The following is a 230,686-nucleotide window of genomic DNA, read 5'->3' on the forward strand; positions in this document are numbered from 1 at the left end:
ATGCGTCCTTTAATACTGATTGAAACTCTGATAAGCTATTTGCTGTTATAGCGACTCTACAAGAAAGATGTTCTCTTCCTGTCTGCATCGTATAAGCCATTGAGCTAAGATATAAACGCTCAGCATTTCCTTCGGCTATATATTTTTTATATTTTTTTGGTATTACAATATTTTTTAAATCAAAAACAGTTTTACACTGACTAATCTCTTGTTCAGTTATAAAAATATTACAATTTTTAGATAATGCGACAATTAAATCAGACGTGCTTTCCTCCATCGTTAATAAATCTGTTAATAAATCGTTATTGCTGAGTAAAGAAGTACTGATAGACGTTACCTCATTTAAAGAATTCATAATCGTCTCAACAATTGGAGTCTCTTCTATCTTTTCACGTATACGCAATAACTCATCAACAAAATTTGAATAACTATTTATTAAATTATTAAGAGAGGTATCATCACGAGCTGATATTGGAAATATATATTCGTCACTGATGTTAGTCTCAATAGTTGGTGAAATATATTCTTCAATAATCATATGTGCATTTGAGCCGCCTGCACCAAATGAATTTATTGCAGCTCTTCTTGGTAATGCTTTAAAATAACCATTATCATTTATTAATTGCTGTTTCCATGGACCTAGACTTTTTTGTAGAAAAAACGGGGTTTTATCAAACTGAATATTTTTGTTTTCATTTTCTAAATGTATTGATGGAACTAGAGTTTTTTCTTCTAGTTGCTTGATAACCTTAGCTATGCTAGCAAATGAAGCCGCAGATTCTAGATGTCCAATATTTGATTTAACTGAACCAATTGAACAAAACTGCTTGTCATTAGTATATTTATCAAAGACCATCATCATTCCCCTGATTTCAATAGGGTCACCAAGAGCCGTCCCTGGGGCGTGAGCTTCGACATATGAAATTGTCGAAGGATCAATGTTAAATCTTTCTAATGCTGAAGTCATTAATTCAGCTTGAGATTTAGCACTAGGTACGGTAAATCCATTAACCTTTCCGCCATGATTTATGCTTGTCGCTTTAATCACACCATATATGTGGTCGTTATCCTTTATAGCCTGACTCATGGATTTAAGCAGTATTGCTCCAACACCTTCTGAAGGTACATAACCATCTCCATCAGCACTAAAGCTTTTACAACGACCATGCGATGAAGCAAAACCCGTTTTAGATAAAACAAAATATTTATTTGGGTGAGTTGTTAAATTTACGCCACCAGCAATAGCCATATCTATTTCACCAGAACGAATGCTTTCACAAGCAAGATGAACTGTTGTCATTGATCCTGAGCACATAGTATCTAACGGTATACTTGGACCTTTTAGATTAAAAAAATAAGATGCTCTATTGGCAATCGAGGCATATGACGATCCGGTAGATGCATCCATTGCACCATAGAGATGATAAAGTCCCCACATAACACTCACATATAGTCCAACTTTATAGTTAGCTAGTTTTTTCTGATTATACCCAGCATCTTCAAATGTATGGTATACGGTTTCGAGAAAAAGTCTTTCTTGAGGATCTAATGATTCTGCCTCAAGTTTACTCATACCAAAGAACAAAGGATCAAAAGTACGATGATCACTTAAGAATCCGCCCCATTTAAGGTAGGACTTCCCTGCCATTCCTTTTTTTTCGTCCCAATAATCCTGCCATTTCCATAACCGTTCTGGAACAGTAGTAATACAGTCTTTGGCATTAACTAAGTTTTGCCAAAAAGTCTCTATATCATCTGCTTGAGGAAAACGACCTGCGATACCAATTATTGCCACATCGTTTTTAGAATAACTTGGGTCATCGTGTGCCACTGTTGTTTGGCTTTCAATTGGGGTTTCATCAATAGAGTTAATTTGCTCACTTCTTGATTTAGATACAATTGAAGGACTAGTATCAAAAACTGGAGGGATAATTTTGTTATCGGTATTTAAATGAGTGATAGTTGGCTCTTGTTTAGGTATAATATGAGAATTATGATTTATATCCTTAAGCTGCGACGTAGAGTCTTCTTTAGCTCTAAAATCACCCTGTAGCTCAGAATGAGGGACATGATGAAGAGACGTATTTTGCTTTTGCATTTTTTCGGTTAAAATATCTGCATATTCACCTAATATATATTCTACTAATTCTGCTATAGTTGGAAACTCAAATAATAACGATTTACTTAATTCCCCAAAAGTATTTTCTAATACTCTAATAATTGATACGCTCATAACCGAATCAATACCATATTCATCAAAAGCGACATTTTCTTTTAATAGCGATGGATCGATCATTGTTTCATTACTAATTACTTTTTTAATCAATTCAAATGTAAAGTTTTTAATATTCATTATAAAGTCACCATCATTTATTTAGGAAAAATTGTTTATATTCAGTTTACTATATTTAAAAAATATACAAGGAATTCAAAAATTTTTCATATACAAGCTTATTACCGCAAGCTAAGAAATCTATTTCTAGATTAGCGTTTTCTGTGACACTTTTTAGAATATTTAATGCAGTATCATCTTCTAATGGAATAAATCCTTTTGTCTCAATAAACGCTAACTCTTTTTGAGAAATGTTCATACCATCTTTCCAAGCTGGCCAAGCTATACATATATTCCTTCCAGATCGGAGCCCTTGTTCCACAAGTGATGATCGATACTCAGTAAAACGCTCCAATACTCGGTTAGCAAAGGCATAGTCAGTGCATCCTACATGGCCCGTAATAGAAACTAATGATGAAGAAACTAAAAAAAAGTCGAGGTTATCCAATTTCGTGGCTTCATCAAAGTAATAAGCACCCAGAATTTTGCCTCGAACAATACGCTCATAGTCTTCTTCTTTTTTATTAATCATAAGAGAGTTAGGTGGCATACCTGCGCAATGGATTACTCCTCCAATAGATCCATATTTGTTCCGGGCGTCGGAAACTATGTTAAAAACCGACTCCTTATTTGTCACATTTATCGGTTTATATTCCCAATTTTTTGATTTATCAGAAAGTAACTGCCTTTTTTCAAAAGATAATTCATCTAATGAAGAAGTACCCATTAATACTACTTTAGCACCTAAATTTGATATGTAAGTGGCAATAAATCTACCAACTCTTCCCATTCCTCCTGTAATTAAGTAGACTTTTGATGGATCGATCTTCCAGTCATTATTTTTACTTCCTATATCACCAGCATTTTTCAAGGTTAATGTATAAATTGCCTGACTATCTAGATGAATCTTGAAAGAAGTTGATACTGTTTGACAGGAGATTAACGCTATTTTTCTTTTTATATCTGAAGAAATCGTATCAAGATCAATGTTTTTATCAGAATGTATTATAATAGTTTTTACTGAAATCAGAGGGCACTCATGCGAAACTGCTCTCCCAAAAGCATCTATTGCTTTCAATAACGATGATGCTTCATTCTCTTTTTCATACATTATAATAATATTCAATGAAACCTTTTGTTTTACTTTAGACTTAATCCATTTTTGAGTCCAAAAATAAACTCGTTTTTGCCAATGAAGTGCTTGCTCTAATGTAAAGCGATTTGCATTCACAACAATATTTAATACATCAATTTTCTTAGCATCTTCATGTATATTTGTAATGCTTGAGGTATTTATTAAACTACCAGGATTATCATCATTTAAAATATTTATAAATGGAGCATCTAGCATTAAAGCAAACCTCTCTTCTTTATCGTCGGCTCCAAATCCAAGACACTGGTGATTCAAATAGATAGTATTATCTGTTTCTAATTCGACTTTTTTCCATGTTTCAACAAATTTTGTCGCTTGCTGTGGCTCTATATGGTGATCTTCTGCTTTCTCTGGTCGTATAGCAAGTCCTATACACCCATTTATTTCCATAAGTACAGTCCCTGACTTATTAAATGCTAAAATATGGTATTTTGCTAATTCATTAGCTTGGCTATTTATCCGAAATACCCGTGCATACATAGTTTTTTCGACGGGTCCATTTATAAGTATCTTGTCGATTGAAAAAGGAATACATAGCTGTTGCGGCAAAACATAGCACTGATGTAGAATCGACGTTTGGAGAACTGAATCAATAGCTGCAATTTTTAGATCAATACTTGACTCATCTATCGTTACCTCTTCTTTTCCTTTAATCTGGCTTAACGCTTCATTTTCAGAAAACCAGATTTGGTTAATGATTTTTAAACTTTCACCGAATCTAATACCCATCTCACTAAATTTAGTGTAAATATCAATATCAGACATAGAACTATCAAATTCTTTCGTTCCATCTGACAGTTTTTCCGATGATATAGTGTCCGGGCAACATTTAATGTCGGCGCTACAATTCTTGATTTTTATATCATCTTGAAAAGTATAAAAAAAGATACTTTTACTATCATTATTTGTTTTTTCAATTTCAATATTGATTTCAACAGGGAAATCAGAGAGAAACAAGATTGGTTTATACCACACAATATTACAAATGCTTATTATTCCACGGAGTCCTAAATGGTTATAAGCGATGTCTTCTATAAAAGAAATATAGGCTGCTGATGGTAAGACTTTTTGATTATTAATAACATGATCACGGACATACCTATGTTTAGAGGATATTATAAGTTGGAATTTATTCTGTTCTAACTGATATAAGCAGTAACGGATTTTATTATAATGAGACTCCAACAATACCTTAGGAAGAAAAGTATTTTTCGCGAATGGATACACTATAGCTGGAATTCTTTTAGGGCTACCCTCATATAGATCTGCTAATTCTATTGTTTCTATTTTGTCTAACCAGCCCTTTACAATATTGATTACTCCTTTTTGTTCGAAACACTGTTTCTCACCATATAAAGAATACTCACCATCACTTATTTTTTCATTTATTAAAAAGGATTTGTCTTTATTATAAAAACTATGTAGGGCTTGAATTAACTGTTGCTTTTTAGTCGCTAGAAAAACAACTTTTTTATTGAATTGTTCTCGACCTATTTGAAAAGTATAAAGTAAATTAGCAAGTTCATTTTCATCTATTTTTTCAACCGAGTCTTTAATTAATCTTACATATTCAAATAATTGTTCTTCGCTTTTAGCAGAAACAGGTAAAAATAGAGTCTTCGCTATAACTTTTGCGGGAAACTCTTTATATTCTTCAACTATTACATGTGCATTAACACCACCAAAGCCAAATGAGCTAATAGCTGCTTTTCTAGTAATATCTTTAAAAGATGAACTGCTCCATGATTGTAATTTTTTAGATAAATATAACGGACTATTTTCTAAATTAATTTTGCTATTTACAGTTTCTAAGTGAACTATAGGTGGAATTAATCGTTCTTTTAAACACATAGTAACTTTTAATATACCGGCAATACCTGCAGCAGCTTCACAGTGACCAATACTCGTTTTAACTGAACCAACAGAAATACTGTCAGGCATTAATTGTATACCCCCTTGCTCAATTGCTAATGATGATATCGCGCTTTTTAATCCTTCAATTTCAATGGGATCTCCTAGCTGGGTTCCTGTGCCATGAGCCTCACAGTAACCAAGACCATCAATATCAACTTTATAGTCTTTGTAGGCTTTTTGAATTAAATTTGATTGAGCTTTTGCATTGGGAGCAGTTAAAGACGACGAATGTCCGCCATGATTAACAGACGAACCGCGAATAATCGCATAAATATGATCATTATCCTCGACAGCTTTACTATATGGTTTAACTAATATAAGACCTAGTCCTTCACTTCTAACGTATCCATTTGCCCTTGAGTCAAATGTTTTACAACGACAATCGTTGGCTAACACATTTACTTTAGATAAACTTATCTGGGTATAAGGATCCATTAGTAAATTAATTCCACCAACAATAGCCATTGAGCAATCGCCATTACTAATTGCTCTTTGTGCATTATGAAGAGCAACTAAAGAACTTGAGCAAGTAGTATCTATAGTTTCACTAGGACCACTCCAGTCAAAAACATAATTAATCCTATTACTAATAAACGAACGTCCCGATCCTGTTAAGGTAAAGCCATCGACTATATGCTTCCCCTGAATTAATAGATTATTATATTCATCGCCAGTAGAACCAATAAATACCCCAATATTTTCCCCTTTAAGATCAGACGGTTTATAACCAGAGTCTTCTAATGTATGCCATACACCTTGTAGCAGTAGTCTCTGTTTCGGATCCATAAGTTCTGCTTCTCTAGGAGATAGCTTAAAAAAGGCTGCATCAAACTCATAAATATCATCGATAAACCCACCTTCGTTAGCTTTAGATGTGTTACCATTATGACCATATATTTGCTCCCAACTCCAACGAGACGTGGGTATTTTATCAATGCAGTCGCGACCATCTTTTATATTTTGCCAAAATAGATCTAAATTATTAGCTTTAGGCATACGACAGTGAGTTCCAATAATGGCTAAAGAGCCCTTATAGATGTCATCTTTTAACATCATTTTACCAGGACTAGATGTTTCATTAAGGGAACATGATTCAGACTCAGACTCAATTTTATCCAATGATATCGAATCAGATTTATCCAATTCCTTTATAGCAAAATCAACTAAATGGTTGAGCGTTGGCAACTCAAATAATAAAACGGGGCTAATTTCTCTATTAAACATATCACCTAATTGTGCGCTTAAAATAGTATAATGGAGAGAATTAAACCCTAATTGCCCTAAACCTATATCGTCGTCAATTGTATCTCGAGAAATATTGGCAATTTCTGATATAGCATTACGAATATTTAACTTTATTTCATTATACTGTTTTTTATTTACTGTTTTAATGTCACTCATGTATATTCCTTAAATGTTCTTTAAAGATAAGAGTAATTCTTTTCTATCTATTTTTCCGTTTTCGGTTATGGGATACTCTAAGACAGAAACAAACTGATCAGGAATCATGTAATTCGGAAGACTTTGCTTAAGAATATTTTTATACTTAGATAAAAGAAATGAATCCGTTTCAAGAGGCGCTAAGAAAAATCCAACTAATACTGGAGATGACAAATTTGATTTATCTATTAATACAATGGGGTCAATGAAACCAATAGAAGACATTACTGATTCAATTTCACTTAATTCGACTCGATAACCTCGAATTTTTACCTGATTATCTGATCTTCCCATAAATTCAATATTACCATCAGGTAAAAAACGAGCTTTATCTCCGGTATCATACATTCTTATATGACTATCATTTTGAAATGGATCTGATATAAATGATTTAGAAGTTAAATCTTCAGCATTAACATAGCCTTCACTAAGGCAGTCACCAGAAATAAAGAGTCCTCCAACCTCATTTATATTACATGGTTTTTTTTCATCATTGAGAATATAGTAACGTGCATTTTGAATTGGTTTTCCATAAGGAATACTATTCCAATTTGCATCTATATACGTCACATTAAAATAGTTTGACCATACTGTCGCTTCGGTAGCTCCACCTAAAGAAACTAATTGAGTATTGGGCAAATATTCTAAGATCTGACTTGAAAGGCTTATGGGTATCCAGTCGCCACTAAAAAATATTAACCTTAAACTTAATTTTTTAATTACGTCGGGTTTCATTAAAAATGGAGCTATCATTTGAAAATATGCTGGGGCCGAATTCCAAAAAGTAATAGGTTCATTGTATAAGATGTTTTTAATTGCTAAAGCATCCTTTTTATCCTGACTAGACAGTATGCGAACACTAGCACCATATGAAAAAAATCCAAATATATCAAATATTGATAAATCAAAAGCTATTGAATTTACCCATAAAACACGATCTGAATGGTTAAAATGGTATTGCTGTTTCATCCATTCAATTAAATTAATGACAGGACGATGTTTAACCATAACCCCTTTAGGTTCACCAGTGCTACCACTAGTAAAAATAATATAAGCTAAGGTATTTGATTTAGAATAGTCAATAATTTCAAAATCCGAATCAAGGTCATCCCATTTTAAAAATGATTCAGTATATAGTTTTGCAATATCTGAGGAATTAAATGAATCAATCAATTGGTGATCCCCTATCAATAAAATAGATTTTGAGCGTTTTAACATTTTTTCTTGTCTATCAACTGGATCATTTTCATTTAGCGGTACAAATATTGCACCAAGCCTTAAAATACCGTACAAAATAGCCAATAGCTGAGTATTTCTCTCCATTTTTACTGCAACCACATCACCATTTGATATATGGTATTTTTCATTTAAATATTTAGCATAATGACAGCTAAGAAACTGTAATTGACGATAAGTAAAAGCTAGACTTTCTTCTATTGTTGCAATATTTAGGCTATTATTTTGAACAGCTTTATCAAATAAGCTAACCATAGTATCTTCTTGATTAAAATCGACTTTAGTTTGATTTAATTTGATCTGTAGTTCGAAAGGATCTATAACATTATTATAGAGCCGTTTTTCAGAGCCTTTACTGATTTCATCCTCAAGCAGTTCTTTAAATTTTTCGAACATCACAGGTATAAGCGGTCCAAAAACTTCGTTTAGAGCATATGTCAATTCTATGCATAAGGTATTGTCTTGACGGTAAACGAAACAATCAATCATTACACCATGTGTATTTGAGTTACAATAAACACAGTTATTTGCTGTTGTTATTTGATTTGCATCTAAAGCATTTGTAAATACAAATGAAAATGCTAGATTATGTTTTTTTGACATAATAGAAAATAAATTAAAAAAACTATTTGCCCGATCATAATCCAGTGAGTTTTGTATTTGATTGAATGTACTTGAGTCACTAGATAAAACAGCAAATGAGCTAAAGTCACCTAAAGAATTAGCCCAACCAGGCTTTAGCCTGCGATGTATATATTCCACAATTAATATTGGCTGGTTCTGAATTTTTTGTGGCAGGGCTGCTCGAAAAAAGTGAATAATAATTGCATCTAGACCCACTTGCTGTTGATTAGAAAGGGTAATTAACTTATCTAGACCATCAATCTTATGTCTTAACGTATTTGTTGAGTTTATTTTACTTGGTGAATAAATAGGAATCTCTGAAAATATATTATCCAACTTATTGGACCAATATTTTTCTGCAACCTTACCAATACTATTTTTACTCATACTCTGTTGCAGAGTTGCATAGTCTAATGATGCTGTGAATGATAATTCGCTTTGTTGTTCGTCTATTGAAGACAAATTATATTTAGTAATAACTTCATCAGAAAACTTTATTATTGAAAAACCATCAAAATATAAACTCTTAAATAGAAATTGAAGAAAATAGCATCCATCATATTCCATTAATGCAATAAAATATCCAGGCCATTGATTTCGATTTTTTAGCATTTCAAATATCAGTCGGCGTTCAGACTCTTGAAATGCTGCGTCAATATTTTCTGGATAAACATTAGCCCAGTTAATATAGAGTAAAGGATAATCTACAGAAGACTGTTCAAAATATGACTGCCCCCTAAAGTTAATTACTGTTTTTAGGACACTATGTTTTGTTTCTAATTCATTTAAAATATTAATAAGCTTATTCTTATTTAATTCATTAACTTTATAACCCCGAACAACATATGAATCTATATTATTTGGGTTCATATGATTTTGAGTGAGATAGGACTGCATCAAAAAAGTTAACGGTGCAGTCTTGACCTGCTTATCTAAATTGCCGTCAAAGTTTAAATAATTTATCTGTTCGTTGTTTTTATCTATTTCATTTTTAATAATTAACTCAAAATGGTTAACAAATTCTTCCATTAGTTTACTTGCTTCATCTTTTGGGAGAAAACGTTGATCTATGTCCCAACATAGTGAAATTAGCTCCTGTTCTTCAATAATTTTACAGTGTAGATTTACTCCGCTAGCTATTCCTTGCTCTTCATTTATATAATTAGAGAAACTTGACTCATTATGAATATGTTGAAATCCAGAATAGACAATCGATATTTTCTTATTTATCGCATTTATACGCATAGCTTTAACGCTACTTACCTGGCTATGTTCAAGGTCATGATAGAAGTTTTTTTGAATATTCTGAGCAAAATTAGAAAAAGACTCGTTTTTTCTCACATCAGCAATATATATCATACTAGAGGAAAAAGGCCCCACAACAAGATCAATATCTGGATGAATCGGAGGGCGATTTTTTAATGTCATTACTAGAGCAAAAGAATTTTTCTTTTGATAAATAGAAAGCCAGTCAAGAAAAACTGCAAATAACCCACAGGAAGTAGTAATAGATAGACGTTTAAAAATAAGTTTCATCTTTTCAGATATTTTTACCGGTAAATGCATATGTAATCTGATAAATGGTACCGCTTCAGCCTCTGTTTTTGTATTCTCAGTAACGAGTTGCTGTTCTTCTTTTGTTATAAGATCTCTAGGCTGATTTATTCTAGGTAAATATGCAGGTTCCCAGTCGCCACTTAATTTAATAGCCCAATATGATAATGAGTCTTTATATTCTTTAGTTGTCTCAAGTTTAACCTGATAATCAAGAAATTCGGCAAAACTAAACTTAGGTACAACAGGGTTATAATGTTCCTCATGATAGAACATATATAATTGATGAAGTAAAATTTTAGCACTATGAGCATCAACTATTGAAGAATCTATACATAGATGTAGTATATAGTTATAAGCATCTATCTTTGATAAAAAGACTTCATAAAGAGGGTAACGTTCAGGTTTAGATATGTTGCTTAACATAGATTTGAATACTTTATCAATATGATGTTCAATATCTTCGCCTGTTAATAATAAATCCTCATATTTTATCTTTTCCTCTTCAATCTCATTTAATATTGTCTGTTTTCCGTCACTCTTTATCATGGCTCTGAGCATCGGATGAAACTTTGTCAGTTTATTCCAGGTATTTTGGAGTAATTCTATTGAAATATTTGGAAATAAAATTTCCGAGTATACACAACTACCTATCGCATCAATCCCTTTTCTTGATAATTTACAGACTATATTATTAGTTTGAAGGTCTGTAAGTGGTAAATCAATTCTATTTTTATTGAGTCCTTTATGAATTTGTGTATTCAAATTATCATTCGATGATATTTCAATACAATTACTCGCACTATTTAATATAAGATCTATTAATTTACCAAAACTAATATTATTCATAATGTCAAAAACATTAATTTTGATGGCAAACTCTTGATAAATAGTTTTCTGTAATGAAAGAGCTTTTAGCGAGTCAAGTCCAATATTTGAGAATGATTGCTCATACATAGAGTCATCATATTCAATGCCAATTACTTCTTTAAATATTTCTAATATCTTTTCCAAAATATTTGGAGTATTAATCTTTCCAACTTGCCTATATTGTTGGTCTAGATTTAAATCTATTTCCATTTTTTTTTCTGGAATAGAAAATTTATATTTTTTCCCAAAATCTCTACTTATTGGTAACGTAATCTTGCGATAATCTGTTCCCTTGAATTGCTCTTTCGCGATGGAATTACCATTATTTTCGACTTGCTTAGCAAAAAGTTTCAGTTGAGGTGAACTTTCTTCAAACAAGTTAATTCCTTTATTAATATTTGTAGATTTATCAATTGCTATTTTTAAACAGTTTTCGAAGTCTTCTACTGAATACACGGAAAAAGCCCAACCATAAGACTCTACTTCTCTATTTGCTAGAGTAAAGGCGATAGACGTAATAGATTCATCAGAATGCTTTAAAAAGTTTGCAATAGCTGTCAAATAATGTATTAAAGATTTAATACTACTTGCAGTGATTACTATTTGCCATTCATTTGCAGAAATAGCATCATTACTTTTAATTGGTAATGGATCCCATGATTCTACTAAACAAGCACTATTAGTCCCGCTCAAGCCAAAAGAACTAACACAGGCTCTGCGAATTGGATGATTCCATGTTTGAAGGCTAGTTGGTATATGAAAGGTATTAGAAAATTTTGGATTAATATAGCGGTTTAATTCAGTAAAGTTCCTTTGTGGAGGAATTAATCCATACTTAACAATATGTAAGACTTTTATAAGCGAAGCCACTCCAGAGGAAGCAGCTAAATGTCCAATATTTGATTTTAAAGAGCCGATGGCACAAAGTTGGTCTTTTCGTTCATTACCAAAAACTTGTAGTAATGCTTGAGCTTCGATGGGATCCCCTAGTTTGGTTCCTGTACCATGTGCTTCTACATAACCAATAGTATTTGGTTTAATATCAGCCTTTGCTAGTATATTTCTATACAAATTAGCTTGAGAGTCCCCATTAGGAGCCGTTATTGAGTTAGAGTATCCATCATGATTAACTGCACTTGCCTTTATAACTCCATATATTTGGTCTTTATCTACAATAGCTTGTGATAATTTTTTCAAAAGAATAAAAGCCACCCCTTCTCCATTTACAAAACCATCAGACTGATTATCAAAAGGCCGGCATTCTCCAGATCGAGACAATACTCCAAGATCAGATGATTTTACGAAAAAATCAGGATCAAGTGCTAGCGATACTCCCCCAGCAAAAGCCATGAGAGATTCTCCAGAACGAATACTTGAGCAAGCCATATGTATCGCAACCATCGATGATGAACATGCAGTATCTAATACAAAAGAAGGTCCATGAATACCTAGTAAATAGGAAATTCTACCAGCAAGAAAAGCATTATCATTACCAACAAATGCAGCTGCACCTTTATATTGTTCATTTGCTTTTAATACACTCTGGTACTCAGACTGGCGTGCACCAATAAACACACCTATAGATTTCTCTTTTAAATCATTACGACAATATCCTGCATCTTGGATAACTTGTCTTACAGTAGATAGACAAAGGCGCTGTTGAGGATCCATATAAAGCGCTTCATTTGGTGTTATACCATATAATTCAGCTTCAAAACTAAATGGATCGTCTAAAAAACCACCCCATTTACTTGACGAATAACCTAATTGTAAGTTGTCAGAATCATAAAACTGTTCTAGAGACCAACGTTCAGGAGGAATCTCTTTAATGGAAGTCTGATTGTTAATTATCAGTTGCCATAATTCTGGAATAGATTCAGCCCCTGGGAATTTGCCGGCCATTCCAATTACTGCGATATCATCTTCGATACTTAAATTTTTGTTTATTTCCGTGGTATGTTCAACAATATAATCCTTTTTACTTAACGATTCTGATAATGCATAAATATTAGGGTGATTATATAATTCTGAAATATCTAAGGGTTGTTTTTGACATATCGATAAAGCTTCTTTTAATTCGATAATTGTGATTGAGTCAAAACCTAAGTTAACCCAATTATTATTATACTCTTCAATTCCAACCTTACGTTGTAGTATAGACTGAACAGCATTTACAATTGTACGTCGTATTTGATCGATTGAGGACTCCATCGTCAGGCATGTATTTAAAGTTTCCAACGAACCATCATTAATCGGACGATTCATAAGGTCGACGCGGTCTATTTTTCCGTTAATTAACTTCGGTAAACTTTTTAAACAAATGAGTCTATGAGGAACCATACTAGCTGGTGCTTTAGAACTAATCTCTGATTTTAATATATGCTCAGGAACAGTTAGTCCATTATTTTCAGTATACCAAGCTATAATTTGTTTACTACCACGAGAAGTTTCTCTACATGTAACGCAAACTTCATTTACAGATTGATTTTCTAAGATGATTTCTTCTATTGCACTAAGTTCTACAGCTTGCCCATTAATCTTTACTTTATTGTCTCGCCTTCCATTTAAAATAAATCTATCATGTTGATCACGATAGCCATAATCTCCAGTAAGATAGATTCTGTGCCCATTAATGGTGTTATTTTTTAATTCGATAAAACGTTGAGCTGTAACACTTGGTAAATCATAATAATAAAGAGCTAGTGAGTGACCTGAAACACAAATTTCACCTTCAGAATTGTCTTCCACTAGATTCAAATTCTCATCTCGGATTTCAATATTTGAGTTGGGTATAGACAAAAATCCGGAAGGAGAATTTGAATCTAGTGTTCGTTCGGAAAAGCCGATAGTATAAGTTTCTGTTGAACCATAATCTTCTAAAAGAAGTGAATTTGGGAATACAGAGTAAAAATCAACAACATCAGCACGACGAAGAATTTCGCCACAAACAATCACTCTTTTTAAACAGAGATTATTAACTAGATGTTGAGTTTTTTGATAATTCATAAGAATTCGTAATATAGAAGGTACCGTTGTTATATGTGTAATTCTATTATCAGCTAAAAATTCAAGCATTTTTTGAGGGGACTGTATTAAAGAGGAGGGAATCATTACTGTAGTTATTCCAGTTAATAAGCCGCAAAGCAAATCACCCACTGAGGGAATGACATTTATTCTAGATACGACTGAAATAATATCATTTTGATTTAATGGATAGCTATTCAACATCCAGACGAGTCTATTCAAAACAGATCTCTGACTATGTACAACTCCTTTGGGCTTACTTGTTGAACCAGAAGTATATATCAAAAAGGCGGGGATATTTAATGAACAACCATCTAATATCAGATTGTCAGGTGCATTATATGAAATAACTTGTTCATAGGAAATTAATCTAGTATCTGTAAATATATTTGATACATCGCCATCACACATAATAGCACTAAGATTAGTCGATTTGACTAGTTGTTTTTTATATTCTATTGGCAGCTCTTTCTCTATTGGAACATATACTAATTCTAAATGCCATAATGCAATTATAACGGCAACTAAAAATGGTGTTTTGTCACAATGAACTCCAATAAAAGACCCTTTATTTTGAGAAAGATTCATTTCCTCAAGGGCGGCGACAGTTTGACCGACAAGCGAACGGAGATTGCTAAAAGTTATACTTTGCTTGCCGTTTTCCGACCATATAATGGCTAGACTTTCAGGATTTTGGGAACATATCTTATCAAATAACTTTGGAATAGAAGTTAAAAAATAGTCATTTGATTCGGTTCCTAGATCTATTTCTTTAATCATTTTATTCACTTTATATAATAAGGAATAGACAATGATAATGATACAAAAACATAATTATCGTAATTAAAGATTAACGTTATATTTTTGAATAACCATATCATTAACCCGTTTATATTTTTATTCTTTACTTCAGTATTTTTATATTCTTGTATATTTTTTCTTCTATAATTTCACACTCTATAACATAAATTTAATATTTACAAGAGGTTAATATGAGACTTTCTTCACAAAAAATAACATCCATATTGCTATCTCTCTTCTGAAAAAAATATTTAAGGCAGGGTCTTTTCTAATTAGTTTATATGATTGTAATAGTAAGGACTTTATCACGAATATAATAGAATTTGACATAAATAACTTTATGTCTTTGAAATTCACTTGAAAGATCTTTATCTAATTCAAATAATAAAACATTATCTTTTAGATTAACATGTTTCAATATTGCACAGTCAAAACCAAAATAGAAGCCAACTTTTGGGTATAAAGTTTTAAATATACTTTCTTTAGCAGAAAATATAGTAGTAAACAGGCAATTATATGAAATTGGTTTATTTAATAAAAATTGATTCTCATAATCAGAAATAATATATTTACTAATTTGATTACAAGTTTCATTATCAATAATATGTTCAATATCAACGCCTATACCGATAATATTTGAGCTCTTAGTAACAGCGCAGCATGCACTGCCTTGACTATGAGATATAGAGCCTTTAAGCGGAAAAGGGAATATTGGAACTCTATTTTCTCCAATTAATATTTGAAATTTCTTAATTAATATCTTTTGAATTGCGACACTAGCTGAGTATCTGCCAGCTAGATACTCCATTTTTCGCTTTATCACGGAAAGCATTATTTGTTTTGGAAAAAAAATATCATATTTTTCATATAAATTATCATCATAATATTCTGAAGTAAAAGTACAAACATGCACAATAACATCGTTAATCTTATGATCCCAAAAAAACATCTCTTCAGAGAAAAAATTTCCGATTGCCATTTAAACAGATCTCTGTTACTTATTTCTTCATTAAATAATTTTTATACTCTTGATAATTTTTAGGAATCGAAAGTTTTTTCAATTTTTCCCAATGAGCTATTACTTCTTGACGTGTTATATCTTTATAGTCACTATCGGCCAAAAAATCGGTAATAAAATTATTATAGCGAGTCGATGGAATCCTTGGCAATCTTCCTTCTGTAGTCATTAACTTATATAGTTGATTGATTAAATCTAAATAAGTCAATGTTTTATTATTTCTAATTTGTTCTTTTCTCCAGTCATTTAGCCAATACCACTGACCTGATTTGTCTTTTATATTTGGTGCAATTTTATGTATCTCTTCTTTTAGAAAAGACTTAGTAATTTTGTCACTAACATAATTAATGACTAATGAATCACAAGATAACCGATCTCTATTTCCGCTTGTTTTGCGATTTGAAACATTCTTAGGTAAAAGTAGATTTGTTTTTCCAGATAGATAGGCCTTAATATGTTCCTCAACTTCATTTTTCCTCAAGCAACCAACATTTATGCCTAAAGTTTTAGCGAATTCTTTAAGTTCAATCGCGTAAAAATAGTTATTATCAAATTCTTCAATTGACATATTTTTATTTAATTTACTCATATGTTTATTCCCCACTAAATTTGATTTCATCCACCGTATTAAACATGTTTAATTAAAAAATTTCCATTAAAATTAATACAAATTTTCTGAGAAAAGATAAAAATACTAATTGATCCATCTTTATTTTATGCTCTGAGAATAAGTAATGGGGCATTGCTTATGTTATTGATGACAGGAAGGATAGCTAGTCAATATTTAGACAAACTGTTCAAAAAAATATTAGTACGTTAACCTATTTTTGGGATTATTCAGTTCTATACTGGAAAGTAAAACCAGGTGATCCTGTATAAATTTTAGTTTTGCAGACCCTTATGGCTATCTAGGAAGTTATATTGGAGCGGGAAACGTAACTCAAATAAGCGAGCTAACCTATTGAAAACAAACAAATCTAATTAACAACTGATGTTTTCTGTCCTCAATTATGTCCTTATTTTTTGCGTAATGCAATGGATTTTGTTGGAGACTTTGGTGGAAATCATGTTTTTTTATTTTTTCGTTGTTGTTGATTCAGCAATAAGATGTGTTGACACACAAGTTCGCTTTTTTGTCACAGCAAATTTGTAATTCTGCATCAAATAAAAAATTGGTTTCAACTCTAATGAGCGATCAGCGGAAATCATAGGTGTTCTCAAAACTGATGGAGATATTACTCAAATCGTGGTGTATTAATCAATGGAAGAGCAGGTCAGGAAGAAATGGAAGGCTATGATTTTGGGGAGAGCATTACTGCCGGCCTCACTTGCCCAATCTACTTCGTATGTGTATGGGGCTTTTCAAGCAGGATACTAGCAGTACCCTGCCAAAGCTGGTATTGATATTTAAGTGGATGGCTTAGATAGCTCGCCAAGCACTTCTCGGAAGCTGTTTAATCCAGCTTCCAGATTTTCGATGATTTCCTCCGCAAGTTCATCTGGTTCTGGTAGGTTATCAAGATCGGTTAAACTTTTATCTTTTAACCAGAAAATATCCAGACTAGTTTTGTCCCGTGCAAGCAACTTCTCGACAGTGTATTTACGCCAGCGACCTTCTGGATTTTTCTCGGAATCCCAAGTCTCTTTACGCTCGGCTCGATTTTTCGGGTTGTAACATTCGATAAAGTCAGCCAAATCTTCAAAGCGCATTGGCTTTTTCTTCAAGGTGTGATGAATATTAGTACGGTAATCATAAAACCACACCTCTTTTGTCCACGCTTTTGGGCTAGCTGGCTGGTTATCAAAAAACAGCACGTTCGCCTTAACCCCTTGCGCATAAAATATGCCGGTGGGTAAACGCAAAATGGTATGCAGAGTTGTATTTTCTAGCAGCTTCTTGCGAACCGTTTCCCCTGCGCCACCTTCAAACAGCACGTTATCCGGTACAACTACTGCGGCCTTGCCAGTGGTTTTCAGCATGCTACGAATATGTTGAACGAAGTTGAGCTGTTTGTTGGAGGTAGTGGCCCAAAAGTCTTGTCGGTTATAGGTAAGCTCATCCGTTTCCTGCTCGCCTTCTTCGTTGGTAAAGCTCATTGAGCTTTTCTTACCAAAGGGTGGGTTGGCGAGTACATAGTCCACGCTAATAGGACTGGCCGCAATGAGCGCATCATTAGGGGAAACCAGACTATCGCCATCAATTTCACCGATATTGTGCAGAAACATATTCATTAGACACAAGCGACGAGTATTGGCGACGATTTCGTTACCATAGAAAGTGCGATGTTTCAAAAATTGCTTTTGCTCTTTGTCGAGTGAGGTGTTTTCTGGATTTGTTAGAAAGTCATAGGCCGCTAGGAAAAATCCACCGGTACCACATGCAGGGTCGGCGATGGTTTTTCCTGGTTCTGGCCGAATGCACTCTACCATAGCGCGGATTAATGGCCTCGGTGTGAAATATTGACCAGCCCCAGATTTGGTATCTTCGGCGTTCTTTTCCAACAACCCTTCATAGATGTCGCCCTTAACATCGGCTCCCATCATGATCCACTGGGTACTATCGATCATATCGATCAGGCGATACAGCTTAGCTGGGTCTTGGATCTTGTTTTGCGCTTTGGTGAAAATCTGGCCAAGCATACCTTTTTGCTTACCTAATTCTCGCAGTAATTCCACGTAAAGTACTTCAAGCTCTGCACCTTTCTTACTGGTGAGCGCCTGCCAATTATATTTTGCAGGAATCCCCACATCACGGGAGTAAGGTGGTTTGGAGTATTCATCGGCCATCTTTAGGAAGATCAGATAGGTTAACTGTTCAAGGTAGTCACCATAACCCACACCGTCGTCGCGTAAGGTGGTGCAAAAGTTCCAGACTCTGGAGATAATTGTTGATGTATTCATTGTTACATTGTCCTAACTTGATAAATGGGTAAAAAGCGCATCAATATGGCTCTCATATAAAATCGATTTGTCGTGTATCGTCTAATGCCCATTTGTTGAATGTGTCTTCTTTGTTTTTGTGGTTTTCTGAGTGTTGCGGGCCTCTTTTTCCGCCTGAATTCGAGCTAGCAGCTTACTAGCCGGTTCGTCATTAGGGTCTTGCGGCACCAACTGGCCAGAGAAGGCTTTTTTCAGGATGGATTGGCGTAGGGTTTCGGTGCGAAGCAATTCAGTATCAATCACAGCTTCGTTCTCTGAAATTCTATCAAAAATATTTTCTATTCTTTGAACAAATGTAGTTTGCTCGTTGTAACTAGGCAACGGAACAGGAAGACGTCTAATATCCTCAAGGTGGAGATGCCTAACAGCAACGCCCTTCTGATTTTTTGCACCAAAGTAGGTCGAAACTTGGAAATATACAGCCCACATTACAAATCGGCCTTGCAAATTTCCTAAGAGAGGAATATTCGAAACGCTTTCGAACAAAGAAAATTCGAGATCTATATCTACCAGTGCTACCCGCCCAATTGTTCCGCTTTTTGTTAAAAGCACCGAATTCTTTCTTGGTCGACACCGTTTAATTAATTCTTTATGCTGAAAATCGTCTATAAAGCGGGTGTCTTCAAAGTCTATTTTAAAATCTTTAATATCCTTGGCGGATATGAACGGAACACCAGAGTCAGTGTAATCAGGCGTATGGTGAGTACCATCAACAATATGCTCAGATAATTCGTTTAGAAAAACCCATTTCCATTGCTCAGGAATATCGAATAAATCATCCAAATCTGAACTTTCAATAGGCTCTATTTTTTGTTTTCTTGGCTTACCCGGTTTTTTCCCGTCTTTGCCATTAACTTCCCATGCTTTTATCGCTACTTTCCATTCTTCCAGTTGTTGTTGGTAACGGGCTTCGCGTTCCTGTTGGATACGGGCGAGAAGTTGTTCTGGGGATTCCAGCTTATCCGCATTCTTCTCTCGCCAATTCGCAGTGAGCTTGCCTTCAAAGGCGTGTTTAAGCACGGCTTGACGGTAGACTTTGAGTTGTTCGCGGGCAGTTTTCAGTGCGACAATGCCGTTATCCAATTCGGAAAATAGCTCTTCGATTTTAGCGACGATACGTTTTTGTTCATCGAAGGGAGGGAGCGGAAATGCCAGTGCTTCTATATCTTTGGCGCTGATATTTTGAACACCCATTCCCTTCGCTTTATTTACGAGCTCATTTTCTATATTTGATAGATAAAGACCTATATATTTTGAATGTAGATAATTTTCAGCGAATATCTCAATCTTACCTGTTCGCTGATTTTGTAATGACACAAAATTGTGTTCGTAATAACATAATTTTCCAATAGAACCCGACATGCCGATAAGAATGTCGCCTTTTTTTAGCAAATAGTTTGGATTTTCTTCTGCAAATTCCTTCGCTAGATATACCGCCTCACTGAGGTCAATTTTGCTTCCAATTAATTGAGATTGTTTTACCAAAGGGATATCCGTAGATAATTCTTTGCTATTTTTGAAATCTTTACTTTTAAATGCATACCCATTACGAATTTTAGCGATATCACCGAACACACAGTTTTCCCAGCCTCGAGGTACCTTATTTGCCATCACGCAACCAACTCCTGATTCATTTCCTCAATCACCCAGTCCATCTTGTCGCCAAATTGCTGGTACATGCCCATCAAACCACCTTTGGCATCAAAGGGGGTTATATCCAGATCATCCCGTTCAAAGTGAAACGAGCTGGCGATATGGTCGCGAATGGCTTGTAGCCATTGCATTTGCTGTTCATTAAATTTTTCTGAGTTACCTGAGTGGTATTTCATAATCCAATCCTGGAAATTCTTTCTTACGGTACTGCTAAAGGGTTTGATTTTACTATCGATTCCGCACACCCGGCGAACCAGTGCAACTAAGGCGGTGAGTTCGGTCAATGGGTTTTCTCCTTGGTAGTTATCCAAATGAGCGTAAGCCTGCCAGATACGCAGTGGTGCCAGCTTAGGGCGATCTTGCTTGAGCTTTTCCAACAGAGCCTTGATTTGTGGGTAGGTGACCTCTGACCGGCGCGCGGGAGTATGAAAGTAGATGGTAAGTGCATCAATCTCATCGACGCACTCTTGCAGATAGTCGGCAAATTCCTGTATCAGTACCTTGGCATTTTCGGTGGTTTCCCCATCCCATTCAGCTTTGAGTACTGTGTCCAGATCGTCATGAATGATAGTCTGTTCTTTGTCACGACGGATAGAATCAATCAGCTCAATCAATTCGCCGTTAAACACGTTTGCCACCTGGCTAACCAACTGTTGCTGAGCTTTGTTGCGGGCATCTTCACCGGGGTCGGTACCGAGCGGCTGGCCGACCATTTCCAATGCTTTTTGCTCGATGCGATCACCGTCAATGGCATTGAAAAGTTCACCCACAATCATCAGTAGTGGCGTACCGCCGGCCTTTTCAGCAATGCGAGCACGCTCTTTGTCATCAAGTTGTTTGTCCAATCGTGCTAAGCGTCCGGCTAGCGATGAGACAGTATCACTATCGCTTGCCCCCATCATGACGCCCATGGCTAAGTCTTTAAGCGATACACTAGGTTTGGTTATCAGCGGTTGGCTTGCGGTTTTAACCGACTTAGTGACACCAATCGCATCGACAATCACATAGTGTGTTTTAGCACTCTGAGCAGATGGCGTAACCTTTTGCAGACTGTCTTTATCCAGTGTACGGGTACCGCGCCCCTTCATTTGTTCAAAGTAGTTTTTGCTTTTCACATCACGCATAAACATCAGGCATTCCAGCGCTTTTACGTCAGTACCAGTGGCAATCATATCGACGGTGACCGCAATTCGAGGGTAATAGTCATTGCGAAACTGGGCGAGCACGGATTTTGGATCTTCACCTTTTTCAATCACGTTGCCTTTGGCATCGGTTTTATCATTGGCGACACGGTAGGTGACTTTTTTACAGAACTGATTACTTGCACTAAACTCTTCGCGCACAATTTGAATGATGTCATCGGCGTGGCTGTCGGTTTTGGCAAAGATAAGCGTTTTGGGTACTTCTTGACGACCGGGAAAGATGGTCGGCAGCGAATCTTGGAAAGTACGGATAACCGTGCGAATTTGATCTGGGTTAACGATGTCGCGGTCAAGCTGTTTGGCAGTGTAGGCTTCGTCCTGATCTTGTTGCTCCCAGCGCTTACGGCGGGTGGTACGTTCACGGCGCTCTACCTGCTGCTTCGCTTCGATCTTTCCGCCTTGCTTGGTCTTCTCGGTTTCGATAACAAAGATTTCGTTACCAACATTAACACCATCGGCCACAGCTTTTTCGTGGTTATATTCACTGACAACATTCTTACGGAAGAAACCGTAAGTGCGACTGTCCGGTGTGGCGGTGAGTCCGACCAGATAGGCATCAAAATACTCCAGTACCTGCCGCCACAGGTTGTAGATAGAGCGGTGGCACTCATCAATGATAATCACATCAAAAAATTCAGGCGGAATCTTTGCGTTGTAAACCACGGGCAACGCGCCTTTGGGCTTGGTGATTTGCTCCGCCGGATTTTGCTCCTCAAGAGATTCGTCCAATGGCTCATCTTTTAAAATAGAGTACATACGTTGGATGGTACTGATACAGACTTGAGCATCTTTGGCGATGTATTGATTTTTTAATCGCTGTACCGTGTAAAGCTCGGTAAATTTTCGGTTATCGTCGTTCGGCACAAAGCTCATAAACTCTTGTTCAGCTTGCTCCCCAAGGTTTTTAGTATCCACCAGAAATAGAATGCGGTTAGCGCTCACCGGTTCGCGTAACAGGCGGTAACTGGTGGTAATCGCAGTAAAGGTTTTTCCAGAGCCAGTAGCCATCTGTACCAACGCACGAGGCTTGTCTTGTTTGAAGGACTCCTCTAGATTGGTGATAGCCGTAATCTGACAATCACGCAGACCTTCTTCTATTAGTAGAGGGAAATCCTGCAAACGACCTCGCAGGCTTTTAGGCTCTTTAAGCCACTTGGCGAGAGTTTCCGGGCGGTGGAAATTAAACACTTCGCGAGAGCGTGGATGTGGATCTAGCCCGTCTGTAAAACGAGTGATGATGCTCGTGCTTTCATAGACAAAGCGCAAAGGTTGGCTATTGTTGACCCATTTTAAAGTAGCGAAAGCATATCCTTGTGATTGCTCTTCAACCGTGGTGATCTTCTCACCCCAAGCTTCAGGTTTAGCTTCAATCACACCTACGGCTTGCTTATCAACAAATAGCACATAATCGGCAGGTCCTACGTCGGTCTGATACTCACGAACGGCAATACCAGAAGAAGCGGAAAAATCGATCTTCTTCTTGTCTTGTACTACCCACCCCGCTTGCGCGAGCAATGCGTCTATTTGATCGCGGGCTTTTTGTTCTGGATTTTGATTGACCATGCTTCCACGTCCCTACCTATTGGTTGGCGTTATGCAGTTGATATTTATTGGCTGTCGGCATCGTACGCTCTAACAGTTCACCAATACCACAGTCGAATAGCACACACAATTTATCGAGCGTTTCGAGATCCACTTTCTGAGCGGTCTCTTTGTAGAGCAAGGTAACTGTAATGCGACTGAGCCCTGTTTCTCTGACAACGTCTGCAATACGCATCTTGCGTTCACCCATCATACGGGCGAGATGGCAGCGAACCATGGCGATACCTCTTGTGGTTTTCTTGTTGTAGTTTTCTTGATTATGAGAAAGAATACCACAAATTTTACACTGGCGTAACATTTTGCAATTTGAAGTTGAATTTTGTTGTCTAAACTATGCTTTTGGCGCCTAGTGTTTTGGCCTACTCACCATTGATAAATACACTTATATCTTAGCAATGTCTATTATTGGTACCAATCTACCCCTAAATTTAATTATATTTCAAGCACTCAAATTAGTAAGTCAAGTATTTAAGTTTTCCCATACACCTGCTTAATAAACCTTCCACGCCCATCCCCATGCCCCAAATCCATCGACACTTTAGCCAGTGCTTCTTGTTCGCTGTAGCCTTGCTTTAGATAGTAGTCTATTTGGTCTTGAGTGAAAGCATAACGTAGGCTATGAGGTGACATCTGCCTTGTTAAGCCTAAACGATAGGTGTGATTCTTCCAGTAGGTCATGGCTTGTTTTAGGTTGGGTTTGTCAATCAGTTTGCCGTTTTGTTGTGCCATGATAGTTAAGGCGTTATTAATCACTTGTAGCGTTTTTTGTGGGTTAATGATGTGGATATCCCTTGGCCGTCCTCCTTTGGTGCCAAATACAACGTGAAGGGTGGTTTTTCCTTGTTGTAAGGCTATTTGCCATGTTTTCATCGATTGGCAGCTTTGTACCGCTTCTTCACCGCGTAGTCCCAAGGTGGCGGCAATGTCTATGGTCGCAGCCAGTGCTGGGCTTTTTTGCAACGCTTTTTGATAGATATTCTTGTATTGCTGTTCGGTAATGGCAACTTTAGTGCCTTTTCGGCTAGCACCATTAATACCGAGTGCTTGATTGGTTAATCTGGGATGGTCAGCCAGTTTGTCTCTTGCTGCTGCTTTTAATGTTTGACGAATGGCTGACATCTCATTTTGTAGGGTGCGTTTCCCGATTCCTTGGTTTAGTCTGCTTTGAATATAGCCCTCAATATAAGTGACCTTAATTTGAGTAATCGCTTGAATTTGAATATTGTTGTCTTTTAGATACTGCCCGAAACGTTCAACAATAATGTGTCGATTATGTACGGTCTTATGGGCACCACCTGCTTGCCTAGCAGTATGTGTGAGTTGCTGTTTTAAAGACTTAGATTTTGCCTTAGTCTGACCATTGCGCTTCATTTTCGTTTTAGTTTGTGCTTTTGTTAATTTCATCCTATTTTCCCTTTTCCTAACTTGTTAGTTGCTACCGGTATTACTTACTACTCATAAAAATAAATTATTAAAAAAGATTACTACTACAATAAAGCCCTCTCTGGCGCGTGCTACAAATGACAAAGTCTTGCTTTGCCGTTGACGATACCTATGCACCAGAGCGAAACGGTGTTGAGGTATTGGGGTTCGGTGATGTACTCAGTACAGCCGCCTGTTATCAAAAACAGGAAATCCCACTGGCGGTGACCAGCCGTCGGTATCGGTCAACATACTCCTAAAATAATGGTTAACGATTTTCTATACGCGAATAGCGTAACGGGCGTTAACTTGGGTTAAAAATACAATTTGAGTGATTAATCTCTTGAGATAGTTTCAGTGATTAAACAGTTGTCGTGATGATGATTTTTTAGCGTTGAAAGCTTAAAAAATGGCATGTCATTTACTCATCAAGAGAGATATCCCTTGTTGGCTAAGACTTCGCTTGCGGTATTTACGTAGCGTCACTTTCTCATTATTCATGCGAAAGTGACGCTACGACGGTGCTTTGTTTGCAAAAAAGTTGCCGTTAATTAAACAGTAATTTTGTGTGGTAAAAAGATTGTCCAACGTGATGGATTAATAGGGATGCTTTATGCGTTAAAATCACTAGCGTGCTATTTAAACGTGTTAATTGAATCATGCGACTAATGCACTTTGTCTTACATTAAGTAACGCTAATGTTTAATCTTCCTGTAACCTTCACTGCAATATGGGTGATCACAGCAATCCCCCACCAGAGCGGAAACTAATGTGGGTGGCTTTTAACCAATAGGCTCAAAGACCTACCGCCGACTTAAAGGTTATGTCAGCCTGGGTATGTTGCTAACCACGTTAGCGAGACATACTTCAATTATGGCGCGCTATCCAATTGAAATCAAATGTTATTTTTGTTGTGCTTTACTATTTATAATGGGTTAGGATACCGCCTTGAACCTCAATAAATGACGTCAGACTTTAATGGAATGAGTAAAATTTTCCAAAAGTGGGGAAATTATTTTTACAACGCTGCAACAGATATTTATTAAAGTGAATCGCGCTTAGTGAGTATCTAATCTATCTATTACATCTTGACGATTCGAAATTTTACTTTATATTAATTCGACTACAGCAAAATCTGTAGTTGGAATTGACGTTCCAAATCTACCGCGATACTTAGAGATTTCTCTAAGTAGGCTTGTGTCTGCCTATTTTTTATGGTGGCTCAGGCGGTGCTCCTTTATAGGAGGCCAGTTCGTGGTAGCTGGTACGTCAACGCCGTTTGAGTCACCACCAGTTATTTGACGTTTTCTGGTGGGGTTATTATTCACTTTACCGCGGAAACTTATCTTATGAATACCTCTTTATTTAATCAAACCCCATTAACCGCAGAAGAGCTACTCGAACATTGTTGTGCTTTAATTTATTCCATGGTGCACACGGAACATTTAGGGGTTAGAGAATCTTTAATGTTTATGTTGTGGGATAAGTTAGCGCATTTACAGCGTGCTTTTTATGATGATGAGTGATTCCATTAACATGAATTTAGACGTGTGCAAAGGCTGAAAAACATCAGCCTTTTTATGACATTAATTAATAAGATCAACATTATCTACCAATGAGCTGTCTTTATGTTGATACAAACTAACTATCACAAATTTTTATGCTTTACCTTTAGCTTTTAATGACATTTAATATTAAAGCCTCCTGCGTCCATCCATCCAATTTATCTGCCCACGCCTGCATCATCTCCCGTCGCTGTTCGACATATAGCGCGTGATTATAAGTCGCACGGACTTGATCCTTATCTGAATGTGACAATTGTGCCTCAATCCACTCTTTTGGATAACCTAATTCATTCAATGCGGTGGATATTGTGGCTCTAATACCATGGGTGGTGAGTTTATCTTGATAGCCTAAACGTCGTAAACACTGGTTCAAGGTATTCTCACTGATACACAGTTGAGGTTCACTGCGATGGGGTAATAAATATTTTTGTCCAGCATAACGTAAATGTAATAATTCTTTGATAATAGTCACTGCCTGCTTAGGTAAGGGTACCACAAATGGCGGTACAGCACCTTTCGGTAATGATAAGGCTAGTCGTTGTAGCTGCTTGACCTGTTCTGGTGGAATATTCCAAAGACCTTTATCTAAGTCAAAATGACAAGGCTCTGCATAACGTAGCTCACCGGGACGAACCGCCGTTAACAATAATAGCTTAACGCCTAACATGATCCGCCGTTCCCCTTGATAACAATGTAATCGATTTAATAACTCAGGTAATGCCTCCATTCGCAAGAATGGATTGTGACGAGGGGGACGACAAGGTAACAATACCACATCCACGTCATTCACGGGATTAACTCGAATTAACCCCTCTGCAATGGCATGTCGAAACAACTCATTCAACCATCCACGACACTTTTCGGCAATCGATAAAGCTCCTCGTGCCTCAATTTGGCGTAATACTACCAATACCTCTCGTTGTGAAATCTTATCAAGTGGCAAATGTCCTAAACTTGGCAACATATCCTTACGCAAATACCGCTCAATCTGCACTCGTGTACTTTGCCGTTGCCTAAGCTCAGTCCCTAACTTTAACAACTTGAGTGCTTTCCACTGCTCAGCAAACTCACCAAATGTCACTACAGCCACCGCTGATTCATTAGAAGGACTTGCCGATTCAACTGAACGCGGATCAATATCACGCGCCAACAACTGACGAGCCTCCTCACGACGTTCGCGAGCTAAACACAAATCGACCTCAGGAAAACAACCAAACGAAATACGCTGCTGCTTACCTTGCCAATAAAACCGAAAATGCCACCGTTTAGCGCCATTGGGTTCAACTCTTAACCCCAAACCACGCCCATCAGATAGCGAATACACCGACGACTTCGCCTTAGCACGGCGAACACCTAAATCCGTTAAACGACTCATACCCATATCCTCTTGATAAAAGATAAAAAGAAAAAAGAAATTTGAAAAACAGAAAACATCAAGAGGTCGACCTACCTGCCGAACGAGGTAGCATCAGACTAAATTAGAAATGAGTACACAAGTACTTAACTTGAAAAACGATGTACTTAAAGGTGTACTTATGTGTCGTGTATTTTAGTACACTTCAACGGCTTTGCTTGGAAAGATGAGATACGTAATGCTTTGATTATCTTGAATTTTCAAACGTTATTGGACGTCTGTAGATTAATAATTGGAGCGGGAAACGAGGTTCGAACTCGCGACCTCAACCTTGGCAAGGTTGCGCTCTACCAACTGAGCTATTCCCGCAAAAGAATTAATAAAAGTGGTGCCCGGGGCGAGACTTGAACTCGCACGGACAAAAAGTCCGAGGGATTTTAAATCCCTTGTGTCTACCGATTTCACCACCCGGGCTCAAAGCGTAGTAATGGATGAGTTTGCTACGTTTTGAATGAGATGCATTTTACTTATCTTAAATACTTCGTCAATAGAAAAATAACAAAAATGAATTGATTGCTTAATCTTTATTATTTTTAGTGTGATTTTTTAAGCGCAATTTCATTATTTAAGCAAAAAATCAGCAATATAAAAAACATCAGTAATTAACAAACGATTTCATTTACACGCTAAATGAAGAACCACAGCCACAGGTTGTTGTTGCATTTGGATTATCAACGACAAAACGAGAGCCTTGTAATCCTTCGATATAATCGATTGTGCCACCGACTAAATATTGCAAACTCATGGGGTCTATCACCAGTGACACGCCATTTTTTTCGATTGACAAATCATCAGGATTGACTTTTTCGTCAAAGGTAAAGCCATATTGAAAACCGCTACAGCCACCACCGGTAATATAAACACGTAATTTTAAATTTGGATTATCTTCTTCAATAACTAGTGATTTTACTTTATTAGCTGCTGCATCTGTAAAATTTAAAGGTAAAGCATCGCTCATTTTGATCTCCTACTTCTTAATGGTATCCATTATATACTTGATAAGTTGCCTGATGCAATTAACGCATTTTTAAAATAAATTTAGCAATAAACAAGAAAATTAAAAAAATAAGGTTTGCTAAATTCCTTATTTAATAGAAAAAAATCACAATTAAATCAAATCAGTGATAAATCCTTTTGCAATAATTTTTTTAATCATGTTAAATATGCCCAGTTTAATCATTAATACCTTTCGTTTATTTAAAGAGAATTGAATATGCATGGCAATGAATTTAAATCTGCTCAGCTTTATAAAGATGCTTTAACCGTTATGCCAGGTGGAGTTAATTCTCCAGTTAGAGCATTTAATGGCGTTGGCGGCACACCTTTATTTTTTAAACGTGCTGATGGAGCCTATATTTATGATGTTGATGACAATGCCTATATTGATTACGTCGGTTCGTGGGGACCTATGATTTTAGGACACAATGATCCTGACGTCAGAGAAAGTGTTATTAATGCAGTAAAAAATGGTCTTAGTTATGGCGCTCCAACCGAAATTGAAAGCAAAGTTGCCCATTTAGTCACAAAATTAATGCCATCGATAGAAATGTTACGCATGGTCAACTCAGGTACTGAAGCAACAATGAGTGCTATTCGCGTTGCTCGAGGATTTACGGGGCGCGATAAGATTATCAAATTTGAAGGCTGTTATCATGGTCATGCCGATTATTTATTAGTCAAAGCCGGCTCTGGTGCATTGACTTTTGGTCACCCGACATCACCAGGAGTTCCTAATGATTTTGTCAAACATACATTAGTGTGTGATTATAACGACCTTTCTTCCGTTAAAAAACAATTTGAAACCTATCCAAATGATATTGCGGCTATTATTGTTGAGCCGGTTGCCGGCAATATGAATTGTATACCCGCTAAACCCGAATTTATGCAAGGGCTACGCCATTTATGCGATGAATATGGCGCATTATTGATAATTGACGAAGTGATGACGGGATTTCGCGTTGCATTAGGCGGAGCCCAAGATTTTTATAATGTTATTCCTGACTTAACCTGTTTAGGAAAAATTATTGGTGGCGGCATGCCAGTTGGCGCTTTTGGTGGGCGTGCAGAAATTATGGCTCAGTTAGCGCCGACAGGTCCGATTTATCAAGCAGGTACATTATCCGGCAATCCCGTTGCCATGGCGGCAGGTTTAACCACTTTAAACAAATTGAATAATGTGGGAATTTACGAGTTCTTAAGCGAACAAACGCAGAAATTAGCCGCCGGATTATTAGCATCGGCAAAAAAATATAATGTCCCATTAGTGGTAAATTCTGCCGGCGCTATGTTTGGCTTATTTTTTACAAACGATAAAGAAGTCACCAGCTATCAAGATGTAATGAAATCTGATGTTGAAATGTTTAAAAAATTCTATCATCACATGTTAAAAGAAGGTGTCTATTTTGCGCCATCGGCATTTGAAGCAGGATTTATGTCTTTACAGCATAAAGACAACGAAATTATCCATACCATTCAGGCAGCAGAACGTTTTTTTAGTCAGTTAACAAATTAATGATTCATAAATGGATCTCACTTAACTGTTAACTTAATTTGTTAGAAATAACACATAAAACAAGCAATAAAACTTATGCTTGTTTATAACCAGTAATTATTGCGATGCAATAAAAATTTCAAATTTATATTTAAAATTAATCACAGGTGTTTGTACGATGATAAGTCCACTAAAAGAAGGGGAAGTCGTTCCCGAATTTTCATTACCCGATCAAGACGGTGAATTGATAAGCTTTCAAGATTTTGATGGTAAACGAGTATTATTGTATTTTTATCCTAAAGCAATGACACCTGGCTGCACGGTTCAAGCATGTCAATTACGTGACAATATGGATAAATTTAACCAGTATGATGTTGCCGTTGTCGGTATTTCAACTGATAAGCCCGAAAAATTGTCAAAATTTATTGATAAAGAAATGCTTAATTTTACTTTACTATCCGACGAAAATCATACCTTAGCCGAAACTTTTGGGGTATGGGGCAGCAAAACCTTTATGGGTAAAAGCTATGAAGGTATTCATCGAATTAGTTTTTTAATTGGTAAAGATGGTAAGATTGAAAAAGTTTTCGATGATTTTAAAACAACTAATCATCATGACATTGTCTTAGATTATCTTAAAACTCATGCCTCTTAATTGATACCACGTAAATGGGTATCCTAAAAAGGAATTAGCGGCCATTGGCGCTAATTCCTTTTTATTATGTATTGGTTTCTTTTGACCATACATTAATAATAGTTTTTACTAACGTGGCTAAAGGAATCGCAAAAAATATCCCCCAAAATCCCCACAAACCACCAAAAACAATAACTGCAACAATAATGACTAAAGGATGTAAATTTAGTTTTTCAGAAAATAAATAAGGAACTAATAAATTCCCATCTAAAGTTTGGATTAAAACATAAAAAAACATCAAATAACCAAAATCACTCGTTAATCCCCATTGGAATAATCCAATAATAACGACTGGGATTGTTGAAATAATAATGCCTATATAAGGAATTAAAACCGATATACCAACAATTACTGCTAATAATAATCCATAATCTAAACCAAAATAATAAAATGGGATATAAACACAAATCGATAAAATCAGTATATGTAGGACATTGCCAACCATATAATTGGCAATTTGTTGATCCATTTCTTTGGCGACTTTATTTAATATACTGCGATTTTTAGGCAAAATAAGTGAACAATAACCCCATATAGATGCTTTATCTTTTAATAAGAAAAACATTATTATTGGAATTAATACCGAGTTTATAACAATCGAAATTAAGCTAAATAAGGATACAATCGAAAATTGTAATAATGAGTTTCCCGTTTCAATAACCTTTTCTTTTACGCTTTGAATGATTGAATCAAAAAAACCAACATCAATTAATTCGGGATATTTTTGCGGTAAAGACATAAATAATTGATTGGTAAAATTAAGCATATTGGGAATGTTTTTAAATAAGCTGACACTTTGTTGCCAAATCAGCGGTAATAAAATCATAATGCCGGCTAGCACAAACATAATAAATATTAATAATACCATGACCACGGCGAGCGTTCGAGGTAAGCCCCTCTTATGAAAAAAATTCACCGCGGGATCTAATAGATAAGATAAAACGATGGCAATCAGAATAGGAAATAATATTTTATTAAAAAAATAAATAATCAAAAAAACAGCAACAATAACGACTAATAAAGAAATAATATGAGGGTCGCTAAATCGTTTGTTATACCATGCAATAAACAGTTTGAACACAAAATACTCCTTGTTTATGTCATAAATAAAGGGTTCAAACACTCCTAATTATTGAGATCATTATGTGGTTATTTTTATATTAAAAAATACGATAATACATTTTATAATTTTAAATAACACCTCATTTTTAGAGATGAAAACCACATAACAGCACTATTGTAGAGCTAAAACTTTACTAAATCTATCAATTATTTTACAAATTCTTTAATTAAAAATATCTATTAATCTAAATCGATAAATGCTTAGAGATTTCATAGAGATCTGCTCTTTTCATTGCTATAATATTGCTCTTATTTGGTTTGAGGTAACATAAATGTATATTATTTATGGCATTAAAAATTGTGACACGATGAAAAAAGCATTTCAATGGCTTGATTCACATCATATTAATTATCAATTTCATAATTACAAAACAGAAGGTTTATCTGAACAATTGTTAAATAATTTTTTGCAAAAGATAAGTTATCAAGATCTTATTAATAAAAAAGGATTAACTTGGCGTAAATTAACAGATGAAGAGCGTGAATCGATAAGTACAAAAGCCGGTGCCAAAAAAATTATATTAGCTAATCCATCTATTGTTAAACGCCCTTTACTGATTAATGGAAATAATGCTTTATTAGGATTTTCGGACGAAAGTTACCAAAATTTTATTAATAAAAAAGATTAAGCTCATAGACTTTAAACATTCATTAAAGTTTATAGGCGCCACAATATTAAATTATGGTTTGATTTAAAATAATTCATCGAAAGGATAAATCAAAATGGATACGGTTATTAAATTAACGCAAGCATTAATGGCAGAAAAATCAATTAGTCCAGATGATAAAAATTGTCAACATATCTTAATTGATCGGTTACAAAAACATCATTTTATTATTGAAGAAATTAATATAAATCAAACTAAAAACTTATGGGCTTATCATGGTGATCCTTCACAAACTACGCTCTTGTTTGCAGGTCATACCGATGTTGTACCCGCTGGTGATGAAGGCCAATGGCTATCCCCTCCTTTTACACCGACAATCGATAAAGACGGTATACTTTATGGGCGCGGTGCATCCGATATGAAAAGTGGTGTAGCTGCAATGATTTGTGCGGCAGAAGAATTTGTTATTCAATACCCAAATCATCCTGGTCGAATCGCTTTTCTTATTACCTCTGACGAAGAAGCTTCAGCAACCGATGGGACAATAAAAGTCGTAGATAAATTAATGAATCAGCATGAAAGAGTAGATTATTGTATTGTCGGTGAACCTTCTAGCGATAATATACTTGGCGATCAAATTAAAAATGGACGTCGTGGATCTCTAACCGCGAATCTTGTCATTCATGGTATACAAGGTCATGTAGCTTATCCTCATTTAGCGGCTAATCCTGTGCATCTTTTTGCTCCCGCGTTAAACGAATTAGTCAATACTATTTGGGATAATGGTAATCAATATTTCCCACCAACTACCATGCAAGTTGCCAATATTAACGGGGGAACTGGCGCCGAAAATGTTATACCGGGTGATTTAACGGTACAATTTAATTTTCGTTATAGTAGTGAACTCAGTGATGAAATTATTAAAAAACGGGTTACCGATATATTAGATAAATATAAATTAAATTACACATTAAATTGGCGTTTATCAGGTCATCCATTTTTAACGGCAGATGGTAAACTCACTCAAGCAGCCGCATCGGCAATTAAAGAATTAACCGGCGTAAAAACAAAATTATCTACTTCGGGTGGCACCTCCGATGGGCGTTTTATTGCTAAAATGGGTTGTGAAGTTATTGAATTAGGTGTCCTTAATAAAACCATTCACAAAGTAAACGAGAATGTAAAATGCCAAGATATTATTACGTTAAAAAATATTTATAAACAAATTTTAGAAACATTATTATTGAATAAATAATAATTAAAAAATGGTTATTTAATAAATAACCATTCTTAATTAAAATGATTTATATCATTATGTTATAAAAAAATGCGATAAAATAGAGTTTTAATAGTTTAATTCTTTTATTACTGTAAGTTGAGGGGAGCAAATGGAGTGGTTAAGACAATTTTGGTGGCTAATTCTTATCGTTTTATTAGGAATATTTATTAATACCATTAAAGCTCTAAATAAAGTCAGCTTTAAATCTTACTTACAAAAAAAGAAGGGTATAAAACCCATTCCCTATACAGATGATGACGATGATTGGCCAAGTAGCAATTCAACATCAACCAACACCCCTAAAGCTAATGAAGAAAATAATCACCCATCTAAAAAATAGCTCATTAATGTTGAGAGGATTGATTTAACGCAGCATATAAGGCAGCTGTTCGATATTTATCAACCCAAATGGCTGAGGCACGACAAACAGCAATTGGCATAATAATTAAATAAATGAATGATATCAATGACCATCATGATGTATTACTTTCAGGCATACCCATCTATAAACTATGATAATAATATTGGCTAGAATCGGCATAAATAGATAGCGTTTAATGCCAGGGTTAAATGCTAACTTAAAGCCTATAATAAAATACGAAACACCAGTACGTGTTGATGAAGGAATGCGTTGATAATTAAGCACAGAAACCTTTTGATTAAATCGTGCGCAATATGTTATTTAGTTAAATTTCTCAAGCCAGTGTTTGACTTCAACTTTTAATTGTTGATTAAATTGTTTTTTGCTAAGCATAATTGATTTAGACGTTAATTGTTGATCTTGTTTTTTATGATAAATGATTGTCGCTAATAGCGGAAACTTTGCCATTATTTTTTGTTCAATAATCAAGCTATTTAAACGGCATAATGACCCATAACTGGCCTCAAAAGATCGAAAATAATAAGCAAATCCTTTTAAATCTTCAATATCTTGCTCATTCAATGATTGATCATCATCAATAGCAAAAGTGAAATCTAAATCAATCAAATTTGTTAGCCAATACCAATTACGCGCTAATCTCGCTTGTAATCTTAAAGCCAATTGTTGACCTTGACAAGAAATTGGTTTAATCGCCATTAACGAATATTGTCCGCTGGATGCTTCTTTATGGCTAGAAATATGAACAAGTTTAAAGCCAGCAGCTTGCCAAAAGTATAAGGTTTCGCGACTATAAGCAAAGCTAACCGACAAAAAATCTTTCTTATCTTGACAGGCTTGTCTTTCAATCAGTTCGATCAAATCCCGCGCAATATGCTTGCGTCGATATTTTGCTAATACTGCAATACGGTTGATACGGCAAGAATGTAATTTAGCAGCAAGCTTATCACCAGCATGAGCAACGAAAGATTGCGCAACTAAATTACCGCGTGGGCGCCGCTTACCTTGCCATACTAAGTTAATAAGTTCGTCGTTTAGCCCTCCTTCATTGATAGTTATTACTGCTGCAACCATTAAATCTTGTTTTTTTGCTTGCCAAATCGCAAGATTAGGTGCATCAAGAAGTCGCCTTAAATCAACGGGTGTTGTTCGATAATGAGCAGATTTTAACAAATAAAAAACCTGTTTTAAGCTATTTATATCACTTCTTTCTACCTGTGATTTTTTTATTAAATCTGGCTCTATTAAATTTTTATCGTTTCGATTTTGCTTTTCTATTTTTAAATTGTCTATACTCAGATTGGTTATATTGTGTTCTTTGGCGACTATAGGGTTGGAGCTTTGCTCTATTGGCAATTCATCATTAAGTAATAAACTCTCAGTAAACAATTCCAATACATCATCATGACACCATCGAATCGGCTTTTGTAATGAAAAAAAATCAACATTATCATGATAACGGTCAGTTGAAAATAACACTTCTTCATTGCATAATTTTAATAAAAAACCTTGCCCTGTTCCTTCATAACCATCAATAGTAGAAGTTAAAAGTACTCGGCATTGGTGCAATTTAGCTAACTGAATTAACTGAATTAAAATAGGAAGCGGCAACATCGCCCCTTCATCGATGATTAAAAATTGTTTTAATTTTATTTGCTCATTTAGCAGTAGATCATCAGGCGCATAAAAAGGCGTATTTATGTTGGCAAACTTATAAAAACTGGTTAATGCACTTTTATTAGCAGCTGTAACTATACAGTCATAATAATGACTAAAAAATCCCGCTAGTGCTGATTTCCCTCGCCCTCGTTTTGCCGTTAAAATTAAAATAAATTTTGTAGATTGTAATAATTTATGTAATGTTTGTTGCTGCTCATCACTCCATTGATTCAGATGTAATTGATTAGAATTTTCGTTATTGATTAAAGGTAGGCAAACTGAATTTATTAACGATGAGTTTAAAACATCATAACCTTGAGATTTATTATTAAAAAAGACAGGATTATTAATCACCGATAATAATTTTTTTATTCTAACAATAGCTTCATATTCATTATTAGCATTGATGTTATATTTTGCTAATGTGTTAACTAAATGCTGATTAAAATTTGTTGTAATAATAGGTTGCGATCCCTCATTCCAACGTAAGCTATCAAAATCATACCAAGTTTTTAGATCATCGGCTAATAGTAGAATCAATAAACTATTCACTTTTAATGTGCCTGATAATATGGCGAAAGCTTCTAAATTAAAGCTATCTGTTGCATCAAAAATTGCATGTTGGAATTCACTTCCTAATAAATTTTTGGCTTTAGCATGATGAATTGATTTAAGCATTAAATGCGTAAATGTCTGATTTGAAGCAATTATCCAATCGCCAGATGTTTGACGCTTTAAGTTTATGATTAATTTTTCTAATTGAGTTTTAAATTCAAGTTGATCAACTTGTAAGTTATTTTTAACAGATAAATCATCATAATTTTTATAATTTTGATTTTGCCAAGCTTTGGTTAAATCTAGCGATTCAGTGATCCCTTGGATCCAGCTTTTCTTTATCACAATTAATTGTCGCGATAAAGCAAAAATAGCTGGATTTATTGTTGAAGAGGAACTCAAGGGTAAAACTGTTTCAAACATGCATTAACTTTTGCCAATAATCAATGAAAGTATACCTGCTGCAATTAATGGACCGACCGGTATACCTTTAAAAAAGGCAACACCAATTAACGTGCCGATAATTAAACTATTAATAATCGTTGGTTCACCGTTCATTAATGAAACACCTCGAGTACCAAGCCATGAAACCAAAATACCAACAAAAATTGCAACAATAGATTGCCATGTCATAAAGGATTTCGCAATTTGTTTGATATTTAAAGATCCATCAGCCAGTGGTACCATCATAGCAGCTGTTAAAATTACAATACCAATTGTTAAGCCATGATGATGCAAAAATGGAAAATATTGATCAAGTGGGGTTAGCTTAAATAATAATAAGATCAAAATAGCAAAAGTCACCGTATTATTATGTGTAACATAACATAAGGCAGCTAAAGCCAGTAAAATAAAAAATGATATATCAAATTGAGCATACATTATAATGGCACACCTATTTTTTTCGCGACTTCTTCATAAGATTCAATAACATCACCGAGCTCTTGACGAAAACGATCCTTATCTAATTTTTTAAGGGTTATTGCATCCCAGATCCGGCATCCATCAGGAGAAAACTCATCACCTAGCACAAGGCTACCTTGGTAAAGGCCAAATTCTAATTTAAAATCAACTAAAATCAACCCTGATTGTTTAAACAATTGACTTAATATAGTATTGATTTTTAGGGTTAGTTGCCGCATTTTGTTTAATTGTTCTTTTGTTGCAAAGCCAAACGTTTCACAAAGTGAGCTATTTACCATTGGATCATGCAAACCGTCATCTTTTAAAAATAATTCAAAGGTTGGCGGATCAAGTATTTCACCTTCGGTAATACCTAATCGTTTAACGATTGAACCTGCTGCTCGATTACGTACAACACATTCGACGGGTATCATCTGTAATTTTTTAACAAGTACTTCATTGTCTGATAATAATTTTTCAATTTGCGTCGGTATTCCTGCTTCTTTCAGCTTGTTCATAATAAAATAATTAAATTTATTATTAATTTCACCTTTTCGATCTAATTTTTCTATGCGCAATCCATCAAACGCGGAGGTATCATTACGAAATTCTAAGATAAGGAAATTTGGATCGTCTGTATGATAAACCGTTTTAGCTTTACCACGATATAATTCTGATATTTTCTGCATTTTTATCCTCTAAACGTTAATTGATGAGTTTACCGGATCCTTTTAATTCGTATTTTTATTATCTCTTTTATCTCTATTTGTGTACGTGTTTATGGTTTATTGCATTAAAATGATTAAGGCGCCAATGCGCCTTAATAAAGATAATTCTTAATTATTTTTTTCTAATTGTGAAGTTTTATCAACTTTGCTATCGGAGGTTATGTTTTCATCCTCTTTCTTTTCGGCAGAATTTTTACTATCAGGGGTTCTTGGTGATAATTCTCGTGGCGCGACAGCATCCATCAAATAATTAAAAAAGCCGACAAGATAACGTTGCACAGTCATCGAATCATTCATAATATCAACTCCATTGCGTGTTAATGAGGTTAATCGCATAGTGATATATTCACGATCTCGAGTTTGATGTAAACGTATAATAAAAGAAGCCGATACAGGTTGATTTTCATCAGCACGGAAAATGAATGTTTTTGCCGTTTTAATTGCCGTTGAATTAATTGACTCAATACCAATATTTTGTATTGCTAAAGTTTGTGGAATACTTTGCCAAAAACCATTATTTAGCGGAGCATCTAAAATAATTTCACTCTTATCATAAGTGGCAATGGCATCACTAATAGAAGGTAACGGTAAGGCTGGTGGTCTAATATCAACATCTTTGCCTAATTCCCCCTTTGCATTCGTTGAATAAACAATATAATCACTTGAATAAGGTGGAATCGTTATTCCTTGTGGGACAACAAGTTTTGTTAAAGTTGGTGCATTTAAATAATCTAAACTACCATCGACTTCACGTTTATAATTTTGATCATTGCCACAACCAGTTAGAACAATGGTACAAAATACCGCTAAAAAGCCGGTCTTTTTTAGGAATTTTTGATTTAGTAAAAATGATTTTAACATAGCTATCTGCTTATAAATTAATGGTTATAAAAAGGATTTAAATAATACCAGCCTGTTTTAATGATTGCTCAACAATTGGCACTGAAGGCTGAGTTAGCGGCATTAACGGCAATCGGATGGCAGTATCTTTAATTAATCCTATTCGTGAACATGCCCATTTAACAGGAATAGGATTAGATTCAATAAATAAATTACGATGTAGCGATAATAGTTTTTCATTCATATCGCGAGCTTGCTCAATTTTATTGTCAGCACATAAAAGACAAATATCTGCCATCGCTTTAGCAGCAACATTAGCGGTGACCGAAATAACGCCATCACCACCTAAAATCATAAAATCTAAAAAGGTTAAATCATCACCACTCAATAACTTAAAGTCCTGCCCAACTAAACGCCTTGTTGTATAAACGCGCGATAAATCCCCTGTCGCATCTTTTAAAGCGACAATATTTTTTAATTTTGCTAAACGAGCAACTGTTTCGGGTTTAAGATCGCTACTTGTTCGACCAGGGACATTATAAAGGATTTGAGGAAGTGATGTATTTTCAGCAATCGCTTTAAAATGCTGATACATGCCTTCTTGAGTCGGTTTATTATAATAAGGAGTAACGGTTAAACAACCAACGACACCACTATTTTCAACTTGCTGAGTCAAAAATATCGCTTCTTTTGTCGCATTAGCGCCAGTACCTGCAATAACATCAATTTTACCGTCTGCAAAATCAATAGTTTGCTTGATGACATCGATATGTTCTTGATGATCAAGGGTCGCAGATTCGCCTGTAGTACCAACAGAAATAATGGCGGACGTACCATTATCAATATGATAATTAACTAAATTCTTCAAGCTTTTGCTGTCTACATTACCTTTCGGATCCATTGGCGTAATAAGTGCAACAAGACTTCCTGTGAACATAGAGCAACCTCGCATAAGTGATAAGTTAACAAAATAAAAATTTTGCGTTAAGTATGCGATATTTCATCGCTAAATTCAACTTTTGTTAAATAGGATTACCAATATATGTTAAACAGGATTATCAATATCAATAAAAATTGTTTCGATACCATATTCAGCCGTAATCCATTCGCCTAACTTTTGCACTCCATAGCGTTCAGTTGCATGATGTCCTGCAGCATAAAAATTAATACCATATTCTCGCGCTATGTGAATCGTTCTTTCAGATACTTCTCCCGTTAAAAATGCATCAACACCAAGCTGCACGGCATTTTCAATAAAATCTTGTCCGCCTCCACTACACCAAGCAATACGCTTAATAATAGGATTTGCATTATCAAAGCAAATTAATGGTTCACGTTGTAATTTTTGTTGGACCAATTCTTTAAAATCTAATGCTGTCATAGAGTTAGTTAACGTTCCCGTTGCAAGCAAATCAGTAATATCTTGTTTCTCATCAGCAATGATAGAAAATAATTGCGCTAATTGTGCGTTATTACCAACAATAGGATGCCCATCAAGAGGTAAATGATAAGCGAATAAATTTATTTGGTGATCCAGTAGTGTTTTAATACGTTTATATTTAATTCCCGTTAATGTTTGGGGTTCATTCTTCCAAAAATAACCATGGTGAACAAGCACCGCATCAGCCTGTAATTTTACTGCCTCATCTAATAATAACTGACAAGCTGTCACTCCAGTTACAATCCTTTTCAAGGTAGATTTTCCCTGCACCTGCAATCCATTTGGGGCATAATCTCGATATTTATTGACTTGCAGATATTGATTAAGAATTTTTTCTAATTCGAAATTTTGCATTTTTTCTTCTGATAATTTTTATAGTTAATAATTAAGGGTTAATAATCGGTAAATTTATTTTGGATAAGCAATTAAAATATTTTCTGTTATTCAAATAAAAGAGCGCCGTTAAATACGTGCGCTCCAATTAAAAACAAACAAATCTTATTGTTTAGCAATAATTTTATCGTGTTTTAGTTCAAGTTTAATTTCTTTGCCTGGTACTAAAATACCTTCAAGCATTTGTTGGGCAAGAGGATTTTCAATCTCTTGTTGAATAGCTCGTTTAAGAGGTCTTGCACCATAGATGGGATCAAAACCAACTTTCGCTAAATGTTCAAGAGCTCCATCGGTAATTGAAACTTGATAACCATGTTCATCAAGACGTTTTTCAACACGTTGTAATTGTATTTTAGCAATTGCTTTAATATTCTCTTCATTAAGAGGATGGAAGACAACAGTTTCATCAATACGATTAATAAATTCAGGTCTAAAATGTTTACTAACAACCGTCATTACTAATGTTTTCATTTCATCATAAGTAAGATTTGCTTGACCTTGAATTAGATCTGAACCTAAGTTTGAAGTCATAATAATCACGGTATTACGGAAATCAACAGTGCGTCCCTGACCGTCGGTTAATCGACCATCATCTAAAACTTGTAATAAGATATTAAACACATCAGGATGTGCTTTTTCGATTTCATCTAACAATATAACCGAATAAGGCCTACGGCGAACAGCTTCCGTTAAATAACCGCCTTCTTCATATCCCACATAGCCTGGAGGAGCACCAATCAAACGTGAAACTGAATGTTTTTCCATAAATTCAGACATATCGATTCGCACCATCGCATCAGGGCTATTAAACATAAAATTAGCTAAGGCCTTACATAATTCGGTTTTACCGACACCGGTTGGACCCAAAAATAAGAATGAGCCAATCGGTTTATTTGGATCGGATAATCCTGCACGACTACGACGAATAGCATTCGAAACAGCTGAAACCGCTTCATTTTGTCCAACAACACGTTTATGAAGGTAATCTTCCATATGTAATAATTTTTCTTTTTCACCTTCAAGCATCCTTGATACTGGAATACCGGTCGATTTTGATAATACTTCAGCGATTTCTTGATCAGTGACTTTATTAGGCAATAACTTCATCGTTTTACCTTCAAGCTTAGTCGCTTTTTCAAGTTTCTTTTCAAGCTCAGGAATACGCCCATATTGCAATTCAGACATTTTATTCAAATCACCAGCCCGCCTTGCTTGCTCCATTTCAGTACGCGCTTTATCTAAATCTGCTTTTATATTTTGTGTTCCCGATACAGCAGCCTTTTCTGCTTGCCATTCTTCATTAAGTGAGGCATATTCTTTTTCTTTTTCAATTAATTCCTCATTAAGCATCTCTAAGCGTTTTTTACTGGCTTCGTCAGATTCTTTTTTCAATGCTTGCTGTTCAAGTTTTAATTGGATGATGCGTCTATCTAAACGATCTAATGATTCTGGTTTAGAATCCATTTGCATACGTATGCTTGAAGCAGCCTCATCGATCAAATCAATTGCTTTATCCGGTAACATTCGATCTGAAATATAACGATTAGACAAGGTAGCTGCAGCAATGATGGCAGGATCCGTAATTTGCACATGGTGGTGGATTTCATAACGTTCTTTAAGTCCACGTAAAATAGCAATAGTATCTTCAACAGACGGTTCAGCAACATAGACCTTTTGGAAACGTCTTTCTAAAGCGGGATCTTTTTCGATATATTGGCGATATTCATCAAGCGTTGTTGCACCAACACAATGCAGTTCACCACGTGCTAAAGCAGGTTTTAGCATATTACCTGCATCCATAGCGCCGTCACCTTTACCGGCACCAACCATGGTATGGATTTCATCTATAAATAAAATAATGCGACCTTCTTCTTTTGCCACATCCTTTAGAACTGCTTTAAGTCTTTCTTCAAATTCACCGCGATATTTTGCACCAGCAATTAAAGCCCCCATATCAAGAGATAAAACTCGTTTATTACGTAATCCCTCTGGCACTTCACCATTAACGATACGCTGAGCAAGACCTTCAACTATTGCCGTTTTACCAACACCTGGCTCACCAATTAATACCGGATTGTTTTTTGTTCTTCTTTGTAAAACTTGTATAGTTCGACGTATTTCTTCATCCCGCCCAATAACAGGATCCAATTTTCCTTGTTCAGCACGCTCAGTCAAATCAATGGTATATTTCTTAAGCGCATCACGCTGATCTTCTGCATTTGCATCATTCACGTTTTCATTTCCTCTTACTTGATTGACAGCTTGTGTAAAGCTCTCTTTTGTTACACCTGATTTTTTTAATATATCCCCTAATTTACCCTTTTCTTCAAGCGCAGCTAAAACAAATATTTCCGATGAAATATAAGTATCATTATTTTTTTGTGCAATTTTATCGCACAAATTCATGATACGAACTAATTCTTGTGATGGAATAATATTGCCGCCAATTCCTTGTACTTGTGGGAATTTATCAATGACATTTGTTAATTCATGTTGTAAAGAAGAAAGATTGGCGCCAGCACTCGTTAATAATGGACGAATACTACTGCCATCTTGCGATAACATAGCAGCTAAAACGTGCTCTGGCTCAATATATTGATTATCTTTACCTAGCGCCATAGACTGAGCGTCGGATAGTGCCTGCTGAAATTTATTCGTTAAACGATCTAAGCGCATACTTATCTCCTTGAAATAATTTGATTTAATTTTTCAAACAGTTAATCCTTTTATACACCTACTAATTGATCATGGTCAAGCTAATTCAATAAAATAGCTTATCTAGTTTCCTTTACAGTATCAATTATTCTTATGAATAAAAGATTCTACTAACAGAAAAATATAATCTTAATTGATTAACTAAAAAAATATTAAATAATCATTTTATAAAATCAATCAAACCAAATCATTGAAGCCATTCTGCCTGTAACGGATGTGCGTCTGAAAGAATAAAAATTTAGCGGATCTTGGTACGTACAATAATCACCGCCATAAATTTCATACACACCAACTGCGTGTAATCTTTGTTTGGCGATAAGAATAAGATCGGCTAAATATTTATCTTCTTTAGCATTAATTAATTTAAAGGCGATTTTTGCATCAGGATCTTGTAATTCGAATTCTGTTTTAACATCAAGCCCGACTTCAAAAGCATCGGCGCAAATACAAGGTCCAATCCACGCAACAATGTCGGTACGATTACCGGAAAATTGTTTTACCGTTTCCTCTAAAATACCATCACATAAGCCACGCCAACCCGCATGAGCAGCGGCTACTTGTTGATCTGATTTAGAGTAAAACAATACCGGTAAACAATCCGCTGTCATAACAACACAAACTTGTTTAGATTGCTGTGTGTAGCTGGCATCGGCTTCAATAATGGGAAAGTGATTAAACTGTAATGGATTAGATGATAAATGCCCATTATCCATCTTATTATCAGTTGCAAAAGATACAGGTAGCTGACTAAGATCTTTGACAATCACGCTATGAGTTTGCGTTAACCAATAAGGCTCATTCGGTATTTTTTCATGCATTTTCACGCGATTTCGATTAATAATAACATCTGAAATCTCATCACCAACATGAGAAGCTAAATTAAGACTATCATAAGGCGTTTTACTTACGCCACCTAATCGAGTGGTTGTAAATGCATGAATATTACTTGGCGCATGCCAGTTAGGATAAATGGATTTAATCATAATTTCACCAATCAAGTTCGTCTTTATGTAATTGCGTATCTTGTTGTAATGCGGCGATTAATTGCTCCATATCATTAGGAATCGGCGCATGCCATTCCATTAATTCCCCTGTAATCGGATGATACAGGCGCAGCATTGTTGCATGTAATGCTTGCCTATCAAATTCGCGAAGAATTTGCATAAAATCATCGCTTGCCCCTTTTGGTGGTCTTGGTCTACCTCCATAAAGCGGATCACCGACTAATGGATGAGCAATATGCGCCATGTGAACCCGAATTTGATGGGTTCTACCGGTTTCTAATCGTAAACGCAAGCGTGTATGAGCTCGATATTTTTCCATAACACGGTAATGCGTCACAGCCGGTTTACCGGTTGGAAATACTGCCATATGAGTGCGCTTAGTTGGATGCCGTGTAATTGGCTCATCAATCGTCCCCCCGGCTGTGATAATCCCCATAGCAACCGCTTCATATTCACGGGTGATCTCACGTTTTTGTAAAGCATCAACTAAATGAGTTTGTGCCTCAATGGTTTTAGCAACCACCATTAAGCCAGTTGTATCTTTATCTAAACGATGAACAATGCCAGCCCTTGGAACATGAGCTAAATCAGGATAATGATAAAGTAGTGCATTCAATACCGTACCATTTGGGTTACCTGCACCTGGGTGAACAACTAAATCTCGAGGTTTATTAATCACTAAAATATCGTCATCTTCATAAACAATATTTAAGTTAATATCTTCGCCTTGATGGTAAGTTTCGGTCTCAATTTCAGCATTAATCTCAATTTGTTCACCACCTAAAACTTTTTCTTTAGGTTTATTGATAATAATCCCATTTACTTTTACTTGATTTTGTAAAATCCAGTCTTTGATTCGCGAACGAGAATAATCGGGTAAAAGTTCCGATAATGCTTGATCTAATCGCATTCCAAGCTGACTTATTTCAATTTCGGTTGTTAATTTTAGCGCATGCATTCTTAATTTATCTATTTTAAGCTGTTAGGTTTTAGAGTATTATATACCATTCATGGTGCTTAATGTTTAATTTATATTTGGATTGAAAACTGGATGAAACTGCGTTTACCCTCATTATTGATATTGCCTATTGTGCTAAGTAGCCTACTTATTGCCTGTACAACCTCTAAACCTAATTTAGACAATGTATCTGAATTTGACTTACACCTTAAAGCCCAACAAGAGCTCGAAAACGGCAATATTAAATCGAGTATTATCATTTTAGAATCGATGGATAAAAACTTTCCATTTGGACCTTATTCACAACAAGTACAACTTGATTTAATTTACGCTTATTATAAATCAGGTGATTTATCCTTAACGATTGCCTCCATTGATAGATTCTTAAAATTAAATCCGACACATCCTAATATTGACTGGGTAATTTATATTCGTGGTCTTGCCAATATGGCGCAAGATGAAAATACAATTCAAGGCTGGTTTAATGTTGATCGTTCTGATAGGGATCCGGATTTTGCTAACGCAGCCTTTAAAGACTTTACTTATCTTGTAACGAGTTACCCAAAAAGCCCATATGCAACTGATGCGCAAAAACGATTAGTCTATTTAAAAAATCGACTCGCACGTTATCAATTAAAAATTGCACAATATTATACTGATCGCGGTGCTTATGTAGCTGTTGTAAATCGTGTAACGGGAATGTTAAAAGATTTTTCTGATACTGAATCAACAAAACGCGGTTTATTTCTGATGCGCAATGCTTATAATCAATTAGGTTTAACTGTCGAAGCAAATAAAGTGGATAAACTGATTGAAGCAAATTTAGCAAATATGCCAAAAGATGAGCAAAAATCATTTTTGCGCTCTGTAACCAGTGTCTTTAATGGTGGTTAACGTCTCGATTAATCTTTGTTAATTTGCATCAATCATTTAAATGAATTTAAAAAACGCGCTTTAATAAATAGCGCGTTTTTTATTAAATTTATGTTTTATTTTTTTAAAGACATCTGTTTCGATTTGTTAATACTCGCGGCGACAGCATCCATTACTGCAGCCCTTAGTCCTTTTTCTTCCAAAACTTGTACCCCCTCAATAGTGGTACCTGCTGGTGAACACACCATATCTTTTAATTCTGCGGGATGTTTTCCTGTATCTAATACTAATTTAGCCGATCCAAGTACAGATTGCGCCGCAAATTGGTAAGCTTGTTTGCGAGATAATCCGCCTTTCACTGCCCCATCTGCTAATGCTTCAATAAACATAAATACAAAAGCAGGCGAGGATCCACTTGCTCCAACAACTGCATCAATTAAATATTCAGGCACAACTTCAGTTCGACCCACGCAATCTAATAAAGATTTTACTTCGATCAATTCATCATTTGTAACAATAGGATTTGCGGTAATTGAACTCATACCCGCATTAACAAGCGCAGGTGTATTTGGCATAACGCGGATAATTTTATGCTGATTGCCTATTATCTGAGTTATTGTCTCAATCGATATACCTGCAGCTATCGAAACTAAAATCGTTTCTTTGGAAAGATGATTTTTTATATCATTTAATAACGCTTCCATACCATTAGGCTTAACAGCTAAAAAAACAATTTCGGCATTCTCAACAACTTCTTGCGCCGACGTCATATTATTAACACCGTAATGGGTATGATAAGATTCACCTATTTCAGAGTGCCTACCATAAACATAAAATTGCGACCCCGCAATTTGATTACTGGCTAAAATCCCACGTAAAATAGCCCCCCCCATATTACCAAGCCCAATAAATCCAATACGTTTATTCATTGTTAAAACCTCATTTTTATTTAATTAAATTTTATAACAAAAAATGATATTAATCTGGGTATTTATTTTAATCAAGTGCCAAACTTTTTTTTCCACATTTGATGATAAAACTGCTTATAAAACCTTTACTATTTTTAAAATTTCGTCCTTAATTGTGTTAATTATTTCAAATCTTAACTTATACAAAAAATAAATTAATCAATTAAATAACATATTTTAAAGTTATTTTTAGTCGCAAAATTCCCTATTTCCAATATTTTGCTATCGACTTCATTTTTTGAAGTTGTTATAATTTTGCACTCAATATGATGAACTATTATTAGCGTGCGTCGCGCCAAAGTGCATCATATTCTCATTGTTTTTAATTGCATGATTTTATCAAAACTCTTCTTTGCAGTTCTTCTTAAAAACAATCTCTTAACAGGAGCTATCTTGTGTCATCTAAAAATCAATCGTTACCACAACGATCATTTGTCGATCGTTATTTTCAGTTTCAAGAGAATAAAACATCATTACGTACTGAGTTAATAGGAAGTTTTACCACCTTTATTACCATGGTTTATATCCTATTTGTTAACCCTAAAATTTTAGGCGATGCTCATATGGATTCTCAAGCCGTTTTTGTGACAACCGCCTTAATTACAGGCATTTCTTGTATTCTAATGGGGATTATTGCCAAGCTCCCTATTGCCCTCGCTCCGGGTATGGGAATAAATGCGTATTTTGCCTATGTTCTTGTTGGTTCGATGGGACTCAGCTGGCAACAAGGAATGACGTTAGTTTTTATGGGTGCGTCAGGTTTATTTTTACTTTCAGTATTTAAACTTCGTTATTGGATGATTGCCAATATTCCATTATCAATTCGTATTGGCGTCAGTAGTGGATGCGGCTTATTGATTACATTGATCGGGTTACATAATGCTCATATCATTGTTGCCGATGCCGATACGATGGTTAAACTCGGAAATCCAACATCAATTCCTTTTATCCTCGGTTGTCTTAGCTTTTTAATTGTTGTTGGACTTGCTCAACGTAAATGGAACTCTTCAATTTTATTATCTTTTATTATTGTTACCTTAATAGGCTGGGTAATAGATCCAAATGTCTCATATCATGGTTTAGTGAGTTTACCTCCTGATGTTTCAGGCATTGTCGGACAATTTGATTTCAATAAAATTATGGACGTTTCAATGCTAGGCATTGTTTTATCTGTCATGCTGATTAATTTATTTGAATCTTCTGGCACCTTCATTGCTGTGACGGATAAAGCCGGTCTTGCCGATAAAGACGGACACTACCCGAATCAACAAAAATCTCTTTATATTGATAGTTCGTGTTCAGCGCTTGGCTCTGCGATGGGCACGTCGGCTGTAACGGCTTATGTCGAAAGTGCAGCAGGTGTAGCGGTTGGCGCACGTACTGGAATGATGGCACTTGGTGTAGGTGTGCTATTTCTGTTTTCTTTGTTTTTATCACCACTCGAAAAAATGGTGCCGCTTTATGCAACAACGGGCGCATTAATTTATATAGGGGTATTAATGGCATCGGATCTCGCTCGCGTTAAATGGGAAGACTTAACTGAAGCTGTGCCCGCTTTTGTCGCCTGCATTATGATGCCCTTTACCTTTACAATTACAGAAGGTATTGCAACCGGATTTATCACTTATGTCTTTATGAAAATTGCCGCTGGTAAATATAAAGATTTAACACTCTGTTCAATCATTATGGCTATCTTATTTTTGGCACGGTATATATTTTTATAACTATTGAGATCATTCAATTTAAAAAGTGCTAAATAAAAATATTTAACCATAAATTTAATAAACAGATATGTTAAAGGACTTCATATAAGCAGAAAGCTTTAAACAAGAAGTAATTTAAAACTCATTAACGTTATATTGGTTTAAACATAACAATCCAACCAATATAAAAACAATTAACATAAAAACATTCTTATTAAAGAACATTTGTCTTTAATAATAAGAATGAATAAGGATTTTCATTTATGACAAGCATGTACAAAGAAGATATTTGTGAAATGATCGATGCGGGAGCTGCTAAAATTCCTGCAGATCTTATTATTAAAAATGGACAATTAGTCAATGTTACCTCATCCGAAATCTACCCAGCCGATGTCGCAATTTACAAATCTCGTATTGTAGCAACTGGCGATGTTAGTGGTTATCAAAGCGATAAAACTCAAATCATTGATGCAAAAGGAAAATATATTGTTCCCGGTCTTATTGATGGTCACTTACATATTGAATGCAGCAAATTATCAATGACCAGCTTCGCAAAAGCCGTTCTACCTCATGGCACAACAAGTGTTATCTCAGGATTAGATCAATATGTCGTTACAGCGGGATTAGAGGGTATTAAAGAAATCTTACAAGAAATTGATGCAACTCCCCTTAAAGTGTTTTGGGGACTGCCATTTTTAACACCTTATACTTTACCACAAAGCAATGTCGGTTTTAATGTCACAGCAAGCACTCATGAAGAAGTACAAAAATGGACAGAAGTGTTTGGCGTATGGGAAACCGTTAGTGAATTTATCGAAAACAAGCATAGCGATGTAATGAAAGCTATTGAATATGCTCGACTAAATCGCTTACCTATTTTCGGCTGTGCACCAATGACCCGCGGTCACAAATTAAATGCGATATTATGTGCAGGTGTTAGGCTTGACCATGAAAGTTATGATCATGAAGAAATGATGGAAAAAATCCGTAAAGGTATGAATGTCATTATTCGTGAATCTTCTATTTCGCATTTTCTAGCAGAAAACGTCAAAGTTATCACACATTTAAATCCTCGACTTTCTCGACGAGTCAGTTTTTGTACAGATGATGTGATTGCCTCTGACATAATCACTAATGGGCATATGGATAAATTAATCCGTATGGCAATTGCTAATGGGGTCGATCCTTTAACGGCTATTCAAATGGGATCGATTAATGCTGCCGAAGCTTACCGAATTGATCACCTTGTCGGATCGATTTCGCCAGGACGATTTGCTGATATATTACTGGTTGATGATCTCATTAAATTCAATATAACAACCGTCATTGCCAAAGGTGAAATTGTTGTCTTAGATGAGCAAACCGTATTTAAATTTACTCCACCTGAACGCAGTGATGTTTTACTGCAAAGCATGAAACTAAAACCCGTTTCAGCCAAAGATCTTAACGTTCGTACCGATTTAAAAGAAAATAAAGTACATGCTTTATCATTAGATGTTGATTTCGATATTCCATTTGTGCGTCGGGGACGACAAGTGGAATTAAATGTTAAAGACGGTATTGTTTTGCCCGATGTTAAAAATGATGTGCTTTATGCAACCGTTATCGAGCGCTTTGGTAAAACCGATGGCAAACCTAAAGTTGGATTCTGCTCAGGTTGGAAACTGAATGCGGGCGCAATGGCAAGTTCATGCGCGCCTGATGATAATAATGTTGTTTGTATCGGAACGAATTCAGAAGATATGGCAATCGCAATAAACTATTTAGCTGAGCATGGTGGTGGGCAAGTTATTGTTAAAGATGGACAGATTTTAGGATTTTTATCGCTTCCTATTTGCGGTATTGTATCCGATCTAGATCCACATTTAATGGCAGAAGAAGAAGAAAAACTTCTACAAATAGCCCGACGTTTAGGCTGCGACCTACCGGATCCTTTATTTTACATGTGCTGTTTACAAATCACGGCGATCCCAGATTATGCCATTACTGATCTTGGGGTAATTGATTTTCATGATCAAGCCGTGATGGATCCTGTATTTACCTGTGGATGTACGCATGGCAAATTACATCCTAAATGCCATCATTAATTATCCGTTTTTAACGATCATCATTGATACAGTTATGTCATTTTATATCTGTATTAATTAAGAAATAATTAGATAACTTCATATTTTATAATGAGAAATATCATGAATAAACGCGAACAACTTAATGATTTAATCGACATGGCAGCCGGTCGTAAAGAGGCTGATTTACTCATTACTAACTGTAAAGTGATTGATGTTTATAATCAACAAATTGCCGAAGGCCCTATCGCTATTGGACATGGCAAAATTATTGGTTTTGGTTTTGACTATAAAGCCAAAGAAGTTTTCGATGCTAAAGGCGGTTACGTGATGCCAGGGTTGATTGATGGTCATGTACATATTGAATCGTCATCGCTCACCCCAGCTGAATTTGCTCGCTGTATATTACCATTTGGAACCACAACTATTATTGCCGATCCCCACGAAATTGGTAATGTTTGTGGCTTAGATGGTATTCGATTTATGTTAGATTCGGCTCGTAAATCTAAGCTTAATGTACAAATTATGTTACCCTCTTGCGTTCCTGCAACGCCCTACGAAAAAACCGGATATGTTCTTGACGCTGATGAGCTTTTGAAATTAATTAATGATCCTAATGTGCTAGGATTAGGTGAAGTTATGGATTATCCAAGCGTCATTTTTCATCAAGATAATATGATGGATAAATTATGGATGGCAAAAGATCATGATAGAGTCATCGATGGCCATAGCCCAGGCGTATTAGGTAAAGATCTGGTTGCTTATGTCATGGCAGGTATTATGACAGATCACGAATGCAGCACACCTAAAGAAATGTTAGATCGGATCGCTTTAGGACAATATGTTTTACTGCGCGAAGGATCGACATGTAAAGATTTATTAAAACTTCTTCCGGCAATTACTCCTGCAAATTCTCGACGCTGCGTACTTTGTACTGATGATAGAGAGCCAGCCGATATTTTAACAACAGGACATATCAATAAAAGCTTGCGCCTTGCTGTCGAAAATGGATTAGATCCATTAATTGCCATTACACTCGGCACACTCAATGCGGCCGAATGTTTTAGATTAAAAGGTAAAGGTGCTATTGCACCTAATTTTGATGCAGATTTATTAATTGTCGACGATTTGACTTCTTTTAATGCAAAGCATGTTTTTGTTGCCGGTAAAGAAATTGCACGCGAGGGAAAATTACTTGTCGAATGGGAAAACCATCAAGACGAAAAAGTTTTACATTCAGTAAAATTACCTGAATTAACATCATCCAGTTTTGATCTTCCTCTAACAAGTACCAAAGCCAACGTCATTGGTGTAAAACCCAAAAGTGTCTTAACCAGCCATTTACAATTAGACGTCAAAGCTGATGATAAAGGTCATTTTGATGCCAAATTAAATCCTGGCTTAAATAAACTTGCCGTAATTGAGCGTCATCATGCAACCGGTCATATCGGGCTTGGTATCATTGCTAATTATGGAATACAAAATGGAGCCATTGCTGTAACCGTTGCTCATGATTCTCATAATTTAGTGGTTGTCGGTGATAATGATGCTGATATGCTTACTGCTGTAAAAGATGTTGAACAAATGGGGGGTGGATTTTCAATTTGCCAAAATGGTAAAATTATTGCTCATTTACCGCTACCCGTCGGCGGATTAATGTCTGATAAACCAGCGCAAGAAGTTGCAGATGAATTACATAGAATGATAGATGTTGCGTGGCGTTCACTCAATATTAATGCCGATGCTCATCCGCTAATGACATTGGTTTTTATGACTTTACCTGTAATTCCTGAATTAAAATTAACCTGCACAGGTTTATTTGATGTAAAAGCCTTTAAACCCATAGATTTATGTATTTAATAAGAATTGCTTTATTAACTATTTGACAATAAGCAAATCATTAATGATATAAAAAGCTAAAAAGGGCTAAATGCCCTTTTTGGTTTTCTAAACCTTCGATAATTCTTTCAGTGCATTTTCATATCATTTATAACCAAACTCAAATGCATTCATTACTTAATCATTATGGTTACAATCATGCCTTTTACCAATTTAACCTTTATTTTGTTATATTAATCTTCGCTATCTATTTGCCTTTTTGGATTATTCCTGTAATTGCATTCCAAATTGCTGACTTGTTTGCATAATCGAATGTATTTGCTTTATTTTGTTTTCTTTAATTAAATTACTTACAGCAGGTGTATTAATAAGAATTTCAAACACAGGTTTAAGTTTATTATCTTGTAAGATCAGTTGTTGACTAATAATAGCTTGCAAAGTCTCCGATAATTGAAATCTAATAAAATCGCGAAGATTACCTTCAAAAACATCAATTAAACGAGTAATAGTTTGCAGAGCTGAATTTGTATGTAACGTTGCAATGACTAGGTGACCAGTTTCCGCTGCAGTTAATGCGGTTTGAATGGTGCTTTTATTACGCAATTCTCCTATCACAATAATATCCGGATCTTGTCTTAAGGCAGAAATTAATGCCTCATCATAATGGTTAACTTCGCGCTGCTGTATCAGTGATTTTTGGTTTTGAAAAATGACTTCAATGGGATCTTCAAACATAATAATATGTTTTGTCATCGTAAGATTAATATGTTGAATCATACTTGCAAGCGTTGTTGATTTACCGCTACCAGTCGATCCAGTAACTAAAATTAAACCTTGTTTTTTAGCGATAAGCGTTTGAAAAACTCCAGGTGCACCTAATTCTTCTAACGAAAGAATTGTTGGCTTTATAATACGAAAAACTGCCGAAATACCATGGTATTGATAAAAAATATTAACACGAAAACGACTAACATCTGGCAAATAGTAGGCAAAATCAAGTTGCTTATCTGCTAGTAACCGATATTTTTGTGATTGTGTTAAAATGTTAAACAATTCGCTTTTTAAATTTAGTGGTTGCAAATTATCCCTATTTAAAAAATAGAGCTGCCCATTTTTACGAATACATGGCTTAGCATTACTCGATAAATGTAAATCCGACGCTTTTTGCGTTACACTAATTATTAATAACTGCGTTAAGAATGAATGAGTCATCATCACTTTTAGAGAATGAACATGAATAACATAGCCACTAATTTACAGAATATAAAAAATCAAATCCAAAGCATCGCACAAAATTGCGATAGAGATCCAAAAACTATTGAACTCATTGCAGTCAGTAAAACCAAACCTGTGAATCAAATTTTAGAGGCCATTAATGCAGGACAATATATTTTTGGTGAAAATTATGTACAAGAAGGGATCGAAAAGGTGCTCTATTTTAAAAAACATTACCCTGAGATCCCGTTACAATGGCATTTTATAGGTCCATTACAATCTAACAAAAGTAAACTTGTTGCAGAGCATTTTGATTGGTTACATACGTTAGATAGATTTAAAATTGCGAAACATTTAAGTGAAAAGCGCCCAACTCACCTTGACCCGCTTAATGTTTTAATTCAGGTCAACATTAGTTATGAAGAGAGTAAATCTGGCGTATTTCCTAATGAAATTGAACCCTTAATTGAGCAAGTTTTACATTTACCTAATTTAAAATTGCAAGGATTAATGGCAATACCTGAAATAGATAACGATTTTCAAACCCAATTAGCGACTTTTCAAAAAATGAAAGATTTATTGCAAAAATTGCAGGTTAGTTATCCTTTTATGAACACATTATCGATGGGCATGTCGGGCGATATGAAAGCGGCGATTGTAGCTGGTAGTACCATGGTAAGAATAGGCACTGCGATTTTTGGTTCAAGATAACTTTTGTGCTATCTTTTATGCTATATTGTTTTAATTTTATGAGGAGTATTTCATGACATCCATTATCTTTCTTGGCAAAACCATACTCACACTTTGCCTATTCGTGTTAATTCTACGGATATGGATGCAGCGAGTTAGAGTAAACTTTTATAATCCATTTACACAATTTATTATTAAGCTCACTCAACCTATTATTGGGCGTTTACGCCATATTATTCCATCTATCGGTAAATTTGATACCGCAACTTGGCTACTCTTATATGTCTTTGCATTATTAAAAGTTTTGTTTATCTTTTCGGCCGCTACTGGTTTTTCGACTCTTTTATGGAGTTTTGATTTCTTATGGTATGCCATTTTGGCCATTTTGCATGATTTTGGTAATTTATTATTCTGGTTATTATTTATTCGTGCAATTCTCAGCTGGTTTAATCGAGGACAAATGCAAGTTGACGAACTGCTTACTCAATTGACAGAGCCTTTTGTTGCACCAATTCGCCGTATTGTGCCACCTTTAGGGGTGATTGATATCTCATTTATGATTTTAGTTTTTGTTTTGATTTTCCTAAATATGTTCGCAACGGATATTTTTGGTTTAGTCTGGCAAATTTTATAAGCCTATCTTGTGAGTTTGACGGCAGTTATAAAAAAAGGGTTAACTTAGTTAGCCCTTTTTTTATAACAAACATTTTTGCAAATTAGAAATAATAAGGCATTAAAATATAAAATATCGCCATAATCCTTTATAAAATATGATCTTCCCAACAAATAACATCCTTTTCATACACAATTCGGCGTTTAACTGAAATCTTTAATTCATGCATTTTTTCTTTATTACCCGTGATTAAAGGATGCCATGTTGGCAATTTGCCATATTGATTAAAATAACGATAGGTACATGTTGTCGGCAGCCATTCAATCGTTTGTAAATTATCACGGGTTAATTTAATACAATCAGGCTCATAACTAAATCGATTAAAATAATGTTTACATTGACACGTATTGGCGTCTAATAAATTACAAGCAACATTCGTGTATAAGATTTCGTCTGTCTCTTCGTCCATTAATTTATTTAAACAGCATTGACCACATCCATCACACAGACTTTCCCACTCTTCATCATTCATCTGATCAAGCGTTTTTGTTTGCCAAAATGGTTTATTTATAGGTGTATTCATTTAAAACAGTGTTTAAGAAAAAGTAAAAAATTATTGTTTGAAATCATCATCTTTTAATAATTGCAGAAAAAAACCATCTTTTTCGATCTTTGCTTTAATTTCTTCACTTGTGCCAATATTAAATTGACGATGACCATCTAAAGATATTTGCATCACAAAAATGGGTTTTCCAAAAATACTCAAAACCTTTTCGGGAACTTTATTAAAATCATCTTTTTGCGCTATATATAAATAACAATTCTCTTTTTTGCTACTACGATAAATATAACACCACATCATGATTCTCCGTTGTAATACGCTATTAATTGTATCAATTTGATAATTTTAAACTATTTTGTAAATAAACGCCTGCCCCTAACAAACCGGGATCAGGATGAGTTATCACATAAACTGGAATTTTTTTAACTAAATACGACATGCGACCTTTATGTTCAAAGGCATCTCGAAAAGGAGATTGTTTAAAAAATTCAATAAAACGAGGGACAATACCACCCGCAATATAAACCCCACCTTGGGTATTCATCGTTAAAGCAAGATTACCGCCAAAACGTCCCATAAACGTACAAAAGAGTGTTAACGTTTCAACACAAATTGGGCATTGATTAGATAAAGCATTATCAACAATCATTTCTGGGGTGATGGTGTCAGAATTATTTAATATTGTCTTATGCGTTTTTGTATTATCTGTATTAGCATTAATTAAAATTAACGCTTGATAAATATTAACAATTCCTTGACCTGATAAAAAACGTTCTGCAGAAACACGTCCAAACTTTTTACGTAATTGTTCTAAAATTTGATCTTCTTTAGCATTTATCATCGGAAAATCGGTATGTCCACCTTCTCCCGAAAAAATAATATGACCTTGTGGCGTTTGAGCTAAAAAAGAAACCCCTAGCCCTGTGCCTGCACCATAAACCGCAATCGGATAATTTAAATCAGGCTCTTGCCCACCAATGCGAATAAGATCTTGCGCTGATAATTGTAAAATAGAGGATGAAACAGCGGTAAAATCATTTATAACCGCTAATTTTTTTAATTGTAATTCATTAATTAATTCTGCTTGTGAAAAAGTCAAATTATTATTCGTCATTGTGACCCTATCACCATCAATAGGACAGGCAATAGCAATACAAGCTATATCGATTTTAACAGCTTGCTCATCTAAATAATTTTTTATTAAATTTAATAAAATATCATCATGAGCAATGATAACTTTAGTTATCGCTGATAGTTCGTTAGTTTGTAAATTAAATAAAGCAAAACGAGCGTTTGTTCCACCAATATCAGTAACAAGTGCATATTGAGACATAATAATCCTTATTTAAGCCATAAATTTAATTCGTTCAAGCAATTATTGTGCTTTTGCTAATTTACCGATGCTTTCAAATTTTTAAGTACTTATATATTCTATCAGCTAATCATCATGAATATAATGGTCAGTTATATGAATATAAATACTTAAAAATTTTTAGATGCATTACAGTTATATAATCTAAATCTGATAAATATAGTTCAACTTTCGATATTTAATCTTTGTTGAATTAGGTATAAATTTAATTTATAACCATTTTTTAGCTTTAAAATAAATATAAGGCGCAAGACCTGCAACTAACATTAAAAACAATGCAAATGGATAACCAAATGTCCAATCTAATTCGGGCATGTGGGTAAAGTTCATACCATAAGACGATGCGACAACCGTTGGAGGTAAAAAGACAACCGATACAACCGAGAAGATTTTAATAATTCGACTTTGTTCTATATTGATAAAGCTTGTCGCCGCTTGCATCAAAAAGTTTACTTTTTGGAACAATGATTCATTATGTGGAACAAGTGATTCAATATCGCGAATAACTTCACGAGCTTGTTCTAATTGATCTGAAGGCATTTTGGCTCGGCGAATTAAATAGTTAACAGCGCGTTGGCTATCCATTAAACATAAACGGACTTTCCATGCGGTATCTTCTAATTCTAATAACTTGGTAATAGCTTCATCGTAATGTTCTTGCGCAGCTCTATCCATAATAATAAGACTTAACTCTTCAAGCTCACTATAAATATTTTCGATTTGATCCGCTAATTGCTCTACTTTTACTTCGAATAAATCAAGTAAAACTTCATAAGCATTACCATCACTCAATTTTTGATAACGTGAACGCATTCGATATAATCTAAACGCAGGTAAATCTCGTTCGCGTAGCGTAAATAAACGACCATTATGAATAGTAAAAGCGACCGTCGAGTTACCTGCTCTATCTTCAGCATCTTCATAAAAAAAGAAGGAGTGAACATGTAGACCTTCTTTGTCTTCAAAGAAACGAGCCGATGCTTCAATATCATCAAGTTCAATACTTGTCGCTAAGTTTTGTCCTAAATGAGATAAAACAAAATCACGATCTTTTTCATTGGGTTCAACAATATCCACCCAAATCGACTCGTTGATGTCGCGTTCTTCATTAATTTTGAAGAGTTGTTTATTTTTTAAACCATATGAATTAATCATAAGGACTCCTTTGGATAATTTTTAGTCACTAACTTAATAAAAATGGGCATTATACTCGCTTAATAAAAAAATTCCTATGCCTATGACAAATAGGATTTTATTAGTGTAAAGCGCTTTGCGATATAGCTCGCATTCCCGAATTAAATTCTATAATGTTCCTTATCTATCATGCTACAATGCCTATCTTAAATTTAACGTAAATGTTAGGAGCTTTTAATGGCAAGCCGAGGAATTAATAAAGTTATTTTAGTGGGATATATTGGACTCGATCCAGAAATCCGCTATATGCCAAATGGGGGTGCCGTTGCTAATCTGAGTTTAGCAACATCTGATACATGGAAAGATAAGCAAACCGGTGAAACACGCGAAAAGACCGAATGGCATCGTATTGTCGTATTTGGCAAATTAGCCGAAATCGTTGGAGAATATGTCAAAAAAGGCAGTCAACTTTACTTAGAAGGTCAATTACAAACACGTAAATGGCAAGATCAATCAGGTGTTGAACGTTATACGACCGAAGTTGTTATCAATCCTTTAGGCGGCGTATTACAAATTTTAGGTTCACGCAATGGTGGCGCTAATTTTGACGATACTAATCAACAATGGGGGCAAAGTAGTAATAATTCCTCTTCGGCTCCCTCTATTCCTAATCGACAATCTAGTACGCCTGCTCAATCTAAAACGCCCGAGCCACCAATGGATTTTGATGACGACATCCCCTTTTAATGAATAATTATTCCTTAAATTTTTGCTGGACGTCATAGACGTCCATTTTTTTATAAATTAACTTGTTAGATTTATGAAAATCTTTCTGTTTTTTATTAACAATTAATTTAATTAACTTTTACTTCATTAATAACAATAGCTTAAATTAAGATTGCGTTAATTTTTGTCTAAAAATCTCACGGACTTTATTTAAATCTTCTTGCGTATCTACACCAATTGCAGGAATTTTTAGCGCATCAGCCACATGTATTTTTTCGCCATACCAAAGAACACGTAATTGCTCTAACATTTCTATTTGTTCCAGTTGTGATGGTTGCCATTGAACATATTGACGAATAAATCCCGCTAAATAAGCATAAATACCAATATGACGCCTATAAAAATTACCTATATGTGAATGATTTTGAGCAAAACCATCGCGATCCCAAGGAATGGCTGCCCGTGAAAAATAGAGCGCATAACCATTATGATCGGTGACGACTTTAACAGCTCCTGGATTAAAGACTTCTTCACTCGATTCGATCGGTACAGCAAGCGTTGCCATTCCGGTTTGATATTGAATAAGATTTTTGGCTACCTGATCAATAATTTCAGGAGGTATTAATGGTTCATCACCTTGTACATTAACAATAACGTCATCATCCGCAAATTGATAACGATTAATTACTTCTGCTAATCGTTCCGTGCCTGAATTATGTCTATCACTGGTTAAAATAACCTCGCCACCATGAGCTTTGACCGTATTAAATACATCAAGATGATCCGTTGCAATAATCACTTTATTGGCAGACGACTTTTGCGCTTGCTCCATCACCCTAATTATCATGGGTTTGCCTTCTATATCAGCAAGCGGTTTACCGGGCAAACGACTTGAAGCAAATCTTGCCGGAATGATAACTGAAAATTTCATAATTAAAACCTTTAACTTATTGTTGTTATGGTTGTGATAGTAATTTGTTCTTGTAATTCATCATTTAATTTAGTGGCTTCTACCTCTAACAAAACAGGAATCCCGTCTTTAATTTGATAAACCAAATTATCTTGATGGCAAATAAGTTGTTCACTTTCAGAATGATAATCAAGTTGCCCATGGCATTTTGGGCAAGCTAATGTACTTAATAACTGTGATCTCATTTTAACTCTCTTTATTTTGTATTAATGAATTAAGTTGATGAATAAGTTTTTCAATAGCTTCGGGAGCTATGTCGGCATTTATCGGTAAATACCACCAATTTTCTCTTGCAAATGAACGACATTTTACCGCATCTTTTTCGGTCATTAATAGTGTTTGGTGTGGCTTTATCACCTCATCTAATAACGTTACAGTAAAAGATTTATGATCAGAAAAAGGCACCTTTTTTTGAATATCCGCGTTTAATGTTTTTAACATATCGAAAAATCGGTCAGGATCGCCTATTCCTGCAATCGCACAAATGTCCTTTAACTCAGTAAGGGATTTTCTTTCGCCTGTTTTTAGATTAACCACCAAATTAGATACAAGATGCATTGGGTACGTTTTTGTATTATGCATTTTTTTGATAGGATGATTATCGATATCTTTAGGTTGAATCCCATTAATAAAAATCATATCAACACTATTTAAACGCCTAGCTCTTTCACGCATTGGACCTGCAGGCAACCAAAAACCATTACCAAATAACCGTTTGCCATCAATAACCACGATTTCAATATCTCTATCTAACGCATAGTGTTGTAATCCATCATCCGTTAAAATGACATCTAATTTGGCTTGCTGTAATAAACATTTTACTGCTTGACTACGTTTTGGGCTAACTGCTATTGGGATCTTGGTGCGTTCGTAGATTAATAACGGCTCATCACCCGTTTGCAATACATTGCTCTGACTATTGACAACTAACGGATAATGATCGGCTTTGCCGCCATAACCACGCGAGACCAGACCAACTTTTAAACCGTGTTTCTGCAATGTTTCAATTAACGAAATCGCTAAGGGTGTTTTACCGTTGCCACCGACCGATAAATTACCAATTACGACAATAGGCACGGGGGAACGCCATGATTTAACTATGCCTAATTGATAGAATTTGCGTCGCAGTAATACAATTAATCCGTATAACAACGAAAAAGGCACAAGTAACCAATATAAACGGTTTTTGTTATACCATAGTTTTTGAATCATGTTTTACCCATTTATATTAGTCATGTTTAATCGGAGATTTGAACGAATTATGATACCACCTATGCTGTATATTTTCTCGCATTGTTTTTAGTGACCAGTTTTTCTTATTAATAAAAAGGCTGATTTGCCCAACTTCGGAAGTTAAATACGGATTTAATCGCAAATCATTATATCGATTTATGATCAACTGTGAAGGTAAATGCCATGGATTATAACGGGCGACCGAAATAAGCGATATTGCAGGATCCACATAATTTAAAAATGCAAAACTCGAAGATGTTCGACTACCATGATGAGGGACTTGAAGTAACGTCGCTTTTAATGCAGAGCCATAATCGGAAATTAATTGATATTCTTGTTTTTTTTCTAAATCACCGGTTAATAACAATGAAAAATGTTCAATATCAATTTTTATTACACAAGAATCCGCATTTTTAGCATAATCAACGCTTGTAGTTGGTGATAATACAGTCAATGTTAATCCCTTCCATTCTTTGACCATACCGCGCACACAATTTATTTCATTTTGTAATTGATGAGAGGAACTAATAAGCCAAGCGTGAGGAAAGTGAGTTTGTAAGAAAGCTAAGCCACCGATATGATCATTATCTTGATGACTAATAATAAATCCTTCAACCTGTAAATGATGATAATTTAAAAATGGCAAAATAATTTTTTCGGCAGCTGAACTGCTTTGCCACATTGCGCCAGTATCATAGAGGATTGCTGAATGGCCATCATGAATAACGATGGCTAAACCATGCCCCACATCTAGCATATCAATACGCCATAAATACTCTTTTTGTTTTATGATAAAAGCTAACATACAAACCAATATCAAACCGATTGTGATATAAAAGCGACGCCATAATTGAGCACGCAAAATAATAAACATTAACCAACCACTAAATCCCAAACAAAGGTATTTATTAGCTATAGGTAACCAACCTAAATTTAACATGTTTAAACCGCTAAATAAAATAGCTAAAGATTGCTGAGTAATAACCCAACATAGCAAGCTAATATATTGTAGATGGCATAAGGCAAATATTAACGCCATAATAATAGCCGGAAAAGTAATTAATGAAATAAGCGGAATTGCTAATAAATTAGTTATTAACGAACCTAAACTCAATCCTTGAAAAATAAAAATTTGTATTGGTAACAATAAAAATGTTAAGCCTATTTGTAAATGCAATAAACGTACAAAATACCACCTTTTTTTTATTTGCATATAATTTGGAAGTGGCAACCATTCATATAAAAAAATTAAACTCATAACAGCATAACAAGATAACCAAAAACTTTCCGACAAGATCATTAACGGATCATAAATGAGTAACAACACAACAATACGAATTAATTTTTGCCAAGCACTTAAATATTGATGACTCATTCGCAAATAGAGAAAAAAAGATAACGCTATAATGGCGCGCATGGCTGGCGGATTTAATCCCGTCAGCCATGCATAAAAAACAGCACAACATCCAGCAATTAACATGGGGATAAAATAATATTGCAAGCGATTAGGCAGTAACAATAACAATCCAAGTATCAAATAATAACTCATGAGATAAACTAAAATAATGTGCATACCCGAAATAGCCATTAAATGTGCAACGCCCGTTTCCATAAGAAGATTACGTTGCGAATGAGTTAACATTGAACGATCACCAAATGCTAAAGCAAATATTATTCCTTGATACGGAAATAATTTAATATAAGGCAAGGCTTGATTAACTAATCGTTGTTTAATATTAGGCGTATTTTCTATTAATGTTGCCTCAACTAATTTAGCCGACAATAATGTCCTATTGGCTATCGCAAATCGTTGGCTATCAAATGACCCCTCATTTAAATAACTATGCACCACTTTACTGTTTAATGTCATCTGCCAGATTTGCCCAGATAATGGATGTTCTGCTTTTGTCCAATATACATTGATGGGTAAGGATGAATTAAGCGACTCGTTATTTATTGTTTGTAGGTTAAATGCCACAAAATAATTTGATTCTTCCCCGATTTGATGATGATTAATCGAAACGACCTCGGCGGTCACAGTGATTAAAGTATCAATATAAGGTGAAAGATTATCTAAATATTGTTTTGCTATGGCAGTTGACCATAAAAAACCGAGTAATATGATCGCAATCAATTTTAATAAAAACGTTGATAAAACTATATTCAATAACGCAATCAATAAAGTAATTATTGCAATAAAATACCAAAGTGAAAGATCGGGTAAAACATGTAAATACAATAATAGCATTGAGCTAATTAAAAATATAAAGGCTTGGATATCCCAATAATATAAGCGGACCATAATCGATCGTCCGAGATGATAATTATCATCGACAATAACGTAATTGACAAAATTAAAGCGCAATAAATATCAATTATGAGAACTCAATTCCACTTTTTTTATAGATTTGCGAGCATAAAAAAACAGCGTATATAACGCTGTTCTATGAAATTCATCATCAAAATGAGGTAATTAATTTTTTATTTGCCTTTTTTAAAATGGCATTTTAAAACCTGGTGGCAATTGCATACCGCCTGTTACCGTTGACATTTTTTCTTTTTGCGCTTCATCTAAACGACGACTTGCATCATTAAATGCTGCTGCAATAAGATCTTCTAACATCTCGCGATCATCTTCAATCATAAGAGAAGTATCAATATCAACACGTTTACAATTATGAGCGCCATTAATGGTCACTTTAACAAGCCCTGCGCCAGATTCACCTGTTACTTCCATTTTGGCAATTTCTTCTTGAGCCTGCTGCATTTTTGCTTGCATTTGTTGGGCTTGTTTCATTAGATTGCCTAAGCCACCTTTTCCACCTGGAAACATAATTATTCCTCTTATATATGCTTAACAAATTAAGTGACGATTATACAGGACGAATACTCGCCTCATCAATATTTGCTTCGAAATATTGGCAAATCAACGAAACTTTTTCGTCATTATTGATGATTTTTTTTGCCTCTGATAATTTTTGTTGATAAAGATTTTCCCTAAGTATTATCGGCGTTTTTTCACTCATCGAGTCATCAATAATATATTCAACATCGACACTCGTTTGCCGTAATTTTGCTAAGGCATCCGTTAATTTTATTTGATTAGCCTTTGTATTAATTAAATGTTTAACGTTTGAACGCACATGTAAAATTAATTGTGTTGAACTAATTTCTTCAAGCGCCGCATTAATTGCAATTTGTTTAACTATTGGCGGCACATCCAAACGTTCAATTTCAGCACACCAATCATCTTTAATTGCCATTTCATCAATTAATTTTTGCATCATTTCAGGCGTTTTTTCACCTGCTAATGATTCTTTAAAAGCGCGCGTTTCATTCGTCAAATCATTTTTATTTTCAATGGGTTTTGTTGCTTGCCATTGATAATTTTCAGCCGTCACTTCAATCTCATCATCATTTGTGCTCGCAAGTTCACTATTTATTTCGGCAACAATGTTCTGTACGGTTTTATTAGCGGTTTCATCAGAAGCTTTGTTATCGTTAGCTGTTATTTTATTTGTTTGTAATGACGAGTTAAATAATTGCGCCGACATATCGCCATTTGGCATATCACGATTTACTTTATTAACAATTCGGGGTTGCGGAAATGTTAATTTTGGCGGTTTTTCAACCTTTTCAAACTTTTTTAGATTCTTTTCCTCTTCAATCAACTGTTCACGCATTGCCAAAATATTTTTAGTCATTTCATATGTCGCGTCCGACATGTCATCATCCTTTATTTGCGCAGCTTGCTGATAACTATCGTCTGATGGCTTGTCATCAGCATCGTTTATAAGTGATGAGTCAAAATTATCTAAACTTTCGTTTTTTATCTCGTTTTTAACATCGTTTTTAACACCGTTTTTAGTAGATTTTGTTACCAATGTTTTTGTTGATGATGGTTTTATCGATTGCGATAGACCCTTATCTATCGACGTAGATGGGGTATTCGCTATTTGAATTGTATTAGGTGATCTTACTTCTGGATTAAGTTTAATTGGCTCTTGTGGTTTTGGCATAAAAGCTAAAGCACGTAAAAAACACATTTCAATCGCCATTTTTTTATCAGGTGCATAAGCAATATCTTTTCGACCCATTAATAACACTTGATAAAATAACTGCACATCATTAGGTGCCATATTTTGGGCTAAAAAACGAATACGCTCTTCGTTATCGCTATACTCACCTATTGCTGTTGGCACAACTTGTAATAAAGCAATTTGATGCAACAATGTAATACATTCTGCCAGTAAATTATCCCAATTAACGCCTTGTTTTGCAGCTGACTCAATCTGCTCCATTAGATGATTACCATTAGAATGATGAAGTGATTCAATTAATGAAAATGGTAAATTTTTATCTAATGTGCCAAGCATAATTGCAACATATGCGACATCAACTTGTCCATTGCCAAGGGCGATAGCTTGATCGGTTAAACTTAAGGCATCACGCATACTTCCCTCAGCCGCTTTGGCTAATAATGCGATCGCTTTAGGATCGTTTTCGATATGTTCTAAGTGCAAAATTTTACTAATTTGCTGTTGGATTAAATCGTTATTCAGTACCGATAAATGCAGATGCAAACAGCGTGATAAGATTGTTACGGGTAATTTTTGTGGATCGGTTGTTGCTAATAAGAATTTAACGTGCTCAGGAGGCTCTTCCAATGTTTTAAGCAAGGCATTAAAGCTACTGCGTGATAACATATGGACTTCATCTATCAAATAAACCTTAAAGCGACCTTTCGTTGGTAGATATTGTATATTATCAAGAATTTCACGCGTATCTTCGACCTTTGTTCGAGAGGCGGCGTCAATTTCCAGTAAATCAACAAAGCGCCCCTGCTCAATATCACGGCAATTATCGCACACGCCACAAGGCGTTGCCGTAATACCTTGTTCACAATTAAGCCCTTTAGCAAGTAACCTTGCAATTGATGTCTTACCAACGCCCCGCGTACCTGAAAATAGATAAGCATGATGAACTCGTCCTAATGAAAGTCCATTAATCAAAATTTTCAAAACATGTTCTTGACCAACCACTTCGGCAAAAGATTTAGGGCGCCATTTACGTGCAAGGACTTGATAACTCATAATCACCATACTTACTTAAGCAAAAATAGGCTTTACATTTTACCATAGACTAAAAAAATAATCTTTACTTGCCCATTTAAGATAAGTTACTCGTTATTGCGGTGAATAATTTTCACCAAAATAGCGATAACTAATTTCTGCTAGCTTTCCATTATCGGTGATTTTCTTTAACGCTTGATTAATATCCTCTGTCAATTGTTGCCCTTTCTTGCCTTTACTAATTAAAAAATAACTGTAAGGTTTACCGATACGAGCTGTCTCTTGAGCGTTTAATTCAACAATTTTTAGATTTAAATGATGTTTATCAATAAATTGCATCAACATGGGCAAATCAATAAGTTGAAAATCGTTTTTTCCACTTTCAACATTACGCAAAGTCGTTAACAGATCGGTATCAGTATAATGAATGATAACCGGCTGCTTTGGATTTTCTTTATTATAATTTTCTAATGCTGTTGCATAATTAAGTCCAGGATTCACTTCGGTTGATTTTCCTTTTAAATCACTAAAATGATTAATATCAGTATTTGTTGGGGTAACGGCAATCACAAATTTATTTTTAAAAATAGGATCACTATAAAAATATTTTTCTTTGCGTTTTTCATTCATGGCAAAATTATTCGCACCGACTTGATAACGCTCTGAATCTAACCCAGCAAGAATGGATTCAAATTCTGTTTTTTCTAGTAGCATTTTATATTTAGGTAACTCAGCAAATACCGCTTTGATCACATCAATATCATAACCGGTTAACTGACCGTTACTATCAACCGTACTAAAAGGACTTGGTGAGCCCATCGTTGCAACGATAATGGTTTCAAGATGAGTTTGGGCTGCCGTTTGGTCTAAATTATCTTTTACTTTATCGTCACAAGCTGTTAATAGTGTTAAAACCAACGAGATAGAGCTAATGAGATACATAAATTGCCGTATTTTCATGATATCTTTCCTAATTCAATTGACGTTATTGATAAGTTAAATAAATCCCATTTCGAGCATTTCATTACGGTGATCTAAGGCATAGCGCGCCATACCTGTTTTCATTAAATCAAAGCCTAGATTTTTATAAAATTCAACCGTTTTAGGGTGCGTATAAAGAATAATATTACAGTGTTTAACACGTTCAACCAGTAAATCGACAATCAATCGCCCATACTGTTTACCCTGCAAATGTTTTGCGACGGCAATATTATAAATCGCTGCTTGGCAAATACCGTCTGATAAAGCTCGACCAACGCCAACAACCTGATCATCTTGTAGTAGAAAAACAACGGCATAACTACGTTCAAAAACCTCAGCTTGCGCCTTTGGTTCAAAATGACTTAAACCATAAAAAGCCAATAAATCACTGACTTCTTGCCAATTAATATCCTTGCAATGTTGTTGTACAATGATTTGCATATGTTTCCCTTTATGACATCTTGTTCGAATTAAACAATCTGATAATTAACTTAATCATTAAATTAAACAATTAAACTCAAACTATCATTTACAAACAATTTGAATCACTCTTTAAATTTCATAATTATTATGTAAGCTGGCATGATAACGTTTTAAAAAGGCTTTTGTTCTTTCGTGTTTCGGATTGCTAAAGACGTCTTGCGGCGTGCCATCTTCAATAATTTGCCCTTTATCTAAAAATAAAACACGCGTTGCAATTTCATACACAAAACGCATTTCATGTGAAACTAGCATCATCGTATGCCCATCACTTGCCGCTTGTTTTATTGTGGCTAAAACTTCATCAACCAGTTCAGGATCTAATGCTGATGTCGGTTCGTCGAGTAATAATACTTTTGGATCCATCGCTAAAGCGCGGGCAATCGCAACTCGCTGTTGTTGCCCACCCGATAAATGTTTAGGATAGTGAAAAAGGCGTTCTTTTAAGCCCACTTTAGTTAATTTTTCTATAGCGATTGACTCTGCAACCGATTTCGGTATTTTTTTAACGACAATTAATCCTTCCATAACATTTTGTAACACATTCTTTTGCTGGAATAGATTAAAATGCTGAAAAACCATGGCGGTTTTTTGCCGAAAAGGAATGATATTTTTCATTGAGGCTTTAGCTGCATTCAATTCAACATCGTCGATTTTAATGGTGCCTTGTGATGGTTTTTCTAGCAGATTCATGCATCTTAGCAAGGTTGATTTACCGGCACCTGATGCACCAATAATCGCCACAATTTGATGCTTTTTAATGGTAAAATTAAGATGATTTAAAATCGCAATATGATTAAACGATAAACATAAATTTTTAACTTCTATCATAAAAACTTACCTTGTCGATAACTGGGTATATTGTCATTATTGATATCTTTTGTATTAAGGGTTTGAAAAGCATCGGGGATTGTCACTTTACGCTCAATAAATCTAACCAGCATTTCAATTAAAATCGTTAATACCCAATAGATTAAAGCGAGGGATATATAAACCTCAAAATAACGATAATTCATACCTGCCAAAATTTTTGCTTCGGCTGTCATTTCAACAATTGAACAGACAAAAGCTAACGATGTCCCTTTTAATAAACCAATTAAAGTGTTACCGAAATTAGGTAATGCAATAATAAACCCTTCAGGAATAATGATACGGGTCAGCACCTGTCGATAAGACATACCCATTGAATAAGCGGCTTCAATTTGCCCTTTACTAACTGATTGAAGTGCGCCGCGTATTGTTTCAGAATTATAGGCGGCTTCATTTAATGAAAAGGCGACTAAAACAAATAATAACGATGGAATGGCATTAATATTAAAATCAGTGTTATAAAAATAATTAATATAACGTAACAAAACCGGAATGCCATAAAAACTTAAATAAAGTTGCACAAGTAAGGGCGTACCTCGCATAAAAGAGACAAAAATTTGCACAAGTTGCGTCAGTACGGGGATTTGTTTAATTTTAATAATTGCAATAATCAGACCTAAAAAAACGCCTAATACCATGGCAAAAAAGGTAATAAATAGTGTCATTGGCAAATATTTTAGTAGTATAGGTATTTGGGTAAAAATAAGTCCGAAATCAATAATATTTGGCATCGACTATCCCTTAATTTAGATCATTTATTATGTATTATCCTTTTTTATAATTGATTGTTTTTTTAACTTAACTATCATAATGACGGCAACGATTATGAGGACTATGCCAAATAGCGAGATCAGGTCCAATCGGCAAAATATTATAGGGATTAGCTGAATGACTCCCTAAATGATACCCTTTTTTGATAGCATCAAAATCCGTTGTTTCACCAAAGGCTGAGATTTGGTATAAATCACGTGCATATCCCCAAAGATTAGGGTAATCAATCAATCGATTGCGATTTGTTTTAAAGACCGAATAATAAGCAATATCAAAACGCGCTAAGGTAACATATAAACGAATATCGGAATCTGTGATCTTGTCACCAAATAAATAACGTGATTTTGCTAATCTTTGTTCAAGTGCATCCAATCGATTAAAAACTAAATGATAAGCTTGCTCATAAGCGGATTGAGATTGTGCAAATCCGGCTTTATAAACCCCATTATTGACTTCATCAAAAATGATTTGATTTAATTCATCAATATCTTTACGTAGTGGCTCTGGATAAAGATCCGGGGCATTTTCTTTATGAAAAGGTTTAAATGCGGTTTCCCAATAATAAGTCAGATTAAAATAATCATTATTCACAACCATACCTGTTTTTAAATCAACAACCGCTGGAACAGTTGCACGCCCTGTATAGGTTGGGTCTGTTTTAGCATAAATTTCAGGTAAATAACGAATGCCTAAGATAGGATCAACGCCATTTTTATCTAACGAAAATTCCCATCCATTATCGGTCCTAACAGGGTTTGCTTTGCCAAGGCTAATGACCTCATCTAAACCCAGTAATTTAATCGCAATTACTTGACGATGTGCCCATGGGCAAATGGCAGCCCACAATAATCGATAACGCCCAGCTTCAACCGGAAGATGACCATTGCCTGTACCAAAAGGCACGCTAAATCGATTTTGTTGACGGATAAATTTGCCTTCTTTATTTATTTCGTGGATATTTTCGGAAGTGGCAATCCGGTTTGTTGATAAATTATTAATTAATGCGTTTTTAAATGAGACTTGTTTAGATGAAATATTATTACTAGCAGCTTTTTCTAATGACATGATTTTACGTCCTATTAATAATAAATTGAATATTTATAAACGTTTGTTCATTTATATATCGTTTTCAATCTAGCATTAAATATTTGGAACATTAAATAATAATTAACTATATTAATATAATTAAAAATCATATCTTTTTTATCATCATTCTCCTTTATTTCATCTTAGTTTTTAATCTCATCAAACAACTAAGTAAAACGCCTAAGCATATAATATTAATGTTGATAGTCATGCTCAAAAAGCAAAATATAACGAAATAACACGTTAATTTAATTTCGTTATTTCTTGATAACTTTTAATAAGATTACGTTGATTGACTTTTCCATCAATAATTTGCGCAATTTTAGTACGGTAATGAATGATTTTTCGTTGCAACTGCAAATGGCTTAAATGGCATTCATTAATCTGCTTTTCTATTGCTTCAATCATGCCTTTATCTAATTTCGCATTCACTTCATTTAACGAATAAAATTGATTTTGTCGAATAAACGCTTCATATTTTTTCTGTAATTCGATGAGTTCATCCCATAAATTAGCATTTGCTTTTTCAAGCATTTTATTTGTTAACGTTGTTAATTCTTGATAAAACAAAATAAGATTGTTTGGCATGATAGTCCCTTATATTCATCCGATTTCTCGCCAAGCTTCAGCGACATTATTTAATAAATCAAAGCAAGTTTGTAATTTATCCTCATCATTGTGTAAATTTGCCAATATTAATTGACGACTAATATATTGATAAAGGTTTTCTAAATTGGCGGCAATATCGCCACCTTTTTCAAAATCTAAACTACTTTTTAATCCATTATCAATAATATTAATCGCTTTCGAAATTTGCGTACCTTTTTCAGCTATTTTGCCTTTTTGTAGATATAATTTTGCCAACTTGATCGCTGTTAAAGCCCCATCAAATAATAACGTAATTAATTCATGGGGTGACGCTTGGTTAACACTAGTTTCAAGGCTAATTTTTTTATATATAGAAAGATCCGCTTGATACATTGTCATCACCTATTTGTGCATGTTTTTCATCATATCAAATTGCGTTGTTAAATAAGCACTGGTGCTATTTAACTGATTGATAAGAATATCTAAACTTGTAAATTGTGTTCGATAACGTTCGATCGTTTGTTCAATTGATTTGTTAATCTGCTGCTCACTTTTTTCTAACGATTTTAAGTTATTATTTAATCCTTTAGTTGCAGTATCGAGCGCTCCATCATTACTTAAAAATTGGGTGATTTTATCGTTTAATTGCGTCGCAATACCGGTTGTCTTACCGTCACCTGCAAACAATTGTGCAACGGCAGAACTATTGTCATTTAGCATTTTAGATAATTTCTGTTCATCAATTTTTAATGCGCCAGTATTATCCATATTAATACCAATTTGCGCCAATACACTTAACTCGCCCTCTTGCCCCATTGAAAAAATCGATCGAATAGATTGATCGATATTACGTAGCGTCGAATCCCCGACTAGAGGACCATTAGTTTCATTTTGTGAACCCGAATTAGCTTCAGATGCAGTAAATTTAGTTAATGATGAGATGGTCGCATGTAATTGATTAAAGGCATCAACCCATTCTTTAATGGCTTCTTGTGAATCCTCATTATTGGCAGCAATCGACATTTTTTGATCGCCAGATGTTGTTGCTTTTAAAGTAATATCAACTCCCGTAATAACATCTTTAACGTTATTTGAACTACTAGTAATGGCAATACCATTTAAGGTAAATTTAGCATCTTTAGCTTGAGTAACAACGCTCATCGCGTTACCTTCATTAGCTTTGCTATCAAAACCTAATTTTTCATTTAACTTTTTATCGGATGAAGTAACCGATGTAATTGCTTTTTCTTCGCCTGTTTCTTTAGATGATAATACTAATTGATAACTATCAGCGCCTGATTTGACAACTGTTGCATTAATGCTAGATGGATTAGTCTTGCCATCGGCATTAACGATTTTGCCTTTATTAATCGCATCAGCAATCGCTTCCATTGATGTATCTTCACCTGATAATTCAACTTCTAACTTACTGCCATCGGCTTGTACAATGGTTATGGTACTCTCACCACTTCCTAACTGCTCTTTTTTATCGCTAATTACCCCTGTTGCAATAGAATGCGACGCAGCTAATTGTTCAATATTTAAAGTATAATCACCGGTTAAAGCGTTACTATTAGCGGTTGCAGTGAAATAATTATCATTTCCCGTTACAGTTCGAGAGTGATAAAGTTCGGGCTTTTGTAATTTTTGCGTTGCGGTTTGAAATGCCGTTAACGAACTTTTTAATTTACCAAATCCACTAATTTTGGCATTAATTGTTGTTTTTTGTGACGTAATAGGTACTAATCGTGATTTTTCTGCAGATTCTAGTTGTGTTAACACTTCCGTAAGATCAATACCCGATCCAATTCCTAATATACTTAAAGACATATCATTTCCTAATAAAAAAGATTTCCTGCTAAGTAATATCGGCAATAATCTAAAAAAGTTTAATAAAATTTTTAGTCACTTTTTTCTAATTATTTTTTCATAAATGTTTCGAAAATCCATTTTTTTAAAATTTTTTAATCAAAAATAATTTTTTGATTTATAAAGATTAAATCATATTATTTTTTTTAATTTACTTCATTTCACAAAAATTATAAAAAAAAATTAAAGATCCAAATGAAGCTTCCGATAATTTATTTATCAGCGAAACTAATCAGCTTAGAAAAATAAGCAGCTGATAACATTAACCATTTTATAAAGGATATCATTATGGCTCAGGTAATTAATACTAATACTATGTCGCTCGTTGCTCGTAACAACCTTAATACTTCACAAAGCGTATTAGGTACTGCGATTGAACGTTTATCTTCTGGTATGCGTATCAACAGTGCAAAAGATGATGCAGCAGGTCAAGCGATTGCTAACCGTTTCACATCTAACATCAGAGGTTTAACCCAAGCTGCACGTAATGCAAATGACGGTATTTCTCTTGCGCAAACAACTGAAGGCGCGCTAAACGAAATCAACAACAACGTACAACGTATCCGTGAATTAACTGTACAATCAGCTAACGGTACTAACTCTTCAAGCGACTTAGTTTCAATCCAAAACGAAATTACTCAACGTTTAGATGAAATTAACCGTGTTTCTGCGCAAACTGATTTTAATGGCTCTAAAGTATTATCTGAAGAAAAATCATTAACTATCCAAGTTGGTGCAAATGATGGCGAAACTATCACTATCAATTTAAAGAAAATTGATAGTAAAGAATTAGGCTTAGATGGCTTTAACATTTCAGGTGAAAGTGCAACCGCTGACCCATTAAAAACAATTGATGCGGCATTATCAAAAATTGATGAATTACGTGGTGAGCTAGGTGCTGTCCAAAACCGTTTTGAATCAACTGTTAACAATATCAATAATACTGTTAATAATCTAAGTTCTGCTCGTAGCCGTATCGAAGATGCAGATTATGCGGCAGAAGTTTCTGAAATGACGCGTGGTCAAATTCTACAACAAGCTGGTACTTCAGTTCTTTCTCAAGCTAACCAAGTACCACAATCAGTATTAAGCTTATTACAATAAGTTTTTAATAAAATGTTTTATTGCTTATTTAAAAAATGAGCAATAAAAATTTTTCAATCGATATAGAAATCATATCTATATCGATTATTCTTTTTTTAATCTTTTAGCTGCTTTATTTTTAATATTTGACTTTATTTAGAGTTAAATAATTTTTTTGCAATTAATGTTGTGTTTTTTCAAAAAATATCGCTTTTTTGCAGTTAAATAACTAATGAAGACGTGATTGATTAAGCGTTTTTAATTGTAAAGTAAAAACAAATGTAAAAAATAGCTTATATTTGTTAGTTTATTTCGCATATTAAATTTGGTTAATGACAGCATAATAAAGATCATTAATTTTATCATATGTTTAATCTGGATCTGGTTATGGATGAAGGTTTATATAATGCTCAAGGCGTGATAAACCGCATAGATTGGCAACGTTATATACCTTTAGTACGTCACGAGGCATTAAAATTAGTCGCCCGTTTACCCAGCAGTGTCGAGTTAGATGATTTATTGCAAGTTGGTTATATCGGTCTATTAAGTGCTGTCGAAAGATATGATAGCGGGCAAGGCACCGCTTTTTCGACGTATGCAACTCAACGCATTAAAGGCGCAATGCTTGATGAATTACGTTTGCGAGATTGGTTACCTCGAAATGTTCGGCAAGAAATTAAAAAATTATCGAAATCAATAGCAGAATTAGAAGCAAAATACGGTCGTAATCCAACTGAAGAAGAGATTATTCACGCTTTAAATATATCGTCAGAAGAATATCGCCAATTATTGCGCGATACAAATACCGCTGAAATGTATTCATACGAAGAACTACATGAAAAATTAGGCGATAGCATAGATGGTTTAATAGATGCAGAGCAAACCGCTGATCCGAAAAGGATGTTATTAAATGCTGAATTTAAACAAATCTTAGCGAGGCATATTGATTCTCTTCCAGAAAAAGAAAAGTTAATTTTGGCATTTTATTATCAAGAAGATCTAAATTTAAAAGAAATTGGAATTATACTTGAAATTAGTGAATCTCGAGTCAGTCAACTTCATAGTCAAGCAATAAAAAGAATAAAATCTAAATTATTGATTTAATGGCAAAAACACAAACAAATATTTATCGCAAAAAAAATGATAAGAATTTAAAAATGTTTTTTATTGATTTTAAAAACTTTAAAAAGTAATATCAAAACATTAAAACATTGATTTTTGGTGAAATAGTTTTTTTTACGCTCACCAAAGAAACAGAGGAAGACAAATTGGACAGTCAGATCGACAAAGAAACCTTAAAATCAATTCATGATTTAAATCTTTCAGCGTTATTATTAAGTCAGCGCATGCTCGAAAAAGACAAAACCGTTGCTATGTACCGTTTAGGAATTAATGAAGAAACTGCCGATATTATTACTTCGTTAAATGCTTCGCAGCTATTAACCCTTTCAGAAACTAATCATTTAGTTTTCCAATTACGTATCGTCGATCCGGATACCATAAAAAAATTAACCGAAGAATCTCGAGTTAGTGATATTAAACAAATGCATACAGGTATTTTATTATCAAGTTTATTATTAGAATCACTAAAGAATTAAGAGAGAAACAAATTGTCAAATAAAACGATCTTGCAAGAATATAAAGATATTGAGCTAGCGATTGAGTTAATTTCGTTAGGCGCTCGTATCCAAATGTTAGAAAGTGAAACTAGTTTAAGTCGTGGTAAATTAATCAAGTTATATAAAGAGCTCCAAGGTAATCCGCCACCAAAAGGACTTTTGCCTTTTTCAACAACGTGGTTTATGACGTGGGAAGCCAATATTCATTCCAGCATTTTTTATAATGCTTACCAATTTTTGGTGAATCACAATAATAAAAAAGGCGTTACTTCGATTATTAAAGCGTATCAACTCTATTTAGAACAATGTCCACCTGAACGTAATCAAGAGCCTATTTTAGGACTAACACGCGCCTGGATTTTAGTAAAATTTGTTGAAACAAAAGTCATGCAACAGTCTTGCTGTAAAGAATGCCAAGGGGTTTTTATTACCCATGTCTACCAACCGCATAATAGTTTTACCTGCAGTTTGTGCCAACCTCCTTCTCGAGTTGAAAAAAACACCAAAACAGACGAGGAAAATCAACAAAAGTTTATGCAAGCTTTATCATCCCTCTCTATCCGCTCTATTCAACATGAGCTACTGTTATAACAAGGAAGAAATACTCTATTGATGAGATTTTATTCACAGTATTTTATGTTAAATGTATTTTATGTTCAGTGTACTAATTAAGGAAGAAGTATGCCCATTATCATTGGTTATATTGTTGTTGTCGCATGTATTTTAGCCGGATATATCTTAAGCGGTGGTTTTTTAGCGGCTTTATTACAACCGCTTGAATTATTAATTATTGGTGGTGCAGCGATTGGTGCTTTTATTGTCGGAAATAAACCTAAAGTTATCCTTTTAACGCTAAAATCGATTGGTAAATTATTTATTCCAAGTAAAGAAAATAAAAGTCTGTATACCGATCTAATCGGTTTGCACTTTATGATTTTGACGAATATCCGTCAAAATGGCATGTTATCTATTGAAACAGATATTGAAAATCCATCTGAAAGCGAAATATTTAAAAAGTTCCCGAAAATTCTTGCTAATAAAGCTATTATCGATTTTATTACTGATCATTTGCGCCTCATGATTAGCGGTAATATGGAGCCTCACGAAATTGAAAGCCTGATGGAAGAAGAAATCGAAACCTACCACGATGAATTAGAAAAGCCTGCCGACGCGATCGCTAATATAGGTGATGGATTACCAGCCTTTGGGATTGTTGCCGCGGTTATGGGCGTCATCAATACCCTAGCTCAAGCAGATAGACCAGCAAGTGAAATAGGTGAATCCATCGCCCATGCTATGGTTGGGACTTTTTTAGGTATTTTACTTGCTTATGGTTTTATTTCTCCCCTAGCGGCTTTACTACGCCAACGAAATCAAGATGCTACAAAGGTTTTTGAATGCTCAAAAACCATGTTAATCGCTCATTTAATGGGATATGCACCACAAATTAGCATTGAATTTGGACGCAAAATTTTATTTTCAAGTGAAAGACCCTCTTTTATTGAATTAGAAGACTATATCGAAAAAACCAAACATTCATCGGACAATAAAGAAGAAAAAAATAGCTGATTATGAGTAAAGATAAACAAAATACGCAATATATCATCCGTAAAAAAAAATCATCTCATGCTAAAGGTCACCATGGCGGATCGTGGAAGATAGCTTATGCCGATTTTATGACAGCAATGATGGCACTTTTTTTAGTCATGTGGTTAATAAGCCAATCTACTGAATCACAATTACAAAGCATTGCCGAATATTTTAGAACACCACTTAATTTTGGTATGACAACAGGTGAGAAAATAAGCGACAGCGCCAACCCTATACCTGGCGGTGGGGACGATATTTTAAAAACAGAGGGTGAAACGCATTTCGGACAATTACATCTTAATAATTCAAGTTATTTACATCAACAATTAGAAAAGCATCAATTAATTGCCGTCAGTAAAAAAATATTTGAAACCTTTCAATTAGATCCTCGCTTAAAAAAACTTGAATCTAATTTAATTATTGAATTAAATGAACGTGGATTATTGTTACAAATCTTAGCTAATAATAATCAACCTATGTTTGACTTAAGCAGCGCAAAAATCCGCCCCGAAATGCATGATATTTTATATGCAATAGCACCAATTCTAAATTCTATGTCTAATAAAATTATCTTATCTGGCCACACCGACGAAAGGCAATTTGCAACGGGCGATAAAGGTTATAGTAATTGGGAGTTATCAGCCGATAGAGCAAATGCTTCAAGACGTGAATTAATTAATGGCGGGCTGGAAAGTAACAAAATTATTCGTGTCATTGCTTTAGCAGATACCGTCAATCTCAATAGACCCAACTTCTCAACCGATGCCAATCGTCGTATTAGTATTCTTATTTTAAATAGTGCAAGTTTACAATATATTGAAGAAGAAAACGTAATAACAGGGATTGATTTACTGAAAAAATACCATCAAGAGCAAAAACAAAATTCGATCATCGAGCAACAGATTCCGAATAATAAAAACCCGATAAGCACAGATCCTATAAAAAATTAACCAAAACCTAAAAAAAGAGAAAACAATAAAAACACTAATGCGATATAGCAATGCTCCCGATTTTAATTAAATCGCAATATCGCATTAGTTACCTCTTTTATAATCCTTTTTTATCACTGTTTATTCGCTTCAATACCATTTACAATTCATTATTCTTTTATTTTGTAGCTTTTTTTTATTCTTTAGCGTACTTTTTTAGGTTAACGTTTTATAAGATTTTTCTTTGCAATTTATAATTCCTATGCTAATCTTCTCACCACAATAATTATCGGTTTTATTCAATATCAATAACGCGCCAAACTAACCGATACTAATTAATAAATACAATAAAATGGGTCAAGGAAATGTACTACTATCAACTGCTCACCCCAAGCGAGTGGGATAACCTTATACAAGAATTTAGAGAGGGTGAGGGCGAATTTAGATGCAGCCCTTTTTATCCTCGTCGCATTAAATACTTCCATAAAACCGACTATCACCCAATTATTAAAAAGCTCGTTGCCAATCCCAATAGCTGTAAAAATTTCTATCCCTTACTGCAAAAAAACGGCTTACATTATGCGGCTTATTATCACCGTTATCCCGATAAGGTCGCGAAGTGTTTATTACAGGCACTCTATCACGAACGACTTATTTTGCGCACCTTACCGATTTTCAATCCCGTTTTCGATATGCGCCCACCCTCTCCACCTATGCCACCGCCCATTCCATATAATAGAAAAATCCCGGAATACCAACCTGATTACACTTGGATTATCGTTGAACTCATCAATCGCCCGGCACTACCCATCGGTTTTTATGATGGTATATCACCTGACATTAATACCACTTATTTCCTGTTCAATCATGATTTTAGCCGCGATGAAATTTTTTTAGGTAAGAATAAAAGTGTGTTTAGTACCGAAAAAGTCTACCCCAAAGTGCATTTACTGCTAGGCGGTGGACTAAATGCCATTGAACTTGCAGAAAGGGGGGATAAACGCTTACACGTTAAAAAACTGGCACAAGCCTGGCTTGATGACTTAACCGCCTTATTAACCTCCGGCAATTCACCCTTTACGGTTGAGATAGATAACGCCCTGGCGGGTCAAATTAATTATGGTTATTCCGCCGAGCATTTTCGCTATGCCCCTTTGCTTTGGCAACAAAATATGTTTCGCCCGGATGAGCACATTGGGTTTATGTTTTATCAGCTACTGATATTATTAAACAACACCTATTTTTTTACCGCCGAGCAACGCATCGGCACGTTAGCGTATGAAGACAGCGAAGGAGCAACGTACCCGCCCATTTTCTACAAGGACGTGATTTCAGCCGTTAGTCAGCTTAAACACAGTGAGGGATTTGATAAAGCGGATTATCGCTATCATAATAGCGATATCGTTAAACGTGTCCGCGCGTATCTCTATAGCCCCCTTGTGTTAGATGGCACAGGTGATGAGCGCGATGAAGAAACACGCTTAACAGCGGCAATTAAAACCGCCACGCAGCATGATAATCTTACCGATATCGAGTCCCTCTATGTTAACGCCTTTAAACTGCTCAAATACCTGCGGCAACCGGCTATTATTAAGCATGTTGAAACACGCAAAAAGTATCGGTTAAAAGGCACAAAGGTTGAATTTGCCTATACGCAGCTCCCAAAATGTGATGAGGTACTGCTTCAACTTCATTCCAGTTATAAATATAAAATCATTCCCCAGATTGAGGATAATCCTTATCATCTCGATAACGATACGGCAGATTGCAAACTGATTGGACGTTATAACCCCAAGGATTTATGCCGCGTTAAAATCCCTAAAAAATGGGCACATATCGAAAAATGGCAAGTGATTAATGAGCCGGTTGAGCCAAGTTTTATTAATAAAACATTTAATACCGTCGTTGAATTTATAAAAAATAATTTAACCCGAATAACAGCGGGAGTTCAAGTGGCTATGGGTGTTGTTAGTTTAGGTGTTGCCTGTGCACTAGGTGCAACTGGCATCGGTGTCCCTCTCGCTGCCGTTATTGGATTTGTTGCTATTGATAACATTCAAGCCGGCACACGTTCACTAATCACCAATGAATTTACCCAAACCTTTGGTGCAGATATTATTGAATGGTCAGATCTTGTCCCTAAAGGTTACGGCGAAATTGCCTATTCACTGATTGATTTTGGTTTAGCAACTAAAGCAACTACCTTAATTAAAAGCTCAGTCAGTGCTTATAATGTCGTTAAATTTAAAGGTTTAACAACTGGAAAACCCATTAAGCCCAGCGAGACTAGCATTATTATTGAAAATATTTCATTAAATCAACGTAATGTAATTAGTTTTAAGGAATTTGATAACTTACCTAATATAATAAAAAATGCTCAACAAGGTAAATTATATGAACAACAACAATTCCTAAATCTTAAAAATAAATATCCGAATGCAGTTGAACAAATTTCAATAAAAACAACTAAAGGTACAAAATTTAGAATTGACGCTATGGCTAAAAATCCGGAGACTGGGAAATTAATTTTAGAAGAATATAAATCTTCATTATTAGCTCCATTAACAAAGAATCAAAAAATAGGATTTCCTGAATTAAAAACTCATGGTGGTAATATTGTAGGCAAAGGTAAAGGAGAATTTATAGGAGGAATCAAGATATTACCAGAAGAAGTAGAAATTCAAATTATTAGACCACCAATTATAGAATAAATTAAGAGGTAAAAATGACAATTGAAAATTTAAATGAAATTGATGGGTTAGCATTTGATGAGAAAAATAATGTATTAATTTTACTAATAACTGATCACTTAAATTGGCATGAAGAATTAACACACCTTCAAATTTTACAAGACAAAATTAATAACTATTTATCTTTTATTGAGAGTAAACAATATAAAGATATTTATCCTAACTATTTAATTAAGAAATATTTGCTAAAAATAACTTTTAAACATCAATTGCCTCAAAAAGGTATAGATTTTTTATCTTATATTGCGAAGGAAATTAAAAAATATGATATCGAGATAGAAATCGAAATAACTGGATAGTAATTGATATTGCAAATCAGTTTTATTATTACATTATCTACACCCAATAAAGTGACGATTAATACCGTCACTTTATAACTATTTCAACATAAAAATATCCTTAAACTGCTCAAATACCTGCGGCAACCCGCTATCATTAAGCATGTTGAAACCCGCAAAAAGTATCGGTTAAAAGGCACCCGGATTGAATTTGCCTATACGCAGCTCCCAAAATGTGATGAGGTACTGCTTCAACTTCATTCCAGTTATAAATATAAAATCATTCCCCAGATTGAGGATAATCCTTATCATCTCGATAACGATACGGCAGATTGCCAATTAATTGGACGTTATAACCCCAAGGATTTATGCCGCGTTAAAATCCCTAAAAAATGGGCACATATCGAAAAATGGCAAGTGATTAATGAGCCCGTTGAGCCTGACTTTGTTGATAACAAAATAGCCAGGTACACATGGACCGAGCACGATAAACAAAATGTTTGGAATAGCTTTGTACTGAGTAAGCAACTCTGCCTGCCTTTTCGCTTTACGACCATCGGTGACGTAGTCTGTAGTACAGCACTCGTGACTGCGGGTTATACCACCAAAGGCAAATCAAACGAAATCCTTGAGCACGAAATGCCCCGCTTTTTAGGGGGGATGAAAGTCGTACAAGGTGCAGCGACACTGATTGCTGCCAGCGCGTTAGCTGAAACCGGCATAGGTCTAGGGCTTGCAACCACGTTACTGTTTTTTGGGCTAGATAATATTCAATCAGGGACTCGGCAAGTAATATCGGGTGAATACACCTCAACAATCGGTGGCAGTTTAATTGAAGCAACCGGCATATTCCCCGATGGCTCCGGCGAAGATATTTACGCATTAGCCGATATGACTGCAGCCGGTAAAGCGGGCTTAGTCATTAAAACAGCGACACAATCCCGTAATATCATCAAACTCACCAGCATTAAAGGCACCCCACCCGTTAAACCCAGTGAAATTGGCATTACCGTTGAGAATATCTCGCTTAATCAACGTAATATGATTACTATTGACGAGCCAACGTTTAGTCCATATGCCGAAAATCAGACGACGAAAATTATAATTAATGATACCGCTGGAACTATACGTGATGTAAATAGAGGGTATCCTATAGAAGGCAGAACTCATAATTGTGTCAATTGTGCTATCGCTACTGATGCAACATTAGGCGGTAATCCAGCCTCTGCTTTACCTATTAATTCAAAAAGTGGAGTTCCAATATCCGTGTTAGAAAAGCAATTTGGAACAAAATTTCAAAATGTTAATAGCGCTAATAATATTAGCGATCAGATGTCAAATGCAGGAGTTGGCGCAAGAGGTATTGTATTTGGTTCTTATGGAACAGGGCAACCTGGGCATGTTTTTAATGTTGTTAATCAAAATGGAAAAATACGTTTCTTAGATGGTCAAACAGGTAAAGTTGCAGATATGAGCAAATTTAATTCTTTCAAATTTTTAAGGACTAATTGATGATTACTTTTACCGAAGCAGTAAATATAGCTAAAAATTATTTAACTGAATACGATATTCCTGTAGAAATTACTGTAATAGACAGATTTTCTGAAGGGTGGCTTTTTTGTTTTCAATCTAGAGAATTTTTAGAGACTGGTGATTTTTCAACACAATTAATTGGCAATTGTCCATTCATAATTGATAAAGATAGTGGAAAAATATATGAATTAGGAACAGCATATCCTTTAAATATCTATATCCAAGAATATGAAAACAAAAAAAATAACTCTGAATTTTAGACTTATAATCAGATTTTATACAATTAATTCAAATGGGAAAGTACCATTAATTTATAAAGCTCCATAATATTATATAAAATTCAGATAGCCCGAAACCAACCTTTAATAGTTGACTGTGATTTGGGATTAAGTTTTGTGCTTTGTAATACATAATTAAAAGGATAAAACAAATTGATTGTTTAAGATGCTACTACCTTTTACTTCTGTAACAAGTGGCATCCTCGGGTATTTTTGGGGCGATACGCTAAAAGCCCAAGCAGAGAAAAACCAAGCGTTTATTGATAAATATGAAAATAAAATTATCGGTGGCTTGCAAGTCATTGGCGGGGTACTCACCCTGATTGCCGCTGTTGGCGTTGAAACAGCGACCGTGGGCTTTGGGACACCTCTTGCCCTGGCTATTGGTTTTATTGGCGCAGATAATATCGCCGCTGGTGTGACCCGGTTTATTACCGATAAAGAAGTGAGCACTATCGGTGAAAAAATCATTGCTAAAACTGGCATTGTCCCCAAAGGGTATGAAGGTATCACTTATGGACTGATTGATATTGGTGCTGCCAGTAAATTAAATGCCATTAACAAAATGGCGCATACTCGCCATAATATAGCGGCGTTTAATAAAATAACAGCAAGTGTGCCAAATGGTACCCTTGTCGATGACATTAAAAGCCTTGAAATCGGGGCAATAAACTTATCACCTAATACGCCATTTAAACGCCATACCATTAAGTTTCAGGATTTTAGTAAAGAATTTGATTTTTTAACGCTTGCTGAGAATGTTGCGACTAAACCAAAATTAAATAATCAATTAATTAGCAAAGAAATTGCCGCTGGACATGCATTCGAAAAACACGTTTTAGCTCAAGGTGAATTTGAATCACTCGGAATAAGAACGCGAGAGCAATATAGACAATTTGTAGAAGATATTGTAAATAAGGCTAGTGATGTGCGATATTATAACGATGGGCGTATTCTATATCTAGATCACAATACACGTACCGTTGTGTTTAAAAATCCAATAAGTGGCGAAAGTACAGCTTTTAGACCAGATTATGATAAGGGTTGGGAAAAATATATTAAATTTTTAAGAAAATCAACTAACTAATAACGAAATAGAGATGTCAAATGAAAATATTAAATAAAGAAAATGATTCATTACAACTTGAAATGACTGAAAATGAATTTAATTTAATTCATTCTCTAATGCTTGCTATTTCTATTTCATGTAGTAAAGATAAAAGGCAAAGGTTAACAGGTTGGACAGAAGAAGAATTTTGGGAGTTTTTCGATTCTAATATTGAAATAATAGATAAATATGGCATTATTTTATAAATAATATTATTACTAGAAAATTATATTTTTTGCTGATTGAATTTCTCTTTTTTAAATTCAATTCCTTGTAATGGCTGTATAGCAAAAACAAAATTTCTTTTATAAACTACTTTATAATGCATTTTTGATAACTTAATAAATGCTTTTTCAAAACAATCAGCATAAAGGTAATAAATGAAAATTTTAAACAAACAAGATAATATACTAACAATTGAAATGAATGAAAGAGAATTTAATTTAGTTCGTTCTCTTGAACAACTTGTATTACGTTATTGTCATGAACAGGAAATACCGACTTTAACAGGTTGGACAAAACAAGAAGTTATACAGTATGGAAATATGCTTAATAAATTAGCCGATGAATATAACATTTCCTTATAATATATCTAAAAATACCTTATTAAATAATAAACATCTTTTATAAAAAATGACGATTAACTCGTCATTTTTTATTACTATCTCAATACAACAAGTGTGGTTGATAGCACATTTATTAATGACTATTTTAGCTATCTTAACCCTCATCAATTAAGTAATGCCATCGATGCGGCAACCCGTCCTGACTCGTTAATATCCCCGGTGTCGACTATAACAAGTGGCATCATCGGGTATTTTTGGGGTGATACACTAAAAGCCCAAGCAGAGAAAAACCAAGCGTTTATTGATAAATATGAAAATAAAATTATCGGTGGCTTGCAAGTCATTGGCGGGGCACTCACCCTGATTGCCGCAGCCGGCGTTGAAGCGGCGACCGTGGGCGGCGGAACACCTCTTGCCCTGGGTATTGGCTTTATTGGCGCAGATAATATCGCCGCTGGTGCGAGCCGGTTTATTACCGATAACGAAGTCAGTACCATCGGTGAAAAAATCATTGCTAAAACCGGCATTGTCCCTAAAGGGTATGAAGGTATCACTTATGGACTGGTTGATATTGGTGCAGCCAGTAAATTAAATGCCATTAACAAAATGGCTCATACTCGTCATAATATGGCGGCATTTAATAAAATAACAACAAGTACACCAAATGGTACCTTTGCCGATGACATTAAAAGCCTTGAAGTCGGGGCAACAAACCTCTTACCTAATACGCCATTTAAACGTCATACCATTAAGTTTCAGGATTTTAGTGAGGTGAAGTTGGTTGAAGGAGAATCTGTTCAAGTAGATAATATTATTAATATAGAAAAAAAGATTTTAAAAGAAGAATATATAAAAGAACTGATAGAAAATGGTACGAAATTTACTCCAGAAAATATTTTACGGATCGAAAAGTTATCTGACGACAAAATAATCTTTCTTGAAAAAGGAACATCCTTTGCGGGATTTCAGCATATTGTTGAGCAACATGCTAATGATTTTGCTAAAATAGGTGTATCAGAGTCAGAAATAGCAGATGTAATAATAGATGCATTATCAAATGGCAAAATTGTCGATTATCAAGGCAAAGGAATAGGACGACTAATCTATGAAATTACTATTAATAATAAAAAGCAAAGGATAGCTATAACAACTGGAAATAATGGGTTTATTGTAGGGGCAAACCCCGCAGGAGGAAAAAAGTGATATATATAAAATTAATGGCAGATTATGAATGTTATCCATTATGGTTTGATTCAGAAACGGAATTTGGAAATATTAATCCTTATACTTTACCAATAAGTAACAGCCTTAAAAAAGAGTTAGATGAATGGTCAGATGAATATGATCAAACTTTAAACTTAAACAACCCATTAGAGTCAGGGTTTATAAATACTGATAAAAAAAATAATTTCAAAGCTAAAGGTAAATATTTACAAGAACAATTACAAATTGAATTAGGCAAAAATTATAAAATAAACTATCAACCAATTATATAAATTTATGTATTTAAAGTATTTTACTGGAAATAGTAATATCAACTTCATTCCAGTTATAAATATAAAATCATTCCCCAGATTGAGGATAATCCTTATCATCTCGATAACGATACGGCAGATTGCCAATTAATTGGACGTTATAACCCCAAGGATTTATGCCGCGTTAAAATCCCTAAAAAATGGGCACATATCGAAAAATGGCAAGTGATTAATGAGCCAGTTGAGCCTGACTTTGTTGATAACAAAATAGCCAGGTACACATGGACCGAGCACGAAATGCCCCGCTTTTTAGGGGGGATGAAAGTCGTTATTCTTTTGATAATAACGTTTTTTACAACATCACCCCGATTTTAAATATCGCATTACTCATACTTTCGCCTATTCTTGATGAGGTGGATTGATAATACGTTCAATCTCTTTTGGGCTCATATCCATAATTTTAGCGATGCTTTCAACATCAACTCCTTTTTCAAGTAACGTATTGACCATCGTTTGTTCTAATTTCTCTCGTCGTTGTTTTTCGATTTTTTTTGCTTCACGTTCTGCTTTCACTTTTTCTTGTTCAATCTTAGTTTTGTTTTTCTCGTTAGCAATTTTATTATTTGCTATATCTAATTTCTGTTTTGCAATACTCAGCTTTTCTTTCGCAATAGCCCGCTCTTCTTTACGGATTTGTTCAACTACCTGATACGTTGGCACATATTTTAAACTCTTCTCTAGTTCATTCATTAACCCAATAGAACGAAAGCTGACATAGTTTTTAGGGCTGATAATTAAGTGATCGGTCAATTCAATATTTAAAATGCGCCCCACTTGTATTAATCGGTCGGTTATATCTTTATCCTCATCAGACGGTACTAACCGACCCGATGGGTGATTATGAATAGCTATCACACGCGTGGCATTTTTCATCACAGCAACCCGAAATACATTCATCGGCTCGACATCAACCGAATGCACACTACCAAGTGCAATAAGCTCAATATACAAAATAAAGCCAGCTGTATTAAGACCAATAATCCAAAAATGCTCCTTTTCTTGATCGATTTTATTATCTCGCAATAATACTCGACGCATAATTTCAAATACATCATCGGTACCATTAATATACTGCTTATCGTTCTTGCTGAGTTTAATATCCATTGCGATTGCCTATGCGTTAGACTTAGGGAGTAAATTGGTTAAAAAATATAGCATAAAAGCGCGGTAACTTAAATGTCGTTGCGTCGTTTTGAGAGCAGAATTAAAGAAGAAATTGTGCCATTAAATAATTTTTATTAAATTTGCGAGGTAGTTCGCAAATAATAAGGATCCTTTTTGTCTTCCCTATTCATCCAACAAATAAAATCCTCAAGTTTTTATTATTTATGCCGATAATTAAATAGGTTAAAAATAAAATGTGACAAATCGCATTGATTTATTTGAGGTTATTTATGGCAAATTCATTAATGAATTCAGGGGTTAGTGGGCTTAATGCTGCGCAAAATATGCTTAATGTAGTGAGTAACAATATTAGTAATGCTCATACAAAAGGATATAACCGTCAGCAATTATTATTAAGTCAAGCTAATGGTACCGCTTCGTCGGTAGGATTTGTAGGAAATGGGGTTAAGACCAATTCAATTAGCCGTGTCTATAATGGATTAATGGTTGAGCAATTACGTAGCGCACAAACTCATAGTAGCTCTATTAATGCCTATTATAGTGAATTAACAAAAATCGATAAGCTCTTTGCGAAAAATGATATAGATATTTCAGCACAAACAAATAATTTATTTAACAATATAAAAAAATTATCAACGAATGCTAATGATCTGTCCATTCGTCAATCTGTATTAAATAATTTCCAATCATTGGTCAATCAATTTAATAAAACCGATTCACAATTAAAAGAACAGTATTCAAATATTAATAATGAATTAAAGTCTAATGTCGACTCAATTAATCGTTATACCAAAGAAATTGCAGAATTAAATCAAAAAATTGGGCGTTTGCAAGGGGCTACGGGGGGAAGTGAACCGAATGCTTTACTCGATCAGCGTGATCAGTTAGTTTCTGAATTAAATCAATTAATTGGTGTAACGGTGAGTGAACAAAATGGTCAATATAATATTTCATTAAACAATGGTATGAACTTAGTACAAGGCACTAATGTCAATCCGCTGAATGTCCAGCCTTCGTCCGCCGATCCTTCTTTAAATATAATTGTTTATACACATACTTCGGGCGCAACAAGTGAATTAACAAGCCAAAATATTAATTCAGGTAAATTACAGGGTATTTTACAATATCGTGACGGACCATTAACAGATGCGCGGAATCAATTAGGTCTTATTGCCTTAAATTTAGCCGAAAGATTTAATGAAGTGCATACCGCGGGGATTGATCTCAATGGCAATAAAGGTGAAGAAATATTTGCTTATAATAAACCAAGTAGTATTTCTCATACCCTAAATACAGGTAATGCTAGCTTAAATATTGATTTTACTTCTGCCAAAGAAGTTAAAGCATCGGATTACCGCATTGAATTCGACGGCAATGATTGGGTTGTTACTCGCCTATCAGATAATACACAAATCAAACCAGATTTAAAAGAAGGTAAATTACAGTTTGATGGCTTATCGATTGAAGTACAAGGCAAACCTAATGCTGGCGATTCTTTTATCATTAAGCCGACAGCTGATATTGCCAATTCGTTAGAGGTATTAATTACAGATTCGTCAAAATTAGCTACAGGTCTTGGTGATGATCAAAATGGAGTCAGTGATAATCGTAATGTTAAAGCATTATTAGCGATTCAAGATGAAAAATTAATTGGTGGAAGTAATACGATTAATGGTGCCTACGCAGGATTAGTAAATTTTGTCGGTAATGAAACAAAATCAGCCGAAATTTCTGCTGTGGCTAATAAAAATATTGTTAAGCAGATTAATGATGAGAATCAATCTATTTCGGGCGTTAATTTAGATGAAGAATATATATCGATGCAAGTTTATATGCAGTATTACCAAGCTAATGCCAAAGTCATTGATACCGCTAACGTTTTATTTGACACCATTTTAGGCATAATGAAATAAGTAAGGAAGCAAAATGCGTATTAGTTCAAATTCAATTTATCAAAATAATCTTAATACAATTTTAAATACCCAAACTAAATGGCAACAATCAGGGTTACATTTAGCATCAGGTAAAAAAATATTAACACCATCTGATGATCCTGTTGGTACAGCACAAGCATTAAATTATCAAAAGGCGATGAATCGCAATGATCAATTTCAAAATACACGTAAAACAGTAGATAGTTTTTTATCTCATCAAGATGTTATTTTGAAAGATGCAACTGTACTTGTGCAAAATATTCAAGAAACCTTAGTCCAAGCAGGTAGTGAAGTTCTTAATGATTCAGATCGTGAATTACTTATCACGAAATTAAATCGTATGAAAGACGAATTAATGAGCTTAGGCAATGCTAAAGATACCAATGGTAATTATTTATTTGGCGGTATACAAAATGACAAACCCCCTTTTGTAATGAACGAAGCCGGTGAAGTCAGTTATGTCGGCGCGGATACATCAGTAATGGTGAGTATTGATGAAGCAAGAGAAGTTAAAATGGGCTTTACCGGTATCGAAGCTTTTCTAACCGGATCTAATAGTAAAGAGCCTGATGGCTCTCCTACTGAAGGCAATGTTTTTAAAAGCATCGATTACGCCATTAGTGCTTTAAAAATGAATGTTGATAAAGGTGATGAAGCACAATTAAATGAATTTAGAGAAACGTTAGGAAAAGCTCGTCGTGGAATGGACAGTACGCTAACGAATATCTCGAAAGTCCGTACATCAGGTGGTGAAGTGATGTCAGAAATCGAGCAAATGGTTAAATTAGGCGCTTCGCTCGATACTAACTTTAAAACACAAATAAGTAATCTTGAAGACGTTGATTGGTATGATGCGATTAGTGATTACACGCTTTTACAATTTAGTTTACAAGCTGCGCAACAAACCTATTTGAATATGCAAAATATGTCTTTGTTTCAAATGAAATAACTATTTTAGTCATTTAGGATATAAATTAAGAGATTAACGATTTTATTAACAAAACACTTAATATTGGCGTTAATCTCCTCTTTTAATTAATTAATAATAATGCGCCCATGTAATGGTTGTACTTCACGATTATTATCATGCTTCATTATGGAATGGAATTTCGTTACTTGTTCTTTTGATACATCGACAGCATTTGCTAGAACAATCCAACGAACACCTTCAGAACATGGTGGTGTTGTTAGTGATCCACTAAAACGATAGTAATCTAATGAATCAGGAAGTAGCGCTTCGACATTAATAAGATTCTTTATATCTAATTGTTACCCTTTTTTCTCCGGTAAATTTACCCAAATACGATCTAGTTCTATATTATTTTGACCTTCTTTGAAGAATACAGCCAAAACTAATAATTCACCCTCTTCGTTTTTAAATACAAAATGACCTTCTAATGGAAAATGTTCCCCTTTTAAGGTATTTTCACTCGGTGAATGGAAATGAAATTATTGCAGTTTAAATGATTGATTATCCAGAAATAACATATCATCTTCATCGACATTAACTTGAATAGTATGTCCATTATTAATCATATTTTGTTTTTTTGGATCAAAAGTAAGCGTTAAACCTTGTTTTTGTGCAAGTAAAACGTCATTAATATCAATCGGTGATTGATTCTGCCCTGTCGCACATAAAGAATATTCTGCGTTGATATCCGCCCAATGCTTTGGAACATTTTCATCACCATATCCCCAATGTTTTTCGGTAGCATATAAACAAAATCCGCTAAGTAATAGTGCGCTAAAAATTAATGTTTTATTTAATTTCATTTTAATATCTATATGAAAAGTTAGAAGTTGCGCCATTATAATTAAGAATATTATGCCTCACAATGACAGCTTATAAAAATAACTAATCGGTTTAATAAAATATTTAAAAAATAGTCTTTTTTAATAATCCATTATTTATATTCTTTTTATATGATTTCAAATGACGTTTTTCTAAACTACATAAATAAATTTCTATAGTGATAAAATATAAAAAACCTTTATCATTCGATAAAGGTTTATTTTACTTTAATTACCTATTTAGAGTGTGAAAATAACAATTTATTTAATACTTGCAATAACTTCATCAATTTGTAATGGCATACTTTCTGCACCACCACCTGATAAGTACCAAAGATCAGCCGTCAAATAAACAACTTTACTGTGTGCTTTATTAAGGATTTTCTGATTAAAATAATCCGCGTTCATCGCAGGTTTACCAATTGCTTTACTGCGGTCAATAACATAAATAATATCGGGTTTATTTTGTTTGATAAATTCATTATCCACAAAAATAGGTGCCGGTTTACCAATTAAATTAGGTGATATTTCAACAATAGGGATTCGACGTTTTACTTTTAAAACATCATGAATAAGCGTTGCACTTGCACTGTTATTAATTAGGATTAATTTACCCTCATTATGTAAAGTAACAATAGCTTTTTTCGGGCTATTCTCGCTGAGAGATTGCGCTGCGATGATTTTATCATTTAAAGATTGCACAATAATATCAGCTTCTTTTTTAGTATCAGTTAATTCAGCTAATAATTGAATATGTTGTTCTGCCGATTCAACATAATGTTTATTGTCCACACTAAAATTAAGGACTGGGGCGATTTTTGTCAATTGTTCAGATTTACTAGCGGCACGTCCATCAATAATAATGAGATCCGGTTTGATGTTTTTAATTGTCTCAACATTAGGGTCTTTCATGCTACCAGTATCAATAACTTTTGAATTGTTATATTGCTGTAAATAACTTGGAATTGATGATAAAGGCGTTCCAACAACTAATTCCCCTTTACCTAATGCATCAAGGGTATCTAAAGCCCCATAATTCATAACCACAATTTTTTGCGGAGATTTTGGCACTTCAACCGTTTGATTATTATTTGTAACTCCTACTGTGTGTGAGCTACAACCGACTAAGCTAAACATTATTGCAGCGAGGCTGGTAAAGAGTAATTTTTTGCGTTTATTCATGATGTCACCTTAGTTTATCTTTATGAAAGTAGAATTTAAGTAAATGATAATTATTATCATTAAATAAAATAAAAAAGTCTAGCAATAAATAAATCATCAAAGATATTGATAATAATTCTCATTTAATGTAACTTCTTACCAATTTTTTTAAATAAGAATATAAATTAATAATAACTTAACTCGTTAATTTTATTAAACCACAAGGAGTTTCAAGGTATGGGTAATCGGAAAAAAATAAAAATGCTCGCGCGCTTCATCAATTCATCTTTACTGTTATCTCTTTCATCAACAGCTATCGCTGCCAATAATTCCGAAGCCGATACCATGGTTGTAACCGCTTCAGGTTTTGAACAACAGATTAAAGAAGCCCCCGCAACAATTTCAGTCATTACGCCAGAAGAAATCAGCAATAAATCTTACCGAGATGTTACTGATGCTTTAAAAGATATTCCTGGTGTTACTGTTTCAGGTAGCGGTGATAGTACTGATATTAGTATTCGAGGAATGGATGCTAAATATACTTTAATTTTAGTGGATGGTAAAAAGGTCAGTACACGCGAAACTCGTCCAAATAGCGATAATGCTGGCTTTGAACAAGGTTGGTTACCTCCCCTTTCGGCAATCGATCGTATTGAAGTTGTCCGCGGTCCTATGTCTTCGCTTTATGGTTCTGATGCCATGGGGGGTGTCGTTAACATTATTACCAAAAAAGTGGCAAGCCAATGGCAAGGTGGTATTCGTTTAGAATCAGTCATTCAAGATGACTCGAAAGCAAAAAATTATTACAACGGCAATTTTGCCGTAACAGGTCCAATTATTCATGATGTTTTAGGTATTCAATTATACGGTCAATATTCTGACCGCGGAGAAGATGATTTTTTAAATGGTCATGCTGAACAGAAATTACGCAGCATCAATGGTAAATTATCGTTAAATGCCACAGAAACGCAAAAATTTGATTTAAATTTAGGGCGTTCTTTACAAAATAGTAAAGCCACAGCAGGTAAAACAAGACCGCTTTCTCGTGGTGATTTTAAGCGTGATAATCGCCGTAATACCATTGCATTAACGCATAATGGCAACTTCGATCATTTTTCAACAACGTCGTTTGTTTCTTACGAAGGGAATAATAATCCTGAACGTGATATGAAAATAAAAAATACCGATGTCGATACCCGTGCCGTTATTCCATTAGATGCTAATATGTTAACCCTTGGTGCGCATTATACTTATCAAGAATTGCATGATAAAGGTAATCAATTAACTGCGGATCTAACTAAAATTGATCGCTGGAATTATGCACTTTATGGCGAAGACGAATTTCAATTATTAGAAGACTTAAGTTTTACTTTTGGTCTACGTTTTAATAAAGATGAAAATTACGGTAATAACTGGAATCCTCGCGTTTATAGCGTCTGGAATATTGATAATAACTTTACCTTAAAAGGGGGTTATTCAACCGGCTATGCTACGCCTCAATTGCGTTATGTTGTTTCAGACTGGGGACAAGTAACAGGCGGCTCAGGCACTGGTAATAAAGGCGTTATTATTGGTAATCCTAATTTAAAACCTGAAAAAACGAATAATTTTGAAATTGGCTTAGGTTATACCAATGATTATGGTTTAGATACCTCTTTAACTGCTTTTTATACTAAATATAAAGATAAAATCCAATCTTATTATATTTGTAATAATGGTGCAGGCAGTGGGACTTGCTCAATCAATGGTGTTGGTGGTTTTGACTTTGTACAAAAGCGAGAAAATGTTGATAAAGCCGATTTGAAAGGCGTCGAGTTTTCGTTAAAAACACCTTTATTTACCGATTTATTATTATTGTCGACCAATTATTCATGGAACAAAACCGAACAAAAAAGTGGAGCCAATAAAGGGCATGCATTAAATCGTACACCAAAACAAAAATTTAATACCCAATTGGATTGGTACATTACAACTGACTGGGATCTCTGGGCAAAAGTGGCTTATTATGGTCAAGAAAATGCAACCAAAAAAGAAAAAAATAAAACAAAATATATTACCTACCCTGGATACACTTTCTGGGATTTAGGTGCAACTTATCATATAACTAAACAAGCTAAACTTTACACAGGTATTTATAACTTATTTGATAAAGATGTCGTTAATGAAGATTTTGGTAAAACGTTGGAAGGTAGACGATATTTTGTTGGGACTGAAATTAATTTCTAATCACCAAATTCCTCTTAAAATTAATTCTATGAGCTTATAGATTAAGATTTATAAAAAAAAGCGATCTATTCAACTTGGATCGCTTTTTAAAATTTAATTATTCTAACTTATTGATCATGAGATTTTTATGATTGTAAAAACGTTTTTCAATCAACAAATTCTGTTATTTCAGCAAATATTTCTTTAATACCAAATTGAATTTCTGAAATATCATCTAAATATAAAATTTTAAGATTTTGTTTTGCTCGAGAAAAGGCTACATAAAGCAGATTCTGCGTATTTATAAAAACTTTCTTGTAGGTATCATCTTCTAATTTTTTATCCTGTTCATCTTTATCCAGGTGAAAATGATTAAAATATTTTTTAAATTTATCTTTACCTGTTTTCGCCCCGAAACTATGCTCCATTATAATTGCAACATGATCATATTCTTCGCCTTTCGTTCCGTGATAAGTATGATAAACAATCGGATCCTTTTCTTTTGGTTCTCTATTAATAAAAGAGATCCATTTTTGCCACTGGGAAATTTTAATATCTAATATCTTTTCGAATTTTTGATTATTTTCATTTGTAGTGTCGTCACCCACTTCATAATCACCAAAAAATTTATGATAAATTAGGTTTGTTATATAATTATAAAAATTACCTGATTTTTTTAAATCTGCATAAACAATGGAAAGTGCATTAGTTAAACAGTACTGAATGGCCGAATGGTAATTTTCAATATCATGTTTTCCAATTATTTCAGAAAATTCTTTTAACAACTCATTAATGGTCGTACCATTAGCTTTTTTTAATAAATTTATCGACTCTCGTGCATCTTTAAAAGTAATCTTATGATTAAAATTTCCCAGTAAGTCATGATAGGTTGTCTTATCGCTTCTTAATTTATTATACAAACTGATTAGGTTATAAAAATAAAGTAATGCAGGATGCAATTTTTCTAATTGGTTAGATAAAAGTTTAGTTTTAAGATCCTTCCAATTAATAATTTTAGAAGAATCAATTACATCATATAATTCTTGAAATCCTTCTAATTCGGCCAACGTTTTATTTAATAATACTAAACAATGTAGGCTTTGGTCGCATGGAATGTCTTTTTTATATTTTTCTAAAAACTTATGGATTAGTTCATTTTTGTCTTTTGTATTTTTTGAATAAAAAAATTGAACATGACCATTTATTTTTGTCGGATCGATTGGTAGTTGTTTAATCGAATCATTCCTAATCTTATTAATTAAATCAATTATTTGTTGTTGAGAACGACGATTAAAGATTTTATTGATAGTGTGTAAATTTGAATGAAATAATTTTATCTCTTCTCCAATTCCATCATCATATATATTTTGTTTGCTATCACCAAAATAACCAACCAACCAGTTTTTATTTTTATCTATAGCATAGTCATTTAGCATTTTGATGATTTTTATCACACTTTCATGAGTATCTTGATATTCATCAATAAATATATAAGGATATTTATCAACCATAATTCGCCTAAGTTGTGGGTATGTTTCAATCAATAAATAACTATATTCTAATAATGTATCATGACTAAATTTCATATATTCCAATCGGTCGGAATTGGATTTACTGTCATATTGAACTGTAATCTTCTTTCTTTGTTCTGGATTTTCGATTATTGTAATAGCTTTTTCATATTTCTCTTTTTTATACAAAGCAGAAACCAAATTTTTGAAATTACTAACATTTTCTAATACTTTATCGATGTTTTTATATATAATTGAAGAAGATTTATAACATTTTTTAAATTTATCAGATGATTTATCTCGATATTCATAAAATAAATTTTTAGTTTCTTTAATAAAAGTAAGGAATTCCTTAGAATCAGCGTTGAAAATTATACTAAGATTTTTATCTGTTTCATAACTATTTATTTTATTTTGAATTTCAGCTAATTCGTATTTAAGTTTTTGCAAGTGCAAATCGGCTAATTCATTTTTTTGATATAACTTTATCTGTTCCCACAGCATTTCGTGAATCGTTGAAACTAAACATAATTGAGTGTTACCAAGTCGCTTTTTAATTTCATTAACTGCTACATTAGTATAAGTAATGCAAATTATCTTTTGATTGTTCTTATTTAAATTCTGCTTTTTATTTTTCAAAATGTATTTTATGGAATCAATTAAGGCATAGGTTTTACCAGAGCCCGCTCCTGCATTAAACTGAAAACAGGTATAATTCTCTATAGCCTCAATAATTTGCTTTTGTATTTGTTTTTCTTGTTCAAGGTTATAAGCTAGAGTCATGTTCAAAAACTCCCGTTAACTTTTCTTCTAACCATTTGAAACCATCCAAAATATAATCGGGTAAAACTGGCTTATCTTTTGCTTCTAAAGTAATCATTTTATAAAGTAACTTACTGGCAAATTCAGATTTCCCATTTCTATCATTTAGGCTATTTTGTAAACGATATGAATACTCTATTAACCCTTCTTTATTTTTTCCACCCTTTGTAATTTCACTATAAATATCGGGTCTAATTTCATTTAATATCGCATTAAAAAACTTATTTTCAAAATTAGTTAATATAAAAGCTTCTTCAAAACTTGTGGCATATTGGCTTTTAATAGCTCCTTTTTGAAAAACGACATAAAGATGAGATTTTTTTATATATTCTGTTATAGTTGCTAAATTAATAGGGGGAGGATTTTCTTCGTTATTTAATAATAGTGAATTTTCCTCTATTAATAATTTTAACGTTTGATTTGTTGTTTGCCGATCTTTTAAAGATGTTATCTGGGCATATTTAGTAAAGGTATCGAGATTATTGCATATAGGACAGCTTTTATCATTATCATTATCTTTATGCTTCTTATTTTGTTCGCAAGCATATCGCTTAATATCTAAATCGGTAATAATTAAACACGGAATAGCTAATTTTTCTATCAGGTTTAAATATACTTTACTGTGCGCACCTTCGACTCTAAAAATAGAGATATAATAGTTCCTTAAATTATTAATTTGTTCCAAATAGTAATGCAATAATGTTTCTTCTGTGGCACCTTCTACAAAAATAACAGCATCCGAAAAAAATAATTCAGATACTTTATATTTAATGTGCTTTTTTAAAAAAAGAATATCTTGCTCTTTATTTATATTCTTATCATCCATGATATTTTTATCATTTAAAGATATTGATTTAGTACATTTATCACTGACAGTTAAGTAATTGATATTATTAAATGAATTACAACTATGAATTTTACTATTAACAATATGAGACGAATGAGTGGTTATAACAATTTGACATTTCAATATTTTTTTTGAAGCAGAAGTTACCTGAAATAATTCTAATGCTTTAGATATGGCATTATCGATACGTGTTATAAAAAATTCTTGCATCTGTGGATGCATGAATGATTCGGGTTCTTCAATAAATAATAAATTAATCTGACTTTGATGACAATTTTCTTCATATTTTTCAATATAGTGAATAATTTCACCTATAATATTAAGTAAATTAATGTAACCAAGACCAAATTGATCTTCAGGAATAAAATCATCTCCTTCAGTAAAATGATATTTAATCAAACTTTTTAAAATATTCTCTTGATTGACATTACCTGTTAAATTCATTCCTACATGATGTTTTTGTTCTATTTGTTGTAAAATTTCTGAGACTAATGTATTTTGATCTTTTACCCTATCACTAATGGTTTTATTGATAGACTTGATATCTTCACTAAATGCTTTTTTTGATTCTTCATTTTGAAATTGAGTAGCGATTATTTTTTGAAAAACGTTCGAAAGCACGTTTTCATTTAAATGACGATTTGCTTTTATATTTTTAATTACAATGAGTTTATGAAGTGAAAAGGAATCTATTTCGATATCATTGAAATTTTTATAAGTGGCTTTATAGTTTACTATTTCAGAATTATCAAGAAGTTCACAAAACTCTCCTAAGAGGGTATTTAATGAATTTTTATCTGTTACAGATTTTTTAATCAAATAATACTTTTCTATAATACTTTGAACATGTTCAAAAAAAACTTCTGTTTCCTCTATTTCATAAATGATTTTTATTTCCGCGGTTTTGATAAGATCATCGTTTTCTTTAATAGGTAAAAATTCAGAAAGATTATTAACTAAATCACCGTTTTCATTTATATCAACATTGTCGAGTTTTATACATAAAGAGAATTCTAATTGAGGAGCAATAAGATTTGAAATGAAAGATTTGCTTTCATAGGCATCTATATAACCTTGAAGTAAATCTTTTAAATAATAAATATTAAAATCGGAAGATTGAAGGGACTTTATTTTTTTATTACAAATTAAATTAAGGGCATGGGTTATTGTTGTTTTTCCAGTATTATTTTTTCCGATAATTAACGTACTTGATGGGGAAATTAAAGATTGAGAATTATCTCTTTTCGCCTCTTCAGAATGGCATATTTCATCGGCATTGACAAAATATATTGTGTTATTGATTTCTCTAAATTTTCGATAATTTTTGATGGTAAAACTTTCTAAATACATACTCATTTGCTCCATTATTTGCAAAAACTTTTAGTTAGATTCAGTTCTAACTTTTTTAAAATAATTTTTATCTATATTGAAGGAACATCTTTCAGTTATTCTACTGTTAAATTATAAGCAAAAAAACCAGTCAATCAAATGATATAACTGATCTTCCTTAAATAGATTATTTGGATAGATCATTTCTATTTATTTACTATTTTGAATGTTAATCGGATGACATTGAATAAGCGAATATTAGCAACATGAAATATTTTTTTAAGTATATACTGTAATCGATATAATTTTATAAAGTAAAATTGTATATCACAAATAAATTCTGTTACCAAGAACGCCCTGTACTAGGTTTGAAATCACCACGACGAAAGCATTTAGAAGAAAATTCTTCTCTTTGTTGTTTAGGCATAGCTTTTATTTTTTCACGATTACCGCAATTTTCATCATTAACTTCTGGCATTTTATCTTCACATCCAACAATCAAAGTCATCATTAAAGTGGTGAATATAAAGATTAGCGCTTTATTTATTTTCATATGAATTTCTCCCGAATTAAGTTGTATTAATAAAAAACATTATAATTGTTTAAAAACGTCAAGCTGTTTAGTTGTATTTGATGGGTTTCTTTAATTACTAAGAGTAAAAATTAATTTATATTGCTAATGACACTTGTGGGTGCAAACCTGCGGAGATTGCAAGGGAATATTAGGTAATATCCCTTGTATTGATAAGGTATAGCGGTTTTTAACAAAAGATTTTGGTGCATTGGAAAGAAGAACTAAGTGATACAAATTAATCATTATTTTATTTCCCATTTAAAACTTATTTTGCTATTAGCTATTTTATTCTTTTTATTAAATACAGGTGATTTATTATCAATAATCGGATTAAATTACAACAATATCGATCAAAAATCAAATCGTTTTTATAGATTTTATAACCATAATTAAAATCATAAAAATAAGATAAATCATAGTAATTTTAAGGCATTATCATATTTAATTTAAGACAGTATATTATTGTCAAAACGTTAAATATAACGATAAAGCAATTTTCGTTTTGTAGTCATTATAAAATAAAAAAGCCTTGCAATATTTAATTTACAAGGCTTTGCTGAACTTAAACGACCGTATTGAATCGTGTATTTTTATTCCCACTCAATCGTCGCAGGTGGCTTGCCGCTTATGTCGTACACTACTCTCGAAATACCATTAACTTCGTTGATAATGCGGTTGGAAACGCGTCCTAAAAAGTCATATGGCAAATGCGCCCAGTGAGCGGTCATAAAGTCAATGGTTTCAACAGCGCGAAGGGAAACAACCCAATCGTATTTACGACCATCGCCCATTACACCGACCGAACGAACCGGTAAAAAGACGGTAAAGGCTTGACTGACTTTATGATAAAGATCGGCTTTGTATAATTCTTCAATAAAAATAGCATCGGCTTTGCGTAGTAAATCACAATATTCTTTTTTTACTTCACCAAGTACTCGAACGCCTAGGCCTGGTCCTGGGAATGGGTGTCTATATAGCATTTCGTAGGGTAAACCCAGCTCTAAACCAACTTTACGCACTTCATCTTTAAATAATTCGCGTAATGGTTCAACCAGTCCCATTTTCATATCTTCAGGTAATCCGCCGACATTATGGTGTGATTTGATTACGTGTGCTTTACCTGTATCAGATGCGGCTGATTCAATGACATCAGGATAAATTGTACCTTGCGCTAACCATTTAACGTCTTTAACCTGATTGGCTTGTTCATCAAATACTGCAATAAATTCTCGACCAATAATTTTACGTTTTGTTTCAGGATCGCTGACGCCTTTTAGTGCGGTTAAAAATCGATCTTCGGCATTAACAGCAATGATATCTAATCCAAATTTGTTACCAAACATATCTAAAACTTGCTTGGCTTCGTTTAAACGTAATAAACCATTATCAACAAAAACACAGGTTAATTGAGCGCCAATCGCTTGATGCAATAATAATGCCGTGACCGATGAATCAACCCCGCCAGATAAACCTAAAATGACTTTATCAGTACCGACTTTTTGTTTAATACGGTCAACTGCATCGGTGATAATTGATGCCGGTGTCCATAGTTTTTCGCATTGGCAGATATCAATAACAAAACGTTGTAATAATTCAAAACCTTTTACAGTATGAGTAACCTCAGGATGAAATTGTACGCCATAAAAATCTTTTTCATCATTCGCCATGATAGCAAATGGGCAATTATCCGTGCATCCAACCACTTTAAAACCTTCTGGAATTTCGGTCACTTTATCGCCATGGCTCATCCATACATCTAATTGATTTTTACCTTGTACAGTTTGGCTGTCAAAAATGCCATCGGTTAATTTTGAAGGATTTACAATATCTACTTTAGCATAACCAAATTCGCGTTCATTAGATCCAGTTACTTGCCCTTTTTGACCGGTTTGTATCGCCATTGTTTGCATACCATAGCAGATACCTAAAACTGGCACCCCTGCATGAAAAACATATTCAGGTGCTCGTGGACTATTATCGTCGGTTGTACTTTCAGGACCGCCCGATAAAATAATGCCTTTAGGATTAAATTGTTTAATTTTTTCTTCGGATACATCCCATGGCCAGAGTTCACAATAGACGCCAATTTCACGTACTCGACGCGCAATGAGTTGTGTTACTTGCGATCCAAAATCAAGAATCAATATACGCTGTTTGTGAATGTCTTTCTTCATTAATGACTGTTCCTAGTAATGATCAGATAAAAAAATAAGAGGCGGCATTATACCACCTCTTATAAGTTGATAAAATAAACATAAGGTTTATTTTATGGTTGCTTTTATGCTTATTAATTTGTGTTATCTGCTTGAGCGGATTGAATCGCGGTTAAGGCAATTGTGTAAACAATATCATCAACCAAAGCGCCGCGAGATAAATCATTAACAGGCTTACGCATACCTTGTAGCATTGGACCAATTGAAACCAGGTCAGCTGAACGTTGTACCGCTTTATAAGTCGTGTTACCCGTATTGAGATCAGGGAAGATAAACACTGTTGCTTTACCAGCAACTTTCGAATTTGGCGCTTTTGATTTTGCGACATCCGCCATGACAGCAGCGTCATATTGAAGTGGACCGTCAATCATCAGATCAGGTCGTTTTTCTTGCGCAATTCGAGTTGCTTCTTTTACTTTTTCTACATCAGCCCCTTGACCTGAGCTTCCTGTTGAATAAGAAATCATCGCAACACGTGGCTCAATACCAAATGCGATAGCCGTTTCTGCCGATTGGATGGCAATTTCAGCAAGTTCTTTTGCATTAGGATCTGGATTAATCGCACAGTCACCATAAATATAGACTTGATCTGGCATTAGCATAAAAAAGACAGAAGATACTAATGAGCTACCTGGTGCTGTTTTGATTAATTGAAGTGGTGGACGAATGGTATTTGCCGTTGTATGGACAGCACCTGAGACTAAGCCATCTACTTCATTTGCTTCAAGCATCATGGTTCCTAAAACAACATTATCGGCTAATTGCTCACGAGCCATAATATCGGTCATACCTTTACTTTTACGTAATTCGACCAAACGTGGCACGTAATTTTCTCGAATTTTTTCAGGATCTAAAATTTCGATATTATTGCCTAGAGTCACACCTTGCAGTTCAGCCACTTTACGGACTTCGTCAGGATCACCTAATAAAACACATTTTGCAATATTACGTTCTGCACAAATTGCTGCCGCTTTAACAGTTCTTGGCTCATCCCCTTCTGGCAATACAATCGTTTTTTTCGCTTGACGAGCAAGTTCAGTTAATTGATAACGGAAAGCAGGCGGTGATAAACGACGTACAGAATTATTAACTTGTGTTAATGATTTCACCCATGTTGAATCAATATGATCCGCCATATAATTTTGTGTTTCATCAATACGTTCTTTATCGTCAACTGGAATTTCGAGATTAAATTGTTGTAAATTAATCGAAGTTTGGAAAGTATTGGTATTAACAGTGAAAATCGGTAAGCCAGTATTAAATGCTTGCTTACATAATTTTTGGATAGATTCGGCAATTTCATATCCCCCTGTTAATAATACACCACCAATAGGTACACCGTTCATTGCTGCTAAACAAATCGCAACAAGAACATCTGCTCTATCAGCAGATGTGACTAATAGTGCGTTAGGTTGTAAGTGATTAATAATATTTGGCACGCTACGAGAACAGAAAGAAACGTGTTTAATGCGTCGAGTTTTAATTTGACCTTCATTAATAATTTTTGCATCAAGGTGATGCGCTAAATCAATCGAACGACACGAACTTAAATCAATATTCCATGGAATGCAGCCTAAAATCGGTAACGGACAATTTACTTTAAGCTCGTCAAGCGTTACTTTTTTATTATCAAATTTAGGTGTGTGATAAATTTCTGATACATCAGGATTGGTTAGACCTTGCGCGTCGATAGGTGCATTAACTTTGTTAACAATAACACCAATGATTTTATCATTTTTAATGCCACCAAAATTTGCACGAGCAATTTCAACACGATCTTTTAATTGCGTTGGTTTATCTGTCCCTAAATTCACCACAAAAATAATTTCGGCGCCTAGCGTTTTAGCTATATTGTAATTTAATTCATTGGCAAATGGATAATCGCTAGTTTGTACGATACCTTCAACTAATACAACATCAGCATTTTGAGTATTTTTAGCATATAACGCAATAATTTCTTCCATTAATACGTCTTGTTGATTTAATCCTAATAGATTTTCAACATAACTCATTTTTAAAGGTTGAATTGTTGGAATAGACGAGTTATGGCTAACAAGAGTTGTCGTATTATCTGGCGCATCTCCACCTGCTCGGGGTTGAGCAATCGGTTTAAAGAAACTTAAATTTATGCCTTGGCGTTCCATTGCACGAATTACACCAAGACTCACGCCCGTTAATCCAACATTAGTACCTGTAGGGATTAGCATAATTGTACGAGACATGAATAATTTCCTCTTTAGTATTTGTTAAATAAAAATTAATAAAATTAGTTAGATAAAATAAAACCGCCTTTATAGCGGTTTATTAATATTATTTCGTTAAACGAGCAGCATCTTGTGCAATAACTAATTCTTCATTAGTAGGGATAACAAAAACAGGTTTTGTTCCAGCTTTATTGATTTCACCACCTTGACCAAAACGAGCAGCTAGATTTTTATCTTTATCTACAGCAAAACCTAAAATACCTAGTTTTTCCATTACCATTTCGCGTACTTCATAAGAATTTTCACCAATACCACCTGTAAATACAATAGCATCAATACGTCCATCAAGTAACATTGCATAACCACCAATGTATTTAGTTAAACGGTGAACAAAAACATCTAAAGCATTGGTTGCGCCTTCATCTTTACCATAATGATCAGTCACATAACGACAATCGCTACTTACACCTGTTAAACCCATAAAGCCTGATTTCTTGTGTAATAACGTGTTGATATCATCAACGGACATATTTAAGTTGTCGTGTAAAAAGAACATAATTGCAGGATCAATATCACCGCTACGTGTTCCCATAACAAGCCCTTCAAGCGGCGTTAATCCCATTGAAGTTTCAACAGATTTACCGTTTTTAATTGCTGTTATAGATGCGCCGTTGCCTAAATGACAAGTAATAACATTAGTTTCGTCAACTGGTTTATTAAGCAATTTTGCAGCTTCTCGGCTTACAAAATAATGGCTTGTTCCATGAGCGCCATAGCGACGAATGCCATATTGGCTATAAAGTTCATGTGGAATAGCGTATAAATAAGCTTCTTTTGGCATAGTTGTATGGAACGCGGTATCAAATACAGCAACGTTTTTATCACGTAAATGAGGGAAAAGCTCAAATGCTTCACGAATACCGATTAAATGCGCCGGATTATGTAACGGTGCAAATACAATTGCATCTTCAATGCCTTTAATGACGCTATCGTCGATGATAACTGAATGTGTATATTTTTCGCCACCATGAACAATTCGATGACCAATTGCTTTAATGCTATCTAATAATTCAGGTTTTTGTGGGAAGATTTTATCAATGATAAATTTAATTGCTTCACTATGGGCTGCTCCAGCACCTAATGGAGCTTCACCTTTATCACCATCAAGTTTCCATTTGATACGAGCTTCAGGAAGATAAAAACTTTCTGCTAATCCTGATAAAAAAACATCGCCGTTTTGCGGATCAACAATTGCAAATTTTAACGATGAGCTTCCACAATTGAGTACAAGTACATTATTGCTCGATGACATAGTAATTCCTATAGAGTTTTAATAAAAGATAGCCACCAATTAACATCAGTGACATAAATTTATGATTTTACAATCAATATTAAATTAGGAGACTTTAGACATGCTGATTTTGCGTTAACCTGAATATTTGGGTTAAAATAGACAAAGTCTCTATTTTAGAGTGCATCTATTTTATGCCAATAAACAACGATTGTCGAGGAATCAAGACATCATGAAACTGCTAAAACTATTTAAATCAGGGCTTAGTTATATGCATCTTTGCCCACAAGATAAAAATTTGGCTTATTCATTTCCAGAAATTAAAATTATTCGTTATCTCCGCCTGTCTTTTAATTATTTACCGCCAATTGTTATTGCTCTTTTTGTCTGGCAATATTTAATGCATGCGCCACTTGCGATTACAGTGGTTACTGCACTATTTGCATTAAGTTTACCTGTCCAAGGTATTTTATGGCTTGGTAAACGTTCGTTATCTCCCCTTCCTCTAAACCTTGTTGATATTTATAATAAAATAACACTTCAACTCATGGCTAAAGAATTAATTGCCAAAAACCAACCACTGGAGCCATTAAATTTTGCTACATTCATGCAACGAATTCATTTAGCTAAATTGCATTTAGGCAGTTATTTTGGTCAAGATAATGAGCAGCAATAATAGGAAAATATCATAATGGACGCATCATTAAGCAAAATACGTTCTCAAATTAATGAGCTTGAAAAACAAATTTTGCAAGCAGAATTAGTTGAATTTAAAGAACATTATTTTGATGAGCAGTTATTTCATAATACAAAAATAAAAACAGATTTATCGTTTTATCTTGATAGAATTCAACAAACATATCTAATGCTGGCAGAACTTGTCATCCATAATAAAGAACTTGAACGTATCCAATATTTTGCGGAATCGTTATTAAATCAAATGACTGCATTAAAGCGTGAATTAGGCTCGCATCAATTAAGAGTTAAAGATGAAGAAATTGAAAAAGAATCATTAGCCGAAAAACATTCAAGGCATTTAGATTATTTAAGACGCTTAGAACAAATGAAATATGAACATCAAACACAAAAAGATGGGTTTGATCCTGTTAAACTCGCCGCTATTGATAATCGTATTTATCGCTGCAATAAAGCCATTCATCAATTAGAGATCCAGCTCGAAGACGCGCTTTGTAAAGAACAATCACAGTTATTACAATGGAATTAATTACATTAATAAATCGGTAATTTGATACCATTAAATCTAGCTAAAACTTCATTGTTATTTTCATATTGTAAAAGTGAATCAATAAATGATTTAGTCAAATGAGGTGAAAATAGTTGAATAAAATCATACATAAAGCTTCTTAAAAATAATGACCTTGCAAAAACAATATAGGTTGTATTATATGGGAAAATATGACCGGCATTAATAATCTTAAGTTCACTATCAAGCTTATCTTCAACGGCAAGTTTCGCAATAATTCCAACACCGATTCCTAATTTTACATAGGTTTTAATTAAATCCGCATCTGTTGTACTAAATACAATATTAGGCTCGCGATTCGCTTTTATAAACGCTTGATTTAAATCTGATCCATCGCTCGAAAAATCATAACTTACTAAGGGATAATTAGCTAATTCATCAATCGACAATAATCCTTTTGTAGCAAGGGGATGATCGGATTTTACAATAACAGCTTGGTTAGAGTGATAACACGGCAAGGCTATAAAATCATCGGTTAATGTAGAAAGATCGTTTACTATCGCAAAATCAGCGACATTATTTTGCACATGTAACAGGCTTTGCTTTGCCGAACCTTGTTCCATATGTAATGTAATTTCAGGATACTTTTGCATAAACTGTTGAATTGTTTTAGGTAAAGTATATCTTGCTTGTGTATAGGTCGTCGTTAGCGTTAATGTACCTAAATTAGGATTGGCATGTTCTTTGGCTATTGCTTTAATATCATGTGCCCGATTTAAAATATCCCGAGCCGCTGTAATAATTTGTTCACCAACGGGAGTAATTTTAGCAAGGTGTTTACCAAAACGAGTAAAAATCTGAACACCTAATTCATCTTCTAATAATTTGATTTGCTTACTGATACCAGGTTGCGATGTAAAGAGTTTTTCTGACGTTAATGATACATTTAAATCATTATTTGCAACCTCAACAATATAACGTAACTGTTGTAATTTCATTTCAACCCTTATTATTTTTATAATGGAAAGACCCGCATTTTATCTTTATGAATGCGGGAAGATTGCTTATTTTTTACTATTGATCCATTTTCCATCAATATAATGCATTACCCAACCTGTCGATTTACCATTTACTTCAGAAGTGACATATTGTTGTTTGGTTTTACGACTAAACCGAACAATAGCCGGATTGCCATCAGGATCAATATCAGGTGCCAGCGTTAAATAAATAAATTTTTCAGGTAGTCTATCTTTAAAACGTTGCAATTCATTAATTAACGGTGTACGAGTTTCCCGTGATTTAGGAAAAGTATGTGCTGCTAAAAAAATACCCGATGCGCCATCACGTAATACAAAATGCGCATCAGATTTACTACAAGCCAGCTCCGGTAAATCAATAGGATCTTCTTTCGGTGGCGCAACATCGCCATTTTTTAAGATTTTACGTGTATTTTTACATTCCGCATTTGTACAGCCCATATAAATACCAAAGCGCCCTGATTTTAAATGCATTTCGCTACCGCATTTATCACATTCAACAATCGGACCTTCGTAACTTTTGACTTTAAATGTACCATGCTCAACAATAGTGCCATCACAAATTGGATTATTACCACAAATATGTAATTTACGTTCACTATCTAATAAATAGCTATCCATTGCGGTGTGACATTTTGGGCAACGTTTGCGTGCTCTAAGCGCATCGGTTTCAGATTTTTCACTATCGTCTAAAATATTTAACGTTTCATACTCAGGAATCAAATTAATCGTCTGTTTACAACGTAGTTTAGGGGGCAAAGCATAACCTGAACAAGCTAAAAAGACTCCTGTACCCGCAGTCTTGATGCCCATTTCACGACCGCAATTCGGGCAATTAATTTCGGGTGTTAATACTAATGGATTGAGTTGCATACCACCTTTTTCTGGATCTAATTCAGCCACATCAAGATGTTCGCTAAAATCATTAAAAAACTGATCAAGCACTTCACGCCATTCTTGTTTTTTCGTCGCGATTTCATCTAACGCATCTTCCATCCGCGCTGTAAAATCATAACTCATTAAATCATTAAAATTTTCACTTAATCTATCTGTCACAATCTCGCCAATTTTTTCTGCATAAAAACGGCGATTATCTAAACGAACATAACCTCTATCTTGAATAGTCGAAATAATGGTTGCATAGGTAGAGGGTCGACCAATTTCACGTTTTTCGAGTTCTTTCACCAACGAAGCTTCATTATAACGAGCAGGCGGTTTAGTAAAATGCTGATTTGGATTTAAGGCGATAAGGGACATTTTTTCGTCAACCTTAACGGCTGGCAAAATCGCATCATCATTATTTTTAATTAATTGTGGTTGTACTTTCGTCCAACCATCAAAACGTAATGTGCGCCCTTTAGCTTTTAAGGTAAAATCACCTGATTTAACCGTAATTATTGTTGAATTATATTCTGCAGGTGTCATTTGACAAGCAACAAATTGCCGCCAAATTAATGTATAAAGTTTCCGTGCATCGGCATCTACATCTTTTAAATTGTCAGCTAAATTATGTACATCCGACGGGCGAATTGCTTCGTGTGCCTCTTGCGAATTCTTTTTGCTGCTATAAAAATTCGGCGACTTAGGGAGATATTCATCGCCATAGCTATGATTAATATAGTCTCGTACCATATTTAACGCATCTTGACTTAAATTAGTTGAGTCAGTACGCATATAAGTAATATAACCTGCTTCGTATAATTTTTGAGCAAGCATCATGGTTTTCTTAACACCAAAACCAAGTCTTGTATTTGCGGCTTGTTGTAATGTAGAGGTGATAAACGGGGCAGAAGGTTTACTTTTAGTCGGTTTTTCTTCAATATTTTCGACAATATATTGGTTTTTTTGTAATTCAGCTAAGGCCATATCAATGGCCATTTTTTCTTTCGGCTCAAATGCGGCATTTTGATAATGCGTGACTTGCATTAAAAGCGGCGCTTGGCTTGCTGTTTTTAAATCTGCATAGAGATCCCAATATTCTTCTGGAATAAATGCATGTATTTCGCGTTCACGTTCAACAACTAATCTAACGGCAACGGATTGCACACGCCCTGCAGATAAACCGCGCGCTACTTTTTTCCAAAGAAGTGGGGATAGCATAAATCCAACAACTCTATCCATAAAACGGCGAGCTTGCTGAGCATTAACGCGATCCATATCTAATCGACCCGGTTCATTAAACGCATTTTTGATGGCTGTTTTTGTAATTTCATTAAAAACGACACGTCGATATTTTTTATCATCGCCACCTATCACATCTTTTAAATGCCATGCGATGGCCTCTCCTTCTCTATCCAAGTCGGTTGCTAAATAAATCATATCTGCATCTTTAGCATATTTTTTTAATTCTGCAACAACTCGCTCTTTTCCAGGAAGGATTTCATAATGAGCTTGCCAATGATTATAAGGATCGACGCTCATTCTATCGACTAGGGCTTGTTTAGCTGAGCGTTTTACTTTTTTTTCTGTTTTTTCTTTTTCTGATTTATTTTTTGTTGAATTATCGGCTCGTTGACTTTTTCCACTCACAGGAAGATCACGAATATGCCCAACACTTGATTTCACAACGAAATCTTTACCAAGATATTTATTAATGGTTTTTGCTTTAGCGGGTGATTCAACAATAACGAGGGATTTTCCCATAATAAAACCTGTTTTCCTGTAAAATTATTTTCTTTATGTTGCTGAATTAACATCAGGAACATCTATTTATTATCAATTATATTGCATAAACAAATAACGCTTAAATTTGCAAGTTAACGCGCTGTAAAACATCCACTGCTTTTATTTATAATCTAGTAATGATTTTAAGTCATCTTTTATTGTCGTGACTTTACTTGCAAATTGTTCTTTTTGTTCAGCGTCTTCAATTAATTGCGTAATGGTTTCTGAAAGCGTCATGCCATGCCATTTTGCGAGTTCAGCCAATCGTTGCCAAACTAAAAATTCTAAATCAATCGACTTTTTTCGGGTATTTTGTTGTTCAGCATTAAAATGCCTTTTTCGTTTAGCTCGAATCGTTTGTTTTAATCGGTTATCTAAACTAGGATTTAAATGCTGTTCAATCCACTTTAAAACATGAATTGGATTAGTTTCTAACAACAGTAATTCGCGAACTGCTTGATCTGCTTGACTGGTTTCAAGATAACGGGTAATTAATTCGCCCTCTTGATGCCTTTTAACCAGATAATGCCATTTCCATCCACACTCAAGGTTTTCCAATTGTTGATATTTCATTTTCTCACCTTGTGACGTTGTAACTAAACAGGCTATTATTAACATAATCGCTAAACACAATAAAGAAAATTCTTATGTTTGACAAATTTTTTTGTTTTAAAATAAGTAAAGAAAAAAGCAAAGAAAGGCAAAAAAGAAGAAATATAAAGTTAACGTGTCAGTTAATATAGAAGCAATTTATGCAAAAGAAATAAAAAGTAAATATAAAAATGATGAACTCAATTTAGAAAATTAAAAAGAGCCCATCAGCCTAAACAGTTATAGATTACTCACCAAACCCAGAGGCAAATAACTCACGGATTTCATCCATTGCAGCTTGTTCGTCTTCACCATCACAAATAATTTCGACAGTCGAACCGCCTTTAACGCCTGCACCTAATAAACCCATCATACTTTTTAATTTAATCGGTTTATCATTATAAATGAGTTCGATATTAGAGTTATATCGACCTGCTAACTTAACTAATGCCGTTACAGGGCGAGCATGTAACCCCGTTGAATTTTTTACAACCATTTGTTCTTTTAACATAAAAAAACCCTTTTTTATAAATGAATAAAATATAGTACTACATGTCGATAGTCTCTATTTTTGATCTCAATTTTTGGTTAAGTTTATTTTTATCCTAATCGAAATAAAAATTATTACCAGAAATCATAACATACAGAAAACGACTAAAATCTTTGTCATTAGTATGTAAAATACAATATTTTAAAATATAAAATCATCAAAAAGATGATGATCTGTATCATACACAATATCTAAAATTCTGCATACTTTACTCAAATACGCATAAAATGTAAACATTCAAAATAAACTCTATTTTAGAAAAACAAAAAAACCATTTAAATGAATAAGTAACTAAATACTCTTATAATTTATAGGTTAAGTTAATTTAACTATGTTAGAATGTGCGCATTTTATGCAGAATCAAAAAGCACCCCATAACGTTAAATTTAACTTTTATAAATGATATGAATATGTTACCCCCTACAATTGGATTTGTTAGCCTTGGCTGCCCTAAAAATTTAGTCGACTCTGAGCGTATTTTGACAGAATTACGTACTCAAGGTTATAAAGTTGTCTCGAGTTATGATAATGCTGATTTAGTGATTGTTAATACCTGTGGCTTTATTGATAGTGCCGTACAGGAATCACTTGAAGCTATCGGCGAAGCGCTCGACGAAAATGGTAAAGTTATTGTGACAGGTTGCCTTGGTGCGAAAGAAGATCAAATTCGATCAATTCACCCAAAAGTGCTTGAAATTTCAGGACCTCATAGTTATGAAACCGTTTTGGGGCATGTGAATAAGTATGCGCCCAAACCTGCCTTTAACCCTTATACAAGTTTAATCCCTGAACAAGGCGTTAAGTTAACACCAAAACATTATGCTTACTTAAAAATTTCAGAAGGCTGTAACCATCGATGTAGCTTTTGTATTATTCCTTCTTTACGCGGGGATATGGTAAGCCGTCCCATCGGCAATATTTTAGAAGAAGCTAAACGTTTAGCTGATAGTGGCGTTAAAGAATTACTGGTCATAGCTCAAGATACCTCGGCTTATGGCGCTGATATTAAACATCGTACAAGCTTTTGGAATGGTATGCCGTTAAAAACGGATATTTTAAATTTATGCGAACAATTAGCAAAACTGGGTATTTGGGTAAGATTACATTATATGTATCCTTATCCGAGTGTCGATGATCTTATTCCACTAATGGCGGAAGGTAAAATCTTACCTTATTTAGATGTTCCTTTACAGCATGCAAGTCCAACTATTCTTAAATCCATGAAACGACCTGGATCTATCGAAAGAACATTAGAAAGAATTCATAAATGGCGTGAGATTTGCCCTGAAATTACATTACGATCAACATTTATTGTTGGTTATCCTGGTGAAACCGAAGAGGATTTCAATCTACTATTAACGTTTCTTTCGGAAGCAAAATTAGATCGTGTTGGTTGTTTTATGTATAGTCCAGTAGAAGGAGCCGCCGCAAATCAGATTGAAAATCAAGTTCCCGATGAGATTAAGCAACAACGATTTGATCGTTTTATGCAATTGCAACAAACTATTTCGAGCGAAAAGCTAGCCGCTAAAATTGGTAAAACGATTAAAGTTATTATTGATGAAGTAGATAATGAAGGCGCAATTGGTCGTACCATGGCGGATGCGCCTGAAATCGATGGGGTGATTTACCTTAATGAACAAAACAACGTAAACATCGGCGATATAGTAGATGTTTTAATTGAACATTCAGATGAATATGATTTATGGGGAACGATTATTAAATAATCTTATAACATGATGAAACTAAATTATAAAACTGAAATATTCACACTTATAACGCTGGCTATTCCTGTTGTATTAGCGCAGATTTCACAAACTGCGATAACCTTTGTTGATACTATAATGGCAGGTCATTATGATAATATCTATTCAAATGGTAAAGGTACACATTTAGCTGGCGTTGCAACCGCTGTATCAATTTGGTTACCAACTATTTTGTTTGGTCAAGGATTATTAACTATTCTTACTCCAATTATTGCCAATTTAAATGGATCTGGAAATCGAGAGCAAATCGCCAATAATACCCGACAAGGGTTAATTATTGCGTCAATTTTATCTCTCATAATGATGTATTTTTTATATCATGGCGATAAGATCATTCTACTACGTGAGCATTTTTCTGACGATGCGCTAGACCCTGATATGGTTAAAGTTGCAGTAGGATTCTTGCGATCTATCATGTGGGGTGTACCCGGTTTTTTATTCTTCTTTATTTATCGATTCCAATGTGAAGGATTATCAAACACAAAACCTGCAATGGTAATAATGTTTATCGCACTTTTAGCCAATATTCCCATTAACTATATTTTTATTTATGGTAAATTAGGCATTCCTGCGTTCGGCGGTATTGGTTGTGGTATTACTGCCGCGATTATATTTTGGTTGATGTTTGCTTTAATAAAATTTTATACCCTTTTTACACCAAGCCAGCGTGATATTCGCCAAACGCCAATAGTAAAATTTATTGATTTACATATTATTAAACGCATTACATTTCTAGGTTTGCCTCTGGCTTTTGCTTACTTTTTTGAGGTCAGTTTATTTGCGGTTGTTTCTTTATTATTAGCTCCAATTGGTACAGAAACGGTAGCTGCGCATCAAATTATATTTACAATTAGCAGTATGACCTTTGCAATTCCTCTATCGTTAGGCGTCGCAACAAGTATTCGAGTTGGCTTTTTGCTTGGTGAAGGGCAACCGGAATATGCAAAACAAACCTCATATATTAGTCTTAGTATCGCGCTAATTGCGGCAATTATCGTCGCAATAATCTTAATTTACTTTAGGATTGATTTCGTCAGCTTATTTAATGATGCCCCTTTAGTTATTCATATTGGTACTTATCTGATGATATTACTGGCTATTTATCAAATATCGGATTATTTACAAGTCGTTGCAAGTAATGTTTTACGCGGTTACAAAGACACAACAAGTATATTAATCATTACTTTAATTTCTTATTGGGTGATTGGTTTACCACTCGGCTATATTTTAGCTATGACCGATTGGATAACACCACATATGGATGCGGCTGGTTTTTGGATTGGATTTATTGTTGGTCTATCGGTCGCCGCTATATTATTACTGTCTAGAATGATTTATATTCAAAAACAACCCAATGACTTGATTTTGAAAAAAGCGGCTAAGTAAAAATAAGTTTAGACGATTTAATAAATATTCATGCCTCATAAAACTCAACGAGGCATGAATAAAAGACAATTCAAATCGGTTAATGAGCTGCGACTTTTGAGAAAAGATTAATAATAATTACACCAAACATAATAAACCCCATTCCTACTATTGCGGCTAAATCTAACGTTTGTTTTAAAAAAAGCCAAGCAACTACACTTATTAACACAATACCAATCCCTGACCAAATCGCATAAGCAATACCGACAGGAATCGTTTTTAACGTTAACGACAACATATAAAATGACACGCCGTAACAGATGAGTGAGAGGCACGTATAACCCCATTGTGTAAAGCCATTCGATAATTTTAACGAAGAAGTCGCAATTATTTCAAAAATAATTGCCACCATTAATAAGAGATAGGCATTCACAGTTTTACCTTTAATTTAAAAATAGATGGAAATTTAACAGAAATTAGAACACTCCCTAAATTATCATATTCATAATTTTTAAAAAAGGTGAATATTAACAATTAATACTTCTGTTTATCATTGCTTTTTTTAGTATTAATTCTTTAATATCATTAATTCGTATTGCTAACGAAACATTGCTTTCAAGATAAAAAGAAATCTTACGGTAAACTAGGCAAATCGCTGCCTTACAGGTATGATAAATTTATATTACTTTGGAAAACGATGATATATCATCATTTACTATTCATTAAATTATTATTAACAAAATGCAACAAGTTGCAATTAATATGAATAAATATTTGAGGCAGTTTGTTTAACGCATTAAATCTTAAATAAAAAAGGAGATATCATGATAAAACTTGGTATTGTTATGGATCCAATTAACCAGATTAATATTAAAAAAGATACCAGTTTCGCCATGTTGATTGAAGCCCAAAAACGTGGTTATGAATTATTTTATATTGAAATGAAGGATCTATTTTTAAGTGGTGGTGAGGCTTATGCAACGACTAAAAATTTAACCGTTTTTAATGATAAAAATAAATGGTACGAATTTGGTGAACAACGTACCCTAAAATTAAGTGATCTTGATGTCATTTTAATGCGAAAAGATCCCCCTTTTGATACCGAATTTATTTACGCGACTTATATCCTTGAACGCGCCGAAGATGATGGTGTATTAATCATTAATAAACCGCAAAGCTTACGTGATTGTAACGAAAAACTCTATACATCGTGGTTTGCACAATTTACGCCAGAAACACTTGTCACCCGTCAAACCCAATTGATTAAAGATTTTTACCACAAACATCACGATATAATATTAAAACCTTTGGATGGGATGGGCGGAGCGTCAATCTTTAGAATTAAGCCAGACGATGCTAATTTATCTGTCATCATCGAAACACTCACCGAACATAATCAACGTTTTTGTATGGCACAAAATTTTATTCCTGCTATTAAAGACGGTGATAAACGCGTATTAGTTGTTGATGGTAAACCCGTACCTTATTGTTTAGCTAGAATTCCACAAAAAGGTGAAACACGCGGAAATTTAGCAGCGGGAGGCCATGGCGAAGTTCGACCTTTAACGGAAAGTGATTGGCATATTGCAAACAGCATAGCACCCATTTTAAAACAAAAAGGATTAATTTTTGTCGGACTTGATATTATTGGTAATAAATTAACGGAGATAAATGTAACAAGTCCTACTTGTGTGCGCGAAATCGAATCCGCTATTACCGGTCTATCAATTACAGGAATGTTAATGGATGCGATTGAACATCGATTAAATAAAAAGCCTTAATTAAGATTAATTGATAAAAGCAAAAAATAGCACTAATTTGCTTAATTACTATTTGAATAAATTATATTGGGATAGTTTATATTTGGATAGTTAATGATTTTAAAGATATACTGCTAGATTTCCAATTATACAGCGTTATCTCATCTCACTTTTAAGGTAAATAAGATAAATTATGATAAGACAATATCAAGCGTCAGATTTAGATTCCATCATGCAACTTTGGTTAGATTGTAATCTTAAACACCATTCTTTTATTGAGGCGGATTTTTTTAAACAAAATTACGAATTAGTGAAAATGTTTATTGGCATGTCACAAGTCTATGTGCAAGATTTAAATGGCATCAAAGGATTTATTGGTTTATCAGATAACTATATTTCGGGTCTTTATGTGAGTGAAGATTATCGCCATCAAGGAACCGGTAAAGCCCTTTTAGATAAAGCTAAACAATATCATAACGAGCTTATGGTTCATGTTTACAAAAAAAATCTTCCTGCCATTGAATTTTTCCAATCCCAGCATTTTGAGCCGATTGCAGAATCTTTTAATGAAGAAAATGGTGAAGAAGAAATACTGATGCACTGCAATGTTGAACATAAAATAAAAATAGGTAAATGCGCCTTATAACTGGCAAAATCTAACCATACTATGAATTTAAAAAATCACTTTATTATTGCTATGCCTTCTATAACCGATCCGATATTTAAGCGATCGGTTGTTTATATTTGCGAACATAATCAAGAAGGTGCAATGGGACTTATTATCAATAAGCCTATTCCAGACATGAATATTGGTGAAATCTTATCACGCCTTGACCTCATCGCCCCTAAAGATTGTAAAGAACTTCAACAACCTGTTTTTATGGGGGGGCCTTTAACAGATGAACAAGGGTTTATTTTGCATTATCCTCAAGAAGGTTTTGCCTCAAGTATCAAAATTTCTGACGATATTATGATCACAATTTCTTTAGATTTATTACAATCCGTCGCAACACCGCAACAACCTAAAGAATTTTTTCTCGCTTTGGGCTATTCAAGCTGGCAACCTTTACAATTAGAGGCAGAAGTTGCAAGTAACGATTGGCTGGTCACGCAAGCTGATCCTGAGATTATATTTTCTTGTCCCGTTGAAGAGAGATGGCAACAAGCTGCAAATCGTTTAGGTATTAATATTCACACCATCTCACAACAAGTAGGAAATGCATAAAATGGCAACCATTATTGCCTTTGATTTTGGCACAGCAAGCATTGGAGCTGCAATCGGTCAAGATATTACCAAAACTGCAAATCCGTTAGGTGCTTTTAAAGCCAAAGAGGGTAAACCAAATTGGCAAGAGATAAAAAAAATTTTAGATGACTGGAAACCTAATTATTTAGTGGTAGGCTTACCGCTTAATATGGATGGTAGCGAGCAACCTCTTACTCTTCGGGCACGCAAATTTGCTAATCGATTACATGGTATGTTTGGTTATAAAGTTCATTTACAAGATGAACGTTTATCAACTGTTGAAGCAAAATCGCATATTTTTGCATCGAGGGGGTATAAAGCGCTTGAAAAAGGTCATGTAGATGCAACTTCGGCAATTATCATCCTAGAAAGTTGGTTTGAAAATCAATCAGATAACAAGATCTAAATAGTCTTTAAAGCTAATCGTTTGTTTTGTAAGGAAAAACCTAAAAAACAGCGAATAAAGTTAGTATTATCAGTAAGTTATAAAATATAAAATATCGCTAAAGTCATATTTTCTTGTTAAAATAGCCTTACCTCATTTTTAGCGGAGTTGTCTTCGTGTCAGATCAACATTCTCTAAGTTATCAAGATGCCGGCGTTAATATTGATGCGGGTAATGAGTTAATCAAACGTATAAAACCCCTCGTTAAACAAACCAAACGCCCTGAAGTTATGGGCGGACTTGGTGGTTTCGCAGCCCTTTGTTCCATTCCGAATAAATATAATGAGCCTATTTTAGTATCAGGTACTGATGGTGTCGGCACAAAATTACGGCTCGCGATGGATTTAAATCGTCATGATACCATTGGCATTGATTTAGTCGCTATGTGCGTTAATGATTTAATCGTACAAGGCGCAGAGCCCTTATTTTTCCTTGATTATTATGCAACAGGTCAATTACATGTCGATAATGCAGAAACCGTACTAAAAGGCATTAGTGAAGGTTGCAAGCAAGCTAAATGCGCACTGGTTGGTGGAGAAACCGCCGAAATGCCCGGCATGTATCAAGGTGATGATTATGACCTCGCTGGTTTTTGTGTAGGTGTTGTCGAAAAATCAGCTATTATTGATGGCAGTAAAGTGCAAGCCGGTGACGTGTTAATTGCCCTTGCATCAAGTGGGCCCCATTCTAATGGCTATTCATTGATTAGAAAAATTTTAGCGATCAACAATATTGATATTAAAAAATGTCAACTAGACAATATACCGATCGCCGATCACCTATTAGCGCCAACCAAAATCTATGTTAATTCTGCTTTAGCTTTAATTGAAAAAGTTGATATTCATGCTATGGCACATATTACAGGCGGTGGATTTTGGGAAAATATTCCTCGTGTTTTACCTGATAATATGCAAGCCATCATCGACAGTCAAAGTTGGCAATGGCCAGCAATTTTTAATTGGTTACAAAAAACCGGAAATGTCAGCGATTACGAAATGTATCGAACGTTTAATTGCGGAGTTGGTATGATTATTGCCTTACCAAAAAATGAGGTGAAATTAGCCCTCGATCTGTTAACCAATCATGGCGAAAAAGCCTGGGTGATTGGTGAAATTATTAGTAGTCAAGATAACGAACGCGTGATCATTAACTAATCATAATGCCGTTAATTTAACTGTCATAGAGATATTTAAAAATCGCTAAAATTTATTGCCTTAACTAACTTGATTTATTAAGGCAATTTTTAATAGGATTTAATATTACTCGGTTTTTGATTTTGTTTGATTAAACACCCTTTATCATTAAAATTTAGCAATAAATTTTTTAATCTGTTCAGAAATCGCCTTCAGTTTTACAATACCTAACAGCGCAAAAGAAGCAAATAAAACAAATAACATCGTAAAAATTATAGACATCATTTCCCCTCTTAATACAATTCATTAAAACTGTTTTAAACTTTTTATTTTGCGCGTAAAATTTAACAATTTACTATTCCTATAAATGATAGAGATATTCGTTACCGATATCACGACTATTTCTGATAGAATAATAAAACTATTTGCAAGTAAGTAATGTCATAATTTAATAAATTACAAGGTCTTTTAATGATCATATCTGATGCTAACAGCGCGGTGTCGTCTATCGCTTACCGAACTAATGAAGTCATTGCCATTTACCCTATTACACCAAGTTCGCCGATGGCCGAGCAAGCCAGTACTTGGGCAGAATTTAATAAACTCAACGTGTTTGGTGATGTACCAAATGTGATAGAAATGCAATCCGAAGCTGGCGCAATTGCGACTGTACATGGTTCATTAATGACTGGCGCACTGTCAACATCGTTCACCTCATCACAGGGATTATTATTAATGATCCCCTCTTTATATAAAATTGCCGGTGAATTAACGCCTTTTGTTTTACATGTCGCAGCCCGTACAGTTGCAACGCATGCGCTGTCTATCTTTGGTGATCATTCGGACGTTATGGCGGTTCGCCAAACAGGATTTGCGATGTTATGCTCAAGCTCAGTGCAAGAAGCGCAAGATTTAGCGTTAATTTCGCAAATTGCTACCTTAAATAGTCAAGTCCCGTTTATTCATTTTTTTGATGGCTTTAGAACTTCACACGAAGTCAATAAAATTCATCCAATTAGTGATGATGAAATACGTAATCTAATGCCAAATAAAGCAATAGAAGCCTACCGTAATCGAGCATTAACGCCTGATAAACCTGTTGTCAGAGGGACTTCGGCAAATCCAGATACTTTCTTCCAATGCCGTGAAGCCGTTAATCCTTATTATGATAAAGTTTACGATCATGTTGATGAAGCTATGCAAGCCTTTGCAAAAGAAACCGGTCGTCACTATGCACCATTTGAATATTACGGTGCTAAAGATGCCGACAGAATTATTATTATTATGGGATCCGGTTATAGCACAACAAAAGAAGTCGTTGATCATCTTTTAGGCGATGACGAAAAAGTAGGGGTTGTTGTCGTGCGTTTATATCGTCCTTTCTCGGCTAAACACTTTTTAGACGTGATCCCAAACACGGTCAAAACGATTGCTGTGCTTGATCGCACAAAAGAGCCTGGCGCACAAGCGGAACCACTTTATTTAGATGTAATAACAGCCTTCGCGGAAAGTTTATCGCGCGGCGAACGTATGCGAATGCCTAAAATCATTGGCGGTCGTTATGGGCTATCTTCGAAAGAATTCGATCCAAATTGTGTCCTTGCCATTTTTAATGAATTAAATTCAAGCGCCCCTAAATCGCGTTTTACTGTCGGCATTTATGATGATGTAAGCGGTTTATCGCTTCCTTTACCGTCAACTGGCATCAAACAAAAATCAGCACTCGAAGCCTTATTCTTTGGTCTTGGAAGCGATGGAACCGTTTCTGCTACGAAAAATAATATTAAAATTATTGGTAGTAATTCGCCTTTTTATGTACAAGGTTTTTTTGTTTATGATTCGAAAAAAGCAGGCGGTTTAACGACTTCACATTTACGCGTTGATTTAAATCCAATTGATTCACCGTATTTAATTTCGAATGCGCATTTTATTGGTTGTCATCAAGATCAATTTATCGATAAATATCACATTGTCGAAAGATTAAAAGATGATGGTATCTTTTTATTAAATACCCCATTTAATAAAGATGAAATATGGCATCGCTTACCCAAAGATGTACAAGCGCTATTAATTAAAAAACGAGCGCATTTTTATATTATCAACGCGGCACAAATTGCACGCGAATGCCAACTAGGTAATAAAATTAACACCGTTATGCAAGCGGCCTTTTTCTATTTAGTTGAAATATTCAAAAATGATTTTAGTCTAGAACAATTAAAAGAAGTTATTGGCAAAAGTTACAGCAGTAAAGGGCAAGATGTTGTCGAAAAAAACTGGCAAGCACTTGATTTAGCCGTTGCCTCTCTTGAAGCTATCCCGTTATCTTGCATTGATGAAACAAGCCACTTTCGACCAGCCATTGTACCTGACTATGCACCTGATTTTGTTAAAACGGTTACAGCGGCAATGCTTGCCGGTGTTGGTGATAGCCTTCCCGTTTCAGCATTTCCACCTGATGGAACTTGGCCAGTTGGCACAACGCAATATGAAAAACGAAATATTGCCGACGAGATCCCTATTTGGCGTGCCGATCTTTGCACACAATGTAATCATTGTGTTGTCTCTTGCCCGCATGCGGCAATAAGAGCAAAAGTGGTTGAACCAATTGAAATGGAAGGTGCCCCACCTTCTTTAAGCTCCCTTGAAGTTAAAGCACGGGATATGAAAGGACAGCGCTATGTGTTACAAGTGGCACCAGAAGATTGCACTGGCTGTAATTTATGTGTTGAAGTATGTCCGGCTCGAGATCGTAATAATTACGATATTAAAGCCATTAATATGGAGCCTCGCATTCCTAATCTTGAGACACAAAAAATTAATTATGACTATTTTACAGCATTACCCGATCGAAATATTAATACCCTTGAACGTATTGATGTTAGAACATCGCAATTATTAACCCCTTTATTTGAATATTCGGGCGCGTGTTCTGGTTGTGGTGAAACACCTTATATCAAATTATTAACACAGCTATATGGCGATCATTTAGCCATTGCCAATGCGACGGGTTGCTCATCCATATATGGTGGCAATTTACCAACAACACCTTATACCAAAAATCGCGAAGGTCGAGGACCTGCTTGGGCAAATTCTTTATTTGAAGATAATGCCGAATTTGCTTTAGGTTACCGTATTGCTTATGATCAACACAAAAAACGAGCAACACGACTTTTAGATTTAGTGACGGGAGAAATTTCACCCGAAATTAAAACCTATTTACAATCAAACGAATTAAATCTTGATCAAAAACGAGAACAAATCAAAATATTACGCCAGCAATTGGCACATTTAACCTCGCCAGAAGCCAAAGAATTAATCAAAGATGCTGATTACTTAATCGATAAATCAGTATGGGCAATTGGCGGTGATGGTTGGGCGTATGATATTGGATATGGCGGACTTGATCATGTGATGAGTTTAACAAATAACGTAAATATTCTTGTACTTGATACACAATGCTATTCAAATACAGGCGGTCAGCAATCAAAAGCAACTCCGATGGGCGCTGTTTCAAAATTTGCTGATTTAGGAAAACACAAAGCCCGTAAAGATCTTGGTTTAAGTGTGATGATGTATGGGCATGTTTATGTCGCGCAAATTTCATTAGGTGCGCAGCTAAATCAAACATTAAAATCCATTCAAGAAGCTGAAGCTTATGATGGTCCATCTTTAATTATTGCTTATAGTCCATGTGAAGAGCATGGCTATGATTTAGCTAAATCACACGAACAGATGAAAAACCTAACGAAATCCGGTTTTTGGCCTCTTTATCGTTACGATCCTCGTCGTGAAGCAGAAGGCAAGCCCGCGTTAGTGCTCGACTCAAGACCACCTGCTGCTGAAATTTTGTCAGATGTGTTATTGAAAGAACAACGGTTTAGACGATTAGAGACGCTTGAGCCTGCGGTGGCGAACCAATTACATGATAGATCTAATAAAGTGATTTCGGCTAAATATAAATTATTAGAATTATTAGCGACTTATTCTGCTATTGAACCACCCGCTGATAGTTAAAAACAAATTAACAATTTGACTGAAATTCTTATAATTTACTGTCTTGTTAAAACCTAACAAGGCAGTAAATGCGACTATTTTGATTGGTTATCTATTCGCATAGTTATTCAATTAAAATATCCCGATGATGAGCATAATTGCAATGGCATACATAATTAATGCAACAATACAATCTAAGATTACCCACATTTTTTTTTGTTTAAATAAAGGTAAGAGTAATCGTGAACCATAGCCAAGACTAAAAAACCAAATAAAAGAAACGATAACTGAACCGATTAAAAAATAAACCTTTTGATCAAAAGAAAGCGTTCCAGCAATGCCGCCCACAATAACAATAGTATCTAAATACACTTGCGGATTAAGTAAGGTGACGGCAAAAGTAGAAATAATTGTCACGAATAATTGATTTTTTTCCTGCCCATTGATCTCAATTTTAAGAGAGCTTTGCCCTTTTATTGCACTAAGAAGAGATTTAGTACCATACCATATTAAAAAGGCAGCCCCTGCGATAGCCAGAGTAGTTGAGAAAATGTAATTTTGACTGATAATGCCACCAATACCTAAAACGCCGACAGTCATTAAAATAAAGTCACAAATAAAACAAATTAAAACAACATATAAGATATGATTTTTTAGTAAACCTTGTTTCAATACAAACAGATTTTGCGCGCCAATCGCGACGATTAAAGAGAATGTAATCATCATTCCACTTAATATTTGTTGCCACATAAATTTTTATCCTTTCTGTTTTTTTATTAGAAAAGAGACATATTATCGTTTTATTTTTTACTTAGAAAGAAGATAAATCTCTCTTACATTTAAATTTAATAAGTTATAAAAAAAATTTATTTTTATCGGCAAACTATAAGATTATCTGGCTTGTTTAACGGCTTCACCTAATTGCCAAACAGCCATGGCATAGTGTGTGCTGTGATTATAACGGGTAATAACATAAAAATTACTTAATCCATAATAAAATTGAAAACGATCGCCCATATCTAATTTTATTAAGCTCACTTGTTTGCTATCTTTTAAAGGAGTCGTAGCCTTCAGTCCCTGTTTTGTTAAAAATAAAGGATCGTACTTAGTTTTAAATCCTGTCTCTAATTGTAAATTTTGCCCTAATGCTTTAATGGCAATGTCTTTATCTTGCTGCCAGCCATAAGCTTTTAGATAATTTGCGATACTGCCAATAGCATCATCCGCATCCCACAAATCGATATGATCATCTTGATTAAAATCAATAGCATGATTTTTAAATGCAGATGGCATAAATTGCCCATATCCCATCGCCCCAGCAAATGACCCTTTTACTGTAAAAGGATCAATGCCTTCGTTGCGGCTCATTAATAAAAACTCTTCTAATTCTTGTTTAAAATAATCAGCCCGCCTTGGATAAGCAAAGGCTAAGGTAGCAAGCGCATCAATAACACGCGTTTGACCTGTCAAACGTCCCCACTTCGTTTCGATGCCCATAATACCTACTATAATTTCAGGTGGCACGCCATATAATTGATACGCGCGTTCTAAAGACGTTTGATGCGCTAGCCAAAAATCGACGCCTTTTTGAATATTTTGCGGAGTAATAAATTTATCTCGATATTTAATCCACGCGCCGCTCGGCTTATTTAACTTGCTGGTTTGAGGGGCTTGTTTGTCCATTACATTAATAATCCAATCAAGCTGCTCGGTTTTTGCAAGGATCTGATGTAATTGCCGTTCATCAAAACGATGCTTAGTTACCATCTCTTGCAAAAATTGTTTTTTAGGGGCAGATAACGCCATGAGTTGAGTTTGCTTAAGTTCCTTATTATTTTCAATATAAAATCCACCTTTAACAAGCGCTTTACCGCGTTGCGGTTTAGACTGTATAGCGGATCCCAAATTACTTTGGCAAGATGTTAATAACAATAACAAACAAACGAATAAAACTTTCATAAACTGCCCTTAAAATACATTTTTCTTACTATTATCCAATAGTATGTAATAGAACACTATTGAATAACATAAAAACAACATAAAACATTATTACCGAAAATATTTAATCGTATTACTTTCTATTCAACAATATTTGGGCAAGGTTTTCCTTCGGCTACCTCTTTAATATTGTTTAATGTCGTCTCGGCGATATTTAATAACGCTTCTTGTGTTAAAAATGCTTGATGACCCGTAAATAAAACATTGTGACAAGAAGATAAACGCCTAAATACATCATCTAATATCACATCGTTAGATTTATCTTCAAAAAATAAATCACGTTCGTTTTCATAAACATCCATTCCTAAAGCACCGATTTTACTTTGTTTTAACGCATCTATTGCCGCATTTGAATCAAGTAATGAGCCACGACTTGTGTTAATAATCATGACGCCATCTTTCATCTTATCAAAGGATTCTTTATTTAAAAGATGATAATTTTCAGGAGTCATCGGACAATGCAGCGTAATAACATCAGATTTTGCATATAATTCATCTAACGGAACATACTTAGCACCTAATTCAACAGCTTTATCATTAGGATACGGATCGAAGGCCAAAACATCCATGCCAAAGCCTTTTAAAATACGAATCACCGCTTGACCAATTTTACCTGTACCAATCACCCCGGCTGTACTGCCATGCATATTGAAACCTGTCAAACCATCGAGTGAAAAATTTGCATCGCGCGTGCGTTGATAGGCTTTATGAGTGCGCCTATTTAATGTCATCATTAACGCAACGGCGTGCTCAGCCACAGATTCTGGCGAATAAGCAGGGACACGAACAACCGTGATCCCAAGTTTTTTCGCTTCTTTAATATCGACATTATCAAAACCGGCACATCGCAAAGCTAAAATCTTGACGCCAAGTTTATTTAATTCCTGTAATGTAGGTTTATCGACAACATCATTAACAAATACACAAGCGGCATCAAATCCTTTAGCAGTAATTGCTGTTTTATGATTTAATTTGTGATCATAAAACTCCAGTTCAAAACCAAATTTTTTATTTGCCATTTCAAGATAGTCTTTGTCGTAATCTTTACTGCTAAAAACGACGATTCTTAAATTCTTTTTCATTGCGATTCCTTTTAATAAATATGTCTTGTTCATTACTATTTAAACGTAACATAGCATGTTTGTTAAGATTTCACATCTTTTTATGATACAATTTATAGACAATATGGATTTTATATGAATTAATCAATGTATCAATCCTGATTAATATAATTAAGCCTATCATCGAGGTTACATTGATGATAAATATGATATGATAACGGCTTATTAAATTAAGTTGCCTAATTGTTTAATCTATGAGCTCTGTGCAAAATCAACAATCTTTAATCCATTCAATATTCTCACGTAAGATGTTAATTTGCGTATTAACCGGGTTTGCGTCTGGCCTTCCTTTTTATCTTTTAACGCAGCTTTTACCCGCGTGGTTAACAAACTATGGTATTAATCTTAAAGCTATTAGCGCTTTTGCCTTAACACAATTACCCTATATGTTTAAATTCCTTTGGGCGCCTTTGATTGATAATTTTTGTCCTTTTGCCTTAGGTCGTCGGCGCAGTTGGCTTTTAATCACACAGATTTTATTGTTAGCGAGTATCGGTGTTTTAGGTTTTTTATCGCCAACTTTAGATATTATGTTGATAGCAAGTTTAAGTGTTATTATTGCCTTTTTTTCAGCAACGCAAGATATCGCATTAGATGCTTTTAGGCGTGAATTACTAACTAATAATGAATTTGGCTTAGGTAACAGCATACATGTTAATGCTTATCGCCTTTCAATGCTTGTTCCAGGTTCACTCTCGCTGATATTGTCTGATTATATACCTTGGCAAAGTGTCTTTATGATTACCGCGTTATTTATGTTACCGGCTATTTTAATGACTTTATTTATAAAAGAGCCTGCCATTAAAATTATAAAAAATCACAGCTTTAATGAAATAATTGTTCAGCCATTTCAAGAATTTATTCAGAGAAATGGTATTAAAATGTCAATGTATATATTGCTATTTATTTTTACTTATAAATTAGGCGATGCGCTTGCAACATCGTTAGCCACCCCTTTTTATATTAATATGGGATTTAGTAATTCAGATATTGGGATCGTGGCAAAAAATGCCGGCTTATGGTCAAGCATTATTGGTGCCCTACTCGGCGGCATTTTAATCTTAAAATTAGGGGTTAATCGTTGCCTTTGGGGGTTTGGATTTATTCAAATTAGTTCGATTTTAGGCTTTGTGTGGCTAGCGACAATCGGTCCTTTTCAATCGATTGGTTTTTATGAAAATGGCTGTTTAGCTGCGGTTATTATTTATGAATCCTTAGGTGTCGGTTTAGGTTCAGTTGCCTTAATCACATTTATTGCTAAAAATACCAATCCCCTTTATACAGCGACTCAATTTGCTTTATTTACCAGTATTACCTCAATCCCACGAACATTAATTAGCGCAACGAGTGGTATCATTATTGATAATATTGGCTGGGTATACTTTTTTATCGTTTGCATCATTTTAGGTATCCCTGGCATGCTATTGCTATTAAAAGTCGCGCCATGGAAAGAAAATAACTCGGAGATATTAAAATGAATCAATTAATACAGGCATTTGATTTTCGTCATGCATGTAAAGAATTCGATAGTCAAAAAAAGATCGCAAAACACGATATGGATATAATTCTTGAAGCCGGTAAAAATTCCCCTTCATCGTTTGGATTAGAGCCTTGGCATTTTGTTGTGGTTGAAAATGAAGAATTAAAAACAGAGCTTCGCTTTGCTTGTTATAATCAAAAACAAGTAAGTAGCTGCTCTCACCTTGTCATTGTCTTATATCGAAAGGCAAATAATTTTACCTTGCAAAGCGATTATTTACGACAAGCGATTGCTCGAGAGATCTCTTCGCCGAATGACACAACCGCAATTGATGTCGCTTGCCAATCGTTTATTAATTTTGCCAATAAAGGGTTAGCCGAAGGTTTAACACTTAATCATTGGTCGGAAATGCAAACTTATATCGCAAGTACCAATATGATTACGTCGGCAGCTTATCTAGGTATCGACTCTTGTGTATTAGGTGGCTTTGAATCTAATAAAATTATGACAATTTTAGAAAAGACCATTCCAAAAATCAGTCATGAAAATTTTGCCGTATCACTGTGTTTAACCTTTGGCTATCGCATTAATCAGCCACAACCTAAAATACGCTGGTCTTTAGATAATATTGTTACTTGGCTAAAATAAAATACCGATTAAAATAATCAACTAAACGCTAATTTAGCCTACGTTATAACTATAGATAACTTTGCTAAAATGATAGTTATTTTTGATTTCAGCAATTTAATTTTTTTATTTTTAGATATGATATTGTGATTAATAGAGCCTATTATTTTAATTTAATTAAAAGAACTTAAATTAAAAGGATTACACTATTATCGTCAAGATGATTATATAATTGCCAATAAATAATCTAATCGTATTAATGCAAATTTTAATCATAACAATATAATCTAAAGAATATAATTACAAATTTTAATTTGTTAAGGATATCAACATGCAAAAGAAACATACCAAATTATTAATTTTAGGATCTGGACCGGCTGGCTATACCGCCGCTATTTACGCCGCGCGCGCAAATCTTTCGCCAGTATTAATTACCGGTGTGCAACAAGGCGGACAATTGACGACGACAACGGATTTAGAAAATTGGCCTGCTGGCGATGCGCATTTAACCGGTCCTGAATTAATGCAAAGAATGCAAGAGCATGCCGAAAGATTCAATACTGAAATTATTATTGATCATATAGAGCGAGTCGATTTTAGCCAAAAACCCTTTAAACTTTATGGGAGCGATACCGAGTATAGCTGTGATGCATTAATCATCGCAACCGGTGCATCTGCGCAATATTTAGGGTTACCTTCTGAAGAAGAATTCAAAAGTAAAGGTGTTTCTGCTTGTGCAACGTGTGACGGCTTTTTTTATCGCAATCAAAAAGTTGCTGTTGTTGGAGGCGGTAATACAGCCGTTGAGGAAGCTCTTTATTTAGCTAATATTGCCAGTGAAGTGCATTTAATCCATCGACGAGATACATTTAGAGCCGAAAAAATATTAATGAACCGCTTAGCTGAACGTATTACTGAAGGTAAAGTCATTTTACATACCCAATACCGAGTTGACGAAATTCTTGGTAATGCTTTAGGGGTAACCGGCGTTAGATTACAAAATACCCTCGATGCAGAAAAGCAAGAAACATTAGATGTAACCGGCGTATTTATTGCTATTGGTCATAAACCAAATACGGCTATTTTTGACGGGCAATTAGAATTAAATAATGGTTATATTAAAGTACGTTCTGGTTCAGAAGGTAATGCAACACAAACCAGCATTGAAGGAATATTTGCTGCTGGCGATGTGATGGATACTATTTACCGCCAAGCCATAACATCAGCTGGAAGTGGCTGTATGGCGGCATTAGATGCCGATCTTTATTTAGATAATTTAAAATCATAAACGAGTTTTCATGTCTGTAGATACACAAATCGATAAAAATCGACAAACCGAACTTTTAAAATGGTTAAAAAAACACGCAACTGCCTTTAAAACGGCATTGCGTGTTTCAGTTTTAATGGGCTTAATTAGCACTTTACTTATCATTACGCAAGCTGGCTTATTAGCCCTTATTTTGCAAAAATTAATTATTGAAAAACAAACGCTTTCGGCAATTTTGCTTTATTTTATTGCTTTAATGGTTACTTTTTTAATACGGGCTATTTTGGGATATTATCGCCAAAAAATAAATTACAATTTGGGTTGTAAAGTCCGAAAGCAAATCCGCACTCAATTAATTGATAAAATAGAAGATTTTGGACCCGCTTATTTAAAACAAAATACTTCAGGAAGTTTAAGCACACTGATTATTGAACAAGTAGATAAGATACAAGACTTTTACGCAAATTATTTACCGCAAATGCGTTTAGCAAGCATCACACCAATATTAATATTTTTAGCCATATTTCCCTTTAATTGGGCTGCAGCGATTATTTTATTTTGTACCGCGCCGCTTATCCCTATTTTTATGATTTTAGTTGGTATGGGCGCAGCTGATATTAATCGTCGTAATTTTAAAGCATTAGCCTATTTAAGTGGTCATTTTTTAGATCGATTGAAAGGATTAAATACTATTCGCCTTTTTAATCAGGGTAAAGTACAAACTGAAGAAATCTTACGAGCTTGCGAAAATTTTCGAATAAAAACAATGCAAGTATTGAAATTAGCTTTTTTATCATCTGCTGTATTAGAATTTTTTAGCTCTATTTCAATTGCTATCGTTGCCGTTTATTTTGGTTTTTCTTATTTAGGTGAATTTGATTTTGGTAGTTATAGTGGAAGTGTCTCATTATTTGCCGGTTTTTTTGCCTTAATTTTAGCGCCAGAATTTTTTCAACCACTACGCGATCTTGGTACATTCTACCATGCGAAAGCCGAAGCCGTTGCCGCTGCTGACAACATTGAAACGTATTTAGCTAAAGCAAATCCCATCAAACGTGATCTAGAGCCACTTGCAAACCTTATCCTTAAAGATCCTTTGCATACGATAGAAGCCGTTGAATTATCGGTCTTATCACCGGATAATCACGTTATTATCAGTGATCTTAATTTTTCGTTAACATCACCCTTTAATTTAGCTATTATCGGCACCAGTGGCGAAGGAAAAACATCGTTAATCAATGTCTTACTTGGATTTTTACCTTATCGAGGATCGTTAAAAATAAATGGCATTGAGTTTAACCAATTAGATTTAAGTGCATGGCAGCGCCAAATTAGCTGGCTGGGTCAAAATCCTTATTTATTAAATAATTCAATACGTGAAAATATATTGCTGGGAAATCCCAATGCCAGCAAACAAGAACTAAACAAGGTTATACAAGCCGCCGATTTAACTCAAATGCTTAACTCGCTCCCAAACGGCCTTGATACCCAAGTCGGAGAAGATGCAATTAGATTATCTGTCGGACAAGCCCAACGTGTTGCACTGGCAAGAGCTTTATTAAAACCTAACCAGTTACTGATTTTAGATGAACCAACCGCATCATTAGATAAAGAGACAATCTTAAACTTGCAATATTTAAATTTCACACAAAACAGTATTACTATTACTCACCAAAATGATGAGATGCAACATTTTAATGAAATATGGCACTTAAGTAATGGTAAATTATTAATGACAAAGTTCGGAGACAAAGCATGATAAAACGTTTACGCCCTTACTTTGCACTTTATAAACATTATTTTTGGCAAATCGTAATTGGATTATCGCTAGCTATTCTAACGTTAGCGGCAAGTTTATTTTTACTCTCATTATCCGGTTGGTTTTTAGCTTCAACGGCGGTTGTCGGTGTAGCAGGACTTTATACTTTTAATTATATGCTACCTGCAGCAGGTGTTCGTGGTGCGGCAATTATTCGCACAGTAGCACGCTATTTTCAACGGCTGATTGATCATAATACGACGTTCAAAATTTTATCACATTTACGGACAAGTACCTTTAAAAAGATTTTACCGTTAAGTCCCAAACAATTAGATCATTTCCAAAAAGCCGATTTATTAAATCGATTTATTGCTGATATTGATCACCTCGATCATTTATATCTTAAATTATTCTCACCTATTATCAGCGCGCTTATTACGATTGGTTTATTGTTTATCTGCCTAAGTATGATTAATTTGACCGTGGCGTTAGTGATTACGTTCTTTCTCGTATTAAGTTTATTGATAATTCCAATTATTTTTTATCAAGCAGGTAAACAATATGGCGTAAAGCTTGCAAAAGAGCAGCATCAATATCGCCAATTATTAATTAATTATTTACAAGGACAAGCTGAGTTAATTTTATTTGATGCGCAGACTTCTTATCGAAAAACATTAGATAAATTAGCGACAGATTGGCTTACAACACAAAAACGGCAAGCCTCTTTATCGGCCTTATCTTCATCATTGGTATTGGTCATTGTCGCAACATTAACCTTATTAGTTTTAGCGCTAATCAGCCATTATAGCTCATCACCGCTCATCGCTTTATTTGTGTTTGTTTGTTTAGCCAGTAGCGAAATGTTAACACCCATTGCAAACGCTTTTATCTTTTTAGGACAGGTATTAACCTCTGCCCAACGGATATCGGATCTTTATCAACAAAAACCGGATATCACATTTGTTACACCGGGTATCGAGATTGATTTACATGCGCTAGATTTAAATATTGAACATTTAAGTTTTCATTACCCGAATCAACCTTTTTCAGTATTAACAGATTTTAGTTTACAGGTTAAACGCGGTGAGCATATTGGTATTATAGGTAAAAGTGGCTGTGGAAAATCAACCTTACTCGATCTTATCGTTCGAAACTGGGAGCCATGCTCAGGAAAAATTTATCTTAATGATGTCGATATCACCCAGTTATCGGAAACAACATTAAGAGCAGCGATTGCGGTTGTACCACAAGTCATTACCATTTTTAGTGATACACTGAAAAATAATTTATTAATGGGTAATCCGAATGCGACTGATGCAGAATTAATGGCAATATTGCAAAAAGTAGGTCTTGCCAAACTATTTAATACCGAGCAAGGTTTACAATTAGCCATTGGGCAAGGTGGTCGTAGTCTTTCTGGCGGCGAAATGCGTCGTATTGGAATTGCACGCGCATTATTACATGATTCACCGCTCATCTTGCTTGATGAGCCAACAGAAAGTCTAGATAGTCAGACTGAACAACAAATTGTCGCACTCATAAAAGAGACCTGTAAAAATAAAACGTTACTCATGGTTACCCATCGTCTTGTTGATAATGCATTATTTGATCGCATTATCAAAATGTAAGTATTTTATTTTCCATCATCAATCCCGTCTTAATCGTCGGGATTGATGCGTTTAAACAGAATATAAAAAGGATTATTGTTTAGTCAGTATTAACAATTGTGCCATCACGTCGCCAATACGCTTTATGAGCAAAGCCTAATTTATTATTGGTCATTTTTAATTCAGTAAAATTTAGTGCCCAAATGGGGGCAGATAGCAAACGAGCAAAAGGAAAAGCTTTATAATAAAGCGAATACGCTTTTTTGGCTTCATCATCAACGAGCAATTTAGCTGTCGCTAAAAACTGAATACCTTGGATATGAATAATATTATTGGTAGGACGATTTATGGTACCTGCAACATTTGCATTATGTAACATACCCGTTGCATGTTTGGTTTTTAATTCAGATAAAATATAAACACGCATTAACGACTCATCAAACGCATAAAATGCATTACATGCCCATAACTGCTGTGTGGGCAAAACCATACTCACGGTTAAAACATGCTGCTTTTTAATAAAACGATTAATAGAATCATTAATACATAAAGACATTTTTATTCACAATCTATTTTTCACCCCAGCGACTTAGCGTGGGTAAATTTAAACCAAAGAGATCTAACGCTCTACCAACACTTTGCGTAATTATCTCATCAATGCTCCTGTTTTGATTATACATCGCCGGCACAGGAGGAAAGATAATTCCGCCCATTAGCGTTACTGCTTCCATGTTTTTAATATGTCCTAAATGAAGGGGCGTCTCGCGCGTCATAAGGACTAGGCGGCGTCTTTCTTTAAGTACAACATCTGCCGCGCGAGTCATTAAATTAGGCGCAAAACTATGTGCTATAGTAGCTAGGGTATTCATTGAACATGGAGCAATTAACATACCTAAGGTTTTAAAGGAACCGCTTGCAATTGCGGCATCAATGCTTTCATTATCATAAATTTTATCGGCTAATTGAACAAGTTGTTCAAACTGAACTTCAGGCATTTCATATTTAAAAGTTAATAATGCCGCTTTAGATAGAACAAGATGAATCTCAATATCAAGATGACTTAACAACTGTAATGCTTTGAAGCCATAAACAAATCCTGAAGCGCCGGTAATGCCAATAATAATACGTTCTTTTGCCATCCTGCTTTCCTATTTAGTATTATATTTTTATCGATAACTTTTACTTGCTTAATCATACGCATATCTAAAATAGGATTCAAGTTAACACTCTATTCAGTTAGAACTTCTTCTGGAGGAAATTTGTTAAAGAATTCTTTATTCATCAAAAAAGGGAAAGTGATAAACTTTCCCCTAATCTTGCAAGACGATACTTAATTTATTATGTAGTTAAAGCATTTAATGCTGCTTTAACACCATTTGCCCATTCAGGGTCGGTTTTTTCAAATAATTGTATTTGACGATCAATAATTTGCTGTGGAATGCCATACATTGCACCTGCAATATTATCATAAAGGCGTTGCTTCTGATCGGCATCATAAGTCGCAAATAAATCTCTAGCTTGACGAAAATCGTCGCCATCTTCACCATCATGCGGATAAAATGCAGCATCTCCCTGTAATGGAAATGGAGGTGGTGCATTGTCTTCATTGACAGAAGGTCCTCCAAAAGAGTTAGGTTCATAATAGTCACCATCCCCTAATTTTGGTGCATCAAAACGCATTGCGCCATTTTGATGATAATTTTTAACCGCCACCTTAGGACGATTTATCGGTAACATTTCATAATTAGTTCCCACACGATAAAAATGTGCATCTTGATAAGTAAATAAACGCCCTTGTAATAAACGATCTGGAGAAGCTGCAATGCCTGGTACAAAATTAGCAGGTGAAAAAGTAGCTTGCTCAACTTCGGCAAAGTAGTTATCGGGATTACGATTAAGTTCTAAAATACCCACTTCATGAAGTGGATAGTCTTTTTCTGGCCAAATTTTAGTGACATCAAACGGATTAAAATCGGTTTTTTTTATTTGCTCATCGGTCATGATTTGAAGATACAGCGTCCATTTTGGAAAATCCCCTTTTTCAATAGAATCATATAAATCCGCATGATAAGATTGCACGCTTTTCGCCGCAACCTCTGCAGCTTCTTTAGTTGTTAAAAATTTAACCCCTTGCTGAGTTTTAAAATGAAATTTTATCCAATAGCGTTTTTTATCGTTGGTATACATTGAATAAGTATGGCATCCGAAGGTATCCATATGACGGTAATCACTAGGTAAACCATTGTCTGAAAATAATCGTAATGTTTCATGAATGGATTCAGGCGATAAAGATAAAAAATCCCATGCTGCTTTCATTGATGGCATATTCGTTTTTGGATGAGGTTTAAAAGCATGAATAAAATCAGGAAATTTAGTTGGGTCGCGAACAAAAAAGATCGGTGTATTGTTACAAATTAGATCCCAGTTTCCTTCATCAGTATAAAACTTTATCGCCATACCACGAATATCTCGTGCCGTTTCCGGGGCGCCTTGTTGCGCTAGAGCAATGGAAAAACGCACAAATAAATCTGTTTTTTTACCCACTTCAGAAAATATCGCAGCCTTTGTATAACCGGTAATATCTTTAGTTACGGTAAATACACCATGTGCTCCTGAACCTTTAGCATGAACAGTACGTTGGGGTATTTGCTCGCGGTTTTGATGAGCTAATTTTTCTAATAATTGATAATCTTCTAATAGTAAAGGACCTCGAGGACCTGCTGATTTACTATCTTCATTATTAATCCAAGGTGCACCAGATGTAGAACGTAATGTCTCATTTTTCATAAACTATCTCCTAACATTGAATAACCTCAAAACTACCTCACGGTAAACATTGCTCCAATGATTTTTAAAAAATTCAATATAAAAATCACCTTATTTTGATCAGATATCGTATATGAGAAAAACAACAAAATAGTATAATCAATTGTTTTAATTAATAATTTTTATAATTAGATGAGTTTATACTTATGTATTTACAATGTAAATCTTATAATTGAAGATTTAGGTAAATGAAGATAATGAAGATAATGAAGATAATGAAGATAATAAGGCAAGTTATACTTGCCTTATTGTATCAATTTATTTAGCTTTACCTTGGTTTGCAACGGCTGCTTGTTTTGCTGCAATTTCCGCTTCGTTACCTAAGTAATAATGTTTGATGACGTTCATATTATCATCAAATTCATACACTAAAGGTACGCCAGTTGGAATGTTAACATCAATAATGTCATCATCACTAATGTTATCAAGGTGTTTAATTAACGCACGTAATGAGTTACCGTGTGCGGCAATAATAACACGTTCACCTGATGCAACACGTGGGGCAATAGTTGATTCCCAGTAAGGTAGAACGCGATCTATCGTCAATGCTAAGCTTTCAGTCAATGGAAGATCTTTTTCATCAATCTGACAATATCGTGAATCATGACCCGGGAAACGTTCGTCTGATTTTTCTAACGCAGGTGGGGTAATGGCAAAACCACGGCGCCATAATTTAACTTGATCATCACCATATTTAGCGGCAGTTTCAGCTTTATTAAGACCTTGTAAAGCACCATAATGGCGTTCATTTAATTTCCATGTTTTTTCAAGCGGTAACCAATCTTGGTCAACAGCATCTAAAATACGCCATAAAGTATGGATAGCGCGTTTTAATACTGATGTGTAACCAAAATCAAACACAAAGCCTTCGCGTTTTAATAATTCGCCCGCTTCAGTCGCTTCTTTTTTACCTTTTTCAGATAAATCGACATCAGTCCAACCACAAAAACGGTTTTCTTGATTCCAAACGCTTTCACCGTGTCGAATTAATACTAATTTTTTTACTGCCATAGATATTACTCCTTGTTACATAATATTAAATAATTAATTGGGTAAATATTTTAAAGGATCAACAGATTGTGCTTTATAACGGATCTCAAAATGCAATCGCACACTCGAAGTTCCTGTCGCCCCCATAGTCGCAATAGGATCACCCGCTTTGACCATTTGTTGCTCTTTAACGAGAATAGTTTGATTATGCGCATAAGCCGTTAAATAATCATCATTATGTTTGATAATGATCAAATTACCATAACCTGGTAAAGCATTACCTGAATAGACGACACGCCCAGCGGCAGCAGCACCTACTTTATTACCTAGACTGCCTGCAATATCAATGCCTTTGCTAGCATTAGAAAATTTTTCTATAATTTTACCCTTTACAGGCCACTGCCAGGTAATATTGCCAACTTTCGATTTTGAGTTAGATAACGTCGATAAATTGCTTGAGTTAGAAACGGGTTCAGTGACTGTATTTGTAATTTTTATATTTTTACTTGGCTGTGTGTTGCTTGTTGTTGTCACCGCAGTCGTTGTCATCGTTGTCACAACGGGAACAACCGGCATCGTTGTGACAGGAGTTTTACTATTTTTTGCTGCTTTTTTATTCGCAAATTGTTCTGTCGTTTTTTGCGTAACAACAACGGTTGTTCCACCACTAACATCTAATATTTGCCCAACATTAACGGCATAAGGTTCTTTAATGTTATTTTTAACAGCTAATGATCTATAATCATTACCGGTGATCCACGCAATATAAAATAAGGTATCACCGCGTCTAACAGTATAAGTATCTCCGACATATCCACCTTTAGGGATTTCATTGTAATTACGATTATATTCAATTCGCTCTTCTCTAATAACGGTGTCTTCACTTTCGGTTTGTTTATAACGGGTTTTATTTAAATTATTGTTATAATCGTTAGATGTTGGCTGATTTTGATAACTTTTCGAAATATTCTCGGGCGGATTTGAGTACCCCGTTAAACTTTGGTCAGTCGTGGAATCAGAAATATCTTGTATTTCGGCAGGATTCGTTTGAGTGCAACCTATTATCAGCAAACTTAGGCAACTTAATGTTAGTATTTTTTTCAACTTAGCACCTTATATATATTTGTTCAGGATATTAATGGCCATTAGCACATTTCTTTGACAATGTGTCTATTTTATCGTTTTTAAATTAAAAAGACAGCATAACTCGTTGTCAAATTGTTTTATCTTTTTTAAATTCTCATTATTAAACGCTTTTACTGTTTCATCAAAAGGATGATCAATGGTAAAATGCCCCCATTTTTAGGCGTTTTGTTTAATGATTATCTAGGTTCTCTAACTTATCTATCCATTTAAAATGGACAAATTATAACGAAAAAACAAATCACTCGCCTAATTTCTTTTCTTAAAATTTAATGTGATCCTAAAACATGACTTTATATATTGTCGCAACACCGATTGGCAACTTAGATGATATCACGCTAAGAGCTATTGATACGTTAAAAAAGGTTGACCTTATTGCAGCCGAAGATACCCGGCATAGTGGCTTACTACTTCAGCATTTAGGAATTAAAGCAAATCTTATTGCTTTGCATGATCATAATGAACAACAAAAAGTTTCTGTTATTATCGAAAAATTAAAATGCGGTCAATCAGTCGCTTTAATTTCGGATGCAGGTACTCCCCTAATTAACGATCCCGGTTTTCACCTGGTCAAAACTTGTCGCCAGCAAGGTATTAAGGTTGTACCCATTCCTGGAGCTTGTGCTGCTATTGCGGCTTTATCTGCTGCCGGTTTACCTTCGGATAGATTTAGTTATGAAGGTTTTTTACCAGCTAAAAGTAAAGCAAGGCTAGATCGTTTAACAGAATTAAGTCAAGAACCACGAACACTTATATTTTATGAATCAACTCACCGTTTACTCGATTGTTTACAAGATATGATGCAGGTTTTTGGCGGTGATAAACAAATCGTATTGGCCAAAGAATTAACTAAAAGTTTTGAAACCATTGTTAACTATCCCATTCAACAATTGATCGAATGGTTAAATGAAGATCCTAATCGTTTAAAAGGAGAATTTGTTTTAATTGTTGAAGGATTTAATCAGCATCACGAAATTGATGCAAAAGTTATACACACATTATCATTATTACAAAAAGAATTACCCCTTAAAAAAGCCGCGGCAGTAACCGCTGAAATATACGGGCTCAAAAAGAATCAACTTTATCAAGTCGGTTTAACACTGGATACACAAAAATAAGATGGTTAACTCCATAGCTTTACCTTATGGAGTTAGCCAATTACCGAAAAGTTAAACTAGCGTTAGATTGGCTAATTTTATCACTAGCCATTTTATCCCTTCATTAACAAAAGCGATTTGCACACGTTTATGATCGCCTTCACCATCCAAATTAATAATGGTGCCTTCGCCAAAACGTTGATGTTTGACTTTTTTACCCAGTACAAAGCCATTGTTATCCTGCTCTGTATCGAATAAAGACGATTTGCGTTTGGTAAGATATGCTTTTTCTTGCGCTATATATTCTTGTGAAAACGAGTCATAACGCGTATTTTTGTCATTTTGACGAGTAAAATTACCTCGATAACTAATTTCATTTAAACAATCAGCCGGTAATTCAATTAAAAAGCGGGAAGGTAAATGCCTTTCTTCACGACCATATAAGCGGCGTGATTCACATAATGACAATGTTAAACGCTGCCTGGCCCGAGTTACACCGACATACGCAAGTCGCCTTTCTTCTTCTAATTTTTCGTTATCTTGTGTTGCACGTTGTGATGGAAATAACCCTTCTTCAAGTCCAACCATAAAGACATTATTAAATTCTAATCCTTTAGCAGAATGTAGGGTCATCAGTTGCACTGAATCTTGATCACGCAATGTTTCTCGATTTTCGAGCGAGGTTAATGCTAAGAAAGATTCTAAAACAGTTAAACTTTGCTCAGAATCAGCATTATCTATAGTATTATTTAGCTGATCTTTAACATCATTTTTACGATGAAATTGTTCGGCGGCTGAAACCAGCTCTTCTAAATTTTCAAGCCTAGCTTGACCTTTTATGCCTGGCTCTTGCTCATACATTTGCAAAATACCGGATAATTTCATGACGGCATCTATTTGTTTATAAACAGGGCTATCATTGACCTGCTCATAAATAGATTCGATCAGCTCTAAAAATCGTGCAATGCCTGACAGCTGCCTTTCGGTCATCATTTTATTTTCTATCACCATTAAACAGGCATTCCATAAAGAAAGATCATGTTTTTTGGCAATTGAACGAATCTTATCTAATGTGATAGTACCTATCCCTCGACTCGGTGTATTTACGGTTGCTTCAAATGCCATATCATTATTGTGATCATGTAATAATCGTAAATAAGCTAAGGCTAATTTAACCTCTTGCCGTTCATAAAAACGGATAGAGCCATAAATTTGATACGGAATATCATTTTGCAATAAGGTATCTTCGAGCAAACGAGATTGCGCATTATTGCGATACAAAATTGCACAGCTAGCGTAATCATCGCCTTCTTGATGGCGCTTTATGATTTGACCAATGACAAATCTCGCTTCATCAATATCATTAAATCCAACATATAAAGCAACTTTTTCACCTTCGCCTGTGTCAGTCCATAAATTTTTGCCTAATCTATTTTTATTTTGAGCAATAAGATGATTAGCAACATTTAAGATAGTCCCTGTTGAACGATAATTTTGTTCAAGACGGATCACTTGCGAATCAGGGTGATCTTTAATAAACAACTGCAGATTATCCGCATTTGCGCCTCGCCAACTATAAATAGACTGATCATCATCACCCACTATCATTACATTTGCCGTATCACCAGCTAACTTTTTGACCAATTGATATTGGATAAGGTTGGTATCTTGAAATTCGTCAATTAAAATATTGCTAAAACGTTGACGACAATAGGTTAAAATTTCATTATTTTGGCATAATAATTCGTAAGTTCTTAAGATTAATTCTGAAAAATCAACATAGCCAACTCGATCACAAATCATTTGATAATCGCGATAAATATTTTGCCACATGACTTCTTTCGGATCTTGCGGATGAATGGCATTTGCACGTAATCCTTTTTCTTTTTGCGTTGAAATAAACGCTGCGCATTCTTTTGATGACCATTCTTTTTCATCAATTTTAAGTTCACGAAAAATGCGTTTGATTAATCGATTTTGATCTTCACTATCAATTAATTGGAAATTAGTGGGTAAATTCGCCTGCTCGGCAAACATTCTTAATAATCGATGAGTTAATCCATGAAACGTTCCAACCCACATTCCACTAAAATATCCTTCACCGACAAGATTTTCGATTCTTTCTTGCATTTCAGATGCCGCTTTATTAGTAAAAGTGACAGCAAAAATAGAATGCGCTGGGTAATTTTTTTCAAGACACAGCCAGGCAATGCGGTGAACAAGGACGCGTGTTTTCCCGCTACCTGCTCCAGCTAATATAACACTATGCTGACTGTCAGTTGTGACGGCTTCTTTTTGTTCTTTATTTAACTCAGATAACAATAAATTTTTCATATAATTCTTGATAGAAGTTAATAAGCGAAATCACATTATTTAACTGTTTATTTGTACAGATAGAGATTAATTATAACAAATCATTAAGCTCGGATAAATGGCTAATTATCCTATCAGGCATATTGACCTGCTCTATTTCTTTTGGAACATCTAAATGATAAGGATTAAACCAGCACGCTTGTATACCGGCTTTTTTTGCGCCTGTAACATCCGTAATAAGACTATCACCAACATGTAAAATATTTTCGGCAGCAATTTCTGGATTATAGGTTGCCATTTTTTGCGTGGCTAAGGTAAATATTTCTGGAAAGGGTTTAGAGCGACCGTCAATGCCACCTCGCAAAGTAAACAAAAAATAATGATCTAAACCAATTTTACTCATATTGGCATTACCATTAGTAATAACAGCTAACGGATATTTATTTGCTAACTCTTTTAAAGCTTGATGGGTTGATAAAGGAATCTCTATTTTATTTCGCCATATATTAAAACTGACCATACATTCATCAATTACATTATCGATTTGAGTTTTTTCAAATAAAAAAGGCAAAATTAACGCAGTAAATGCCGCAATTCGCCACTTGACGACATCATGATAAATATCTGGGTTTCTATCTAAAACCCATTTTTTACATTGATAAAAATCATTGATATTCAGATGGCGTAATGAAGGATATTGCTGTAATGGCTCTAACGAGGCAAGCTCAGCTGTTTCAACAATTTGGGTATTATCATAAAGCGTATCATCGAGATCAAAAGTGATCGCTTTTATTTTGGGTAAGCACGAAGAAATCATCATAATTATTTATCTCGCTTAGCTCGAGGATGTGCAGAATCATAAACTTCTGCAAGATGGGCAAAATCAAGATGCGTATAGACTTGCGTCGTCGATAAATCAGCATGACCTAATAATTCTTGCACGCCTCTTAAATCTCGGCTTGACTCTAACATATGCGTGGCAAAAGAATGGCGCAATTTATGGGGATGGACGTGCATTGATAATCCTTGTTTTATCCCCCACTCGGCAAAACGTTTTTCGACATTTCGTCTTGATATGCGCTTACCCAATTTTGATATAAATAAGGCATCATCTTGTGGCTCTAAAAAATCACGCATCGATAACCAATGTGCAAGCCATTTAATGGCTTCACGTCCTAAAGGTAATTTGCGTTCTTTGTTACCTTTACCTGTTACCTTCACTTCACCATCAACCAAATTAAGTTCAGCACAATTAAGCTCAACTAATTCAGAAAGGCGTAACCCTGAACCATACATAATCTCAAGCATTGCCTTATCACGTACCGATAAAGGATCATTATAGCGAATATCTAATAATTGATTAATGCTATCTATATCGATATTTTTAGGCAGTGGTTTACCCGCTTTAGGATTTAAAACTCCTTTTGCGGGATTCGCTTTTAATTTTTCATTTTTCACCATCCAAGCGCAAAAACTGCGTAACGCGGATAATCTAAGTGCTAAACTTCTTGCTTGTAAACCTGTGCGTTTACTATTGGCAATCATAACGCGAACGCCCGATGCATCTAAATCTTGCCAACATTTTAGCGCCATTTTATCTGCCAATTCTATCAGCACATATAATTGTCGCTTATAGTTGATTTGAGTATTTTGACTAAGTTGCTTTTCTGATTTTAAATACAGTAAAAATTGCTCAACAGGGGCAATAAGGAGATTTTGCTTGGTGTTTATTTGTGGATTCATGTTTTGCTCACGTTACAGGCATTATCCATTTACTAATTAAAATAGGAAATAAATCACTTATTTTCTCGATTAATAGCGTACCTTGCCCTGGCTCATAATGTTTTGTATTGCTGCTTGTAAAAATTAAAATCCCTAAATCGCCAAATTCGCCTAATAAGGATATCGCAACAGAGCCGATTTGCGTTAAACCGGGTAATAAAAAATCCAATTCATTGCGATTTAATGGACCTAAATATTGCTTAGTATATTGTAAATGACGAACGCGAATAAACTCAAATTGCGAAGCATTTAACTGATATTGTTTGTCATTTAATGATGAGTCAAAAGCCCATTTATCATCAAATAAATATAAATAAACGCCTTGTAATCCTATTGATTTACACCATTTATTTAAGCAGTCCATAAGCTGCGTTAAATTTTGACAATCAATTAACTGTATTTGAACATCCATAAATTGATTAAATAAAATCTCATTATTAATAGCATGTTCCATAAGAAGCGTAATTTCGGATTCTAATTGGTGAATTTTATTCCGTTGTTTTGCCATTTGCCATTCAGGTAACGAAATCGCGCCACGTACAGGATGTGGAATGGATATATGCTCGATTTGATTAGCATTACGAATAAAAAAATCCGGATGGTCTAATAAATACTGTATGATTATTTCATCATTTAAAACGGTATCTTTAGGCGTATTGGCTTTGAGTAACGTTCGTTCTTTTAAAGAATTTGTTTTAAGATCCATCGTATTTTAACCTGCTATGACATCAAAGACATTGTAAATTTAACTTGCTAAAATCATTCACCAATCACATAATTTTTCAATCTAACATAATGAATTAACTTAACAATTCTACTTTGCTCTTAAATCGAAATAAATCCATCATATACTTGTGTTGCGGCTCCTGTCATATAAAGGGGGTGACCTGCTCCTTGCCATTCAATGAGAAGTTGCCCACCAGGCAAATTAACTTTAACCGAATGATTAAGGAGCCCTTGAGTAATCGCGACAGCAACGGCGGCGCAAGCTCCTGTTCCGCATGCGTTGGTTTCACCAACACCGCGCTCAAATACGCGTAAATTAATCGTATTTCTATCAATAATTTGCATAAATCCAACATTGGTTCGCTCAGGAAAACGTTCATGCTTTTCCAATTCAGCGCCGATGCCGGCTACATTCGCTAGTGCAACATCATCAACTTGAATCACACAATGGGGATTACCCATTGAGACAACACCACATAAAATAGTTTGTTCTAGTGCTCGAATAATATAAGTTTTTTCTTCTTTTATGGCTTTAAATGGTACTTTACTCGGATCAAAAACAGGTTCACCCATATTAACGCGAACAGTTTCATCTTCATTCACCGTTAAAATAATATTACCTTTTGCCGTACTCACTTTTAATTGTCTTTTTTTGGTTAAACCTTTTAAACGAACAAAGCGGGCAAAACAACGAGCACCATTACCACATTGCTCAACTTCACTACCATCGGCATTAAAAATACGATAATGAAAATCACTATCGGGCGCATAAGGCGGTTCGACAATTAATAGCTGATCAAAACCAACTCCTGTATATCGATTTGCTAGGCGCTTTATCATTTCAGTAGAAAGATAAACATTTTGAGTCACAGCATCAATAACCATAAAATCATTACCAAGACCGTGCATTTTTGAAAAATTCATTATTGTTTACCTTTTGATTATATCAATGTTTGTTTGTTGCATCATGTTAGCTGTTATCATTTTCGATAATTCTTTCACCTTGCCATAAATCCTCATAACTCTCACGTTCGCGAATTAAATGATGCTGTTCATTATCAACTAATACTTCGGCAGGTTTCGGGTGACTATTATAATTAGATGCCATAGCAAATCCATAAGCGCCTGCACTAGCAATAACTAATAAATCATTTTGCGCAATATTAAGTTGGCGATTTTTACCTAGTACATCGGTAGATTCGCAGATAGGACCAACTATTGTATAGTTAAAAGTGGGTTTTGTATTATCTGCTTCAACTTCGGGTAAGATATTCATCCATGCTTGATATAAAGCTGGGCGAATTAAATCATTCATTCCGGCATCAACAATCGCAAAATGATTATCATCTTGATGCTTAATATATTCAACCTTCGTAATTAAAATACCTGCATTAGCAACAATCGATCGCCCAGGTTCAAATATTAATTCAAGGTCTGGGTAATGAATCAATTTTGCTTCGATAGCAGTGATTAACTGTTTTATTTCTGGCGGCTTTTCATTGTCATAAGTCACGCCAAGCCCACCACCTAAATCAATGTGTTTAAGTAAAATACCCTGTTCTTTTAACTTATCAATTAATAATAAAACGCGCTCAGCGGCATCAACAAATGGAGAGAGCTCCGTTAATTGGGAACCAATATGACAATCAATACCGACAATATTTATATTACTTAACTGCAAAGCTTTAAGATACACATCAATCGCTAAAGAATAGCTAATGCCAAATTTATTTTCTTTCAAACCTGTCGAAATATAAGGATGTGTTTTTGCATCAACATCAGGATTTATCCGTAACGAAATAGGTGCCTTTTTAGCCATTGATTTGGCAATTTCATTAATACGATATAACTCAGCTTCTGATTCAACATTAAAACATTTAATACCCACCTCTAACGCACGCCGAATCTCATCTTCTGATTTTGCTACACCCGAAAAGATAATTTTAGATGCATCCGCGCCAGCTTTTAAAACGCGCTCTAATTCGCCACGCGATACAATATCAAAACCCGCCCCTAAATTGGCTAATATATGCAAAATCGCTAAATTGCTATTCGTTTTTACAGCATAACAGATCAAATGTTTACGATTTTTTAAAGCATCATCATAATTTAAAAACTGCTGTTTTATAAAAGGCGCCGAATAAACATAAGTTGGCGTGCTATACTTTTTAGCTAAATCAGCGACTGAAAATTTACCCGCAAATAATCGCCCATTTTGATAATGTAAAAAGCTCATTGCTTTATTCCTTCCATTAATTTGTAATCGTATTTGTAGTTGTATCAGAAGTTTGGGTTTGTTTTGGTTGATATAAAGGACCTTTTAATCCACAACTAGTTAATAAAAATGTGATTAAAAGCAGAGAAAGTAATTTAGTCGAAAGATTCATAAATTATTCACAATAATATATATTTTAATAATGATGTTTATATTACACGATAGGCTTCATAGTTAAAAGAGGACAAACGTTACAGAAAGACTTAATCAACATTATTTTTTAATCACTAAAGATTTCTAAAAACATGACGATAACAAAAGTAATTAAACAGGTTTCATTTAACATGGCGTACAATTATGAGCATAAATACAACTAAAATAATCCCGAATGTCACAATTTCACTTAATCGTGAATTAATTAATGAACAATATAAAAATTCTTCGCTAGATAATAAAATTAAACCAATAAGTATTAATCAAGATAATGTGACATTAAGTCAAACTCATACCGCTTTATTACAAAACGCTAATAATGACATTGATTTCGAAAAAATTACTCAACTTAAACATGACTTATCTTGTGGCAAATTTAACGTAAACAGTCAAAAAATTGCTGATCAATTAATTGAACAAACGATCACATTATATGATAAAAAATAAGGTATAAAATATGAAAGAACTTTATCAACTGTTAACCGTGATGAATGACAGCCTTGAACAATTACATATTATTTTAGAAAATGAACAACAAGTCTTAATTAACAAAGGCATGGTGCATAAATTAAGCCAAATTATTGATGAGAAAAGTGAATTATTATTTAAATTGAAATTATTAGATGATAAACGCTTAGAATTTGATAAAAAATATCATCTTACTATGCCATATGAAAATCATGAACTTCTTTCCAAGCAATGGCAAACGATTACGCAATTAACGCATCTTTTGGCAGAAATGAATCGAACTAATGAAATTATTTTAAAAAAACGCATTGATAATGCACAACAAACATTATCGTTATTTAAACAAATTAATAATCATAATAATGTTTATACACACGGTGGTTATAAACAAAATGATACCGTTTCAATTAAACGTGGGGAAGCTTAAACGTTATAAAACAACCGGCAATATTGTGCGACATTATGCACGATGAATAAATCTCATCGAACTCTATAAATTAACCTTTAATTGTTTCACAACAAAACCCTATATTCTCAATTAGTTCTAATCGACTCTAACTAATCATATCTCTCTCATTAACTCCCAAAAGAATTAACATAAAAAAATCCAGCCAATAATTTGGTTGGATTTTTTAATCATAAATGTTATAACCCTAGCAAACCATCATGTGCTTTTGAGGTGTTTTATCCATTGATTACGCTGTGCCTAAACCACCATCTGCACACCATACTTGACCTGATGCGTAACTCGTTTCATCTGATGCTAGCGTCACATAAAGAGATGCAATTTCGGCTGGTTGCCCTGGTCGACCAAAAGGACTTGTAGCGGCAAACTGCATTACATCCTCGGTTGGTTGTCCGCCACTTGATTGCAATGGAGTCCAATAAGGACCTGGGGCGACGGCATTAACACGAATACCTTTATGAGCCACTTGCTTAGCTAAACCTTTAGTAAAAGCAATAATTGATGCTTTACTAACTGCATAATCGAGCAAATTAGAGCTAGGACTAATACCTTGAATGGAAGCGGTATTAACAATTGACGCACCAGCAGGTAGGAACTTTAATGCCGCTTTTGATATCCAAAATAATGCATAAACATTGGTTTTTAACGTGGTATCAAATGCCTCTGTTGTCAAATCAGCAATTTCATTGCAAAATTGTTGGTGACCGGCATTATTAACCAAAATATCTAAGCCACCTAATTTTTGATGTGCCTCAGCCACTAATTTTTCACAAAATGATTCATCACGAATATCACCCGGTAGGGCTACTGCTTTACGACCTGCTTTTTCAATAAGTGCAATGACTTCTTTGGCATCCGACTCTTCTGCCGGTAAATAATTGATAGCCACATCTGCCCCTTCGCGCGCAAAAGCAATTGCTGCTGCGCGTCCGATTCCAGAATCACCGCCGGTAATTAAGGCTTTACGATTATTTAAACGCCCATGCCCCTTATAACTGGTTTCGCCATGATCAGGTATAGGTTTCATTTTACTAGCAAGTCCTGGGGCAGGCTGGTATTGTTCAACAAAGGGAGGTTTAGGATAAGCAGTTAGGGGATTTTTGATAGCAACGTCTGATGGTTTACTCATGTTCACCTCCAAAATAAATTAAAGAAAGATAACTACAACATCAATGAATTTATAAACAAAAAAAGCATTGAGTTATGACATTTTGTTACAACATTTATTTATTAAAAAAAATAACTATTTTTTTGATTTCGATTGATAAATAAATGTCATGCTTATTTAGTGATGAGATAATGACCAGTTCAATAATCAAGCATAGACTTCAATAAAAATAAGTCAAGAAATTATTAAATTAATCATTTAGTTACAAAAAATGAGCGAGAAGTAAAAACAGCTAACGATTATGCTAAAAACCAAAGCATAATCGTTCAAAAGCAGTGATATTTATAAAAAATATAAGGATAATAAATAGAATTTTAGTAGATAGAATCTAGCTTTAATCATTAACGATCTTTAAAACGTGCGGCGGGGTTTGTGCTAGGTTCTCTAACTGCCGTTTTATCCCGTTTTGATTTTGTTAAATGATCTAACTTAACACGTTTCGGCTTATTAAATTTTTTACTATCTTCGATTTTTAAAAATGTTTTTTGTTCAGCTGGAAGCCCAACAAGTTCACGCAGATAATTAACAGAATCTCTATCAAGCTCTTGCCAAGTTCCACGCGATAGTCCTTTCGGTAACACAATATTACCATAACGAATACGCATTAAACGGCTTACTTGAACATCTACAGCTTCCCACATACGACGAACTTCTCGATTACGCCCTTCAGTAATCGTGACATTAAACCATTGATTAATACCATCGCCACCTTGCGCTTTAATTGATTGGAAGGCAGCCGGACCATCTTCAAGTTGAACACCTTTACGTAATTGCATAATTTGTGCATCGGTAATTTTACCAAATACACGCACTGCATATTCACGCTCAATTTCATGCCGTGGATGCATTAATCGATTAGCAAGTTCACCATCAGTTGTAAAAAGTAATAAACCTGAAGTATTAATATCTAAACGTCCAATATTAATCCAGCGAGCATTACGCACATGCAAAAGCCTATCAAACACCGTTGCCCGCCCTTCGGGATCTCGACGAGAACAGATTTCACCTTCAGGTTTATAATAAACCAGCACTCGACAAACTTCTTTTTCTTTTGCACGTATCGTTATCACATGGCCATCAATGCGAATTTTTGGATTAAGGGAAAGATCAACCCGATCCCCCAAGGTCGATATTTTACCATCAACGCTAATGCGACCCGAAGCTATCATGCTTTCAATTTCTCGCCTTGAGCCATGCCCTAAATCAGCTAACACTTTTTGTAATTTTAAAGTGTTATCTTTCGTTCGTTGATTTGCATTTGCTACTGTTTTTGGTTTTGGATGATGGGTCAGCGTATTAGGCGCTTTTAATTTATTCTTGTTATTGGTATCACTTTCAAATTTATTCTTATTTTTATTATATTGTTTACCGCCATTTTGATTAAAATTTTTGTTTGTAGGATTACTTTTTTTCATACTAACCTCACTGTTACCTTCGCAGGTATCATCGTCTATTAAACTGATTTTTATCATTAAACTGACTTCTATAATATTTTAGCATTTATCACTTTTTTAACATTTATTATAGAGTCAACAACTATTATTAAACAAAAGGAGAAGGATCCCCACTGCCATAACGAATTATATCTGGTGCATCAGCAGTTAAATCGATAATAGTGGTTGGATCATGTCCAATAAAACCACCGTGAATTATCGCATCTAATTGATGACCTAATTTATTTTCTATTTCATTAGGATCAAATTGCGCTTCGATTTCGTTTGGTAAAATAAGCGAAGTCGTCACAAGTGGCGCATCAATAAGTTCCAATAAAGCTAAATCAATCGCATTATTAGGAATACGTAAACCAACTGTTTTACGCTTCTCATTCATTAAAAGTTTAGGAACCTCTTTACTAGCAGGCAAAATAAAAACATATTGCCCTGGCGTATTATTTTTTAATAATCGAAAGGTGGGATTATCAACCAAAGCATAACGCGAGAGTTCTGATAAATCTCGACACATTAATGTTAAATAATGATGTTTATCGAGACCACGAATTTGCCAAATCCGCTTAACGCCTTGTTTGTTATTTAATAAACAACCAAGTGAATATCCTGAATCAGTTGGAAACGCAATTACTCCCCCATCTTCCAAAATCAACGCAACCTTCTCAAGCTGTCGTTTTTGTGGATTATCGGGATGGATATGAAAATTTTGGTTCATACTTTAATTCTCTGTTTAAATTCATATTGTTAAATTCTTTCAAATGAAAAATTTTTAAGATAATTCATCGCTATTTCACCAATTATGCCAAACGGGCGTAACGCTTGCCGGTAACGTTGATGACTGACCTAAATCTAAATATTGAGTCAAACCATGGAAATCAGATCCTTGTGATGCTAAAAAATGATATTCATTAGCAAGCTTGGCTAAAAAAAGGGTATCTTGTAAGGATTGTCTACTTTGTGAAACTTCTATTGCCATCCCACCACTCACTTTAAAATCAGCTAATAATAATTTTAATTTTGTAGCGGTTAGATCATAGCGTGAGGGATGGGCTAAAACAGCAATTCCACCTGCCTCTTTAATTACCTCGATGGCTTGTGAAATGCTGCCCCAAAAAGGCGGTACATAAGCATAACCACTTTTACCTAAATATTTTTTAAATGCACGATTAATATCTTTAGCATAGCCTTTATCGACTAAAAATCGCGCGAAATGTGAACGTGAAACAATATCTCCTTTTGCATAATGTTGTGCTCCTTCATAGGCGTTTAAAATGCTCACTTTAGCTAATTTATCACTCATTGCTTGAGCACGTGTTATACGATGTTGTTGTTGCTTATCTAAAAAAGTATTAAGTACCGGATTAGTTATATCAATATTTAATCCTACAATATGAATTTCATTATTTTTCCAAAGAGTCGAAATCTCAACACCTGTGATAAGTTTGATTGCAAGTTGCTCTGTTTTGATCACATCTAATGCTTCCGGAATGCCTTTAATGCTATCATGATCGGTTATCGCTAAGAGGGAAACTTGATTAGCTACAGCTCGTTGCACCAGTTCTTTCGGCGTTAAAATACCATCGGATGCCGTCGTATGAGAATGTAAATCAACAATGAATGGTTTATTTTGTGTTTGATATGTCAATATTGGTTGTTCATTTACTAGCTGTTTTAACGTTTTCTGTTCTGGCATTATAAGCTCTGTTATTTTCTTCTCGGAAAATGAATAATAAGCGTGTAATATACCACACAAATTGAATGATCACTAAAAGGTTAACTATGAAAGATCGTATTCTACTTGCTCAGCAAAATACTCAAGACATAATCGATGAATTATTAGCAGATGGAAGTGATCCTAATGCGCTTTATATTATTGAACATCATATTTCTTCAACCGATTTCGACAAACTCGAAAAAATGGCAGTCGAAGCTTACAAATTAGGTTATGAAGCGACAGATCCTGATGATGATGTCGATGATTACGGCAACGAAATTATTGGCTTTGATATTGTGACCGAAAGCCCGCTTGATGCTGACTTAATTAATGCACAAATTGCGCAGCTGGTCAAATTAGCCGACGAGCTTACCGTAAATTATGATGGGTGGGGGACCTATTTTGAAGATGGCTCTGACAATATAAATGATGAGGCATTAATCGAAGAAGTAACTTTACACTAATAGTCTACTCATTTATACAATAAGCATTACTAATCAATCCTATTTTAAATGTAAATTCAAAGCGGGTTAACTCACTTGATTCAAAGTGAGTTAACGATAAAGACCCCAAATTAAAGAAAGTTAGCTAACAAGCTTAATTTTCGGTATCTAATTCTTCAAAACTTTTCACTAAATCATCAATTGCTTTCATTTGAATTAAAAAAGGCTCTAGTTTAGCTAACGGTAATGCCGATGGTCCATCGCATTTGGCATGACTTGGATCAGGATGAGATTCTAAAAATAATCCAGCAATACCAATCGCCATACCGGAGCGTGCAAGCTCAGTAACTTGCCCACGGCGACCGCCAGAGGCTGCACCCATTGGATCACGGCATTGCAAAGAATGCGTCACATCAAAAATAACCGGGGATCCTTGGCTAACTTTTTTCATAATATTAAAACCAAGCATATCAACCACTAAATTATCATAACCAAAACAGCTACCACGATCACACAAAATAATTTGATCATTACCCGCTTCATGAAATTTTTCTACAATATTACCCATTTGACCTGGGCTTACAAATTGTGGTTTTTTAACGTTTATTACCGCATTTGTTTTTGCCATGGCAACAATTAAATCTGTTTGTCTTGCTAAAAACGCTGGTAATTGAATAACATCAACCACATCGGCAACAGGTTGACATTGCTGTTCATTATGAACATCAGTAATAATTTTAACGCCAAACTGTTGTTTTAATTCTTGAAAAATCTTCATTCCTTCATCAAGCCCTGGGCCTCGATAAGAATGAACAGAAGAGCGATTTGCTTTATCAAATGATGCTTTAAAAACAAATGGGATCTTTAATTTATCCGTAACTTTGACATAATGCTCGCATATTTTCATGGCAAGATCGCGAGATTCAAGCACATTCATACCGCCAAATAAGACAAACGGCAGATTATTGGCAACATTAATATCACCAATTTTAATTACTTTTTGTTCCATATATTGTTCCTTAAAACGATTGTTTTTTAAAACTTTTGTTCCTTAAAACACGTTAAGATAATTGCATAATTTTTGTTTAGGGTTTAAACCAACGACCAAGCGTTACTCTATCATTACCATTATAATCTGTTTGCGTATCCACTAATTGAAACCCATGCTGTTTAAAGATAGCTTGCACAGCATTAGCTTGTTGCCAACCATGTTCAATTAATAGCCAACCATATTGACATAAATGTTTTGTCGCACCTTTTACTATAAGGCGAATATCGGCAAGCCCATCATCTTCCGCCACTAAAGCAGATCGAGGTTCAAATCGAACATCCCCTCGCGAAAGATGTACATCACAAGGTGCAATATAAGGGGGATTACTGACAATCATGGTAAATTTACGATTACGCAAAGGTCGATACCAGTTACCATGTAAAAAATAAACGTTATGTACACCAATTTGCGTCGCATTATTTTGCGCCAAAATTAATGCTTCTTTATTTTTTTCAATTGCCGTAACCAAACAATCAGGGCGCTCTGTTGCCAATGCAATCGCAATCGCACCTGTACCTGTTCCTAAATCTAACACTTCGCAAGGTTTTTTGGGTAAACATTCTAAACCCAATTCAACCAATTTTTCAGTATCTGGCCTTGGTATCAATGTCGCATTCGATACCATAAATTTTAATGACCAAAATTCTTTTTCACCCGTAATATATGCAATAGGTTCACCTGTTTGACGTTTTTTTAAATTAACGTCTAACGCATATAATTCTTCTTCCGTCAATAACGTTTCACTAAATGCCATCAAAAATGTACGCGTTTTTTGCGTAACATAACTTAACAGAATTTCGGCATCTCGCTTTGGGCTTTCGCTATCAACCAGGGTTCCTGTTGCATATTTTAACCATTGTAAATAGGTCATTAATCTTGTTCCGATAATGCCGCTAATTGATCCGCTTGATATTCTTGCAAAATAGGATCGACTAACATATCTAATTTACCTTCCATGACTTCATCAAGACGATAAATCGTAAGATTAATACGATGATCAGTGACTCGACCTTGCGGATAATTATAAGTCCGAATTCTGTCAGAACGGTCCCCCGATCCTAAAAGATTACGTCTTGTTGAAGCTTCTTCTTGTTGACGTTTACGCATTTCGGCATCTTGAATACGCGCAGCTAAAACAGACATAGCTTTAGCTTTATTTTTATGTTGAGAACGTTCATCTTGGCATTCAACAACAATTCCTGTCGGCAAATGGGTAATACGTATGGCTGAATCAGTCGTGTTAACATGTTGCCCACCGGCACCTGAGGAGCGATACGTATCAATTTTTAAATCAGCGGGATTAATTTCCGGTAATTCAGCTTCCGGTACTTCAGGTAATACGGCAACCGTACAGGCAGAAGTATGGATACGCCCTTGTGATTCGGTTTCTGGTACGCGTTGCACACGGTGACCGCCCGATTCAAATTTAAGGGTGCCATAAACACCTTCGCCACTAATCAATAAAATCACCTCTTTATAGCCACCATGTTCGCCATCATTTGCGCTCATTATTTCGACTCGCCAACGACGCGACTCTGCAAAACGACTATACATGCGCGTTAAATCACCGGCAAAAATAGCCGCTTCATCACCACCTGTTCCAGCTCTTACTTCAACAAAACAGTTATATTCATCATTTGGATCTTTCGGTAATAAAAGAACTTGTAATTGTTTTTCCTGATCATCAATTTGTGCTTCAGCAGCTTTTAATTCTTCTTGCGCCATTTCTGCCATTTCGGGATCAGTTAACATTAATTTTGCCGTTTCGATATCGTCTTGAGTTTGCTTCCAACTGGCAAAACATTTTACAACATCGGTTAATTGAGAATACTCTTTTGATAAAGCCCTAAATCGGTTTTGATCGGCGATAATGGCGGGATCGGATAGTAAAGCTTGCACTTCTTCATAACGCTCTTGCAGCATTTCTAATTTACTGATAATTGACGGTTTCATAGCAAATAATATCGATTTTAAACAGAATTAAATTTAGGGCGCATTATATACAAAATCCCCTATAAAATATAGTTTCAACATTTTAGTTACAGTGAAAAAAAACAATAAAGTAAATTATATTTAATCAATTACAACAAAACACTAAAACCATTCTGATCAATCCAAAAATTTCAAATATATCATTAGAATTAAATTTTAAAGCTAACTTATTTTAATTATCTTAAATTTATTATCAAACTCCCATATATACAACTGAAACAAATAAAAAAGTTAAAAAAATAAATTATTTAGTGAAAAAATGTTAACATCATCACAAAAAGATATTTTAACGTTAACATGTTTATCAAGATTCTTATATTATTAACGCAAAATAAATTAATTTATTGGGGATTTTTATGTTTGACAAAAAAAAATATTACCTTTTATTAAGTGGATTATTCTATTTTTTCTTTTTTACTTGGTCATCTTCTTTTTCTCTTATTTCTATCTGGCTCGATCAAACACTGAAAATAAATGGGCAAGATACAGGTATGATTTTTTCAGCTAATGCACTTGTTGCCTTATTTTTACAGCCGTTTTATGGCTATATTCAAGATAAATTAGGTTTACGTAAAAATCTATTGTGGGTGATTGGCTGTTTATTATTTTTAACAGGACCATTTTACATTTATATCTACGCCCCACTCCTTAAAACAAATTTTATTTTAGGTGCATTACTTGGAGGTGCATTTCTAGGTGCAACCTTTGCCGCGGGTATTGGCGCACTCGAATCTTATATTGAACGTTTAAGCCGCGTTGTCGAATTTGAATATGGTCGTGCTAGAATGTGGGGATCGCTTGGTTGGGCTAGCGCAACCTTTATTGCTGGTTTTATGTTTAATATTAACCCAAATATTAACTTTATCATCGCCTCTATATCAGCGATATTCTTTTTAGTGCTCCTTTATTTCGTTAAAATTGCCAAAGTCGACACCTTAAATCAACTGGAATATGGCAAAAACAGTCAAATCAAATTTAGCGATACCCTTGCTTTATTAAACCAAAAACAATTTTGGGCATTAGTTGTGTTCTCGATTGGTATTAGCATTTATAGTGTTTATGATCAGCAATTTGCCAAATATTTTGCCCATCAATTCGTTAATCCCAAAACCGGTAACGAAATGTATGGGACTTTAAATTCAATACAAGTATTTTTAGAAGCTATTGGTATGGGCCTTGCCCCTTTCCTTGTCAATCGAATTGGCGCAAAAAACAGTTTACTGTTAAGTGGCATCATTATGACCATTCGCGTTGTGGGTTCAGGTTTAGTCGAAGGTGCCGTTTTGATCTCGGTAATGAAATTATTACATGCCATTGAACTACCAATTTTATTAGTTGCTGTATTCAAATTTATCGCTATGCATTTCGACCATCGTTTATCGGCAACTTTATATTTGCTTGGGTTCCAATTTGTTAATAACATTTCACAAACTTTTTTATCACCCGTTGTCGGTATTGGATACGATAAATGGGGATTCGCCCATACTTACCTTATCTTGGGTTGTATTACTGGTTTTGTCATGTTAATTGCTTATTTCTTATTTGATAAAGACAAAACCGATAAAAATGAACCCGAACTATATTTATCTTAATCGCTTAATTATCATTAATAACAACCAATAACACGAACTATAGCCATTATTTCCTATAATAAAATAATGGCTTTTTTAATGAATAATCATGCCATTTTAATAAGGATAAACTAGTTAAAACATTTAGTAAGTTTATCCGTTTTTTAAGAAACGGATTTACTTTGCCAAATAAAAGCTTACCACTTAAGCAAATACTTATCTTATAAATGCATTTTATACACTAATAAAGATAATAAAATAAAAAAAATGATAGCTAAATCACAGAATAAGATATAAACGCTAAGAAATTTTAATCTTTCCTTATATGATGAAATGCAATCCAAAAAATTAACGCGCTTTAATTGTTAAATATCCTTTTTCAGTATTATTTAATATTTTAAATACACAAATTTATCCTTGTTTTAAGGCTATTTTAAGATAAAACGATTCATATTTATTAACGTTTATATTCATTAAAAAAGGAAACATACATGAAAAAATTTGTTGCACTTAGTTTAATCTGCCTCGCCCCCTCCGCTTACGCTTCCATAGAATGGGATACCTCACAAGGAACATTAAAATTGTATGGTGATGTTGAATTTAATGTAGATGCCAGCAGTAAAAAAGGGCAACTTGTTTCAACAAAAACCAGCGCAAATAAAGATGATAAAATTTCCGATCGGGATAAATGGGATATTAATGGGCGTTTATTAATCGGTTTAGATGGCTATCGCGAAATCAACAAGAAAAACTATGCAGGCTTTACCGTTCAGCCATTGGCAGATCTCGGCGGTGACATGAATTTAGATGATGCAGCGTTTTATTTTGGTCAAAAAGATGAATGGAATTTAAAAGTCGGCCGTTATGAAGCTTATGATATGTTCCCGTTAGGGCAAGATACATTTATCGAATATTCCGGTAATACGGCAAATGATTTATATAAAGATGGTTATGGTTACATTTATATGATGAAAGAAGGTCGAGGACGTAGTAATACAGGTGGTGGTCTACAATTTAATAAACCATTTTTAGATAATTTTAATTTCGAATTAAATACCTTAGTCAATAATGGCGAAAAAATATTTGATGGCTCTAAATACCATGGTTATAAAATTAGTAAAGAAAAAAATGTTGTCTACCTTCGCCCTGTTTTATCTTGGAAAAACGACAGTTGGTCAAGCGCTATCGCTGCAGAAACTAACGTTGTTAAAAATGCCTATGGTCATTATGATGAAAACGATAAATTTCATGATCAATCAAAACGTACAGGTTTCGGTTGGACCATATCATGGAATAGCTTAGGCGATTTTGCAGCCGAAAACGAAGGCTTATTGATTAATGCCAGTGCTTCATATATGAACGGTAAAGATGAAAAAGATTTAACCCTTGGCGCAAATATGGTGTTAGAAAATTTTGGATTAGGGTATATTTTTGCTAATAACAACATCAAAAAATTTAATGAAGATGTATCTATGCAAAATGATCATACTTTCGTTGAACACAAAGGCAAATATAAAATTCATACATTCAATACCTCTTATCGTTTTAAAGATGTGTTAGAAATGGATAATTTTAATATATATGTTGGGGCTTATTATTCTATTTTAGACCGCAGCAAAGAACAAGGTAATGATTCTGATGATCGTTATGGTGCCCGTATCCGATTTAAATATTTTTACTAAAATACCCAAGCGCTTAATTAACAGATTTAACTAATCAAATACATTACGATTATCTTAAATTTTGTATTTTTATAAATAAAGGATTGCCAAAGCAATCCTTTATCGTTTACATTTAATTGGATAACATTTTAAAAAAAATAAAAAGTTAGTGTAAACATTGTATTAATATAATTATTTAGGGATCAAAATGCGTTTTATCGTTATTAAATCATTGTGTCTGAGTGCATTTTTATTAACAGGTTGTATCAGTAATTACAAACAAAATTTAGAATTCATCTCATATTCCTTTAAAAACGCGTCTAGGGTTGACCCTAACGATAAAGATTTCATTAAAAAATCTTTTCAAGATGGTGATATCGAAAATGCAGCTAAGTGGTTAAGCAGTTATGTTGAGTCAGAAAGTCCACTCAATAGTAGTCAAAAGAGTTACGTTAGTAATACCATTGATACCATTATGGTGGAATCCGCAAAATATATTAATACAAACGCAACGGAAGATGAGGGCAATGAGAAAAAAATCTATGGTTATAAAATATTGTTAAAATTAGCTGACATTTCAAGGAATTGTACAAATTGCTTTCCCCAATATAGCAGTAAATATAATGAAGACCAATTAAATAAAACCATTGCATCACTCTATTATGAAGATGCGCAAAGATATAACGCTAACACATACGATCAGTTGTTGAAGAAAGAATATAGTATTAAACAAGCATGGCAATACGACAAAACCAATAAAAAAATGGTAAGCCAATATAACATAGCTAACGAAAAATTAGCGATAATGCAAAGCGAAAAATTATATCAACAAGGTTTAGCTTATGTTAAAGAAAAAGATTATCTTAAAGCTTCAGATAGTTTTTATAATGCCGCTAGTTCTCCATGCCACCCATCAAAAGATTATAAAGACAGTATGGCTTTATATGAAAAATATAAAAATATGGCAAAGGTAAAGCAAGTCGAACAAAACAAAAAAAATAATGCGATTGATCCTTACTATCAAAAAGCGCAGCAATACATTACGGAACACTCGACTAAAAAAGACTATCGAACAGCAGCCTTTTATTTACGTGAATCAATTAAACTGAATAAAGGTAATTATTTAGATGCCGAAGAAAGCGCTAAACTATACGAAAAAAAAGGGGCGATCACAATTTCCATTCCAAATAATGCCAAACTTATTGAAAATTTTTTTAAAGTCGATCCTTATAATATCGTGACTTGCACCTCTTGTGCTGATGTTACCATTAACCTTACTCTCGATAATAATTATCATTTCGAAGATAATATAGATCCAATGAAACAATCAGCAAGTATTAAAGCTTCACTTAAAATAACAGGATTAACAAAGTTAAATACAACGTTAATAGGTTATGGCAGAGCAAGCACACATTCTATTCTTGATGAGCCACCAACACGTTCAGAATTAAAAAATGAAGCGTATCAAGATTTATTAGAACAAATTAAAACAGCGATAGATAACGCCCAAGATGATTTAAAAAATTATTAACTAAATTGTTTTTTTAAATTCTCATATAACTGACTCTAACCTATAAATAGTTAGATCAGTTGACAAAAAATATATCGTTAACAAGTAAAGAAATTAGAACTTATAATGAAATTAAATCATTTTTTAGGAAACAAAATTATGCGTGTTTTTTATCTTGCTTTTATCATTTTAGCCTCGTTATCAATGACAGCGTGTCAAGGAGTTAAAAGTAATAAAGAGGAAGTAATTAGTGCTATGAGAGGAAAAGATTATACCTCTGTATTAATCCATTTAAAAAACTACACTGTCCCCCTTTTTCTTAACGAGTCAGATGAAAGAATCATTTTTACAAATCAAATGCTTGATAAATTAAATACTATTGCTAATCAACTTATTAATAATGGGAAGACAAATGATTACAAAAATAAAATGACTGCTTAACAAATATTACTTGGAATTAAAGGAATTCCTGTCAACAAATCAAATGCAAAATACATTAACACTTTCCCGTCCAATTACACTTCTGAGCAACTTGAACAATTCATAGATAAAAATAAAACTGCTTTTCAAAATTCGCTCGCTCCTGCTTCAGGTAAAGCTGAAGAATATTATCAAAAGGCCGAAAAATTAGCGGCAGAAAAAGATTATCAAACGGCTTCTTATTATTATGCAAGGGCGACAACTGTAAACGTCGATAATGAAAATCCTTCTATTTCAATACCTTATAAAGACAGTTTAATGAAAGCCGAAATGTGCAATAAAATAATTCAAACTGAAAAAGCAAAACTCTATTATGACAAAGCTGAAACCATTCGATTGAAGGCCAAAACCAGAAAGGAATATCGTGAGGCGGCCACTAATTACCGCAACGCTTACCTTGCCTATAAAAGCGATTATAAAAATGCACGCAAACTTGACGATGAATATACTAAAAAAGGCACAATTAAGATTTACATTAAAGATGATAAACAAAATAATACCGCGTCTTTCATACAGGATATCATAAGAGTGAGTGGCATTAAATTTGTCGATTGTTTAAGCTGTGCAGATATTGTTATGACACTTAAACTGTATGATACTTATACTGTTAATGATGGTGATCTTGAAATTACTGATGATGAAGGTCAAAGTTATCCATTAAGCGCATCACAAATTAAAGAAATGATGAAACAGGATTCTAATTTGAAATATAAGTTGCGTGATTATAAATCTAATGGAATTTTAACTATTTCAGGTATTTATAATTTAACCGATCAGTATTCAAATAAAGAGATCCATGCTCAAAAATATATGGAAAAGAAAATTCGCAGTATTACCAATGATTTATTAACATTGTGATAAAAATAAATAAAGGGTTACAAAGGTAACCCTTGATCCTTTAAATTATCTTTTTATATAAAAATATTTAAAATAGCTGTAAACAAAATTATGCGTGTTTTTTATCTTGCTTTTATCATTTTAGCCTCGTTATCAATGACAGCGTGTCAGGGAGTTAAAAGTAATAAAGAGGAAGTAATTAGTGCTATGAGAGGAAAAGATTATACCTCTGTATTAATCCATTTAAAAAACTACACTGTCCCCCTTTTTCTTAACGAGTCAGATGAAAGAATCATTTTTACAAATCAAATGCTTGATAAATTAAATACTATTGCTAATCAACTTATTAATAATGGGAAGACAAATGATTACAAAAATAAAATGACTGCTTAACAAATATTACTTGGAATTAAAGGAATTCCTGTCAACAAATCAAATGCAAAATACATTAACACTTTCCCGTCCAATTACACTTCTGAGCAACTTGAACAATTCATAGATAAAAATAAAACTGCTTTTCAAAATTCGCTCGCTCCTGCTTCAGGTAAAGCTGAAGAATATTATCAATCAATGATTGTGATCTTAAATTTATTAATAGAAATAATAGGAAGATCCCATTACCATTAAGTGCATGGCGCATTAAAGAAATTATTGAAAAAAAACCTACCTAAAACATGATTTGCCAGATTATAAGTCTTATGGATATTTAACAATTTTGGGTCTTGATACATTATCTGAATCGTTTGAAAGCCATCAACAAAATGTTCAAGACCATATGCGTGGTAAAATTAATGAGGTTATTATAGACTTAATGGAGTTGTAATTACCTGAAAACAGGCTTGAAAATGAGCCAAATAAAGTCGAATCATTGCAATTTATTTGGCTTATGCTATCACATCATTTTCAATTGATTGCTTGTAAATTTTGCATTGCCCAATTTAGCGCATCGTGATAATTAGCAGGTAATAAAGGAATTAAATTATTTAGCCCCTTTATTAATCGATTAACATCAGTATGCGTTAAATTTAAATGCCCTACTTTGCGCCCAGCTCTCACCTCTTTTTCATACCAATGTAGATGCACAAGCTCCTGCTCAAGCCAATTGCTATTGTAATTTGTACCAATTAAATTTACCATCACAGAAGGTGCAAATACATTTGGTTTTGGCATAGGTAAATTTAAAATCGATCGTAAATGTAATTCAAATTGACTTATCGATGCACCGTTTTGTGTCCAATGCCCACTGTTATGAACGCGCGGTGCAAGTTCATTAATTAATAATGTATTATTTACAACAAAACACTCCATTGCCATCACACCAATATAATTTAATGTATTCATAATCGTTTTAAGCATCTTTTCGGCTTGGTGCTGTAATGGATCATGCAAAAAAGGGTTAGTGATACTAATATGTAAAATGCCATCTTGATGAAAATTTTTAGTCAACGGATAAAATACGGTTTCATCATGAGTGTTACGCGCACCAATTAAAGATAATTCATGACTAAACGGAACAGTTTCTTCAACAATCGCTTGCCCATAAATTTCTTGCGAGATATTTTTGTTATTATTAGCATCGATACGCCATTGCCCTTTGCCATCATATCCCCCTTCGCGACGTTTTACGATAAGCTGTGTACCCAATTTATTAAACAAATTCGGCCAATCGGAATAGTGATTTAAGAGTGACCATCTCGCGGTGGGTAATTGTAATTCATCCAATAATTTTTTTTGTCTATACCTATCGGCAATAATAGGGAATATTTCTCGATTAATAAAAGCTGGCTGCTTTGCAAGCAGCTCTGTAAAAGGCGTTTTATCCCAACGTTCAATTTCGGCGGTGATAATGGAATGTTGATAAGGGATTTCTTTCGCAAAAGCATCGACGCCAACGGGATAAACATGAATACCTAATGGCTCACCGGCTTGTTTTAACATGCGCCCAAGTTGACCATTACCTAAAACACATACTGATTTGATTGTCATATTATTCATCCACATTAGGATCGGGATGATTTAATACATCCTCGGTTTGTTTTTGCCTAAAGTCCATTAATCGTTGCTCAAGATTAGGATCAGTTAAAGCCAAAATTTGCGCCGCAAGTAAAGCGGCATTGGCAGCACCTGCTTTACCAATCGCTAAAGTACCAACCGGAATACCCGTTGGCATTTGCACGATAGAATATAAGCTATCAAGACCATTTAATGCCTGACTTTGCACAGGCACACCTAATACGGGAATTAAAGTCTTACTTGCAACCATACCAGGCAAATGCGCAGCGCCACCTGCTCCAGCAATAATGACTTGCAAGCCATTTTTTTTTGCATGCTCAGCAAATTGAAACAGTTTATCGGGAGTTCGATGAGCAGAAATTATTTCACAATGATAATTAACATTAAGTTTTTCTAAAATATCTGCCGCATGCTTTAAAGTAGACCAATCACTTTTAGATCCCATAATAATGGCGATTTGTGGAGAGGGTGAACAAGATTCAACCGCTTGAGAAGATTGCTTAATTGATAAAATTGGCATGACATTGAACAATTACATTAAGAAATCGGTTTGCAAAGTATAAACGTAACTTAATCTAGATTGCAAAGTTAATTTTTGCACTAAACGGTTATTTATTGATATATGTCTATTACTTCTAAGACCATAAAACAGCAAAATTAAGGAATCTAAAAAAGCTATAGGTATTAACGCTCAACATGTTATCTTCGTTGCACAAATTCCCCTTTAATCCCGCAAAATACCGCTAAAAAGTTGTGTTTTTCGGGTCAATAAGCCATTTATTTTCGTTCATACTTATCAACAATTTAAACGCGAAATATCGAATAAAACCTAAATCAAATAAAACTTAGAGTAGTTTTTTCATGGCTGATGAGAGTGACCTAGAAAAAAGTGAACAGCCCACCCAAACGAAATTAAAAAAAGCCAAAGAAAAGGGGCAAATTCCGCGTTCTCGCGAATTAACGTCAATGGTTATTTTATTAGTGGGTGCCGTTATCTTATGGTTACTTGGATCACACATCGCTACCGATTTAAAAATCATGATGCAACAGGCAATGCTTTTAAGTAAACGAGGCGATGACGAAACGCAAATGATGGTAAATTTTATTACACTAATAAAAGCCGGCGGTTGGGTTGTATTACCCATTATGTCCGTTTTGGCAATTACCGCATTAATCATTCCCACCTGTATTGGCGGTTTATTATTTAGTTTTCAATCCCTTAAACCAAATTTTAAAAAATTAAATCCTGTTTCAGGAATAAAAAAAATCTTTAGTACAAAAATGTTAGCCGAATTTAGCAAAGGGATTTTAAAAGTCGTTTTAATTGCCATTATTACGGGGTGGTTTTTATGGACTTATTTTCCTCATTTTATTCGCTTTCCCTCCATGAATTTAGATGTCGCGCTAGAGGATGCTTTTTATTTACTATTCTTTTGTGGTTTTTTGGTCATTTTTGCATTATGGCCGATGGTCAGTTTTGATATTGCTTATCAAATATGGAGTAATCTAAAAAACCTAAAAATGTCTAAGCAAGAAATTAAAGACGAATTTAAAGAACAAGAAGGCGATCCGCTCGTTAAAGGTCGAATCAGACAAATGCAGCAGATGATAGCTCGGCGTAAAATGATGGGAGATGTTGAAAAAGCCAATGTTATTGTGACTAATCCAACGCATTATGCCGTTGCTTTACATTATGATGAAAAAACCATGAAGGCCCCTAAAGTGTTAGCAAAAGGTGCCGATAAAATTGCATTAAAAATTCGTGAATTAGGCAATGAGCACAACATTCCTCAATTAGAAGCCCCACCTTTAGCAAGAGCGTTATATCGTCATAGTGAAGTTGGCGAAACGATTCCAACTGAATTATATGCTGCTGTTGCCGAAGTTTTAGCTTGGGTATTTCAATTAAAACGTTGGCAAAAATGGGGCGGACAAGCGCCAATAAAACCTCAAAATCTATCTGTTCCTTCATCCTTAGATCCTGCTGTTAGCAAAAGAGACTTATCCGCATATGAATAAATCTAATTTTTCAAAACTCCTTTCTTTAAAGGCAATAAAAAATCCGCATTATCAAGTATTAGCGGGTCCTTTACTCATTTTGCTTATTCTAGCAATGATGGTTTTACCCTTACCGGCTTTTATTTTAGATTTATTTTTTACCTTCAATATTGCGCTATCTATTATTATTCTTATCGTCGCTTTATTTACAAAACGGGTATTAGATTTTGCTGCTTTCCCAACGGTATTATTATTCGCAACTCTATTACGTTTATCTCTCAATGTGGCCTCAACGCGTGTTGTCTTAATGAAAGGACATAATGGCTCAGATGCGGCCGGCAAAGTTATTGAAGCATTTGGGCATTTTTTAGTAGGTGGTAATTTTGCTATCGGCATTGTGGTATTTATTATTCTAATTATTATAAATTTTATGGTCATTACTAAAGGTGCTGGGCGCATTGCTGAAGTTGGCGCACGTTTTGCGTTAGATGGCATGCCAGGTAAACAAATGGCTATTGACGCCGATTTAAATGCTGGGCTGATTGGTGAAGATGAAGCGAAAAAACGGCGTAGCGAAGTCACGCAAGAAGCCGATTTTTATGGCTCAATGGATGGGGCAAGTAAATTTGTCCGTGGTGATGCAATTGCCGGTTTACTTATTATGGCAATTACCATTATTGGTGGTCTAATCGTTGGTATTGCTCAGCATAATATGGAATTTTCCGAAGCGAGCCATACTTATGTACTTTTGACAATTGGTGATGGCTTAGTTGCACAGATTCCATCATTAATTATTTCAACTGCAGCTGGGGTAATTGTAACGCGTGTTAGTACTGATGATAACGTCAGTGAACAAATGCTAGGACAATTATTTAAAAATCCGCAGGTCTTGATTTTAACAGCCGTTGTCATTGGCTTATTAGGGTTAATACCAGGGATGCCTAATTTTGTCTTTTTAGTGTTTACTATAGGCTTATTATCGTTAGCTTGGTGGCTTAATAAACATAAGCATATCCCCACTAATGATGCGCAAGAAACCCTTCAAGCGACTGAAAAACCTAAACAAGTTGAAGCTAACTGGTCTGATGTCAATATTGAAGACACGTTATCAATGGAGGTCGGTTACGGTCTTATTCCAATGGTCGATCAAAATCAAGATGGACAATTATTAAGTCGTATTCGCAGTTTACGCAAAAAATTCGCGCAGACTATCGGATTTTTACCACCCTCTGTGCATATTCATGACAATATGAGTTTAAATCCTTATCAATATAAATTTTTAATGAAAGGTGTCGAACTGGATAAAGGTGAAATTTTACACAATAAATGGCTAGCGATTAATCCCGGTAATGTTACAGAAGAAATTGACGGCATTGCAACTAAAGAGCCGGCCTTTGGTTTGCCAGCAGTTTGGATCGATAAAAACGATAAAGATCACGCCCAAATTGCAGGATATACAGTTGTTGATAATAGTACCGTTATTGCAACGCATCTTAATCATTTATTACAACTACATGCTGGAGAACTTTTTGGTCGACAAGAAGCACAAGATTTAATTGAACGTTTAAAACAAGAATTACCGAAATTATTAGAGGATTTTATTCCTAATGTGATACCTTTGACGGTTTTTCATAAAGTTTTACAGCAATTAATTGCTGAACAGGTATCCATTCGTGATATGCGGACTATTATCGAAACATTTTGTGAGCATGCGCCAGTACAAACTGATCCAGCTGATTTATTAGCCATTATACGTGTTGCCTTAGGTCGTTCTATTACTCAGCAATGGTTTGCGGGAAATAATGAAGTGCAAGTGATTGGTTTAAGTATGAATCTTGAAAAGATCCTTTTACAAGCCGTTCAAAATGGTGGCGGTTTAGAGCCGGGTCTCGCCGATACCTTAATCAAACAAACCGAACAGGCAATAAACCAACAAACCGTTATCGGTGCTCCGCAGGTTTTACTTGTTAATCATACCTTACGCCCTATGCTATCACGTTTTTTACGGCGCAGTTTTCCACAATTAGCCGTTTTGTCAAATTTTGAAATTAGTGATAATAGGCAAATTAAAATGACAGCACAAATTGGCAATGACTAATTTATTACTGAATTTTTCAGTAATTAAATATTAAAAGGATTTTAATATAAAAAATAGCGTATTAATAAAATTAATACGCTATTTTGCTAGGTGATTTAATTATTGTTAGCTGGTTGGTATTGATAACCCTTTATTAAGTATTTTTCCAATAAATGGTTATTAACCCTTTTTTATTAACTGCTTTTCTTTAATTGGCTTGCTGATTTAAGTATTGCAATTAATAATTCCCAATAACGATAAACACTATTTATATTTACTTTTTCATCGGGCGAATGGGGTGAAACAATCGTTGGACCAATCGATACCATGTCTAAATGCGGATAAGATTGTTTAAATAAACCACATTCTAAACCTGCATGAATCACTTTGATTTTTGCCTGCTTAGAAAAGATTTCATAATACTTATCTTGTGCTAATTGCAACAGTTTTGAAGTTAAATGTGGTTGCCATCCCGAATAACCGCCTGATACTTCATAACTCGCTTTAGCAAGTTCACTGTGCGAAATTAATGACGAAATCACGGCATCTTTTTGGCTATCAATTAAGGAACGAATTAAGAAATAAGCTTTTACTTGACTGTCTTCAATTGTTAAAACGCCAAGATTTAGCGATGTTTCGACAATTCCTTCAAATTGATTACTCATACGGACGACACCATTAGGAGCAGAATTTAGCCAATTAATGATTTGCGTTTGATAATCAAATGATAATCCTCGTTTAACACCATCATTTTTAATCTCAGTGACACTAATACTTAAATTTGGTTCAACATCACCTAATTCATTTTGTAAAATAGCTTGATATTGCTTAATTAAATCTTCAATTTGAGATCGGTGTATTGGATTTATCGAAATTTCGGCGAACGCTTCGCGCGGGATTGCATTGCGCAATGAGCCACCTTTTATATCCATTAATCGAAAAGGAACATCATTTATGTATTGCGCAAAAAAACGAGCCATTACTTTAATCGCATTAGCACGACCTAAATGAATATCACATCCTGAGTGCCCCCCTTTTAATCCTTTAACAGCTAAGCGCAAATAACAATCATGTCCTTCAGGAGTGACACCATAGGTAACAGGAAAACTTGAACAAAAATCAGCACCACCCGCACATCCTGTAAAAATCTCACCTTCTTCTTCGGAGTCGGTATTAATTAAAAATTGGCTTTTAAGCCAATTGGATGCAAGACCAAACGCGCCAACCATACCCGTTTCTTCAGATGTAGTAATTAATACTTCTAAAGGTCCATGCTCAACGGAGGGATCAATTAAAACAGCGAGTGCCGATGCTAAGCCAATGCCATTATCCGCTCCTAAGGTTGTTCCTTTTGCTTTTACCCATTCGCCATCAATATAAGCTTTAATGGCATCAGTTTGAAAATTATGTACTGTCTCTTCATTTTTTTGTGGCACCATATCCATATGAGCCTGTAAAGCGATAGATGGGCAACTTTCCAATCCTTTGGTTGCTGATTTTGTCAGTAATACATTACCCACCTTATCAACTTGATAATCAATTTGATGCGATTTGGCAAAGTCAATGATAAATTCGCGAATCTTTTCTTCATGATGAGAAGGATGGGGAATGTTGCAAATCTCATTAAAAATTTTCCACACAAATTTGGGCTTTAGAGTCTCAAGCATAAGTTAACCTTTTGTTTAAATAAATAATAAATTAATGAGTGGTTTTTATTAGTTATTCACTCTATAATTAAGTGCAATTTTACATTCATTTCAAGCCCATTCATATGTTTTTATTGTAATGGGAAGTTTCGTCAAAATTGTAGGTCACACATGTCAATTGAACAAATGTTATTTGAAGAAGAAATCCAATCCAAAAAGCAATTAAAAGCTGATATCATTGCCGAAAAAAAGAAATTCACCGTCACTTGGGATATGTTACAAATGTACGGTCGTCAGCTTTCTGAACGTTTATTACCGGCAAATCAATGGCGAGGTATCATTGCAGTCAGCCGTGGCGGTTTAGTGCCAGCAGCAATATTAGCACGAGAATTAAGTATTCGCTATGTCGATACCGTTTGTATTTCTAGTTATGATCACGATCATCAACGTGAAAAAATGATATTAAAACGTGCTGAGGGTGATGGCGAAGGATTTATCGTTATTGATGATTTAGTTGATACAGGAAGTACCGCTCAGAGCATTCGTCAAATGTACCCTAAAGCTCGCTTTGTTACTATTTTCGCAAAACCTAATGGTAAACCTTTAGTCGATGATTATGTCATTGATATTCCACAAGACACATGGATTGAACAACCGTGGGATATTGGATTAATGTTTGTTAAACCAATATCAGATCATAGTTAAATTTATAATAGGTTTATAACGTATTTAAAAACGTCTTGTCGACGATATAGGCGTCAATTAAATGGTTGAGAGTTCGTCGAAAATTAGGGATTAATTGAATATTAAGGATCAGTTAAATGGCAATTGAAAATTTATCTATAAAATTGTTTAAACCGCATTTGGCTTACCCCGAAACATCGACATTGATTACTCGAAAAAATAGCCTAGATGGGAATGCAACAAGCTCGATAGATAGTAAAATTGCCACTAACTGGTATCGCAACATAAACCCATTTTTGTGGTATAACCCCTCTTTACCTATTCTTGAAGCTGCCGAAGTCCTCGCTCGGATTTCGGCATCAAATCAACCGCATAGTTCAAATAAATGGTTAGATACGGTTATTGGCTTCCAATCCGGTAATTGGATTTACGAATTTCTTTCGCAATCAGCTAAATGGTCAAACAAAGCCGATGATTTAGCAAAATTACCGCAAGCAGAACAATTTAAGGATCAATTACTTAACTATTATCTTACTGCGACACAATTTTGTAGTACTGCCAGTTATCCGCATTTTCATAATGATGAATTAGCGTTATATGCACAAACCTGTGCCTATAATTCTTTTAATAAAGCGATGAATTATAGCCCTTTTATCACTCGTAAAATTACCTTTATCTGTAACAGTAAATCGGCGACAGCACGCCTTTATATGCCGAATGATGATAAACCTTGCCCCGTTGTATTACTCTGCAGTGGAATGAGCAATTTACAAACCGATTATTATCGATATTTTACCGATTATCTAGTTAAACAAGGGATTGCTTTACTTACTTTAGATTTCCCAACTCTTGGCGATAGTCGAAACTTTAAATTAAGTCAAAATAGCACTGAATTATACCAAGCAGCTTTAGAACAACTCTATACATTACCTTGGATTGATAATAGGCAAATTTTTATCACAGGTATTCGCTTTGGTACACAAATTGCAACTCGTTTGGCTTTTTTAATGCCTAATAAAATTAGAGGATTATGTAATTTTTCACCTTTATTACATCAAATTTTTGTCGATAAATCGTTACAAATGGATTTACCATTTATTTATAAAGATATGCTGGCAAGCCGATTTGGATGCAGTGAAATTACTGATCAGCTTTTATCAGCCGAATTAAATTGTTTTTCATTAAAAAATCAAGGTATTTTAACAAGACCTTGTCCTTTTCCTGTGCTTAATATTCTTTTTGCTAATGATAAATTAGGCAGTAAAACCGATGCTTGTCTGGTGAATTCATCACAAAAAAACACGGTATTAACATTTCAAACAAAACCTTTAAAGCATAATTTAATCAATGCGTTACAAACCTCAGTTGACTGGATGAAAGCGCTGATATCTGACTAAATTTGCTTAATTTTACGAGATAAATTATGCATAATAATAAAAAAGAAACTATCGTTATTAAACTTGGCACGAGCGTTTTAACAAATGGCACAAAACAATTAGATCGGGCTCGTATGATTGAATTGATTTGCCAAGCCGCACAACTTCATCAGCAAGGTTATAAAATTATTATTGTAACATCAGGTGCTATTGCTGCTGGGCGTGCTTATCTTAACTTTCCTGATTTACCCAATACTGTCGCTTCTAAACAATTATTAGCCTCGGTTGGACAAAGCAGGCTGATTCAATGTTGGGAACAATTATTTTCAATTTATAATATTCATATAGGACAAATGCTGTTAACTCGAGCTGATCTCGAAGACAGAGAACGTTTTTTAAATGCTCAAGATGTCTTAAAAGCTTTATTAAATAATCATATTATTCCTATCATTAACGAAAATGATGCCGTTGCAACTGCTGAAATAAAAGTAGGTGATAATGATAATTTATCCGCCCTTGCCGCAATTTTAGCCAATGCAGATAAATTGATTTTATTAACAGATATTGAAGGACTTTATACTAAAGATCCTCGCTTTCATAAAGATGCAACTTTATTGCATGAAATTCATGTGATTAATGATGAATTACGTAGCATAGCTGGCGATAGTGTTTCGGGTTTAGGAACCGGTGGTATGAGCACTAAATTACAAGCAGCTGAAATTGCCGGTAGTGCAGGTATTGAAGTTGTTATTGCTTCAGGTGGACAAAAAAATGTGATTTTAGAAATTGCTAAAAACCAATCCGTTGGCACTAAATTTTTTGCTCCTAAAACGTTATTAGAGCATCGAAAACATTGGTTATTTGGGGCGCCTAAAGCCGGTGAAATTATTATTGATGATGGGGCAGTTAATGCTATTTTAAATCAAGGAAGTTCATTATTACCTAAAGGCATTTTAAGCGTTAAAGAGGATTTTTCACGCGGCGCAGTTATTGATATTTTTGATCGCCAAAATAAGCGCATTGCTCGTGGAGTTAGCCGCTATAATAGCGATGCATTAAAACAAATTGCCGGACATCATTCGCAAGAAATCAATCAGTTAATTGGTTATGAATATGGTGCGGTTGCTGTACATCGTGATGACATGATTATCAAATAATAAAAGGAAAACACATGTTAGATTCTATCGGAAAATCCGCTAAATTAGCCTCCTATCAATTAGCGCAATCAACAACTAGCATTAAAAATAAAGTCTTAATGACATTAGCAGATTTATTAATCGAGCAGCACCCCCCCATTCTAAAGGCAAATCAACAAGATATTTTAGCCGCTAAAAATGCCCATTTAAATGACGCGTTAATAGATAGACTTTTGCTAACTCCCGAAAGATTATCGAGTATTGCCAACGATGTCCGCAACGTTGCAGAATTAAAAGATCCTATTGGACAAATCATTGATGGTTACACGCTTGAGAACCAATTAAAACTACATAAACGTCGAGTTCCGTTGGGCGTGATTGGTGTGATTTACGAAGCTCGTCCAAATGTGACAATAGATATCGCGGCACTTTGTTTAAAAACAGGTAATGCGGCAATATTACGAGGCGGTAAAGAAACACTACAAACTAATCAAGCTATAATTCAAGTCATAAAGCAAGCTTTAACCTTACATGGTTTACCCTCGACTGCCATTCAGTATATTGATAACCCTGATCGCAAGTATATTGTTGAATTACTCAAACTTGATAAATATGTTGATATGATTATTCCTCGTGGTGGCGCAGCTTTGCAACAATTATGTAAAGAACAAGCAACGATTCCAGTTATTTTAGGAGGAATTGGTGTTTGTCATACCTATATCGATGAAAGTATGGATATTGATGCCGCATTACCTATTATTATTAATGCAAAAACACAGCGCCCAAGTACTTGTAATACAACAGAAACCTTATTAATTCATCAAAAGATAGCCGCTAAGCATTTATCGCATATTGCCAGCAGCCTAATCGATAATAAAATTACATTACATATCGACAAACACGCTATTGCTTATTTGCATGATCATTATTCTACCATTCCTAATGAAACCATTAAATTACTGAACGAAAGCGAATTAAGTCGTGAATGGTTATCTAAAGATTTAAATGTTGTTATTGTTAATACCCTTGATGAGGCAATTAATCATATACAAACCTACTCAACAGGACATTCTGAGGCAATATTGACCCGTAGTCTAACGAATGCTGAAAAGTTTATAAATCTAATCGATTCTGCTGCCGTTTATGTTAATGCATCGACACGTTTCACTGATGGAGGTCAATTTGGACTTGGTGCTGAAGTTGCCGTTAGCACGCAAAAATTACATGCTCGGGGACCGATGGGATTAGATGCCTTAACAACCTATAAATGGATTGGTTATGGTGATGATTTAATCAGAAAATAATTAAATTTAATCTTTTTTCAATACTTAGCCAGTTAAAACTGGCTAAGAAAAGCATAATAAGAAAATAAGCTAAATCGGTATTGATTACAAAAGCGTATTATTAAGAGAGATTACGCATTAATAACGCATAGTCTAAATCAATACTTTCATCAATCGGCAAATAGACAATATGACCATCACCAAGCCCAGCTTCTACGGATTGCCCTTTTTTATTTTCCATATGCTCAATAACAAAATTTACATTGCCGTTAGGCGTCATCATTTCAACACTATCGCCGACAGAGAATTTATTTTTAACAATAACTTCCGCTAAGCCATTTAATCGTTTACCACTAAATTCACCGACAAATTGTTGCCTATCTGAAACAGAATGACTGTATTTGTAATTTTGCATTTCTTCATGTTTGTGACGACGTAAAAAACCTTCGGTATAACCGCGATGTGCTAAGGAATCTAATTCAATTAATAAATTCGGATCAAACGGTTTACCTTCGCTAGCTGCATCAATTGCTTTACGATAAACTTGCGCTGTTCTTGCACAATAGTAAAATGACTTAGTCCGTCCTTCAATTTTAAGCGAATGTACGCCAATTTGCGTAAGGTTTTCAACCAATTCAACAGCACGTAAATCTTTCGAATTCATAATATAAGTACCATGCTCATCTTCATAAGCTTGCATATATTCACCCGGGCGACCTGATTCTTCGAGCATGAACATTTTAGCTGTGCTATTTTCAATATTCACTTTGATTTGTTTGCTTAAATCTGGTTCATATTTATGCACAACCTGCCCTATTTCATCTTCTTTGCCTTCGGCAACTTTATATTGCCAACGGCAAGCATTCGTACATGTGCCTTGATTAGAATCACGTTTATTAATATAACCCGATAATAAGCATCGACCTGAATAGGCCATACAAAGCGCACCATGAATAAAGACTTCAAGTTCCATTTCGGGCACTTTTTCTCGAATTTCTGCAATTTCATCAATCGATAATTCGCGAGACAAAACCGCACGCGTTAATCCCATTTGATGCCAAAATTTAACCGTTGCCCAGTTAACGGCATTAGATTGTACAGATAAATGAATTTCCATATCGGGAAAATGTTCACGAACAAGCATAATTAAGCCAGGATCTGACATAATTAAAGCGTCAGGTTTCATATTAATGATAGGCTCTAAATCACGAATAAACGTTTTTAATTTGGTGTTGTGTGGTGCTATATTCACGACAACATAGAATTTTTTCCCTTGTGCGTGAGCTTCATTAATGCCTATCGCAAGATTTTCATGGTTAAATTCATTGTTACGCACGCGTAAGCTATAACGAGGTTGTCCTGCATAGACCGCATCTGCACCATAAGCAAATGCATAACGCATATTTTTAAGTGATCCTGCGGGCGATAGCAGTTCGGGTTTTGTATAAAGAATAGTCATTTAAAAATGCCTCTGATTTCAAGTCAGTATTACGTTTTATGTAATAGGTTAAGCAAAATAGGTTGGCATTTTACGCTTTCACCTATAGATAAGCAAATTTAAACTTTACAATAACTATCAAATCATACGAAAATAATAAAAAAATAAATATCAATTCATGACTCTTGAATTATTTATTCATTGTTAAGAAAATACTAAAAAGTAAGTAAATTGCTATTTAATGGTAATCTATTAGAAAAATAGTATTTTAGTTGTGTTAATTTTATTCAATCATCATGATTACTGAAAAAAAATATGAACCTCATCACAGTTTGTTATTTTTTTACTTTATATTTCTAAATGAAAATTGATAATAACCGAACGTCACAAATAGAAAAACACCGATGAAAGTACATAAAATATTAAATAATAATGTTGTCGTAAGTATAGATGCTCAAGGAAATGAGATCATCATTATGGGTCGTGGTATTGGATTTAAAAAACGTATCGGAGATGAGCTGGATCCAACATTAATCGAGAAACAATTTTCATTACAAAATAATATCGCAATACCCAAATTTGCAGATTTATTAGCTCAGATCCCTGATGAAATTTTAGCAATTTCAGAACTAATTATTGAACATGCTAAAACTGTTTTAAACAATAAAATTCAAGATAATCTTTACTTATCACTGACCGATCATCTTAATTTTGCAATTAACCGACATAAACAAGGATTAGAAATTCCTAACGCTATACTTTGGGAAATTAAAAAATTCTATCCAAATGAATATCAAATCGGTTTATATGCACTTGAAATAATAAAACGACGTTTAAATATTGAATTACCCGAAGACGAAGCCGGATTTATAACCTTTCATATTATCAATTCACAGCATAAAGATTCGATAGGTAATCTGGAAACGCTTACTAAAATCATGAAAGAAATTTTACATATTGTAAAATATCACTTTCATCTCGAATATGACGATAATTGTCTTTCATACCAACGTTTTATCATGCATTTAAAATTTTTTTCTAAACGTATACTAAATCCAAAAAATGTACCGTCAGAAAACACATCATTATATGAACTTATTCGCCAAAAATATGCATTAGCCTTTCAATGTACTCAATTGATTGAAAAACATCTTATTACTCATTATCAATATAATTTAACAGAAGATGAAAGTTTATATTTAACTATACATATAGAAAGGTTAAGAAACGAATTAGGACAGCCATTATAATAAGATTCATAAGGTGATATTTATTTAATAAATTGATTAATATCACTAAAACAATAAATTAATGATTAATCATTGTAATAATAAAAAAATAAAAAATGATCTAATAAGACAAAAATGTGAACTATATCACGAACTTATAATTTAGATAGATTAAACACTATTTTCAAAAAAAAATTTATGTTAAGATATCGTTAAGTAGTAAAACTTAAATTATCCATATTTGGATTGTCATTACATTAACGGATTAATGGTTAATCCCGATGTAAGCAAAACCTAAATTCCTTATTCGTAGGGAATTTAGGTTTTTTTTTGCTCGATTAATAGGAATAAGATATGAAAGACCAACATTTAGCAGAAACAATTATTAAACTGGTCGGCGGTGAAAGCAATATTAATAGCCTTGTTCATTGCGCTACTCGTTTACGTTTTAAACTAAACGACACTAATAAAGCCGATGCAGAAGCCCTTAAAAAAATTAAAGGTATTTTGACTGTTGTCCAAAGTGGTGGGCAATTTCAAGTTGTGATTGGCAATCATGTGCCTGATGTTTATAAAGATATTATGAGTTTAATAAACTTAGATGATAAGCAAAATCAACAAACTGAAAGTAAAGAATCAAAAAATATTTTAGGCAAATTTATTGATATTATTTCTGCCATCTTTTTGCCTATCTTACCTATCTTAGTAGCATCGGGTATTTTAAAAGGGATTATTGCAGTTTTAATCGCAACTAATTTGCTAGATAAAGATTCTTCAACAATCATTATTTTATCAGCTATAGCTGATGCAACTTTTGTCTTTTTACCTATTATGTTAGGTTATACCTCGGTCAAAAAATTTGGCGGCAATCCATTTGTCGGTATGGCATTAGGGGGAGCGCTTGTTCATCCTAGTCTTGTAGGACTTTTACCCGTCGTTGGTGGTGTACCTATGAGTTTAGATACTTCGTTTTTCTTTATCCCTATTACATTAATCAATTATCAGTCATCTGTTTTACCCGTCATCCTTGCCGGCGCGGTATATAGCTTTATAGAAATTATTTTTAATAAAATCTTACATGATTCTTTCAAAAAATTTATTTCACCATTATTGGGGCTAGTTATAACCGTTCCTTTAACGCTAGCTGTCATTGGTCCTATTGCGACAACATTGAGTACTGGCATTGCTGATGGTATCCAAGCACTTTATAGTTTTAATCCAATTATTACGGCAATCATATTTGCCGCTTGTTGGCAAATATTTGTCATTTTTGGAATTCACTGGGGATTTGTGCCGGTATTTATTAATAATCTTGCAGTGAATGGTAAAGAAATTTTATTTCCTATTATTTTACCGGCTGTATTTGGTCAAGCAGGTGCCTCACTGGGTGTGATGTTACGTACTAAAGATAAAGATCTTAAAACCTTAGCTGGATCTTCTGTCTTATCAGGTATCTTTGGTGTCACAGAGCCAGCAATTTATGGCGTTAATCTGCCAAGAAAACGTCCTTTTATTTTTGGATGTATTGGCGCAGCATGTGGTGGATTAATAATCGGTATTTATCAACCTTATATGTATTCTTTCGCTTTTCCAAGTATTTTTAGCATAATGCAATTGATTCCAGATACTCCAGGAACAGTGCTTACTGAAGGTCTCTTACATGTTGTTTTAATGACAGTATTTGCAACATTATTATCCTTTATCATTGCTGCCGTTCTAACTTTTCTTTTCGGTCTACCGAAAACAACTAACGAAGACGATTTAAACTTAAGCAATATCGCTTCAAATAAAAATGAAGGTTCAAGTCATTCGCCAAAAACCACATGCACCGTAAACTCTCCATTACAAGGTAATGCACTACCATTAAGCAAAGTAAGTGATGCTGTTTTTGCAGGTGGCTTAATGGGGAAAGGGATTGCCATTGTCCCAACCGACGGGAAAGTTGTTGCCCCTGCCGATGGCACAATTATGGCTCTTTTTGCAACCAAGCATGCTATTGGTTTTAGAACAAATGATGGTGTTGAAATGCTGATTCATGTCGGTTTTGACACGGTAAAATTAAATGGCGAACATTTTGAAGCTCATGTCGATGCACAAAGTGAAGTTAAACAAGGTCAAACACTCGTTACATTTGATATCGAAGCCATCAAACAAGCCGGTTATGATATTACAACGCCTATTATCATCACCAATACTGATGAATATGTTGATGTCATTGCCTTGCAAGAAAAAGGCAAAGCGCAATTTAATGATCCTATCATTAGTTTAATTTGTTAAGAAAGGAGTAAAAATGTCTAAACAATTTCCAAATGAGTTTTTATGGGGCGGTGCTATTGCAGCCAATCAAGTCGAAGGCGCTTATTTAACTGATGGTAAAGGGTTATCATCCTCTGACTGCCAACCTAATGGCATATTTGGCGAACTCATTGATCGCGAAAAAATTAACGTTACTGGACTTAAAGATCAAGCAATCGATTTTTATCATCGTTATCCAGAAGATATCGCTTTATTTGCTGAAATGGGTTTTACTTGTTTACGAACGTCTATTGCCTGGACGCGTATTTTTCCAAACGGTAATGATAAAGAGCCAAACGAAGCCGGGCTCGCTTTTTACGACAAATTATTTGATGAAATGTTGAAATATAACATTCAACCTTTAGTAACATTATCGCATTATGAAATGCCTTATCACCTTATCAAATATTGTGGCGGTTGGGGAAATCGTGATGTTATTGATTATTTTGAACGTTATGCCAAAGTTGTTTTCGAACGCTATAAAAATAAAGTGAAATATTGGCTAACATTTAATGAAATTAATATGTCACTACATGAACCGATTACAGGTGTAGGATTACCTCGTGGTAGTTCTAAGCAGGAAGTCTATCAAGCAATTCACCATCAATTAGTGGCTAGTAGTCGTGCGGTTAAAGCGTGTCACGAAATCATTCCTGATGCAAAAATTGGTTGTATGCTATTAGGTGCTGTGAGCTATCCACTTACACCAAAACCAGAGGATGTTTGGGCATCTCACCTTGAAAATCATGGTTGGTTATTTTTTGGTGATGTGCAAGTTCGTGGTTATTACCCAACTTATATGAACCGATTCTTTAAAGAAAATAATGTCAATTTAACGATAACTGAACAAGATAAACGTGATCTTAAATCTACTGTCGATTATGTTTCGTTTAGTTACTATATGAGCTGCTGTGCAACTGCCGACGAAAGCCAAAAATCAAAAGGTAATATTTTAGATATGGTGCCTAATCCTTATCTAAAAGCTTCTGAATGGGGCTGGCAAATTGATCCAATTGGTATTCGTTACCTTCTTAATCTGCTCTATGAACGTTATCAAAAACCATTATTTATTGTTGAAAATGGTTTAGGTGCAAAAGACGTGATCGAAGATGATGGCACAATTAATGATGAATATCGTATTAATTATATGAATGATCATTTAGTTCAAGTCGCCGAAGCGATTGAGGATGGTGTTGATGTAATGGGATATACAAGCTGGGGACCCATTGATTTAATCAGTGCATCAAAAGCTGAAGTCAGCAAACGTTATGGCTTTATTTATGTCGATTTAAATCAAGATGGCACTGGGACATTAAATCGAATTAAAAAGAAAAGTTTTAATTGGTATAAATCTGTTATTGCGTCAAAAGGAGGCGTTTTAAAAGAATAAAAAATACAAGGTAACTATTTAATACAGATGTTAGGCGAATTAATTCGCCTAACATCTTGAATGAATTAAGTCAGAAATAGAATAAAGATTACTCAATCTTAATGAATAACAAAAATATTATTAAATTGTATCGGTAATCATTAAACGAGATTGATCTCGAAAAAACACAAGTTAAAAAGGTAATGAAAATGAAAATCAAAAATATTAAACAAGGATTTATAGCAGCAATAATCATGACGGTAACCCTACTGACAGGTTGTAGTAATTCGACAACAAATATCAAAAAAGATGACGAAATTACCATCTATTTTGCGCGCCATGGTAAAACTATATTTAATACCTATGACTTAGTACAAGGATGGGCAGATACACCATTAACCGAACAAGGCATTCAGGTAGCAAGATATTTAGGTGAAGGTTTTAAAGATATTAACTTTGATGCTTATTATACGAGCGATGCAGGTCGCCAACGTGAAACAATGCGAGTCATATTGGCACAAAAAGATATTCATGATTATACAATGCATGAATTAAAAGGACTTCGTGAAGTTTTTTTTGGTGGCTTTGAAGGTGGAACAAATGCAAATGTGATAAAAATTAGTGGTAAAGAACTCGGATATAAATCTGTAGAACAATATTACAAAGAATATCAAAAAGGCAATCTAGCCATCAATCGCATGATTGATGCTATCGCAAAAACTGATCCAAAACATGAAGCAGAAAATTATATTCAAGTAAAAAATCGTACTCAAGATGCATTAAATACCATTGTTAATAATGCAATAGCAAATAATCAAAAAACAATTTTAGCTATCTCATCAGGTATGTCGATGCAAGCGATGATTTCGGACTTAACTTATAATATTGATAAAAATAAACCGTTATCGAACGCGAGCGTTGTAAAAATTGTTTATAAAAATGGAGTATATTCCGTAAAAGAAATTGGTAGTCTTGAGTATGTTAAAAAAGGTATTGCGTCACTAAAATAATCGTTTTTTATATTAACTTAATTTAACGTAATGCAATAAAAGTTAAGCCATAAAGTAATAGTGATTTATCTATCTTTCTTAAGAATATGACTTAGCAAAATTGATTATTCAACATAATGGATTGTTACTGTTAAAAACAGGCAAAACCTAAATATGCGTGAAGATTTTATTTATCGCCATATTTAGGTTTTTTCATTATAAAAAAAGAAAAGGAATAAAATAATGCGATTGAAAACCATAACAATTTGTTTAATTAGTCTTATTAGCTGTTCGGCTTTTGCCGATGATGGGCTCTCCATCACTCAACAAAATGCTTTTTTAAGCAACCCTTTCTTTACGGACACAAAAGTCGTTTTATCGACTAAAAACTATTGGAAATATCTAAAAGAAGAAGATGAAAATCCTAAGACTGTCCATAATGCTTGGGGGCAAGGTTTTGCCGTCAGTTATCAATCTGGTTATTTTGCCGATTTTATTGGGTTTAATGCCGACTATTATGCCGCAATGAAACTCGCCGCCAGTGATAACTTTGCTAGCCGTGGTGTTTTATATAACAAAGGTAATGAAGCGAAAAAAAGTAATGCCGGTGGTTATACAAAATTTGGACAGCGCTACGTTAAATTAAAAGCCAATATTTATGATGCGGCACTTAAAGGCAATATTGGTTGGCACACTATGAAAAATTTTGGTGTTATTTCTAACACGACTCGTTTATCCCCAACAACTTACGAAGGTTATAGTGCTACATTAGATTATGGTAATCTCAATTTAAAAGCAGCCTATATTACGCACTCTATGGAGCGCGATTCACCAAAACGTAAACAATTTATTAGTCGTGATAAAAAGCATGATATTGATTATATTGCAACCGGTGATATCGTCTATAAAAATGATACCTTTAGTGCTGAATATGCCATTGGTGAAAGTCAAGATTATCTGCGTCGACAAATTTTTATCGGTAATTATAAACCGATCGAAAAACTTAATTTAGGTACTCAGCTTTACTTTACTAAATCCCTTGAAAATTATAATAAAATGTCATTATCAAAACGTTATTTTGATAATCATGCTAACCATTATGCATTTGACGTAAAATGGCAAGAGGATTTATGGAGTGCGAAATTAGGTTTTGGTTATACTCATGCACCTAAAGCGGATGGCGAGCTAGGTATTTACCATCGTCATATGTCAGGTAATTCAAGAAGTACATTTATTTCTATGGCATTTGCTGGCGAAGATTATTTACGCGATGGTGAAAAGGTCTTTGCCTCTATCATCGATTATAAATTACGTCCTGATCTCACTGTTGGTTTAACCACAAATTATGGTTATTTCGATTATAAAAATACCACCGTACATACTGGTGAGTTTAATGTATTCACACAATGGGTACCTACTGAGCAAAGTTTAAAAGGTTTATCAGTGTGGTGTATGCTTGGACCTGGTTGGTCATACAAAAGTAAAAATAAAACGCCAGTCTTGCGTGATGGTAAAGCGCAGATGGCACACTTTATGGCTGGTGAGTTTATCGCCGAATATCGATTTAATTTATTTTAACCCCATAATGAATAAGAGGAATATTTTATGAAAAAATTACTTAAAACTGTCAGTGTATTTTTTGTATTAATTTTTACTGCAACAAATGTTCTTGCCGCAGATGTTTATTTATATGTTACCCGGCACGGTAAAACAATGTTTAATAATGTTCACCGTGCTCAAGGTTGGTCAGATACTCCTTTAATTCCAGCCGGTGTTGAAGTTGCTCAGCAATTAGGTCGAGGATTACAAGGTATTCCATTTATCGCTGTTTATTCAAGTGATTCAGGGCGTGCTCGTCAAACTGCTCGCATTGTGCTTGAAGCAAAAGGTGAAGAAGCTATCACAGTACGCGAGCTTGAAGGTTTGCGTGAAACCAACTTCGGTAATTATGAAGGTGATCTAGATCCAAATATGTGGACTCCAGCTGCTAAGCATTTAGGTTATATCGATGACAAAGCTTTATTTGCAGATTATGCTAAAGGTAATGTTACCTTAAATCAAATGATGGATGCGATAGCTGCTGTTGAAGTATCAGGTCAAGCAGAAGATTACAACGCTGTAAAAACACGTATGCAAAATTCACTACAACAAATTGCGAAATCCGCTCAAGCACAAGGCGGCGGTAATGTATTAGTTGTATCGCACGGTATGGCAATTACAGCAATGGTGCAAGATTGGTTAGATACTCCAAGTACAACCTCTTTAGCAAATGCAAGTGTAACTAAAATTCGTTATACAGATGAAGGTAAATTTATTGTCGAAAGCTATAACGATGTAAGTTATATCGAAAAAGGTCAAAAAACTCAATAAAGATTCAAATTGACTAATCATTTTTTGATAAACTCGCAATCATATCTAATAATGGCTCATGTCTTGAGCCATTATTTTTTTGTTTTCTAAAAAATCTACCATTAAAATAAATATAAGTTACTCTAAATTATCTTTAATACACAATTTCATAAACTAATGGATAAACAATGAATTATAGTAATAATTATTTTTGTGAGTATGAATCCCCCCTTGGCATTCTTTTATTAGCAAGCGATAAAAATTCATTAACAGGTTTATGGTTTGCAGGTCAAAAATATTTACCTAACTGTTTGCAAAATCATGATATCCCCTCGATGACACCAAAACTTGCCATTTTTGAACAGACTAAACATTGGTTAGATGATTATTTTAATGATCGTTTTTTATCACAAAAAAACAAAACTCAACCTATTATACCTTCTATTGCTATTAACCCAAATGGAACAGCCTTTCAAAAACAAGTTTGGGAGATATTAATGAGTATTCCTTATGGTGAAACAATCAGTTATGGCGATATAGCCAATCAAATCGCCAAACAAAACAATCTGAAAAACATGTCAGGTCAAGCTGTCGGTGGAGCAGTCGGTCGTAATCCTATTTCAATTATTATTCCTTGTCATCGTGTGATTGGCAGTAATGGCAATTTAACCGGTTACGCAGGTGGATTAGATAAAAAAGTCGCATTATTACAATATGAAGGTATTAACGTAGATAGATATAAATAAAACCCAACTATACTTTCAGAAAATAACAAGAAGCATTATGAAAAAATATTTAGGCAAAAAAAATCCCACTAACAAATAATTGCGAGTGGGTAGAATGGAATATAAATGTATTACTGGTTTCAATAATAGCATTTTTTTATTAAAAAGCAAACTTTATTTAATTATTTTGTAAATTAATTATTAATCATTGATTTCTTTCCATAAAATGGGGGTTTGCTGAGCTAGAAATTCATGATTTACAGTTGATGGCGCAGCGATTTCTTCGCGATCAAATGCTAAATCGCCGCCATTAATTACCTTATCGCCCTGTTTTATATTTTTAAAATCAAATAAGTTTGTGTCGCAAAGATGCGATAAGGTAATATTTTGTGTCGCTCTAAACATAGTTTCAATTCGACCAGGAAATTTTTTATCCCACTCATTTAATAAATCTTTAATCACTTTACGCTGTAAATTAGGTTGGGATCCGCATAAATTACACGGAATAATTGGAAATTGTTTTAATTCAGCATAGCGAGTAATGTCTTTTTCTTTACAATAAGCAAGCGGACGGATAATAATATGTTCCCCTGAATCATTCATTAATTTAGGTGGCATTGCTTTAAGTTTACCGCCATAGAACATATTTAAAAAAAGCGTTTCTAAAATATCATCCCGATGATGACCTAATGCTATTTTAGTCGCGCCTATTTCGCTTGCAACGCGGTATAAAATCCCACGACGTAAACGTGAACAAAGTGAGCATGTCGTTTTACCTTCAGGGATCTTTTCTTTCACAATTCCATAGGTATTTTCTTGCACAATTTTGTATTCAATACCTAATGAAGATAAATATTGTGGGAGAACATGTTCAGGAAAACCTGGCTGTTTTTGATCCAAATTGACAGCAATAATATCAAAATGGATAGGAGCGCTAATTTTAAGATTTAATAAAATATCGAGTAGCGTATAACTATCTTTGCCGCCAGAAAGGCAAACCATAACTCGATCGCCCTCTTCTATCATATTAAAATCAGCGATTGCTTCACCAGTTAAACGCCGCAATCGCTTATGTAGTTTATTTTGATTATAATTATTCATTACAGTGACTTAATCTACCCGGCTCATATAACGCTTTTCAGCAATATGGATTTTAATTTTTTCGTGATTATCAATATATTCCGGTACCTGAATCACAAGCCCTGTTGATAAAGTCGCAGGTTTACTACGTGCACTAGCTGATGCACCTTTAATACTTGGCGACGTTTCGATAATTTCTAAATCTACCGTTTGCGGTAATTCTAAAGCGATAACAGCACCATCTGCCATTAATACTTGAATACCTTCCATGCCACCTTCTGGAATAAATTGCAATTCTTCAGCAATTTGATCTTTTTTGAAGATAAAAGGCGTGTAATCTTCGTTATCCATGAAAACATATTCATCACCATCAATGTATGAAAAACTTACAGGTCGACGAAAAAGTTCGATTGTCTCAATAATATCATCACCTTTAAATCTTTCTTCAACCTTACCACCCGTTTTAACATCGGTAAATCGCATTTTATATAACGTACTTGCGCCACGAGCACTAGGGCTTTGTACATCGATATCTTTTACTAATAATAATTTACCGTTATAGGTGACTGCATCACCGCGCTTTATTTCGTTTGCTTTAGCCATAATAAAATCTTTTTAATCAGTTAATAAATTAAGAATAAGAAATAGTGCAAAATTAGCTCGCTATTTTAGCGCTAACTTGATATTGTCTCCAATAAAATTTACCTTATTTGAAAAAATTCTTCATTTATTGTCATCTTTCTAAAGCTAGGTATGTATGATAAACACCTTTAGTTGCCGTTCATCATGTGGTGCTTGCTGCATTGCCCCCTCAATTTCATCTGCTTTACCAAAAATGCCAAATGGCAAACCTTCAGGTGTACCGTGCCCCCATTTAGATGAAAATTTTGCTTGCCAGTTGTTTAACTCACCTTTAAGACCACAGGTGTGTAAAAATTTAAAACCTTGTTATGAAATGTGCGGCAATAATCGAGATGAAGCGTTAAATTATCTCAGCGAGTTAGAAAGGCTCACTAAGGCTTAGTTATTGCTTAAATTTAATAAATCTCAGCAATTATTAGAATTATTTATCCCGATGCGTCTTTTTTTTGATACACTTTTGACAATTTTTTAAGGCAAATCTAGGGTTTATTAAGAAAATGAGGGGTATGTACCTCTCGCCTCATTAAAATTACTTGAATAATATTATAAGTTTTTATTATTTGTTTCCTATATTTTTAGATTGATTAACATGACTATGAAAAATAAATTAAAACGCGATCTTAAAGCTCGCCATTTATCTATGATAGCTATCGGAGGCTCAATTGGTACTGGGCTTTTTGTTGCATCAGGAGCAACTATTTCTCAAGCTGGGCCTGGTGGCGCATTACTTTCTTACGCAATTATTGGCTTAATGGTCTACTTTTTAATGACCAGTTTAGGTGAATTATCGGCTTATTTACCTGTCACCGGCACTTTTGCTACTTATGGTTCACGCTATGTAGATGACGCATTTGGTTTTGCCATTGGTTGGAATTATTGGTATAACTGGGCTGTTACTGTTGCGGTCGATTTAGTTGCTGCACAAATTGTTATTTCTTATTGGTTTAATTCTGATGCCTTTTTATGGGTTGAACAATTTTTAGGTTTATCCGGCTATGATTTAAAAGCATTTACTTGGTTATGGAGCCTACTCTTTTTATCGATTATCTTTTTACTAAATTATATTTCTGTTAAAGGCTTTGGTGAGGCAGAATTTTGGTTTTCACTGATTAAAGTTGTGACTGTAATTGTATTTATCGTCATTGGTCTCTTGATGATAGTTGGCATTTTAAAAGGCGGTGAAAACGCAGGACTTCATAATTGGACAATTGGACAGGCGCCTTTTGTTGGTGGATTTGCTTCGATGATTGGGGTTGCGATGGTTGTCGCATTTTCATTCCAAGGTACTGAATTAATCGGTATTGCAGCTGGGGAATCTAAAGATCCTGAAAAAAATATCCCTAAAGCGATGAAATCGGTATTTTGGCGGATCCTATTATTTTATATCTGTGCTATTTTCATCATTAGTTTATTTATACCTTATACCGATCCAAATTTATTAAGAAACGATGAAACGGATATCAGCGTTAGTCCATTCACGCTTGTATTTCAACACGCTGGTTTATTATCAGCCGCAGCAATAATGAATGCCGTTATTTTAACATCGGTTTTATCAGCGGGAAATTCAGGATTATATGCATCAACAAGAATGCTTTACGCATTAGCAAAAGAAGGCAAAGCACCTAAAATATTTACCCGAATATCAAAATCAGGCGTACCACGCATGGCGCTATTTGCAACAAGTATTATCGCTATGTTATGTATGTTAACTTCATTAGTTCAAGATCAAGTTATTTATGGGTGGTTACTTAATTTATCAGGTATGACTGGCTTTATTGCTTGGCTAGGAATTGCTTTAAGTCAATATCGTTTTCGTAAGGGGTATATGGCACAAGGACTTGATGTATCAAAATTACCTTATCGCGCTAGTGGTTTTCCCTTTGGTCCAATTTTTGCTTTTGTGTTATGTTTGATTATTACACTCGGTCAAAACATTGAAGCTTTTTATAAAGATGAAATTGATTGGATTGGCGTCATTGCAACCTACATTAGTATTCCGCTGTTTTTTATTATATTATTTAGTTATAAATTGATTAAGAAAACGAAATGGGTAAAATATAAAGACATGGATTTTAGTAGACTCAATTAAAGAATGTTGTATTAATTTCCTTTTCAGCCGTCTATTAGACGGTTTTTTTTTATATTAATTTTAAATTTGGGATGTTGTTCAATTTTGCCAAAACAAAATACATCTGTTTATAAATCTCAACTAAATTGTTAAATATTTGATTTTTGCCGTCGTTATAAAGCCGACGGCAAAACAAGGGGTATAGTTTATTGGACTTTAACTTTTACCTATTGATTTAACCGTTCTTATAATAGATTGGGCATAGATTTAGAGAAAATAACTAACGACTGCGGAAGATGATGCGCGCTTTAGAAAGATCATAAGGTGTCATTTCGACAGTGACTTTATCACCAGTTAAAATACGAATGTAATTTTTACGCATTTTCCCTGAAATGTGCGCAGTAACCACATGACCATTTTCAAGCTCTACACGAAACATCGTATTAGGAAGTGTATCAAGTATTGTACCTTGCATTTCAATATTATCTTCTTTTGCCATTGGCGCCTCTTAGTAAATACAAATTAAAAATAAACTTAATTGAGCTTAATTAAAGCTAGCGCCGAAATAATGCCGAAAAAAATGCTAGATGTAAAGCGCTTTCTAACTTTTCTTTGTTTGATAAAGCGTTTGTTGCAAAATATACTGCCAAACTGGCTTTGGTAAAAAAGCTCTGTAATCTTTTTGCTCATCAATTAATTGACGTATTTGAGTAGATGAAATATCTGTTAAAGGCGTTTTTGCAAAATAAATTAAGCCATTGGCTTGATGATGTAAATCATGGCTATCAACGCTGATATGTTTGTTAATCCACTGCCTTAATTGCGTACTGACTGATTGCACATAATAACCAGCCCTTGGACATATAATCAAATGGCAGTAATTTAACAACTGCTCCCATTCATGCCAATAAGGTAAATTTAGCAGTGCATCAAATCCCATTATAAAAGCTAAACTGACTTGTTGCCCATTTTGCTCGCGCCAACTTTTTAATGTGTTAATCGTATAAGAAGGTTTTTTTAGATCTTGTGTCTGTAATTCTCGCTCATCTAAACTAAATAATGGTTTGTCTTGAATAGCAAGTCTAATCATCTCGATGCGTTCGTTGACTGTTGCCCTAGGCTGCGGTTTATGAGGTGGAATATGATTAGGTAACAAGGAGATTTTTGTCAAGTTAACTTCTTTGGCTAAAGCGATGGCGGGGAAAAGATGACCGTTATGGATAGGATCAAACGTGCCACCTAATAAAGCAACTAGCATTGAGTTAATCCCATAAATTGCAATGAAAACGTCGCTAAATCCTCCCATGTGTTTTGTTGAAAATCCTTTTTTAAGGCAATTTCAATTTCGGTTAACTTAGCTAAAATTTGATATAACTGCTGTAAAGACATTTGTGTTAAATAAGGCGTATATAAAACACGTTTATTTTGCCAAACTTTAAATTCATCAAATACCTTTTTTAGAGGATTTAGCTCATTACCTTTTTTTAGATTAATGAGTAAAATTAATTCCTTTTGAACAACCCGTAATAATATTAATACTTCAAAATCATTACTTTTTAATTGCTGCAAAATATGAATGGCGCGCTTACTTTTAAAGGCAAGTAATGCATCTATCCAATGATAAGGCGTAAATATCGCCAAATCACTAATGCTTTCTTCAACCAAATCATAATTAATTCGTTGCTTTGGATAAAGCATACCTAATTGCTCTATCATTTGTGTTAAAGCAAGTAAATTACCTTCATAGTAATAACAGAGTAATTGAATTGCCTCTGGCTCTAAAATGATATCTTTAGTATGAATATAATTTTTGAGCCACTGCGATAATTGCGCAAAATCAGGGGTTACTGCATTAATAATAATTAATTTTTCTGATAACGTTTTATACCATAAATTATTTTCTTGCGTTTTTGTAATTTTGGCTATTTTAATAATTAACGCAATATCTGAATTAAGGGATTCAACTAGCTTGTTAAGTTTTGTGTTAATAGAAGCATTAATAGCTTGATCGGCAAAATCTAAAATTAATAATGTATAACTTGAAAATAGATTCATTGCCTGACAGCTATCATAAATAGCTGTCCAATCTGTTTGATTATCAATCGTAAAAATTAATTGTTCTCCAAATCCATCTTTTTTAAATGCTCTTTTTAACTCAATTAAAGCCTGATTTTGCAAATAGCTATCTTGACCTATAATTAAGTAATAAGGCGCACCTAAATGTTTATGGAGATTATCAACATTAATTTTTAACATAGACTTAATTTTTGCTTATATCAATGCTTTTTAATTTTCTAATAACTTGGTTTGCCGCTTCTTTATACATTTCATTTTCAATCAGGTCTTGTTCTGATGTTTTTGCTAATGCTGCTGCAGGGTTATCAAAAAAGCTTCTAAAAACACGTACTTTAATCGGATATATGGATTTATTGGCAATAACCACTTGCGCTTCAACACTAAGCACTATTTGATACTCGGCAGCTTTACCATCTTGATAAATCGATATCGTATTTTTATTAATATTACTATTTAAAATTTGTAATGTTGGATGCTCCGTTGATATACCATTTTTCAGGATAGTGACATTATTATCAATTAAGATTTCTTTAAGATTGCGGGATAATTGTCCATAAGGATCGTTACTGACATAATATAATGTCTTAAATTCAGGTGGAATTTCGGTATCATGTTGTAGATGAAATCCACAAGCTGACAATAACATCGTCAATAATAAACTGATGACTAAGTAATATCTCATGTTTTTACCTGTTTTAATAAATTAGTGATAGGTTTATTGTATTTTAAATCCTTGCCCTATCGAGCAAGGATTTATTTTTGGTATACCTACTTTGAAAAGCGATTTTTATACATGGTGTAAATTAATTAATATTAAATATTATCTAACTACGATCCGTATCTTTATCCTGTTAATTAACTTTAATGCATTAATTAACAACAATATTTAATAATTTACCGGGTACATAAATTACTTTACGAATTGCAACCCCTTCTAAATATTTTTGAATATTCGATTCTTGTTTTGCTTGCTCAATCACAACATCTTCTGTTGCTTCACTTGGAACCGTAAATTTACCGCGAACCTTTCCATTGATTTGCACAACAATTAGCTTTTCATCTTCAACCATTGCAGTATTATCGGCAACTGGCCAAGTTGCATTATCAATACTTTCAAGGTGACCTAACGCTTGCCACATCACAAAACAGGCATGAGGCATCATTGGATAGAGTAATCGAACAACGGCATTTAGTGCTTCATCAACAATCGCTCTATCTTGTTCGCTTTCTTGATCGGCTTTTTGTAAACGATTCATAAATTCCATTATTGCAGCAATGGCTGTATTAAAAGTTTGACGACGTCCTATATCATCAGTCACTTTTGCAATTGTTTTATGGAGTTCACGACGTAAAACTTTTTGATCTTGTGTCAACGTATGCGTATCTAACGGTGAAACTTTACCTTTGGCAACATGTTCATAAACACTACGCCATACGCGTTTAATAAATCGATTCGCACCTTCAACGCCAGATTCTTGCCATTCAAGTGTCATATCGGCTGGTGAGGCAAACATCATAAATAATCTTACTGTATCGGCACCATATTTTTCGACCATTTCTTGCGGATCGATACCATTATTTTTCGATTTAGACATTTTAGTCATGCCAGCATGAACAAGTTCATGTCCTTGCTTATCAAGCGCTTTGGTAATTCGACCTTTATCATCACGCTCAAGTATAACTTCTAACGGCGATACCCAAATCCGTTCATTTGTTTCACTGGTATAATAAAAGGCATCTGCAAGTACCATACCTTGACATAACAAACGCTTAGCTGGCTCATCAGAATTAACTAAACCAAAATCACGCATTAATTTATGAAAAAATCTAAAATAAAGTAAATGCATAATTGCGTGTTCAATCCCACCAACATATTGATCGACTGGTAACCAGTAATTTGCTGCTTTTTCATCAAGCATACCTTTATCGTAATTCGGACAGGTATATCTTGCATAATACCAAGACGACTCCATAAAGGTGTCAAAGGTATCGGTTTCTCGTAACGCCGGTTGACCATTAATCGACGTTTTAGCCCAATTTGGATCTGCTTTGATAGGGCTTGTAATACCATTCATCTCAACATCTTCAGGTAAAATAACCGGTAGGGTATCGGCAGGCGTTGGGATAGTCGTTCCATCAGCTAACGTCACCATCGGAATCGGTGCGCCCCAATAACGTTGTCTAGAAACACCCCAATCACGTAAACGATAGTTAACTTTTCGTTCACCTAAATTAAGTGCTGTTAATTTATCAGCAATGGCATTGAACGCTTGTTCAAAACCTAATCCATCAAATTCGCCTGAATTAAATAATTTACCATGTTCTGTATATGCTTTTTCAGTTAAATCTGGTTCCTGATCTTGCTCATTTAAGATTACAGCTTTAATCGGTAATTGATATTTATTTGCAAATTCATAATCGCGTTCATCGTGCGCTGGAACAGCCATAACAGCACCTGTTCCATATTCAATTAACACAAAATTTGCAATCCAAACTGGTACTTTATCGCCTGTTAATGGGTGGATGGCATAAAAGCCCGTAGCAATCCCTTTCTTTTCCATTGTTGCCATATCAGCTTCGGCGGTTTTAGTATTTTTACATTCAGCAATAAAGGCAGCAATTTTTTCATCATTTTGTGCCGCTAATTGCGCTAACGGATGCTCAGCTGCAATCGATACAAAGCTAACGCCCATTAATGTATCTGGCCGTGTTGTATAGACACGTAATTTATCATGATAATTATCTACGCTAAAATCGAGTTCAACACCTTCCGAACGACCAATCCAATTGCGTTGCATCGTTTTTACTTGCTCTGGCCAACTCTCAAGGGCATCTAAATCTTTTAATAATTCATCAGCATAAGCTGTAATTTTAATAAACCATTGTGGAATTTCTTTACGTTCAACAGGTGTATTACAACGCCAACAACACCCCTCAACCACTTGTTCATTAGCTAATACTGTCTGATCATTAGGGCACCAATTGACTGCCGATGTTTTTTTATAAACTAATCCTTTATTAAACAATTGTGTGAAAAACCATTGTTCCCATTTATAATATTCTGGTCGACACGTTGTTACTTCACGATCCCAATCGTAACCAAAACCTAATAATTTTAATTGCTTTTTCATATAAGCAATATTTTCGTAAGTCCACTTAGCAGGCGCAGTATTATTTTTTACAGCTGCTCCTTCGGCAGGTAAACCAAATGCATCCCAACCAATGGGTTGTAAAACATTTTTGCCATTTAAGCGTTGATAGCGGGAAATCGTATCACCAATGGTATAGTTGCGCACATGACCTAAATGCAATCGACCAGATGGATAAGGCAGCATAGATAAACAGTAGTATTTTTCTTTTGTGGGATCTTCTGTAACATGAAAAGTTTTATTTTCTTGCCAATGGTTTTGAACAGCAGATTCGATTTCATCGGGGCGGTATTGTTCTTGCATAAGGAATAAATGTCCTATCTATTATTGCTAATAAAATTAATTTGCTAATTGTATTGGTTCTTGCTTCGTTTTACAAACGTTATATAAATCTCGTTTATTGGCAACATTAATAACCTAAATTTTGATATTAATTATCATAATGGTTTAAATTATGATATTAATTATCATAATGGTTTAAATTATGATAATTAATCTTAAACGGCTAATAAGAAAAAGGTTAAAGGCGGAATTTATTTTTAAATAAAAAATGGGAAGTCATATAATTTGCTACGAAATTTAATAACCAACAAATAATAAAATAAACCACAATGACAAATAAAAAGATTTGAGTCGGATAAACCATACTTGAATTATTAACTTGCATTGCAAGCCATGTAAATTCAGCAACACCTACGATAGAAGCAAGTGAGGTATCTTTAATTAAAGATATCCATTGATTAATAAAAGACGGTAACATCATTTTTAAGGCTTGAGGCAAAATTACATAACCAATCACTTGTTTGGACGATAAACCCAAAGAATAAGCTGCTTGCCATTGTTCTGAGCTGATAGCTTTCATACCGGCATGAACTGAGTGTGCAATATATGCGCCACCAATTAATGATAACGAGACAATAACTGTGGCAACGGCTGGAACATTAATATTAAAAATAACTGGTAATAAAAAAAACGTCCAAAATATTAACATAATCACTGGAATAGCACGTAAAAATCCTGTCACAACAATCAATAATTTCTTAATAAATCCATTACTAACGGTTAAAGCGATACCTGTTATAATACCTAAAATTGAAGCAAAAATTATTGCGGCAAAGCTCATTATAATCGTTAAAAACAGTCCTTCTGGAAAATTACCCCAAACGAAATAATCAAGGCGTTGCCAAATAATATTAAAGCCATACAGAAAATTGCAAATAGATATCCAAATATCATTGATTATACTTACATCCATTAGCGTGTCCTTGGCAGTTCTAAAAATTTAGTTTGATAAATATTGCCGATAGTCCCAATAATAACAACTGCTAAAATATAAAATAGCGTTGCGATTGCAAAATCTTGAAAGGTTTTTAATGTTTCTGTTTCTACTTGTCTTGATGCATACGATAACTCAGCAACACCAATTGCCATCGTTAATGATGAATTTTTCACAATGTTCATATACTGACCAATCAACGGTGGGAAAGCAATTCGAATCCCTTGCGGAAGAATGATGATAGCCATCATTTGTCGCCAATTTAATCCAAGCGCTAAAGCGGCTTGCTTTTGCCCTGGTTTTACGCCTTGCATACCAGCTCGAAACTCTTCGCAAATAAAGGCGCTTGAATAAAAAGTTAGTGCGACAAGCCCAACCAAAAACTCAAACGAGGGTAAACTTATACTGAAGAAACCGAGTTGAATATGAGGTTCGCTAAATATCCAAAGTTTAAAGGAGAGAGGTAATAAATTAGCGACGCCAAAATACCAAAAAAACAACTGCGGTAATAATGGCGTATAACGAAATACCGCATTATAACTTTTTACAATATTTTGCAAAAATTTGTTTTCGCTTTGCCCCAGCATAGCTAATATAAAACCGAGCAATGTGGCAAAAATAATCGTTACGAAAGAAAGACCGAGGGTGACTAAAAAGCCATCCCACAGCCAGCCTAAATATTGTGGCGCTAATAATTCTGTAAACAGCATTTTTTTATTGCACTTGCCCTATTTTAAAATCACCACGAGGCATTGCCGAAGCGGTTTGTGGACCAAACCAACGATTATAAATCGTTTCAGCTTCACCCTCTTTTTCAAGATTTAATAAGATTTCGTTAACTTTGTCTTTTAAACGCGTTTCTCCTTTTAGCATACCAACAGCTTGATATTCTTTGGTAATACTAAATGATGAAATTTCAAAAGCAGCGCGATCTGCGTCTGGTACATTAGCTAATAAACCAATTAATTTTGCATCATCTTGTGTTATTGCCTGCACAACACCATTACGTAATGCCGCAAAAGCAAATGGAGTATCATCGTATGAAATTACTTTCGCCGTTGGGTAATTTTCACGCAGTGTGATTTCCATTACCGTACCTTTATCGGCACCGATGCGTAATTTCCGTAGGTCTTCAGGCGTTTTTAATACTCCCTTACGAGCAATAAATTTTTGTCCTGTTGCAAAATAGGGCAAACTAAAATCGACCACTTTAGCACGCTCTTGCGTCACGGTAAAATTGGCAACAATTAGGTCAGCTTTATGAGAAGTTAATAAAGGGATTCGATTTGCAGGATTCGTCGGTACAAGCTCGACCTTTACATTTAGGCCTTTAGCAATTGCATTAGCATAGTCAACATCTAAACCAGCAATTTTATTTGTTTTACTGTCAATAAAACCAAACGGAGGATTACTATCAAAGACCGCAATGTTAATTACACCCCGTTTTTCTATATCTTCCAAAATATCAGCCCGCACCACATGTGTTGTAAAAACTGCAGTAACTAAAGTAAGTAAAGATAATGATTTAAAAAATAGTTTCATTTAGTTTCCTATCAACCTTTCTTATATAAAAAATTTATTCTAACAAGTAAATATATTAGAACTAAATAATAAAAAATTAAATATATATAACTGATGATTATATTAATATGTAAATAAAACCGATTTAATGCAGTTATACTTTAATATATTTATTAAGTTATTCATTTTAAAAAATAAAAAATTATTTTATTTACTTACAATTTCTGAATCCACAAAAAAGTAAGCGATTTCACGCGCTGCAGAATCTATTGAATCAGAACCGTGCACCGCATTTTCGGTCATATTTGTTGCAAAATCATAACGTAATGTGCCGGCTTTTGCCTGTGATAAATCTGTCGCGCCCATAATTTCACGATAACGTGCAATCGCATTTTCACCTTCTAATACCTGCACAACAATAGGACCTGAAACCATAAAATGGATTAATTTGTCAAAAAAGGGTTTACCGCTATGCTCTGCATAAAAACCTTCGGCTTGTTTTTGTGTTAATTTAACCATTTTTAAAGCAATAACATTAAGTTTTGCTTGCATAAGACGCGTTTCAATTGCGCCTAATAATTTTTGTTTTATCGCATCAGGTTTAATGATGCAAAGAGTACGTTCTATAGCCATGGTCATATCCTCATTAATCTATATGACTAATCAATATTAAAATTCATTCGGGCGCTTTGCCCACTTTCATCTAACAATAATAAATGATGTTTACCCGATTTTGATAGAGTTAAGATGATATTTTCATCATTTTCTACATTTGTCACTAAATTACCATCCAAAAACCACCACTTTTTCCCTTGACCGCCTTGTGCTTTTAAATTTAATTGAATTTCTTTTTGACTCGGTGGCCGTTTAAGGACCTGCTTATCGAGTAAACCTACAATATTAAGTGGAATATAAGCATCTTGATTTAAAACAGGGCAAGTCACATCAATTTTAGGTAATAAGGTTTGTCGGCGTTCTTTAACGAGTAACCAATTTTCTAATGCTATTGGCCATAAAGCGATTCGCTTACGTATTGCTCCTTTACAATCAGCGCCTACACGAAACCCTTTTTCATTGACCCAAATTGTTTGCCACCCAGCTATATAACTTTGATTATTTAATTCTGCTAATGTAGTTAAAGTTGGCGGGATCATTTTATTATATATCCACGCCATAAACTGACGATGACAATTCGGATCATCTTTTGATAAAACTTGCCCGGTGGGCCAACAAATTGGTTGTGTTGAAACAGAATCAGGTTGATTAAAAATAGGTAATGTATGATTTAAGCGATATTCTCTATTTAATAACAATTGGTTAATTTGTTGCAAAATTGGCACCGCGGTTGCTGAGCCATATTGTTCTGAAACAGGCGTACCATCAGGACGACCTACCCAAATACCGATAAGATATTTAGGATTAACACCAACAGCCCATGCATCACGATAACCATAACTCGTACCTGTTTTATAAACCATTTCATTTTGCTTACTGAGCATTTGCTGAATAATCCACGCACTTCCTTCATGAATAAAAGGTTTTGTGATTAAGGGTTGTTCAAGCGTATAACGTAATTTAGCAGCCATACCTTTGCGCGCAAAAACACTATATGCAGCGACCAAATCTGCCATTTTTAGGGATGCACCACCTAATATATAGGAGATATTGGGATCATTACCAATTGCCTTTAACGGTAATCCTATATGATAAAGTTTGCTAGCAAATCGTTTTGCTCCATAAAGTTCAATCAATTGCACCGCGGGTAAATTAAGTGATTGACGCAAGGCATCGCTTGCACTTATCGGTCCGTAAAAATGGTCATCAAAATTAGTGGGTCTATAATCCGTATTTAAACGAGGAACATCTTGTAATAATGATGCCGAATGAATTAAACCTTCATCAATAGCAAGTGCATATAAAAAAGGTTTCAAAGTGGAGCCTGGCGAGCGCAAGGCTTGTATCATATCGACTTGTCCATAGCGCGCGACGCTATTAAAATCGGCAGATCCAATATACGCTTTTACCGACATATCGGTATGATCAACAACTAAAATCGCTAAAGAACTTTTAGGGGGTAATTGATTTTTTTGGTTGAGTACTAATTGTTCCAGTCGATATTGTAAAGTCGCATCAAGCGTCGAATGAATAATTGGCTGATTGGGATATTGGGATCGTAAATAAGTGGCGAATAATGGGGCTAATTGCGGTTTTTTATGAGGCTTAATCCATACTTCCTCTTGACGGATAGTGTCAATTGCTTCTTTTGACCAAACTTTATCCACCAAAAGGCGATCTAAGACTTTATCACGCGCGGCTTGCGCCCTTTCTGGATATTTATTCGGTCTTAATCGGCTTGGAGCTTGGGGTAATACAGCTAATAAAACAGCTTCATTCGGTGTCAAATTTTTGGGGGCTTTACCAAAATAGGTAAAGCTTGCAGCACCAATTCCTTCAATCGTCCCACCATAAGGAGCATGATTTATATATAACGATAAAATTTCGTCCTTACTATAATGTAATTCCAATTGAAACGTACGAAAGATTTGCTGAATTTTCCCGAAAAAAGTGCGATCATGCGGATAAAACAACCTTGCCACCTGCATCGATAAAGTACTGCCACCTGAAATGATTTTATTATTCGTAAAATTTTGCCAAGCAGCACGTACTAATGCGGCAGGATTAATGCCGATATGTTGATAAAAATAACGATCTTCGTAATGCAATAACGCTTGTAAATAATAATCCGGTACCTCATCTAATTGCACATCATAACGCCAGATGCCTTTATCATCCGCAAATCGCCACAATGGCGTTTTATCTTGAGCTAATATAGTTTGTGTTGGTCTTCCTTGATTAATCTGTAACGGGAATAATTTATCGATAATAAAAAATCCACTTACCAATAAAATAATCAGTATAAAAAGCAAAAATATTAATGTGCAAATAGTTTTTTTTATCATACAGATTATCGACTTACCCTATTATCGCCCGACTATCCTATCTATCATAAAGATAAACAGGATAAAGAAGTTGCTTTTATACAGGCATTTTTTAAACATTTATTAATAATGATGACCAGCTTCTTAAACTATATTTAACGATTATTCAGCCTAATGTGTTGTTGCTGTTGAAACCGCATCATTTGATGAATCATTTTTAATAAGATTTACCTCATTATTTTGTTTTTCTACATGTTGTCTTTCTAAAATAGACATACTTGCTAATTTATTACCAATGGCAAACCATTCTGGTCGGTACATCGATTCAACATAGGGAGCAGGAACCTGGTAATCACCCATTGTGACGGCTCGCACAATATAAGCAACACGTTTAGTATAACTTTTTTCGTCTTTTTGCTGATTAATATCAACCGCGGCAATAAAACGATCAGCTCGATATTCTTGATATTTGATATCATTATTATTTTCATTCTCTAATAATTTATCTATAACAGGAAGAGCAGCCATTAATTGATTTTGGCGATTAAGGGCAGGATTTTCTGCCATCAAACCTGCAGGTAATAAATCAACGATCAAAGCATCATGTATAGTTTTTTTAGCTTCAACATCTAAGGACACAATTAGCATATCACCGATTTTTAAAGTATCGGGAGTAACTTGATTACCCTTTAAGTCATAATAGGATCGTGTAATAGATAAGATATTATCCGCTGACGTCGGCATATCAGGGGTAATTGGATAACCCGATAAGGTAAAGTTAAGATATAACGGTTTATCATTGTTATTAACAATTTTTAAGCCATTAGCTAAAGAATCTGCATTAAATGAATGCGTTAATAAACTTTCATTCATATTTATTACATTATTAATCATTACAGTGAAAGGTGATTTATTGCGTTTTTCATGCAATGACCAACTCAATATAAATAAAGCGTTTAATTCTTGTGTCGAAAAGTAACGTTGACCTTGAATTAAATCGTTGAAATTAGCCAGTAAATAACCCTGTTTATCTTCCAATAATTTATGAGTCAGTAATAATTTTAATACAATTGCATTATCGCGAATTTCGCTACCATAATCTTTAATCCAAATATCGGGATTCAAACGTTTTACTGCTAATATTTTAACCACTAATTCGTCATAAATATTTTCAAATCCCGCATTTTTAGCCGCAATCGCTAATTGTGTGATAGGTAATGGAGAGTAACTAAGGTTTTGATCACTATTTACTAATTGCGCTAAACGTTTAATTTCACTGCGTACGGCTGGTGTAATTTTATTTTGCTCTGTTAATAATAATAAAGCATAAGCTTCTACAGAAAATTTAGCTTGTTCTTCATCACTTATTGGCTCATCATAAATACTATTAAAAGAATTACTGTCGTATAAATACTCACTTATGCGGTTGATAGCACGACTTAATGCCTGTTGATTAACTTGGTAACCACGTTCTTCGGCTTTTAATAAAAAATCAGTCGCATAAACCGTTAACCAGTATTCTTCCGGACTTTCATTACTCCAAAGACCAAAACTCCCGTTTATTTTTTGTTTAGCTAAAATACGATCAATTCCTAATTGTACTTTTTGCCTTCTTGCATCATCAGATTCTGAATCAATACCTAATTTTAGCAATTGTTCATGATTGGCATAAAGTGCTGGGTAAATACCGCTAATTGTTTGTTCCAAACATCCATAAGGATAAGTAAATAAACGTTGAATATATTGGGCTATATTAAATGGTGGAGTATTCGAAATAATTAAATGACCTTCCACCGTATTGTTAACCATATTATTCAGTACATCAATGGATAATTGCCAACTTTCAGACTGTTTAAGCTCAATATTATAAGGGATAACAGTTGCAACAGAATTTGGACGTACACCAATTTTCCAACTACGATTAATTTGATAATCTCGGGTATCATCAAGTTTAATATTGCTGACAGAAACCATTATATTACCCTCACCAAATCCATTCTCAGCGGTAACAGGAAAGCGTAGCACAGTACGCTCATGACTATTTAAATTAACGGATTCGAATATCGGATTAACAAGCTTAATAAAACCCTCTGCTTGGATATTAACATTAACGCTTTGAGGTTTATCGGTAAGATTATTTAGTTCAAGAGTTAAAATTGATTTATCGCCTGTAGCTAAAAAACGCGGAGTCAATAATTGCGCAACCAAAGGTGCTGCAACGGTTAACGCTTTATCAGTACTACCAAATTGCTGGCTAGTCCAAGCTTGTGCCATCAATCGTAACTCACCATTAAAATCAGGTAAATTAAGCTCAATGATTGCTTCGCCATTTTCATTTAATGTGACTGGTTTTAATTGTTGAGCAACAATACTCATTTCGGAAAAAGGAAGTTTACCACCACTTGTCTTATCGCTTAATATTTCATTCATTGCATCACCACCGAAACTCATACTAACATTTCGCCCATTAGCTTCGATTAATTTGCCATAAACATCATAGAAATCGACATTAAACCGTTTTCGACCTAAAAACGCCGAATAAGGATCTGGCGTTTTATAACGATTAATATTTAAAACACCGGTATCAACTGCAGAAACAAGTACAGTAACTGGCTCTTTATTATCTAACGTCATATTATCTACTTTAATTTTGACAGGTAATACTGAATTAGGCTCCGTTTTATCTGGCGCATCAAGCTGCAATGCTAATTGACGACTGGCATTAAGCGGTAAATAAGTAATACCCATTGCGCGTTTCACCATTTGCACGGCTGCATCAGTCGATGGACGAATAATTAAAGCATTCAAATAAACATCATGCCGAGCCCAATCTTCAATGGGAATTTCAACATCCATTGCATGATCGGTCATTAAGATAGCTTGTTTCCATAATTGACCATCATTTGTTTCAACTGATATATAACCGGCTCCTAAAATCGGTGATTCAAGATGAACTTTAGCTGTTTCACCTGCTTTATAATTTGCTTTATCTAAAGTAAGTTTAATTTGATCAGGTCTTACAATCGGGTTATTAGATTGATCACCATAATCACCATAACCTACCCAATAACTTAAACTACTTATTAAATTAGTTTGATTATCTACAATTTCAAGGCGATATTTGCCGGCTTTATTGGCTAAATAACTTAATTTGGTTGTACTGTTATGTTCAATCGTTAATGGTTGGCTTGAAACAACAAATTCTTTAACACGGGTGACATAATCCCAACCAGAATCCTCAGTCCATGTCCAATAATAATCATTTCGTTCACGAACAAAGCGAGCAGTTAAATTATGACTTGCTATTTTATTCCCATCACGATTTAAGTAAGCGATTTCAAACTCGGCGGCAGTATCTTCATTCACGGATGGTTGTTCAAAATAACGTTCTGTTGACCAATCATAATGTTCAGAATTTTTAAACAACGGACGAATAGCGGGTAATGCATCGGCAGGCCAAATGATTTGATTAGCCGTGCGCGTAACTTGTTGCCCTCCTTCATCTTGTAAACTTGCCTGTAATATAACTTGAATAGGTGATGTTAATGCTTGCCAATTTTCTTTATCGACAATTATTTGTCCTAAACCTTCATTACTTAATTCATATTGATTATAGCCAATTTGACTTAATGTTACATCATTAAGCGTGTTACCGATAGTAAAGCCAGCAAATGAATCTTCTTTTTTAATATAAATATTAGCATCAATGCTATTGCCATTTGCTGGTGCACCATATAAATACCAGCCTTTTAGATTAAAAATAGCGTCATTATTAGATGAAATAGGTAATGTTTGTGATGCAAAAACGTCTAAGTCCAACCGTTCTGGTAAAAAATCTTCGACATTAAAATAATAATATCGAAAATTATCATCGCCTAAATTAAAGCGTACTGACCATTTACCTAACGGAGCATTTGCAGGAATAACATAAGAAGTTTGATAAAAACCGACTTCATACTCTTGAGGTTGCCAAACAAATTCTTTATTTGTTTGACCATTAGCATCAATCACATCAACTTTAATCGGTTGATTTGGTAACATTTTACCATCTGCATCACGCAATAAAGCATTGAGATAAACGGTTTCTGTAGGACGATATAAATTACGGGGTCCAAAAGCAAATAATTGTTTTTTTGCATATAAACCGCCTGAAATCGCAAAATCGGTTAAATCCAACTTATTTTGATTTAAATGAATAAATGAAGTTTGATTATCATTTGTTGCAACTAAAACACGGTATTGATGATTTTTTTCAAGTGTAAATGTCGCAAAACCTTGAGCATCGGTCTTTGTTTGCATAGTTTTACAATTTTTTTTATCTGACTGATCGCATAAAAGAGTCAAATTGACATTGGCTAATACTTCACCTTTATCAAGCGTATGCGCTGAAACAGTCATGCTACCATTCTCGTAAGTATGTAAAGCTAAACCAATGTTGCTAATGGTAAAAACTGTTGCCGGATTAACGTAATTATAAGTACCTGCTTCATTTATGACAGCTAAATATACCCCTTCTTTATTGAGTTCATTAATTGGCTTTAAATCTAGTAATAGTGTTTCTTGCATATTCGGTTTTGATTTAAGATCAAAACGTGACGAATAAATTAAATCCAAATATTTTTTTGAATTCGTAGCGTTCCAGACCGAAAAGAGTTTACTGCCATTATTAACGGTTAAAAATTCACTCAATTTATCGGATTTAACTCGAAAAAAATTAACATCAATTTTATCCACATTTAAGACATTAATCGGCAATCCACTCATTGATTTACTTGGTAATAAAAACCCGTTACTTGCAAAACCTACCATTGGTTTGCGATCTTCGGTTTTGATTGTAGTTGTATAATTTTCATCAAGAATCGTGTCATTTATTGCTTGTAGTGATTTATCAATTTCTAATGCTAATTCTCGATTAGGTGCTAAATAACGATGGCGTAATTCTAAACCGTTATCTGATAGTTCAAAACCACCTTCTATAAAGCCTGATTTTGTATCACTAAGGCGCAATAAATTCGCAAAATTTTGGTTAGGATTTAAAGGGATTGAAAAAGTAATGACTAATGTACTCGATCCATCTATTGTCATTTCTGAGCTATCCAAAACAGTTAATTTTTGATTATGATATGTTTTTATTAGCTCATCGTTAGGATGAAAATCTGTCTGATTTGATAGATTATTAATTTGCTGGCTATTATTAGTTTCAGAAGAAATTGAGTTTTGATCAGACGATTTATTATCAGTAGTGGTCGTTAAGGTTTGAACGTTTTCATTAGGTTTTAGATTAGGTTTTAGAAGAGTAAATTCTGCTTGCACATTTGCAATCAAAATTATATTAATTAAAATGGTTTTTATTAATATAATCAACAGACTAAATCTATTTACTAACTTAGCTAACGCCATTATTAACCTCATGTTTTTAATTATCGATTTTTTAATAAAATTACAATTTCTTATCCTTTATTATGCCTTCGACTTAATGCTTTAGCAAAAAATTTATGCTAAATGTATCTCATTTATTCAACCATTATTAAATAAATAGAAAAAGTAAAAAAACACAAAGAAAATAAAAAATAATGATATAAGTTAATTAAAGCATTTGAGGGAATTAAAACACGAATAAATAAGGCGATGTGGGATCTTATGCCTCGCCAATCATATATTATCGACGAGGCAAATGTAATATATCAATATTTACGGATTATCTACAATATTGATTATTATTTAATTTAGATAATGATGGAATAAGTTTGATTAAAATATAATTGAGAATAATGCCATATAGTGGTAGGAAAAAAATACCACATATCAAAATTTTAAAACAATAATCCACTGTTGCGATTTCTGTCCAATTCGCTGCCATAAATTCATCTGGACATTTATAAAATGCAATCGAAAAGAAGACAAGCGTATCAATAGCATTACCTAATATAGCTGCTGCAGTAGGCGCACACCACCAATGTTGATTTTTACGTAAATAATTAAAAACTGTAATATCTAATAATTGTCCAAATAAATATGCACTAAAACTTGCCAGTGCAATCCTAAAACTCATTATATTGAACTCACATAAAGCACTTAATCCTTGCCAGTTTCCTTCATAAAATAATACTGAAATAATATAAGAAAGTAATAGTGAAGGTATCATAACGACAAAGATAATCCGACGCGCTAACGAAGCACCAAATATGCGAATCGTTAAATCCGTCGTCAAAAAGATAAATGGAAACGTAAATGCTCCCCATGTTGTATGAAATCCAAAAATAAGTATTGGAATTTGGACTAAATAATTACTTGAAATTATGATTAGGACATGAAAAAAAGCTAAGCAATATAAAGCGATTTGATATTGTTTAAGTTTCGAATCATGCAATGATTTTGTTATATTTGCAAACATAATTGACCTTTTTAATTTTCTCTTTTTAATTAGATAAATGGGGTTAGGGAACCCATGTCGAGCTTTTAAAACTAACCTATCTTATAAAGACTTGGCATTTTTTAAAGTTAAATATTCACGCAAGCCTTTATCTCGTAATTGACAGCTTGGGCATGTTTTACAGCCCCTTTCTACCCCTTCATAACAGGTATGAGTATGAGCCAAAATATAATCAAGATATCCTAAATCATCTGCCATCGCAAAAGTTTCCGCTTTTGTTAAATACATGAGCGGAGTAATAATATTAAACGCATAATCTAAAGCAAGATTTAAAGTTACGTTCATCGATTTAATGAACACATCGCGACAATCAGGATAACCACTAAAATCTGTTTCACACACGCCTAAAATAATAGTGTTAATCCCTTGCTGTTTGGCATAAGTAGCGGCTAATAATAAAAATAATGCGTTACGCCCCTCGACAAAGGTATTCGGATATTTTCCTGATTTATCTATAGTAATGGCTTGATTTGTATCCATTAAGGCATTACTTGTTACTTGAGAAATTACAGTTGCATCGATAATGATTTGCTTTACGCCGAGATCGCTTGCGATCCATTTTGCCTTTTCAAGTTCAATCGCATGGCGTTGCCCATATTGAAAGCTTATTGTTTCAACGTTTTCGACACCATAATCTAAAATAGCTTTTAGTAGACAAGTTGTTGAATCTTGTCCACCCGAAAAAATTACAAGGGCTTTTGGTTGCATCATAATCAATCCTTCTTAATCAATTAAAATAAATCGTTTGAATTTATAATAGAGCCATTTATTAGCGATTATCTATTTTTTCTGGATAGAGATCATGATTGGCTAGTCGATTAAACGCGACTTCTTGCCATGGTGTATCAGCTTTACCATAATTCACGTAAGGATCTATTGAAATGCCTCCTCGCGGTGTAAATTTACCCCATACTTCAATATATTTAGGCTCCATCAATTTTATTAAATCTTTCATAATAATATTGATACAATCTTCATGAAAATCACCATGATTCCTAAAACTAAATAAATAAAGCTTAAGCGATTTGCTTTCGACCATTTTTTTATCTGGAACATAAGAGATATAAATCGTCGCAAAATCAGGTTGCGCTGTGATGGGACATAAACTGGTAAATTCAGGACAATTAAATTTAACAAAATAATCATTGTCTGGGTGTTTATTATCAAAAACTTCAAGTATTTCGGGGGCATAATTAGTAGGATAACCCACGGATTTATCGCCGAGTAAAGTAATATTATGCATATAGATTCCTTAGTTTTTTTTCGTGGGAGGTTTTCGAACCACGCAAAAGCGCGCATACCTTACCTTTTTTGGACTAAAATGTCTAGCATCGAGTCAACCCTTAGGCGACTTTCTTTTTGTTCACCTTTAATCAATATAAATTGCTTTATTATTACCATTTTTATCACTTGAATAATAAGGTTCCTAATTGATTTAATTTGATAAAATATTTGCACATGCCTTAATAGGCATATATTGAAAAAAAAACCAAAATTTGCTAATATTAGCAGTAATATTTTTATCATTTATCAAAAAAGAAGGTAATTGTTATGACAATCAAAGTAGGTATTAACGGTTTTGGTCGTATCGGTCGTATTGTTTTTCGTGCTGCACAAAAACGTTCAGACATTGAAATCGTTGCAATCAATGATTTACTTGATGCTGAATATATGGCTTATATGCTTAAATACGATTCAACACACGGTCGTTTTGATGGCACAATCGAAGTTAAAGACGGTCACTTAATCGTTAACGGTAAAAAAATCCGTGTTACTGCTGAACGTGATCCTGCTAATTTAAAATGGGATGAAGTTGGTGTTGATGTTGTTGCAGAAGCTACCGGTTTATTCTTAGATGATGCAAGTGCACGTAAACATATCCAAGCCGGCGCTAAAAAAGTTGTTTTAACTGGCCCTTCAAAAGACGCAACACCTATGTTTGTTATGGGTGTAAATGATAAAGCTTATGCTGGTCAAGATATCGTTTCTAATGCATCTTGTACAACTAACTGTTTAGCACCTTTAGCAAAAGTTTTAAACGATAACTTTGGTATTGTTGAAGCGTTAATGACAACTGTTCATGCAACCACAGCAACTCAAAAAACTGTTGATGGTCCATCACAAAAAGATTGGCGTGGTGGTCGTGGTGCTAGCCAAAACATTATCCCATCTTCAACGGGTGCCGCTAAAGCAGTAGGTAAAGTTATTCCTGAATTAAATGGTAAATTAACTGGTATGGCTTTCCGTGTCCCAACTCCTGACGTTTCTGTTGTTGACTTAACTGCTCGTTTAGAGAAAAAAGCAACTTACGAAGATATTTGTAAAGTGATGAAAGCGGCTTCTGAAGGTTCAATGAAAGGCGTTTTAGGCTATACAGAAGATGATGTTGTTTCAACTGACTTCTTAGGCGAAGTTTGTACTTCTGTCTTTGATGCTAAAGCAGGTATCGCGTTAAATGATAACTTTGTTAAACTTGTTTCATGGTATGATAACGAAGTTGGTTATTCTAACAAAGTTCTTGATTTAATTGCTTGTGTTTCTAAAAAGTAAGTTAGAATCAAGATAAAGCAATACTAAGCAACTTTAACGTAGCTAAACTTCATTTAAAATATCATTGAAATTTTAAATGATAAAAATCCCGTCGATGTTTAACATGACGGGATTTTTTATTACTTTTTTAAATTTATGTTAATTATTGACTATTGATTAAAGTATCTATCAACCTAATGCTTGCTCTGCCTGATCGTTTTGGATAAGCTCTATTTTGTAACCATCTGGATCTTCAATAAAAGCAATAATTGTCCTTCCACCTTTAACAGGTCCCGCTTCTCGAATGACTTTACCACCCGCTTGTTTAACGGCGTCACACATTTTCGCAACATTCTCGACACCAATAGCGATATGACCAAATGCATTCCCTTGTTCATAACTTTCAACGCCCCAGTTATAAGTTAATTCTATTACTGAGCCATGATTTTCATCTTGATAACCAACAAAAACAAGAGAATATTTATATTCCGGGTTTTCACTCGTTCTTAATACTTTCATACCCATAATACGCGTGTAAAAATCAACCGAACGCGTTAAATCACCCACCCGAATCATTGTATGTAATAAGCGCATTTTAATTCCGATTATTTATTTTGGCGAAACGTTAATTTGTTTGCCATCTGTTACCATTTTTATGGCTTGACCGACATAAAACATATTAGGATCACTTTTTTGTACAACGACAATATTTGAACCATTTCCTGTTTTGATAACAAGTTCAACACCATCTACTTTACTAACATTATCTTGTATCGCTCCGCCAACCAATGCACCACCAATAGCACCGCCTGCAATAGCTAATGAGTTTCCTTTACCATTACCGATAGTATTCCCTAAAAATCCACCAACAATCGCGCCACCAAGAGAACCTATAACGTTATTAGTTTGACCATTTGAAGCATTTGTTTGAATTTTTATCGGAGTAACAGAAACAATAGTACCATAAGAAACTTGTTGGACTTGTTTAGCTTGATCGGCTGTATATACATTACCTGAATAAATATCACTATTTGTACAACCAGTTGCAATTAAAGCTAAAATAGATAACGAAATGATTTTTTTCATGATTCATCCTCAAAAATAATTTAATCAATTCTTAATTAAAATAGTAATTCGCTATTAGTTAATAATTGTAACAGAATAGCATTTTCATTTTTTTTATCAATCAATAATACAAATTATAAATGCGTTAGGGTATACTTTAAAATATAATTTAGCATTAACCAGCATAAGCAATTTTCTTAATAAACCCTGGTTTATTTTTGCTTTTCACTCGATTTATTATCATTCGGCGAAAAATTTAATCCTAACTTATATAGGAATATTAAGAATATTTTTAGAATATATTTTCAATTTAACCCGGAAAGCCTTTTATTAATAATTCGCTATTTTTTTAGACATCGTATCAATATGAGTAACACATGAAAACAATCGAAATTGACAAAGCGTTATACCAATATATTGCCTCTCAAACTAAATTTATCGGCGAAGATGCGTCTAGCATTTTGAGAAGATTATTAAATATCGATCCCCCTAAAAAAACTACCGTTCAAACAGAAATAATGAATGATAAAGCAACTTCAACTATTACAAATTTAATAAAAAAAGAGAATTTTATTAATGAAAAATCCAATATCAGTCGATTATTATTAATATTAAGTGCGCTTTATCATTATAATCCTGCGCTTTTTTCGATATCTGTCGCTTCTTTACATGGTAGTAAACGTCAATATTTAGCCAAAGATAAGGCATCGCTCGAATTAAGCGGCAAAAACACGAAGCCACGTGAAATTGAAGGTACCCCTTATTGGGTAATTAGTAATACCAATACAGCACGAAAAATTTTCATTTTGCAATCCATTATGAATAATATGGAATTCTCTGCAGAAACAATTGATTTAGTGATTAATCAATTTTCTTTACCAACTGATTAATTATCTTATCAATTGAACTACTAAGGATATAAATAGTCCAATAGAATAACTTTTGTCATCGATTCGATTTAAAATAATTAATATTATTTTTATTTTCATTTAAATAAGGACACAGAAATGGAAATTAATGCTCGTGCAGGATTAGCTGCCACACCTTCTGATCTTATTGATGTTACACAATTACTAAATAATTATTATCAGATAGAGCCTAATATCGAGGATAATAGCCAATTGGTTATTTTCGGTACATCAGGCCATAGAGGCAGTTCAAATAAAGCGACTTTTAACGAAAAGCATATTTTAGCAATTGCACAGGCTATTGCGGAGTATCGCTATTCACAAAACATTACTGGCCCTTGTTTTATTGGACAAGATACCCATGCATTATCAGAACTTGCACTAAAAACTGTGTTAGAAGTTTTTGCTGCCAATCAGCAAACGGTCATTATCGCAAATGATTGGGGTTTTACACCAACGCCAGTGATTTCACATGCCATCCTCAATTACAATCAAAATAAACAGTCTCATTTAGCCGATGGCATTATTATTACTCCTTCACATAATCCCCCCGAAGATGGCGGCATAAAATACAATCCGACAAATGGTGGGCCTGCTGATACTCATATCACAAAACAAATCGAGCTTCGTGCTAATGAATTATTAAAAAATAATTTAGATGGTGTTAAACGGATAAGTTTAGAAAAAGCATTACAATCTGATTTTATTCATTTTAAAGAATATGAATCTGATTATATTATAGACTTGGTTAATATTTTAGATTTTGATCTCATTCGACATTCCGCTCTTAACATCGCTATTGATCCATTAGGTGGTGCAGGCATTAGTTATTGGCCTCGAATTGCTGAGCATTATAAAATTCATTTAGATATCGTTAATAATAAAATTGATCCCACATTTAGTTTTATGCATCTTGATCATGATGGCATAATTCGCATGGACTGTTCTAGTCGTTTTGCTATGAATGGTTTACTTCAATTAAAAGATAAATATGATTTAGCGTTTGGGAATGATACTGATTTTGACCGTCATGGTGTTGTAACACCAAGTGGTTTAATGAATCCAAATAATTTTTTATCAAGCTGCGTAAATTATCTTTTTCAAAACCGCCCAACATGGAATAGTCAAGTCGGAATTGGTAAAACTTTGGTAACCAGTTCAATGATGGATAGAGTTGCTAAATCATTAAATAAGCCTTTGTTTGAATATCCAGTTGGTTTTAAATGGTATTCACAAGGACTTTTTAACGGCGATCTTGGATTTTGTGGTGAAGAAAGCGCAGGTGCCTCGTTTTTAAGGACTAATGGTAAAGTTTGGACAACAGATAAAGACGGCATCATTTTGTGCTTACTTGCTGCTGAAATGACAGCCAAAACGGGCAAAAATCCCGCTGAGCAATACCAACAATTAGAAGATCAATTTGGTATTTCTTATTATGGACGCAAACAAGCACCTGCAACCTTTATCGAAAAAAATAAATTATCAAAACTTGATGCAGATCAATTGACGACCGATAAATTAGCAGGCGATAGCATAATCGAATCATTAACGAAAGCGCCCGCAAATCAAGCTGCAATTGGTGGACTTAAAGTTATTACTAAAAATGGTTGGTTTGCTGCAAGGCCTTCAGGAACTGAAGAGGCTTATAAGATTTATGCCGAGAGTTTTATTAGCGAAACACATTTAAATCAGATACAGCAAGAAGCACAGCAAATCGTTTCGAAAGCCATTTGTTAACAATGAATTTTAATATGGTAGTGACTTTTAATAATCTTTAAATTCATAAAAAAACGCCCTTATTTATAATACTAAGTGGCGTTTTTCATTTTCGCTCCTTTATCTGCAATATCGTTTTTTAATTGAGATGATAGGACCTGACTTCTTTGTTGTCTTTACAACGAAAATTAAGAAACAACACGATAATTAGGTGGCTCTTTTGTAATCGTGACATCATGAACATGGCTTTCTTTAATACCTGCGCCAGTAATACGATAAAACTGTGCTTTGGTGCTAAGTTCTGCAATCGTTGCACAACCTGTTAAACCCATGCATGACCGTAATCCGCCCATTTGTTGATGCACAATTTCTTTCAAAGCACCTTTATAAGCAATGCGCCCTTCAATGCCTTCTGGCACTAATTTATCTGCTGCGTTGTCAGATTGGAAATATCGATCAGACGATCCTTTAGACATAGCCGCTAACGATCCCATACCTCGATAAGATTTATAAGATCGTCCTTGATATAATTCAATTTCGCCTGGCGCTTCTTCAGTGCCTGCAAATAAAGAGCCAACCATTACGCAAGAAGCCCCAGCCGCGATTGCTTTTGCAATATCACCCGAGAATCGAATGCCACCATCCGCAATAACAGGAATATTATGTTTTCTCGCAACTTCAACAGCGTCCATAATAGCTGTAATTTGTGGTACACCTACACCCGTTACAATTCGCGTTGTACAAATCGACCCAGGACCAATGCCAACTTTAACTGCATTAACGCCGGCATCAATTAATGCTTTCGCTCCTTCAGCCGTTGCAACATTGCCGCCGATTATTTGTAAATCTGGATATTTTTGTCTTGCATCTCGAATCCGTTGCAGTACACCCTCAGAATGTCCGTGTGATGAATCAATCAATAATACATCAACTCCCGCCTCGACTAATGCAGCAATGCGTTCTTCATTACCCGCTCCCGCACCAACAGCAGCACCTACACGTAAGCGACCTTTTTCATCTTTACATGCATTAGGTTTTTGTTCGGCTTTATTGTAATCTCGAACGGTAATCATACCTTTTAAATGAAATTTATCATCAACTACTAATACTTTTTCGACACGATATTCATGCATTTTTTGTAAAACTTGATCGCGTTGTTCACCTTCTAAAACAGTGACTAATTTTTCTTTCGGTGTCATAACAGCCGTAACCGGCAAAGATAAATCTGTTGCAAATCGTACGTCTCGAGCAGTGATGATGCCAACTAATTCTTGGCGCTCAGTAATAACAGGAAAACCTGCAAAACCATGTTCTTTAGCCAGTTCAATCACTTGATGAATTGTTGAAGTTGGTAAAACCGAAACCGGATCTTGAACAATTCCGCTTTCATGTTTTTTTACACGTCTTACATGATCAGCTTGATTTTCAATAGACATATTTTTATGAATAAACCCAATTCCACCTTCTTGTGCAAGTGCAATCGCTAAATTTGATTCGGTAACAGTATCCATCGCAGCGGATAACATAGGCACATTAAGTTTAATTGTTTGAGTTAGATAAGTACTAATATCAGCAGTATTAGGTAACACAGTTGAATGAGCAGGAACTAATAAGACATCATCAAAGGTAAGGGCTTCTTTTACTATACGAGACATAACAATATTCACCATAAAGTTAAATAGTTGATAAAATATTGCCGACGTATTCTACTCATGTTTACGCGAAAAGACTAGCGTAAATTAATGATTCGCTTAAGAAGCATACAAATTATTATAAAAAATTAGTTTTTTACTTAATTTTAAGGATCTAATGAACAATCTTATTTTTGCGCCATCAAAATATAATTGACATCAATATTCGAGCCAAGCTTAAACTGATTTTTTAAAAGATGATATTCCATACCAATCACATCTTTGACCGTTAAATTAGCTTGTTGAACAAATGCCATTAATTCTGAAGGTCTAATAAAACGATTAAAATCATGTGTCCCTTTAGGAACCAATTTAGCAATATATTCAGCGCCGATGATTAATAATAATCTGGCTTTATGATTACGATTAATCGTTGATAAAAATAATAATCCATTTGGTTTTAATAAGGCAGCACAAGCATTAACAATAGAACTAGGATTTGGCACATGTTCTAATAATTCCATACAGGTAACGATATCGTATTGATTAGGCTCCATAGTAGCTAGTTCTTCAACTGTCTGATTTTTATATAAAATATCTAAATTATTTTGTTTAGCATGAATTTTAGCCACTTCAAGCGATTCATCCGCTAAATCAATACCTGTTACGTTTGCTCCTAATTTTGCTAAACTTTCTGTTAAAATTCCGCCACCACATCCGACATCTAAAATAGTTTTACCATGTAAATCACCGCATTGCTGACGAACAAAATCAACTCTTAAAGGATTTATAATATGTAAAGGCTTACATTTTCCATTAGGATCCCACCATTCAGATGCTAATGCCGAAAATTTATTAATCTCATTAAAATCTATATTCTGCTTCATAAAAAAATCTCTGTTTAGTTGGTTAATCCAATTAATAAAAAAGTTTTAAATTAATTACTCATCAGCTCGCAATGAAATCTCACCACCAATATAAGCATTAATTTGCCCGCCTTCATCTAGTAATAAAGCACCTTGGTTATCGATACCTCGTGCAATACCACGGATCACTTTATCACCAATCAACAATTTTACATGGCGATTAACAAAATTATCTAATCGATTCCAATCATCAAGAAAAGCGGTAAGTCCTTTTTGCTCAAATTCGACTAATTTTTGTTGTAACCGCTTTGTTAATTCCGCCACTAAAAGATTACGATCGATATCTCCTAAATTAGCCCAAGCTTGATTAACGATCGTTAGATCAGGATCGGTCATTGTTAGATTTACTCCGACTCCAATAACAGCATGCGCATAATCACCTGTTTTAGCCACCAACTCGACTAAAATACCGGCTAGTTTTTTATCATTTAAATAAAGATCATTTGGCCATTTGACTTTGATTTTTTGTCCTGATAACACTTGCAAAACATCGGCAACAACGATACCAATTACAAGGCTAAGTCCCATAGCAGCAGCAATACCTTGATCTAACCGCCAATACATTGAATAATACAAATTACTGCCAAATGGAGTAAACCAGCGGCGACCACGACGACCGCGTGCAGCTGTTTGATATTCTGCTACACAACTTTCTCCAGACTGTAAATTATTAATATTATTAAGAAAATATTGATTAGTGGAATCAATGATTGGCAAGATAGTAACTTGACTATTTCCTTGATAAAAAAGATCAATTTTATTTTTATTTAATAAATTTAGGGGAGCTTCTAAGCAATAACCTTTAGCTTGTTTAGAAATAACTTTTACACCCCATTCCCGCAATTGCTTTATGTTTTTATTAATACCTGCACGGGTGATACCAAATTCTTTAGCTAAATCCTCACCTGAATAGCATCTACCATCAGAAAGTAATTCAATTAATTTAAGGAGATTTGAATAATCACGCATGAGTTGCCTTATTTTTCATTAACAAAATAATAAAATAGAGAGAAATAATTGCAAAGCAGACAAATAAGTATTTTTCGCCGACTTCATCCATCACAATCGAAATGATAGCGGGTGCAATCATGCTGCCTAAGGTATTAATTAATAACATGGCTTGATTCATAAGAACAATATCTTGTTTCGGTACGCTACCACATGCCCATGCCATGGATAATGGATAAATGGTAAATACGCCCGCACCTAAAAGAATCAAACCAACAATAATAGAAACATCAAAAAATATTAAAGCACACGCTAATATTACTAACATCGACATGATAATTAATACCAACGATCGCCCATACTTATCAGCTAATTTGCTTGCCGGAATTTGAGCAATGACGCCTGACAAAATCAATACGATCATCAAATAGCTAACTTCTAAATCACTATAATTTTTAGAATAATAGCTAGGTATTAAGGAATAAGAAACGCCGATTAACATGCCGGCAATAACACAACCTATAAGCCCAATTCGTGCAGGTTTATATAAAATCATAGGCATGATATTAAAATGATTATGCTTGCGAACTGGTAATTTATAATGTGTTAATAGGATAAATAAAATAGCAATTGCCAATAATACCGCAACAACAAGTCCAAAATAAAGCACTTGAGACGGGAAATAAGGTAAAAGCGCCTGACCTAAAACAGTCCCAAAATAATAAGTTGTCATATAAATGGCAAGCATTTTACCGCGCGTTTTTAGTGTACCTGTGACTAAAATGCAACTTTCAATCACAACCCATGTGATAGCACAAGCAATACCAATAAAAAAGCGCCATATGGACCAGCTATAAAAATCCATCGATAAACTTAACCCAATTGTTGTGATAGCAAACAAAAGACAGGTTAATGAATAAGTGTATTTCACATTTAATTTATTAATAAACCAATTCGCTAATAAGGCTCCAACTAAATTACCCACAAAATAACTTGAGCTTACAAGTCCAATTTGCCATAACGGAAAATCATTATGCGTTAACCAAAGCGGAACCTGAGTATTTAATGCTGATAAAGAAATGGTAACAAATAATAAACTTGTTAATAATATAAAAAAGGAATGGGAGTGTTTCATAAATAGTTACGTCTTTTTTATTTAGATTAGAGTTAACGATAAATAATCGTCTGCATCAATTTCGCCTTTACTAGCCATAAAGCGGATCTCTGGCGATAATGAGATTTGAAATTTATGATACACGGTATTTCGGACATAACGCGCTAAATCAACAATATCCTTTGCTGTTGCTTGATTTTTATTAACAATAACCAATGCTTGTTTCTCATGAACAGCTGCGCCACCGATTTGATACCCTTTTAATTGACATTGATCAATTAACCATCCCGCAGCTATTTTACTTTTGCTATCCGCTTGCGGATAAGTTGGCATTGAAGGGTAGATTTTTAATAAATCATCGACCTTGGTATTATCAATAATCGGATTTTTAAAAAAACTTCCCGCATTACCTAATACATGTGGATCGGGTAATTTACTTCGCCTAATTTCACAGACTTTATCAAATATTTGTTTAGCGGTCACATTTGCCTTCGAAAATTGCGTTAATTCTCCATAAGATAAAACGGGAAGCCACTGTTTTGGAAGTTTAATACCAACCGAAACAACCGCGTAACCATCGACATATTTTTGTTTAAAAATACTATTTCGATAAGAATATTTGCCATCATAAATACGAATAATCTTACCGCTATGTAATTCTAGTAAATCAACAAAATCAGCGATTTTTTCAAATTCAACACCATAAGCGCCAATATTTTGGATCGGCGCTGAACCGACACAACCTGGAATTAATGCTAAATTTTCAAGCCCAGCTAAATTTAACTGAATTGTTTTTTCGACAACATCCTGCCAAACCTCACCCGCCCCCGCTTTGATATGCCAAGCGTTATCTGTTTCTGAAATATCAAAGCCTTTGATGCGATTAAGGATAACAATGCCTTGAAAATCACAAGTAAATAACGTATTACTGCCTTGACCTAAAATAAGAATTGGCAATTTATTATGATAATGTTGCCAAGTTTGCCATAGTTCCTCAATCGCTGTGACTGTAATTACGTCATATGCCATCACATTAATGCCAAAGGTATTAGGAATTTTATGCTGCATTATGATTTGTTTCCTTTTTTAAAGGCGGCTGCAAATGCATTACCCATCGCACTATTGCCTAAACTTGTTGCTTGTTTATTTACTGCATTGCGATTCGATTTTACGCTTTGATTTGCATCACTTGATTGAGCTGATTTTCCGCTTATTGATTTATCATCAAGGCGCATACTTAATGCTATGCGTTTCCGATTAATATCAACTTCTATTACCTTAACTTTAACAATATCGCCTGTTTTTACAACAGAGTGTGGATCATCAATATATTTGTTAGCTAAAGCCGATATATGGACAAGCCCATCTTGATGAACACCTATATCAACAAATGCACCAAAATTAGTCACATTGGTCACCGCCCCTTCCATCACCATGCCAACTTTTAAATCTGAAATAGTTTCAATATTGTCAGCAAATTGAGCAGTTTTAAATTCGGGTCTTGGATCTCGCCCTGGTTTATCAAGTTCTTTAATAATATCGATAACGGTTGGAACACCAAAATCATCATTAATATAATCGATCGCATTGAGAGATTTTAAATAAATGGTATCACCTAAAATATCACTCAAAGATTTATGATTATGTTCTAAAATTCGTTCAACGAGAGGATAAGCTTCAGGATGAACAGCCGAAGCATCTAGCGGGTTGTCACCATCACTAATCCGTAAAAAGCCTGCACATTGTTCAAACGCTTTGGGACCTAATCGAGCAACCTTCAATAACTGTTTTCGATTAATAAATTGACCATTTTCATTACGCCAATCAATAATATTTTGTGCGATAACTTTATTTAATCCTGCAATTCGTGATAACAACATCATCGACGCCGTATTTAAATTAACGCCAACGGCATTTACCCCATCTTCAACAACCGCATCTAATTTTTTGGCGAGCTGAATTTGGCTAACATCATGTTGATATTGACCGACACCGATTGATTTTGGATCAATTTTAACTAATTCCGCTAAAGGATCTTGAAGCCGTCTTGCAATTGACACAGCACCACGAATTGAAACATCAAGATCTGGAAATTCTTCTGCCGCTAATTGTGATGCCGAATAAACAGATGCTCCCGCTTCACTAACAATAACTTTTTGTCCTTTAACATCTGGATATTTTTTTTGTATATCTAAATAAAAACGTTCTGTTTCTCGCGATGCCGTCCCATTTCCTATTGCAACTAATTCGACCTTGTATTTTATGCATAACGCTGCAATTATCATTGCTGCTTTATCGGCTTGTCCTGTATGAGGATAAATCGTTTCTGTCGCAACAAGTTTACCGGTTTCATCAACAACCGCGATTTTTACACCCGTGCGCAGACCAGGATCCATCCCCATGGTGACTTTCATTCCCGCTGGGGGTGCCATTAACATATCGTGTAAATTGGTAGCAAACACATTTATCGCTTCTAACTCGGCATTTTCGCGCAATGTCGTCATTAATTCGGTTTCCATGTGTAGTAAAATTTTAATACGCCATGTCCAATTAATGACGGCTTTACGCCATTTATCTGCAGCAAAATTATCTAATATAATACCTAAATGTTCGGCAATAATCTGCTCGCAATAACTTTCTTTTGGCGTTTCTTCATATTGAGGATCTGCATTAAGGGATAATTGTAAAAATCCTTCATTACGTCCGCGGAACATGGCTAAGGCTCGATGAGATGGAATTTTAGCAATTTGTTCAGATTGTGCGAAATAATCTCTGAATTTTTCCCCTTCCGCTTCTTTACCGGTCACAACATTAGAGACTAAATGGGCATTATTCCATAAATAATGGCGAATTTTTGCAAGCAAGGCGGCATCTTGTGCAAAACGTTCCATTAAAATATAGCGCGCACCATCTAGTGCACTTTTTACATCATCAATTCCTTTTTCTTTATCGACAAATAATAGAGCTTCAGATTCTGGATCTAATTTAGCATCTTGCCATAATTTATCTGCTAGTGGCTCTAAGCCTGCTTCAATAGCAATTTGCCCGCGAGTGCGACGTTTTGGTTTAAACGGTAAATAAAAATCTTCAAGCTCAGTTTTACTTAGTGTTTGCTCGATACTTGCTTGCAATTCTGCAGTTAATTTACCTTGTTCTGTAATCGACTTTAAGATAGTTTGTTTTCGATCTTCAAGTTCACGTAAATAACTTAAGCGACTATCAAGTGTTCTTAATTGAGTATCATCAAGACCACCTGTTGCTTCCTTTCGATAACGGGCAATAAAAGGAACTGTACTGCCTTCATCTAACAATTGGATGGCTGCTAAAACTTGCTCTGGTTTTACGGCAAGTTCATCCGCTATAATATGGTTTATTCGATTTGCTATCATAGTCTCTCAATCTATTTTTAAAAATGAACGGAATTTTAGTATGCAAAGCGCCAATTATATAACAAGAGAGGGCTACTTGGCACTCGAGAATGAACTTAAATATTTATGGAAAATTGAAAGACCACAAGTTACACAAGCTGTGTCTGACGCTGCCGCTTTAGGTGATCGCAGCGAAAATGCCGAATATATTTATGGTAAACGCCGTTTGCGTGAAATCGATAGGCGCGTAAGATTTTTAACTAAACGCCTCGAAATATTAACTATTATCGATCCTGATCCACGACAAGAAGGTAAAGTTTATTTTGGAGCTTGGGTAAAATTAATTGATGAACAAGATAAACAAGCGATTTATCGTATTGTTGGGGCCGATGAATTTGATCCCAAAAAAAATTGGATCTCAATTAATAGTCCTGTTGCCCGCGCTTTAATTGGTCATCAAGTTGATCACGAAATTAGCGTTACAACGCCAAATGGTAAGATGTTATATACTATTGAGGCAATTAGTTATAAAGAAATTTGATTTTTTATTTTTTTCAAACATTAAAAAAAGATAAAAATCCATTAATTGCACCTTTATGGCAGCTAAGGATATAATTGCGCAATTAATTTTCTTAAACTATGAATATGCTCTCTGTTAAACAGCTTTTTATTTATCCGATTAAATCGATGAAAGGAATATCAGTCCCTCAAGCTTCCCTTGTTGATGGAGGGTTTATGCATGACAGGGTTTTAATGGTATCAGAGCCTGATGGTCGATTTATTACAGCAAGAGAATATCCCAAACTTTTAACTTTAAAAACATCCATTAAAAATAATATTGTGTATATTGGTCAAGAGGATGGACCAGAAATAAGTATTCATTTAGATGATTTTTCGAATAGCCATGAACCAACAGAAGTTTGGGGGAGTCGCTTTACCTCGCACATCGCACCTATTATGGCAAATCGTTATTTAAGTGACTTTTTACAAAAAGACGTACAATTAAGATGGCTCGGTTTACATTCAACGCGGCGCACAAAACGTTATCAAGATGTACCTGTTAGTTTTGCTGATGGTTATCCTTACTTACTTTTAACACAAGCTTCCTTTGATTATTTACAGCAACACTGTCCAGAAACATTAGACATACAACAGTTCCGTGGCAATATTATTGTTGATGGCGCTTTACCTTTTGCCGAAGATGGTTGGAAAACGATAAAAATTGGTGATGTTATCTTTGATATTGTAAAACCCTGTTCACGTTGTGTTATTACAACCATTAATGTTAAAAATAATCACTACTTAGCTAATAATGACCCCTTAAAAACGCTACGATATTTCCGAATGGATGAGCAAGGTGAAATTGATTTTGGCATGAATATGATTGCCCGTAATCATGGACAAATTTCTATCAATGATCCCATTGAGATCCTAGAAAAGCAAATTGCTAAAAATTATATAAAAAGCTTCCCATCGCATAATCTAAAACAACATAAAATCTGTCATATTAGTGTACAGGGTAAAACATACCTTGGTAACAACAAGCAAACTCTTTTGGAACAATTAGAGCATCATCAAATTTTAATGCCAAATTCTTGCCGTTCGGGTATTTGTGGACGCTGTCAAATTCGTTTGATAAAAGGAGAAGTTACAGCGATGATACAATCAGCGATTAAACGAAATAACCGCATTTTAGCATGCAGCACAGTTCCTAAAACCGATATTACGATTGAAGTAATCAAGAAATAGCTGCAAAATCCGCTACTTGATGGTCTTCTAAATAATCATAATGGAATGGTATTAACCTATCATTCATTACTTTGATTGTTTCGCTGAAATAAAACGTTTTATTACTTGCAATAAATGAAGGCTGTGCAATAACACAAAGAGAGGCATTTTCAGCTGCCTCTACAACCATCATATTGACCACATTATGGGTATTTTGTAAATTTACTTTCACAATATCGGCAAAATTGGGCTTAAAATTAGCCTGTGATGGGGCGAAATACCAACTTTTCGGCATTTGTGGTTTTAAAAAATTAGCGGCAACAATAGCGTTAATGGTTAATTCAATGCGCTTAGTTTCAGTTAACGCTAAATATTGGCTATTATCATAAAACTGATAATAAACAGCCGCATGACTAACTGTAAATGGAAAAGCCATAAACACGTCAGGAATAAGCATTTTACTCGGATAACAAGAACGAAATACCATATCATTTGATATTTCAAGCATTAAACTATCGTAGTTTGGATCAAAATACCAACGCCAACTATCTGCTGGGCGAATAGCTTTTTCTCCTACCATGCTTTGAAATCCTCAAATAAGTGAAATGAATTAGCATATGAATATAGCATATGTTTTAATTAAAAAAAACAATCGAATAAATAATAAAGATTATTTAATAATTTAGTTTGAAAAAAAGTTATTTTTTTCGATTTGTATTTTTGTTTTTATTAGTGTGTAATTTAACCGTCTAATGATACATTCATATGTTTGCATCCCTAGTTCTATTTTATTGAACTTTAATAGTCAGCTAGCATCTAAGGATTTTAATTGTCCTTGAACTTGTTACCCTCTGCAGTCATATCGGCTAATGTGTAAATATCTTCGCCGGTGCCATCGGGGAATATGCCGGTTGCTTCAATTAAACTGCCACCGATTGTTGACGTGTATTCACCCGATATTACTTGCCGAGCCCCTGATTGGATATTATCTAGCCCAAAAAATAGTAACGTGGTTGCAAGCCCTAGACCTATGCCGGTTTCAGCTAACGCGCTGGCAGCAATCAGCGTCGCTGCACCTTGTACGACTTTCATCCCCCCTAAAAAGCGGGGCATTTCGTGCTCGGTCCATGTGTACCTGGCTATCTTGTTATCAACAAAGTCAGGCTCAACTGGCTCATTAATCACTTGCCATTTTTCGATATGTGCCCATTTTTTAGGGATTTTAACGCGGCATAAATCCTTGGGGTTATAACGTCCAATCAGTTTGCAATCTGCCGTATCGTTATCGAGATGATAAGGATTATCCTCAATCTGGGGAATGATTTTATATTTATAACTGGAATGAAGTTGAAGCAGTACCTCATCACATTTTGGGAGCTGCGTATAGGCAAATTCAATCCGGGTGCCTTTTAACCGATACTTTTTGCGTGTTTCAAGCAGGATGGGCCTTCGCCTCGAAGGCATTACTTAACTGATGGGGGTTAAGATAGCTAAAATAGTCATCAATAAATGCGCTATTAACCGCGCTTGTTGTATTGAGATAGTTAATAAAAAATGACGAGTTAATCGTCATTTTTTATACAGGATATTTATTATTTAATAAGCTATTTTTAGGACGGGCAAAAATCCTCGCGTTTAAATTGTTTACCTGTGGGTTTAACTTCTTCGACATCAAATCCTATAAGATATTCTTCATCATAAAATAAAGGCTTACACTATATCCATAAGGAATACCATCTTCTTCACTTATTCCCATAATGACGCCTTTTTTCCAACATACTTACCGGTTTTTCTTTTACCATCTAATGATACATTTATATATTTGCTAGCCCTGGGTCTATTTTATTGAACTTTAATAATCAGCTAATATCTAAGGACTTTAATTGCCCATACTCATCAAAAATAATCGTAACTAATCCATAAGGACAATCGGCTGTAATAATTTTATTTTGAAATTCTTCATCTACAACTGATGGTCTATCTCCTTTTTTATCAAATATTATCTCTAAAAAATAACCTTCTCCATTATGCACATTGGGTAAAGAATCTTTCGCTCCTTTCTTCTTTAAATATTCCTGAATTTCTTCTATATTTATTGATGCCATTACTTATCTCCTGTCTTAAGGGGCATAAAATCCCCTTTATTTATTAAATTATTAACTTGATTATTTCGAATTGGACCAACAGAAATTATTTTCATTTCATCTTTTGGAACTGTAATTCTGATTAATCTGCCGTCAATTTCCTGAATTATATTAATGTGTCCAGTTCTCATATCTACTACTCTCGTAGCATTTGGATTATTAGCTAATTTCTGTAAATCGATTTCTGTTAATTTACCAGCTAAATTACCCATCCTAGGATCATTTAATTGTCCTTGAACTCGATCAGCCATTTCAAATTTTTGTATATATGTTCCAGTCGTTTCTTTTTTACCATATTTCAGTTGCTTCTTAACAGCTCTAACCTCCTCTGACCCATATGGACTAAACGTTGGCTCGTCAATAGTAATCATATTACGCTGATTAAGCGAGATATTCTCAACGGTGATACCAATTTCACTGGGTTTAACGGGTGGGGTGCCTTTAATGCTGGTGAGTTTGATGATATTACGGGATTGTGTTGCTGTTTTAATGACTAAGCCCGCTTTACCGGCTGCAGTCATATCGGCTAATGCGTAAATATCTTCGCCGGTGCCATCGGGGAATATGCCGGTTGCTTCAATTAAACTGCCACCGATTGTTGAGGTGTATTCACCCGATATTACTTGCCGAGCCCCTGATTGGATATTATCTAGCCCAAAAAATAGTAACGTGGTTGCAAGCCCTAGACCTATGCCGGTTTCAGCTAACGCGCTGGCAGCAATCAGCGTCGCTGCACCTTGTACGACTTTCATCCCCCCTAAAAAGCGGGGCATTTCGTGCTCAAGGGCTTCGTTTGATTTGCCTTCGGTGGTATAACCCGCAGTCACGAGTGCTGTGTGGCAGACTAAGTCACCGATGGGGGTAATGCGAAAAGGCAGGCAGAATTGCTCACTCAGTACAAAGCTATTCCAAACATTTTGTTTATCGTGCTCGGTCCATGTGTACCTGGCTATTTTGTTATCAACAAAGTCAGGCTCAACGGGCTCATTAATCACTTGCCATTTTTCGATATGTGCCCATTTTTTAGGGATTTTAACGCGGCATAAATCCTTGGGGTTATAACGTCCAATTAATTGGCAATCTGCCGTATCGTTATCGAGATGATAAGGATTATCCTCAATCTGGGGAATGATTTTATATTTATAACTGGAATGAAGTTGAAGCAGTACCTCATCACATTTGGGGAGCTGCGTATAGGCAAATTCAACCTTTGTACCTTTTAACCGATACTTTTTGCGTGTTTCAACATGCTTAATAATAGCCGGTTGCCGCAGGTATTTGAGCAGTTTAAAGGCGTTAACATAGAGGGACTCGATATCGGTAAGATTATCATGTCGCGTGGCGGTTTTAATTGCCGCTGTTAAGCGTGTTTCTTCATCGCGCTCATCACCTGTGCCATCTAACACAAGGGGGCTATAGAGATACGCGCGGACACGTTTAACGATATCGCTATTATGATAGCGATAATCCGCTTTATCAAATCCCTCACTGTGTTTAAGCTGACTAACGGCTGAAATCACGTCCTTGTAGAAAATGGGCGGGTACGTTGCTCCTTCGCTGTCTTCATACGCTAACGTGCCGATGCGTTGCTCGGCGGTAAAAAAATAGGTGTTGTTTAATAATATCAGTAGCTGATAAAACATAAACCCAATGTGCTCATCCGGGCGAAACATATTTTGTTGCCAAAGCAAAGGGGCATAGCGAAAATGCTCGGCGGAATAACCATAATTAATTTGACCCGCCAGGGCGTTATCTATCTCAACCGTAAAGGGTGAATTGCCGGAGGTTAATAAGGCGGTTAAGTCATCAAGCCAGGCTTGTGCCAGTTTTTTTAACGTGTAAGCGTTTATCCCCCCTTTCCGCAAGTTCAATGGCGTTTAAGCCGCCCCCTAGCAGTAAATGTACTTTGGGATACACCTTTTCGGTACTAAATACACTTTTATTCTTACCTAAAAAAATTTCATCGGGGCTAAAATCATGATTGAACAGGAAATGAGCGGCATTAATGTCAGGCGCTGCGCCATCATAAAAGCCGATGGGTAGTGCTGGGCGATTGATGAGCTCAACAATAATCCAAGTGTAATCAGGTTGGTATTCCGGGATTTTTCTATTATATGGAATGGGCGGTGGCATAGGTGGAGAGGATGGGCGCATATCGAAAACGGGATTGAAAATCGGTAAGGTGCGCAAAATAAGTCGTTCGTGATAGAGTGCCTGTAATAAACACTTTGCGACCTTATCGGGATAACGGTGATAATAAGCCGCATAATGTAAGCCGTTTTTTTGCAGTAAGGGATAGAAATTTTTACAGCTATTAGGATTGGCAACGAGCTTTTTAATAATCGGGTGATAGTCGGTTTTATGGAAGTATTTAATGCGACGAGGAAAAAAAGGACTGCATCTAAATTCGCCTTCACCCTCTCTAAATTCTTGTATAAGGTTATCCCACTCGCTTGGGGTGAGCAGTTGATAGTAGTACATGTTTTATTTCCGTTTTTTTATTGTTTATTTTTGGCAGACTTTAATCATCAATTACTTAATAAATAGCAAAAAATGAGTGAGTTATAAAAAATCACTAAGCTAAAAAGATTAGGTTGTCACGTAATTGTTATTAAGTATAATCGATGATTATTACCGGGTATAAGGTAGCATACTGTAAATTATTTGCAAAGCAAAAAGTTGTTTAAGAAAGTGAGATGTAAAAAAAGGTACCTATTGGTACCTTTTTAAGGTTGTTTTAAAAAAGCATCATTTTTAAAATTGTTCTTTAACTCGCAACATTAATTCGTTTCATATCTTTCATGTAGCTTCGTAATTGATGACCGATTTTCTCAATTGGATGATTACGAATATCTTCATTGACGTCACGTAATAACGCATTATCAATACTATTTTCTTGTATTGCTTGTCCAAGATCACCTGTTTGTAATAATGGCATGAACTTTTCTTTTAACAAAGGGACAGCTAAATTAGAAAATAAATAATTTCCATATTCAGCAGTATCAGAAATAACCACATTCATTTCATATAAACGTTTACGAGCAATAGTATTAGCAATAAGTGGTAATTCATGTAAAGATTCGTAATAGGCTGACTCAGGTAAAATGCCCGATTCCAGCATAGTTTCAAATGCTAGTTCAACCCCAGCCTTAACCATAGCTACTAAGACAAGACCTTGATCAAAATAAGCTTGTTCATCAATCTTGCCTTCATAATTTGCTGCTTTCTCAAAGGCTGATTCACCTGTTTCTTTTCGCCATTTTAATAAATTAGCATCGCCATTATCCCAATCTTTCATCATGGTGCTTGAAAACTCACCCGAAATAATATCATCCATATGTTTACGATATAAATCTTTCATGATGATCTTTAATTCTTTTGCTAAAGCATTAGCTCTTATTTTGGCGGGATTCGATAAACGATCCATCATTAATGTAATACCACCTTGTTTTAAAGCTTCCGTTATTGTTTCCCATCCAAATTGTAATAATTTACAGGCGTAAGCTGGGTCGACGCCTTCGGCAACTAATTTATCAAAACATAGTAAAGAGCCAGTTTGTAACATACCACATAAAATAGTTTGTTCACCCATTAAATCAGATTTTACTTCAGCAACAAATGATGATTCTAAAACACCAGCTCGATGACCACCTGTTGCCGCCGCCCATGCTTTTGCAATAGCTAAACCTTCCCCATTAGGATCGTTTTCTGGATGTACAGCAATAAGAGTTGGTACGCCAAAACCGCGTTTATATTCTTCGCGTACTTCAGTACCCGGGCATTTAGGTGCCACCATCACAACGGTAATATCTGGTCGAATTTTTTCACCTACTTCAACAATATTAAAACCATGAGAATAACCTAATGCAGCCCCTTTTTTCATTAAAGGCTGAACCGCTTTAACAACTGCTGAATGTTGTTTATCTGGCGTTAAATTAATAACAAGATCCGCCGTTGGAATTAATTCTTCATATGTGCCAACTTTAAAACCGTTTTCAAAGGCCCTGCGCCATGAAGAACGTTTTTCATCAATCGCTTCTTTACGAAGCGCATACGAAATATCTAATCCTGAATCACGCATATTAAGACCTTGGTTGAGTCCCTGCGCACCACATCCAACAATAACGATTTTTTTTCCTTTTAAATAATCTGCTTCTTTTGCAAATTCTTCACGTGCCATAAAACGACATTTGCCTAATTGGTCTAATTTCTCACGTAGATTTAATTGATTAAAATAATTCGACATTTTATCCTCTCTTTATATAGTTACAACTAGCTATTAAATTAACAGTTCTAATTAATCGTAATGTTGATATAAGTTATTATTAAGATTTAATTGGTTACCACTATATCTTAATTTTAATATTGCTAAAATTGATATATTTAAAATTTAATATTGCATTTTTTGCAAAACACTTGCTAAGCGATATACTTTCTCTTACTCTAGCGACAAATTTCTTAACAGGTTTTTTTATGGATAACCGTATAAAGCAAGCAAATAAAGAAGCCCTACTTTCTTTACTATTGACATTCATCTATTTAATAACATGGATTGTAACCGCTTATTTTTCTGGCGATGGCGTCGGATTTTTAGGTTTTCCATTATGGTTTGAATTATCTTGTCTGTTTTCACCTGTCGCATTCATTTTACTTTGCTGGTGCGTCGTTAAGTTTCTTTTTAAAGAAATCCCACTAGATTAATCCTTTAATTATGATAAATACTAATATTATTATTCCCTTAATTATTTATTTAATATTTGTTTTTGGTTTATCGATTTACGCTTATGCCAAACGCGAAAAAACCGATCAATTTATGGATTACTTTATTGGTAATCGGACAATGGGTGGGTTTCTTTTAGCAATGACAATTGCTGCAACCTATGCCAGTGCTAGTTCCTTTATAGGTGGTCCTGGAGCTGCGTATAAATATGGTCTTGGTTGGGTGTTATTATCGATAATTCAAGTGCCAGCTGTTCTTGTCACGCTAGGTATTTTAGGCAAAAAATTTGCTATTTTATCACGCAAATATAATGCCATTACGTTAAGCGATATCTTGTATGCTCATTATAAAAGTTATGCTATCGTTTGGTTCGCAAGCATCGCTTTAATTATCGCTTTTATCGGCTCGCTGACTGTTCAATTCGTCGGAGGTGCGAGATTACTCGAATCTTCGGTCGGTATTCCATATAATTTAGGATTACTTATTTTTGGTATCGGCACCGTTATCTATACTGCTTTTGGCGGGTTTAGAGCAAGTATCTTAAATGATGCTTTTCAGGGAATGGTTATGATTATAGGTGCATTATTACTGCTTGTTGCTGTCATCTATGTTGGTGGTGGCATACCAAATATCATGCATCGTTTACAAGAAATGGATCCGGCTTTATTAACACCTGAAGGTGATAATAATTTTATGGATGGTCCTTTTATGGCCTCATTTTGGGTTTTAGTCTGTTTTGGTTTAGTCGGCTTACCTCATACTGCTGTCAGATGTATGGCATTTAAGGAAAGTAAATCACTACATAGGGCTATTATTATTGGCACCATTGTTATTTTTATAATTATGTTAGCTATGCACTTATCTGGCGTGCTTGGGCGAGCAATTATTCCAAATCTAAACGAAGTTGATACCATTTTACCAACGTTAATTATCAATATATTACCGCCTTTTGCTGCCGGGATCTTTTTAGCGGCACCACTCGCTGCAATTATGTCAACCATTAACGCTCAGCTTTTACAACTTTCATCTGTTCTTATAAAAGATCTTTATTTAACTATTAAGCCACCTGCCAAATTAAACGATAAATTATTAACGCGCATCTCAATTGTGATAACTTTTGTTTTTGGTATGATAATAATTGTGACCTCCTGGAATCCGCCTAGCATGATCATTTGGCTAAATATATTAGCTATTGGTGGGCTTGAAGCTGTATTTTTATGGCCTATAATACTTGGACTATATTGGAAAAAGGCTAACGCTCTTGGCGCTTTTTGTTCAATGCTTGCTGGGGCATTGTGTTTTACGTTAATGTCCTATTATAAAATCGATATATTTTCTTTTAAACCAATTATCTCATCATTAATTATTAGCTTAATTGTGTTTATTTTTACAAACCCTATTGGTCAAAAATCAAAAAACGATGCCTTGGATCCAACTAAAAATTAGCTCGACTAACGAACATGCTGAACACATCAGTGACTTATTGCTAGAATCTGGCGCAGTTTCGGTGACTTTTCAAGATACATACGATACCCCCGTATTTGAACCTTTACCTGGCGAAACTAAACTATGGGGTAATACCGATATTGTCGGTCTTTATGAAGCCGATATTGAAATTGAAACATTAAAAAAACAACTTTATCTTGAAAGCTATATTTATAAATTTGAGCAGCTTGAAGATAAAGATTGGGAACGTGAATGGATGGATAATTTTCATCCTATGCAATTTGGTGAAAAATTATGGATTTGCCCAAGTTGGCGAGAAATTCCCGATCCTAATGCCGTTAATGTGATGTTAGATCCCGGTCTTGCCTTTGGTACAGGAACACATCCAACCACAGCACTTTGTTTAACGTGGCTTGAAAGTTTAGATCTTAATAACAAAACTGTTATTGATTATGGTTGCGGTTCTGGTATTTTAGCAATTGCAGCATTAAAGTTAGGTGCCAAAAGAGTTATTGGTATCGATATCGATCCACAGGCTTTGCAAGCTAGTCGTGATAATGCACAGCGTAATCACGTAAGTGAAAAGTTAGATTTATATTTAACGCAAGATATCCCCGCTAATATACTCGCTGATATTTTAGTTGCCAATATTCTTGCTGGACCTTTAAAAGAATTAGAGCCTGCGATTAATCAATTAATAAAACCAAAGGGATTATTAGGTTTATCTGGCATTCTTAGTACTCAATCGACAGCCGTATGCAGCGCCTATAAGCCGCATTTTTATTTAGATCCGCTGGTTGAAAAAGACGACTGGTGTAGAATTACTGGCTATAAATTGTAAAAATTTTATCTTTCTTCTTTTATCTTCAACAAAAAATGCGTAATATAGCCAACCTTAATTTCCTATATATTGGAAATGTGGCATTAAAGAATAAACTTATTGCAGCCCCCATGGCTGGCATTACTGATGCACCTTTTCGTGATTTATGTTTGCGATTTGGTGCAGGCTTAGCAGTGTCAGAGATGTTTTTAGCTAATTCAGACGTTTGGCATACTGAAAAATCAGCATTGCGGCTAGTTACAGCAAATAATGAAGATATTAAAGCTGTGCAAATTGTGGGATCTGATCCCATCGAAATGGCTAAAACCGCTGAATTAAATGCGCATTATGGTGCCCAAATAATTGACATTAATATGGGCTGTCCTGCAAAAAAAGTAAATAAAAAATTGGCTGGATCAGCTTTAATGCAATACCCAGAACTTGTAAAACAAATTTTACAAGAAGTTGTAAGTGCGGTTGATATTCCAGTAACATTAAAAATCCGTACAGGCTGGGATGAACAGCATAAAAATTGTTTAGAGATTGCACAAATTGCGCAAGACTGTGGTATTAAAGCATTGACAATACACGGACGTACTCGCGCTTGTTTATTTA

At 34.5% G+C, this 230,686-nt stretch carries 193 protein-coding genes, 2 tRNA genes, 2 pseudogenes and 1 riboswitch (2 of these 198 running past the window's edge); of the genes and pseudogenes, 81 read left to right on the forward strand and 116 right to left on the reverse strand.

Annotated features, from left to right (window positions below):
• The 10 genes from ACSYSW_RS06925 to ACSYSW_RS06970 form a co-directional block, all read right to left on the reverse strand.
• On the reverse strand, positions 1-2,353 hold the start of the coding sequence (locus tag ACSYSW_RS06925; RefSeq protein ID WP_491705755.1) for an alpha/beta fold hydrolase. 3,893 nt of this gene lie to the left of the window's left edge; only the first 2,353 of its 6,246 coding nucleotides appear in the window; its start codon is at positions 2,351-2,353; its stop codon lies beyond the left edge, outside the window.
• Positions 2,354-2,408: 55 nt separating this feature from the next.
• Positions 2,409-6,800, reverse strand: coding sequence for an SDR family NAD(P)-dependent oxidoreductase (locus tag ACSYSW_RS06930; protein ID WP_491706232.1), 4,392 nt, complete (start codon positions 6,798-6,800; stop codon positions 2,409-2,411).
• Positions 6,801-6,809: 9 nt separating this feature from the next.
• A complete protein-coding gene (locus ACSYSW_RS06935) occupies positions 6,810-14,927 on the reverse strand; it encodes an amino acid adenylation domain-containing protein (RefSeq protein WP_491706233.1) in 8,118 nt (2,705 codons plus the stop codon).
• A gap of 298 nt (positions 14,928-15,225) precedes the next feature.
• A complete protein-coding gene (locus ACSYSW_RS06940) occupies positions 15,226-15,927 on the reverse strand; it encodes a 4'-phosphopantetheinyl transferase family protein (protein ID WP_491705752.1) in 702 nt (233 codons plus the stop codon).
• A gap of 19 nt (positions 15,928-15,946) precedes the next feature.
• Positions 15,947-16,555, reverse strand: a complete 609-nt coding sequence (locus tag ACSYSW_RS06945; protein WP_491705751.1) for a hypothetical protein — start codon at positions 16,553-16,555, stop codon at positions 15,947-15,949.
• Positions 16,556-17,373: 818 nt separating this feature from the next.
• Positions 17,374-18,867 carry a class I SAM-dependent DNA methyltransferase gene (locus tag ACSYSW_RS06950; protein WP_491705750.1) on the reverse strand — a complete coding sequence of 498 codons (1,494 nt, stop codon included), beginning with the start codon at positions 18,865-18,867 and terminating at the stop codon, positions 17,374-17,376.
• Positions 18,868-18,948: 81 nt separating this feature from the next.
• On the reverse strand, positions 18,949-20,517 hold the full coding sequence (locus tag ACSYSW_RS06955; RefSeq protein ID WP_491705749.1) for a restriction endonuclease subunit S: 1,569 nt from the start codon (positions 20,515-20,517) through the stop codon (positions 18,949-18,951).
• Positions 20,517-23,324 carry a type I restriction endonuclease subunit R gene (locus ACSYSW_RS06960; RefSeq protein WP_491705748.1) on the reverse strand — a complete coding sequence of 936 codons (2,808 nt, stop codon included), beginning with the start codon at positions 23,322-23,324 and terminating at the stop codon, positions 20,517-20,519. Before ACSYSW_RS06960 ends, ACSYSW_RS06955 begins: the two co-directional genes overlap by 1 nt.
• A gap of 16 nt (positions 23,325-23,340) precedes the next feature.
• Entirely contained in the window at positions 23,341-23,580 is a 240-nt protein-coding gene (locus ACSYSW_RS06965) for a helix-turn-helix domain-containing protein (protein ID WP_491705747.1), read from the reverse strand.
• Positions 23,581-23,831: 251 nt separating this feature from the next.
• The gene (locus ACSYSW_RS06970; protein ID WP_491705746.1) at positions 23,832-24,767 is read right to left on the reverse strand and encodes an integrase domain-containing protein; all 936 of its coding nucleotides are present in this window, start codon (positions 24,765-24,767) and stop codon (positions 23,832-23,834) included.
• A gap of 1,367 nt (positions 24,768-26,134) precedes the next feature.
• Here ACSYSW_RS06970 and ACSYSW_RS06975 point away from each other — a divergent pair.
• Complete coding sequence (locus ACSYSW_RS06975) at positions 26,135-26,311, forward strand: hypothetical protein (protein WP_491705745.1); 177 nt, start codon at positions 26,135-26,137, stop codon at positions 26,309-26,311.
• 145 nt (positions 26,312-26,456) lie between these two features.
• On the opposite strand, the gene ACSYSW_RS06980 is transcribed toward ACSYSW_RS06975, so the two are convergent.
• The 4 genes from ACSYSW_RS06980 to erpA all read right to left on the reverse strand — a co-directional run bounded on the left by ACSYSW_RS06980 (position 26,457) and on the right by erpA (position 28,722).
• Positions 26,457-27,725: a tyrosine-type recombinase/integrase gene (locus ACSYSW_RS06980; RefSeq protein WP_491705744.1), complete on the reverse strand. Its 1,269-nt coding sequence runs from the start codon at positions 27,723-27,725 to the stop codon at positions 26,457-26,459.
• Positions 27,726-27,997: 272 nt separating this feature from the next.
• Positions 27,998-28,073 (reverse strand) — tRNA-Gly (locus ACSYSW_RS06985).
• A 17-nt stretch (positions 28,074-28,090) separates the two neighbouring features.
• Positions 28,091-28,178, reverse strand: a tRNA-Leu gene (locus ACSYSW_RS06990).
• A gap of 205 nt (positions 28,179-28,383) precedes the next feature.
• Entirely contained in the window at positions 28,384-28,722 is a 339-nt protein-coding gene (erpA, locus tag ACSYSW_RS06995) for an iron-sulfur cluster insertion protein ErpA (RefSeq protein ID WP_491705743.1), read from the reverse strand.
• A 255-nt stretch (positions 28,723-28,977) separates the two neighbouring features.
• Here erpA and hemL point away from each other — a divergent pair, with 255 nt between their 5' ends.
• Positions 28,978-30,276, forward strand: a complete 1,299-nt coding sequence (gene hemL, locus ACSYSW_RS07000; RefSeq protein WP_491705742.1) for a glutamate-1-semialdehyde 2,1-aminomutase — start codon at positions 28,978-28,980, stop codon at positions 30,274-30,276.
• Between the two features lie 160 nt (positions 30,277-30,436).
• Positions 30,437-30,910 (forward strand): thioredoxin-dependent thiol peroxidase, encoded by a 474-nt coding sequence (bcp, locus tag ACSYSW_RS07005; RefSeq protein WP_491706067.1) that lies wholly within the window; start codon positions 30,437-30,439, stop codon positions 30,908-30,910.
• A 64-nt stretch (positions 30,911-30,974) separates the two neighbouring features.
• Here bcp and ACSYSW_RS07010 read toward each other — a convergent pair whose 3' ends face one another.
• Positions 30,975-32,030, reverse strand: a complete 1,056-nt coding sequence (locus tag ACSYSW_RS07010; protein WP_491705741.1) for an AI-2E family transporter — start codon at positions 32,028-32,030, stop codon at positions 30,975-30,977.
• A 313-nt stretch (positions 32,031-32,343) separates the two neighbouring features.
• Between ACSYSW_RS07010 and ACSYSW_RS07015 the strand changes: the two genes are divergently transcribed.
• From ACSYSW_RS07015 to ACSYSW_RS07025, 3 genes are all read left to right on the forward strand, one after another.
• Entirely contained in the window at positions 32,344-32,700 is a 357-nt protein-coding gene (locus ACSYSW_RS07015) for an ArsC family reductase (RefSeq protein WP_491705740.1), read from the forward strand.
• Between the two features lie 94 nt (positions 32,701-32,794).
• Positions 32,795-33,934: a succinyl-diaminopimelate desuccinylase gene (gene dapE, locus ACSYSW_RS07020; RefSeq protein WP_491705739.1), complete on the forward strand. Its 1,140-nt coding sequence runs from the start codon at positions 32,795-32,797 to the stop codon at positions 33,932-33,934.
• Between the two features lie 133 nt (positions 33,935-34,067).
• Positions 34,068-34,298 carry a YpfN family protein gene (locus ACSYSW_RS07025; RefSeq protein ID WP_491705738.1) on the forward strand — a complete coding sequence of 77 codons (231 nt, stop codon included), beginning with the start codon at positions 34,068-34,070 and terminating at the stop codon, positions 34,296-34,298.
• A gap of 4 nt (positions 34,299-34,302) precedes the next feature.
• Here the strand turns inward: ACSYSW_RS07025 and ACSYSW_RS07030 are convergent, their stop codons facing one another.
• The 10 genes from ACSYSW_RS07030 to rluD form a co-directional block, all read right to left on the reverse strand.
• Positions 34,303-34,425, reverse strand: a complete 123-nt coding sequence (locus ACSYSW_RS07030) for a hypothetical protein (RefSeq protein WP_491705737.1) — start codon at positions 34,423-34,425, stop codon at positions 34,303-34,305.
• A 215-nt stretch (positions 34,426-34,640) separates the two neighbouring features.
• Complete coding sequence (locus tag ACSYSW_RS07035) at positions 34,641-36,974, reverse strand: tRNA(Met) cytidine acetyltransferase TmcA domain-containing protein (RefSeq protein ID WP_491705736.1); 2,334 nt, start codon at positions 36,972-36,974, stop codon at positions 34,641-34,643.
• A gap of 3 nt (positions 36,975-36,977) precedes the next feature.
• On the reverse strand, positions 36,978-37,433 hold the full coding sequence (locus ACSYSW_RS07040; RefSeq protein ID WP_491705735.1) for a DUF441 domain-containing protein: 456 nt from the start codon (positions 37,431-37,433) through the stop codon (positions 36,978-36,980).
• Positions 37,433-38,143 (reverse strand): phosphoribosylaminoimidazolesuccinocarboxamide synthase, encoded by a 711-nt coding sequence (gene purC / locus ACSYSW_RS07045; RefSeq protein WP_491705734.1) that lies wholly within the window; start codon positions 38,141-38,143, stop codon positions 37,433-37,435. Before purC ends, ACSYSW_RS07040 begins: the two co-directional genes overlap by 1 nt.
• Before the next feature lie 147 nt (positions 38,144-38,290).
• Complete coding sequence (locus ACSYSW_RS07050) at positions 38,291-39,043, reverse strand: hypothetical protein (RefSeq protein WP_491705733.1); 753 nt, start codon at positions 39,041-39,043, stop codon at positions 38,291-38,293.
• A 37-nt stretch (positions 39,044-39,080) separates the two neighbouring features.
• Positions 39,081-39,959: a 4-hydroxy-tetrahydrodipicolinate synthase gene (dapA, locus tag ACSYSW_RS07055; RefSeq protein ID WP_491705732.1), complete on the reverse strand. Its 879-nt coding sequence runs from the start codon at positions 39,957-39,959 to the stop codon at positions 39,081-39,083.
• A 108-nt stretch (positions 39,960-40,067) separates the two neighbouring features.
• Positions 40,068-40,817, reverse strand: a complete 750-nt coding sequence (locus ACSYSW_RS07060; protein ID WP_491705731.1) for a Nif3-like dinuclear metal center hexameric protein — start codon at positions 40,815-40,817, stop codon at positions 40,068-40,070.
• 144 nt (positions 40,818-40,961) lie between these two features.
• Positions 40,962-43,532 (reverse strand): ATP-dependent chaperone ClpB, encoded by a 2,571-nt coding sequence (gene clpB, locus ACSYSW_RS07065; RefSeq protein WP_491705730.1) that lies wholly within the window; start codon positions 43,530-43,532, stop codon positions 40,962-40,964.
• 212 nt (positions 43,533-43,744) lie between these two features.
• Entirely contained in the window at positions 43,745-44,551 is an 807-nt protein-coding gene (pgeF, locus tag ACSYSW_RS07070) for a peptidoglycan editing factor PgeF (protein ID WP_491706066.1), read from the reverse strand.
• Positions 44,552-44,558: 7 nt separating this feature from the next.
• Positions 44,559-45,533, reverse strand: a complete 975-nt coding sequence (gene rluD, locus ACSYSW_RS07075; protein ID WP_491705729.1) for a 23S rRNA pseudouridine(1911/1915/1917) synthase RluD — start codon at positions 45,531-45,533, stop codon at positions 44,559-44,561.
• Between the two features lie 93 nt (positions 45,534-45,626).
• Here rluD and bamD point away from each other — a divergent pair.
• Positions 45,627-46,361, forward strand: a pseudogene (gene bamD, locus ACSYSW_RS07080) (outer membrane protein assembly factor BamD); the annotation flags it as partial.
• Positions 46,362-46,522: 161 nt separating this feature from the next.
• Here the strand turns inward: bamD and proC are convergent.
• Positions 46,523-47,335, reverse strand: coding sequence for a pyrroline-5-carboxylate reductase (proC, locus tag ACSYSW_RS07085; protein WP_491705728.1), 813 nt, complete (start codon positions 47,333-47,335; stop codon positions 46,523-46,525).
• Positions 47,336-47,769: 434 nt separating this feature from the next.
• On the opposite strand from proC, the gene ACSYSW_RS07090 reads away from it, so the two are divergent.
• From ACSYSW_RS07090 to ade, 3 genes are all read left to right on the forward strand, one after another.
• Positions 47,770-49,098, forward strand: coding sequence for an NCS2 family permease (locus ACSYSW_RS07090; RefSeq protein ID WP_491705727.1), 1,329 nt, complete (start codon positions 47,770-47,772; stop codon positions 49,096-49,098).
• A 251-nt stretch (positions 49,099-49,349) separates the two neighbouring features.
• Complete coding sequence (locus tag ACSYSW_RS07095) at positions 49,350-51,164, forward strand: adenine deaminase (RefSeq protein ID WP_491706065.1); 1,815 nt, start codon at positions 49,350-49,352, stop codon at positions 51,162-51,164.
• A gap of 102 nt (positions 51,165-51,266) precedes the next feature.
• Positions 51,267-53,003, forward strand: coding sequence for an adenine deaminase (gene ade / locus ACSYSW_RS07100; protein ID WP_491705726.1), 1,737 nt, complete (start codon positions 51,267-51,269; stop codon positions 53,001-53,003).
• A gap of 243 nt (positions 53,004-53,246) precedes the next feature.
• On the opposite strand, the gene ACSYSW_RS07105 is transcribed toward ade, so the two are convergent.
• A complete protein-coding gene (locus tag ACSYSW_RS07105; RefSeq protein ID WP_491705725.1) occupies positions 53,247-54,194 on the reverse strand; it encodes a type IV pilus twitching motility protein PilT in 948 nt (315 codons plus the stop codon).
• Positions 54,195-54,215: 21 nt separating this feature from the next.
• On the opposite strand from ACSYSW_RS07105, the gene ACSYSW_RS07110 reads away from it, so the two are divergent.
• Together ACSYSW_RS07110 and ACSYSW_RS07115 are read left to right on the forward strand one after the other, a co-directional pair.
• Positions 54,216-54,908, forward strand: coding sequence for a YggS family pyridoxal phosphate-dependent enzyme (locus tag ACSYSW_RS07110; protein WP_491705724.1), 693 nt, complete (start codon positions 54,216-54,218; stop codon positions 54,906-54,908).
• 52 nt (positions 54,909-54,960) lie between these two features.
• The gene (locus tag ACSYSW_RS07115; RefSeq protein WP_491705723.1) at positions 54,961-55,521 is read left to right on the forward strand and encodes a YggT family protein; all 561 of its coding nucleotides are present in this window, start codon (positions 54,961-54,963) and stop codon (positions 55,519-55,521) included.
• 127 nt (positions 55,522-55,648) lie between these two features.
• Here ACSYSW_RS07115 and ACSYSW_RS07120 read toward each other — a convergent pair whose 3' ends face one another.
• The 4 genes and pseudogenes from ACSYSW_RS07120 to corA all read right to left on the reverse strand — a co-directional run.
• Positions 55,649-56,083: a YcgN family cysteine cluster protein gene (locus tag ACSYSW_RS07120; RefSeq protein WP_491705722.1), complete on the reverse strand. Its 435-nt coding sequence runs from the start codon at positions 56,081-56,083 to the stop codon at positions 55,649-55,651.
• 30 nt (positions 56,084-56,113) lie between these two features.
• Entirely contained in the window at positions 56,114-56,362 is a 249-nt protein-coding gene (locus ACSYSW_RS07125) for a YcgL domain-containing protein (protein WP_491705721.1), read from the reverse strand.
• A 31-nt stretch (positions 56,363-56,393) separates the two neighbouring features.
• Positions 56,394-57,395: a glucokinase gene (locus tag ACSYSW_RS07130; protein WP_491705720.1), complete on the reverse strand. Its 1,002-nt coding sequence runs from the start codon at positions 57,393-57,395 to the stop codon at positions 56,394-56,396.
• A 249-nt stretch (positions 57,396-57,644) separates the two neighbouring features.
• Positions 57,645-58,520: pseudogene (gene corA, locus ACSYSW_RS07135) on the reverse strand (magnesium/cobalt transporter CorA); the annotation flags it as partial.
• A 285-nt stretch (positions 58,521-58,805) separates the two neighbouring features.
• Between corA and ACSYSW_RS07140 the strand changes: the two are divergent.
• Positions 58,806-59,315, forward strand: coding sequence for a single-stranded DNA-binding protein (locus ACSYSW_RS07140; protein ID WP_491705718.1), 510 nt, complete (start codon positions 58,806-58,808; stop codon positions 59,313-59,315).
• A 145-nt stretch (positions 59,316-59,460) separates the two neighbouring features.
• On the opposite strand, the gene kdsB is transcribed toward ACSYSW_RS07140, so the two are convergent.
• The 14 genes from kdsB to fliD all read right to left on the reverse strand — a co-directional run bounded on the left by kdsB (position 59,461) and on the right by fliD (position 73,175).
• On the reverse strand, positions 59,461-60,225 hold the full coding sequence (kdsB, locus tag ACSYSW_RS07145; RefSeq protein WP_491705717.1) for a 3-deoxy-manno-octulosonate cytidylyltransferase: 765 nt from the start codon (positions 60,223-60,225) through the stop codon (positions 59,461-59,463).
• A gap of 11 nt (positions 60,226-60,236) precedes the next feature.
• Positions 60,237-60,449 (reverse strand): Trm112 family protein, encoded by a 213-nt coding sequence (locus tag ACSYSW_RS07150; RefSeq protein ID WP_491705716.1) that lies wholly within the window; start codon positions 60,447-60,449, stop codon positions 60,237-60,239.
• Between the two features lies 1 nt (position 60,450).
• Positions 60,451-61,476, reverse strand: a complete 1,026-nt coding sequence (gene lpxK, locus ACSYSW_RS07155; RefSeq protein WP_491705715.1) for a tetraacyldisaccharide 4'-kinase — start codon at positions 61,474-61,476, stop codon at positions 60,451-60,453.
• A 16-nt stretch (positions 61,477-61,492) separates the two neighbouring features.
• Entirely contained in the window at positions 61,493-63,799 is a 2,307-nt protein-coding gene (locus ACSYSW_RS07160; protein ID WP_491705714.1) for a DNA internalization-related competence protein ComEC/Rec2, read from the reverse strand.
• 192 nt (positions 63,800-63,991) lie between these two features.
• Entirely contained in the window at positions 63,992-64,330 is a 339-nt protein-coding gene (locus tag ACSYSW_RS07165; RefSeq protein ID WP_491705713.1) for a YbaB/EbfC family nucleoid-associated protein, read from the reverse strand.
• A 40-nt stretch (positions 64,331-64,370) separates the two neighbouring features.
• The gene (dnaX, locus tag ACSYSW_RS07170; RefSeq protein ID WP_491705712.1) at positions 64,371-66,590 is read right to left on the reverse strand and encodes a DNA polymerase III subunit gamma/tau; all 2,220 of its coding nucleotides are present in this window, start codon (positions 66,588-66,590) and stop codon (positions 64,371-64,373) included.
• Between the two features lie 93 nt (positions 66,591-66,683).
• Positions 66,684-67,529, reverse strand: a complete 846-nt coding sequence (locus ACSYSW_RS07175) for a transporter substrate-binding domain-containing protein (protein ID WP_491705711.1) — start codon at positions 67,527-67,529, stop codon at positions 66,684-66,686.
• Positions 67,530-67,565: 36 nt separating this feature from the next.
• The gene (locus ACSYSW_RS07180; RefSeq protein WP_491705710.1) at positions 67,566-67,991 is read right to left on the reverse strand and encodes a GNAT family N-acetyltransferase; all 426 of its coding nucleotides are present in this window, start codon (positions 67,989-67,991) and stop codon (positions 67,566-67,568) included.
• A 111-nt stretch (positions 67,992-68,102) separates the two neighbouring features.
• Positions 68,103-68,861, reverse strand: a complete 759-nt coding sequence (locus tag ACSYSW_RS07185) for an amino acid ABC transporter ATP-binding protein (RefSeq protein ID WP_491705709.1) — start codon at positions 68,859-68,861, stop codon at positions 68,103-68,105.
• Positions 68,858-69,631 carry an amino acid ABC transporter permease gene (locus tag ACSYSW_RS07190; protein WP_491705708.1) on the reverse strand — a complete coding sequence of 258 codons (774 nt, stop codon included), beginning with the start codon at positions 69,629-69,631 and terminating at the stop codon, positions 68,858-68,860. The genes ACSYSW_RS07185 and ACSYSW_RS07190 overlap by 4 nt, the downstream gene beginning before the upstream one ends.
• Before the next feature lie 67 nt (positions 69,632-69,698).
• Positions 69,699-70,736 carry a glutathione S-transferase family protein gene (locus ACSYSW_RS07195; RefSeq protein WP_491705707.1) on the reverse strand — a complete coding sequence of 346 codons (1,038 nt, stop codon included), beginning with the start codon at positions 70,734-70,736 and terminating at the stop codon, positions 69,699-69,701.
• Positions 70,737-71,000: 264 nt separating this feature from the next.
• A complete protein-coding gene (gene fliT, locus ACSYSW_RS07200) occupies positions 71,001-71,345 on the reverse strand; it encodes a flagellar protein FliT (protein WP_491705706.1) in 345 nt (114 codons plus the stop codon).
• Between the two features lie 15 nt (positions 71,346-71,360).
• Positions 71,361-71,738, reverse strand: coding sequence for a flagellar export chaperone FliS (fliS, locus tag ACSYSW_RS07205; protein WP_491705705.1), 378 nt, complete (start codon positions 71,736-71,738; stop codon positions 71,361-71,363).
• Positions 71,739-71,747: 9 nt separating this feature from the next.
• On the reverse strand, positions 71,748-73,175 hold the full coding sequence (fliD, locus tag ACSYSW_RS07210) for a flagellar filament capping protein FliD (protein WP_491705704.1): 1,428 nt from the start codon (positions 73,173-73,175) through the stop codon (positions 71,748-71,750).
• A 327-nt stretch (positions 73,176-73,502) separates the two neighbouring features.
• Between fliD and ACSYSW_RS07215 the strand changes: the two genes are divergently transcribed.
• The 16 genes from ACSYSW_RS07215 (at position 73,503) to ACSYSW_RS07290 (ending at position 86,798) form a co-directional block, all read left to right on the forward strand.
• The gene (locus ACSYSW_RS07215) at positions 73,503-74,318 is read left to right on the forward strand and encodes a flagellin N-terminal helical domain-containing protein (RefSeq protein WP_491705703.1); all 816 of its coding nucleotides are present in this window, start codon (positions 73,503-73,505) and stop codon (positions 74,316-74,318) included.
• A gap of 366 nt (positions 74,319-74,684) precedes the next feature.
• Positions 74,685-75,401 (forward strand): RNA polymerase sigma factor FliA, encoded by a 717-nt coding sequence (locus ACSYSW_RS07220; protein ID WP_491705702.1) that lies wholly within the window; start codon positions 74,685-74,687, stop codon positions 75,399-75,401.
• A gap of 176 nt (positions 75,402-75,577) precedes the next feature.
• Complete coding sequence (flhD, locus tag ACSYSW_RS07225; protein WP_491706064.1) at positions 75,578-75,895, forward strand: flagellar transcriptional regulator FlhD; 318 nt, start codon at positions 75,578-75,580, stop codon at positions 75,893-75,895.
• Positions 75,896-75,907: 12 nt separating this feature from the next.
• The gene (gene flhC / locus ACSYSW_RS07230) at positions 75,908-76,507 is read left to right on the forward strand and encodes a flagellar transcriptional regulator FlhC (protein ID WP_491705701.1); all 600 of its coding nucleotides are present in this window, start codon (positions 75,908-75,910) and stop codon (positions 76,505-76,507) included.
• Between the two features lie 90 nt (positions 76,508-76,597).
• Positions 76,598-77,485: a flagellar motor stator protein MotA gene (gene motA / locus ACSYSW_RS07235; protein ID WP_491705700.1), complete on the forward strand. Its 888-nt coding sequence runs from the start codon at positions 76,598-76,600 to the stop codon at positions 77,483-77,485.
• 2 nt (positions 77,486-77,487) lie between these two features.
• Positions 77,488-78,456, forward strand: coding sequence for a flagellar motor protein MotB (gene motB / locus ACSYSW_RS07240; RefSeq protein ID WP_491706234.1), 969 nt, complete (start codon positions 77,488-77,490; stop codon positions 78,454-78,456).
• A 344-nt stretch (positions 78,457-78,800) separates the two neighbouring features.
• Positions 78,801-81,146, forward strand: a complete 2,346-nt coding sequence (locus ACSYSW_RS07245; RefSeq protein WP_491706235.1) for a hypothetical protein — start codon at positions 78,801-78,803, stop codon at positions 81,144-81,146.
• 14 nt (positions 81,147-81,160) lie between these two features.
• Positions 81,161-81,484, forward strand: a complete 324-nt coding sequence (locus ACSYSW_RS07250) for a DUF6572 domain-containing protein (RefSeq protein WP_491705697.1) — start codon at positions 81,161-81,163, stop codon at positions 81,482-81,484.
• A 396-nt stretch (positions 81,485-81,880) separates the two neighbouring features.
• A complete protein-coding gene (locus tag ACSYSW_RS07255; RefSeq protein WP_491705696.1) occupies positions 81,881-82,975 on the forward strand; it encodes a toxin glutamine deamidase domain-containing protein in 1,095 nt (364 codons plus the stop codon).
• On the forward strand, positions 82,975-83,256 hold the full coding sequence (locus ACSYSW_RS07260; RefSeq protein ID WP_491705695.1) for a YrhB domain-containing protein: 282 nt from the start codon (positions 82,975-82,977) through the stop codon (positions 83,254-83,256). The genes ACSYSW_RS07255 and ACSYSW_RS07260 overlap by 1 nt, the downstream gene beginning before the upstream one ends.
• Before the next feature lie 175 nt (positions 83,257-83,431).
• On the forward strand, positions 83,432-84,361 hold the full coding sequence (locus ACSYSW_RS07265) for a hypothetical protein (protein WP_491705694.1): 930 nt from the start codon (positions 83,432-83,434) through the stop codon (positions 84,359-84,361).
• 20 nt (positions 84,362-84,381) lie between these two features.
• Positions 84,382-84,588 (forward strand): hypothetical protein, encoded by a 207-nt coding sequence (locus ACSYSW_RS07270; protein WP_491705693.1) that lies wholly within the window; start codon positions 84,382-84,384, stop codon positions 84,586-84,588.
• 174 nt (positions 84,589-84,762) lie between these two features.
• Positions 84,763-84,969, forward strand: coding sequence for a hypothetical protein (locus tag ACSYSW_RS07275; protein ID WP_491705692.1), 207 nt, complete (start codon positions 84,763-84,765; stop codon positions 84,967-84,969).
• A 93-nt stretch (positions 84,970-85,062) separates the two neighbouring features.
• A complete protein-coding gene (locus ACSYSW_RS07280) occupies positions 85,063-86,151 on the forward strand; it encodes a hypothetical protein (RefSeq protein WP_491706236.1) in 1,089 nt (362 codons plus the stop codon).
• On the forward strand, positions 86,148-86,444 hold the full coding sequence (locus tag ACSYSW_RS07285; RefSeq protein WP_491705690.1) for an immunity protein CdiI family protein: 297 nt from the start codon (positions 86,148-86,150) through the stop codon (positions 86,442-86,444). Before ACSYSW_RS07280 ends, ACSYSW_RS07285 begins: the two co-directional genes overlap by 4 nt.
• Before the next feature lie 204 nt (positions 86,445-86,648).
• Entirely contained in the window at positions 86,649-86,798 is a 150-nt protein-coding gene (locus ACSYSW_RS07290; RefSeq protein ID WP_491705689.1) for a hypothetical protein, read from the forward strand.
• 24 nt (positions 86,799-86,822) lie between these two features.
• Here ACSYSW_RS07290 and ACSYSW_RS07295 read toward each other — a convergent pair whose 3' ends face one another.
• The gene (locus ACSYSW_RS07295; RefSeq protein WP_491705688.1) at positions 86,823-87,587 is read right to left on the reverse strand and encodes a JAB domain-containing protein; all 765 of its coding nucleotides are present in this window, start codon (positions 87,585-87,587) and stop codon (positions 86,823-86,825) included.
• A gap of 290 nt (positions 87,588-87,877) precedes the next feature.
• On the opposite strand from ACSYSW_RS07295, the gene flgK reads away from it, so the two are divergent.
• Positions 87,878-89,521, forward strand: coding sequence for a flagellar hook-associated protein FlgK (gene flgK / locus ACSYSW_RS07300; RefSeq protein WP_491705687.1), 1,644 nt, complete (start codon positions 87,878-87,880; stop codon positions 89,519-89,521).
• A gap of 13 nt (positions 89,522-89,534) precedes the next feature.
• Positions 89,535-90,491: a flagellar hook-associated protein FlgL gene (gene flgL / locus ACSYSW_RS07305; RefSeq protein ID WP_491705686.1), complete on the forward strand. Its 957-nt coding sequence runs from the start codon at positions 89,535-89,537 to the stop codon at positions 90,489-90,491.
• An 86-nt stretch (positions 90,492-90,577) separates the two neighbouring features.
• On the opposite strand, the gene ACSYSW_RS07310 is transcribed toward flgL, so the two are convergent.
• The 3 genes from ACSYSW_RS07310 to ACSYSW_RS07320 all read right to left on the reverse strand — a co-directional run bounded on the left by ACSYSW_RS07310 (position 90,578) and on the right by ACSYSW_RS07320 (position 92,515).
• Complete coding sequence (locus ACSYSW_RS07310) at positions 90,578-90,802, reverse strand: carbonic anhydrase family protein (protein WP_491706334.1); 225 nt, start codon at positions 90,800-90,802, stop codon at positions 90,578-90,580.
• 189 nt (positions 90,803-90,991) lie between these two features.
• Positions 90,992-91,315, reverse strand: coding sequence for a carbonic anhydrase family protein (locus ACSYSW_RS07315; RefSeq protein ID WP_491705685.1), 324 nt, complete (start codon positions 91,313-91,315; stop codon positions 90,992-90,994).
• 279 nt (positions 91,316-91,594) lie between these two features.
• Positions 91,595-92,515: a siderophore ABC transporter substrate-binding protein gene (locus ACSYSW_RS07320; protein WP_491705684.1), complete on the reverse strand. Its 921-nt coding sequence runs from the start codon at positions 92,513-92,515 to the stop codon at positions 91,595-91,597.
• 216 nt (positions 92,516-92,731) lie between these two features.
• On the opposite strand from ACSYSW_RS07320, the gene ACSYSW_RS07325 reads away from it, so the two are divergent.
• On the forward strand, positions 92,732-94,720 hold the full coding sequence (locus ACSYSW_RS07325) for a TonB-dependent receptor domain-containing protein (protein ID WP_491705683.1): 1,989 nt from the start codon (positions 92,732-92,734) through the stop codon (positions 94,718-94,720).
• A gap of 146 nt (positions 94,721-94,866) precedes the next feature.
• Here ACSYSW_RS07325 and ACSYSW_RS07330 read toward each other — a convergent pair whose 3' ends face one another.
• From ACSYSW_RS07330 to ACSYSW_RS07355, 6 genes are all read right to left on the reverse strand, one after another.
• Entirely contained in the window at positions 94,867-96,993 is a 2,127-nt protein-coding gene (locus ACSYSW_RS07330; RefSeq protein ID WP_491705682.1) for a UvrD-helicase domain-containing protein, read from the reverse strand.
• Entirely contained in the window at positions 96,977-99,229 is a 2,253-nt protein-coding gene (locus tag ACSYSW_RS07335) for an AAA family ATPase (protein WP_491706237.1), read from the reverse strand. Before ACSYSW_RS07335 ends, ACSYSW_RS07330 begins: the two co-directional genes overlap by 17 nt.
• A 322-nt stretch (positions 99,230-99,551) precedes the next feature.
• A complete protein-coding gene (trbK, locus tag ACSYSW_RS07340) occupies positions 99,552-99,761 on the reverse strand; it encodes an entry exclusion lipoprotein TrbK (protein WP_491705680.1) in 210 nt (69 codons plus the stop codon).
• 611 nt (positions 99,762-100,372) lie between these two features.
• Positions 100,373-101,956: a glutamine-hydrolyzing GMP synthase gene (gene guaA / locus ACSYSW_RS07345; RefSeq protein WP_491705679.1), complete on the reverse strand. Its 1,584-nt coding sequence runs from the start codon at positions 101,954-101,956 to the stop codon at positions 100,373-100,375.
• 113 nt (positions 101,957-102,069) lie between these two features.
• The gene (gene pta, locus ACSYSW_RS07350; protein WP_491705678.1) at positions 102,070-104,217 is read right to left on the reverse strand and encodes a phosphate acetyltransferase; all 2,148 of its coding nucleotides are present in this window, start codon (positions 104,215-104,217) and stop codon (positions 102,070-102,072) included.
• A gap of 88 nt (positions 104,218-104,305) precedes the next feature.
• The gene (locus tag ACSYSW_RS07355; protein WP_491705677.1) at positions 104,306-105,511 is read right to left on the reverse strand and encodes an acetate kinase; all 1,206 of its coding nucleotides are present in this window, start codon (positions 105,509-105,511) and stop codon (positions 104,306-104,308) included.
• A 211-nt stretch (positions 105,512-105,722) separates the two neighbouring features.
• On the opposite strand from ACSYSW_RS07355, the gene yfbV reads away from it, so the two are divergent.
• Positions 105,723-106,166, forward strand: coding sequence for a terminus macrodomain insulation protein YfbV (yfbV, locus tag ACSYSW_RS07360; protein WP_491705676.1), 444 nt, complete (start codon positions 105,723-105,725; stop codon positions 106,164-106,166).
• Between the two features lie 15 nt (positions 106,167-106,181).
• Positions 106,182-106,715 carry a primosomal replication protein PriC gene (gene priC, locus ACSYSW_RS07365; protein WP_491705675.1) on the forward strand — a complete coding sequence of 178 codons (534 nt, stop codon included), beginning with the start codon at positions 106,182-106,184 and terminating at the stop codon, positions 106,713-106,715.
• A 5-nt stretch (positions 106,716-106,720) separates the two neighbouring features.
• Here the strand turns inward: priC and ACSYSW_RS07370 are convergent, their stop codons facing one another.
• The 4 genes from ACSYSW_RS07370 to ACSYSW_RS07385 form a co-directional block, all read right to left on the reverse strand.
• Positions 106,721-107,692: a LysR substrate-binding domain-containing protein gene (locus ACSYSW_RS07370; protein WP_491705674.1), complete on the reverse strand. Its 972-nt coding sequence runs from the start codon at positions 107,690-107,692 to the stop codon at positions 106,721-106,723.
• A gap of 66 nt (positions 107,693-107,758) precedes the next feature.
• Complete coding sequence (gene topA / locus ACSYSW_RS07375; RefSeq protein ID WP_491705673.1) at positions 107,759-110,374, reverse strand: type I DNA topoisomerase; 2,616 nt, start codon at positions 110,372-110,374, stop codon at positions 107,759-107,761.
• A 141-nt stretch (positions 110,375-110,515) separates the two neighbouring features.
• On the reverse strand, positions 110,516-110,968 hold the full coding sequence (matP, locus tag ACSYSW_RS07380) for a macrodomain Ter protein MatP (protein WP_491705672.1): 453 nt from the start codon (positions 110,966-110,968) through the stop codon (positions 110,516-110,518).
• 265 nt (positions 110,969-111,233) lie between these two features.
• On the reverse strand, positions 111,234-111,497 hold the full coding sequence (locus tag ACSYSW_RS07385) for an HPr family phosphocarrier protein (protein WP_491705671.1): 264 nt from the start codon (positions 111,495-111,497) through the stop codon (positions 111,234-111,236).
• Between the two features lie 449 nt (positions 111,498-111,946).
• Between ACSYSW_RS07385 and rimO the strand changes: the two genes are divergently transcribed.
• The gene (gene rimO, locus ACSYSW_RS07390; RefSeq protein ID WP_491705670.1) at positions 111,947-113,263 is read left to right on the forward strand and encodes a 30S ribosomal protein S12 methylthiotransferase RimO; all 1,317 of its coding nucleotides are present in this window, start codon (positions 111,947-111,949) and stop codon (positions 113,261-113,263) included.
• A gap of 9 nt (positions 113,264-113,272) precedes the next feature.
• Positions 113,273-114,688, forward strand: coding sequence for an MATE family efflux transporter (locus ACSYSW_RS07395; RefSeq protein ID WP_491705669.1), 1,416 nt, complete (start codon positions 113,273-113,275; stop codon positions 114,686-114,688).
• Positions 114,689-114,767: 79 nt separating this feature from the next.
• Here ACSYSW_RS07395 and ACSYSW_RS07400 read toward each other — a convergent pair whose 3' ends face one another.
• Positions 114,768-115,100, reverse strand: coding sequence for a DMT family transporter (locus tag ACSYSW_RS07400; protein WP_491705668.1), 333 nt, complete (start codon positions 115,098-115,100; stop codon positions 114,768-114,770).
• Positions 115,101-115,491: 391 nt separating this feature from the next.
• Between ACSYSW_RS07400 and gshB the strand changes: the two genes are divergently transcribed.
• The 6 genes from gshB (at position 115,492) to nifJ (ending at position 123,265) form a co-directional block, all read left to right on the forward strand.
• Complete coding sequence (gene gshB / locus ACSYSW_RS07405) at positions 115,492-116,448, forward strand: glutathione synthase (protein WP_491705667.1); 957 nt, start codon at positions 115,492-115,494, stop codon at positions 116,446-116,448.
• Between the two features lie 172 nt (positions 116,449-116,620).
• Positions 116,621-117,073 (forward strand): GNAT family N-acetyltransferase, encoded by a 453-nt coding sequence (locus tag ACSYSW_RS07410; protein ID WP_491705666.1) that lies wholly within the window; start codon positions 116,621-116,623, stop codon positions 117,071-117,073.
• Between the two features lie 21 nt (positions 117,074-117,094).
• Positions 117,095-117,652 carry a YqgE/AlgH family protein gene (locus tag ACSYSW_RS07415; RefSeq protein WP_491705665.1) on the forward strand — a complete coding sequence of 186 codons (558 nt, stop codon included), beginning with the start codon at positions 117,095-117,097 and terminating at the stop codon, positions 117,650-117,652.
• A 1-nt stretch (position 117,653) separates the two neighbouring features.
• The gene (gene ruvX / locus ACSYSW_RS07420) at positions 117,654-118,079 is read left to right on the forward strand and encodes a Holliday junction resolvase RuvX (protein ID WP_491705664.1); all 426 of its coding nucleotides are present in this window, start codon (positions 117,654-117,656) and stop codon (positions 118,077-118,079) included.
• A 155-nt stretch (positions 118,080-118,234) separates the two neighbouring features.
• On the forward strand, positions 118,235-119,272 hold the full coding sequence (gene purM / locus ACSYSW_RS07425; RefSeq protein ID WP_491705663.1) for a phosphoribosylformylglycinamidine cyclo-ligase: 1,038 nt from the start codon (positions 118,235-118,237) through the stop codon (positions 119,270-119,272).
• 450 nt (positions 119,273-119,722) lie between these two features.
• A complete protein-coding gene (gene nifJ, locus ACSYSW_RS07430) occupies positions 119,723-123,265 on the forward strand; it encodes a pyruvate:ferredoxin (flavodoxin) oxidoreductase (RefSeq protein WP_491705662.1) in 3,543 nt (1,180 codons plus the stop codon).
• A 111-nt stretch (positions 123,266-123,376) separates the two neighbouring features.
• Here nifJ and ACSYSW_RS07435 read toward each other — a convergent pair whose 3' ends face one another.
• The 3 genes from ACSYSW_RS07435 to ACSYSW_RS07445 all read right to left on the reverse strand — a co-directional run bounded on the left by ACSYSW_RS07435 (position 123,377) and on the right by ACSYSW_RS07445 (position 126,324).
• A complete protein-coding gene (locus tag ACSYSW_RS07435; RefSeq protein ID WP_491705661.1) occupies positions 123,377-123,994 on the reverse strand; it encodes a LysE/ArgO family amino acid transporter in 618 nt (205 codons plus the stop codon).
• Between the two features lie 141 nt (positions 123,995-124,135).
• A complete protein-coding gene (gene mltB, locus ACSYSW_RS07440) occupies positions 124,136-125,203 on the reverse strand; it encodes a lytic murein transglycosylase B (RefSeq protein WP_491705660.1) in 1,068 nt (355 codons plus the stop codon).
• A 119-nt stretch (positions 125,204-125,322) separates the two neighbouring features.
• Positions 125,323-126,324, reverse strand: coding sequence for a 2-hydroxyacid dehydrogenase (locus ACSYSW_RS07445; protein WP_491705659.1), 1,002 nt, complete (start codon positions 126,322-126,324; stop codon positions 125,323-125,325).
• A 233-nt stretch (positions 126,325-126,557) separates the two neighbouring features.
• On the opposite strand from ACSYSW_RS07445, the gene ACSYSW_RS07450 reads away from it, so the two are divergent.
• From ACSYSW_RS07450 to cydC, 5 genes are all read left to right on the forward strand, one after another.
• Positions 126,558-127,841, forward strand: a complete 1,284-nt coding sequence (locus ACSYSW_RS07450; RefSeq protein ID WP_491705658.1) for an AmpG family muropeptide MFS transporter — start codon at positions 126,558-126,560, stop codon at positions 127,839-127,841.
• Positions 127,838-128,491 carry an NAD(P)H-dependent oxidoreductase gene (locus tag ACSYSW_RS07455; RefSeq protein ID WP_491705657.1) on the forward strand — a complete coding sequence of 218 codons (654 nt, stop codon included), beginning with the start codon at positions 127,838-127,840 and terminating at the stop codon, positions 128,489-128,491. The genes ACSYSW_RS07450 and ACSYSW_RS07455 overlap by 4 nt, the downstream gene beginning before the upstream one ends.
• A 310-nt stretch (positions 128,492-128,801) precedes the next feature.
• Entirely contained in the window at positions 128,802-129,758 is a 957-nt protein-coding gene (gene trxB / locus ACSYSW_RS07460) for a thioredoxin-disulfide reductase (protein WP_491705656.1), read from the forward strand.
• Between the two features lie 10 nt (positions 129,759-129,768).
• Positions 129,769-131,496 (forward strand): heme ABC transporter permease/ATP-binding protein CydD, encoded by a 1,728-nt coding sequence (cydD, locus tag ACSYSW_RS07465; RefSeq protein ID WP_491705655.1) that lies wholly within the window; start codon positions 129,769-129,771, stop codon positions 131,494-131,496.
• Positions 131,493-133,124, forward strand: a complete 1,632-nt coding sequence (cydC, locus tag ACSYSW_RS07470) for a heme ABC transporter ATP-binding protein/permease CydC (RefSeq protein ID WP_491705654.1) — start codon at positions 131,493-131,495, stop codon at positions 133,122-133,124. The genes cydD and cydC overlap by 4 nt, the downstream gene beginning before the upstream one ends.
• A 79-nt stretch (positions 133,125-133,203) precedes the next feature.
• Here cydC and ACSYSW_RS07475 read toward each other — a convergent pair whose 3' ends face one another.
• The 5 genes from ACSYSW_RS07475 to nlpD all read right to left on the reverse strand — a co-directional run bounded on the left by ACSYSW_RS07475 (position 133,204) and on the right by nlpD (position 138,023).
• Entirely contained in the window at positions 133,204-133,659 is a 456-nt protein-coding gene (locus tag ACSYSW_RS07475; RefSeq protein WP_491705653.1) for a hypothetical protein, read from the reverse strand.
• 13 nt (positions 133,660-133,672) lie between these two features.
• Positions 133,673-134,242: a UbiX family flavin prenyltransferase gene (locus ACSYSW_RS07480; RefSeq protein ID WP_491705652.1), complete on the reverse strand. Its 570-nt coding sequence runs from the start codon at positions 134,240-134,242 to the stop codon at positions 133,673-133,675.
• 199 nt (positions 134,243-134,441) lie between these two features.
• Positions 134,442-135,890: a catalase gene (locus ACSYSW_RS07485; protein ID WP_491705651.1), complete on the reverse strand. Its 1,449-nt coding sequence runs from the start codon at positions 135,888-135,890 to the stop codon at positions 134,442-134,444.
• Positions 135,891-136,187: 297 nt separating this feature from the next.
• A complete protein-coding gene (gene gpmA, locus ACSYSW_RS07490; RefSeq protein WP_491705650.1) occupies positions 136,188-136,940 on the reverse strand; it encodes a 2,3-diphosphoglycerate-dependent phosphoglycerate mutase in 753 nt (250 codons plus the stop codon).
• 33 nt (positions 136,941-136,973) lie between these two features.
• A complete protein-coding gene (nlpD, locus tag ACSYSW_RS07495) occupies positions 136,974-138,023 on the reverse strand; it encodes a murein hydrolase activator NlpD (protein ID WP_491706238.1) in 1,050 nt (349 codons plus the stop codon).
• Positions 138,024-138,349: 326 nt separating this feature from the next.
• On the opposite strand from nlpD, the gene rsmI reads away from it, so the two are divergent.
• Positions 138,350-139,180, forward strand: a complete 831-nt coding sequence (gene rsmI / locus ACSYSW_RS07500; protein ID WP_491705649.1) for a 16S rRNA (cytidine(1402)-2'-O)-methyltransferase — start codon at positions 138,350-138,352, stop codon at positions 139,178-139,180.
• A 51-nt stretch (positions 139,181-139,231) separates the two neighbouring features.
• Here the strand turns inward: rsmI and uvrD are convergent, their stop codons facing one another.
• From uvrD to lptM, 7 genes are all read right to left on the reverse strand, one after another.
• Complete coding sequence (gene uvrD, locus ACSYSW_RS07505) at positions 139,232-141,493, reverse strand: DNA helicase II (protein ID WP_491705648.1); 2,262 nt, start codon at positions 141,491-141,493, stop codon at positions 139,232-139,234.
• 70 nt (positions 141,494-141,563) lie between these two features.
• The gene (yigB, locus tag ACSYSW_RS07510; RefSeq protein ID WP_491705647.1) at positions 141,564-142,292 is read right to left on the reverse strand and encodes a 5-amino-6-(5-phospho-D-ribitylamino)uracil phosphatase YigB; all 729 of its coding nucleotides are present in this window, start codon (positions 142,290-142,292) and stop codon (positions 141,564-141,566) included.
• Positions 142,293-142,294: 2 nt separating this feature from the next.
• Positions 142,295-143,215, reverse strand: coding sequence for a tyrosine recombinase XerC (gene xerC / locus ACSYSW_RS07515; RefSeq protein WP_491705646.1), 921 nt, complete (start codon positions 143,213-143,215; stop codon positions 142,295-142,297).
• 7 nt (positions 143,216-143,222) lie between these two features.
• Positions 143,223-143,960, reverse strand: a complete 738-nt coding sequence (locus tag ACSYSW_RS07520) for a DUF484 family protein (RefSeq protein WP_491705645.1) — start codon at positions 143,958-143,960, stop codon at positions 143,223-143,225.
• Positions 143,961-144,079: 119 nt separating this feature from the next.
• Positions 144,080-144,904, reverse strand: coding sequence for a diaminopimelate epimerase (gene dapF / locus ACSYSW_RS07525; RefSeq protein WP_491705644.1), 825 nt, complete (start codon positions 144,902-144,904; stop codon positions 144,080-144,082).
• Positions 144,905-144,950: 46 nt separating this feature from the next.
• Positions 144,951-146,216 carry a diaminopimelate decarboxylase gene (lysA, locus tag ACSYSW_RS07530; protein WP_491705643.1) on the reverse strand — a complete coding sequence of 422 codons (1,266 nt, stop codon included), beginning with the start codon at positions 146,214-146,216 and terminating at the stop codon, positions 144,951-144,953.
• Positions 146,217-146,232: 16 nt separating this feature from the next.
• Positions 146,233-146,367 (reverse strand): LPS translocon maturation chaperone LptM, encoded by a 135-nt coding sequence (lptM, locus tag ACSYSW_RS07535; protein ID WP_491705642.1) that lies wholly within the window; start codon positions 146,365-146,367, stop codon positions 146,233-146,235.
• Positions 146,368-146,552: 185 nt separating this feature from the next.
• Here lptM and flgM point away from each other — a divergent pair, with 185 nt between their 5' ends.
• Positions 146,553-146,855, forward strand: a complete 303-nt coding sequence (gene flgM, locus ACSYSW_RS07540; protein WP_491705641.1) for a flagellar biosynthesis anti-sigma factor FlgM — start codon at positions 146,553-146,555, stop codon at positions 146,853-146,855.
• Between the two features lie 10 nt (positions 146,856-146,865).
• Positions 146,866-147,303 carry a flagella synthesis protein FlgN gene (locus ACSYSW_RS07545; RefSeq protein ID WP_491705640.1) on the forward strand — a complete coding sequence of 146 codons (438 nt, stop codon included), beginning with the start codon at positions 146,866-146,868 and terminating at the stop codon, positions 147,301-147,303.
• Positions 147,304-147,571: 268 nt separating this feature from the next.
• On the opposite strand, the gene ACSYSW_RS07550 is transcribed toward ACSYSW_RS07545, so the two are convergent.
• The 4 genes from ACSYSW_RS07550 to rnm form a co-directional block, all read right to left on the reverse strand.
• Positions 147,572-148,471 (reverse strand): SDR family oxidoreductase, encoded by a 900-nt coding sequence (locus ACSYSW_RS07550; RefSeq protein WP_491705639.1) that lies wholly within the window; start codon positions 148,469-148,471, stop codon positions 147,572-147,574.
• A gap of 380 nt (positions 148,472-148,851) precedes the next feature.
• On the reverse strand, positions 148,852-149,925 hold the full coding sequence (gene rluB, locus ACSYSW_RS07555) for a 23S rRNA pseudouridine(2605) synthase RluB (protein WP_491706061.1): 1,074 nt from the start codon (positions 149,923-149,925) through the stop codon (positions 148,852-148,854).
• 127 nt (positions 149,926-150,052) lie between these two features.
• Positions 150,053-150,673 carry an L-threonylcarbamoyladenylate synthase gene (locus ACSYSW_RS07560; RefSeq protein ID WP_491705638.1) on the reverse strand — a complete coding sequence of 207 codons (621 nt, stop codon included), beginning with the start codon at positions 150,671-150,673 and terminating at the stop codon, positions 150,053-150,055.
• A gap of 75 nt (positions 150,674-150,748) precedes the next feature.
• Positions 150,749-151,651, reverse strand: a complete 903-nt coding sequence (rnm, locus tag ACSYSW_RS07565; RefSeq protein ID WP_491705637.1) for an RNase RNM — start codon at positions 151,649-151,651, stop codon at positions 150,749-150,751.
• Between the two features lie 86 nt (positions 151,652-151,737).
• Here rnm and rraB point away from each other — a divergent pair, with 86 nt between their 5' ends.
• Complete coding sequence (gene rraB, locus ACSYSW_RS07570; protein WP_491705636.1) at positions 151,738-152,136, forward strand: ribonuclease E inhibitor RraB; 399 nt, start codon at positions 151,738-151,740, stop codon at positions 152,134-152,136.
• Positions 152,137-152,269: 133 nt separating this feature from the next.
• Here rraB and kdsA read toward each other — a convergent pair whose 3' ends face one another.
• The 3 genes from kdsA to prfA all read right to left on the reverse strand — a co-directional run bounded on the left by kdsA (position 152,270) and on the right by prfA (position 155,119).
• Entirely contained in the window at positions 152,270-153,124 is an 855-nt protein-coding gene (gene kdsA / locus ACSYSW_RS07575; protein ID WP_491705635.1) for a 3-deoxy-8-phosphooctulonate synthase, read from the reverse strand.
• A gap of 76 nt (positions 153,125-153,200) precedes the next feature.
• Positions 153,201-154,037, reverse strand: a complete 837-nt coding sequence (gene prmC, locus ACSYSW_RS07580) for a peptide chain release factor N(5)-glutamine methyltransferase (RefSeq protein WP_491705634.1) — start codon at positions 154,035-154,037, stop codon at positions 153,201-153,203.
• Positions 154,037-155,119 (reverse strand): peptide chain release factor 1, encoded by a 1,083-nt coding sequence (gene prfA, locus ACSYSW_RS07585; RefSeq protein ID WP_491705633.1) that lies wholly within the window; start codon positions 155,117-155,119, stop codon positions 154,037-154,039. The genes prmC and prfA overlap by 1 nt, the downstream gene beginning before the upstream one ends.
• A gap of 395 nt (positions 155,120-155,514) precedes the next feature.
• Here prfA and ACSYSW_RS07590 point away from each other — a divergent pair, with 395 nt between their 5' ends.
• The 6 genes from ACSYSW_RS07590 (at position 155,515) to ACSYSW_RS07615 (ending at position 161,610) form a co-directional block, all read left to right on the forward strand.
• Positions 155,515-156,750: an oligosaccharide MFS transporter gene (locus ACSYSW_RS07590; protein ID WP_491705632.1), complete on the forward strand. Its 1,236-nt coding sequence runs from the start codon at positions 155,515-155,517 to the stop codon at positions 156,748-156,750.
• A 470-nt stretch (positions 156,751-157,220) separates the two neighbouring features.
• Entirely contained in the window at positions 157,221-158,411 is a 1,191-nt protein-coding gene (locus ACSYSW_RS07595; RefSeq protein WP_491705631.1) for a carbohydrate porin, read from the forward strand.
• Between the two features lie 187 nt (positions 158,412-158,598).
• Complete coding sequence (locus ACSYSW_RS07600) at positions 158,599-159,921, forward strand: hypothetical protein (protein ID WP_491705630.1); 1,323 nt, start codon at positions 158,599-158,601, stop codon at positions 159,919-159,921.
• 138 nt (positions 159,922-160,059) lie between these two features.
• Positions 160,060-160,341 (forward strand): hypothetical protein, encoded by a 282-nt coding sequence (locus tag ACSYSW_RS07605; RefSeq protein ID WP_491705628.1) that lies wholly within the window; start codon positions 160,060-160,062, stop codon positions 160,339-160,341.
• A 309-nt stretch (positions 160,342-160,650) separates the two neighbouring features.
• A complete protein-coding gene (locus ACSYSW_RS07610; RefSeq protein WP_491705629.1) occupies positions 160,651-161,238 on the forward strand; it encodes a hypothetical protein in 588 nt (195 codons plus the stop codon).
• A 90-nt stretch (positions 161,239-161,328) separates the two neighbouring features.
• Entirely contained in the window at positions 161,329-161,610 is a 282-nt protein-coding gene (locus tag ACSYSW_RS07615) for a hypothetical protein (RefSeq protein ID WP_491705628.1), read from the forward strand.
• A 510-nt stretch (positions 161,611-162,120) separates the two neighbouring features.
• On the opposite strand, the gene purK is transcribed toward ACSYSW_RS07615, so the two are convergent.
• Both purK and purE read right to left on the reverse strand, forming a co-directional pair.
• On the reverse strand, positions 162,121-163,197 hold the full coding sequence (gene purK, locus ACSYSW_RS07620) for a 5-(carboxyamino)imidazole ribonucleotide synthase (protein WP_491706060.1): 1,077 nt from the start codon (positions 163,195-163,197) through the stop codon (positions 162,121-162,123).
• Between the two features lie 7 nt (positions 163,198-163,204).
• Positions 163,205-163,750, reverse strand: coding sequence for a 5-(carboxyamino)imidazole ribonucleotide mutase (gene purE, locus ACSYSW_RS07625; protein WP_491705627.1), 546 nt, complete (start codon positions 163,748-163,750; stop codon positions 163,205-163,207).
• Between the two features lie 341 nt (positions 163,751-164,091).
• Here purE and flhB point away from each other — a divergent pair, with 341 nt between their 5' ends.
• Positions 164,092-165,249, forward strand: a complete 1,158-nt coding sequence (gene flhB, locus ACSYSW_RS07630) for a flagellar biosynthesis protein FlhB (protein ID WP_491705626.1) — start codon at positions 164,092-164,094, stop codon at positions 165,247-165,249.
• Entirely contained in the window at positions 165,242-167,326 is a 2,085-nt protein-coding gene (gene flhA / locus ACSYSW_RS07635) for a flagellar biosynthesis protein FlhA (protein WP_491705625.1), read from the forward strand. The genes flhB and flhA overlap by 8 nt, the downstream gene beginning before the upstream one ends.
• A 173-nt stretch (positions 167,327-167,499) precedes the next feature.
• On the opposite strand, the gene ACSYSW_RS07640 is transcribed toward flhA, so the two are convergent.
• The gene (locus ACSYSW_RS07640) at positions 167,500-168,972 is read right to left on the reverse strand and encodes an aminoacyl-histidine dipeptidase (protein WP_491705624.1); all 1,473 of its coding nucleotides are present in this window, start codon (positions 168,970-168,972) and stop codon (positions 167,500-167,502) included.
• Between the two features lie 252 nt (positions 168,973-169,224).
• Here ACSYSW_RS07640 and gpt point away from each other — a divergent pair, with 252 nt between their 5' ends.
• The 4 genes from gpt to ACSYSW_RS07660 all read left to right on the forward strand — a co-directional run bounded on the left by gpt (position 169,225) and on the right by ACSYSW_RS07660 (position 173,451).
• On the forward strand, positions 169,225-169,656 hold the full coding sequence (gene gpt / locus ACSYSW_RS07645; RefSeq protein WP_491706335.1) for a xanthine phosphoribosyltransferase: 432 nt from the start codon (positions 169,225-169,227) through the stop codon (positions 169,654-169,656).
• A gap of 116 nt (positions 169,657-169,772) precedes the next feature.
• On the forward strand, positions 169,773-171,032 hold the full coding sequence (locus ACSYSW_RS07650; RefSeq protein WP_491705622.1) for an alpha/beta hydrolase: 1,260 nt from the start codon (positions 169,773-169,775) through the stop codon (positions 171,030-171,032).
• 26 nt (positions 171,033-171,058) lie between these two features.
• Positions 171,059-172,168 (forward strand): glutamate 5-kinase, encoded by a 1,110-nt coding sequence (gene proB, locus ACSYSW_RS07655; RefSeq protein ID WP_491705621.1) that lies wholly within the window; start codon positions 171,059-171,061, stop codon positions 172,166-172,168.
• A gap of 14 nt (positions 172,169-172,182) precedes the next feature.
• Positions 172,183-173,451, forward strand: coding sequence for a glutamate-5-semialdehyde dehydrogenase (locus tag ACSYSW_RS07660; RefSeq protein ID WP_491705620.1), 1,269 nt, complete (start codon positions 172,183-172,185; stop codon positions 173,449-173,451).
• A gap of 100 nt (positions 173,452-173,551) precedes the next feature.
• On the opposite strand, the gene trhP is transcribed toward ACSYSW_RS07660, so the two are convergent.
• The gene (trhP, locus tag ACSYSW_RS07665; RefSeq protein WP_491705619.1) at positions 173,552-174,889 is read right to left on the reverse strand and encodes a prephenate-dependent tRNA uridine(34) hydroxylase TrhP; all 1,338 of its coding nucleotides are present in this window, start codon (positions 174,887-174,889) and stop codon (positions 173,552-173,554) included.
• A gap of 383 nt (positions 174,890-175,272) precedes the next feature.
• On the opposite strand from trhP, the gene licT reads away from it, so the two are divergent.
• The 7 genes from licT to ACSYSW_RS07700 all read left to right on the forward strand — a co-directional run bounded on the left by licT (position 175,273) and on the right by ACSYSW_RS07700 (position 183,845).
• On the forward strand, positions 175,273-176,118 hold the full coding sequence (gene licT, locus ACSYSW_RS07670; RefSeq protein WP_491705618.1) for a BglG family transcription antiterminator LicT: 846 nt from the start codon (positions 175,273-175,275) through the stop codon (positions 176,116-176,118).
• Between the two features lie 333 nt (positions 176,119-176,451).
• Positions 176,452-178,374, forward strand: coding sequence for a beta-glucoside-specific PTS transporter subunit IIABC (locus tag ACSYSW_RS07675; protein WP_491705617.1), 1,923 nt, complete (start codon positions 176,452-176,454; stop codon positions 178,372-178,374).
• A 13-nt stretch (positions 178,375-178,387) separates the two neighbouring features.
• Positions 178,388-179,782, forward strand: coding sequence for a glycoside hydrolase family 1 protein (locus tag ACSYSW_RS07680; RefSeq protein WP_491705616.1), 1,395 nt, complete (start codon positions 178,388-178,390; stop codon positions 179,780-179,782).
• 233 nt (positions 179,783-180,015) lie between these two features.
• Positions 180,016-180,771: a histidine phosphatase family protein gene (locus ACSYSW_RS07685; RefSeq protein WP_491706059.1), complete on the forward strand. Its 756-nt coding sequence runs from the start codon at positions 180,016-180,018 to the stop codon at positions 180,769-180,771.
• 222 nt (positions 180,772-180,993) lie between these two features.
• Positions 180,994-182,328 carry an OprD family outer membrane porin gene (locus ACSYSW_RS07690; protein ID WP_491705615.1) on the forward strand — a complete coding sequence of 445 codons (1,335 nt, stop codon included), beginning with the start codon at positions 180,994-180,996 and terminating at the stop codon, positions 182,326-182,328.
• Positions 182,329-182,355: 27 nt separating this feature from the next.
• The gene (locus tag ACSYSW_RS07695; protein WP_491705614.1) at positions 182,356-183,120 is read left to right on the forward strand and encodes a histidine phosphatase family protein; all 765 of its coding nucleotides are present in this window, start codon (positions 182,356-182,358) and stop codon (positions 183,118-183,120) included.
• Positions 183,121-183,287: 167 nt separating this feature from the next.
• On the forward strand, positions 183,288-183,845 hold the full coding sequence (locus ACSYSW_RS07700) for a methylated-DNA--[protein]-cysteine S-methyltransferase (RefSeq protein WP_491705613.1): 558 nt from the start codon (positions 183,288-183,290) through the stop codon (positions 183,843-183,845).
• 180 nt (positions 183,846-184,025) lie between these two features.
• Here ACSYSW_RS07700 and ttcA read toward each other — a convergent pair whose 3' ends face one another.
• Positions 184,026-184,925: a tRNA 2-thiocytidine(32) synthetase TtcA gene (gene ttcA / locus ACSYSW_RS07705; RefSeq protein ID WP_491705612.1), complete on the reverse strand. Its 900-nt coding sequence runs from the start codon at positions 184,923-184,925 to the stop codon at positions 184,026-184,028.
• A gap of 9 nt (positions 184,926-184,934) precedes the next feature.
• Positions 184,935-185,507, reverse strand: a complete 573-nt coding sequence (gene efpL / locus ACSYSW_RS07710; protein WP_491705611.1) for an elongation factor P-like protein EfpL — start codon at positions 185,505-185,507, stop codon at positions 184,935-184,937.
• Positions 185,508-185,661: 154 nt separating this feature from the next.
• On the opposite strand from efpL, the gene ACSYSW_RS07715 reads away from it, so the two are divergent.
• Together ACSYSW_RS07715 and ACSYSW_RS07720 are read left to right on the forward strand one after the other, a co-directional pair.
• On the forward strand, positions 185,662-185,928 hold the full coding sequence (locus ACSYSW_RS07715) for a YkgJ family cysteine cluster protein (RefSeq protein WP_491705610.1): 267 nt from the start codon (positions 185,662-185,664) through the stop codon (positions 185,926-185,928).
• Positions 185,929-186,135: 207 nt separating this feature from the next.
• Positions 186,136-187,635 (forward strand): amino acid permease, encoded by a 1,500-nt coding sequence (locus ACSYSW_RS07720; RefSeq protein ID WP_491705609.1) that lies wholly within the window; start codon positions 186,136-186,138, stop codon positions 187,633-187,635.
• Between the two features lie 259 nt (positions 187,636-187,894).
• Here the strand turns inward: ACSYSW_RS07720 and infA are convergent, their stop codons facing one another.
• From infA to queF, 14 genes are all read right to left on the reverse strand, one after another.
• A complete protein-coding gene (gene infA / locus ACSYSW_RS07725) occupies positions 187,895-188,113 on the reverse strand; it encodes a translation initiation factor IF-1 (protein WP_025315083.1) in 219 nt (72 codons plus the stop codon).
• A gap of 102 nt (positions 188,114-188,215) precedes the next feature.
• Positions 188,216-188,872 carry a nicotinate-nucleotide adenylyltransferase gene (gene nadD, locus ACSYSW_RS07730; RefSeq protein ID WP_491705608.1) on the reverse strand — a complete coding sequence of 219 codons (657 nt, stop codon included), beginning with the start codon at positions 188,870-188,872 and terminating at the stop codon, positions 188,216-188,218.
• Positions 188,866-189,870 carry a DNA polymerase III subunit delta gene (gene holA / locus ACSYSW_RS07735; RefSeq protein ID WP_491705607.1) on the reverse strand — a complete coding sequence of 335 codons (1,005 nt, stop codon included), beginning with the start codon at positions 189,868-189,870 and terminating at the stop codon, positions 188,866-188,868. Before holA ends, nadD begins: the two co-directional genes overlap by 7 nt.
• A gap of 4 nt (positions 189,871-189,874) precedes the next feature.
• Positions 189,875-190,372, reverse strand: coding sequence for an LPS assembly lipoprotein LptE (gene lptE / locus ACSYSW_RS07740; RefSeq protein ID WP_491705606.1), 498 nt, complete (start codon positions 190,370-190,372; stop codon positions 189,875-189,877).
• Positions 190,373-190,559: 187 nt separating this feature from the next.
• A complete protein-coding gene (gene leuS, locus ACSYSW_RS07745; RefSeq protein WP_491705605.1) occupies positions 190,560-193,142 on the reverse strand; it encodes a leucine--tRNA ligase in 2,583 nt (860 codons plus the stop codon).
• 217 nt (positions 193,143-193,359) lie between these two features.
• Complete coding sequence (locus ACSYSW_RS07750; RefSeq protein WP_491705604.1) at positions 193,360-194,094, reverse strand: amino acid ABC transporter permease; 735 nt, start codon at positions 194,092-194,094, stop codon at positions 193,360-193,362.
• Positions 194,094-194,825 carry an amino acid ABC transporter permease gene (locus tag ACSYSW_RS07755; protein ID WP_491705603.1) on the reverse strand — a complete coding sequence of 244 codons (732 nt, stop codon included), beginning with the start codon at positions 194,823-194,825 and terminating at the stop codon, positions 194,094-194,096. The genes ACSYSW_RS07750 and ACSYSW_RS07755 overlap by 1 nt, the downstream gene beginning before the upstream one ends.
• Before the next feature lie 4 nt (positions 194,826-194,829).
• Positions 194,830-195,657, reverse strand: coding sequence for an ABC transporter substrate-binding protein (locus ACSYSW_RS07760; RefSeq protein ID WP_491705602.1), 828 nt, complete (start codon positions 195,655-195,657; stop codon positions 194,830-194,832).
• Positions 195,658-195,843: 186 nt separating this feature from the next.
• Positions 195,844-196,269, reverse strand: a complete 426-nt coding sequence (gene ndk / locus ACSYSW_RS07765; protein ID WP_491705601.1) for a nucleoside-diphosphate kinase — start codon at positions 196,267-196,269, stop codon at positions 195,844-195,846.
• Positions 196,270-196,295: 26 nt separating this feature from the next.
• Positions 196,296-198,596, reverse strand: a complete 2,301-nt coding sequence (gene pbpC, locus ACSYSW_RS07770; protein WP_491705600.1) for a penicillin-binding protein 1C — start codon at positions 198,594-198,596, stop codon at positions 196,296-196,298.
• A gap of 150 nt (positions 198,597-198,746) precedes the next feature.
• The gene (locus tag ACSYSW_RS07775) at positions 198,747-203,975 is read right to left on the reverse strand and encodes an alpha-2-macroglobulin family protein (protein WP_491705599.1); all 5,229 of its coding nucleotides are present in this window, start codon (positions 203,973-203,975) and stop codon (positions 198,747-198,749) included.
• A gap of 298 nt (positions 203,976-204,273) precedes the next feature.
• Positions 204,274-204,969, reverse strand: coding sequence for a 7-cyano-7-deazaguanine/7-aminomethyl-7-deazaguanine transporter (locus ACSYSW_RS07780; RefSeq protein ID WP_491705598.1), 696 nt, complete (start codon positions 204,967-204,969; stop codon positions 204,274-204,276).
• 81 nt (positions 204,970-205,050) lie between these two features.
• Positions 205,051-205,719: a 7-cyano-7-deazaguanine synthase QueC gene (gene queC / locus ACSYSW_RS07785; RefSeq protein WP_491705597.1), complete on the reverse strand. Its 669-nt coding sequence runs from the start codon at positions 205,717-205,719 to the stop codon at positions 205,051-205,053.
• 58 nt (positions 205,720-205,777) lie between these two features.
• Positions 205,778-206,251, reverse strand: a complete 474-nt coding sequence (gene queF, locus ACSYSW_RS07790) for a preQ(1) synthase (protein WP_491705596.1) — start codon at positions 206,249-206,251, stop codon at positions 205,778-205,780.
• Between the two features lie 3 nt (positions 206,252-206,254).
• Positions 206,255-206,299: riboswitch (PreQ1 riboswitch) on the reverse strand.
• Positions 206,300-206,559: 260 nt separating this feature from the next.
• Here queF and gapA point away from each other — a divergent pair.
• On the forward strand, positions 206,560-207,558 hold the full coding sequence (gene gapA / locus ACSYSW_RS07795) for a glyceraldehyde-3-phosphate dehydrogenase (RefSeq protein WP_491705595.1): 999 nt from the start codon (positions 206,560-206,562) through the stop codon (positions 207,556-207,558).
• Between the two features lie 168 nt (positions 207,559-207,726).
• Here gapA and gloA read toward each other — a convergent pair whose 3' ends face one another.
• Positions 207,727-208,131, reverse strand: coding sequence for a lactoylglutathione lyase (gloA, locus tag ACSYSW_RS07800; protein WP_491705594.1), 405 nt, complete (start codon positions 208,129-208,131; stop codon positions 207,727-207,729).
• Positions 208,132-208,146: 15 nt separating this feature from the next.
• Entirely contained in the window at positions 208,147-208,623 is a 477-nt protein-coding gene (locus ACSYSW_RS07805) for an outer membrane lipoprotein (protein ID WP_491705593.1), read from the reverse strand.
• Positions 208,624-208,979: 356 nt separating this feature from the next.
• Here ACSYSW_RS07805 and ACSYSW_RS07810 point away from each other — a divergent pair, with 356 nt between their 5' ends.
• The gene (locus tag ACSYSW_RS07810; protein WP_491705592.1) at positions 208,980-209,492 is read left to right on the forward strand and encodes a replication initiation negative regulator SeqA; all 513 of its coding nucleotides are present in this window, start codon (positions 208,980-208,982) and stop codon (positions 209,490-209,492) included.
• A 117-nt stretch (positions 209,493-209,609) separates the two neighbouring features.
• Positions 209,610-211,247, forward strand: a complete 1,638-nt coding sequence (pgm, locus tag ACSYSW_RS07815) for a phosphoglucomutase (alpha-D-glucose-1,6-bisphosphate-dependent) (RefSeq protein ID WP_491705591.1) — start codon at positions 209,610-209,612, stop codon at positions 211,245-211,247.
• A gap of 167 nt (positions 211,248-211,414) precedes the next feature.
• Here the strand turns inward: pgm and guaB are convergent, their stop codons facing one another.
• The 6 genes from guaB to ACSYSW_RS07845 all read right to left on the reverse strand — a co-directional run bounded on the left by guaB (position 211,415) and on the right by ACSYSW_RS07845 (position 219,234).
• Complete coding sequence (gene guaB, locus ACSYSW_RS07820) at positions 211,415-212,881, reverse strand: IMP dehydrogenase (protein WP_491705590.1); 1,467 nt, start codon at positions 212,879-212,881, stop codon at positions 211,415-211,417.
• A gap of 164 nt (positions 212,882-213,045) precedes the next feature.
• Positions 213,046-213,744, reverse strand: coding sequence for a bifunctional 2-polyprenyl-6-hydroxyphenol methylase/3-demethylubiquinol 3-O-methyltransferase UbiG (ubiG, locus tag ACSYSW_RS07825; protein WP_491705589.1), 699 nt, complete (start codon positions 213,742-213,744; stop codon positions 213,046-213,048).
• 54 nt (positions 213,745-213,798) lie between these two features.
• Positions 213,799-214,752, reverse strand: coding sequence for a bifunctional biotin--[acetyl-CoA-carboxylase] ligase/biotin operon repressor BirA (birA, locus tag ACSYSW_RS07830; protein ID WP_491705588.1), 954 nt, complete (start codon positions 214,750-214,752; stop codon positions 213,799-213,801).
• Positions 214,745-215,866: an MFS transporter gene (locus ACSYSW_RS07835; protein ID WP_491705587.1), complete on the reverse strand. Its 1,122-nt coding sequence runs from the start codon at positions 215,864-215,866 to the stop codon at positions 214,745-214,747. The genes birA and ACSYSW_RS07835 overlap by 8 nt, the downstream gene beginning before the upstream one ends.
• Before the next feature lie 21 nt (positions 215,867-215,887).
• Positions 215,888-216,913, reverse strand: coding sequence for a UDP-N-acetylmuramate dehydrogenase (gene murB, locus ACSYSW_RS07840; RefSeq protein WP_491705586.1), 1,026 nt, complete (start codon positions 216,911-216,913; stop codon positions 215,888-215,890).
• Positions 216,913-219,234, reverse strand: a complete 2,322-nt coding sequence (locus ACSYSW_RS07845; protein WP_491705585.1) for a Tex family protein — start codon at positions 219,232-219,234, stop codon at positions 216,913-216,915. The genes murB and ACSYSW_RS07845 overlap by 1 nt, the downstream gene beginning before the upstream one ends.
• 40 nt (positions 219,235-219,274) lie before the next feature.
• On the opposite strand from ACSYSW_RS07845, the gene greB reads away from it, so the two are divergent.
• On the forward strand, positions 219,275-219,754 hold the full coding sequence (greB, locus tag ACSYSW_RS07850) for a transcription elongation factor GreB (protein WP_491705584.1): 480 nt from the start codon (positions 219,275-219,277) through the stop codon (positions 219,752-219,754).
• A gap of 98 nt (positions 219,755-219,852) precedes the next feature.
• Entirely contained in the window at positions 219,853-220,962 is a 1,110-nt protein-coding gene (locus ACSYSW_RS07855) for a YcbX family protein (RefSeq protein ID WP_491705583.1), read from the forward strand.
• Here the strand turns inward: ACSYSW_RS07855 and ACSYSW_RS07860 are convergent.
• The 6 genes from ACSYSW_RS07860 to ilvC form a co-directional block, all read right to left on the reverse strand.
• Positions 220,952-221,521, reverse strand: coding sequence for a cell division protein ZapC (locus ACSYSW_RS07860; RefSeq protein WP_491705582.1), 570 nt, complete (start codon positions 221,519-221,521; stop codon positions 220,952-220,954). The genes ACSYSW_RS07855 and ACSYSW_RS07860 overlap by 11 nt on opposite strands.
• 245 nt (positions 221,522-221,766) lie before the next feature.
• Positions 221,767-222,405, reverse strand: coding sequence for a hypothetical protein (locus ACSYSW_RS07865; RefSeq protein ID WP_491705581.1), 639 nt, complete (start codon positions 222,403-222,405; stop codon positions 221,767-221,769).
• A 395-nt stretch (positions 222,406-222,800) separates the two neighbouring features.
• Positions 222,801-223,046 carry a hypothetical protein gene (locus ACSYSW_RS07870; RefSeq protein WP_491705580.1) on the reverse strand — a complete coding sequence of 82 codons (246 nt, stop codon included), beginning with the start codon at positions 223,044-223,046 and terminating at the stop codon, positions 222,801-222,803.
• On the reverse strand, positions 223,046-224,956 hold the full coding sequence (locus ACSYSW_RS07875) for a hypothetical protein (protein ID WP_491705579.1): 1,911 nt from the start codon (positions 224,954-224,956) through the stop codon (positions 223,046-223,048). Before ACSYSW_RS07875 ends, ACSYSW_RS07870 begins: the two co-directional genes overlap by 1 nt.
• Entirely contained in the window at positions 224,892-225,566 is a 675-nt protein-coding gene (locus ACSYSW_RS07880; protein ID WP_491705578.1) for a hypothetical protein, read from the reverse strand. Before ACSYSW_RS07880 ends, ACSYSW_RS07875 begins: the two co-directional genes overlap by 65 nt.
• Before the next feature lie 286 nt (positions 225,567-225,852).
• Complete coding sequence (ilvC, locus tag ACSYSW_RS07885) at positions 225,853-227,331, reverse strand: ketol-acid reductoisomerase (RefSeq protein ID WP_491705577.1); 1,479 nt, start codon at positions 227,329-227,331, stop codon at positions 225,853-225,855.
• 227 nt (positions 227,332-227,558) lie between these two features.
• Between ilvC and ACSYSW_RS07890 the strand changes: the two genes are divergently transcribed.
• The 4 genes in view from ACSYSW_RS07890 to dusB are tightly spaced (at most 35 nt apart) and all read left to right on the forward strand, a layout consistent with a single transcriptional unit that may run on beyond the window.
• Entirely contained in the window at positions 227,559-227,786 is a 228-nt protein-coding gene (locus tag ACSYSW_RS07890) for a YhdT family protein (RefSeq protein WP_491705576.1), read from the forward strand.
• 13 nt (positions 227,787-227,799) lie between these two features.
• Positions 227,800-229,251, forward strand: coding sequence for a sodium/pantothenate symporter (gene panF, locus ACSYSW_RS07895; RefSeq protein ID WP_491706058.1), 1,452 nt, complete (start codon positions 227,800-227,802; stop codon positions 229,249-229,251).
• A complete protein-coding gene (prmA, locus tag ACSYSW_RS07900; protein WP_491705575.1) occupies positions 229,226-230,092 on the forward strand; it encodes a 50S ribosomal protein L11 methyltransferase in 867 nt (288 codons plus the stop codon). The genes panF and prmA overlap by 26 nt, the downstream gene beginning before the upstream one ends.
• A 35-nt stretch (positions 230,093-230,127) precedes the next feature.
• A protein-coding gene (gene dusB / locus ACSYSW_RS07905; RefSeq protein ID WP_491705574.1) for a tRNA dihydrouridine synthase DusB crosses the window boundary here: on the forward strand, positions 230,128-230,686 show its 5' portion. It continues 449 nt past the right edge of the window; only the first 559 of its 1,008 coding nucleotides appear in the window; it begins with the start codon at positions 230,128-230,130; its stop codon lies beyond the right edge, outside the window.

Source organism: Gilliamella sp. ESL1225, from assembly GCF_058502635.1.

Excerpts from the sequence above, each read along its gene's own strand:
- ACSYSW_RS06930 (WP_491706232.1), bottom strand. The coding sequence starts at position 6,800 with ATGAGTGACATTAAAACAGTAAATAAAAAACAGTATAATGAAATAAAG.
- ACSYSW_RS06935 (WP_491706233.1), bottom strand. The coding sequence starts at position 14,927 with ATGATTAAAGAAATAGATCTAGGAACCGAATCAAATGACTATTTTTTA.
- ACSYSW_RS06940 (WP_491705752.1), bottom strand. The coding sequence starts at position 15,927 with ATGGCAATCGGAAATTTTTTCTCTGAAGAGATGTTTTTTTGGGATCAT.
- ACSYSW_RS06945 (WP_491705751.1), bottom strand. The coding sequence starts at position 16,555 with ATGAGTAAATTAAATAAAAATATGTCAATTGAAGAATTTGATAATAAC.
- ACSYSW_RS06950 (WP_491705750.1), bottom strand. The coding sequence starts at position 18,867 with ATGAATACATCAACAATTATCTCCAGAGTCTGGAACTTTTGCACCACC.
- ACSYSW_RS06955 (WP_491705749.1), bottom strand. The coding sequence starts at position 20,517 with ATGGCAAATAAGGTACCTCGAGGCTGGGAAAACTGTGTGTTCGGTGAT.
- ACSYSW_RS06960 (WP_491705748.1), bottom strand. The coding sequence starts at position 23,324 with ATGGTCAATCAAAATCCAGAACAAAAAGCCCGCGATCAAATAGACGCA.
- ACSYSW_RS06965 (WP_491705747.1), bottom strand. The coding sequence starts at position 23,580 with ATGGTTCGCTGCCATCTCGCCCGTATGATGGGTGAACGCAAGATGCGT.
- ACSYSW_RS06970 (WP_491705746.1), bottom strand. The coding sequence starts at position 24,767 with ATGAAATTAACAAAAGCACAAACTAAAACGAAAATGAAGCGCAATGGT.
- ACSYSW_RS06975 (WP_491705745.1), top strand. The coding sequence starts at position 26,135 with ATGAATACCTCTTTATTTAATCAAACCCCATTAACCGCAGAAGAGCTA.
- ACSYSW_RS06980 (WP_491705744.1), bottom strand. The coding sequence starts at position 27,725 with ATGAGTCGTTTAACGGATTTAGGTGTTCGCCGTGCTAAGGCGAAGTCG.
- erpA (WP_491705743.1), bottom strand. The coding sequence starts at position 28,722 with ATGAGCGATGCTTTACCTTTAAATTTTACAGATGCAGCAGCTAATAAA.
- hemL (WP_491705742.1), top strand. The coding sequence starts at position 28,978 with ATGCATGGCAATGAATTTAAATCTGCTCAGCTTTATAAAGATGCTTTA.
- ACSYSW_RS07015 (WP_491705740.1), top strand. The coding sequence starts at position 32,344 with ATGTATATTATTTATGGCATTAAAAATTGTGACACGATGAAAAAAGCA.
- dapE (WP_491705739.1), top strand. The coding sequence starts at position 32,795 with ATGGATACGGTTATTAAATTAACGCAAGCATTAATGGCAGAAAAATCA.
- ACSYSW_RS07025 (WP_491705738.1), top strand. The coding sequence starts at position 34,068 with ATGGAGTGGTTAAGACAATTTTGGTGGCTAATTCTTATCGTTTTATTA.
- ACSYSW_RS07035 (WP_491705736.1), bottom strand. The coding sequence starts at position 36,974 with ATGTTTGAAACAGTTTTACCCTTGAGTTCCTCTTCAACAATAAATCCA.
- ACSYSW_RS07040 (WP_491705735.1), bottom strand. The coding sequence starts at position 37,433 with ATGTATGCTCAATTTGATATATCATTTTTTATTTTACTGGCTTTAGCT.
- purC (WP_491705734.1), bottom strand. The coding sequence starts at position 38,143 with ATGCAGAAAATATCAGAATTATATCGTGGTAAAGCTAAAACGGTTTAT.
- ACSYSW_RS07050 (WP_491705733.1), bottom strand. The coding sequence starts at position 39,043 with ATGTTAAAATCATTTTTACTAAATCAAAAATTCCTAAAAAAGACCGGC.
- dapA (WP_491705732.1), bottom strand. The coding sequence starts at position 39,959 with ATGTTCACAGGAAGTCTTGTTGCACTTATTACGCCAATGGATCCGAAA.
- ACSYSW_RS07060 (WP_491705731.1), bottom strand. The coding sequence starts at position 40,817 with ATGCAAAATTTCGAATTAGAAAAAATTCTTAATCAATATCTGCAAGTC.
- clpB (WP_491705730.1), bottom strand. The coding sequence starts at position 43,532 with ATGCGCTTAGATCGTTTAACGAATAAATTTCAGCAGGCACTATCCGAC.
- rluD (WP_491705729.1), bottom strand. The coding sequence starts at position 45,533 with ATGCATGCGCTAAAATTAACAACCGAAATTGAAATAAGTCAGCTTGGA.
- proC (WP_491705728.1), bottom strand. The coding sequence starts at position 47,335 with ATGAATAAACGTATTGGATTTATTGGGCTTGGTAATATGGGGGGGGCT.
- ACSYSW_RS07095 (WP_491706065.1), top strand. The coding sequence starts at position 49,350 with ATGTACAAAGAAGATATTTGTGAAATGATCGATGCGGGAGCTGCTAAA.
- ade (WP_491705726.1), top strand. The coding sequence starts at position 51,267 with ATGAATAAACGCGAACAACTTAATGATTTAATCGACATGGCAGCCGGT.
- ACSYSW_RS07105 (WP_491705725.1), bottom strand. The coding sequence starts at position 54,194 with ATGACTCATTCATTCTTAACGCAGTTATTAATAATTAGTGTAACGCAA.
- ACSYSW_RS07110 (WP_491705724.1), top strand. The coding sequence starts at position 54,216 with ATGAATAACATAGCCACTAATTTACAGAATATAAAAAATCAAATCCAA.
- ACSYSW_RS07115 (WP_491705723.1), top strand. The coding sequence starts at position 54,961 with ATGACATCCATTATCTTTCTTGGCAAAACCATACTCACACTTTGCCTA.
- ACSYSW_RS07120 (WP_491705722.1), bottom strand. The coding sequence starts at position 56,083 with ATGAATACACCTATAAATAAACCATTTTGGCAAACAAAAACGCTTGAT.
- ACSYSW_RS07125 (WP_491705721.1), bottom strand. The coding sequence starts at position 56,362 with ATGATGTGGTGTTATATTTATCGTAGTAGCAAAAAAGAGAATTGTTAT.
- ACSYSW_RS07130 (WP_491705720.1), bottom strand. The coding sequence starts at position 57,395 with ATGTCTCAATATGCACTTGTTACTGATATTGGTGGAACAAACGCTCGT.
- ACSYSW_RS07140 (WP_491705718.1), top strand. The coding sequence starts at position 58,806 with ATGGCAAGCCGAGGAATTAATAAAGTTATTTTAGTGGGATATATTGGA.
- kdsB (WP_491705717.1), bottom strand. The coding sequence starts at position 60,225 with ATGAAATTTTCAGTTATCATTCCGGCAAGATTTGCTTCAAGTCGTTTG.
- ACSYSW_RS07150 (WP_491705716.1), bottom strand. The coding sequence starts at position 60,449 with ATGAGATCACAGTTATTAAGTACATTAGCTTGCCCAAAATGCCATGGG.
- lpxK (WP_491705715.1), bottom strand. The coding sequence starts at position 61,476 with ATGATTCAAAAACTATGGTATAACAAAAACCGTTTATATTGGTTACTT.
- ACSYSW_RS07160 (WP_491705714.1), bottom strand. The coding sequence starts at position 63,799 with ATGGTCCGCTTATATTATTGGGATATCCAAGCCTTTATATTTTTAATT.
- ACSYSW_RS07165 (WP_491705713.1), bottom strand. The coding sequence starts at position 64,330 with ATGTTTCCAGGTGGAAAAGGTGGCTTAGGCAATCTAATGAAACAAGCC.
- dnaX (WP_491705712.1), bottom strand. The coding sequence starts at position 66,590 with ATGAGTTATCAAGTCCTTGCACGTAAATGGCGCCCTAAATCTTTTGCC.
- ACSYSW_RS07175 (WP_491705711.1), bottom strand. The coding sequence starts at position 67,529 with ATGAAAATACGGCAATTTATGTATCTCATTAGCTCTATCTCGTTGGTT.
- ACSYSW_RS07180 (WP_491705710.1), bottom strand. The coding sequence starts at position 67,991 with ATGCAAATCATTGTACAACAACATTGCAAGGATATTAATTGGCAAGAA.
- ACSYSW_RS07185 (WP_491705709.1), bottom strand. The coding sequence starts at position 68,861 with ATGATAGAAGTTAAAAATTTATGTTTATCGTTTAATCATATTGCGATT.
- ACSYSW_RS07190 (WP_491705708.1), bottom strand. The coding sequence starts at position 69,631 with ATGCCAAATATTATTGATTTCGGACTTATTTTTACCCAAATACCTATA.
- ACSYSW_RS07195 (WP_491705707.1), bottom strand. The coding sequence starts at position 70,736 with ATGTCATTAGAAAAAGCTGCTAGTAATAATATTTCATCTAAACAAGTC.
- fliT (WP_491705706.1), bottom strand. The coding sequence starts at position 71,345 with ATGCCAAACAATCTTATTTTGTTTTATCAAGAATTAACAACGTTAACA.
- fliS (WP_491705705.1), bottom strand. The coding sequence starts at position 71,738 with ATGTATCAAGCGGATCTTTCTATATATAAAAAAATTAGCCTTGAAACT.
- fliD (WP_491705704.1), bottom strand. The coding sequence starts at position 73,175 with ATGTCTTTAAGTATATTAGGAATTGGATCGGGTATTGATCTTACGGAA.
- ACSYSW_RS07215 (WP_491705703.1), top strand. The coding sequence starts at position 73,503 with ATGGCTCAGGTAATTAATACTAATACTATGTCGCTCGTTGCTCGTAAC.
- ACSYSW_RS07220 (WP_491705702.1), top strand. The coding sequence starts at position 74,685 with ATGGATGAAGGTTTATATAATGCTCAAGGCGTGATAAACCGCATAGAT.
- motA (WP_491705700.1), top strand. The coding sequence starts at position 76,598 with ATGCCCATTATCATTGGTTATATTGTTGTTGTCGCATGTATTTTAGCC.
- motB (WP_491706234.1), top strand. The coding sequence starts at position 77,488 with ATGAGTAAAGATAAACAAAATACGCAATATATCATCCGTAAAAAAAAA.
- ACSYSW_RS07245 (WP_491706235.1), top strand. The coding sequence starts at position 78,801 with ATGTACTACTATCAACTGCTCACCCCAAGCGAGTGGGATAACCTTATA.
- ACSYSW_RS07250 (WP_491705697.1), top strand. The coding sequence starts at position 81,161 with ATGACAATTGAAAATTTAAATGAAATTGATGGGTTAGCATTTGATGAG.
- ACSYSW_RS07260 (WP_491705695.1), top strand. The coding sequence starts at position 82,975 with ATGATTACTTTTACCGAAGCAGTAAATATAGCTAAAAATTATTTAACT.
- ACSYSW_RS07270 (WP_491705693.1), top strand. The coding sequence starts at position 84,382 with ATGAAAATATTAAATAAAGAAAATGATTCATTACAACTTGAAATGACT.
- ACSYSW_RS07275 (WP_491705692.1), top strand. The coding sequence starts at position 84,763 with ATGAAAATTTTAAACAAACAAGATAATATACTAACAATTGAAATGAAT.
- ACSYSW_RS07295 (WP_491705688.1), bottom strand. The coding sequence starts at position 87,587 with ATGGATATTAAACTCAGCAAGAACGATAAGCAGTATATTAATGGTACC.
- flgK (WP_491705687.1), top strand. The coding sequence starts at position 87,878 with ATGGCAAATTCATTAATGAATTCAGGGGTTAGTGGGCTTAATGCTGCG.
- flgL (WP_491705686.1), top strand. The coding sequence starts at position 89,535 with ATGCGTATTAGTTCAAATTCAATTTATCAAAATAATCTTAATACAATT.
- ACSYSW_RS07315 (WP_491705685.1), bottom strand. The coding sequence starts at position 91,315 with ATGAAATTAAATAAAACATTAATTTTTAGCGCACTATTACTTAGCGGA.
- ACSYSW_RS07320 (WP_491705684.1), bottom strand. The coding sequence starts at position 92,515 with ATGAATAAACGCAAAAAATTACTCTTTACCAGCCTCGCTGCAATAATG.
- ACSYSW_RS07325 (WP_491705683.1), top strand. The coding sequence starts at position 92,732 with ATGGGTAATCGGAAAAAAATAAAAATGCTCGCGCGCTTCATCAATTCA.
- ACSYSW_RS07330 (WP_491705682.1), bottom strand. The coding sequence starts at position 96,993 with ATGACTCTAGCTTATAACCTTGAACAAGAAAAACAAATACAAAAGCAA.
- ACSYSW_RS07335 (WP_491706237.1), bottom strand. The coding sequence starts at position 99,229 with ATGTATTTAGAAAGTTTTACCATCAAAAATTATCGAAAATTTAGAGAA.
- trbK (WP_491705680.1), bottom strand. The coding sequence starts at position 99,761 with ATGAAAATAAATAAAGCGCTAATCTTTATATTCACCACTTTAATGATG.
- guaA (WP_491705679.1), bottom strand. The coding sequence starts at position 101,956 with ATGAAGAAAGACATTCACAAACAGCGTATATTGATTCTTGATTTTGGA.
- pta (WP_491705678.1), bottom strand. The coding sequence starts at position 104,217 with ATGTCTCGTACAATTATGCTAATCCCTACAGGTACTAATGTTGGATTA.
- ACSYSW_RS07355 (WP_491705677.1), bottom strand. The coding sequence starts at position 105,511 with ATGTCATCGAGCAATAATGTACTTGTACTCAATTGTGGAAGCTCATCG.
- yfbV (WP_491705676.1), top strand. The coding sequence starts at position 105,723 with ATGAAACTGCTAAAACTATTTAAATCAGGGCTTAGTTATATGCATCTT.
- priC (WP_491705675.1), top strand. The coding sequence starts at position 106,182 with ATGGACGCATCATTAAGCAAAATACGTTCTCAAATTAATGAGCTTGAA.
- ACSYSW_RS07370 (WP_491705674.1), bottom strand. The coding sequence starts at position 107,692 with ATGAAATTACAACAGTTACGTTATATTGTTGAGGTTGCAAATAATGAT.
- topA (WP_491705673.1), bottom strand. The coding sequence starts at position 110,374 with ATGGGAAAATCCCTCGTTATTGTTGAATCACCCGCTAAAGCAAAAACC.
- matP (WP_491705672.1), bottom strand. The coding sequence starts at position 110,968 with ATGAAATATCAACAATTGGAAAACCTTGAGTGTGGATGGAAATGGCAT.
- ACSYSW_RS07385 (WP_491705671.1), bottom strand. The coding sequence starts at position 111,497 with ATGTTAAAAGAACAAATGGTTGTAAAAAATTCAACGGGGTTACATGCT.
- rimO (WP_491705670.1), top strand. The coding sequence starts at position 111,947 with ATGTTACCCCCTACAATTGGATTTGTTAGCCTTGGCTGCCCTAAAAAT.
- ACSYSW_RS07395 (WP_491705669.1), top strand. The coding sequence starts at position 113,273 with ATGATGAAACTAAATTATAAAACTGAAATATTCACACTTATAACGCTG.
- gshB (WP_491705667.1), top strand. The coding sequence starts at position 115,492 with ATGATAAAACTTGGTATTGTTATGGATCCAATTAACCAGATTAATATT.
- ACSYSW_RS07410 (WP_491705666.1), top strand. The coding sequence starts at position 116,621 with ATGATAAGACAATATCAAGCGTCAGATTTAGATTCCATCATGCAACTT.
- ACSYSW_RS07415 (WP_491705665.1), top strand. The coding sequence starts at position 117,095 with ATGAATTTAAAAAATCACTTTATTATTGCTATGCCTTCTATAACCGAT.
- ruvX (WP_491705664.1), top strand. The coding sequence starts at position 117,654 with ATGGCAACCATTATTGCCTTTGATTTTGGCACAGCAAGCATTGGAGCT.
- nifJ (WP_491705662.1), top strand. The coding sequence starts at position 119,723 with ATGATCATATCTGATGCTAACAGCGCGGTGTCGTCTATCGCTTACCGA.
- ACSYSW_RS07435 (WP_491705661.1), bottom strand. The coding sequence starts at position 123,994 with ATGTGGCAACAAATATTAAGTGGAATGATGATTACATTCTCTTTAATC.
- mltB (WP_491705660.1), bottom strand. The coding sequence starts at position 125,203 with ATGAAAGTTTTATTCGTTTGTTTGTTATTGTTATTAACATCTTGCCAA.
- ACSYSW_RS07445 (WP_491705659.1), bottom strand. The coding sequence starts at position 126,324 with ATGAAAAAGAATTTAAGAATCGTCGTTTTTAGCAGTAAAGATTACGAC.
- ACSYSW_RS07450 (WP_491705658.1), top strand. The coding sequence starts at position 126,558 with ATGAGCTCTGTGCAAAATCAACAATCTTTAATCCATTCAATATTCTCA.
- ACSYSW_RS07455 (WP_491705657.1), top strand. The coding sequence starts at position 127,838 with ATGAATCAATTAATACAGGCATTTGATTTTCGTCATGCATGTAAAGAA.
- trxB (WP_491705656.1), top strand. The coding sequence starts at position 128,802 with ATGCAAAAGAAACATACCAAATTATTAATTTTAGGATCTGGACCGGCT.
- cydD (WP_491705655.1), top strand. The coding sequence starts at position 129,769 with ATGTCTGTAGATACACAAATCGATAAAAATCGACAAACCGAACTTTTA.
- cydC (WP_491705654.1), top strand. The coding sequence starts at position 131,493 with ATGATAAAACGTTTACGCCCTTACTTTGCACTTTATAAACATTATTTT.
- ACSYSW_RS07475 (WP_491705653.1), bottom strand. The coding sequence starts at position 133,659 with ATGTCTTTATGTATTAATGATTCTATTAATCGTTTTATTAAAAAGCAG.
- ACSYSW_RS07480 (WP_491705652.1), bottom strand. The coding sequence starts at position 134,242 with ATGGCAAAAGAACGTATTATTATTGGCATTACCGGCGCTTCAGGATTT.
- ACSYSW_RS07485 (WP_491705651.1), bottom strand. The coding sequence starts at position 135,890 with ATGAAAAATGAGACATTACGTTCTACATCTGGTGCACCTTGGATTAAT.
- gpmA (WP_491705650.1), bottom strand. The coding sequence starts at position 136,940 with ATGGCAGTAAAAAAATTAGTATTAATTCGACACGGTGAAAGCGTTTGG.
- rsmI (WP_491705649.1), top strand. The coding sequence starts at position 138,350 with ATGACTTTATATATTGTCGCAACACCGATTGGCAACTTAGATGATATC.
- uvrD (WP_491705648.1), bottom strand. The coding sequence starts at position 141,493 with ATGAAAAATTTATTGTTATCTGAGTTAAATAAAGAACAAAAAGAAGCC.
- yigB (WP_491705647.1), bottom strand. The coding sequence starts at position 142,292 with ATGATGATTTCTTCGTGCTTACCCAAAATAAAAGCGATCACTTTTGAT.
- xerC (WP_491705646.1), bottom strand. The coding sequence starts at position 143,215 with ATGAATCCACAAATAAACACCAAGCAAAATCTCCTTATTGCCCCTGTT.
- ACSYSW_RS07520 (WP_491705645.1), bottom strand. The coding sequence starts at position 143,960 with ATGGATCTTAAAACAAATTCTTTAAAAGAACGAACGTTACTCAAAGCC.
- dapF (WP_491705644.1), bottom strand. The coding sequence starts at position 144,904 with ATGAATTTTTCAAAAATGCACGGTCTTGGTAATGATTTTATGGTTATT.
- lysA (WP_491705643.1), bottom strand. The coding sequence starts at position 146,216 with ATGAGCTTTTTACATTATCAAAATGGGCGATTATTTGCGGGTAAATTT.
- lptM (WP_491705642.1), bottom strand. The coding sequence starts at position 146,367 with ATGAATCTTTCGACTAAATTACTTTCTCTGCTTTTAATCACATTTTTA.
- flgM (WP_491705641.1), top strand. The coding sequence starts at position 146,553 with ATGAGCATAAATACAACTAAAATAATCCCGAATGTCACAATTTCACTT.
- ACSYSW_RS07545 (WP_491705640.1), top strand. The coding sequence starts at position 146,866 with ATGAAAGAACTTTATCAACTGTTAACCGTGATGAATGACAGCCTTGAA.
- ACSYSW_RS07550 (WP_491705639.1), bottom strand. The coding sequence starts at position 148,471 with ATGAGTAAACCATCAGACGTTGCTATCAAAAATCCCCTAACTGCTTAT.
- rluB (WP_491706061.1), bottom strand. The coding sequence starts at position 149,925 with ATGAAAAAAAGTAATCCTACAAACAAAAATTTTAATCAAAATGGCGGT.
- ACSYSW_RS07560 (WP_491705638.1), bottom strand. The coding sequence starts at position 150,673 with ATGAACCAAAATTTTCATATCCATCCCGATAATCCACAAAAACGACAG.
- rnm (WP_491705637.1), bottom strand. The coding sequence starts at position 151,651 with ATGCCAGAACAGAAAACGTTAAAACAGCTAGTAAATGAACAACCAATA.
- rraB (WP_491705636.1), top strand. The coding sequence starts at position 151,738 with ATGAAAGATCGTATTCTACTTGCTCAGCAAAATACTCAAGACATAATC.
- kdsA (WP_491705635.1), bottom strand. The coding sequence starts at position 153,124 with ATGGAACAAAAAGTAATTAAAATTGGTGATATTAATGTTGCCAATAAT.
- prmC (WP_491705634.1), bottom strand. The coding sequence starts at position 154,037 with ATGACCTATTTACAATGGTTAAAATATGCAACAGGAACCCTGGTTGAT.
- prfA (WP_491705633.1), bottom strand. The coding sequence starts at position 155,119 with ATGAAACCGTCAATTATCAGTAAATTAGAAATGCTGCAAGAGCGTTAT.
- ACSYSW_RS07590 (WP_491705632.1), top strand. The coding sequence starts at position 155,515 with ATGTTTGACAAAAAAAAATATTACCTTTTATTAAGTGGATTATTCTAT.
- ACSYSW_RS07595 (WP_491705631.1), top strand. The coding sequence starts at position 157,221 with ATGAAAAAATTTGTTGCACTTAGTTTAATCTGCCTCGCCCCCTCCGCT.
- ACSYSW_RS07600 (WP_491705630.1), top strand. The coding sequence starts at position 158,599 with ATGCGTTTTATCGTTATTAAATCATTGTGTCTGAGTGCATTTTTATTA.
- ACSYSW_RS07605 (WP_491705628.1), top strand. The coding sequence starts at position 160,060 with ATGCGTGTTTTTTATCTTGCTTTTATCATTTTAGCCTCGTTATCAATG.
- ACSYSW_RS07610 (WP_491705629.1), top strand. The coding sequence starts at position 160,651 with ATGTGCAATAAAATAATTCAAACTGAAAAAGCAAAACTCTATTATGAC.
- ACSYSW_RS07615 (WP_491705628.1), top strand. The coding sequence starts at position 161,329 with ATGCGTGTTTTTTATCTTGCTTTTATCATTTTAGCCTCGTTATCAATG.
- purE (WP_491705627.1), bottom strand. The coding sequence starts at position 163,750 with ATGCCAATTTTATCAATTAAGCAATCTTCTCAAGCGGTTGAATCTTGT.
- flhB (WP_491705626.1), top strand. The coding sequence starts at position 164,092 with ATGGCTGATGAGAGTGACCTAGAAAAAAGTGAACAGCCCACCCAAACG.
- flhA (WP_491705625.1), top strand. The coding sequence starts at position 165,242 with ATGAATAAATCTAATTTTTCAAAACTCCTTTCTTTAAAGGCAATAAAA.
- ACSYSW_RS07640 (WP_491705624.1), bottom strand. The coding sequence starts at position 168,972 with ATGCTTGAGACTCTAAAGCCCAAATTTGTGTGGAAAATTTTTAATGAG.
- gpt (WP_491706335.1), top strand. The coding sequence starts at position 169,225 with ATGTTACAAATGTACGGTCGTCAGCTTTCTGAACGTTTATTACCGGCA.
- ACSYSW_RS07650 (WP_491705622.1), top strand. The coding sequence starts at position 169,773 with ATGGCAATTGAAAATTTATCTATAAAATTGTTTAAACCGCATTTGGCT.
- proB (WP_491705621.1), top strand. The coding sequence starts at position 171,059 with ATGCATAATAATAAAAAAGAAACTATCGTTATTAAACTTGGCACGAGC.
- ACSYSW_RS07660 (WP_491705620.1), top strand. The coding sequence starts at position 172,183 with ATGTTAGATTCTATCGGAAAATCCGCTAAATTAGCCTCCTATCAATTA.
- trhP (WP_491705619.1), bottom strand. The coding sequence starts at position 174,889 with ATGACTATTCTTTATACAAAACCCGAACTGCTATCGCCCGCAGGATCA.
- licT (WP_491705618.1), top strand. The coding sequence starts at position 175,273 with ATGAAAGTACATAAAATATTAAATAATAATGTTGTCGTAAGTATAGAT.
- ACSYSW_RS07675 (WP_491705617.1), top strand. The coding sequence starts at position 176,452 with ATGAAAGACCAACATTTAGCAGAAACAATTATTAAACTGGTCGGCGGT.
- ACSYSW_RS07680 (WP_491705616.1), top strand. The coding sequence starts at position 178,388 with ATGTCTAAACAATTTCCAAATGAGTTTTTATGGGGCGGTGCTATTGCA.
- ACSYSW_RS07685 (WP_491706059.1), top strand. The coding sequence starts at position 180,016 with ATGACGGTAACCCTACTGACAGGTTGTAGTAATTCGACAACAAATATC.
- ACSYSW_RS07690 (WP_491705615.1), top strand. The coding sequence starts at position 180,994 with ATGCGATTGAAAACCATAACAATTTGTTTAATTAGTCTTATTAGCTGT.
- ACSYSW_RS07695 (WP_491705614.1), top strand. The coding sequence starts at position 182,356 with ATGAAAAAATTACTTAAAACTGTCAGTGTATTTTTTGTATTAATTTTT.
- ACSYSW_RS07700 (WP_491705613.1), top strand. The coding sequence starts at position 183,288 with ATGAATTATAGTAATAATTATTTTTGTGAGTATGAATCCCCCCTTGGC.
- ttcA (WP_491705612.1), bottom strand. The coding sequence starts at position 184,925 with ATGAATAATTATAATCAAAATAAACTACATAAGCGATTGCGGCGTTTA.
- efpL (WP_491705611.1), bottom strand. The coding sequence starts at position 185,507 with ATGGCTAAAGCAAACGAAATAAAGCGCGGTGATGCAGTCACCTATAAC.
- ACSYSW_RS07715 (WP_491705610.1), top strand. The coding sequence starts at position 185,662 with ATGATAAACACCTTTAGTTGCCGTTCATCATGTGGTGCTTGCTGCATT.
- ACSYSW_RS07720 (WP_491705609.1), top strand. The coding sequence starts at position 186,136 with ATGACTATGAAAAATAAATTAAAACGCGATCTTAAAGCTCGCCATTTA.
- infA (WP_025315083.1), bottom strand. The coding sequence starts at position 188,113 with ATGGCAAAAGAAGATAATATTGAAATGCAAGGTACAATACTTGATACA.
- nadD (WP_491705608.1), bottom strand. The coding sequence starts at position 188,872 with ATGCTAGTTGCTTTATTAGGTGGCACGTTTGATCCTATCCATAACGGT.
- holA (WP_491705607.1), bottom strand. The coding sequence starts at position 189,870 with ATGTTAAAAATTAATGTTGATAATCTCCATAAACATTTAGGTGCGCCT.
- lptE (WP_491705606.1), bottom strand. The coding sequence starts at position 190,372 with ATGAGATATTACTTAGTCATCAGTTTATTATTGACGATGTTATTGTCA.
- leuS (WP_491705605.1), bottom strand. The coding sequence starts at position 193,142 with ATGCAAGAACAATACCGCCCCGATGAAATCGAATCTGCTGTTCAAAAC.
- ACSYSW_RS07750 (WP_491705604.1), bottom strand. The coding sequence starts at position 194,094 with ATGGATGTAAGTATAATCAATGATATTTGGATATCTATTTGCAATTTT.
- ACSYSW_RS07755 (WP_491705603.1), bottom strand. The coding sequence starts at position 194,825 with ATGCTGTTTACAGAATTATTAGCGCCACAATATTTAGGCTGGCTGTGG.
- ACSYSW_RS07760 (WP_491705602.1), bottom strand. The coding sequence starts at position 195,657 with ATGAAACTATTTTTTAAATCATTATCTTTACTTACTTTAGTTACTGCA.
- ndk (WP_491705601.1), bottom strand. The coding sequence starts at position 196,269 with ATGGCTATAGAACGTACTCTTTGCATCATTAAACCTGATGCGATAAAA.
- pbpC (WP_491705600.1), bottom strand. The coding sequence starts at position 198,596 with ATGATAAAAAAAACTATTTGCACATTAATATTTTTGCTTTTTATACTG.
- ACSYSW_RS07775 (WP_491705599.1), bottom strand. The coding sequence starts at position 203,975 with ATGGCGTTAGCTAAGTTAGTAAATAGATTTAGTCTGTTGATTATATTA.
- ACSYSW_RS07780 (WP_491705598.1), bottom strand. The coding sequence starts at position 204,969 with ATGTTTGCAAATATAACAAAATCATTGCATGATTCGAAACTTAAACAA.
- queC (WP_491705597.1), bottom strand. The coding sequence starts at position 205,719 with ATGATGCAACCAAAAGCCCTTGTAATTTTTTCGGGTGGACAAGATTCA.
- queF (WP_491705596.1), bottom strand. The coding sequence starts at position 206,251 with ATGCATAATATTACTTTACTCGGCGATAAATCCGTGGGTTATCCTACT.
- gapA (WP_491705595.1), top strand. The coding sequence starts at position 206,560 with ATGACAATCAAAGTAGGTATTAACGGTTTTGGTCGTATCGGTCGTATT.
- gloA (WP_491705594.1), bottom strand. The coding sequence starts at position 208,131 with ATGCGCTTATTACATACAATGATTCGGGTGGGTGATTTAACGCGTTCG.
- ACSYSW_RS07805 (WP_491705593.1), bottom strand. The coding sequence starts at position 208,623 with ATGAAAAAAATCATTTCGTTATCTATTTTAGCTTTAATTGCAACTGGT.
- ACSYSW_RS07810 (WP_491705592.1), top strand. The coding sequence starts at position 208,980 with ATGAAAACAATCGAAATTGACAAAGCGTTATACCAATATATTGCCTCT.
- pgm (WP_491705591.1), top strand. The coding sequence starts at position 209,610 with ATGGAAATTAATGCTCGTGCAGGATTAGCTGCCACACCTTCTGATCTT.
- guaB (WP_491705590.1), bottom strand. The coding sequence starts at position 212,881 with ATGTCTCGTATAGTAAAAGAAGCCCTTACCTTTGATGATGTCTTATTA.
- ubiG (WP_491705589.1), bottom strand. The coding sequence starts at position 213,744 with ATGAAGCAGAATATAGATTTTAATGAGATTAATAAATTTTCGGCATTA.
- birA (WP_491705588.1), bottom strand. The coding sequence starts at position 214,752 with ATGCGTGATTATTCAAATCTCCTTAAATTAATTGAATTACTTTCTGAT.
- ACSYSW_RS07835 (WP_491705587.1), bottom strand. The coding sequence starts at position 215,866 with ATGAAACACTCCCATTCCTTTTTTATATTATTAACAAGTTTATTATTT.
- murB (WP_491705586.1), bottom strand. The coding sequence starts at position 216,913 with ATGCAGCATAAAATTCCTAATACCTTTGGCATTAATGTGATGGCATAT.
- ACSYSW_RS07845 (WP_491705585.1), bottom strand. The coding sequence starts at position 219,234 with ATGATAGCAAATCGAATAAACCATATTATAGCGGATGAACTTGCCGTA.
- greB (WP_491705584.1), top strand. The coding sequence starts at position 219,275 with ATGCAAAGCGCCAATTATATAACAAGAGAGGGCTACTTGGCACTCGAG.
- ACSYSW_RS07855 (WP_491705583.1), top strand. The coding sequence starts at position 219,853 with ATGAATATGCTCTCTGTTAAACAGCTTTTTATTTATCCGATTAAATCG.
- ACSYSW_RS07860 (WP_491705582.1), bottom strand. The coding sequence starts at position 221,521 with ATGGTAGGAGAAAAAGCTATTCGCCCAGCAGATAGTTGGCGTTGGTAT.
- ACSYSW_RS07865 (WP_491705581.1), bottom strand. The coding sequence starts at position 222,405 with ATGCCTTCGAGGCGAAGGCCCATCCTGCTTGAAACACGCAAAAAGTAT.
- ACSYSW_RS07870 (WP_491705580.1), bottom strand. The coding sequence starts at position 223,046 with ATGGCATCAATAAATATAGAAGAAATTCAGGAATATTTAAAGAAGAAA.
- ACSYSW_RS07880 (WP_491705578.1), bottom strand. The coding sequence starts at position 225,566 with ATGTACTACTATCAACTGCTCACCCCAAGCGAGTGGGATAACCTTATA.
- ilvC (WP_491705577.1), bottom strand. The coding sequence starts at position 227,331 with ATGTCGAATTATTTTAATCAATTAAATCTACGTGAGAAATTAGACCAA.
- ACSYSW_RS07890 (WP_491705576.1), top strand. The coding sequence starts at position 227,559 with ATGGATAACCGTATAAAGCAAGCAAATAAAGAAGCCCTACTTTCTTTA.
- prmA (WP_491705575.1), top strand. The coding sequence starts at position 229,226 with ATGCCTTGGATCCAACTAAAAATTAGCTCGACTAACGAACATGCTGAA.